General features: G+C 71.2%; 216 protein-coding genes and 3 pseudogenes (1 of these 219 only partly in view). 96 read left to right on the top strand and 123 right to left on the bottom strand.

Features of this window, described 5'->3' with window-relative positions; genetic code table 11:
* The 13 genes in view from ACZ68L_RS16255 to ACZ68L_RS16195 are tightly spaced (at most 29 nt apart) and all read right to left on the bottom strand, a layout consistent with a single transcriptional unit that may run on beyond the window.
* Nucleotides 1–1,444 carry the 5' portion of an NADH-quinone oxidoreductase subunit M gene (locus tag ACZ68L_RS16255; protein WP_469577450.1) on the bottom strand. It extends 128 nt beyond the left edge of the window, so 1,444 of the gene's 1,572 nt are visible here — the first part of the coding sequence; it begins with the start codon at nt 1,442–1,444; its stop codon lies off the left edge, out of view.
* A 5-nt stretch (nt 1,445–1,449) separates the two neighbouring features.
* On the bottom strand, nt 1,450–3,345 hold the full coding sequence (nuoL, locus tag ACZ68L_RS16250; RefSeq protein ID WP_469577449.1) for an NADH-quinone oxidoreductase subunit L: 1,896 nt from the start codon (nt 3,343–3,345) through the stop codon (nt 1,450–1,452).
* Nucleotides 3,346–3,359: 14 nt separating this feature from the next.
* Complete coding sequence (gene nuoK, locus ACZ68L_RS16245) at nt 3,360–3,659, bottom strand: NADH-quinone oxidoreductase subunit NuoK (RefSeq protein ID WP_093543641.1); 300 nt, start codon at nt 3,657–3,659, stop codon at nt 3,360–3,362.
* The gene (locus ACZ68L_RS16240) at nt 3,656–4,483 is read right to left on the bottom strand and encodes an NADH-quinone oxidoreductase subunit J (RefSeq protein WP_469577448.1); all 828 of its coding nucleotides are present in this window, start codon (nt 4,481–4,483) and stop codon (nt 3,656–3,658) included. Before ACZ68L_RS16240 ends, nuoK begins: the two co-directional genes overlap by 4 nt.
* A complete protein-coding gene (nuoI, locus tag ACZ68L_RS16235; protein ID WP_469577447.1) occupies nt 4,480–5,106 on the bottom strand; it encodes an NADH-quinone oxidoreductase subunit NuoI in 627 nt (208 codons plus the stop codon). The genes ACZ68L_RS16240 and nuoI overlap by 4 nt, the downstream gene beginning before the upstream one ends.
* The gene (gene nuoH / locus ACZ68L_RS16230; RefSeq protein ID WP_469577446.1) at nt 5,099–6,499 is read right to left on the bottom strand and encodes an NADH-quinone oxidoreductase subunit NuoH; all 1,401 of its coding nucleotides are present in this window, start codon (nt 6,497–6,499) and stop codon (nt 5,099–5,101) included. The genes nuoI and nuoH overlap by 8 nt, the downstream gene beginning before the upstream one ends.
* Nucleotides 6,496–9,003: an NADH-quinone oxidoreductase subunit G gene (locus tag ACZ68L_RS16225; protein WP_469577445.1), complete on the bottom strand. Its 2,508-nt coding sequence runs from the start codon at nt 9,001–9,003 to the stop codon at nt 6,496–6,498. The genes nuoH and ACZ68L_RS16225 overlap by 4 nt, the downstream gene beginning before the upstream one ends.
* The gene (gene nuoF, locus ACZ68L_RS16220) at nt 9,000–10,373 is read right to left on the bottom strand and encodes an NADH-quinone oxidoreductase subunit NuoF (protein ID WP_469577444.1); all 1,374 of its coding nucleotides are present in this window, start codon (nt 10,371–10,373) and stop codon (nt 9,000–9,002) included. Before nuoF ends, ACZ68L_RS16225 begins: the two co-directional genes overlap by 4 nt.
* Nucleotides 10,370–11,131, bottom strand: a complete 762-nt coding sequence (nuoE, locus tag ACZ68L_RS16215; protein ID WP_469577516.1) for an NADH-quinone oxidoreductase subunit NuoE — start codon at nt 11,129–11,131, stop codon at nt 10,370–10,372. Before nuoE ends, nuoF begins: the two co-directional genes overlap by 4 nt.
* Nucleotides 11,132–11,160: 29 nt before the next feature.
* Nucleotides 11,161–12,519, bottom strand: coding sequence for an NADH-quinone oxidoreductase subunit D (locus ACZ68L_RS16210; protein ID WP_469577443.1), 1,359 nt, complete (start codon nt 12,517–12,519; stop codon nt 11,161–11,163).
* Nucleotides 12,519–13,244: an NADH-quinone oxidoreductase subunit C gene (locus ACZ68L_RS16205; RefSeq protein WP_469577442.1), complete on the bottom strand. Its 726-nt coding sequence runs from the start codon at nt 13,242–13,244 to the stop codon at nt 12,519–12,521. Before ACZ68L_RS16205 ends, ACZ68L_RS16210 begins: the two co-directional genes overlap by 1 nt.
* The gene (locus tag ACZ68L_RS16200; RefSeq protein WP_030975705.1) at nt 13,241–13,795 is read right to left on the bottom strand and encodes a NuoB/complex I 20 kDa subunit family protein; all 555 of its coding nucleotides are present in this window, start codon (nt 13,793–13,795) and stop codon (nt 13,241–13,243) included. The genes ACZ68L_RS16205 and ACZ68L_RS16200 overlap by 4 nt, the downstream gene beginning before the upstream one ends.
* An 18-nt stretch (nt 13,796–13,813) precedes the next feature.
* Nucleotides 13,814–14,173 (bottom strand): NADH-quinone oxidoreductase subunit A, encoded by a 360-nt coding sequence (locus ACZ68L_RS16195; protein ID WP_003992243.1) that lies wholly within the window; start codon nt 14,171–14,173, stop codon nt 13,814–13,816.
* A 759-nt stretch (nt 14,174–14,932) separates the two neighbouring features.
* Here ACZ68L_RS16195 and ACZ68L_RS16190 point away from each other — a divergent pair.
* From ACZ68L_RS16190 to ACZ68L_RS16175, 4 genes are all read left to right on the top strand, one after another.
* Complete coding sequence (locus ACZ68L_RS16190; protein ID WP_469577441.1) at nt 14,933–15,766, top strand: C40 family peptidase; 834 nt, start codon at nt 14,933–14,935, stop codon at nt 15,764–15,766.
* Between the two features lie 272 nt (nt 15,767–16,038).
* A complete protein-coding gene (locus ACZ68L_RS16185; RefSeq protein ID WP_469577440.1) occupies nt 16,039–17,259 on the top strand; it encodes an MFS transporter in 1,221 nt (406 codons plus the stop codon).
* A 263-nt stretch (nt 17,260–17,522) separates the two neighbouring features.
* Nucleotides 17,523–18,767 carry an MraY family glycosyltransferase gene (locus tag ACZ68L_RS16180; protein ID WP_469577439.1) on the top strand — a complete coding sequence of 415 codons (1,245 nt, stop codon included), beginning with the start codon at nt 17,523–17,525 and terminating at the stop codon, nt 18,765–18,767.
* Nucleotides 18,697–19,296, top strand: a complete 600-nt coding sequence (locus tag ACZ68L_RS16175) for a serine hydrolase (RefSeq protein WP_469577438.1) — start codon at nt 18,697–18,699, stop codon at nt 19,294–19,296. The genes ACZ68L_RS16180 and ACZ68L_RS16175 overlap by 71 nt, the downstream gene beginning before the upstream one ends.
* A gap of 382 nt (nt 19,297–19,678) precedes the next feature.
* Here the strand turns inward: ACZ68L_RS16175 and ACZ68L_RS16170 are convergent, their stop codons facing one another.
* The 4 genes from ACZ68L_RS16170 to ACZ68L_RS16155 all read right to left on the bottom strand — a co-directional run bounded on the left by ACZ68L_RS16170 (nt 19,679) and on the right by ACZ68L_RS16155 (nt 24,376).
* Entirely contained in the window at nt 19,679–20,140 is a 462-nt protein-coding gene (locus ACZ68L_RS16170) for a hypothetical protein (RefSeq protein WP_469577437.1), read from the bottom strand.
* Nucleotides 20,141–20,229: 89 nt separating this feature from the next.
* Entirely contained in the window at nt 20,230–22,170 is a 1,941-nt protein-coding gene (locus tag ACZ68L_RS16165) for an alpha/beta hydrolase (protein WP_469577436.1), read from the bottom strand.
* A gap of 3 nt (nt 22,171–22,173) precedes the next feature.
* On the bottom strand, nt 22,174–22,620 hold the full coding sequence (locus tag ACZ68L_RS16160) for an amino acid ABC transporter permease (RefSeq protein ID WP_469577435.1): 447 nt from the start codon (nt 22,618–22,620) through the stop codon (nt 22,174–22,176).
* Between the two features lie 469 nt (nt 22,621–23,089).
* Nucleotides 23,090–24,376 (bottom strand): geranylgeranyl reductase family protein, encoded by a 1,287-nt coding sequence (locus ACZ68L_RS16155; protein ID WP_322109794.1) that lies wholly within the window; start codon nt 24,374–24,376, stop codon nt 23,090–23,092.
* A gap of 97 nt (nt 24,377–24,473) precedes the next feature.
* On the opposite strand from ACZ68L_RS16155, the gene ACZ68L_RS16150 reads away from it, so the two are divergent.
* On the top strand, nt 24,474–24,998 hold the full coding sequence (locus ACZ68L_RS16150) for a GNAT family N-acetyltransferase (RefSeq protein WP_469577434.1): 525 nt from the start codon (nt 24,474–24,476) through the stop codon (nt 24,996–24,998).
* 165 nt (nt 24,999–25,163) lie between these two features.
* Here ACZ68L_RS16150 and ACZ68L_RS16145 read toward each other — a convergent pair whose 3' ends face one another.
* On the bottom strand, nt 25,164–25,877 hold the full coding sequence (locus tag ACZ68L_RS16145) for a demethylmenaquinone methyltransferase (protein ID WP_469577432.1): 714 nt from the start codon (nt 25,875–25,877) through the stop codon (nt 25,164–25,166).
* A 170-nt stretch (nt 25,878–26,047) separates the two neighbouring features.
* Between ACZ68L_RS16145 and ACZ68L_RS16140 the strand changes: the two genes are divergently transcribed.
* Nucleotides 26,048–26,779 carry a DUF3152 domain-containing protein gene (locus tag ACZ68L_RS16140; RefSeq protein ID WP_469577431.1) on the top strand — a complete coding sequence of 244 codons (732 nt, stop codon included), beginning with the start codon at nt 26,048–26,050 and terminating at the stop codon, nt 26,777–26,779.
* Between the two features lie 220 nt (nt 26,780–26,999).
* On the opposite strand, the gene ACZ68L_RS16135 is transcribed toward ACZ68L_RS16140, so the two are convergent.
* The 4 genes from ACZ68L_RS16135 to ACZ68L_RS16120 all read right to left on the bottom strand — a co-directional run bounded on the left by ACZ68L_RS16135 (nt 27,000) and on the right by ACZ68L_RS16120 (nt 32,030).
* The gene (locus ACZ68L_RS16135; protein WP_469577430.1) at nt 27,000–27,626 is read right to left on the bottom strand and encodes a hypothetical protein; all 627 of its coding nucleotides are present in this window, start codon (nt 27,624–27,626) and stop codon (nt 27,000–27,002) included.
* Between the two features lie 7 nt (nt 27,627–27,633).
* Nucleotides 27,634–28,833, bottom strand: coding sequence for a cyclic dehypoxanthinyl futalosine synthase (mqnC, locus tag ACZ68L_RS16130; protein ID WP_469577429.1), 1,200 nt, complete (start codon nt 28,831–28,833; stop codon nt 27,634–27,636).
* 72 nt (nt 28,834–28,905) lie between these two features.
* The gene (locus ACZ68L_RS16125) at nt 28,906–30,711 is read right to left on the bottom strand and encodes a serine/threonine-protein kinase (RefSeq protein WP_469577428.1); all 1,806 of its coding nucleotides are present in this window, start codon (nt 30,709–30,711) and stop codon (nt 28,906–28,908) included.
* A 440-nt stretch (nt 30,712–31,151) separates the two neighbouring features.
* Nucleotides 31,152–32,030, bottom strand: coding sequence for a menaquinone biosynthetic enzyme MqnA/MqnD family protein (locus ACZ68L_RS16120; RefSeq protein WP_469577427.1), 879 nt, complete (start codon nt 32,028–32,030; stop codon nt 31,152–31,154).
* A 376-nt stretch (nt 32,031–32,406) separates the two neighbouring features.
* On the opposite strand from ACZ68L_RS16120, the gene ACZ68L_RS16115 reads away from it, so the two are divergent.
* Both ACZ68L_RS16115 and ACZ68L_RS16110 read left to right on the top strand, forming a co-directional pair.
* Nucleotides 32,407–32,610, top strand: coding sequence for a cold-shock protein (locus tag ACZ68L_RS16115; RefSeq protein ID WP_003967102.1), 204 nt, complete (start codon nt 32,407–32,409; stop codon nt 32,608–32,610).
* Nucleotides 32,611–32,803: 193 nt separating this feature from the next.
* On the top strand, nt 32,804–33,631 hold the full coding sequence (locus ACZ68L_RS16110) for a MerR family transcriptional regulator (protein ID WP_469577426.1): 828 nt from the start codon (nt 32,804–32,806) through the stop codon (nt 33,629–33,631).
* 69 nt (nt 33,632–33,700) lie between these two features.
* On the opposite strand, the gene ACZ68L_RS16105 is transcribed toward ACZ68L_RS16110, so the two are convergent.
* Nucleotides 33,701–34,930: an amidohydrolase family protein gene (locus ACZ68L_RS16105; protein WP_469577425.1), complete on the bottom strand. Its 1,230-nt coding sequence runs from the start codon at nt 34,928–34,930 to the stop codon at nt 33,701–33,703.
* Between the two features lie 263 nt (nt 34,931–35,193).
* Here ACZ68L_RS16105 and afsR point away from each other — a divergent pair, with 263 nt between their 5' ends.
* Both afsR and ACZ68L_RS16095 read left to right on the top strand, forming a co-directional pair.
* Nucleotides 35,194–38,163, top strand: a complete 2,970-nt coding sequence (gene afsR / locus ACZ68L_RS16100) for an SARP-family global regulator AfsR (RefSeq protein WP_469577424.1) — start codon at nt 35,194–35,196, stop codon at nt 38,161–38,163.
* A gap of 209 nt (nt 38,164–38,372) precedes the next feature.
* Nucleotides 38,373–38,561 (top strand): hypothetical protein, encoded by a 189-nt coding sequence (locus tag ACZ68L_RS16095; RefSeq protein WP_469577423.1) that lies wholly within the window; start codon nt 38,373–38,375, stop codon nt 38,559–38,561.
* A gap of 145 nt (nt 38,562–38,706) precedes the next feature.
* Here the strand turns inward: ACZ68L_RS16095 and ACZ68L_RS16090 are convergent, their stop codons facing one another.
* Nucleotides 38,707–40,260 carry a FadD3 family acyl-CoA ligase gene (locus tag ACZ68L_RS16090; RefSeq protein ID WP_469577422.1) on the bottom strand — a complete coding sequence of 518 codons (1,554 nt, stop codon included), beginning with the start codon at nt 40,258–40,260 and terminating at the stop codon, nt 38,707–38,709.
* A 92-nt stretch (nt 40,261–40,352) separates the two neighbouring features.
* On the opposite strand from ACZ68L_RS16090, the gene ACZ68L_RS16085 reads away from it, so the two are divergent.
* Genes ACZ68L_RS16085 through ACZ68L_RS16075 form a run of 3 tightly spaced genes read left to right on the top strand, consistent with a single transcriptional unit; the run spans nt 40,353 to nt 42,731 of the window.
* The gene (locus ACZ68L_RS16085) at nt 40,353–41,501 is read left to right on the top strand and encodes a lipid-transfer protein (RefSeq protein ID WP_469577515.1); all 1,149 of its coding nucleotides are present in this window, start codon (nt 40,353–40,355) and stop codon (nt 41,499–41,501) included.
* A gap of 9 nt (nt 41,502–41,510) precedes the next feature.
* The gene (locus tag ACZ68L_RS16080) at nt 41,511–41,951 is read left to right on the top strand and encodes a Zn-ribbon domain-containing OB-fold protein (RefSeq protein ID WP_469577421.1); all 441 of its coding nucleotides are present in this window, start codon (nt 41,511–41,513) and stop codon (nt 41,949–41,951) included.
* A 6-nt stretch (nt 41,952–41,957) separates the two neighbouring features.
* Nucleotides 41,958–42,731, top strand: a complete 774-nt coding sequence (locus ACZ68L_RS16075; RefSeq protein ID WP_469577420.1) for an enoyl-CoA hydratase/isomerase family protein — start codon at nt 41,958–41,960, stop codon at nt 42,729–42,731.
* 108 nt (nt 42,732–42,839) lie between these two features.
* Here the strand turns inward: ACZ68L_RS16075 and ACZ68L_RS16070 are convergent, their stop codons facing one another.
* The gene (locus ACZ68L_RS16070) at nt 42,840–43,385 is read right to left on the bottom strand and encodes a hypothetical protein (protein ID WP_469577419.1); all 546 of its coding nucleotides are present in this window, start codon (nt 43,383–43,385) and stop codon (nt 42,840–42,842) included.
* A 174-nt stretch (nt 43,386–43,559) separates the two neighbouring features.
* Between ACZ68L_RS16070 and ACZ68L_RS16065 the strand changes: the two genes are divergently transcribed.
* Nucleotides 43,560–44,264 carry a hypothetical protein gene (locus tag ACZ68L_RS16065; protein ID WP_469577418.1) on the top strand — a complete coding sequence of 235 codons (705 nt, stop codon included), beginning with the start codon at nt 43,560–43,562 and terminating at the stop codon, nt 44,262–44,264.
* Nucleotides 44,265–44,373: 109 nt separating this feature from the next.
* Here ACZ68L_RS16065 and afsK read toward each other — a convergent pair whose 3' ends face one another.
* Together afsK and ACZ68L_RS16055 are read right to left on the bottom strand one after the other, a co-directional pair.
* Nucleotides 44,374–46,743: a protein serine/threonine kinase AfsK gene (afsK, locus tag ACZ68L_RS16060; protein ID WP_469577417.1), complete on the bottom strand. Its 2,370-nt coding sequence runs from the start codon at nt 46,741–46,743 to the stop codon at nt 44,374–44,376.
* 160 nt (nt 46,744–46,903) lie between these two features.
* Nucleotides 46,904–47,833, bottom strand: a complete 930-nt coding sequence (locus ACZ68L_RS16055) for a VOC family protein (protein WP_469577416.1) — start codon at nt 47,831–47,833, stop codon at nt 46,904–46,906.
* A 379-nt stretch (nt 47,834–48,212) separates the two neighbouring features.
* On the opposite strand from ACZ68L_RS16055, the gene ACZ68L_RS16050 reads away from it, so the two are divergent.
* Nucleotides 48,213–48,860: a TetR family transcriptional regulator gene (locus tag ACZ68L_RS16050; RefSeq protein ID WP_361446009.1), complete on the top strand. Its 648-nt coding sequence runs from the start codon at nt 48,213–48,215 to the stop codon at nt 48,858–48,860.
* Nucleotides 48,861–49,170: 310 nt separating this feature from the next.
* On the opposite strand, the gene ACZ68L_RS16045 is transcribed toward ACZ68L_RS16050, so the two are convergent.
* Entirely contained in the window at nt 49,171–49,692 is a 522-nt protein-coding gene (locus tag ACZ68L_RS16045; protein WP_469577415.1) for a nitroreductase/quinone reductase family protein, read from the bottom strand.
* Complete coding sequence (locus ACZ68L_RS16040; RefSeq protein ID WP_469577414.1) at nt 49,692–50,978, bottom strand: acyl-CoA dehydrogenase family protein; 1,287 nt, start codon at nt 50,976–50,978, stop codon at nt 49,692–49,694. Before ACZ68L_RS16040 ends, ACZ68L_RS16045 begins: the two co-directional genes overlap by 1 nt.
* A 171-nt stretch (nt 50,979–51,149) precedes the next feature.
* Between ACZ68L_RS16040 and ACZ68L_RS16035 the strand changes: the two genes are divergently transcribed.
* Nucleotides 51,150–52,319, top strand: coding sequence for a thiolase C-terminal domain-containing protein (locus ACZ68L_RS16035; protein ID WP_469577413.1), 1,170 nt, complete (start codon nt 51,150–51,152; stop codon nt 52,317–52,319).
* Between the two features lie 12 nt (nt 52,320–52,331).
* On the opposite strand, the gene ACZ68L_RS16030 is transcribed toward ACZ68L_RS16035, so the two are convergent.
* Complete coding sequence (locus ACZ68L_RS16030; RefSeq protein ID WP_469577412.1) at nt 52,332–52,487, bottom strand: hypothetical protein; 156 nt, start codon at nt 52,485–52,487, stop codon at nt 52,332–52,334.
* A 40-nt stretch (nt 52,488–52,527) separates the two neighbouring features.
* Between ACZ68L_RS16030 and ACZ68L_RS16025 the strand changes: the two genes are divergently transcribed.
* The 4 genes from ACZ68L_RS16025 to ACZ68L_RS16010 all read left to right on the top strand — a co-directional run bounded on the left by ACZ68L_RS16025 (nt 52,528) and on the right by ACZ68L_RS16010 (nt 55,608).
* Nucleotides 52,528–53,253 carry a pyridoxine/pyridoxamine 5'-phosphate oxidase gene (locus ACZ68L_RS16025; protein ID WP_469577411.1) on the top strand — a complete coding sequence of 242 codons (726 nt, stop codon included), beginning with the start codon at nt 52,528–52,530 and terminating at the stop codon, nt 53,251–53,253.
* A 224-nt stretch (nt 53,254–53,477) separates the two neighbouring features.
* Entirely contained in the window at nt 53,478–54,389 is a 912-nt protein-coding gene (gene htpX, locus ACZ68L_RS16020) for a zinc metalloprotease HtpX (protein ID WP_469577410.1), read from the top strand.
* Nucleotides 54,390–54,398: 9 nt separating this feature from the next.
* Complete coding sequence (pspAB, locus tag ACZ68L_RS16015; RefSeq protein ID WP_469577409.1) at nt 54,399–54,983, top strand: PspA-associated protein PspAB; 585 nt, start codon at nt 54,399–54,401, stop codon at nt 54,981–54,983.
* A gap of 34 nt (nt 54,984–55,017) precedes the next feature.
* Entirely contained in the window at nt 55,018–55,608 is a 591-nt protein-coding gene (locus ACZ68L_RS16010) for a DUF1707 SHOCT-like domain-containing protein (protein ID WP_469577408.1), read from the top strand.
* Between the two features lies 1 nt (nt 55,609).
* Here the strand turns inward: ACZ68L_RS16010 and ACZ68L_RS16005 are convergent, their stop codons facing one another.
* Both ACZ68L_RS16005 and ACZ68L_RS16000 read right to left on the bottom strand, forming a co-directional pair.
* Complete coding sequence (locus tag ACZ68L_RS16005) at nt 55,610–56,053, bottom strand: Zn-ribbon domain-containing OB-fold protein (protein ID WP_469577407.1); 444 nt, start codon at nt 56,051–56,053, stop codon at nt 55,610–55,612.
* Nucleotides 56,050–56,502, bottom strand: a complete 453-nt coding sequence (locus ACZ68L_RS16000) for a DoxX family membrane protein (RefSeq protein WP_469577406.1) — start codon at nt 56,500–56,502, stop codon at nt 56,050–56,052. Before ACZ68L_RS16000 ends, ACZ68L_RS16005 begins: the two co-directional genes overlap by 4 nt.
* A 169-nt stretch (nt 56,503–56,671) precedes the next feature.
* On the opposite strand from ACZ68L_RS16000, the gene ACZ68L_RS15995 reads away from it, so the two are divergent.
* Entirely contained in the window at nt 56,672–57,859 is a 1,188-nt protein-coding gene (locus tag ACZ68L_RS15995; protein WP_469577405.1) for a flavin-containing monooxygenase, read from the top strand.
* A 46-nt stretch (nt 57,860–57,905) separates the two neighbouring features.
* Here the strand turns inward: ACZ68L_RS15995 and ACZ68L_RS15990 are convergent, their stop codons facing one another.
* The 3 genes from ACZ68L_RS15990 to ACZ68L_RS15980 all read right to left on the bottom strand — a co-directional run bounded on the left by ACZ68L_RS15990 (nt 57,906) and on the right by ACZ68L_RS15980 (nt 60,774).
* Nucleotides 57,906–58,493, bottom strand: coding sequence for a Uma2 family endonuclease (locus ACZ68L_RS15990; RefSeq protein WP_469577404.1), 588 nt, complete (start codon nt 58,491–58,493; stop codon nt 57,906–57,908).
* 49 nt (nt 58,494–58,542) lie between these two features.
* Nucleotides 58,543–59,481: a helix-turn-helix domain-containing protein gene (locus ACZ68L_RS15985; RefSeq protein ID WP_469577403.1), complete on the bottom strand. Its 939-nt coding sequence runs from the start codon at nt 59,479–59,481 to the stop codon at nt 58,543–58,545.
* A gap of 726 nt (nt 59,482–60,207) precedes the next feature.
* Complete coding sequence (locus tag ACZ68L_RS15980) at nt 60,208–60,774, bottom strand: hypothetical protein (RefSeq protein WP_469577402.1); 567 nt, start codon at nt 60,772–60,774, stop codon at nt 60,208–60,210.
* A 396-nt stretch (nt 60,775–61,170) separates the two neighbouring features.
* On the opposite strand from ACZ68L_RS15980, the gene ACZ68L_RS15975 reads away from it, so the two are divergent.
* Complete coding sequence (locus tag ACZ68L_RS15975; RefSeq protein WP_469577514.1) at nt 61,171–62,163, top strand: AraC family transcriptional regulator; 993 nt, start codon at nt 61,171–61,173, stop codon at nt 62,161–62,163.
* 67 nt (nt 62,164–62,230) lie between these two features.
* Here ACZ68L_RS15975 and ACZ68L_RS15970 read toward each other — a convergent pair whose 3' ends face one another.
* Entirely contained in the window at nt 62,231–63,058 is an 828-nt protein-coding gene (locus ACZ68L_RS15970; RefSeq protein WP_469577513.1) for an NAD(P)H-binding protein, read from the bottom strand.
* A gap of 356 nt (nt 63,059–63,414) precedes the next feature.
* On the opposite strand from ACZ68L_RS15970, the gene ACZ68L_RS15965 reads away from it, so the two are divergent.
* Both ACZ68L_RS15965 and ACZ68L_RS15960 read left to right on the top strand, forming a co-directional pair.
* Nucleotides 63,415–65,643 carry an acetate--CoA ligase family protein gene (locus ACZ68L_RS15965; RefSeq protein WP_469577401.1) on the top strand — a complete coding sequence of 743 codons (2,229 nt, stop codon included), beginning with the start codon at nt 63,415–63,417 and terminating at the stop codon, nt 65,641–65,643.
* A gap of 106 nt (nt 65,644–65,749) precedes the next feature.
* Nucleotides 65,750–66,589, top strand: coding sequence for an enoyl-CoA hydratase/isomerase family protein (locus tag ACZ68L_RS15960; protein ID WP_469577400.1), 840 nt, complete (start codon nt 65,750–65,752; stop codon nt 66,587–66,589).
* Between the two features lie 121 nt (nt 66,590–66,710).
* Here the strand turns inward: ACZ68L_RS15960 and ACZ68L_RS15955 are convergent, their stop codons facing one another.
* Complete coding sequence (locus tag ACZ68L_RS15955) at nt 66,711–67,259, bottom strand: DUF1062 domain-containing protein (RefSeq protein ID WP_469577399.1); 549 nt, start codon at nt 67,257–67,259, stop codon at nt 66,711–66,713.
* A 304-nt stretch (nt 67,260–67,563) separates the two neighbouring features.
* Here ACZ68L_RS15955 and ACZ68L_RS15950 point away from each other — a divergent pair, with 304 nt between their 5' ends.
* On the top strand, nt 67,564–68,517 hold the full coding sequence (locus ACZ68L_RS15950; protein WP_469577398.1) for a tyrosine-protein phosphatase: 954 nt from the start codon (nt 67,564–67,566) through the stop codon (nt 68,515–68,517).
* A 103-nt stretch (nt 68,518–68,620) separates the two neighbouring features.
* On the opposite strand, the gene ACZ68L_RS15945 is transcribed toward ACZ68L_RS15950, so the two are convergent.
* From ACZ68L_RS15945 to ACZ68L_RS15925, 5 genes are all read right to left on the bottom strand, one after another.
* Complete coding sequence (locus ACZ68L_RS15945; RefSeq protein ID WP_469577397.1) at nt 68,621–69,649, bottom strand: helix-turn-helix domain-containing protein; 1,029 nt, start codon at nt 69,647–69,649, stop codon at nt 68,621–68,623.
* Between the two features lie 275 nt (nt 69,650–69,924).
* Nucleotides 69,925–70,197 (bottom strand): hypothetical protein, encoded by a 273-nt coding sequence (locus ACZ68L_RS15940; RefSeq protein ID WP_469577396.1) that lies wholly within the window; start codon nt 70,195–70,197, stop codon nt 69,925–69,927.
* Nucleotides 70,182–70,613 carry an arsenate reductase ArsC gene (locus ACZ68L_RS15935; RefSeq protein WP_469577394.1) on the bottom strand — a complete coding sequence of 144 codons (432 nt, stop codon included), beginning with the start codon at nt 70,611–70,613 and terminating at the stop codon, nt 70,182–70,184. The genes ACZ68L_RS15940 and ACZ68L_RS15935 overlap by 16 nt, the downstream gene beginning before the upstream one ends.
* Complete coding sequence (gene arsB / locus ACZ68L_RS15930) at nt 70,606–71,712, bottom strand: ACR3 family arsenite efflux transporter (protein ID WP_469577393.1); 1,107 nt, start codon at nt 71,710–71,712, stop codon at nt 70,606–70,608. Before arsB ends, ACZ68L_RS15935 begins: the two co-directional genes overlap by 8 nt.
* A complete protein-coding gene (locus ACZ68L_RS15925) occupies nt 71,709–72,110 on the bottom strand; it encodes an ArsR/SmtB family transcription factor (RefSeq protein ID WP_469577392.1) in 402 nt (133 codons plus the stop codon). Before ACZ68L_RS15925 ends, arsB begins: the two co-directional genes overlap by 4 nt.
* A gap of 80 nt (nt 72,111–72,190) precedes the next feature.
* Between ACZ68L_RS15925 and ACZ68L_RS15920 the strand changes: the two genes are divergently transcribed.
* Genes ACZ68L_RS15920 through ACZ68L_RS15910 form a run of 3 tightly spaced genes read left to right on the top strand, consistent with a single transcriptional unit; the run spans nt 72,191 to nt 73,504 of the window.
* Nucleotides 72,191–72,685: an ArsI/CadI family heavy metal resistance metalloenzyme gene (locus ACZ68L_RS15920; protein ID WP_469577391.1), complete on the top strand. Its 495-nt coding sequence runs from the start codon at nt 72,191–72,193 to the stop codon at nt 72,683–72,685.
* The gene (locus ACZ68L_RS15915) at nt 72,661–72,846 is read left to right on the top strand and encodes a hypothetical protein (RefSeq protein ID WP_469577519.1); all 186 of its coding nucleotides are present in this window, start codon (nt 72,661–72,663) and stop codon (nt 72,844–72,846) included. The genes ACZ68L_RS15920 and ACZ68L_RS15915 overlap by 25 nt, the downstream gene beginning before the upstream one ends.
* Nucleotides 72,847–72,889: 43 nt before the next feature.
* The gene (locus tag ACZ68L_RS15910) at nt 72,890–73,504 is read left to right on the top strand and encodes a flavin reductase family protein (protein WP_469577512.1); all 615 of its coding nucleotides are present in this window, start codon (nt 72,890–72,892) and stop codon (nt 73,502–73,504) included.
* A gap of 42 nt (nt 73,505–73,546) precedes the next feature.
* On the opposite strand, the gene ACZ68L_RS15905 is transcribed toward ACZ68L_RS15910, so the two are convergent.
* Nucleotides 73,547–74,890 carry an MFS transporter gene (locus ACZ68L_RS15905; protein WP_469577390.1) on the bottom strand — a complete coding sequence of 448 codons (1,344 nt, stop codon included), beginning with the start codon at nt 74,888–74,890 and terminating at the stop codon, nt 73,547–73,549.
* A 171-nt stretch (nt 74,891–75,061) separates the two neighbouring features.
* Here ACZ68L_RS15905 and ACZ68L_RS15900 point away from each other — a divergent pair, with 171 nt between their 5' ends.
* The gene (locus tag ACZ68L_RS15900; protein ID WP_469577389.1) at nt 75,062–75,397 is read left to right on the top strand and encodes a hypothetical protein; all 336 of its coding nucleotides are present in this window, start codon (nt 75,062–75,064) and stop codon (nt 75,395–75,397) included.
* Here ACZ68L_RS15900 and ACZ68L_RS15895 read toward each other — a convergent pair.
* Nucleotides 75,345–75,764, bottom strand: a complete 420-nt coding sequence (locus ACZ68L_RS15895; RefSeq protein WP_469577388.1) for a ribosomal maturation YjgA family protein — start codon at nt 75,762–75,764, stop codon at nt 75,345–75,347. The two genes, ACZ68L_RS15900 and ACZ68L_RS15895, sit on opposite strands and share 53 nt — an antisense overlap.
* 82 nt (nt 75,765–75,846) lie before the next feature.
* On the bottom strand, nt 75,847–77,079 hold the full coding sequence (locus ACZ68L_RS15890; protein WP_469577511.1) for an MFS transporter: 1,233 nt from the start codon (nt 77,077–77,079) through the stop codon (nt 75,847–75,849).
* Nucleotides 77,080–77,253: 174 nt separating this feature from the next.
* Here ACZ68L_RS15890 and ACZ68L_RS15885 point away from each other — a divergent pair, with 174 nt between their 5' ends.
* From ACZ68L_RS15885 to ACZ68L_RS15875, 3 genes are all read left to right on the top strand, one after another.
* Nucleotides 77,254–78,237 carry a GlxA family transcriptional regulator gene (locus tag ACZ68L_RS15885; RefSeq protein ID WP_469577387.1) on the top strand — a complete coding sequence of 328 codons (984 nt, stop codon included), beginning with the start codon at nt 77,254–77,256 and terminating at the stop codon, nt 78,235–78,237.
* Between the two features lie 276 nt (nt 78,238–78,513).
* Nucleotides 78,514–78,765: a DUF6400 family protein gene (locus ACZ68L_RS15880; RefSeq protein ID WP_469577386.1), complete on the top strand. Its 252-nt coding sequence runs from the start codon at nt 78,514–78,516 to the stop codon at nt 78,763–78,765.
* Nucleotides 78,749–78,994, top strand: coding sequence for a hypothetical protein (locus ACZ68L_RS15875; RefSeq protein ID WP_469577385.1), 246 nt, complete (start codon nt 78,749–78,751; stop codon nt 78,992–78,994). The genes ACZ68L_RS15880 and ACZ68L_RS15875 overlap by 17 nt, the downstream gene beginning before the upstream one ends.
* Nucleotides 78,995–79,378: 384 nt before the next feature.
* Here ACZ68L_RS15875 and ACZ68L_RS15870 read toward each other — a convergent pair whose 3' ends face one another.
* Nucleotides 79,379–80,392, bottom strand: coding sequence for a LacI family DNA-binding transcriptional regulator (locus tag ACZ68L_RS15870; protein WP_469577384.1), 1,014 nt, complete (start codon nt 80,390–80,392; stop codon nt 79,379–79,381).
* 249 nt (nt 80,393–80,641) lie between these two features.
* Here ACZ68L_RS15870 and ACZ68L_RS15865 point away from each other — a divergent pair, with 249 nt between their 5' ends.
* Nucleotides 80,642–82,414 carry an amidohydrolase gene (locus ACZ68L_RS15865; RefSeq protein ID WP_469577509.1) on the top strand — a complete coding sequence of 591 codons (1,773 nt, stop codon included), beginning with the start codon at nt 80,642–80,644 and terminating at the stop codon, nt 82,412–82,414.
* A gap of 309 nt (nt 82,415–82,723) precedes the next feature.
* On the opposite strand, the gene ACZ68L_RS15860 is transcribed toward ACZ68L_RS15865, so the two are convergent.
* From ACZ68L_RS15860 to ACZ68L_RS15850, 3 genes and pseudogenes are all read right to left on the bottom strand, one after another.
* Nucleotides 82,724–83,773 (bottom strand): Zn-dependent alcohol dehydrogenase, encoded by a 1,050-nt coding sequence (locus tag ACZ68L_RS15860; RefSeq protein WP_469577383.1) that lies wholly within the window; start codon nt 83,771–83,773, stop codon nt 82,724–82,726.
* Nucleotides 83,770–83,892: pseudogene (locus tag ACZ68L_RS15855) on the bottom strand (acyl-CoA dehydrogenase family protein); the annotation flags it as partial. The pseudogene ACZ68L_RS15855 and the gene ACZ68L_RS15860, both read right to left, overlap by 4 nt.
* 173 nt (nt 83,893–84,065) lie before the next feature.
* Nucleotides 84,066–84,980, bottom strand: a complete 915-nt coding sequence (locus tag ACZ68L_RS15850; RefSeq protein WP_469577382.1) for an SDR family oxidoreductase — start codon at nt 84,978–84,980, stop codon at nt 84,066–84,068.
* Nucleotides 84,981–85,064: 84 nt separating this feature from the next.
* Here ACZ68L_RS15850 and ACZ68L_RS15845 point away from each other — a divergent pair, with 84 nt between their 5' ends.
* Nucleotides 85,065–85,991: a cyclase family protein gene (locus ACZ68L_RS15845; protein WP_469577381.1), complete on the top strand. Its 927-nt coding sequence runs from the start codon at nt 85,065–85,067 to the stop codon at nt 85,989–85,991.
* 72 nt (nt 85,992–86,063) lie between these two features.
* Here the strand turns inward: ACZ68L_RS15845 and ACZ68L_RS15840 are convergent, their stop codons facing one another.
* The 4 genes from ACZ68L_RS15840 to ACZ68L_RS15825 form a co-directional block, all read right to left on the bottom strand.
* A complete protein-coding gene (locus tag ACZ68L_RS15840; RefSeq protein ID WP_469577380.1) occupies nt 86,064–86,636 on the bottom strand; it encodes an ATP-binding protein in 573 nt (190 codons plus the stop codon).
* A gap of 496 nt (nt 86,637–87,132) precedes the next feature.
* Nucleotides 87,133–88,086 (bottom strand): acyl-CoA dehydrogenase family protein, encoded by a 954-nt coding sequence (locus tag ACZ68L_RS15835; RefSeq protein WP_469577379.1) that lies wholly within the window; start codon nt 88,084–88,086, stop codon nt 87,133–87,135.
* 8 nt (nt 88,087–88,094) lie between these two features.
* On the bottom strand, nt 88,095–89,249 hold the full coding sequence (locus tag ACZ68L_RS15830; RefSeq protein WP_469577378.1) for an acyl-CoA dehydrogenase: 1,155 nt from the start codon (nt 89,247–89,249) through the stop codon (nt 88,095–88,097).
* A gap of 7 nt (nt 89,250–89,256) precedes the next feature.
* Entirely contained in the window at nt 89,257–90,456 is a 1,200-nt protein-coding gene (locus tag ACZ68L_RS15825) for an amidohydrolase family protein (RefSeq protein WP_376212843.1), read from the bottom strand.
* Between the two features lie 189 nt (nt 90,457–90,645).
* Here ACZ68L_RS15825 and ACZ68L_RS15820 point away from each other — a divergent pair, with 189 nt between their 5' ends.
* A complete protein-coding gene (locus ACZ68L_RS15820; protein ID WP_469577377.1) occupies nt 90,646–92,190 on the top strand; it encodes a class I adenylate-forming enzyme family protein in 1,545 nt (514 codons plus the stop codon).
* A gap of 289 nt (nt 92,191–92,479) precedes the next feature.
* On the opposite strand, the gene ACZ68L_RS15815 is transcribed toward ACZ68L_RS15820, so the two are convergent.
* Entirely contained in the window at nt 92,480–93,001 is a 522-nt protein-coding gene (locus ACZ68L_RS15815; RefSeq protein ID WP_469577376.1) for an EF-hand domain-containing protein, read from the bottom strand.
* A gap of 95 nt (nt 93,002–93,096) precedes the next feature.
* The gene (locus ACZ68L_RS15810) at nt 93,097–93,465 is read right to left on the bottom strand and encodes an STAS domain-containing protein (protein ID WP_469577508.1); all 369 of its coding nucleotides are present in this window, start codon (nt 93,463–93,465) and stop codon (nt 93,097–93,099) included.
* A gap of 366 nt (nt 93,466–93,831) precedes the next feature.
* Between ACZ68L_RS15810 and ACZ68L_RS15805 the strand changes: the two genes are divergently transcribed.
* Nucleotides 93,832–94,413 carry an RNA polymerase sigma factor gene (locus tag ACZ68L_RS15805; RefSeq protein WP_469577375.1) on the top strand — a complete coding sequence of 194 codons (582 nt, stop codon included), beginning with the start codon at nt 93,832–93,834 and terminating at the stop codon, nt 94,411–94,413.
* On the top strand, nt 94,410–95,777 hold the full coding sequence (locus ACZ68L_RS15800; protein ID WP_469577374.1) for a zf-HC2 domain-containing protein: 1,368 nt from the start codon (nt 94,410–94,412) through the stop codon (nt 95,775–95,777). Before ACZ68L_RS15805 ends, ACZ68L_RS15800 begins: the two co-directional genes overlap by 4 nt.
* 34 nt (nt 95,778–95,811) lie before the next feature.
* Here the strand turns inward: ACZ68L_RS15800 and purU are convergent, their stop codons facing one another.
* On the bottom strand, nt 95,812–96,690 hold the full coding sequence (gene purU / locus ACZ68L_RS15795; RefSeq protein ID WP_469577373.1) for a formyltetrahydrofolate deformylase: 879 nt from the start codon (nt 96,688–96,690) through the stop codon (nt 95,812–95,814).
* A gap of 28 nt (nt 96,691–96,718) precedes the next feature.
* Nucleotides 96,719–97,165 (bottom strand): SCO4402 family protein, encoded by a 447-nt coding sequence (locus ACZ68L_RS15790; RefSeq protein WP_469577507.1) that lies wholly within the window; start codon nt 97,163–97,165, stop codon nt 96,719–96,721.
* 174 nt (nt 97,166–97,339) lie between these two features.
* On the opposite strand from ACZ68L_RS15790, the gene ACZ68L_RS15785 reads away from it, so the two are divergent.
* The gene (locus ACZ68L_RS15785; RefSeq protein WP_469577372.1) at nt 97,340–98,620 is read left to right on the top strand and encodes an ABC transporter substrate-binding protein; all 1,281 of its coding nucleotides are present in this window, start codon (nt 97,340–97,342) and stop codon (nt 98,618–98,620) included.
* A gap of 69 nt (nt 98,621–98,689) precedes the next feature.
* On the opposite strand, the gene ACZ68L_RS15780 is transcribed toward ACZ68L_RS15785, so the two are convergent.
* On the bottom strand, nt 98,690–100,183 hold the full coding sequence (locus ACZ68L_RS15780; RefSeq protein ID WP_469577371.1) for a hypothetical protein: 1,494 nt from the start codon (nt 100,181–100,183) through the stop codon (nt 98,690–98,692).
* A gap of 174 nt (nt 100,184–100,357) precedes the next feature.
* Complete coding sequence (locus tag ACZ68L_RS15775) at nt 100,358–101,740, bottom strand: transcriptional regulator (RefSeq protein ID WP_469577370.1); 1,383 nt, start codon at nt 101,738–101,740, stop codon at nt 100,358–100,360.
* A 292-nt stretch (nt 101,741–102,032) separates the two neighbouring features.
* Between ACZ68L_RS15775 and ACZ68L_RS15770 the strand changes: the two genes are divergently transcribed.
* From ACZ68L_RS15770 to ACZ68L_RS15760, 3 genes are all read left to right on the top strand, one after another.
* Entirely contained in the window at nt 102,033–102,743 is a 711-nt protein-coding gene (locus ACZ68L_RS15770) for a bifunctional DNA primase/polymerase (RefSeq protein WP_469577369.1), read from the top strand.
* 69 nt (nt 102,744–102,812) lie between these two features.
* On the top strand, nt 102,813–103,622 hold the full coding sequence (locus ACZ68L_RS15765; protein WP_469577506.1) for an ABC transporter ATP-binding protein: 810 nt from the start codon (nt 102,813–102,815) through the stop codon (nt 103,620–103,622).
* A complete protein-coding gene (locus ACZ68L_RS15760) occupies nt 103,619–105,253 on the top strand; it encodes a transporter (RefSeq protein ID WP_469577368.1) in 1,635 nt (544 codons plus the stop codon). Before ACZ68L_RS15765 ends, ACZ68L_RS15760 begins: the two co-directional genes overlap by 4 nt.
* Before the next feature lie 197 nt (nt 105,254–105,450).
* Here the strand turns inward: ACZ68L_RS15760 and ACZ68L_RS15755 are convergent, their stop codons facing one another.
* The gene (locus ACZ68L_RS15755; protein ID WP_469577505.1) at nt 105,451–106,344 is read right to left on the bottom strand and encodes an alpha/beta fold hydrolase; all 894 of its coding nucleotides are present in this window, start codon (nt 106,342–106,344) and stop codon (nt 105,451–105,453) included.
* A 659-nt stretch (nt 106,345–107,003) separates the two neighbouring features.
* Nucleotides 107,004–107,696 (bottom strand): metal-dependent transcriptional regulator, encoded by a 693-nt coding sequence (locus ACZ68L_RS15750; RefSeq protein WP_469577367.1) that lies wholly within the window; start codon nt 107,694–107,696, stop codon nt 107,004–107,006.
* Between the two features lie 195 nt (nt 107,697–107,891).
* On the opposite strand from ACZ68L_RS15750, the gene ACZ68L_RS15745 reads away from it, so the two are divergent.
* Complete coding sequence (locus tag ACZ68L_RS15745; RefSeq protein WP_469577366.1) at nt 107,892–108,653, top strand: SIS domain-containing protein; 762 nt, start codon at nt 107,892–107,894, stop codon at nt 108,651–108,653.
* 149 nt (nt 108,654–108,802) lie between these two features.
* Here the strand turns inward: ACZ68L_RS15745 and ACZ68L_RS15740 are convergent, their stop codons facing one another.
* Together ACZ68L_RS15740 and pdxH are read right to left on the bottom strand one after the other, a co-directional pair.
* Entirely contained in the window at nt 108,803–110,161 is a 1,359-nt protein-coding gene (locus tag ACZ68L_RS15740) for a PAS domain-containing protein (RefSeq protein WP_469577365.1), read from the bottom strand.
* Between the two features lie 357 nt (nt 110,162–110,518).
* Nucleotides 110,519–111,145, bottom strand: coding sequence for a pyridoxamine 5'-phosphate oxidase (gene pdxH, locus ACZ68L_RS15735; protein ID WP_469577504.1), 627 nt, complete (start codon nt 111,143–111,145; stop codon nt 110,519–110,521).
* A gap of 220 nt (nt 111,146–111,365) precedes the next feature.
* Here pdxH and ACZ68L_RS15730 point away from each other — a divergent pair, with 220 nt between their 5' ends.
* Complete coding sequence (locus ACZ68L_RS15730) at nt 111,366–112,475, top strand: citrate synthase 2 (protein ID WP_469577364.1); 1,110 nt, start codon at nt 111,366–111,368, stop codon at nt 112,473–112,475.
* Between the two features lie 65 nt (nt 112,476–112,540).
* On the opposite strand, the gene ACZ68L_RS15725 is transcribed toward ACZ68L_RS15730, so the two are convergent.
* The 10 genes from ACZ68L_RS15725 to ACZ68L_RS15680 form a co-directional block, all read right to left on the bottom strand.
* Nucleotides 112,541–113,143 carry a TetR/AcrR family transcriptional regulator gene (locus ACZ68L_RS15725; RefSeq protein WP_469577363.1) on the bottom strand — a complete coding sequence of 201 codons (603 nt, stop codon included), beginning with the start codon at nt 113,141–113,143 and terminating at the stop codon, nt 112,541–112,543.
* Nucleotides 113,131–113,877 (bottom strand): enoyl-CoA hydratase family protein, encoded by a 747-nt coding sequence (locus tag ACZ68L_RS15720; RefSeq protein WP_469577362.1) that lies wholly within the window; start codon nt 113,875–113,877, stop codon nt 113,131–113,133. Before ACZ68L_RS15720 ends, ACZ68L_RS15725 begins: the two co-directional genes overlap by 13 nt.
* A gap of 73 nt (nt 113,878–113,950) precedes the next feature.
* The gene (locus ACZ68L_RS15715; protein ID WP_469577361.1) at nt 113,951–115,558 is read right to left on the bottom strand and encodes a 4-coumarate--CoA ligase family protein; all 1,608 of its coding nucleotides are present in this window, start codon (nt 115,556–115,558) and stop codon (nt 113,951–113,953) included.
* A gap of 106 nt (nt 115,559–115,664) precedes the next feature.
* Complete coding sequence (locus ACZ68L_RS15710) at nt 115,665–116,825, bottom strand: acyl-CoA dehydrogenase family protein (protein WP_469577360.1); 1,161 nt, start codon at nt 116,823–116,825, stop codon at nt 115,665–115,667.
* The gene (locus ACZ68L_RS15705) at nt 116,822–118,909 is read right to left on the bottom strand and encodes an acetyl/propionyl/methylcrotonyl-CoA carboxylase subunit alpha (protein ID WP_469577359.1); all 2,088 of its coding nucleotides are present in this window, start codon (nt 118,907–118,909) and stop codon (nt 116,822–116,824) included. Before ACZ68L_RS15705 ends, ACZ68L_RS15710 begins: the two co-directional genes overlap by 4 nt.
* Before the next feature lie 26 nt (nt 118,910–118,935).
* Nucleotides 118,936–120,534 carry an acyl-CoA carboxylase subunit beta gene (locus ACZ68L_RS15700; protein WP_469577358.1) on the bottom strand — a complete coding sequence of 533 codons (1,599 nt, stop codon included), beginning with the start codon at nt 120,532–120,534 and terminating at the stop codon, nt 118,936–118,938.
* On the bottom strand, nt 120,531–122,252 hold the full coding sequence (locus ACZ68L_RS15695) for an acyclic terpene utilization AtuA family protein (RefSeq protein ID WP_469577357.1): 1,722 nt from the start codon (nt 122,250–122,252) through the stop codon (nt 120,531–120,533). The genes ACZ68L_RS15700 and ACZ68L_RS15695 overlap by 4 nt, the downstream gene beginning before the upstream one ends.
* Nucleotides 122,249–123,043: a TIGR03084 family metal-binding protein gene (locus tag ACZ68L_RS15690; protein ID WP_469577356.1), complete on the bottom strand. Its 795-nt coding sequence runs from the start codon at nt 123,041–123,043 to the stop codon at nt 122,249–122,251. Before ACZ68L_RS15690 ends, ACZ68L_RS15695 begins: the two co-directional genes overlap by 4 nt.
* A 323-nt stretch (nt 123,044–123,366) precedes the next feature.
* The gene (locus ACZ68L_RS15685; RefSeq protein WP_469577355.1) at nt 123,367–123,864 is read right to left on the bottom strand and encodes a nucleoside deaminase; all 498 of its coding nucleotides are present in this window, start codon (nt 123,862–123,864) and stop codon (nt 123,367–123,369) included.
* On the bottom strand, nt 123,861–125,264 hold the full coding sequence (locus ACZ68L_RS15680) for a purine-cytosine permease family protein (RefSeq protein WP_469577354.1): 1,404 nt from the start codon (nt 125,262–125,264) through the stop codon (nt 123,861–123,863). Before ACZ68L_RS15680 ends, ACZ68L_RS15685 begins: the two co-directional genes overlap by 4 nt.
* A gap of 189 nt (nt 125,265–125,453) precedes the next feature.
* On the opposite strand from ACZ68L_RS15680, the gene ACZ68L_RS15675 reads away from it, so the two are divergent.
* On the top strand, nt 125,454–127,013 hold the full coding sequence (locus ACZ68L_RS15675) for a helix-turn-helix domain-containing protein (protein WP_469577353.1): 1,560 nt from the start codon (nt 125,454–125,456) through the stop codon (nt 127,011–127,013).
* 219 nt (nt 127,014–127,232) lie between these two features.
* On the opposite strand, the gene ACZ68L_RS15670 is transcribed toward ACZ68L_RS15675, so the two are convergent.
* On the bottom strand, nt 127,233–127,865 hold the full coding sequence (locus ACZ68L_RS15670) for a TetR/AcrR family transcriptional regulator (protein WP_469577352.1): 633 nt from the start codon (nt 127,863–127,865) through the stop codon (nt 127,233–127,235).
* An 89-nt stretch (nt 127,866–127,954) separates the two neighbouring features.
* On the opposite strand from ACZ68L_RS15670, the gene ACZ68L_RS15665 reads away from it, so the two are divergent.
* The gene (locus tag ACZ68L_RS15665; RefSeq protein WP_469577351.1) at nt 127,955–128,731 is read left to right on the top strand and encodes an SDR family oxidoreductase; all 777 of its coding nucleotides are present in this window, start codon (nt 127,955–127,957) and stop codon (nt 128,729–128,731) included.
* A gap of 24 nt (nt 128,732–128,755) precedes the next feature.
* Nucleotides 128,756–129,184: an SRPBCC family protein gene (locus tag ACZ68L_RS15660; protein ID WP_469577350.1), complete on the top strand. Its 429-nt coding sequence runs from the start codon at nt 128,756–128,758 to the stop codon at nt 129,182–129,184.
* A gap of 57 nt (nt 129,185–129,241) precedes the next feature.
* Here ACZ68L_RS15660 and ACZ68L_RS15655 read toward each other — a convergent pair whose 3' ends face one another.
* Both ACZ68L_RS15655 and ACZ68L_RS15650 read right to left on the bottom strand, forming a co-directional pair.
* Entirely contained in the window at nt 129,242–129,718 is a 477-nt protein-coding gene (locus ACZ68L_RS15655; protein WP_469577349.1) for a hypothetical protein, read from the bottom strand.
* A gap of 269 nt (nt 129,719–129,987) precedes the next feature.
* On the bottom strand, nt 129,988–130,965 hold the full coding sequence (locus tag ACZ68L_RS15650; protein WP_469577348.1) for an EamA family transporter: 978 nt from the start codon (nt 130,963–130,965) through the stop codon (nt 129,988–129,990).
* Between the two features lie 171 nt (nt 130,966–131,136).
* Here ACZ68L_RS15650 and ACZ68L_RS15645 point away from each other — a divergent pair, with 171 nt between their 5' ends.
* Nucleotides 131,137–132,066: a LysR family transcriptional regulator gene (locus ACZ68L_RS15645; RefSeq protein WP_469577347.1), complete on the top strand. Its 930-nt coding sequence runs from the start codon at nt 131,137–131,139 to the stop codon at nt 132,064–132,066.
* A 528-nt stretch (nt 132,067–132,594) separates the two neighbouring features.
* On the opposite strand, the gene ACZ68L_RS15640 is transcribed toward ACZ68L_RS15645, so the two are convergent.
* The 6 genes from ACZ68L_RS15640 to ACZ68L_RS15615 form a co-directional block, all read right to left on the bottom strand.
* Nucleotides 132,595–132,795, bottom strand: a complete 201-nt coding sequence (locus ACZ68L_RS15640; RefSeq protein WP_469577346.1) for a hypothetical protein — start codon at nt 132,793–132,795, stop codon at nt 132,595–132,597.
* A 232-nt stretch (nt 132,796–133,027) separates the two neighbouring features.
* A complete protein-coding gene (locus ACZ68L_RS15635) occupies nt 133,028–133,867 on the bottom strand; it encodes a helix-turn-helix domain-containing protein (protein WP_469577345.1) in 840 nt (279 codons plus the stop codon).
* Nucleotides 133,864–134,400 (bottom strand): DUF6879 family protein, encoded by a 537-nt coding sequence (locus tag ACZ68L_RS15630; protein ID WP_469577344.1) that lies wholly within the window; start codon nt 134,398–134,400, stop codon nt 133,864–133,866. The genes ACZ68L_RS15635 and ACZ68L_RS15630 overlap by 4 nt, the downstream gene beginning before the upstream one ends.
* On the bottom strand, nt 134,393–134,611 hold the full coding sequence (locus tag ACZ68L_RS15625; RefSeq protein WP_469577343.1) for a hypothetical protein: 219 nt from the start codon (nt 134,609–134,611) through the stop codon (nt 134,393–134,395). Before ACZ68L_RS15625 ends, ACZ68L_RS15630 begins: the two co-directional genes overlap by 8 nt.
* Nucleotides 134,612–134,923: 312 nt before the next feature.
* Nucleotides 134,924–135,868, bottom strand: a complete 945-nt coding sequence (locus ACZ68L_RS15620) for a MarR family transcriptional regulator (RefSeq protein WP_469577342.1) — start codon at nt 135,866–135,868, stop codon at nt 134,924–134,926.
* 357 nt (nt 135,869–136,225) lie between these two features.
* On the bottom strand, nt 136,226–139,066 hold the full coding sequence (locus ACZ68L_RS15615) for an FAD-binding and (Fe-S)-binding domain-containing protein (RefSeq protein ID WP_469577341.1): 2,841 nt from the start codon (nt 139,064–139,066) through the stop codon (nt 136,226–136,228).
* A 281-nt stretch (nt 139,067–139,347) separates the two neighbouring features.
* Between ACZ68L_RS15615 and ACZ68L_RS15610 the strand changes: the two genes are divergently transcribed.
* From ACZ68L_RS15610 to ACZ68L_RS15575, 8 genes are all read left to right on the top strand, one after another.
* Nucleotides 139,348–140,856, top strand: coding sequence for a sensor histidine kinase (locus ACZ68L_RS15610; RefSeq protein WP_469577340.1), 1,509 nt, complete (start codon nt 139,348–139,350; stop codon nt 140,854–140,856).
* Nucleotides 140,853–141,299 carry a roadblock/LC7 domain-containing protein gene (locus tag ACZ68L_RS15605; protein WP_469577339.1) on the top strand — a complete coding sequence of 149 codons (447 nt, stop codon included), beginning with the start codon at nt 140,853–140,855 and terminating at the stop codon, nt 141,297–141,299. Before ACZ68L_RS15610 ends, ACZ68L_RS15605 begins: the two co-directional genes overlap by 4 nt.
* Nucleotides 141,296–141,658 (top strand): DUF742 domain-containing protein, encoded by a 363-nt coding sequence (locus ACZ68L_RS15600; protein ID WP_266415876.1) that lies wholly within the window; start codon nt 141,296–141,298, stop codon nt 141,656–141,658. Before ACZ68L_RS15605 ends, ACZ68L_RS15600 begins: the two co-directional genes overlap by 4 nt.
* The gene (locus ACZ68L_RS15595; RefSeq protein ID WP_469577338.1) at nt 141,639–142,289 is read left to right on the top strand and encodes a GTP-binding protein; all 651 of its coding nucleotides are present in this window, start codon (nt 141,639–141,641) and stop codon (nt 142,287–142,289) included. The genes ACZ68L_RS15600 and ACZ68L_RS15595 overlap by 20 nt, the downstream gene beginning before the upstream one ends.
* Nucleotides 142,286–143,578, top strand: coding sequence for a cytochrome P450 (locus ACZ68L_RS15590; protein WP_469577337.1), 1,293 nt, complete (start codon nt 142,286–142,288; stop codon nt 143,576–143,578). The genes ACZ68L_RS15595 and ACZ68L_RS15590 overlap by 4 nt, the downstream gene beginning before the upstream one ends.
* Entirely contained in the window at nt 143,575–144,783 is a 1,209-nt protein-coding gene (locus ACZ68L_RS15585; protein ID WP_469577336.1) for a cytochrome P450 family protein, read from the top strand. Before ACZ68L_RS15590 ends, ACZ68L_RS15585 begins: the two co-directional genes overlap by 4 nt.
* 119 nt (nt 144,784–144,902) lie before the next feature.
* The gene (gene serC / locus ACZ68L_RS15580) at nt 144,903–146,021 is read left to right on the top strand and encodes a phosphoserine transaminase (protein ID WP_469577335.1); all 1,119 of its coding nucleotides are present in this window, start codon (nt 144,903–144,905) and stop codon (nt 146,019–146,021) included.
* A 162-nt stretch (nt 146,022–146,183) separates the two neighbouring features.
* The gene (locus tag ACZ68L_RS15575; protein WP_469577334.1) at nt 146,184–146,795 is read left to right on the top strand and encodes a Uma2 family endonuclease; all 612 of its coding nucleotides are present in this window, start codon (nt 146,184–146,186) and stop codon (nt 146,793–146,795) included.
* Here ACZ68L_RS15575 and ACZ68L_RS15570 read toward each other — a convergent pair whose 3' ends face one another.
* Together ACZ68L_RS15570 and ACZ68L_RS15565 are read right to left on the bottom strand one after the other, a co-directional pair.
* The gene (locus tag ACZ68L_RS15570) at nt 146,796–147,197 is read right to left on the bottom strand and encodes a DUF4259 domain-containing protein (protein WP_469577333.1); all 402 of its coding nucleotides are present in this window, start codon (nt 147,195–147,197) and stop codon (nt 146,796–146,798) included. It lies immediately after the preceding gene.
* An 87-nt stretch (nt 147,198–147,284) separates the two neighbouring features.
* Nucleotides 147,285–147,596, bottom strand: a pseudogene (locus ACZ68L_RS15565) (zinc ribbon domain-containing protein); the annotation flags it as partial.
* A gap of 171 nt (nt 147,597–147,767) precedes the next feature.
* Here ACZ68L_RS15565 and ACZ68L_RS15560 point away from each other — a divergent pair.
* A complete protein-coding gene (locus tag ACZ68L_RS15560) occupies nt 147,768–148,487 on the top strand; it encodes a DUF4232 domain-containing protein (RefSeq protein ID WP_469577332.1) in 720 nt (239 codons plus the stop codon).
* 547 nt (nt 148,488–149,034) lie between these two features.
* Here ACZ68L_RS15560 and ACZ68L_RS15555 read toward each other — a convergent pair.
* Entirely contained in the window at nt 149,035–149,550 is a 516-nt protein-coding gene (locus tag ACZ68L_RS15555) for a GNAT family N-acetyltransferase (RefSeq protein ID WP_469577330.1), read from the bottom strand.
* Here ACZ68L_RS15555 and ACZ68L_RS15550 point away from each other — a divergent pair.
* Complete coding sequence (locus ACZ68L_RS15550) at nt 149,549–149,764, top strand: TetR/AcrR family transcriptional regulator C-terminal domain-containing protein (RefSeq protein WP_469577329.1); 216 nt, start codon at nt 149,549–149,551, stop codon at nt 149,762–149,764. The two genes, ACZ68L_RS15555 and ACZ68L_RS15550, sit on opposite strands and share 2 nt — an antisense overlap.
* A gap of 39 nt (nt 149,765–149,803) precedes the next feature.
* On the opposite strand, the gene ACZ68L_RS15545 is transcribed toward ACZ68L_RS15550, so the two are convergent.
* Nucleotides 149,804–150,790: an SdiA-regulated/phytase-like domain-containing protein gene (locus tag ACZ68L_RS15545; protein WP_469577328.1), complete on the bottom strand. Its 987-nt coding sequence runs from the start codon at nt 150,788–150,790 to the stop codon at nt 149,804–149,806.
* Between the two features lie 59 nt (nt 150,791–150,849).
* Between ACZ68L_RS15545 and ACZ68L_RS15540 the strand changes: the two genes are divergently transcribed.
* Nucleotides 150,850–151,536: a GDSL-type esterase/lipase family protein gene (locus ACZ68L_RS15540; RefSeq protein ID WP_469577327.1), complete on the top strand. Its 687-nt coding sequence runs from the start codon at nt 150,850–150,852 to the stop codon at nt 151,534–151,536.
* A 37-nt stretch (nt 151,537–151,573) separates the two neighbouring features.
* Here ACZ68L_RS15540 and ACZ68L_RS15535 read toward each other — a convergent pair whose 3' ends face one another.
* Both ACZ68L_RS15535 and ACZ68L_RS15530 read right to left on the bottom strand, forming a co-directional pair.
* The gene (locus ACZ68L_RS15535) at nt 151,574–152,191 is read right to left on the bottom strand and encodes a helix-turn-helix domain-containing protein (RefSeq protein WP_469577326.1); all 618 of its coding nucleotides are present in this window, start codon (nt 152,189–152,191) and stop codon (nt 151,574–151,576) included.
* Nucleotides 152,192–152,239: 48 nt separating this feature from the next.
* Nucleotides 152,240–152,878, bottom strand: a complete 639-nt coding sequence (locus ACZ68L_RS15530; protein WP_469577325.1) for a TetR/AcrR family transcriptional regulator — start codon at nt 152,876–152,878, stop codon at nt 152,240–152,242.
* Between the two features lie 525 nt (nt 152,879–153,403).
* On the opposite strand from ACZ68L_RS15530, the gene ACZ68L_RS15525 reads away from it, so the two are divergent.
* On the top strand, nt 153,404–154,195 hold the full coding sequence (locus tag ACZ68L_RS15525; RefSeq protein ID WP_469577324.1) for a class I SAM-dependent methyltransferase: 792 nt from the start codon (nt 153,404–153,406) through the stop codon (nt 154,193–154,195).
* A gap of 99 nt (nt 154,196–154,294) precedes the next feature.
* Here the strand turns inward: ACZ68L_RS15525 and ACZ68L_RS15520 are convergent, their stop codons facing one another.
* From ACZ68L_RS15520 to ACZ68L_RS15495, 6 genes are all read right to left on the bottom strand, one after another.
* Nucleotides 154,295–154,945, bottom strand: coding sequence for a hypothetical protein (locus ACZ68L_RS15520; protein ID WP_469577323.1), 651 nt, complete (start codon nt 154,943–154,945; stop codon nt 154,295–154,297).
* A 155-nt stretch (nt 154,946–155,100) separates the two neighbouring features.
* Entirely contained in the window at nt 155,101–155,682 is a 582-nt protein-coding gene (locus tag ACZ68L_RS15515) for an isochorismatase family protein (RefSeq protein ID WP_469577322.1), read from the bottom strand.
* Nucleotides 155,683–155,895: 213 nt separating this feature from the next.
* Nucleotides 155,896–156,759 carry an ABC transporter permease gene (locus ACZ68L_RS15510; protein WP_469577321.1) on the bottom strand — a complete coding sequence of 288 codons (864 nt, stop codon included), beginning with the start codon at nt 156,757–156,759 and terminating at the stop codon, nt 155,896–155,898.
* Nucleotides 156,719–157,591: an ABC transporter ATP-binding protein gene (locus ACZ68L_RS15505; protein ID WP_469577320.1), complete on the bottom strand. Its 873-nt coding sequence runs from the start codon at nt 157,589–157,591 to the stop codon at nt 156,719–156,721. The genes ACZ68L_RS15510 and ACZ68L_RS15505 overlap by 41 nt, the downstream gene beginning before the upstream one ends.
* Nucleotides 157,588–158,043 carry a MarR family winged helix-turn-helix transcriptional regulator gene (locus ACZ68L_RS15500; protein WP_469577319.1) on the bottom strand — a complete coding sequence of 152 codons (456 nt, stop codon included), beginning with the start codon at nt 158,041–158,043 and terminating at the stop codon, nt 157,588–157,590. Before ACZ68L_RS15500 ends, ACZ68L_RS15505 begins: the two co-directional genes overlap by 4 nt.
* Nucleotides 158,044–158,158: 115 nt before the next feature.
* Nucleotides 158,159–158,665, bottom strand: coding sequence for a hypothetical protein (locus ACZ68L_RS15495; protein WP_469577318.1), 507 nt, complete (start codon nt 158,663–158,665; stop codon nt 158,159–158,161).
* A 77-nt stretch (nt 158,666–158,742) separates the two neighbouring features.
* Between ACZ68L_RS15495 and pip the strand changes: the two genes are divergently transcribed.
* The 3 genes from pip to ACZ68L_RS15480 all read left to right on the top strand — a co-directional run bounded on the left by pip (nt 158,743) and on the right by ACZ68L_RS15480 (nt 163,336).
* On the top strand, nt 158,743–159,738 hold the full coding sequence (gene pip / locus ACZ68L_RS15490) for a prolyl aminopeptidase (protein WP_469577317.1): 996 nt from the start codon (nt 158,743–158,745) through the stop codon (nt 159,736–159,738).
* Between the two features lie 194 nt (nt 159,739–159,932).
* Entirely contained in the window at nt 159,933–162,218 is a 2,286-nt protein-coding gene (locus tag ACZ68L_RS15485; protein WP_469577316.1) for a peptidoglycan recognition protein family protein, read from the top strand.
* A 122-nt stretch (nt 162,219–162,340) separates the two neighbouring features.
* A complete protein-coding gene (locus ACZ68L_RS15480; protein WP_469577315.1) occupies nt 162,341–163,336 on the top strand; it encodes an aldo/keto reductase in 996 nt (331 codons plus the stop codon).
* 341 nt (nt 163,337–163,677) lie between these two features.
* Here the strand turns inward: ACZ68L_RS15480 and thpR are convergent, their stop codons facing one another.
* Entirely contained in the window at nt 163,678–164,250 is a 573-nt protein-coding gene (thpR, locus tag ACZ68L_RS15475) for an RNA 2',3'-cyclic phosphodiesterase (RefSeq protein ID WP_469577314.1), read from the bottom strand.
* A 100-nt stretch (nt 164,251–164,350) separates the two neighbouring features.
* On the opposite strand from thpR, the gene ACZ68L_RS15470 reads away from it, so the two are divergent.
* Nucleotides 164,351–164,935 carry a Uma2 family endonuclease gene (locus tag ACZ68L_RS15470; protein WP_469577313.1) on the top strand — a complete coding sequence of 195 codons (585 nt, stop codon included), beginning with the start codon at nt 164,351–164,353 and terminating at the stop codon, nt 164,933–164,935.
* A 77-nt stretch (nt 164,936–165,012) separates the two neighbouring features.
* On the opposite strand, the gene ACZ68L_RS15465 is transcribed toward ACZ68L_RS15470, so the two are convergent.
* Both ACZ68L_RS15465 and ACZ68L_RS15460 read right to left on the bottom strand, forming a co-directional pair.
* Complete coding sequence (locus ACZ68L_RS15465) at nt 165,013–166,347, bottom strand: MFS transporter (RefSeq protein ID WP_469577312.1); 1,335 nt, start codon at nt 166,345–166,347, stop codon at nt 165,013–165,015.
* A gap of 92 nt (nt 166,348–166,439) precedes the next feature.
* Entirely contained in the window at nt 166,440–166,880 is a 441-nt protein-coding gene (locus ACZ68L_RS15460; RefSeq protein ID WP_093899797.1) for a MarR family winged helix-turn-helix transcriptional regulator, read from the bottom strand.
* 145 nt (nt 166,881–167,025) lie between these two features.
* Between ACZ68L_RS15460 and ACZ68L_RS15455 the strand changes: the two genes are divergently transcribed.
* On the top strand, nt 167,026–167,241 hold the full coding sequence (locus tag ACZ68L_RS15455; RefSeq protein ID WP_361445739.1) for a ribbon-helix-helix protein, CopG family: 216 nt from the start codon (nt 167,026–167,028) through the stop codon (nt 167,239–167,241).
* Here the strand turns inward: ACZ68L_RS15455 and ACZ68L_RS15450 are convergent.
* The gene (locus ACZ68L_RS15450; RefSeq protein WP_469577311.1) at nt 167,234–168,688 is read right to left on the bottom strand and encodes an NCS2 family permease; all 1,455 of its coding nucleotides are present in this window, start codon (nt 168,686–168,688) and stop codon (nt 167,234–167,236) included. The two genes, ACZ68L_RS15455 and ACZ68L_RS15450, sit on opposite strands and share 8 nt — an antisense overlap.
* Before the next feature lie 256 nt (nt 168,689–168,944).
* Here ACZ68L_RS15450 and ACZ68L_RS15445 point away from each other — a divergent pair, with 256 nt between their 5' ends.
* Both ACZ68L_RS15445 and ACZ68L_RS15440 read left to right on the top strand, forming a co-directional pair.
* Nucleotides 168,945–169,259 (top strand): DUF2530 domain-containing protein, encoded by a 315-nt coding sequence (locus ACZ68L_RS15445; RefSeq protein ID WP_469577310.1) that lies wholly within the window; start codon nt 168,945–168,947, stop codon nt 169,257–169,259.
* Between the two features lie 230 nt (nt 169,260–169,489).
* On the top strand, nt 169,490–171,970 hold the full coding sequence (locus ACZ68L_RS15440; RefSeq protein WP_469577309.1) for an HAD-IC family P-type ATPase: 2,481 nt from the start codon (nt 169,490–169,492) through the stop codon (nt 171,968–171,970).
* An 18-nt stretch (nt 171,971–171,988) separates the two neighbouring features.
* On the opposite strand, the gene ACZ68L_RS15435 is transcribed toward ACZ68L_RS15440, so the two are convergent.
* The 4 genes from ACZ68L_RS15435 to ACZ68L_RS15420 form a co-directional block, all read right to left on the bottom strand.
* Complete coding sequence (locus ACZ68L_RS15435; RefSeq protein ID WP_469577308.1) at nt 171,989–172,786, bottom strand: calcium-binding protein; 798 nt, start codon at nt 172,784–172,786, stop codon at nt 171,989–171,991.
* Between the two features lie 158 nt (nt 172,787–172,944).
* Complete coding sequence (locus ACZ68L_RS15430) at nt 172,945–173,829, bottom strand: DUF5707 domain-containing protein (RefSeq protein WP_469577307.1); 885 nt, start codon at nt 173,827–173,829, stop codon at nt 172,945–172,947.
* A gap of 260 nt (nt 173,830–174,089) precedes the next feature.
* Nucleotides 174,090–177,293 carry a sacsin N-terminal ATP-binding-like domain-containing protein gene (locus ACZ68L_RS15425; RefSeq protein ID WP_469577503.1) on the bottom strand — a complete coding sequence of 1,068 codons (3,204 nt, stop codon included), beginning with the start codon at nt 177,291–177,293 and terminating at the stop codon, nt 174,090–174,092.
* A gap of 425 nt (nt 177,294–177,718) precedes the next feature.
* Nucleotides 177,719–178,654 (bottom strand): DUF3027 domain-containing protein, encoded by a 936-nt coding sequence (locus ACZ68L_RS15420; protein WP_469577306.1) that lies wholly within the window; start codon nt 178,652–178,654, stop codon nt 177,719–177,721.
* A 433-nt stretch (nt 178,655–179,087) separates the two neighbouring features.
* Here ACZ68L_RS15420 and ACZ68L_RS15415 point away from each other — a divergent pair, with 433 nt between their 5' ends.
* Genes ACZ68L_RS15415 through ACZ68L_RS15400 form a run of 4 tightly spaced genes read left to right on the top strand, consistent with a single transcriptional unit; the run spans nt 179,088 to nt 182,659 of the window.
* Complete coding sequence (locus tag ACZ68L_RS15415; RefSeq protein ID WP_469577305.1) at nt 179,088–180,509, top strand: MFS transporter; 1,422 nt, start codon at nt 179,088–179,090, stop codon at nt 180,507–180,509.
* A gap of 27 nt (nt 180,510–180,536) precedes the next feature.
* Nucleotides 180,537–181,016, top strand: coding sequence for a DUF2771 domain-containing protein (locus ACZ68L_RS15410; RefSeq protein ID WP_469577304.1), 480 nt, complete (start codon nt 180,537–180,539; stop codon nt 181,014–181,016).
* Nucleotides 181,017–181,044: 28 nt separating this feature from the next.
* A complete protein-coding gene (locus ACZ68L_RS15405; RefSeq protein WP_469577303.1) occupies nt 181,045–181,812 on the top strand; it encodes a futalosine hydrolase in 768 nt (255 codons plus the stop codon).
* The gene (locus tag ACZ68L_RS15400; RefSeq protein WP_469577302.1) at nt 181,793–182,659 is read left to right on the top strand and encodes a 1,4-dihydroxy-6-naphthoate synthase; all 867 of its coding nucleotides are present in this window, start codon (nt 181,793–181,795) and stop codon (nt 182,657–182,659) included. The genes ACZ68L_RS15405 and ACZ68L_RS15400 overlap by 20 nt, the downstream gene beginning before the upstream one ends.
* Nucleotides 182,660–182,691: 32 nt before the next feature.
* Here the strand turns inward: ACZ68L_RS15400 and ACZ68L_RS15395 are convergent, their stop codons facing one another.
* On the bottom strand, nt 182,692–183,075 hold the full coding sequence (locus tag ACZ68L_RS15395; protein WP_351081896.1) for a cold-shock protein: 384 nt from the start codon (nt 183,073–183,075) through the stop codon (nt 182,692–182,694).
* 220 nt (nt 183,076–183,295) lie between these two features.
* Here ACZ68L_RS15395 and ACZ68L_RS15390 point away from each other — a divergent pair, with 220 nt between their 5' ends.
* On the top strand, nt 183,296–183,520 hold the full coding sequence (locus ACZ68L_RS15390; protein WP_469577301.1) for a hypothetical protein: 225 nt from the start codon (nt 183,296–183,298) through the stop codon (nt 183,518–183,520).
* Between the two features lie 307 nt (nt 183,521–183,827).
* Here ACZ68L_RS15390 and ACZ68L_RS15385 read toward each other — a convergent pair whose 3' ends face one another.
* On the bottom strand, nt 183,828–184,175 hold the full coding sequence (locus tag ACZ68L_RS15385; RefSeq protein WP_469577300.1) for a LuxR C-terminal-related transcriptional regulator: 348 nt from the start codon (nt 184,173–184,175) through the stop codon (nt 183,828–183,830).
* Nucleotides 184,176–184,516: 341 nt separating this feature from the next.
* On the bottom strand, nt 184,517–185,641 hold the full coding sequence (locus ACZ68L_RS15380) for a hypothetical protein (protein WP_469577299.1): 1,125 nt from the start codon (nt 185,639–185,641) through the stop codon (nt 184,517–184,519).
* A gap of 257 nt (nt 185,642–185,898) precedes the next feature.
* Here ACZ68L_RS15380 and ACZ68L_RS15375 point away from each other — a divergent pair, with 257 nt between their 5' ends.
* The gene (locus tag ACZ68L_RS15375) at nt 185,899–186,150 is read left to right on the top strand and encodes a hypothetical protein (RefSeq protein ID WP_469577298.1); all 252 of its coding nucleotides are present in this window, start codon (nt 185,899–185,901) and stop codon (nt 186,148–186,150) included.
* 271 nt (nt 186,151–186,421) lie between these two features.
* Nucleotides 186,422–187,309 carry an alpha/beta fold hydrolase gene (locus ACZ68L_RS15370; protein ID WP_469577297.1) on the top strand — a complete coding sequence of 296 codons (888 nt, stop codon included), beginning with the start codon at nt 186,422–186,424 and terminating at the stop codon, nt 187,307–187,309.
* A gap of 29 nt (nt 187,310–187,338) precedes the next feature.
* On the opposite strand, the gene ACZ68L_RS15365 is transcribed toward ACZ68L_RS15370, so the two are convergent.
* The 5 genes from ACZ68L_RS15365 to ACZ68L_RS15345 all read right to left on the bottom strand — a co-directional run bounded on the left by ACZ68L_RS15365 (nt 187,339) and on the right by ACZ68L_RS15345 (nt 189,156).
* Complete coding sequence (locus ACZ68L_RS15365) at nt 187,339–187,563, bottom strand: hypothetical protein (protein ID WP_469577296.1); 225 nt, start codon at nt 187,561–187,563, stop codon at nt 187,339–187,341.
* 3 nt (nt 187,564–187,566) lie between these two features.
* The gene (locus ACZ68L_RS15360; RefSeq protein WP_469577295.1) at nt 187,567–187,743 is read right to left on the bottom strand and encodes a hypothetical protein; all 177 of its coding nucleotides are present in this window, start codon (nt 187,741–187,743) and stop codon (nt 187,567–187,569) included.
* A 114-nt stretch (nt 187,744–187,857) separates the two neighbouring features.
* Nucleotides 187,858–188,109 (bottom strand): DUF397 domain-containing protein, encoded by a 252-nt coding sequence (locus tag ACZ68L_RS15355; RefSeq protein WP_469577294.1) that lies wholly within the window; start codon nt 188,107–188,109, stop codon nt 187,858–187,860.
* The gene (locus ACZ68L_RS15350; protein WP_469577293.1) at nt 188,102–188,293 is read right to left on the bottom strand and encodes a DUF397 domain-containing protein; all 192 of its coding nucleotides are present in this window, start codon (nt 188,291–188,293) and stop codon (nt 188,102–188,104) included. Before ACZ68L_RS15350 ends, ACZ68L_RS15355 begins: the two co-directional genes overlap by 8 nt.
* A gap of 11 nt (nt 188,294–188,304) precedes the next feature.
* Complete coding sequence (locus ACZ68L_RS15345; protein ID WP_469577292.1) at nt 188,305–189,156, bottom strand: helix-turn-helix domain-containing protein; 852 nt, start codon at nt 189,154–189,156, stop codon at nt 188,305–188,307.
* Between the two features lie 211 nt (nt 189,157–189,367).
* On the opposite strand from ACZ68L_RS15345, the gene ACZ68L_RS15340 reads away from it, so the two are divergent.
* Complete coding sequence (locus ACZ68L_RS15340) at nt 189,368–189,829, top strand: ATP-binding protein (RefSeq protein ID WP_469577291.1); 462 nt, start codon at nt 189,368–189,370, stop codon at nt 189,827–189,829.
* A gap of 71 nt (nt 189,830–189,900) precedes the next feature.
* Here ACZ68L_RS15340 and ACZ68L_RS15335 read toward each other — a convergent pair whose 3' ends face one another.
* On the bottom strand, nt 189,901–190,515 hold the full coding sequence (locus tag ACZ68L_RS15335) for an HAD family hydrolase (protein WP_469577290.1): 615 nt from the start codon (nt 190,513–190,515) through the stop codon (nt 189,901–189,903).
* 118 nt (nt 190,516–190,633) lie between these two features.
* Between ACZ68L_RS15335 and ACZ68L_RS15330 the strand changes: the two genes are divergently transcribed.
* The 4 genes from ACZ68L_RS15330 to ACZ68L_RS15315 all read left to right on the top strand — a co-directional run bounded on the left by ACZ68L_RS15330 (nt 190,634) and on the right by ACZ68L_RS15315 (nt 194,756).
* The gene (locus tag ACZ68L_RS15330) at nt 190,634–191,644 is read left to right on the top strand and encodes a FecCD family ABC transporter permease (protein WP_469577289.1); all 1,011 of its coding nucleotides are present in this window, start codon (nt 190,634–190,636) and stop codon (nt 191,642–191,644) included.
* Nucleotides 191,641–192,723, top strand: a complete 1,083-nt coding sequence (locus ACZ68L_RS15325) for a FecCD family ABC transporter permease (protein ID WP_469577288.1) — start codon at nt 191,641–191,643, stop codon at nt 192,721–192,723. The genes ACZ68L_RS15330 and ACZ68L_RS15325 overlap by 4 nt, the downstream gene beginning before the upstream one ends.
* The gene (locus tag ACZ68L_RS15320) at nt 192,720–193,592 is read left to right on the top strand and encodes an ABC transporter ATP-binding protein (RefSeq protein WP_469577287.1); all 873 of its coding nucleotides are present in this window, start codon (nt 192,720–192,722) and stop codon (nt 193,590–193,592) included. The genes ACZ68L_RS15325 and ACZ68L_RS15320 overlap by 4 nt, the downstream gene beginning before the upstream one ends.
* A gap of 192 nt (nt 193,593–193,784) precedes the next feature.
* Entirely contained in the window at nt 193,785–194,756 is a 972-nt protein-coding gene (locus ACZ68L_RS15315) for an ABC transporter substrate-binding protein (RefSeq protein WP_469577286.1), read from the top strand.
* 183 nt (nt 194,757–194,939) lie between these two features.
* Here the strand turns inward: ACZ68L_RS15315 and ACZ68L_RS15310 are convergent, their stop codons facing one another.
* A complete protein-coding gene (locus tag ACZ68L_RS15310) occupies nt 194,940–196,055 on the bottom strand; it encodes a hypothetical protein (protein ID WP_469577285.1) in 1,116 nt (371 codons plus the stop codon).
* Between the two features lie 75 nt (nt 196,056–196,130).
* On the opposite strand from ACZ68L_RS15310, the gene ACZ68L_RS15305 reads away from it, so the two are divergent.
* The gene (locus ACZ68L_RS15305) at nt 196,131–198,590 is read left to right on the top strand and encodes a helicase-associated domain-containing protein (protein WP_469577284.1); all 2,460 of its coding nucleotides are present in this window, start codon (nt 196,131–196,133) and stop codon (nt 198,588–198,590) included.
* Between the two features lie 181 nt (nt 198,591–198,771).
* Nucleotides 198,772–200,415 (top strand): DNA repair helicase XPB, encoded by a 1,644-nt coding sequence (locus ACZ68L_RS15300; protein WP_469577283.1) that lies wholly within the window; start codon nt 198,772–198,774, stop codon nt 200,413–200,415.
* 281 nt (nt 200,416–200,696) lie between these two features.
* Here the strand turns inward: ACZ68L_RS15300 and ACZ68L_RS15295 are convergent, their stop codons facing one another.
* Nucleotides 200,697–200,885, bottom strand: coding sequence for a hypothetical protein (locus ACZ68L_RS15295; RefSeq protein ID WP_469577282.1), 189 nt, complete (start codon nt 200,883–200,885; stop codon nt 200,697–200,699).
* A 472-nt stretch (nt 200,886–201,357) separates the two neighbouring features.
* Here ACZ68L_RS15295 and ACZ68L_RS15290 point away from each other — a divergent pair, with 472 nt between their 5' ends.
* Complete coding sequence (locus ACZ68L_RS15290; RefSeq protein WP_469577281.1) at nt 201,358–203,430, top strand: HelD family protein; 2,073 nt, start codon at nt 201,358–201,360, stop codon at nt 203,428–203,430.
* A gap of 281 nt (nt 203,431–203,711) precedes the next feature.
* Here ACZ68L_RS15290 and ACZ68L_RS15285 read toward each other — a convergent pair whose 3' ends face one another.
* Complete coding sequence (locus tag ACZ68L_RS15285) at nt 203,712–204,401, bottom strand: copper homeostasis protein CutC (RefSeq protein WP_469577280.1); 690 nt, start codon at nt 204,399–204,401, stop codon at nt 203,712–203,714.
* A 248-nt stretch (nt 204,402–204,649) separates the two neighbouring features.
* Between ACZ68L_RS15285 and ACZ68L_RS15280 the strand changes: the two genes are divergently transcribed.
* Nucleotides 204,650–206,929: a heavy metal translocating P-type ATPase gene (locus tag ACZ68L_RS15280; RefSeq protein WP_469577279.1), complete on the top strand. Its 2,280-nt coding sequence runs from the start codon at nt 204,650–204,652 to the stop codon at nt 206,927–206,929.
* Here the strand turns inward: ACZ68L_RS15280 and ACZ68L_RS15275 are convergent.
* The 3 genes from ACZ68L_RS15275 to ACZ68L_RS15265 all read right to left on the bottom strand — a co-directional run bounded on the left by ACZ68L_RS15275 (nt 206,913) and on the right by ACZ68L_RS15265 (nt 209,283).
* A complete protein-coding gene (locus tag ACZ68L_RS15275; protein ID WP_469577278.1) occupies nt 206,913–207,815 on the bottom strand; it encodes a 5-oxoprolinase subunit C family protein in 903 nt (300 codons plus the stop codon). The genes ACZ68L_RS15280 and ACZ68L_RS15275 overlap by 17 nt on opposite strands.
* On the bottom strand, nt 207,812–208,450 hold the full coding sequence (locus tag ACZ68L_RS15270; protein ID WP_469577277.1) for a 5-oxoprolinase subunit B family protein: 639 nt from the start codon (nt 208,448–208,450) through the stop codon (nt 207,812–207,814). The genes ACZ68L_RS15275 and ACZ68L_RS15270 overlap by 4 nt, the downstream gene beginning before the upstream one ends.
* 83 nt (nt 208,451–208,533) lie before the next feature.
* Nucleotides 208,534–209,283 (bottom strand): LamB/YcsF family protein, encoded by a 750-nt coding sequence (locus ACZ68L_RS15265; RefSeq protein WP_469577502.1) that lies wholly within the window; start codon nt 209,281–209,283, stop codon nt 208,534–208,536.
* Between the two features lie 71 nt (nt 209,284–209,354).
* On the opposite strand from ACZ68L_RS15265, the gene ACZ68L_RS15260 reads away from it, so the two are divergent.
* From ACZ68L_RS15260 to ACZ68L_RS15250, 3 genes are all read left to right on the top strand, one after another.
* Entirely contained in the window at nt 209,355–209,489 is a 135-nt protein-coding gene (locus ACZ68L_RS15260) for a hypothetical protein (RefSeq protein ID WP_469577276.1), read from the top strand.
* Between the two features lie 79 nt (nt 209,490–209,568).
* On the top strand, nt 209,569–210,264 hold the full coding sequence (locus ACZ68L_RS15255) for an HD domain-containing protein (protein ID WP_469577275.1): 696 nt from the start codon (nt 209,569–209,571) through the stop codon (nt 210,262–210,264).
* A 93-nt stretch (nt 210,265–210,357) separates the two neighbouring features.
* Nucleotides 210,358–211,593 (top strand): Cmx/CmrA family chloramphenicol efflux MFS transporter, encoded by a 1,236-nt coding sequence (locus ACZ68L_RS15250; RefSeq protein ID WP_469577274.1) that lies wholly within the window; start codon nt 210,358–210,360, stop codon nt 211,591–211,593.
* A gap of 67 nt (nt 211,594–211,660) precedes the next feature.
* Here the strand turns inward: ACZ68L_RS15250 and ACZ68L_RS15245 are convergent, their stop codons facing one another.
* Nucleotides 211,661–211,936, bottom strand: a complete 276-nt coding sequence (locus tag ACZ68L_RS15245) for a DUF4031 domain-containing protein (RefSeq protein ID WP_469577273.1) — start codon at nt 211,934–211,936, stop codon at nt 211,661–211,663.
* Nucleotides 211,933–212,301: a hypothetical protein gene (locus ACZ68L_RS15240; RefSeq protein WP_469577272.1), complete on the bottom strand. Its 369-nt coding sequence runs from the start codon at nt 212,299–212,301 to the stop codon at nt 211,933–211,935. The genes ACZ68L_RS15245 and ACZ68L_RS15240 overlap by 4 nt, the downstream gene beginning before the upstream one ends.
* A 122-nt stretch (nt 212,302–212,423) precedes the next feature.
* Here ACZ68L_RS15240 and ACZ68L_RS15235 point away from each other — a divergent pair, with 122 nt between their 5' ends.
* From ACZ68L_RS15235 to ACZ68L_RS15225, 3 genes are all read left to right on the top strand, one after another.
* Nucleotides 212,424–213,341: a MurR/RpiR family transcriptional regulator gene (locus ACZ68L_RS15235; RefSeq protein ID WP_351075215.1), complete on the top strand. Its 918-nt coding sequence runs from the start codon at nt 212,424–212,426 to the stop codon at nt 213,339–213,341.
* Nucleotides 213,342–213,513: 172 nt separating this feature from the next.
* A complete protein-coding gene (murQ, locus tag ACZ68L_RS15230) occupies nt 213,514–214,482 on the top strand; it encodes an N-acetylmuramic acid 6-phosphate etherase (RefSeq protein WP_469577271.1) in 969 nt (322 codons plus the stop codon).
* Between the two features lie 49 nt (nt 214,483–214,531).
* Entirely contained in the window at nt 214,532–216,100 is a 1,569-nt protein-coding gene (locus ACZ68L_RS15225; RefSeq protein ID WP_469577270.1) for a PTS transporter subunit EIIC, read from the top strand.
* 65 nt (nt 216,101–216,165) lie between these two features.
* Here ACZ68L_RS15225 and ACZ68L_RS15220 read toward each other — a convergent pair whose 3' ends face one another.
* Complete coding sequence (locus ACZ68L_RS15220; RefSeq protein WP_469577269.1) at nt 216,166–216,771, bottom strand: Uma2 family endonuclease; 606 nt, start codon at nt 216,769–216,771, stop codon at nt 216,166–216,168.
* A gap of 313 nt (nt 216,772–217,084) precedes the next feature.
* Here ACZ68L_RS15220 and ACZ68L_RS15215 point away from each other — a divergent pair, with 313 nt between their 5' ends.
* The 3 genes from ACZ68L_RS15215 (at nt 217,085) to ACZ68L_RS15205 (ending at nt 220,064) form a co-directional block, all read left to right on the top strand.
* A complete protein-coding gene (locus ACZ68L_RS15215) occupies nt 217,085–217,549 on the top strand; it encodes a BP74-related protein (protein ID WP_469577268.1) in 465 nt (154 codons plus the stop codon).
* A 104-nt stretch (nt 217,550–217,653) separates the two neighbouring features.
* Nucleotides 217,654–218,349, top strand: coding sequence for a response regulator transcription factor (locus tag ACZ68L_RS15210; RefSeq protein WP_469577267.1), 696 nt, complete (start codon nt 217,654–217,656; stop codon nt 218,347–218,349).
* Between the two features lie 233 nt (nt 218,350–218,582).
* Complete coding sequence (locus ACZ68L_RS15205) at nt 218,583–220,064, top strand: ATP-binding protein (protein ID WP_469577266.1); 1,482 nt, start codon at nt 218,583–218,585, stop codon at nt 220,062–220,064.
* Here the strand turns inward: ACZ68L_RS15205 and ACZ68L_RS15200 are convergent.
* From ACZ68L_RS15200 to ACZ68L_RS15190, 3 genes are all read right to left on the bottom strand, one after another.
* Nucleotides 220,045–220,833, bottom strand: a complete 789-nt coding sequence (locus tag ACZ68L_RS15200) for a COG4705 family protein (protein WP_469577501.1) — start codon at nt 220,831–220,833, stop codon at nt 220,045–220,047. The two genes, ACZ68L_RS15205 and ACZ68L_RS15200, sit on opposite strands and share 20 nt — an antisense overlap.
* 300 nt (nt 220,834–221,133) lie before the next feature.
* Entirely contained in the window at nt 221,134–221,367 is a 234-nt protein-coding gene (locus tag ACZ68L_RS15195; protein ID WP_469577265.1) for a hypothetical protein, read from the bottom strand.
* Nucleotides 221,357–221,605 (bottom strand): hypothetical protein, encoded by a 249-nt coding sequence (locus ACZ68L_RS15190; RefSeq protein ID WP_469577264.1) that lies wholly within the window; start codon nt 221,603–221,605, stop codon nt 221,357–221,359. Before ACZ68L_RS15190 ends, ACZ68L_RS15195 begins: the two co-directional genes overlap by 11 nt.
* 114 nt (nt 221,606–221,719) lie before the next feature.
* On the opposite strand from ACZ68L_RS15190, the gene ACZ68L_RS15185 reads away from it, so the two are divergent.
* From ACZ68L_RS15185 to ACZ68L_RS15165, 5 genes and pseudogenes are all read left to right on the top strand, one after another.
* Complete coding sequence (locus ACZ68L_RS15185) at nt 221,720–222,562, top strand: helix-turn-helix domain-containing protein (protein WP_469577263.1); 843 nt, start codon at nt 221,720–221,722, stop codon at nt 222,560–222,562.
* Nucleotides 222,543–222,809 (top strand): DUF397 domain-containing protein, encoded by a 267-nt coding sequence (locus tag ACZ68L_RS15180; RefSeq protein WP_469577262.1) that lies wholly within the window; start codon nt 222,543–222,545, stop codon nt 222,807–222,809. Before ACZ68L_RS15185 ends, ACZ68L_RS15180 begins: the two co-directional genes overlap by 20 nt.
* 3 nt (nt 222,810–222,812) lie before the next feature.
* Nucleotides 222,813–223,020, top strand: a pseudogene (locus ACZ68L_RS15175) (transposase); the annotation flags it as partial.
* Nucleotides 222,997–223,602, top strand: a complete 606-nt coding sequence (locus ACZ68L_RS15170; RefSeq protein ID WP_469577500.1) for a zinc ribbon domain-containing protein — start codon at nt 222,997–222,999, stop codon at nt 223,600–223,602. The pseudogene ACZ68L_RS15175 and the gene ACZ68L_RS15170, both read left to right, overlap by 24 nt.
* A complete protein-coding gene (locus ACZ68L_RS15165) occupies nt 223,491–224,615 on the top strand; it encodes an AbrB family transcriptional regulator (RefSeq protein ID WP_469577499.1) in 1,125 nt (374 codons plus the stop codon). The genes ACZ68L_RS15170 and ACZ68L_RS15165 overlap by 112 nt, the downstream gene beginning before the upstream one ends.
* Nucleotides 224,616–224,880: the final 265 nt, after the last annotated feature.

Here is a 224,880-nt window from a genome sequence, read left to right as displayed (position 1 = left end):
TCAGCGGGAGAACCACCACCAGCTCCCGGACCTTGAGGTCCGCCATGCCCTGGACCTCGGCCTTCACCGGGCCCGTCATCGTCCGCTGGTACAGGACGAGGACGTACAGCGCGGCGAGCACGATGCCGGTCGTGGCGACGATGCCCGCGGCCGGGTACGCGCTGAACGTGCCGACCAGGACCAGGAATTCACTGACGAACGGGGCGAGTCCGGGCAGCGACAGGGTGGCCAGACCACCGATCAGGAAGGTGCCGGCCAGGACGGGCGCCACCTTCTGCACCCCGCCGTAGTCGGCGATGAGCCGCGAACCGCGCCGGGTGATCAGGAAGCCCGCCACCAGCATCAGCGCGGCGGTCGAGATCCCGTGGTTGACCATGTAAAGCGTGGCGCCCGACTGGCCCTGGCTCGTCATCGCGAAGATGCCGAGGATGATGAAGCCGAAGTGCGAGATCGACGCGTAGGCGATCAGCCGCTTGATGTCGCGCTGGCCGACGGCGAGCAGCGCCCCGTACACGATGCTGATCAGCGCCAGGACGACGATCACCGGTGTCGCCCACTTGCTGGCCTCCGGGAAGAGCTGGAGGCAGAAGCGGAGCATCGCGAAGGTGCCGACCTTGTCGACGACCGCGGTGATCAGGACGGCGACCGGGGAGGTCGCCTCGCCCATGGCGTTGGGCAGCCAGGTGTGCAGCGGCCACAGCGGGGCCTTCACCGCGAAGGCGAAGAAGAACCCGAGGAAGAGCCACCGCTCCGTACCGGTCGCCATGGAGAACGAGCCGTTGGCCCGTGCCTCGGCGATCTCGGAGAGCGAGAACGTCCCCGCGACCACGTACAGCCCGATCACGGCGGCCAGCATGATGAGGCCGCCGACCAGGTTGTAGAGGAGGAACTTCACCGCGGCGTACGAACGTTGGGCCGCCGCGTTCTCGTCGCTGCCGGTGTGGGCCCGGTCCCCGAAGCCGCCGATGAGGAAGTACATCGGGATGAGCATGGCTTCGAAGAGGATGTAGAAGAGGAAGACGTCGGTGGCCTCGAAGGAGAGGATCACCATCGCCTCGACCATCAGGATCAGGGCGAAGAAGCCCTGGGTCGGCCGCCAGCGCGAGGACTTCGTCTCCAGGGGGTCGGCGTCGTGCCAGCCGGCCAGGATGACGAAGGGGATCAGCAGGGCGGTGAGCGCCATGAGCGCCACCCCGATGCCGTCCACGCCCAGTTCGTACCGGACGCCGAAGTCCTTGATCCAGGCGTGCGATTCGGTGAGCTGGTAGCGGGCGCCGCCGGGCTCGAACCTGGCGAGCGCGATGCCCGCCAGCACGAGCGTGGCCAGCGAGAAGAGCAGCGCCAGCCATTTGGCCGCGGTGCGCCGGGCTGCGGGGACGGCGGCGGTGGCGATCGCACCGATCGCCGGGAGGGCCGCCGTCGCCGTCAGGAGAGGAAAGGACATGGTGATCAGACCGCCCTCATCAGCAGGGTCGCGGCGATGAGGACCGCCGTACCGCCGAACATCGAGACCGCGTAGGAGCGGGCGTAGCCGTTCTGCAGCTTGCGCAGCCGGCCGGAGAGCCCGCCCATCGAGGCGGCCGTGCCGTTGACGACGCCGTCGACCAGGGTGTGGTCGACATACACCAGGGAGCGGGTGAGGTGCTCGCCGCCGCGGACCAGGACCACATGGTTGAAGTCGTCCTGGAGGAGATCGCGACGGGCCGCCCGGGTGAGCAGCGAGCCGCGCGGGGCGACGACCGGAACCGGCTTGCGTCCGTACATCGCCCAGGCGATGGCGACACCGACGACGAGCACCACCATGGTGGCCGCCGTGACGGTCGTGGCGCTGACCGGGGCGTGTCCGTGGCTGTGTCCGGTGACCGGCTCCAGCCACTTCAGGAAGCGGTCGCCGATGGAGAAGAGGCCTCCGGCGAAGACCGACCCGAAGGCCAGGATGATCATGGGGATGGTCATCGACTTCGGGGACTCGTGCGGATGCGGCTCGTTCCCCTGCTCGTCCGGCTGCCAGCGCTTCTCTCCGAAGAACGTCAGCAGCATCACGCGCGTCATGTAGAACGCGGTGATCGCGGCGCCCAGCAGGGCCACCGAGCCGAGGATCCAGCCCTCGGCGCCGCCCTTGGCGAAGGCCGCCTCGATGATCTTGTCCTTGGAGAAGAAGCCGGACAGACCGGGAAAGCCGATGATCGCCAGATAGCCGAGGCCGAAGGTGACGAAGGTGACCGGCATGTACTTCCGCAGGCCGCCGAACTTCCGCATGTCGACCTCGTCGTTCATGCCGTGCATGACCGAACCGGCGCCGAGGAAGAGCCCGGCCTTGAAGAAGCCGTGCGTCACCAGGTGCATGATCGCGAAGACATAGCCGATCGGGCCGAGCCCGGCGGCCAGGATCATGTAGCCGATCTGCGACATCGTCGACCCGGCGAGGGCCTTCTTGATGTCGTCCTTCGCGCAACCGACGATCGCACCGAAGAGCAGCGTGACCGCGCCGACGACCACGACGACCAGCTGCGCGTCCGGCGCGGCGTTGAAGATCGCGCCGGAGCGGACGATGAGGTAGACGCCCGCCGTCACCATGGTCGCGGCGTGGATGAGGGCCGAGACCGGGGTCGGGCCCTCCATCGCGTCACCGAGCCAGGACTGCAGCGGCACCTGGGCCGACTTGCCGCAGGCCGCGAGCAGCAGCATCAGGCCGATCGCCGTCAGCTTGCCCTCGCTAGCCTGGCCGGTCGCCGCCAGCACGGGGCCGAAGGCGAACGTGCCGAACGTGGTGAACATCAGCATGATCGCGATCGACAGGCCCATGTCGCCGACCCGGTTGACCAGGAATGCCTTCTTGGCGGCCGTGGCCGCGCTGGGCTTGTGCTGCCAGAAGCCGATCAGCAGGTACGACGCCAGACCGACGCCCTCCCACCCGACGTACAGCAGCAGGTAGTTGTCCGCGACGACCAGGATCAGCATCGCCGCGAGGAAGAGGTTCAGATAACCGAAGAAGCGGCGCCGACGCTCGTCGTGCTCCATGTAGCCGATCGAGTAGATGTGGATCAGGGTGCCCACACCGGTGATCAGCAGCACGAACGTCATCGACAACTGGTCGAGCTGGAAGGCCACATCGGCCTGGAAGCTCTCGACCGGAATCCAGCTGAACAGCTTCTGGTGCAGCGCCCGGTCGTCCGCGCCCTTCCCCAGCATGTCGAGGAAGAGCACGACACCGATGACGAAGGACACGGCGGCGAGCAGGGTGCCGACCCAGTGTCCGGCGCGATCCAGCCGTCGGCCGCCGCAGAGCAGGACCGCCGCTCCGAGCAGAGGCGCCGCGACGAGCAGCGCAATCAGGTTCTCCACGATTCAACGTCCCCTTACAGCTTCATCAGGCTGGCGTCGTCGACCGAGGCCGAGTGGCGGGAACGGAACACCGACACGATGATCGCGAGTCCGACCACGACCTCGGCGGCGGCGACGACCATCGTGAAGAAGGCGATGATCTGCCCGTCGAGATTGCCGTGCATCCGGGAGAAGGTCACGAACGCGAGGTTGCAGGCGTTGAGCATCAGCTCCACGCACATGAACACCACGATCGCGTTCCGCCGGATCAGCACCCCGGCCGCACCGATGGTGAACAACAGGGCGGCGAGATAGAGGTAGTTGACCGGGTTCACTTGCCGACCTCCTCGTCTTCGTTGTCACGGCCGAGGCGCTCCTCGGAGCGCTGCTCCAGCGCCTTGAGCTGGTCCAGCGACTCGTTCGACACATCGCGGACCTGGCCCCGGTTGCGCAGCGTCTGCATGACGGTGAGCTCGGACGGTGTGCCGTCGGGAAGCAGACCCGGGATGTCCACGGCGTTGTGCCGGGCGTAGACGCCGGGGGCGGGCAGGGGCGGCAGCTGCTTGCCGCGCACGCGCGCCTCGGACATCTCCCGCTGGGTCTTTGCCCGTTCGGTGCGCTCCCGGTGGGTGAGCACCATCGCGCCGACCGTCGCCGTGATCAGCAGGGCGCCGGTGATCTCGAAGGCGAAGACGTACTTGGTGAAGATGAGGCTGGCCAGCCCCTCGATGTTCCCTCCGTGCTCGGCGTTGGCGGTGCCGAGCCCGTTGAAGCTGTTCAGCGAGGCGTTGCCGATGCCCACGATGAGCAGGACACCGAAGCCGATCCCGCAGCCCGCGGCGAGCCAGCGCTGTCCCTTGAGGGTCTCCTTCAGCGAGTCGGCTGCCGTGACACCGACGAGCATGACCACGAAGAGGAACAGCATCATGATCGCGCCGGTGTAGACGACGATCTGGACGACGCCCAGGAAGTAGGCGCCGTTGGCCAGATAGAACACCGCCAGGACGATCATGGTCCCGGCGAGGCTCAGCGCGCTGTGCACGGCTTTTTTCATCAGTACGGTGGACAGCGCGCCGAGCACGGCGACGATGCCCAGTACCCAGAACTGGACGGCCTCGCCGGTCGAGGTCTGGGAGGCCGCCGCGGCCAGGCCGGTCATGCGTCCACCTCCCGCGCGGAGCCGTTCTCGTGTCCGTCGTCCTGCTTGGACTCGCCCTTGGAGACCGCGATCTGACGCTCCGTACCGGGCGCGGCCTCGGTGACCAGGCCCCGGTAGTAGTCCTGCTCGTCCATCCCGGGGTAGATCGCGTGCGGGGTGTCGACCATGCCCTCCTCCAGGCCCGCGAGCAGCTCGCCCTTGGTGTAGATCAGGCTCTCGCGGGTGGTGTTGGCGAGCTCGAACTCATTGGTCATCGTCAGCGCCCGGGTCGGGCACGCCTCGATGCACAGCCCGCAGAGAATGCAGCGCGCGTAGTTGATCTGGTAGACGCGGCCGTAGCGCTCACCCGGGGAGTAGCGCTCCTCGTCGGTGTTGTCCGCGCCCTCCACGTAGATCGCGTCCGCCGGACAGGCCCAGGCGCACAGCTCACAGCCGACGCACTTCTCCAGACCGTCCGGGTGACGGTTGAGCTGATGCCGGCCGTGGAAGCGCGGCGCCGTCACCTTCTGCGTTTCCGGATACTGCTCGGTCAACCGCTTCTTGAACATGGCCTTGAAGGTCACGCCGAAGCCGGCGACGGGGTTCTGGAACTTCTCCTCCGAGGGTTCTGATGACTCAGACACCGCCAGCCTCCTTTCCGTCACTCGAATTTCCGTCACTCTCAGTGTCCGACCCGCCACTGACAACGAGCTCCCGCTCGCCGCGCGGCCTGCGGCGCGGTACCGGCGGCAGAGCCTGTCCGGGCAGCGGCGGCACCGGGAATCCGCCCGCCATCGGGTCGAACCCCGGCTCCGGTCCGGCCTCCGCCTCCGCGGCCCGGCCCTTCTTGTCGCGGAAGATGTCGGCGACGAAGGAGATCAGCAGGATCGCGATCACGGCCCCGGCCACGTACAGCACGATGTTCGAGAAGTCGTACCCCTCGTTGCGCAGCGCCCGCACCGTCGCGACCAGCATCAGCCAGAGCAGCGAGACCGGGATCAGGACCTTCCAGCCGAGCTTCATCAGCTGGTCGTAACGGACCCGGGGCAGCGTGCCGCGCAGCCAGATGAAGAAGAACAGCAGCAGCTGGACCTTGAGGACGAACCAGAGCATCGGCCACCAGCCGTGGTTCGCTCCCTCCCAGAAGGTGCTGATCGGCCACGGGGCCCGCCAGCCGCCCAGGAACAGGGTCGTGGAGACCGCGGAGACGGTGACCATGTTGACGTACTCGGCGAGCATGAACATCGCGAACTTGATCGACGAGTACTCGGTGTTGAAGCCGCCGACCAGGTCGCCCTCGGACTCCGGCATGTCGAACGGGGCCCGGTTGGTCTCGCCGACCATCGTGACGATGTAGATGATGAAGGAGACCGGCAGCAGCAGGATGAACCAGCGGTCCTGCTGCGCCTCCACGATCTTCGAGGTCGACATCGACCCGGAGTAGAGGAAGACCGAGGCGAACGCGGCGCCCATCGCGATCTCGTAACTGATCATCTGGGCGCAGGAGCGCAGGCCGCCGAGGAGCGGGTACGTCGATCCGGACGACCAGCCCGCCAGCACGATGCCGTAGATCCCGACCGAGGCGACCGCGAGGACGTAGAGCATCGCGATCGGCAGGTCGGTGAGCTGCATCGCCGTACGGTGCCCGAAGATCGAGACCTCGTCGGACGGGCCGAACGGGATCACCGCGATCGCCATGAACGCCGGGATGGCGGCGACGATCGGCGCGAGCACGTACACGACCTTGTCGGCGCGCTTGACGACGACGTCTTCCTTCAGCATCAGCTTGATGCCGTCGGCGAGCGACTGGAGCATGCCCCAGGGGCCGTGCCGGTTGGGGCCGATACGCAGCTGCATCCAGGCGACGACCTTGCGCTCCCACACGATGGAGAAGAGCACGGTCACCATCAGGAACGCGAAGCAGAACACCGCCTTGACGACGACGAGCCACCACGGGTCGGTGCCGAACATCGACAGATCCTCGGCGGCGAGTACGGCACGGTGCGGTGCCGCGGCCAGTTGAGCGAAGGCAGTCACGCTCCCACCTCCGGTGTGACGTCGGGAGTGCCCGGTGCGGCGGGGCCGATCCGGACCAGGCCGCCGGGCCGGGCGCCGGTGTCGGCCGGGATGCCCCGCCCCACGGAGTTCAGCGGCACCCAGACCACCCGGTCCGGCATGTCGGTGACCTTCAACGGGAGTTCGACGCTGCCCGCCGGGCCGGTGACGGCCAGCAGATCGCCGTCCTTCACGCCGGTCTCGGCCGCGGTGACGGCGGAGAGCCTGGCGACCGAGGCGTGCCGGGTGCCGGCCAGCGCGTCGTCGCCCTCCTGGAGCCGGCCCAGGTCGAGCAGCATCCGGTGGCCCGCGAGGATCGCCTCCCCGTCGCCGGGCCTGGGCAGCGGTCGCGCCGACTCGTTCGGGTCGGTGGCGTGCGCCCCGGCCCAGCCGCCGAGCCGGTCCAGCTCACGGCGTACGGACTTCAGGTCCGGCAGCGCGAAATGGGTGTCCATGGCGTCGGCCAGCATGTGCAGCACCCGGGCATCGGTCGGGGCGAGCGTCCGCGTCATCTGCTCGGGCTTCAGCGCCGCCTCGAACATCCGGGCCCTGCCCTCCCAGTTGAGGAAGGTGCCGGGCTTCTCGGCCACCGCGGCGACCGGGAGGACCACATCGGCCCGCTCCGTCACCTCGCTGGGCCGCAGTTCCAGCGAGACCAGGAAACCGACCTGGTCCAGGGCCTCCAGGACCCGCGCCGGGTTCGGCAGGTCCACGGGCTCGACCCCGGCGACGAGCAGCGCGCCCAGTTCGCCGGTGGCCGCGGCCTCCACGATCTGGCCGGTGTCGCGGCCGAAGCGGGACGGGAGTTCGGCGACGTTCCAGACGGCCGCCACCTCGTCCCTGGCCCGCGGGTCGGTCGCCGGCCGGCCGCCGGGCAGCAGCGACGGAAGCGCGCCCGCCTCCACCGCGCCGCGCTCGCCGGCCCGCCGCGGGATCCACACCAGCGCGGCCCCGGTCGCGGTGGCGGTCCGTACCGCGGCGGTCAGTCCGCCCGGCACCGCGGCCAGCCGCTCGCCGACCACGATCACCGAGCCCTCGCCGCGCAGCGCCTCGGACGCGACGGCTCCGTCGCCGTCGAGTCCGACGCCGCCCGCGATCGCGTCCAGCCACTCGGTCTCGGTGCCGGGGGCGGCGGGGAGCAGCGTGCCGCCCGCCTTCGTCAGCCCTCGGGTGGCGTGCGAGGCGATGGCGAACGTGCGCTGTCCGTGCTTGCGGTTCGCCTTGCGCAGCCGCAGGAAGACGCCGGGCGCCTCCTCCTCCGACTCGAACCCGGCCAGCAGCACCGCCGGGGCCTTCTCCAGCGAGGTGTACGTGACACCCGAGCCGTCCAGGTCCCGGCCCCGTCCGGCCACGCGGGCGGCCAGGAAGTCGGCCTCCTCGCCGCTGTGCGCCCGTGCCCGGAAGTCGACGTCGTTCGTGTCGAGCGCGACCCGGGCGAACTTGCTGTACGCGTACGCGTCCTCGACGGTCAGCCGGCCGCCGGTGAGGACACCCGTCCTGCCGCGTGCGGCGGTCAGCCCCGCGGCCGCGGCGGCCAGCGCCTCGGGCCAGCTCGCCGGTTCGAGGACACCGTCCGCGTTGCGGACCAGCGGGGTGGTGAGCCGGTCCCGTTGCTGTGCGTAACGGAACCCGAAGCGGCCCTTGTCGCAGACCCATTCCTCGTTGACCTCGGGGTCGTTGGCGGCGAGCCGCCGCATGACCTTGCCGCGCCGGTGGTCGGTACGGGTGGCGCAGCCGCCCGCGCAGTGCTCGCACACCGACGGCGACGACACCAGGTCGAAGGGCCGGGACCGGAACCGGTACGCCGCCGAAGTCAGCGCCCCGACCGGACAGATCTGGATGGTGTTCCCGGAGAAGTACGACTCGAACGGGTCGCCCTCGCCGGTGCCGACCTGCTGGAGCGCGCCGCGCTCGATCAGCTCGATCATCGGGTCGCCCGCCACCTGGTTGGAGAACCGGGTGCAGCGCGCGCAGAGCACACACCGCTCGCGGTCCAGCAGCACCTGGGTGGAGATCGGGACGGGCTTCTCGTACGTCCGCTTCTTCCCGTCGAAGCGGGAGTCGGCGTCGCCGTGCGACATCGCCTGGTTCTGCAGCGGGCACTCGCCGCCCTTGTCGCAGACCGGGCAGTCCAGAGGGTGGTTGATGAGCAGGAGCTCCATCACACCCTTCTGCGCCTTCTCGGCGACCGGCGAGGTGAGCTGCGACCGCACCACCATGCCGTCGGTGCAGGTGATGGTGCAGGACGCCATCGGCTTGCGCTGGCCCTCGACCTCGACGATGCACTGGCGGCAGGCGCCGACCGGGTCGAGGAGCGGGTGGTCGCAGAAGCGCGGGATCTCGATGCCGAGGAGTTCGGCGGCCCGGATGACCAGGGTGCCCTTGGGCACGCTGATCTCGATGCCGTCGATCGTCAGCGTGACGAGGTCCTCGGGCGGAACGGCCGCCTCGCCGCCCCCGGAGGGCGCACTCGTGGTGACTGTCATGCGTTCACCCCCTGGTGAGCGTTCTTGTCGTCGGCCCAGGCGGTCGACCTGGCGGGATCGAAGGGGCAGCCCCGGCCCGTGATGTGCTGCTCGTACTCCTCGCGGAAGTACTTCAGCGAGGAGAAGATCGGTGAGGCGGCGCCGTCGCCGAGGGCGCAGAAGGACTTGCCGTTGATGTTGTCGGCGATGTCGTTCAGCTTGTCGAGGTCGGCCATCTGTCCCTTGCCGGCCTCGATGTCGCGGAGCAACTGGACCAGCCAGTACGTGCCTTCGCGGCACGGCGTGCACTTGCCGCAGGACTCGTGGGCGTAGAACTCGGTCCAGCGGGTGACGGCCCGCACGACGCAGGTCGTCTCGTCGAAGCACTGGAGCGCCTTGGTGCCGAGCATGGAACCGGCGGCGCCGACGCCCTCGTAGTCGAGCGGCACGTCGAGGTGCTCGTCGGTGAACATCGGGGTCGAGGAGCCGCCCGGGGTCCAGAACTTCAGCCGGTGGCCGGGGCGCATGCCGCCGCTCATGTCGAGCAGCTGGCGCAGCGTGATGCCGAGCGGGGCCTCGTACTGGCCGGGGCTCGCGACATGTCCGCTGAGCGAATACAGCGTGAAGCCCGGGGACTTCTCGCTGCCCATCGACTTGAACCAGTCCTTGCCCCGGTTCAGGATCGCGGGAACCGAGGCGATGGATTCGACGTTGTTCACCACCGTGGGGCAGGCGTACAGACCGGCGACCGCGGGGAAGGGGGGCCGCAGCCGGGGCTGGCCGCGTCGCCCTTCGAGCGAGTCGAGGAGTGCGGTCTCCTCACCACAGATGTACGCGCCCGCGCCCGCGTGCACGGTGAGTTCCAGGTCGAGCCCCGAGCCCAGGATGTTCGTCCCGAGGAAGCCCGCCTCGTACGCCTCGCGCGCGGCCTCGTGCAGCCTCCGCAGCACGGGGACGACTTCACCGCGCAGATAGATGAAGGCGTGCGAGGAACGGATCGCGTAGCAGGCGATCACGATGCCCTCGATGAGGGAGTGCGGGTTGGCGAAGAGGAGCGGGATGTCCTTGCAGGTCCCGGGCTCCGACTCGTCGGCGTTGACGACCAGGTAGTGCGGTTTGCCGTCGCCCTGCGGGATGAACTGCCACTTCATCCCGGTGGGGAAGCCCGCGCCGCCGCGGCCGCGCAGACCGGAGTCCTTGACGTACGCGATGAGGTCGTCCGGCGACATGGCGAGGGCCTTGCGCAGCCCCTCGTATCCCTCGTGGCGCCGGTAGGTCTCCAGGGTCCAGGATTCCGGTTCGTCCCAGAAGGCGGAGAGGACGGGGGCGAGCAGCTTCTCGGGGCTGCTCCCGTTCCCGTTGCCGTTGATCTCGGCTGCCAAGGTCATCACTCCCCCTCCTCTGCGGCGGGACCGGCCGTGCGGTCCTGTTCCTGCGGGGCGTCGGCGCGGGCCGGCTCGCCGCGCGGGGCGACGACCTTCGGGCGCGGCTCCTCGCCCCTGGCGAGCCGGAGTCCGATCAGCGAGGCGGGGCCCGCGCCGCCGGACGCCTCGACGGCGCCGGGGCGCTCGTCGGGGAAGCCGGCCAGGATCCGGGACGTCTCCTTGTACGAGCACAGCGGCGCGCCGCGGGTGGGTTCGACGGTGCGCCCGGCGATCAGGTCGTCGACCAGGCGCGCCGCGCTCTCGGGCGTCTGGTTGTCGAAGAACTCCCAGTTGACCATCACCACGGGAGCGAAATCGCAGGCCGCGTTGCACTCGATGTGTTCGAGGGTGACCTTGCCGTCCTCGGTCGTCTCGTCGTTGCCGACGCCGAGGTGCTCCTTGAGCCGGTCGAAGATGGCGTCGCCGCCCATCACCGCGCACAGGGTGTTGGTGCAGACACCGACCTGGTACTCGCCGCTCGGCTTGCGCCGGTACATCGTGTAGAAGGTGGCGACCGCGGTGACCTCGGCGGTGGTGAGGCCGAGCTGCTCGGCGCAGAACGCCATGCCCGTACGGGAGACGTAGCCCTCCTCGGCCTGCACCAGGTGCAGTAGCGGCAGCAGGGCGGAGCGGCTGTCGGGGTAGCGGGCGATCACCTCCTTCGCGTCCGCTTCGAGCCTGACGCGCACCTCGGCCGGGTAGGCGGGAGCGGGGAGCTGCGGCATCCCCAGACTGACTTCCTGACGTGCTTCGGTCACCGGTCGACGCCTCCCATCACGGGGTCGATGGACGCGACGGCGACGATGACGTCGGCGACCTGGCCGCCCTCGCACATCGCCGCCATGGCCTGCAGATTGGTGAAGGACGGGTCGCGGAAGTGGACCCGGTAGGGGCGGGTGCCGCCGTCCGAGACGACATGGACGCCCAGCTCGCCCTTGGGCGACTCGACCGCGGTGTACACCTGTCCGGCCGGGACGCGGAAGCCCTCGGTCACCAGCTTGAAGTGGTGGATCAGGGCCTCCATGGAGGTGCCCATGATCTTCTTGATGTGGTCGAGCGAGTTGCCGAGCCCGTCCGGTCCGAGCGCGAGCTGCGCCGGCCAGGCGATCTTCTTGTCGGCGACCATCACCGGTCCGGGGGCGAGCCGGTCGATGCACTGCTCGATGATCCGCAGCGACTGGCGCATCTCCTCCAGCCGGATGAGGAAGCGGCCGTAGGCGTCGCAGCTGTCGGCGGTGGGGACGTCGAACTCGTAGTTCTCGTATCCGCAGTAGGGGTCCGTCTTGCGCAGATCGTGCGGGAGTCCGGCGGAGCGCAGGATCGGGCCGGTGGCGCCGAGTGCCATGCAGCCGGTCAGGTCGAGATAGCCGACGTCCTGCATGCGGGCCTTGAAGATCGGATTGCCGGTGGCGAGCTTGTCGTACTCCGGCAGGTTCTTCTTCATGGTCTTCACGAACTCGCGGAGCTGGTCGACCGCGCCGGGCGGCAGGTCCTGGGCGAGTCCGCCGGGCCGGATGAACGCGTGGTTCATCCGCAGCCCGGTGATCAGCTCGAAGAGATCGAGAACGAGTTCACGATCACGGAAGCCGTAGATCATGATCGTGGTGGCGCCGAGCTCCATGCCGCCGGTGGCGATGCACACCAGGTGCGAGGAGATCCGGTTGAGCTCCATCAGGAGCACCCGCAGGACGGTGGCCCGGTCGGGGATCTGGTCCTCGATGCCGAGCAGCGTCTCGACGCCCAGGCAGTACGCCGCCTCGTTGAAGAAGGGCGTCAGGTAATCCATGCGCGTGACGAAGGTGGTGCCCTGCGTCCAGTTCCGGAATTCGAGGTTCTTCTCGATGCCGGTGTGGAGGTAGCCGATGCCGCAGCGGGCCTCGGTGACGGTCTCGCCGTCGATCTCCAGGATCAGCCGCAGCACCCCGTGCGTGGACGGGTGCTGGGGACCCATGTTGACGATGATGCGCTCGTCGTCGGACTTGACCGCGGACTCGACGACCTCGTCCCAGTCTCCGCCGGTGACGGTGTATACGGTCCCCTCGGTCGTGTCGCGGGCATCCGAAAGGGGCGTCCCGGAAGGTCCCGGTGAGGGATGGGCATGGGAAGTAGACATCAGGAGTACGACCTCCGCTGGTCCGGAGCCGGGATCTGGGCGCCCTTGTACTCGACGGCGATGCCGCCGAGCGGATAGTCCTTGCGCTGCGGGAAGCCCTGCCAGTCGTCCGGCATCATGATCCGGGTGAGGGCGGGATGCCCGTCGAAGACGAGCCCGAAGAAGTCGTAGGCCTCGCGCTCGTGCCAGTCGTTGGTCGGGTAGACCTCGACGAGCGACGGGATGTGCGGATCGCTGTCCGGGGCCGACACCTCCAGGCGGATCAGCCGGCCGTGCGTGATCGAGCGCAGGTGGTAGACGGCGTGCAGCTCGCGGCCCTTGTCGCCGAGGAAGTGGACGCCGCTCACCCCGGTACAGAGCTCGAAGCGCAGCGCCGGGTCGTCGCGCAGGGTGCGGGCGACCCGGACCAGGTGCTCGCGGGCGATGTGGAAGGTGACTTCGCCGCGGTCGACGACGGTCTTCTCGATGGCGTTGGCGGGAAGCAGGCCCTGTTCCTCCAGGGCCCCTTCGAGCTCGTCCGCGACCTCGTCGAACCAGCCGCCGTACGGACGGGACGTGGCTCCCGGCAGGGTCACCGTGCGGACGAGGCCGCCGTAGCCGGAGGTGTCGCCGCCGTTGTTGGCGCCGAACATGCCCTTGCGTACGCCGATGACCTCGCCGGTCTCGTCACGCGGTACGGGCACACCGTTGTTGTTCCGCTCGTCGTGATGACGGTTCTCGCTCACCGCAGCAGCCCCTTCATCTCGATCAGGGGCAGTGCCTTGAGGGCCGCGTCCTCCGCCTCTCGGGCGGCCTCCTCCGCGTTGACCCCGAGCTTGGAGCTCTGGATCTTCTGGTGGAGCTTGAGGATCGCGTCCATCAGCATCTCGGGCCGCGGCGGGCAGCCCGGCAAATAGATGTCAACAGGGACAATATGATCAACACCTTGAACAATGGCGTAATTGTTGAACATCCCGCCCGATGATGCGCAAACCCCCATGGAAATCACCCACTTGGGGTTGGGCATCTGGTCGTAGACCTGCCGCAGGACGGGCGCCATCTTCTGGCTGACCCGTCCTGCCACGATCATCAGATCCGCCTGCCGCGGCGATCCGCGGAAGACCTCCATCCCGAAACGGGCCAGGTCGTAGCGCCCGGCCCCGGTCGTCATCATCTCGATGGCGCAGCAGGCGAGGCCGAAGGTGGCAGGGAAGACGGACGACTTCCGTACCCAGCCGGCGGCCTGCTCGACAGTGGTCAGCACGAAGCCGCTGGGCAGCTTCTCTTCGAGTCCCATGGTGTGCCCCTCAGCCCCTCAGTCCCATTCCAGGCCGCCGCGACGCCATACATACGCGTAGGCGACGAAGACGGTGAGCACGAAGAGCAGCATCTCCACGAGCCCGAAGATCCCCAGGGCGTCGAAGGTGACCGCCCAGGGATAGAGGAAGACGATCTCGATGTCGAAGACGATGAAGAGCATCGCCGTCAGGTAGTACTTGATGGGGAAGCGGCCGCCTCCGGCTGGAGTGGGGGTGGGTTCGATACCGCATTCGTACGCTTCGAGCTTTGCTCGGTTGTACCGCTTCGGGCCGATAAGCGTGGCCATGACCACGGAGAAGATCGCAAACCCTGCCCCGAGGGCGCCGAGCACGAGGATGGGCGCGTAGGCATTCACGCTCCTCGCTCCTTCCAGTCGTCCTTGACCGTTGGACCGCGTCGGGCGATTCGGCTCGCCACCCCACCAAGATCGTGCACATGTGAGGCAGTTCACAAGCCCGACTGCCCCGCATCCTATGCCCGCCATCCTGTGATCTGCGACACGGGGTACGACAACGAGTTTGTGATCTCCACCACCCGGCGAAGGCCCACGAAGCCACCTGAGCGGTGATCTTCGTACGCAAAGCGGCCGAGCGGTCACGAGACGTGACATCTAATGCTGTTAGCGCTGGTCAAGACGGTGTTGCACTAACAATCAGATACCCGTGGAGGCAAATTCGCAATGGACGGCCTGGGGGTGATAAGGGGGTCTGCCCCACTCTGGCCTCACTCGGGCGAGGGGCTCCCGGGGAGCGAAGTGGACGTGTGCACGCATTCACGACCTTCCGGATGAATGGCCGCGGCCGAAATCCGACGGCCCCTCAGACCCGGAGCGCACACACACCCCTCGCACCACGACCACCCTGTGACCTGCGTCACTCGAATCGGGTGCCGATAAAAGCAGGCTTGGCCATCGGTGTGAACGGATGGTAAGCGGCGGGCAATTCGGGCGTATTGCTGAAAGTCCGTGATCACAGCGCTGATCAAGCATGCCCGGTTTGCCCGTTACGGCGTCAATAAGGGCTGCCAGGAAGCGGATTCACAGATTCCGGACGTAACTGTGTCGCAACACACGTTTCTTGATGGGAGCCCCGGGGCCCTGATAGCGCTAGTACCCATGTCCCACACCGCTCACATACCCAGCCACCGGAAGCCCCGCCGAAACGCGCCGAAGACGGCGCTGCGGGCCGGAGTTGCCGGTGGCGTCCTCAGCACCATCGCGGTCGCAGGCGCTGCCGGTCCGGCCCAGGCCGAGCCGGTGACCCAGACCATCGAGATGCCCACCATCACCGCCGGGCTCTCCACCGCCGTCGCCGCGTCCGCCCAGGCCACGCAGCAGGTCGCCCAGGACCTGCAGACGCAGGCCCAGGAGGACGCCGCAGCCGCCACCGCGGCCAAGGCCGCCAAGAAGGCCAAGGCCGAGGCGGTCCGCAAGGCAGAGGCCAAGAAGAAGGCGGAGGCCGCCGCCAAGGCCGAGGCCGCGGCCGCCGCCCAGCGCGCTTCCCGCTCCGCCGTCCGTACGACGCTCAGCGCGACCTCCGGCTCCACCACCGCGGCCTCGACGTCGGCCTCGTCCTCCTCCTCGTCGAGCGCGACCGGCTCCGCAGCGTCCGTCATCGCCTTCGTGAAGGCCCAGGTCGGCGACGCGTACGTGCCCGGCGGCACCGGCCCCAACTCGTGGGACTGCTCCGGCCTCGTCCAGGCCGCGTTCCGCTCGATCAACGTCGACCTGCCGCGCGTCTCGCAGGCCCAGTCCACCGTGGGCACCCAGGTCTCCCTGAGCAACCTCCAGCCGGGCGACATCCTGTACTGGGGCAGCGCGGGCAGCGCGTACCACGTCGGGATCTACGTGGGCGGCGGCCAGTTCGTCGGTGCGCAGAACTCCAGCACCGGTGTGGTGCAGCGTCCGCTCTCCTACGACCCGCCGTCGGGTGCGGTCCGCGTTCTCTGATCTCCCGGGGTTCACCCCGCCGAGTTCTCGGATTCACAAGCGCCTTCTCGGCGCGCGGCGAAGGGCCGTCGCTCCCCCGCTCGGGAGCGACGGCCCTTCGCCGTTTCCGGTCGCCGTCTCCGTTGCCTCTCCCTGTCGCCTCTTCCAGCGGGAACACGACATCACCCGGGGCGGGCGCCATTGACGTCGCGAACCTGCCGGACACCGTCCACCAGCGCTTGTGAACTGGGGCGAACAGCCCTCGCGTCACCGAGCACAGGACGGCACCCGCCATGACCACCGCGGCCACCACCCCCACCGAACGAACCGCCACCCGGCCCCGCACCCCTTTACGCGGCCGGCTCGCCGTCGTCTCGGTCACGCTGGGCATCTTCTCGATCGTCACCACGGAGATCCTGCCCATCGGCCTGCTCACATCGATCGGGTCCGACTTCGCCGTCTCGGACGGCACGGCGGGCCTGATGATGACCATGCCCGGACTCCTCGCGGCGGTCTCAGCCCCCTTGGTCACCGTGGCGACGGCGCGTGTCGACCGGCGGGTGATGCTCTGCGCCTTCATGCTCCTGCTGGCCCTGGCCGACTTCCTCACCGCCGCCGCGAGCGACTACCGCCTCGTCCTGGTCTCACGGGTGATGGTCGGGATCACCATCGGCGGCTTCTGGTCCATCGGGGCCGGACTGGCCGGGCGGCTGGTCCGCCCGGCGTCGGTCGGCCGGGCGACCGCGGTGATCTTCTCGGCGGTCCCGCTGGGCTCCGTGCTCGGCGTCCCCGTCGGTACGTTCATCGGCGGCCTGGCCGGCTGGCGGACGGCGTTCGTGGTCATGGGGGTGCTGAGCGTGGGCGTACTGGCCCTCATGCTCCTGGTGGTTCCGGCCCTGCCGCCGACACAGGTCACCCGCGCGAGCCTGCTGCGTACCGTGCTCGGCCGACCCGGTACCCGGTTCGCGCTGCTCCTCACTTTTCTTGTCGTTCTGTCGCATTTCGCGACCTATACCTACGTCACTCCGTTCCTCGAACAGGTCACCCATGCGGGCCCTGCCACGATCACGGTGTTCCTGCTGGTCTACGGCACCGCCGGAATCGCCGGCAACTTCCTCGGCGGCGCCCTCGTGGCGCGACGGCCGCGCGCCGCGATCGCCCTCGCCGCGGGGCTGATCGCCGCCGCGACCGCGCTGCTCCCGGTCCTGGGCAGGTGGGAGGCCGGAGCCGTCGCGCTGCTGGCCGTCTGGGGTGTCGCCTACGGTGCGGTGCCGGTCTGCTCGCAGGCCTGGTTCGCCACGTCCGCGCCCGACGCGCCCGAAGCGGCGTCGGTCCTGTTCACCGCGTCCTTCCAGGCGACCTTCGCCATCGGCGCCCTGACGGGCGGGGCGGTCCTCGACCACCTGTCCGTGTCGGCGGTCATGCTGCTCGGCGGGGCGGTCGCGGCTGTCGTGATGGTCGTGGTGGCCCTGGCCGGGACGCGCTCCGGGCGCCTCGGCGCCCGGCGAGGGTGAACCGCACCGTCTTCGTCTGCGGCAACCGCCCCCGTACGAGACGGTCGCCGCCCCGCGCCCCGCCACACCCTCGTCGTACAGAAATCCGCATGGGTTAGGCTCGCCGGGGCGCAGTGAGGGGCCTCGATCGGGGTCCGGGCTTCACATGTGGCCGCATCGGACTCGCCACCGGCCCCGTCCCACCCTGAGCAGCGGTCCCGGAGTAACCGGAAGAAACTGTTCAGGTATCGGCCTGCTGCTGGGCCGGAATGTGAGGGCCGCCCGTGCGGGACTACTTGCTGATGCTGTTCATCACGGCTGCGGTGACCCATCTCCTGACCGGACCCGTGCGGAAGTTCGCCATCTCGGTCGGTGCGATGCCCGAGATCCGGGCGCGCGACGTCCATCGCGAACCCACCCCACGCCTCGGCGGCGTCGCGATGTTCGGCGGGCTGGTGGCCGGACTGCTGGTCGCCTCCCACCTGCCGCATCTGAAGGAGATCTTCACCGAGAGCTCGACGCCGCGGGCGCTGCTGTCCGGCGCCGCAATCATCTGGCTGCTGGGCGTCCTGGACGACAAATGGGGCGTCGACTCGCTGGTCAAGCTCGGCGGTCAGGTGCTCGCCGCCGGGGTGATGGCGTTCCAGGGTCTGACGATCCTCTGGCTCCCGGTGCCCGGCGCCGACGGGATCTACCTCTCCGACTGGCAGGGCACGCTGCTGACCGTGGCGCTGATCGTCGTCTCCATCAACGCGGTCAACTTCGTCGACGGGCTCGACGGGCTGGCCGCCGGCACGGTGGGCATCGCGGCGACGGCGTTCTTCCTGTACGCCTACCGGCTCTGGTACGGCTACGGGATCGAGGCCGCCGCGTCCACCACGCTGATCTCCGCGATCCTGGCGGGCATGTGCCTCGGCTTCCTGGTCCACAACTCGCACCCGGCCCGGATCTTCATGGGTGACTCGGGCTCGATGCTGCTCGGGCTGCTCATCGCCGGGTGCGCGGTCTCCGTGACGGGCGAGATCGACCCGAGCCTCCTCAATCAGGCCGTCGACGGTGTCCCCGGGTCGGCCGCGATGGTGCCGGTCTACATTCCGCTGCTGCTGCCGCTGTCCGTCATCGCGCTGCCGGTCGCGGACCTCGTGCTCGCGGTCATCAGGCGTACGTGGAACGGAAAGTCGCCCTTCGCCGCCGACAAGGGCCACCTCCACCACCGCCTGCTCCAGCTCGGCCACTCGCACCGCCGGGCCGTACTGCTCATGTACTTCTGGTCGGCGCTGTTCTCGTTCGGGATCGTGGCCTATTCGGCGCGGGGCGCCAAGTCCTGGATGCTCTTCGGGATCGCGTTCGTGTGCGGGTTGGGCCTGCTCCTGCTGCTCCAGCCCCGCTACGAATCCGGCCTCGCCCGCCTCCTGGGCCGGGTACTGCCGCGCAGGTCCGGGGGGCGCGTGATCGCCAGTGGTGGGCGGCGCTCCGAGGAGGAAGCGGACCTCCGCCGTACGAGCGCAGGCACGGGGCAGCGGTCCTAGGCCGCGTCTTTTGGATCACCTCGCAGGGGAAGCCGCTGTAACAGCACGATGCGGCGCGACCTGCTGTCTTTGCCCTTCCCGCATCCCGACTCCTACGAGGAAGCCGACGACGAGCTCGATCGGCGCCGGCCTCAGGCTGACCGAACAGAGCCCCTACCCGTGGGCGGAGGGCGGAATGATCTCCACTGCCGCCGATCTGGACCGCTTCCTGACCGCCTTGTTCCAGGGCAGGCTGCTGCCGCCGGCCGAGCAAAAGCTGCTGCTCACGGTGCCGCGGGCGTCCAGTGCCACCACCAACACCAACTGCCCCGAGGAAACGGCCTGCTTCAGTGTCGGCGGGCTGATGCGGTACGAGCTGCCGGGCGGCCGGACCGTCTGGGGCAAGACGGGTTCACGGCCCGGCTGGGACAACGGGTTCTTCGCCACCCCGAACCTGGAGCACCGGATCGTCTACTCGCTGAACCCCGCGGGGGCCGGCTCTGAGATCACGTACATCAAGAAGATCGTCGCGGCCGCGCTCACCGACTGAGCGCGGCCGTGGCCGGTCCGGGGGCGGCTCAGGCCTTCGGGGCCACCTTTGTTCCTCCGATTCATAGGCATACTCGGAGGAACCAAGGTCGTTCCATGCTCAAGCCCATGGGTTCCGCACGGGTCTCGACGCGTGCTCCGCGAGCGCGAGGTCGACGAGATACGCGACTGCGTCCTGCGGCCGCCACGCGCGAATGCCGCCGCACACCCGTGGCGCGACGGGCCGGCGCCTGTACTCGGCTGCACGCGCTGCGCGGATCTCGCCGAGCAGTGCGGCCTCGCCTGCGCACGGCACGAAGAAGCTCCGAAACCGACTGCAACGTGCTACTGCGCAAGCACCGGCAGGAAGACCACACGTGAATTCCAACATTCTGTTGGCGAAGTCACGTGGAAGAAACCGGGCTCTTCACGGACCAGAAATCCGACTCGACGTCAGGAATGGGGGTCTCCTTTCCGGCATAGTTCGGGCCAACTGTCTCCGCCTTCGGCGGAGACACCTTGGAAGCGTTCACACAAGGCGTCGCAACTTCAAAAAAGGCTTGCCCCGCACCACCGATAAGCACGCGCACATTGAATTCGTCGGGCGTCCTGTAGTACATGGCCGGCATTTCCGAGTTGTTCACTGAGAGTTGCTTGTATCCCTGACTCTCCCAGTAGCGCTCGATCATCCTCAGGAAGTTCCCCCGACGCTCCACCGAAATGATCGTCATGACCGCTCGGCTCCTTTGTACGTCACATCCCCCTTCAATCGACTGCTCGTGCGTCCAGTGCACCGGCGGCTTGATGGCGGCAAATGTCCCGTCAAGGATTTCGTCCGCCCGCACCGCTGCCTCCTGCATGTTCATCTTTACCTCCCGCCCAGTCGATTCGCCTGATGCACCGCATCCGGTCAGGAGCAGCACTCCAGCCACCAGCCCCACGGCTCGCAAAATCCTCATCGAGGCGTCTCCAAGCTGATCTTTTCAGGTTTCCCAGCCACAACCTTGGCAATATTGTCGGCCGAGGCTTGATCTTTCGCCGGGTTGAAGTAATTCGAATGCGCTGACATCTTTCCACGGTCTTCGATGATGGTTGCCCCGTCATCCACCGTGAACCGTGTGGCTCCGAAATCTTTACTTGCCGGGTCGGTACCGAACCAACGCTCACTGGGGTCGGTCTGCGCGTCTTGGGCCATGTAGCCGCCGATACCTCCAACGATGGCCCCGGCACCGCCACCGACAACCGCTCCCGGCGGGCCGGCCATGCCGGCTCCCAGAACGAATCCGGCCGACCCTCCGCCGACCGCGCCGGAGACCATGCCAGATACTTCCTCATGGTTCGGGAGTTTGGTGACGATGTCGTTGTCAGCTGCGCCCACGAACACGTGGCCCTTACCCACATTGAGGTCCTGAGCGTTGTCCGCGCCGGTGCCAGGACTTCCGACCAGGATGATGTCATCGGCGCCGGGGATGCCGCCTTTCTCCTGAGCTGCGAGCCCGACCGTGAGGGAGCCGTAGGAATGTCCGATGGCGGTGACGTGCGGGGCGCCGCCCTCGTGCGTCGCGGAGATCCCCTCCATGAACGCGTTGTAGTCAGGGGCTCCCGTCTTGGCATCGTTCGTGAACATCACGCTTTTACCGCTAGCCAGATCACTCGGTGTCGTCTGCGGCGCGTCGTATCCGAGCCACACGATCGACGAGGTTCTGCTGAACTGATCAGCATGATGCGCGCCGCGGGCTGTCTGCAGCGCTCGGTTGACCGTTCCGTCGGCGAACTCCGCATCCAACTTGGTTCCGAGTCCCGGGACATACGCCGAGACGTTGTCGGCGGTGTCGGGGTTGCCGTAGGCGATGATCGCGCGGCCGTTGCCCGCATCACCGATGCCCAGCAGGTACATCGGAAACTCGCTGCCTTTCTCCAGCTTCTCCTGGATCTTCTTCAGACCACCCAGCATGTCTCGGGAAGCGTCATCATGCTTCCCGTCGAGTTGCCCGATGAGCATCTGAAGATTTTCGCGGTTTGCCTCATCGCGTACCAGCGCCGGAATCCCGTCCAAGTTCCCGATCAGCTCAGGAAACGCGGAGATGTACTCTTCACGCTGCCCCTTGCTGAGGTGGTCCCACCACTCCTTACGTTCCGCGGGCGACTTGTCGAGCGGAAGGTGGTTCTCCAAGTAGTGGTGCGCGGCTTGGCTCACCGCATCGGCATCCAAGGCCACGTCCGCCCACGTCTTGGTGTCGACCGTGAGGCCCGGGGCTGCCTTGAGCTTGTTGAGTGCCGAGCTGTACCGCTCATCGATCTCGCGTGCTTCCCGCAAGGCGTGGGCAAGGCGGTCGGCGACGTCCTGGGCTTTGGCGCGATGCGGATTGGAACTCTTCAACACGGGACCACCCGGGCCCAGAGCAGGGTCTAACATGCCGTTGGCATCGCGGTACAACCCCGGGTTCCCGGCACCGATGAGGCCGTTGTTGCCCACCACGGAGCCGCCGGGCATCGTGTCGCCGGTCAGCTCGTTCTTGCCACCGGCCGGGTAGTCGATGCTGCCGTTGTCGTTGACGGTGTATCCGAGAGAAGCGGCGTCTCCGAGGGCGCCGCGCAGCCGGCGCTGTGGGGTGCTGAGTTCACTGGCGAGCCCGTCGAGGGCACCTCGGATGAGGCCGGTCTCAGTGCGGACGTAGTGGTAGTTCTCGCTCAGTCGCTTCAATCGCTTGACGGCAGCTCGGGCGGACTCGCTGTCCTGGGTCTTGGTGAGCTTGCCGCTCATGTCTCCGTCGACGCGTTCGCGAGCAGCATCGGCGAATGCGGAAGCGGCGCGCCAGCCGTCGGCGGCATCGGTCAGTTCTGACAGTTCGAGGTCGCGGAGCCGCTGCCATGTCAGCCCGGGTGCTGTGGCCATGGTCTACTCGCCCCTCCTCGTGCCGGGCACCGTGACCGCCTTCGCCTTGTCCCCCACCTCGGCATCCACTTCGGCGAGGATCACAGCCACCTGACGCAGCTTCGGCTCCAGAGAACTGCACTCCTCACGGACACGACCGAGGCGTTCGTCCCACGAGGTGAGTACAGACTTGAGCGCTCCGAGGCTGGACAGCCCGGCCAGACCGCCGACAGTGCCGTCGTGAGCTCTACGCAGGTCAGCCTTTGCGGTGATCGTGCTGGTCTGGAGATCATCCGCGGTGCCGGCCGCCTTCGTCCACGGGCCGCCCTTGTGCTTGAGCGTGCCAGTACCGCCCCCGCCACCGGACGCCGTGGCGTAGCCGCCGCCGACCGAGGCGCTGTTGATCTGCGTATCGGTGGTGTGCCGCTCGACGACCTGCGCCTTGAGCTGTTCCCACTCGTCCCACGCCATGCGCGTGTCCCCCCGTGACCTGGGCGTCGCCCGGGTAATCGCCCCAGATACGTCTGTCGTGCTCGCTGGGGTTACCGACACAGACGTTACACACCGGGTGCGCTGCGTCATGTCCGCACGATCACTCAAACCGGCCCTGAGTATCCGTACCTACGCGCACCTTCATCGAGCCCGGCTCGTCGGCCGCTCGGGCACGCGACTCGAAGCCGCCACCGTGCGCAGTGCGCGTAGGTGCCGTGCGGGCTGGCGGATCCTTGCGGGGCCTGCCGGATGAACAGGGGTTTGGTATAAGGAAGTTGACCGGATGTCGCTGGCGCGGTCTGCGGATGGGCGCTGCGACGGCGCCGAATCACCACGGTCAGCGCCCGCGGAGCAACAGCTGCTCCTCCGCGGGCATACGTACATCAAGAGGACCGGCCACGGCCGCGCTCACCGACTGAGCGCGGCCGTGGCCGGTCCGGGGGGCGGCTCAGGCCTTCGGGGCCACCTTCGACAGTCCGTTGATGATCCGGTCCATCGCGTCGCCGCCCGTCGGGTCGGTCAGGTTGGCGAGCATCTTCAGCGTGAACTTCATCAGCAGCGGGTGCGTCAGACCGCGCTGGGTGGCGACCTTCATGACCTTCGGGTTGCCGATCAGCTTCACGAAGGCGCGGCCCATCGTGTAGTAGCCGCCGTAGGTCTCCTTGAGCACCTTCGGGTAGTTGGTGAGAGCCAGTTCGCGCTGGGCCGGGGTCGCGCGGGCGTGGGCCTGGACGATGACGTCGGCGGCGATCTGGCCCGACTCCATGGCGTACGCGATGCCTTCGCCGTTGAACGGGTTGACCATGCCGCCCGCGTCACCGACGAGCAGCAGGCCCTTGGTGTAGTGCGGCTGGCGGTTGAAGGCCATCGGGAGGGCGGCGCCGCGGATCGGCGTCGTCATGTTCTCCGGGGTGTAGCCCCAGTCCTCCGGCATGGACGCGCACCACGCCTTGAGGACCTCGCGCCAGTCCAACTCCTTGAACGCGGACGAGGAGTTGAGAATGCCGAGGCCGACGTTGGACGTGCCGTCGCCCATGCCGAAGATCCAGCCGTAGCCGGGCAGGAGCCGGTCCTGGGGGCCGCGCCGGTCCCACAGCTCCAGCCAGGACTCCAGGTAGTCGTCGTCGTGGCGGGGCGAGGTGAAGTACGTACGCACGGCCACGCCCATCGGGCGGTCCTCGCGCCGGTGCAGGCCCATGGCGAGCGACAGCCGGGTGGAGTTGCCGTCGGCGGCGACGACGAGCGGGGCGTGGAAGGTGACCGGGGTCTTCTCCTCGCCGAGCTTCGCGTTGACGCCGGTGATGCGGCCGGTGCGGTCGTCGACGATCGGGGCGCCGACGTTGCAGCGCTCGTACAGCCGCGCGCCCGCCTTCTGCGCCTGGCGGGCCAGCTGCTCGTCGAAGTCGTCGCGCTTGCGGACCAGTCCGTAGTCCGGGTACGAGGCGAGATCAGGCCAGTCCAGCTGGAGCCGGACGCCGCCGCCGATGATGCGCAGACCCTTGTTGCGCAGCCAGCCGGCCTCTTCGGAGATGTCGATTCCCATGGAGACGAGCTGCTTGGTCGCGCGCGGGGTGAGGCCGTCGCCGCAGACCTTCTCCCGGGGGAACGCCGTCTTCTCCAGGAGCAGGACGTCCAGTCCGGCCTTGGCGAGGTAGTACGCGGTCGTGGAACCGGCCGGGCCTGCCCCGACGACGATCACATCCGCGCTGTGTTCGGAGAGGGGCTGCTCGGTCACGGTCGGATCTCCCGAAGACTCGAAATCGCGTGCCGCGCGGCACCTGTCCCGTGCAGTCTATGGGGGTCCGCTGATCAACTTTCCGAAGGGCTCCCCGATGTCGAACGTGCCACTCGCCGCTCCTTCCCTGCAGTTGCGCGTCCCGACCGACGAGGACGCGCTCTCCTGGCACCGCGCGTTCGACGACCCCGAGGTGATGGAGTTCTTCGGCGGTGCGTCGGAGGAACATTCGATGTACGAGGAGTGGACCGCCCGACAGCGCAGACTCGACGCGGAGCTGGGGTACTGCCTGTGGACGGTGCTCGGCGAGGACGGTGAGGTCGCGGGCTTCACCGGCGCCCAGCCCTGGCCGCAGACCACGTACGGCCCGGTGGGCGAGACCGAGATCGGCTGGCGGCTGGCCCGGTCGGCCTGGGGCCGGGGTTACGCCACCACCGCCGCGCGCCTCACGCTGGAGCGGCTGCGCGCGGCCGGGGTGGAACGGGTCGTGGCGACGATCGACGCACGCAACGAGCGCTCGGTCTCCGTGGCCCGGCGGCTGGGGATGGAACGGGCGGAGAGCTTCACGGCACCGCGGTCGGGGAATGAAGTGCGTTGCTTCCGGCTGGAACTGGCCCCGTGACGACGGGCCGACCGGTCCTTCGGGACACGAGCCCGGTCGTTCCGGGCACGAGCCCGGCCGTTCGGGGCACGAGCCCGGCCGTTCCGGGCCGCAGAACCCCTCAGCCGGGCCGCGAGCCCCGGCTGTCAGGGCTGGGGCCCGTCCGTCAGGGCCGGGGGCGGGCCGTCAGGGCTGGGGTCGGGAAGCCGGCGGGCGCACGCCCCGGTGCAGTGCCACCACACCACCGGTGAGGTTGCGCCAGGCGACCTTCGACCAGCCGGCCCGCTGGAGCTTCGCCGCGAGCCCGGCCTGGTCGGGCCAGGCCCGGATGGACTCGGCGAGATAGACGTACGCGTCGGGGTTGGACGACACCGCGCGCGCGACCGGCGGCAGCGCCCGCATCAGGTACTCCGTGTACACCGTGCGGAACGGCGTCCACGTCGGCTGCGAGAACTCGCAGATCACCACCCGGCCGCCCGGCTTCGTCACCCGGTACAGCTCGCGCAGCGCCGCGTCCGTGTCCTGGACGTTGCGCAGCCCGAAGGAGATCGTCACCGCGTCGAAGGTCTCGTCGCGGAACGGCAGCCTGGTGGCGTCGCCCGCGGTGAAGGGCAGCCAGGAATTGCGCTTCTTGCCCTCCTGGAGCATGCCGAGGGAGAAGTCGCAGGGCACGACGTACGCGCCCGTCGCGGCGAAGGGCAGCGAGGACGTCGCCGTGCCCGCGGCCAGGTCGAGGACCTTCTCCGCGGGCCGGGCGTGCACCGCCTTCGCGACCTCCTTGCGCCACAGCCGGGCCTGGCCGAGCGACAGCACGTCGTTGGTGAGGTCGTAGTTCGCCGCCACGTCGTCGAACATCGTGGCGACTTCGTGCGGCTGCTTGTCCAGGGAAGCTCGGGTCACCCGCCCATTCAAGCAGCCCCGGTCCTCGTGCTTCGCGCCGGTCGCGAGTCGTGTCCGTGTGGACTGAACCAATTCGGCCCACCGGCAGTCAGTACAGGGGGAGCACGGAGTCACCGGGAGCACGGAGTCACCGGGAGCACGGGAGTCACCGGGAGCAGGGGGGAGCACATATGTCCGCACAGGGCGCGCGCCGGCGGTTCTGGCCGGAACGCGGTCGGAACCGGCTGCTCGTCGCCGTGGTCGTCCCGGCCGTACTGATCTGTGCCGCCGTGGTGGGGCCCCGGTGGAGCGGCGGCGGTGAGGGGAAAGCGGCCACACCGTCCGCGTCCGGGAGCGCGTCGGAGATCGGCACGTTCACCGTCGCCCGCGCGGGCGTCCCGGGCTCGGGCAGGTCCAAGGCCGGGGGCAATGCCTACCGGGTCGAGGTGGAGGACGGCTCGGGCGTCGATCCGGACAGGGCCGCCGCCGAGATCGCCCGCATCCTGGCCGCGCCACGTGGCTGGTCGCACCATGGCGAGCACACCTTCCGCCAGGTCGCCGACGGCCCGGCGGGACTGGTCATACGTATCGCCACCCCCGGGACCACCGACGCCATCTGCGGGCGGAGCGGCCTCGACACCCATGGCGAGGTCAACTGCCGTGTCGGCACCGATGTCATGGTCAACCTCAAGCGCTGGCAACAGGGCTCGCCCGAGTTCCACGGTCCGCTCGCCGACTACCGGGCCCTCATCATCAACCACGAGGTCGGGCACTGGCTGGGCCACGGCCACGAGACCTGTCCGGGCAAGGGCCGTCCCGCCCCGGCGATGATGCAGCAGATCTACGGGCTGAAGGGGTGCGTCTCCAACGCCTGGCCGTACGACGCCGAGGGCCGGTATCTGGGCGGCCCGTCGGTACCGTGACGGGTCTCCGTCCCGGTCCGTCCCGGCCCCGGGCAGGTCACCGATGCGGCTCGGCTGCGGGCCCGGCACGGTACTCGGACCCGGCGAGGAATCGGGCTCGGGCCCGGACTCGGCAAGGACTCCGACTTGGCGAGGGCTCGGGCTCGGGCTCGGCAAGGACTCGGCCACGCTCTCCGCTGGCGTCTCCACCGCGGTCTCCACCGCGGCCTTCGCCGCGGTCTCAGCTGCGGCGGAAGACCAGCCGTCCACCGAGCACCGTCGCCGTGCAGCTCCCGGCGCCCTCGGTGCGCAGCGCCGCCAGGTCCCGTACGCCGAACACGGCCAGATCCGCCGGCCCGCCCACGGCCAGGACCGCCGCGAACGCGTCGGCCGGCTCCTGCACGGACGCCAACGGGTCGAGCGAGACAGGTTCCGGCGCCGGGCCCGGTCCGTGGACGCGCAGCCCCGAGCGGGCGACCGCCGTGCGCACGGCGGGGCGGGTGAAGGGGCCCCGGACGGCGGTCGTGCCGTGCCGCAGCATCCGTTGCAGTCCGCGCCGGGCACTCGCGCCCCAGCGGGCGTCGTCCATGCCGAGTGCGGTGAGCGCGTCACCGGTGAGCGGGTCGCCGCCGAGCTCGTCCGCCTCGCGCGGATCCGGGTGGTAGGCGGCCTCCAGCAGCGCCGGTGCCCCCGCGTTCAGCAGTCCCGGGGTGATCAGACCGGACCACCGCCGGATCCGGGCCTGCGGACGGGCGGCGGTCAGCTCCGCGAACGCGCCGATGGCGACGACCACACCGCCGTCCACGGCCACGGAGTCGGCCCCGTCCGGGGCGCCGTGCACCGCGTCGGCGGCGTGAACCGTCAGCAAGGCGGACTCAGTTGGCGTTCAGGAGCTTCAGCTCCGGGTGGGCCGTGCCGCCCTCGATCGCGGTGGACGAGATGTGCGAGACCACCCGCTCGTCGACCGGGTCGTCCGCCGGGTCGTCGTGGACGACGAGGTGCTCGTAGGTCGTGGCGCGCTGGGCGGGGACGCGGTCCGCCTTGCGGATCAGGTCGATGATCTCCAGGCGGTTGGAGCGGTGCTTGGCACCGGCGGAGGAGACGACGTTCTCCTCCAGCATGATCGAGCCGAGGTCGTCGGCGCCGTAGTGCAGCGACAGCTGGCCGACCTCCTTGCCGGTGGTCAGCCAGGAGCCCTGGATGTGCGCGACGTTGTCGAGGAAGATCCGGGCGATGGCGATCATCCGCAGGTACTCGAACAGCGTGGCCTGCGTCTGGCCCTTCAGCTTGTTGTTCTCGGGCTGGTACGTGTACGGGATGAACGCCCGGAAGCCACCCGTGCGGTCCTGCACGTCGCGGATCATCCGCAGGTGCTCGATGCGCTCCGCGTTGGTCTCGCCGGTGCCCATCAGCATGGTGGAGGTGGACTCGACGCCCAGGCGGTGCGCGGCCTCCATGATCTCCAGCCAGCGCTCGCCGGACTCCTTGAGCGGGGCGATCGCCGTGCGCGGCCGGGCCGGCAGCAGTTCGGCGCCCGCTCCCGCGAAGGAGTCGAGACCGGCGGCGTGGATGCGCTGGATGGCCTCCTCGACGGAGACCTTGGAGATCCGGGCCATGTGCTCGACCTCGGAGGCGCCGAGCGAGTGGATGACCAGCTGCGGGAACGCCTTCTTGATGGCGGAGAAGTGCTCCTCGTAGTACTCGACGCCGTAGTCCGGGTGGTGTCCGCCCTGGAACATGATCTGCGTACCGCCGAGCTCGACGGTCTCCGCGCAGCGGCGCAGGATGTCGTCGAGGTCGCGGGACCAGCCCTTGGCGGTGTCCTTGGGCGCGGCGTAGAACGCGCAGAACTTGCACGCCGTGACACACACGTTCGTGTAGTTGATGTTGCGCTCGATGATGTACGTCGCGATGTGCTCCGTACCGGCGTAGCGGCGTCGGCGTACGGCGTCGGCGGCAGCGCCCAGCGCGTGCAGCGGTGCCGACCGGTAGAGGTCGAGAGCCTCCTCCGGAGTGATCCGACCGCCCTCGGCGGCTCGGTCGAGGATGGGCTGGAGGTCGGCCTTCTCGGTCACCGGGCTGTCACCTTTCGGCGGTTTTTCAACGGATCTACGGACCGGCTCACCCTACGCCAGCCCCTGTCGGCGTCAGCTGCCGGACCGGCTGAGGGTGCCGTACGGAAGTCCCGCGCCCCGCTCCTCGGAGCGGAAGCGGAGGGTGCCGTCGGCGGCGCGCGTGAAGTGGACGTCGGATTCGGTGGAGGTGCAGAGGCCCGGGTCGCTGGGGTGGGCGGGGTCGGCGCGCTCCCGGAGCGTCAGTTCCTCGTCCGTTCCGGAGGAGAGCCGGGCGACGCTGTTGCAGCGGACGGTCAGCCCGAGAGCGGAGACCTCCGTGGTCATACGGACGACGTCCGCGCCCTTCTTCCCGGCGCTGAACACGGCGGTGAGCGTGCCGTGCGACTGCCCGGTGGTCTTCTCGGTGAGCGGGCCCTTCCAGGTGCCGGTGAACGCATGAGGGACCTCGGTGACCTGGTCCGGGCCACCGGTGCCCCCCGCACCCCCCGTTCCGGACGCCGATTCCGAGGGCCGCGGGTGTTCCGCGGAGGGCGTGGCGGCCGGCGGGGTGGCGCCGACACCACCCTGCTCGGCCGTGTTCCGGCCGCCGCCGCCCGGCATCAGATCGAACAGGTACGCGCTGCCCACGGTCACGGCGGCGAGCGCACCGGCCACGGCGAGGGCGACGGTGCAGCTCAGCCTCCGGCCCCGGTTCGCCTCGGGGCGGGCTGCCTCGGAGTCCGCGCCGACGGTGACCGAGAAACGGGGGTCCGACGTGCGCTGCCCCGGCAGCCCGGACGGCTGCGCCGGCCCGGCCGCGCCCGCGGCGGTCGCGGGCCATGAGGGCGGCCCGTTCGGCCGGGGCGGCCGGGTGGGTTCGTGCGAGGGGAACGGCCCGACCGGCGGGCCGAACCCACCGCCCGCACCTCCGCCGCCGTTCGCGCCGTTCACACCCCACGAAACACCGCTGAACGGCACCGGCCCCGACTGCACCGGCGCGTCCTGCGGCTCCAGGTCCAGCAGCGCGACCGCCGCTTGGCTGACCTCGCGCACCAGCGGGCCGGGCAGCCACCCCGCCGCCACCAGAGCGGCGGCCCCGCCCGGCGCCAGCTGCCGGGCCAGTTCCATGGGGGTCGGCCGGTCCTCCGGATACTTCGCCAGGCACCCGGCGACGATGTCCCTCAGCTCCCCGTCGAGCTCCCCCAGCTCGGGCTCCTCGTGCACCACCTTGTAGAGCAGTACGGCGGAGGAGTCACCGAGGAAGGGGGCGGTACCGGTGGCCGCGTACACGAGCACCGCGCCGAGCGAGAAGACATCGGCCGCACCCGAGATGTCCACGCCCCGGATCTGCTCCGGCGCCATGTAGCCGGGCGAGCCGACCGACACCCCGGTCGAGGTGAGCGAGGCGGTGGCACCGATGGCGTGGGCGATCCCGAAATCGATGAGCCGGGGACCGTCGAGGGCGAGCAGCACGTTGGAGGGCTTCACATCGCGGTGGATGAGGTCCTGGGCGTGCACCGCGGCCAGCGCCTCCCCGAGTCCGGCGCCCAGTGTCCGCACCGCGTGCTCGGGCAGCGGGCCGTGCTCGGCGACCGCGGCGGACAGCGGGGGCCCGGCCACATAGCCGGTGGCGACCCAGGGAATGGGGGCGTCCGGGTCGGCGTCCAGGACGGGCGCCGTCCACTGCGCACCGATCCGCCGTGCCGCGTCCACCTCCCGCCGGAACCGGGCCCGGAATTGCTCGTCGAGAGCGAAGTGGGGGTGCACGACCTTGACCGCGACGGTGCGTCCGCCCGCGCTGCGCCCCAGATAGACCCGCCCCATGCCGCCCGCACCGAGCCTGCCGAGCAGTCGGTAGGAACCGATGGTCAGCGGTTCGCCGGCTTCCAGCGGCTGCATATGGACTCCCCCTGTGGACCGGCCGGACCTCCGACCGAAGCCTAGGGTGCGAAGGTCATCGGGTCCCAGAGGAAACCATCCGCCGATTTCACCCTCAAGGGAACGAACAACGGCTTTCGACACAACAAAAGGCGTGAATACGTCGTTCACCCGAGCGATTCCGGTTCAGGACCGGGACTCTCCTCGGACGCCGTCCGAGAATCGGCTATTCGACGCGTATTCACCCGAATCGATGGCGGGGCGGGGAGAAGCGGCCGGAGAAGGGCGGGAGAAGGCCGGGAAGAGATATCCGACCCAGGAAGTACAGGATTCATCCATATCCCGGCCCATTCCCGTTGACCGCCTCCCGCACGCGGCGCACTCCGGGCGCGCTCGGGGCCTGCCCCGGGCCCGCCCCGTGCGTCCGAGGCGTCAACCGCCCACCACCCACCGCCCTCCGGTCAGCCGCCGAGCAGTTCGACCTTCACGTCCGCCGGGAAGCCGGTCGTCGGGCCGACCCGGCGCGCGAACTCCCGCACCCCCGCCAGCTGGTCCGGGCCGAAGCGGAAGTCCAGCGTCGTGAAGTACCGCTCCAGCACCTCCGCGTCGAAGGCCTCCCAGCGTGCCGCCTGCTCCGCGACCTTGGTGACCTCCTCCAGGGAGACGTCCCGTGAGGCCAGGAAGGCCTCGTGCGCCTTGTTCACATGGTGGGGCTCGGCCGCCAGATAGTCCTTGCGGGCCGCCCAGACCGCGAAGACGAACGGCAGCCCGGTCCATTCCTTCCACATCTGGCCCAGGTCGTGGACCTGGAGGCCGAGCCGGGGCGCGTCGTGCAGGTTGGCGCGCAGCGCGGCGTCACCGATCAGCACGGCCGCGTCCGCCTCCTGCATCATCACGCCGAGGTCCGGCGGGCAGGTGTAGTAGTCCGGGCTGACCCCGTACCGCTCGGCGAGGAGCAGTTGGGCCAGACGCACGGAGGTGCGCGAGGTCGAACCGAGCGCCACCCGGGCCCGGTCCAGCTGGTCCAGCGGCACCTGCGACACGATCACGCACGACATGACGGGCCCGTCGCATCCCACCGCGATGTCCGGGAAGGCGACCAGGTCGTCGGCGTTGCGCAGGAACTCGACCAGGGTGACGGGGCCGATGTCCAGATCACCCCTGATCAGCTGCTCGCTGAGCTTCTCCGGGGTGTCCTTCGAGAGCTCCAGGTCGAGCAGGGTCCCGGTTCTCGCCAGTCCCCAGTACAGGGGAAGGCAGTTCAGGAACTGGATGTGGCCGACGCGCGGCCGGCTGCGACGGTTGTCGCCTGCGACGGTTGAGACGGTTGAATTGTCCACATCGCGAGGCTAGACCCGTGGTGTCGTCCGGACGGCACCGGGTGCGCGAGGCGCCGCCCGACCCCTCTCACGGGGTCACCGATACCGCCCCGGAGCGGTATCGGAAGTCTTCATTCCGTATCCCTTGAGGACGTCTCGGCGACACCATCCGGGACACCCGCTTCGTCAGCTCATCGGCACGGCAATCAAACATCCGGGTGAAGTGATCTTTCCCTCTACCCTTCCGTACACGCTGCGTGCTAGGCTCGACGCAAGTTGCAGTTTGGTTTCCCTTGCAGTACAGAGCCTGCGGAGCATGTAACCCGCAGGCTTTTGTAGTTTTCAGACTTCTTTGCAGGTTCTGGAGCAGGGCAACCCTTTGGCCCAAGGAGGGCTTATGGCTACCGGAACCGTCAAGTGGTTCAACGCTGAAAAGGGCTTCGGCTTCATCGCCCAGGACGGCGGCGGCCCGGATGTCTTCGTTCACTACTCCGCGATCAACGCGTCCGGGTTCCGCTCCCTCGAGGAGAACCAGGTCGTGAACTTCGACGTCACTCAGGGACCCAAGGGTCCGCAGGCTGAGAACGTCACCCCGGCCTAGTTGCCCGGGTCGGCCGATCGCGGCCGGCTAGCAGTACCCAAGGAGCCCCGCTCCTCCGCCTCGGCGGGGAACGGGGCTCCTGCCTTTTCCGCTCCTGGCCTTTCCGCTCCTGCGTCTTTTCCGCTTCCGGCAGCACCGGGGCGCCGCGAGGCTTGACCTTGCCACCGTGTGAAGCCGTGCACTGGGAGACATCATGTTCACCATCGGAGATTTCGCCCGGTACGGACGGGTGTCGGCCCGGATGCTGCGCCACTACGACGCCATCGGGCTCCTGCACCCGGACCGCACGGACCCCACCACCGGCTACCGCTTCTACGGGGCCGCCCAGCTCGCCCGCCTCAACCGCATCATCGCCCTGAAAGATCTCGGCTTCACGCTCCAGCAGGTGCAGGCCGTCCTCGACGAGCAGGTGGGGGCCGAGGAGTTGCGCGGCATGCTGCGACTGCGGCAGGCGGAGCTGGAGGAGGCCATGGCGGCAGCGGCCGCACGGCTGACACGGGTCGAGGCGAGGCTCCGGTCGATCGAGAGCGAGGGACGCATGCCCGCGAACGAGGTAGTAATCAAGAGCATTGCCGCAGTACGGGTCGCCGAGTTGACCGGGACCGCGGCGGGCTTCGAGCCGGAGCACATCACTCCGGTGATCGGCCCGCTGTACGACCGGCTCTTCCCGCTGCTGGGCACGGTGGGGGTCAGCCCGAGCGGCCCCGGGATCGCCCGCTACGAGGACGCCCCGGAGGGCGGCGGCGCGATCGTCGTCCACGCGGGGGTGACGGTCTCCGCCCCGATGGGCCCGCTCGGCGACACCGGGATCACGGTGGTCGAGCTGCCCCCGTTCGAGGCGGCGGCCGTGGTTCACCGGGGTTCGATGGACGGCGTACTGCCGACGGCCCAGATCCTGGCCCGCTGGATCGACGCCAACGGCTACCGGTCTGCGGGATACGCCCGCGAGATCAACCTGGAGTGCCCCGACGACCGGGACAAGTGGGTGACGGAGCTCCAGGAGCCGGTCACCAGGGCCTGACCCTCCGGGGGTACAGCTCCACGCGGAACGTGACGCCCGGGGTGCCGGGTGTCACGTTCCGCACCCTCCCTACCGCCCGCCGGGCCCCGCCCACAGCCCGTCATCCGTCAGCCTCAGCAGGTCGATCGCGTTGCCGCGGACGATCCGGTCCACGACATCGGCGTCCAGATGACCCATCTGCGCCTCGCCGACCTCGCGCGACTTGGGCCAGGTGGAGTCGGAGTGCGGGTAGTCCGTCTCGTACAGGACGTTTCCGACGCCGATCGAGTCCAGGTTCCGCAGCCCGAAGGCGTCGTCGAAGAAGCAGCCGTAGACGTGCTCGGCGAACAGCTCCGACGGCGGACGGTGAACCTTGTCGGCGACGCCGCCCCAGGCCCGGTTCTCCTCCCAGACCACGTCGGCGCGCTCCAGGATGTACGGAATCCAGCCGATCTGGCCCTCCGCGTACATGATCCGGAGGTTCGGGAACCGCTCGAACTTGCCGCTCATCAGCCAGTCGACCATCGAGAAGCAGCAGTTGGCGAAGGTGATGGTGGAGCCGACGGCGGGCGGGGCGTCGGCCGAGGTGGACGGCATCTTCGAGGACGAGCCGATGTGCATCGCGATCACCGTCCCCGTCTCGTCACAGGCCCGCAGGAACGGATCCCACTCGTCCGTGTGAATGGACGGCAGGCCGAGATGCGGCGGTATCTCGGAGAACGCCACCGCGCGCACACCGCGCGCCGCGTTGCGCCGGACCTCCTCGGCGGCCAGCCGCGCGTCCCAGAGCGGGATGAGGGTGAGCGGGATGAGGCGGCCCCGCGCCTCGGGCCCGCACCACTCCTCCACCATCCAGTCGTTGTACGCCCGCACCCCGAGCAGCCCCAGTTCGCGGTCCTTCGCTTCGGTGAAGGTCTGCCCGCAGAAGCGGGGGAAGGTGGGGAAGCAGAGCGCCGACTGGACATGATTGACGTCCATGTCGGCGAGCCGGTCGGGGACCGAGAACGAACCCGGGCGCATCTGCTCGTACGTGATGACCTCAAGCTTGATCTCGTCCCGGTCGTAGCCGACCGAGGTGTCGAGCCGGGTGAGCGGGCGGTGCAGATCCTCGTACACCCACCAGTCGCCGATCGGGCCGTCGTCACCCTTCGCACCCATCACAGGCGCGAACTTGCCGCCCATGAAGGTCATTTCCTTGAGCGGTGCGCGGACGATCCGCGGAGCGCGGTCGAGGTACTTGGACGGGAGCCGGTCCCGCCAGACATGAGCGGGCTCCACCGTGTGGTCGTCCACCGAGATGATCTTCGGGAAGGTCTCCATACTCACCACGGTAGCGCCGAACTGACGAACCGTCAGCTATCTGTACCGGCCTCCGTCCCACAATCGTTGTCGAGGGCTTGTGCAGAGAGTCACCCACTGCTGACGCGTCCGCCCATGACAAGGCAGACTGTTGAGCGCGATACCAGCGGTACCGAACAATCCGGATCCCCCCCTCCCGTACCGGCACACTGACGGGGAATCCGGAACGGACGGCACCGGCGCGATCGGCAGGACCGGCGGGGCGAGCAGGGCAGGGGGCAGCAATGGACCGTGACAGCGGGCCGAGCACGCGTGTTCCGGAGCAGCGCGCTCCGCAACAGCGATCGGACGACGGAGCCGATCTGCGTTTTTCCGTGCTGGGCCCGGTACGGGCATGGCGGGGCGGCGAGGCGCTGCCGTCCGGTTCACCGCAGCAGCGCGCCCTGCTGACCGCACTGCTCCTGCGCGACGGCCGCACGGCCACGGCCTCCGAACTCATCGACGCCCTCTGGGGTGAGGAACCGCCCTCGCAGGCGCTTGCCGCCGTCCGCACGTACGCCTCTCGGCTCCGTAAGGTCCTCGACCCGCAGACGCTGGTCAGCGCCGCCGGCGGGTACGCGATCCGGACCAGGAACGACGCCCTCGACCTGACCATCGCCCAGGAGTGGGTGGCCGAGGCGGAGAAGGCCCGCGCGGGCGGCGACCGCGCCCAGGCCCGCAGCCTCTTCAGCAAGGCGCTCGGTCTGTGGGACGGCGAGACCCTGGCCTCCGTGCCCGGACCGTACGCCGAGAACCAGCGCACCCGCCTGGAGGAATGGCGGCTCCAGCTCACCGAGACCCGTCTGGACCTGGACCTGGAGGTCGGCTGCCACGCGGAGGCGGTCTCCGAACTGACCGCGCTCACCGCCGCGCACCCGCTGCGCGAGCGGCTGCGCGAACTCCTCATGATCGCCCTGTACCGCAGCGGCAGACAGGCCGAGGCGCTCGCGGTGTACGCCGACACCCGTCGGCTGCTCGCCGACGAACTCGGCGTCGACCCGCGCCCCGAGCTGTCCCAGCTCCAGCAGCGCATCCTGCAGGCCGACGAGGAACTGGCCCGCCCGGCAGACGAACCGGCCCCGGCCCCGGCGCCGCTGCGCCCGGCCCAGCTCCCGGCCACCGTCCCGGACTTCACCGGTCGCGCCTCCTTCGTACGGGAACTGGGTGCCCGGCTGGCGACCGCCGAGGGTTCGGTCATGGCCGTGTCGGCGCTCGCGGGCATCGGCGGCGTCGGCAAGACGACCCTCGCGGTGCACGTCGCCCACCAGGCGCGCCGGTACTTCCCGGACGGTCAGCTGTACGTGGACCTCCAGGGCGCCGGCGCCCGCGCCGCCGAACCGGAGACGGTCCTCGGCGCGTTCCTGCGCGCGCTGGGCACGGCGGACTCGGCGATCCCCGACTCCCTGGACGAACGCGCCGCGCTCTACCGCTCCACGCTCGACGGCCGCCGCATTCTGGTCCTCCTCGACAACGCCCATGACGCGGCCCAGATCCGCCCCCTCCTCCCCGGCACGGCGGGCTGCGCGGCCCTGGTCACCAGCCGCGTCCGGATGGTCGACCTGGCGGGCGCCCACCTGGTCGACCTGGACGTGATGTCCCCGGAGGAGGCGCTCCAGCTCTTCACCCGCATCGTGGGCGAGGAGCGCGTCAACTCCGAGCGCGAGGCCGCCCTGGACGTGGTCGCCGCCTGCGGCTTCCTCCCCCTGGCCATCCGCATCGCCGCCTCCCGCCTGGCCTCCCGCCGCACGTGGACGGTCTCCGTCCTCGCGGCGAAACTCGCGGACGAGCGACGCCGCCTGGACGAGCTCCAGGCCGGCGACCTCGCGGTGAAGGCCACCTTCGAACTCGGCTACGGCCAGCTGGAACCGGCTCAGGCCCGCGCGTTCCGCCTGCTGGGCCTGGCGGACGGCCCCGACATCTCCCTGGCCGCGGCGGCGGCGCTGCTGAACCTGGAAGCCCACGCGGCGGAAGACCTGCTGGAGGTCCTGGTCGACACCAGCCTCCTGGAGTCCGCGGCTCCGGGCCGCTACCGCTACCACGACCTGGTGCGTCTCTACGCGCGTTCCTGCGCCGAACGGGACGAGCAGGATCCGGAGGAGCGGGAGTTGGCGCTGTCGCGGCTGCTGGACTTCTACCTGGCGACGGCGGCGGGGGTGTATGCGCTGGAGCGGCCGGGGGATCGGCTGGTGGACCACCTGGAGCCGACGGGCCACGCCGGACTGGTCTTCGACGGCAGACACAAGGCACGGGACTGGCTCTACAGGGAGGCCGGTCCTCTGCTCTCCTGCGTGCGCCAGTCATCCGGCCCCGCGACACTGCCGCGCGCCGTCGATCTGCTCTGGTGCGCGCTCGACCTGGGCGAGTCCGGAGCGAACTCGAAGCAGTACGAGACCACCGCTTTCGCCGTCCTGGATGCCGCCCACGCACGGAACGATCAACGCACGGAAGTACGGGCCCTGGTGGCGCTGGCCGACGTGCACCACACATCGGGACGCTTCGACCAGGCCGAGGACGAGGCGGAGAAGGTCATGCGGCTCGTCGAAACCGCGTGCGATCCGCTCCCGGGCTGCTGGGCTCCGAACGCTCTCGGAATCATGGCGCTCTATCAGAACCGTCACGATGACGGCGAGAAGTACCTCACCATGGCCATCGACCGTTTCCGTGAGATCCAGGACCGGCCCGGCGAGGCGAGTGCGTTGTGCAACTTGTCCCGTATACATCTGGCCACCGGCCGCACCGACAGCGCGGTTTCGCTGGCCCAACAGGGCATAGACATCTACGACAGCATGGGGCACGCCCTCCGGAGCGCGAACGGACGCTACGCGCTGGGAATGGCGCTCACCCAGAGCGGCCAGTTCGCCACCGCGGCAGAACGCCTTCTGGAGGCGCTGGATGTCTTCCGGGACAGCCGCCAGCGGCTGTGGGAGGGAATGACCCTCTTCCGCCTCTCCGAGGTCGACCTCGCGTCCGGAAGCTCGGCCGACGCGGCGACCAAGGCCGAACAGGCCCTGACCTCCTTGCGCGGCATCGGCGGCGAATGGCGTCGGGGCAACGTGCTCACCGTGCTCGGCCGCGCTCTCGACGACATCGGCCAGTTCGGGCGCGCACAGGTGTGCTGGCGCGAAGCACTGATCATCTACAACCGGCTCGGCTCTCACGAAGCCTCCGAGGTACGCGACTTGCTGGCCGAGGCGGCGCCCTCGGCGGCCACGTGAGGCGGGCCTGAGCGGCGTTCATCATTCGTTTATCGCGGCCGGGCACCCTCATGGTTGTCGATCCGCCGCGTCGGGGGGCAGACGGATTGATACCAAGGCCGTAGCACTAGTGTGAACGGCCCTGAGACGCCCGCCCGGCAGTCCACGGGGGAACAGCCGGGCGGGCCTCGCCGAACCACAAACTGAGACGCCTAGGGAAGCAGACGAACATGGCTGACGCGAAGAAGGACACGGAGATCAAGCCGCAGGACATGCACGCCACCAGCGAGGACGCTGGGCAGATCACCACCAAGGACATGCACGCCACCGGTGGAACCGTGAAGCCGCAGGACATGCACGCAACGGGCGGCGTCGCCACGACCGACGACATGCACGCCACGAGCGAGCCGGCCAACTAAAGCTGCAATCGACGGGGTACGGGGGAGCGGCCGCGGCGGCGCGGAGGGGGAGCCGTCGCGGCCGCTGCATGTCTGCGTGCGCACGGTCGACGACGTCGAAGAGGCCCGAGCCGGAAAGCTCGGGCCTCTTCCGCGTTCGGCGTGGCTACAGCCCCCGCAGCTCCCCCTTCATCACCTTGCCGCTCGCGTTGCGGGGCAGTTCGCTCACGAACTCCACCGTCCTCGGGACCTTGTAGTTCGCCATCTCCCGCCTGGACCAGGCGATCAGGTCGTCCGCCGTCAGCGTCGCGCCCGGCCTGCGGACCGCGTACGCCTTGCCGACCTCGCCCAGACGGGGGTCCGGGACGCCGATCACCGCCACGTCCGCTACGTCCGGGTGCAGGCCGAGGAGTTGTTCGATCTCTGCCGGGTACGCGTTGAAGCCGCCGACGATGAACATGTCCTTGATCCGGTCGGTGATCCGGAGGTTGCCGTCCTCGTCGAGGACGCCGATGTCCCCGGTGTGGAGCCAGCCGTCGGAGGTGATCGCGGCGGCCGTGGTCTCCGGGTCCTCGAAGTAGCCCCGCATCACGTTGAACCCGCGGACCAGCACCTCGCCGGGGGTGCCGGGGGCGGCCAGGACGCGGATCTCCGTGCCCGGGATCGCCCGGCCCGACGTCGCGGCGATCGTCTCCGCCGGATCACCGCGCCGGCACATGGTGACGATGCCGCTCGCCTCGGAGAGGCCGTACGCGGTGAGGACCGTCGCGATGCCGAGCTCCGTGCGCAGGCGCTCCACCAGCCGCAGGGGTACCACCGCCGCGCCCGTCACCACCAGGCGCAGGGCGGAGAGGTCGTGGGCGCCCCGGGCCGGGTGGTCCAGGAGGGACTGGTGGAGGGTGGGCGGACCCGGCAGGACCGAGATGCGTTCGGCGGCGATGTTGGCCAGGACCGTGTCCACGTTGAACACCGGTTGCGGGACCATCGTGGCGCCCCGCATCAGGCACGCGATGATGCCGGCCTTGTAGCCGAAGGTGTGGAAGAACGGGTTCACGATCAGATAGCGGTCGCCCTCGCGCAGATCCGCCAGTTCGCTCCAGATCGCGTAGCAGCGCAACGTCTGGGCGTGGGTGATGACGGCGCCCTTGGGCCGCCCCGTGGTGCCCGAGGTGTAGATGATGTCGGAGGGGGCGGAAGGGGCGATGGCGGCGGCTCGGGCGCGTACCGCGTCCGACGACACCCCCTCCCCCGACGCCAGGAAGTCCTTCCAGGTCACGTAGTCCTCGGGCGCGGTGTCCGCCAGCACCACCACCCGTTCCAGGTGGGGCAGTTCGACCTCCGCCCGGCGCAGGGACGCCACGTACGACGTACCGAGGAAGGTGCCCGTGACGAAGAGCAGCTTCGCCCGGCTGCGTTCCAGGATGTACGCCGCCTCCGCGCCCTTGAACCGGGTGTTGAGGGGGACGAGCACCGCCCCGGCCATGACGGCGCCGAGTGCGGAGACGATCCAGTCCAGGGTGTTCGGGGCCCAGACCGCGACCCGGTCGCCCGGCTCGACCCCCGAGGCCATGCACGCGGCGGCGGCGCGTTCGACGCGGTGGCCGAGTTCGGCGTACGAGATCCGGGTCCGGCCCTCGACGACCGCCTCCCGGTCCCCGTATCGTCGCGCCGCCGCCCGTATCAGCTTCGGGATGCTGCCCCATTCCTCGTCGCCGCGCATCGCTCGCCCTCTCTGACGCAGTAGCTGACTATCCGTCAGATTAGCTGTAGCCTCAGCCGCTGTCAGCAGTGACGACGGCCTCGGAGGTGGCGGTGGCGGCGCTCAAGGACGTGACAGCGATAGCCGGTATAGGACAGACGGCCTTCGCGAAACAACTGCCGGAATCCGAGAGGACATTGGCCTGCCGAGCCATCGTCGCGGCACTCGACGACGCGGGCATCGCCGCCTCGGAGGTGGATGCCTTCGCCTCGTACACGATGGAGGAGACCGACGAGGTCGAGGTCGCCAAGGCCATCGGTGCGGGCGACGTCACCTTCTTCAGCAAGGTGGGCTACGGGGGCGGCGGCTCGTGCGCGACGATCGCGCATCTCGCCGCCGCCGTGGCGACCGGCCAGGCGAGCGTCGGGGTCGCCTGGCGGTCGCGGAAGCGCGGTTCGGGGCCCCGGCCCTGGAAGAACACCGCCGTGCAACTGCCCACCCCCGCCCAGTGGACCCGCCCGTACGGGCTGCTGCGGCCGGCCGACGAGATCGGGATGCTGGCACGGCGGTACATGCACGAGTACGGCGCGACCCGCGACCATCTCTTCAACGTCGCCCTCGCCTGCCGCAACCGCGCCAACCAGAACCCGGACGCGATGATGTACGAGCGACCGCTGACCCGCGACATGTATATGACCTCGCGCTGGATCAGCGAGCCGCTCTGTCTCTTCGACAACTGCCTGGAGACGGACGGCGCGCTGGCCTGCGTCATCGTCTCGGCGGAGCGGGCCCGTGACTGCCGGCAGAGGCCCGTCTACATCCACTCCGTCGCCCAGGGGCTGCCCGCCCAGCACCACGGCATGGTCAACTACTGGAACGAGGACCCCCTCACCGGACCCGCCTGGACGGCCGCGCGGCAGCTGTGGAAGCAGGCCGACTTCGGCCCGGACGACGTGGACGTCGCGCAGATCTATGACGCGTTCACCCCGCTCATTCCGCTCTCCCTGGAGGGCTACGGCTTCTGCGGGCGCGGCGAGGGCGGCGCGTTCACCGAGGGCGGGGCGCTGGAGAGCGGCGGGCGGCTGCCCATCAACACCGGGGGCGGCGGGCTCAGCGAGGCGTACGTCCACGGCTTCAACCTCATCAACGAGGGTGTGAAACAGCTGCGCGGCGTCTCCACCGCCCAGGTCCCGGGCGCCGGGACATGCCTGGTCACCGCCGGTGAGGGTGTGCCCACCTCCGCCGTACTGCTGAGGAGTTGAGGAGCTGACATGGATGCTCTGCTGATGCCCGTGGTGGACGAGGACGGCGCCCCCTTCTGGGAGTACGCGGCCCGCGGCGAACTGCGCGTCCAGGCGTGCGCCGCCCCGGAGTGCGGAAGGCTCCGCTTCCCGCCCCGGCCGTGCTGCCCGCACTGCCAGTCCTTCGCGAGCGAGTGGCGGCCGATGAGCGGACGTGGTCGCGTCTGGTCGTACGTGCTGCCGCATCCCCCGCTGCTGCCCGCCTACGCCGCGCAGGCCCCGTACAACGCCGTGGTGGTCGAGCTGGCCGACGCCCCGGAGATCCGGTTGGTCGGGAACGTGGTGAGCGGTCCGGACGCCCCGCTGGACTCGGTCGATCCGGCGCGGCTTCGGATCGGGGCGCCGGTACGGGCCGTGTTCTGCCCGGCCGGTCCCGGGGTGACCCTGGTGCGCTGGCTGCTGGAGCGGTGAGCGGCGATGGCCCTGCGGACGGAGACGGGCGAGGAGACCGGGGTCGCGCTCGTCACCCTGGACCGGCCCGAGAAGCACAACGCGATCGATCTGGCGACGGCCGCCGAACTGTCCGCCGCGTGGCGGGCGTTCCGCTTCGACGAGAGGGTGCGGGCCGTCGTCGTCACCGGGGCGGGCGGCCGGGCCTTCTGCACGGGGATCGACCGGGGGGTGGAGGTGCCGCAGCCCCCGTCTCCGTACACGATCGACGATCCGCTGATCGCGATCGGTCCCAAGGCGAACGACCTGTGGAAACCGGTGATCGCGGCCGTGGAGGGGATGGCCTGCGGCGGGGCGTTCTATCTGCTGGGCGAGGCGGAGTTCGTCGTCGCGTCCGAGGAGGCGACGTTCTTCGACCCGCACACGACGTACGGCATGGTCAGCGCGTACGAGGCGATCTCCATGGCGCAGCGGATGCCGTTCGGGGAGGTGGCCCGGATGTCCCTGATGGGCACGGCCGAACGGGTCTCGGCCCGACGGGCCTACGAGACTGGGCTGGTCAGTGAGGTGACGGCGGCGGGCGACGCGGTGGCGGCGGCGCTGCGGGCGGCGGCCGTGATCGCCTCGTACCCGACGGAGGCGGTGCAGGGGACGGTACGGGCCGTGTGGTCCGCGAAGGAGGCGGCCAGGGCACAGGCCATGGCCCACGCCCCGCACCTCATCGCGCTCGGGAACCTGCCGCCGGAGCGGCAGTCCGAGTTGTTCCAGGGGCGGGGCGCCAACGGATTCCGGACGCGGTGAGACGGTGGATCGGTGAGACGGTGGATCGGTGATGCGCCGGGTCGGTGATGCGCCGGGCTGCGGGACGTGAGGCCCGCGGAGCTGGTGAGGGTGGTGGGCCGGGTGAGGTCAGTAGCTCAGCTGGGCCTCGACCCGGCACTTCTTCACCCGGGAGACCTTGCGCGGACTGTCCATCCGGACGGATACGGTCCTGGTCTCGCCACCGTCGACGGCGACCTTCGTCTCCCCGGTGTCCACGGTGTTGCCCCGCGCGTCAAGGAACGTCACATCGACTTCGTAGGTGTGTGAGCCGGCCGCGCTCGCCGTGAGCCTGACGGTGGAGGAGGTGACGGCCTTGCGCGTGCCCTTGCGGGGCTGGGCGCAGCGGAAGACGTACGCCCCGGGCTCGTCCGAGGCGGTGGCGCTCGGGGTCGCCGTCTCGTAACCGGTGTTTCCGGAGGAGCCGCTCGACGAACCGTAGTCGTCGTTGTCGTCGTAGTTGTCGCGGTGATAGCCGCCGTTGCTCTTCTCGGAGTTGGAGCAGCCGCCTCCGCTGCTCGACCCCTTGCTCTTGCTGCCGTGACCGCGGCCGCCGTGGCTGGAGGTCGAGAAGCCGGTGAGGGCGAGCACCACCACGACCAGTACGGCGGAAAGCCTTATGTGCTGCCGCATCATCGATGCAGCCCCCCTTGTGTTGTTGTGCGTTGTGTTGTTGTGCGTACCTGCTGTTGTCGAACGACCGCGCGACACCGTAGCGCAAGGTGCGGGGGACAGAGGCCAGGCGTAGCGTCGAGGCGGAGAGCGGTGCCGCTACGTGACACCGGTCCGCGCACACGCAGGAGGCCGACGATGGTCCGCAACGTCCTCGGCTCGGTCCTCGCTCTCGCAGGAGCGGCGGCCGCCGTGCTGAGCCCCTTCCGAGACTGGTACGACGGCCGTCTGGGGCGTCATTACCGGATCGACGAACTGTTCACCGGGATCACGGGCAGCCGGCCCGGACCACTGGGCTCGATCCTGGTGGCCTTCCTCTTCGCCGCCCTGCTGACCGTGGTGGGGGTGGTGCTGCGGTCGCGGCTGCTGGTGGCGGCCGCGGGCGTGGTGGTGCTCGGGTTCACCGTGCTGTGGATGGTGCGCCAGGGGGAGTCGACAGGCAGTCTGACGGTCGCGGGCGACGGTTCCGGACTGCGGTGGGGGGTGGCGAGCGCACTGGGCGGCGGGGTGCTGCTGCTGTTGGGCGCGGCGGTGATGTCGGGGCGGCGCGGCGGGCGGCGCCTTGCGCGCCAGGACGGTGACCGGCCGTACACGGCGCCCGGCTCGCAGAACCCGGACACATGGCCGCCGACGCAGGAGCCGGGGCCCTCCGTGCAGACGAGTCCACTGCCGGAGCCGGAGCCGGACCTGTACACGGGGCCCTCTCCCGGGGCCCGCCGTCCGGGCCCGGAGGCCCGGGGCACGTCCGCGCACCCCGGGACCGGGCCGCAGGACCAGGACACGGCCCCGCACCCCGTCGTACCGGACGAGGGCTCCGATCCGCACCGGCCCCCGCGCCCCTGAGGCCCCGAGCTCCTTGAGTTCCTGGGCTCCTTGAGCCCCTGGGCCCCGAGGCTCTCCGCGCCGTCGGTCGCGTCCCCCCGTCGCCGGACGGGTTCGAAGCGGCGAGGTGCTACGTCCGGGCCCGGTTCCCCGTGCCCGTTCCCTTCAGCGCGTCCAGCGCGTACACGCAGCGGTCCTTGCTGCACGCGTACACGACACCGCCCCGCGCCACCGGCGAACCCGTGATCTCGCCGCCCGTCGCCAGCTTCCAGCGGAGCTGGCCGCCCGCCGCGTCCAGGGTGTACAGGACGTGGTCGGCGGAGCCGAAGTGGACCCGGCCGTCGGCGACCACCGGGGCGCCCACCACCTCGCCGCCCGCCGCGAACCGCCACTTCGGGGTGCCGGTGACCGCGTCGAGCGTGTAGAGCGCGCTGCCGCTGCCGACGTGGACGTTCCCGCCCGTCACCAGGACCGGCTCGATCGACTGCCGGGCCTCCGTGGCGATGCGCCACCGGTCCTTGCCCGTCGAGGCGTCGATCGCGTACACCGTGCCCAGGTAGTCGGCGAGGTACACGCCGCCGCCGGTGACCGCGGGCCCCGGCGCGAACGCGGGCGGCGAGAGGAAGACGGCGGGCGACTCGAAGTGCCAGCGGACATGGCCGGACACGGTGTCGACGGCCAGGACCCGGGCCCCGGCGCTGACGTACACGAAGCCGTCCGGCGCCGCGGTCACCCGGACCGGCACCCCGCCGCAGGAGGCCGCGTCGCCGATCGGGTACGACCAGCGCTCGACGCCGGAACGGGCGTCGACGGCGCGCAGCCGGGCGTCCTGCCAGAGGTAGACCGTGCCGTCGTGGACGACGGGCCCGTCCTCCGCCGTCTCGAAGTCGGTCTGTACGCCGCCGCTCTCCCACAGCTTCTCGCCCGTGGACGCCTCCCACGCCTGGACGCCGCCGCCCCGGGTGCCGGTGACGACGGTGCCTCGGTCCGCCTTGAGGGAGTACACCCAGGCATCGGTCTGCAGCCGCCACCGCTCGGCGCCGGTGGCCGCGTCCAGGGCGTACAGCGACGGCCCGTCGGAGGCGTGGATAAGGCCGCCCTCCACCGCCATCACCCAGGCCACGTCCCGGGTCTTGAACTGGCGGCGCCCGTTGCCCACGTCCAGGGCGTGCACCTCGAACGAGGTGACGTAGAGCAGGTCTCCGGCGACGACGGGCGTCCCCCAGACGTCGTTGGACATCCGGAAGCGCCAGGGCCGCCAACGGTCCGGGGCCGCCGGCGCGGCCTCGGGGGCGTGCGCGGGCGCGGGCAGCGGGGCGGCGGGGGCCGCGCCGTTCGCCCCGGCGGGCGGGCGCACCCAGCCGGTCGCGGGGCCGGCGTCCGCGGTGGCCGTGGCGGCGGCCCGGACGTCCTGGGCGCGCGGGCCGGGGCCGATGGGCACCTTCGCGCCGGCCAGTCGTACCGGTCCGCCCCCGTCGGGCAGCTGCGCCGCCGCGGCGGCCGGGGAGCGCAGGTCGCCGCCGCGGCGCCAGGCGGGGTCCCGGTCGGCGCCCGGCGGCTGCGGGGGCGGCGGCGGGACCGGGGCGGGAGCAGCGGGCTTGCGGCCTCCGCCACGGCGTTGCTCGATCATGGCGGTGGCGGAGGTCGGCAGCCAGGCCGAGGCCGTACCGCTGTCGTCGCCGCCGGAGGCGAAGAGGTGCGGCGCGAGCTGGGCCTGCAGATCGGCGGGGGTGGGCCGCAGCCCGGCGTCCATCTGCATGCAGGACTCGATCAGCGGCCGGAGCTCGTCGGGCAGGCCCTCCACATCGGGGCCCTCGCGCAGCAGCATGAAGACGGTCTCGACGGGATTGGCGCCATGGAACGGCGCGTGGCCGGTGGCGGCGAAGACCAGCGTCGAGCCGAGCGAGAAGACATCGCTGGCGCCGGTGACGCTACGGGAGTCCCGCGCCTGCTCGGGCGACATGTAGGCGGGCGTGCCGACGGCGACGTTCGTCATGGTCAGCCGGGTGTTGGAGACCCCGGACGCGATCCCGAAGTCGATCACCCGCGGGCCGTCCTCGACGACGAGCACGTTCGACGGCTTCATGTCGCGGTGGACGAGTCCCGCACCGTGGATCGACTGCAGCGCCTCGGCGATACCGGCGGCCAGCCAGCGCACCGCCTGGACCGGCATGGGCCCGCACTCGGCCACTATCTCTTCGAGCGAGGGGGCGGGCACATAGGCGGTGGCCAGCCACGGCACCGCGGCCCGCGGGTCGGCGTCCACCACCGCGGCCGTGTAGAAGCCGCTGACGGCCCGAGCGGCCTCCACCTCACGCGTGAAGCGGACCCGGAACAGCTGGTCCTCGGCAAGTTCCGTGCGTACCGTCTTGATCGCCACCCGCCGGCCCGAAGCCGAGCGGGCGAGATAGACCAGCCCCATGCCACCGGCCCCGAGCCGTCCCAGCACCTCGAACGGGCCGATCCGTCTCGGGTCGTGCTGCGTCAGCTGCTCCACCACTTGCCCTGCCACCTCCCCGTACGGGCCTCAGGAACAGAAGCCCGCGAAAACCCGCCCTGTGCGGCGTCTCACCACTGGGCACCACCCGGCGGTGCGCACCCCGATTGTTCCTGGCCGAGGCCCTGGTTGCGAACCCGGGGGCGGACCGGGGTGTCACAGCTCACTCTGCCCTCTTCTCGGACACAGGGGGCTGAAGTACGGCGAACACGGCACCCTGATCGTCCTGGAGGACCGCCATCCGCCCGTACGGGATGTCGAAGGGTGGTGCGGAGATCCGGCCGCCGAGGCGTACGGCGTGCCCGGCGGTGGCGTTGCAGTCCTCGACGGCGAAGTAGCTGAGGAAGTAACTGGGCATCTCGGCCGGGAAGGCGTCGGTGATGACGCTGCGCCCGCCGACCGCGGTGTCCGGTCCCGGTTCCGTGCCCGCCGGGGACCACATGCGGAAGTCGACGCCGCCGCCGGGCTCCGCCGTGCCGGACCGGGGCGCGCCGGGCTGTTCCTCTCCGGATTCTCCCTCACCGGGTTCTCCCCCGCCGGGCTCTTCCTCGCCGGCCTCTCCCCTACCGGCCTCTCCCTCGCCGGGTTCTTCCTCCTCGCCCGGGGTGCCGAGATCGGTGCCCTGGAAGCCGAAGACCTCCTCGTAGAAGGCGTCGACGCGGTCCTTCTGCCGGGTGTAGACCTCGGTCCAGCAGAAGGAGACCGGTTCGTTCTGCTTCTCGAAACCCTCGCGGTCGCCGGCCTGCCAGAGCCCGAAGACCGCTCCGCCTGGGTCGGCCGCCTGGGCGACCGCTCCGGCCCGGCCGGCCCGCACGGGGTCGGTGATCACCTGGCCGCCCGCCTCCCTGACGCGGGCGACGGACGCGACGATGTCGTCGGTGGCGAAGTAGATCCCCCAGGCGGTGGGCATCCGGCCGTCCTGCTTGGCGGCGAGTGCGGCGACGAGCTTCCCGCCGCTGAAGGCGTCCGCGTACGGGCCGTCCCCGGCCCGGAAGGTCCAGCCGAACAGCTCACCGTAGAAGCGCTTGCCCGCTTCGAGGTCGGGCAGCTGCACGTCCACCCAGCACGGCGCGGATTGCGCGAATGCGGCCATGGGCCCGGTTCCTCCGTCGCGGTCGTTCGCGGTCATTCACGGTCGTTCGCCGCCGGCTCGCGGTTTGTTCGCAGTTGTCCGCGGCCGTTCCCAGCCGCTCGCGCTTGACCACGGTGACGCTCGTCACAGCCAACGTAACCGCGGGTGGCACGCACCGCCCCCCGACCCGTTCACATCGAACACATTTCCGACAGAAGAGTTCCTTGCTCACCGCGTCACGGAAAGTTATCCACCGAAGTTATCCACAGGCTGTTGATAAGACTTATCCGCTGTGGGGCGCATGCGTCGATATCCGGCCACTCCCTCCGGCGCGTCTGCGGCGCTCCCCATTTGCAGTCGGCCGAATCGCGCTCCGATCACCCCTCGGTAAGCTGACGGCATGACAGGACAAGTACGCACCGTCGACGGCCGCGTGGCCGGTCGACGCGGACAGGCGACGCGGCAGAAGCTGCTCGACTGCCTCAGCGAGATGCTCAGTTCCTCGCCGTACCGGGACGTCAAAGTGATCGACGTGGCCCGGAAGGCGGGGACTTCACCCGCGACTTTCTACCAATACTTCCCCGACGTCGAGGGCGCCGTCCTCGAAATCGCCGAAGAAATGGCCAAGGAGGGCGCCGGGCTGACCGAACTGGTCGCAGGCCGCTCCTGGGTCGGCAAGGCCGGCTGGCAGACCGCCGAAGAACTCGTCGAGGGATTCCTCGACTTCTGGCGACATCACGACGCGATCCTGCGCGTGGTCGACCTCGGAGCGGCCGAGGGCGACAAGCGGTTCTACAAGATCCGCATGAAGATCCTGAACTCGGTGACCAACTCCCTTACGGACGCGGTGAAGGAGCTCCAGGCCAAGGGCAAGGTCGACAAGGACGTCAGCGCCGCCGCGATGGCAGGCTCGCTGGTCGCGATGCTGGCCGCGGTCGCCTCGCATCAGAAGGGCTTCACCACCTGGGGCGTGAAGCAGGCCGAACTCAAGCCGAATCTCGCGCTGTTGGTGCATCTGGGCATCACCGGCAAGAAGCCGACGAAGTAACGCCGACACCGGGCCGCCACCCACACCGGGCCACCTCCCGCACTGGGCATCGCGCGGCCGTTCCGGGCGCCCCAGGTCCTGTCTCGCCGACGGCGGACCACTCATGTGGTCCGCCGTCGGTGCACCCGGACCCTTCCGCGGATCGCCCCAACAGCCGTTTCCACGGACTGTTTTCGCACCCCTCACCGGGCGGATCCCCACACCCGGCACCGTGTGTGCACCCTCCCCTCCCCTCGCTTCCGCGTCCGGCCGCACGCAGCCCGGTCAGACCCCGTCGGCCCGACCGGCCCCATCGGCCCCGTCGGCCCGGTCAGACCCCGTCAGCCCCGTCGGCCCGGCCGGTCCCGGAGTCCATCCGCCGTTCCAGCCTGAACAGCCGGATCTCCCGCTCGACCCGCGCCTGGTACGTCGCATAGGGCGGCCAGAACTTCAGCGCCGTCTGCCACACCGCCTCCCGTTCCGCCCCCTCCAGCAGCGTGGCGCGCACCGGAATGTCCTGGCCCTGCCAGTTGACGACGGCCCGGTCGGGCCCGGCCAGCAGATTCGCGGTCCAGGCCGGATGCCCCGGACGGCCGAAGTTGCTGCCGACCAGGATCCAGCTCTGCTCCGTCCCTTTCTCCGGCATGCAGGCCAGCGGAGTGGTCCTGGGCCGTCCGCTCCTCGCGCCCGGCACCGTCAGGATCAGCCCCGGCAGCATCCGGGAGCTGAGCAGCACCTTTCCGCGGGTGAGCCGGTGCACCGCGCGGTCCATGGCGGGGACGACGTGCGGGGCGAACCTCGCGAACGTGCGGGTGGAGGACACTTTCTGGATCAGCCGGACACCGGGCGCCATCAGACCGCCACCCGCTCGGCCGATCCGGAGGCGGACGACGCCGGGCCGCCGGACGGCCGCCCGGCGGGCACCTGACCGGCGGATACCCGACCGGCGGACGCCCGCCCGCTGTTCGACGGCGCGAACAGCCCGGCCCGGTGCGCCGCGTGGTCGCGGAGCCGGTGAACGGGGCCGAAGAGCAGTTCGTCGGCGGCGGCCCGTTTGAAGTACGGATGCGCCTCGTGCTCCCCGGCGGAACCGATCCCGCCAGGGAGCTGGACGGCCTCGGCGGTGGTGATCCGCAGCGCCTCCAGCGCCTGGGCGAGGGCGAGGCCCCCGGCCGCCGGATCCCAGGCCGCGTAGTACGCGGCGGAGCGGGCCGCCTCCACCCGTACGTACAGATCCGCGAGGCGGGGCTCCACCGCCTGGCAGGAGCCGGTCGCTCCGCCGGACCGCTCGCACGCCCTGACGTGTTCGACGGTCCGCTCCAGCGCGCCCGCCGCCGCCCCCACCGCCTCCGCCGCGAGCAGGGCGGCGACCCCGCGCCCGGCCGAGGCGAGTGCGTCGGTCACGTCCCCGGTGTCGTCCGCGCCGAGGAGTTCGGCCTCGGCGTCGCGGAGTTCGACGCGGGCCAGCGGGCGGGTCTCGTCCAGCGGGGTCAGGCGGGTGCGGACCACTCCGGTCGCCGTGTCCGGGCGGACCAGGAAGAGGAGCGTACGGCTGCGCGGGAAGCCACCGGTGTGGGCGGCGACCAGGAGGAGTCCCGCGCTGTGCCCGTCGAGGACCTGGGCGGCCTCGCCGTACAGCCGCCAGCCCTTCGCGCCGGCGACCGGCCTGGCCTGTACGCCGCCGGCCCGGCCGCCCCCCGCCCAGGCGCCGCCGGTGGGGTCACCGGTGAGGCCGAGCGCGGTGGGGAGCGAGCCGCCGGGCACGGCCAGGGTCGCGGTCAGTCCGCCTGCGGCGATGCCCGGCAGCAGGGCGGTGCGCTGGGCCTCGGTGCCGAGCGCGGCGATCAGGGGCGCGGCGAGTGCGGCGGTGGGGATCAGGGGCGAAGGCAGCAGGACGCGACCGGCCTCCTCGCAGGCGACGGCGAGCTCGGCGAGGCCGCGGCCGACGCCTCCGTACTCCTCGGAGAGGGCCAGTCCGGGCAGTCCGAGGTCCTGGGCGAGCTGACGCCACAGGGCCTCGTCGTACCCGTCGGCTGTCTGCACGGCGGTGCGGACGTCGGCGGGTCCGCAGCGTTCGGCGAGCAGCTCGCGCAGGGCGCGGCGGACCTCGTCCTGTTCCGCGGTGAAGGCGGCATCCATCGTCGGACTCCTTCCCGTCAGGGGCCTCCGGCCTCTGATCTGACGGCCCGTCATGCTAGGGGTGAATCCCCGAGATGCCCAGAGTCGCGCAGCGGAAGAGGCGGGCGGGACCAGGAAGATCCCGCTCGCCGGACGGTCCGCGCCCACCGAATCTGATGTACCGTCAGATTCATGCCTTCTTCCCACCGCAAGGTCGCTGTCGTCGGCATATCCCTCGCCGACTGCGGACGCGTCGACGAGGCCACGCCGTACGCCCTGCATGCCCAGGCCGCCCGCCGGGCGCTCGCCGATTCGGGCCTGGACCGGTCCGTCGTCGACGGTTTCGGCTCCGCCGGACTCGGCACGCTCGCCCCGGTCGAGGTCGCCGAGTATCTGGGGCTGAAACCCACCTGGGTGGACTCCACCGCGGTCGGCGGCTCGACCTGGGAGGTGATGGCGGCCCATGCGGCGGACGCCATCGCGGCGGGTCACGCCAATGCCGTACTGCTGGTGTACGGGTCGACGGCCCGCGCGGACATCAAGGCGGGCCGCCGCACGTCCAATCTCTCCTTCGGGGCACGCGGCCCCCTCCAGTTCGAGGTGCCGTACGGGCACTCACTCATCGCCAAGTACGCGATGGCCGCCCGCCGCCACATGCACGAGTACGGGACGACCCTGGAACAGCTCGCCGAGGTGGCGGTCCAGGCACGGGCGAACGCGGCGGCCAACCCGGACGCCATGTTCCGTGACCCGATCACCGTGGACGATGTGCTGTCGGGGCCGATGATCGCGGACCCGTTCACCAAGCTGCACTGCTGCATCCGCAGCGACGGCGGCTGCGCGGTGCTGCTGGCGGCCGAGGAGTACGTACCGGACACGGCGAAGGAACCGGTGTGGATCCTCGGTACGGGTGAGCACGTCTCGCACTCCACCATGTCCGAGTGGGACGACTTCACGGTCTCCCCCGCGGCGGTCTCGGGCCGCCTGGCGTTCGAACGGGCCGGAGTGCGGCCCGCGGACATCGACCTCGCCGAGATCTACGACGCGTTCACCTACATGACGCTGGTGACGCTGGAGGACCTGGGGTTCTGCGCGAAGGGCGAGGGCGGCGCGTTCGTGGAGAAGGGCCGGACCGGCCTGACGGGCGAACTGCCGGTCAACACCGACGGTGGCGGCCTGTCCGCCTGCCACCCCGGGATGCGCGGGCTGTTCCTGCTGGTGGAGGCGGTACGGCAGCTGCGCGGCGAGGCGGGCGAGCGCCAGGTGCGCAGAGCGGGCGGGCGGCTGCCCGAGCTGGCGGTGGCGTCGGGGACGGGCGGCTGGTTCTGCTCGTCGGGGACGGTGGTGCTGGGGCGGGGGTGATGGGGGGCCGGTCTACACCGCGACGACCGTGAGAACTCCCTCAAGCCCCTTGAAGTCGTCCGCGTTGCGGGTGAAGAGCGGCAGCCCCCTGGCCGAGGCGATGGACGCGATCATCAGGTCCATGCGCCGGGGCCGGGGATCACGCCGGGCGGCGATCACCAGAGCCACCAGACTCCCGCACGCAGGCGCCATGCGCTGCAATAGGGCCATGAGCGACGTACAGAGGCCCCACGGACAGGGGACCGACACGCAGGGGACCGACGCGCAGAAGGCCCACGCACAGCAGAGCTTCCTGGACCTGCTCCACGCCCAGCGGGTCTGGGACGTGGACCTCCCCTTCTTCGACCCGGACACCGCGCCCTGCGCCCCTCTGCCCCTCTTCCACGCCTGGTTCGCCGAGGCCGTGGCCGCCGGGCAGACCGAGCCGCACACGATGTCACTGGCCACCGTCGACGCCGACGGCCGCCCCGATGTGCGGACGCTGATGCTGCACGACGCGGACGAGCGCGGCTGGCACTTCGCCACCCACCGCACCAGCGCGAAGGGCCGCCAGCTCGCCGCCCACCCGCACGCCGCGCTCGCCTTCTACTGGCCGTCGCAGGGGCGGCAGGTACGGGTGCGGGGGCCGGTCACCGAGACGAGCCGGGCGGAGAGCCTGGCCGATCTGCATGCCCGCTCGACCAGGGCCCTCGCCGCGGCGCTGACCGGGGCGCAGAGCGAGGTGCTGGGCTCGCGGGAGGAACTGGCCCGGACCGCCGACGCCGCCTGGGAGCGGGCGCGGGCCGAGCCGGACGCGCAGGTCACCAGCTGGACGCGGTACGTGGTCGAGCCGCAGGAGGTCGAGTTCTTCCAGGGCGACGCGGGGCGACGCCACGTACGGCTGCGCTACCGCCGGGACGGCGCGGACTGGACGCGGGAGCTGCTCTGGCCTTAGCGGCCGTGGTGGCCGCAGTGGTGCAAGGGGCGCCAGGGGCGCGGGAATGGCGTCCGTGGGTCGCCCCGCCGGACGGACGCCGCCCCGGCAGACCGCCGTTTTGGACCGACCGGCACATGGGGGGGTGGGCGACGCCCCCCATGTGCCGGTCGGTCTTATTCGGTCGAGACAGCAAAGGAGCACTATGGGAGACAGGTGAAGACAGGTGAGGACTGGAGGCACCGATGAGCCGAACCCGTTCCCGTTACGCCGCCGACCGCGGGCTGACCACACGCATGGTGACCACCATGTTCCTGATCGGACTGCTGTACGTGGTCCTGATCGGCGTGCTGCTCGCGGTACTGCGCGGCGCCTGGCCGATCATTCTGATCCTGGTCGGCGGCATGTTCATCGCGCAGTTCTGGTTCAGTGACCGCATCGCCGCGTTCAGCATGGGCGCCCGGGAGGTCACCCCCGAGGAGGCCCCGGAACTGCACGGCACCGTCGACCGGATCTGCGCGCTGGCCGACATGCCCAAGCCCCGGGTGGCGATCGCTCAGAGCGATGTGCCGAACGCCTTCGCCACCGGCCGGAACGAGAAGACCGCCCTCGTCTGCGCCACCACCGGTCTGCTCCGCAGACTGGAGCCGGAGGAGCTGGAGGGCGTACTCGCGCACGAGATGTCGCACGTCGCGCACCGGGATGTCGCCGTCATGACGATCGCCTCGTTCCTCGGTGTGCTCGCCGGCGTCATCACCCGCGTCGCCCTGTGGGGCGGCCTCTCCCGCAACAGCCGGAGCAATGACCCCGTGGGCATCGCGATCATGCTGATCCCGCTGGCCAGCGCGGTCGTGTACTGCCTCAGCTTCCTGCTCACCCGGCTGCTCTCGCGCTACCGCGAGCTCTCCGCCGACCGCACCGCCGCCCTGCTCACCGGTCGCCCTTCGGCGCTCGCCTCCGCCCTCACGAAGGTGAGCGGCCAGATGGCCCGCATCCCGACCGAGGACCTGCGGAAGGCGGAGCCGTACAACGCCTTCTACTTCATGCCCGCGTTCTCCTCCAAGGAGAGCCTGAGCCGACTGCTCTCCTCCCACCCGACCCTCGAACAGCGCCTCGACCAGCTGGCCCGTATCTCCGCCGATCTCGCCCGCCCGTAAGGAACGTCCATGGGTCTTCTCGACACCATCCTGGGCCGCAGCAAGCCGGTCCGCCCCGACCTCGACCAGCTCTTCGCCGTGCCCTCCGCCGCCCTCACCCTCCAGGCGGGCGCCGGCTTCACCCCCACCGGTCTCGGCTCGGTCTGCTTCGCGGGCGTCGAGGGCGGCACCTTCGCCCGCATCCAGCAGGACGTGCGCGAACTGCTCGACGCCGACACCGACCGGGGCGGCATCCCGGTGGAGTTCAGCCAGGACACGTACGGCTACACCTGGCTGCTCGCGCGTCAACCGGCCGATGACACGGCCTCCCTGGTCAACGATCTGCACGCGGTCAACACCCTGCTCCAGGACGGCGGCTTCGGGCCCCAGTTGCTCTGCTCGCTGATCGGCTTCCGGGACGCGCGGGAGCGTCCGCTCGCCCTGGTCTATCTCTACAAGCGCGGCACGTTCTATCCGTTCGCACCACTGCCGGGCGGCGTCGAGAAGCGGGACAACCAGCTGGAGTTGCAGGTCAGGGCGGTAGTCGGGGACGACCTCCGGATGGAGAAGGATCTGGCCCGGTGGTTCCCCGTGTGGGGGGCGCCCGGATTGTGAGCCGGGCTCCGAACCCGTCCGTATCATCAGGTTCATGACTGCTGAGCATCCCAAGCCCGCCGGTGCGCAGCGCGCCTCCGACGCCGACCGCGAAGCGGTGGTGGACCAGTTGAGGGAGGCCGCGGCCGAGGGCCGTATCGACCTCGACGAGCTGGACACGCGACTGGGCGAGGCGCTGGTCGCCAAGACCTACGCCGAGCTGGTGCCCCTCACCGCCGACCTGGGGCCCGCGCCGCAGGACGCGGGGAAGCCGCTGGTCCTCAGGGGTGGTATCCACGGCACGGCGCGCACCGGACGCTGGAAGGTGCCCGCGCACATCGATGTGGACGCCGGCATGGGCGGCGCCAGGATCGACTTCACGCAGGTCGAGTGCCGGCTGCGCGAGATCGAGCTGGAGGTCGACGGGCAGACGGGCGGGGTCAGGATCACCATCCCCGCGGGCTGGTCCGCGGAGACCGACGAGGTCGATCCCGCCGTGGGCGGCGTCAAGGACCGGACCACGGCGGAACGGCTCCCGGGTGCCCCGCTGATCCGTGTCACCGGCACGGCCGGCATGGGCGGTGTGGTCGTCCGCCACCCCGGCGTGTGGGAGCGGTGGAAGCTGCGGCGCGGCAGGTCGCGCTGAGTCATGCCGGGTGGGCGGCGGAGCCGGTGCCGCCCCACGGCCGGAAGACCGGGACGGCCTCCCCGCCCTCCTCGTGCCGGAAGGCGACCCGCAGCCGCATGCCGATCGCCAGGTCCGACTCCTCGCACTCCACGATCTGTGTCATCATCCGCGGCCCCTCGACCAGGTCGACGACGGCGGCGGTGTACGGGACCCGGGCACCGAACGGCGGCAGGTCGTTACGGTGGACGACGGACCATGTGTACAGCGTGGCGTCTCCGCTCGCCCGCTCCCAGGCGACGTCCTCGCTCCAGCAGTGCGGGCAGAACTCGCGGGGGTAGTGGTGGGCGCGCCCGCAGGCGCGGCAGCGGCGCAACAGCAACTGCCCCCGGGCGGCGGCGTCCCAGTAGGGGCGGGTGAAGGCGTCGGGCTCGGGGAGGTCGAAACGTACGGCGGCCGCGGTCACAGGAAGAGTCCGATCACTTCATCGAGGGACCAGGTCTGCCAGGACATCGCGAACAGCGCGACGAGCGAGATGAGCGCCATCATCGCGTTCTGCCCCTGCTCGGCCCAGTCATGGATCATCAGTACGAGATAGAGGAGATTGAGCAGCAGTCCGGCGACGAGGGCGACGGGGGTGAGGAATCCGGCGATCAGGCCGAGGCCCAGGGCGAGTTCGGCGTACACGACGAGGTAGGCCATGACCTTGGGACGCGGGGCGACGACACTCCGGAAGCCGGTGCGCACGGCCGCCCAGCGGTGTTTGCCCGCCACGTCGGCGGCCCAGGCGATGCCCGTACCGCGCTCGAACCAGCCCTTCTTGTCCTTGTGCCGCCAACTCTCCAGCCACCACAGGCCGAGGCCTATCCGGAGAACGGCGAGCCACTCGGCTCCGCCGAGCCAGATCGTCTGCATGGGGCCTCCCATTCACTGAATCTGACGGTACGTCAGTTCACCTGATGGGGGCGGCTCGCGCAAGAGGCATGCGGAATGTGCGCGGGAGGCACACACCCGTGATCGATTCGCAACCGATTCCGGTCTTGACCGAGACCCATCAATCGAGTGCGCGATTACGCTCCGAACCATGTCCGACAGCGCACTTACCGCCGGTAGCACCACCCCGGCCCCCACCGGCCTCACCGAGGACCGGCCCGTGTACGTCATCGGCGGCGGTCCGGGCGGTCTCGCCGCCGCCGCGGCCCTGCGCGAGCTGGGGGTACGGGCGGTCGTGCTGGAGAAGTCCGCGAACGTGGGGACGTCCTGGCGCCGCCACTACGACCGGCTGCACCTCCACACGACCCGGCGCTGGTCCGGGCTGCCGGGGCTCGCGATGCCACGCCGGTTCGGACGCTGGGTGGCCAGGGACGATGTGGTGCGCTATCTGGAGAAGTACGTCGAGCACCACGAGCTGGAAGTGGTGACCGGCGTCGAGGTGTCCCGGGTCGACCGGGCCCCGGACGGAGCGGGCTGGCGGCTGACCGCGACCGGCGGCCGGATGCTGACCGGCCGGGCCGTCGTCGTCGCCACCGGCTACAACCACACCCCGCGCGTCCCCGACTGGACCGGCCGCGACACCTTCACGGGCGACCTGGTGCACGCCTGCGACTACCGCGATCCCGCCCCGTACGCCGGCCGGGACGTCCTCGTCGTCGGGATCGGCAACACGGGCGCGGAGATCGCCGTCGACCTGGTGGAGGGCGGGGCGTCCCGGGTACGGATCGCCGTGCGCACCGCGCCGCACATCGTGCGCCGCTCGACCGCCGGCTGGCCCGCCCAGGCGACCGGCATCCTGGTACGCAGACTGCCGGTCCGGCTGGTCGACCGGGCCGGGCGCCTGATGGCCAGGATCGCCGTGCCCGACCTCGCCGCGCAGGGGCTCCCGCGCCCGGACACCGGCCTGTACTCACGGGTCAGGGACGGCGCCATTCCGGTGCAGGACGTGGGGCTGATCGACGCGGTCAGGGGCGGCCGGGTGATGCCGGTGGCGGCCGTCGAGTCGTTCGACGAGGACGCGGTGGTGCTGGCCGGCGGGGAACGGATCACCCCGGACGCGGTGATCGCTGCGACCGGCTACCACCGGGCCCTGGAGGGGCTGGTCGGCCACCTCGGCGTACTGGACGCCCGGGGCCGGCCGGTGGTGCACGGCGGCCGCACGCCCAAGCAGGCACCCGGCCTGTACTTCACCGGGTTCACCAACCCGATCAGCGGCATGTTGCGTGAAATGGCCCTGGACGCACGGAAGATCGCGAAGAGGCTGTCACGCTCGGGCTGACTGCTCGGGGGCCGGGCGGGGGCTGGGCGGGGCTTCCGCGCGGGCGTCAGGCGTAACGCGGGAGCGCGTCGGTCGAGATCGTCCACTCGCCGATGGTGACGTCCTCGCCGTACACGAAGTCCTTGCGGATCGCGTATCGCGGACCGTCCGGCGTCGAGTGGATTTCGCAGAGGACGGCTCCGGTGCCCGTGCGGGGATCGAAGATCGCGTAGACGGGGATGCCGAGCAGTGGGTAGTCCCGCATCTTGCTCACCCAGTCGTTGTCCGGGTTGGACCGCGAGACGACTTCGACGGCGGCGATGAGCGTACGAGGATCGATGGAACTCGCCACCTCCATGTCCGTCTCGGCGATCACCATGATGTCCGGGTGCCGCAGGATGCCCCGAGGCGTGTCCTCCACGTCAGGAGTCCCGGTGTGGGCCACCAGCTCTTCCGGCATCACCTTTTCCAGGCGTTTCCGGATGCGCAGCGCCGTCAACTCATGGGGTCCGACGGGCGCCATCATGTCGTGGACGATTCCTTCCTCGGTGATCTCGAATCTGCCGGGAACGCTGTCCTGCGTCTGTTCGACGATGTCGCGCATGGCCAGGTAGTGGACCGGGTCCCGCTGTGCGTCGTCCGGGGCGATGGCCATGGCGCGCGCTCCTCGTCTGTGCCCGGGGGCAAGGGTCGTCACGTTCATGCTAGGCGGCCTCCATCAGGTCGGATCGGCACTCACGGCAGTGTCCCGGCTCCAGTGCCCGGAAGGCGCGGTCGCAGCTGTCGCAGTTCTGGAGCGGGTCGGGGCGCGGCACGGCTTCCCGAACCGGGGCGGTGGGCAGCGGGGGCGGCAGGAGGGTGGTGAGGCGGTGGGCGAGGAGGCCCGCCGGACGCGTCAGCGGTTCGGGCAGGTCGGCCACGAGGGTGCGGCGTACGGCGTCGGGGTGGGCGCCGCGTTCGAGCCAGGCGGCGACGGCCGGGGTCAGGCGGTGGACATCGCACTCGGCCAGCAGCAGCCGGGATTCCTGGCGGCGCAGACCCGCGAGGAGATCGGTGGCCGCGCGGTGACGGTCGACGTCGGGAACCTGCGGCTGGGGAAGCGGCGCACGCGGTGGCACGTGGGTGGGAGCGGGATTCGCCGTATCCGGCCGGAGTGGGGGCGCGGGGGCCGTCTCCGGGGCCGGGGTGGGCGCCGGGGCCGGGGTAGGCGCCGGGGCCGGGGTAGGCGCCGGGGCCTCGGGCGCGAGGGCCCGGCGGACGGGCCTGGGTCGCGGTTCGGGTGCTGCGGCGGGGATCGCGTCGGCGAGGGGCTGGTTGTAGAAGACCGTGCGGGTGACGACCCGGCCACTGGGGAGGCGTTCACGGGTGCGCCTCAGGTAGCCGTGGGCTTCCAGTTCACGCAGGGCGGCGGCGATCCGGGCCTCGCTCTCCGGGAAGCGGTCGGCGAGGAACCTGATGCCGATCCTGACACCGTCGGGCAGCGACTGGATGTGGGCGGCAAGGCCGATCGCGGTGAGGGACAGTTCACCGTGCTGGGTGAGGTGGTTGCCGACGACCGTGAATCGGCTGGTGTGCCGGGTGTTGATGTGCACGACACCGGCTGACGGGGCGCGCGAGGGCGCGCTAATCTGCGGGGTATCCATCGGGAAGCGATCTCTTCCTCGTTGGTCAGGCCCTCGATCGGGATTGCAGTCCCGGCCGGGGGCCGTCTCATGTCTGGGGTTGTGGGGGCGAGCTTATGCCAGCCAACCGGGCAGGAATCCAGCCGAGTTGGCGAATCTCACCCGTGTGAGTGACGGGAGGCAGGGTGGGGTTGGGAAGGGTGATTTCCCCGGTTCTTGAATCTTTTGATGTCGTGCGCGCCCGCGCCGCGGTCCGCCGCGTCTTTGGTCACCGGGTCGTGACTACTGCGACCCGGTGGAGTCGGCCTCGGGACGAGGCCGAACGCGAGGTTGGCCGCCGGGCGAGGTGTCACTTGTGCGGCTGGTCCCTTCCCCGGGAGCCCCCTCCCGAACCCGTCGTACGACCGGGCCGCGGCCCATTCCCGTACCTGTGTGAGGTGCCCTGCTCGGAGTCCGATGTGCGGATCGGGCCGCAGCAGTAGCGTCGGGCGGTCCGTTCGGCGGCCCAGAAAGAACGGCTGAAGCGTCCGCAGGCTTGTTGTGTTCGTGGTCGGCATCCTCCAGACCGCAGCATCGCGACCTGCCGTGGTCAGGCTCGCGGTCGGACCCGTGGCCGACTTCGCGAGAGGCATCGTTGCCGGGCCGCCTTCGCGGGGCGCCAGGAGAGCTTCAGGGCCACTCGAACGCTTCCGTCACTGCGGCGGTGGAGCCGCCGGAGGCAGCTCCACCGCCGCAGCGGGCAGGCATTTACAGGTGGGCGCTGATCACGCCGCCGGCGCTGAGCACGATGTATACGCCGTTGGCGTCGAGCCCGGCGTCGTGCTGGTTCGCCTCCAGCGTGCCGTACACCGCGCCCTCGTGGCCGAGGATCTGCGCGCGGTACCGCAGCTCGCCGATCTTCGTGACCTTGGCCGTCCAACCGCCCGCGAGCTTGAAGGTGCCCGGTCCGGGGTGTCCGCCGCCCAGCCAGGAGTGGACCTGACCGTCCAGCGTGAGCACGACGAACATGTCGTTGGCGTCGAGCCCGGCGTCGTGCCCCTTCGTCTCCAGCGTGGCCAAAACCGAACCGCGGCTGACGATCTTGGCGCGGTAGTGCTGGGCGCCGAGCTTGTGGATCTCGGCCGTGCTCCCGTCCGCCAGGGTCTGGGTGCGGACCGGGGATGCCGCCTTGGCCGTGGCGGTCGGCGCGGTGGTGTGGTGCGCGGCGGGCGCGGCGGCGACAGCTGTTGCGGCGGGTGCCAGCAGAGCGGCTGTCAGGATGGCGCCGGCCAGCGCTCGGACAGCGGTCGCGCGGCGGGTCGTCGAGAAGGACATACGGGTTCTCCTGAGCGAAGTAGCGGTGAGGACGCGCGCGTTGCCTGTTCCCTCTCGTTCGGGGCCGGGAGGCAATGGGGGGCGGCGTGCAGGATCGAAGTTAGTGCGCGCAGTCGACGGAACAGATCGTTTCTTGTCACCGAATCGCTACGCCCCGGATAGCGTCCTGCCGATCACGCGTCGAGCCGGATGAGCGTGCCGGCCAGGGCGACGGCGGCCAGGTGGCGGCCGGGCCGTTTCTCATAACGGGTGGCGATGCCGCGCTTCGGTGCCTCACCGGCCTGCCTGACGGCAGGGGTCCGCCTGTTCGCCGCCCCGTTCGCCGCCCTGTACGCCGCGCTGTTCGCCGCCCTGTTCACCGCCCGGTTCGCCGCCCCGTCTGCGTACCGTTGGCGCATGGACGTGTTCGACGAGTTGTTGCGTGGTGTGCGGGGGAAGGGGGCGGTCTTCGGTCGTTCGGTGCTGTATCCGCCGTGGTCGCTGAGGTTCACGGACGGCGCCTATCTGACCCTGTGCATGCCGTTGCGCGGCGAGGGGTGGATCGTCCCGGATGGCGGGAGCGGGGACGGCGGTCGCGGGGACGACGGCGCGGGCGGCGGCAGCGGTGCTCCCGCCGCGCGCCGGGTGCGGGCCGGCGAGGCGGCGATCGTACAGGGCCCGGCCCCGTTCGTCTTCACCGACGCCCCGGCCACGGGTACGGCCACGGGTACGGGACCGGGACCGGGTGCGTCCGTGCACGAGGTCCGCTGGGACACCGGGCCCGGGGCCGATCCGATGCCGCCGGACGAACTCAGTTGCTCCACCGTGCTGCTGGCCGCCGCCTACGACGTACACGCCGAAGTCCCGCGGCGGTTGCTCCGGGTCCTTCCGCCGGTGCTCGTGGTACCGGACGAAGAAGACTGTGCGCCGCTGCGCGACTATCTGGAGGCGCAGATCGGCATGGCGCGGCCGGGCGGGCAGATCGTGCTGGACCGGCTGCTGGACTGGCTGCTGGTGTGCACGCTCCGCGACTGGTTCGACCGCCCGGAGGCGGCCCCGCCCGCCTGGTACCACGCCCTCGGCGACGAGGTCGCCGGCCCGGCCCTGAGCGCACTGCACGAGGACCCGGCGCGTCCGTGGACGACGGCGGAGCTGGCCGCACGGGCCGGGGTCTCACGGACCACGTTCGCCAAGCGGTTCACGGAACTGGTCGGAGAGGGCCCGGTGGCGTATCTGACCGAATGGCGCATGACGCTCGCCGCCGATCTGCTCAGCCGCCAGGACCTGACGGTGGCGGCGGTGGCCCGCCGGGTGGGGTACGCCGACGCGTTCGGTTTCAGCGCGGCGTTCAAGCGGGTCCGGGGCGTCAGCCCGAGCGCGTACCGCCGTGGGCCCGGGGCGCGGGGCTAGCCGGGCCGGGACTCCCCGGCAGGCTGACGCCCCGCCCCGCTCCCCGGAAGATCCAGGGCCCCGGGGCTCAGGCGGTCCAGGCGCCCGCGTCTGCCGCCCTGCGCACGAACTCACCGAAGTCTCGCGGTTCGCGCCCCAGCGCACGCCGCACGCCGTCGGTGACCGGAGCCTCCCGGCTCGTACGGATCGGCTTCATCGCGTCCGTCCACAGCGCCGCCTCCTCCGGGGCCATCCCCCCGGCGACCAGTCCTGCCCGGAACTCCCGCTCGGGGACCGGGACATAAGCGGCCCGCCGCCCGGTGACCTTCGCGATCTCGGCCAGCGCGTCGTCGACGGTGAGCGCCCTCGCCCCGGACAGCTCGTACACCTGGCCCTCGTGACCGGGCCGGGTGAGCGCGGCGACGGCGACGTCCGCGATGTCGTCCGCGTCGACGAACGCGGCGGCCCCGTCCCCCGCGGGCAGCGCCAGCTCACCGCCCATCACCCCGTCGAGGAACACCCCCTCACTGAAGTTCTGCGCGAACCAGCCGGGCCGCAGGATCGTCCACGGCACCCCCGAGGCCCGCACCGCCAGCTCCCCCTCCAGGTGCGGTCCGGTCCCGTCGTAGGAGTCCCCGAAGTACCCCGGCTCGTCGACTCCCCGGGCGGACAGCAGCACCAGCCGCCCGATCCCGGCCGCCGCGGCCCGCTCCACCAGGGCGGGGGTCCGGGAGGGGGTCAGGTCCAGCGGAACGATGTACGCCGCCGCGACCCCCTCCAGCGCCGCCTCCCAGGTCCCCCGGTCGTCCCAGTCGAACGGTGTCGCCCCGGAGCGCGAGGCGACCCGCGCCTCCACCCCTTGCCCCCGCAACCGGTCCACGACCCTGCGCCCGGTCTTCCCGGTACCGCCGATCACGAGCACGGGCCGGTCCCCACGGGCGCCCTGCGCCCGACTCGCGTCCCGCGTTTCCCGTACGTCCTGCGCCTGCCGCACCTCCTGTGCCCGCCGCACGTCCTGCGCCGCCTGCGCCCTTCGTGCTCCCTGTGCTGCCTGTGCTGCCTGTGCTTTCTCTGTCATACAGAGAGCCTGTCCCGGCACCCCGGCCACCGGCCATGTCCCGGAATCCGGAATGGATGTCCGGGCGTCCGGAAGAGCCTTTGCCTGCACACCCATTCCTGACGGGCCGTCAGTTCAGTAACCTGACAGAGCGTCAGCTTCTGGCTGGCCGAGCACGATCACCCGACGGACCTCTAGCAGGAGTGGGCGGAACGATGCTTGGATCGACTCACGGCACCCTCACCACCGACTTCCGCGCCAGGGTGGTGGCCTGCGGCGAAGAGCCGAACGCCATCGTCCACAGCATGGCGTCCGCCGCCGCGGAGGGCGACCTCGACGTCAGTGGCCGCCCACTGCACGCCCCCGTACCGGACCTGGACCGGTTCTTCCGGCCCGAGTCCGTGGCCGTCATCGGGGCGTCCGACACCGAGGGCCGGCCCAATACCGGGATCACCCGGCAGCTCATGGGCTGGGCCGAGCGGGTCGGGGCGCGGCTGTATCCCGTGCATCCCAGTCGGGAGTCCGTGTTCGGGCAGGCCTGTTCTCCTTCCGTCGCGGACCTGCCGGAACAGGTCGATCTGGCCGTGCTGCTGGTCGGTGATCCGCTCCCGGTGATCGAGGAACTCGCCCAGGCCAAGGTGAAGTTCGCCGTCGCCTTCGCCTCCGGGTTCGCCGAGACGGGTGAGGAGGGAGCCGCCGCCCAGGCACGACTGGCCGCGGCGGTGGAACGGTCCGGGCTGCGGCTGCTCGGGCCGAACACCAACCTCAACGCCTTCGAGAGGTTCCGGGACGACCTGGACGGGCCGGCGATCGCCCTGATCACCCAGTCCGGTCACCAGGGGCGCCCCGTCTACACCCTTCAGGAGCTGGGCGTGCGGCTCTCGCACTGGGCGCCCACGGGCAACGAGGCCGATCTGGAGACCGCGGACTTCATCTCGTACTTCTCGCAGCGCCCCGAGGTCGGGGCCATCGCCTGCTACGTCGAGGGGCTCAAGGACGGGCGCTCCTTCCTGCTGGCCACGGACCGCGCGGCACGGGCCGGCGTTCCGGTGGTGGCGGTCAAAGTGGGGCGTACGGAGACGGGGGCCAGGATGGCCGCGTCACACACCGGCAAACTGACCGGCGCCGACCAGGTGGTGGACGCGGCGATGCGGCAGTTCGGCGTGATCCGGGTGGACGGGCTCGACGAACTCCAGGACACCGCGGCTCTGCTGGCCCGCGCGCGGAAACCGCAGGCCGGCGGGGTCGTCGTGTATTCGATCTCGGGCGGCACGGGCGCGCACTTCTCGGATCTGGCGACCGGTGCGGGACTGAAGCTGCCCACCCTGTCCGAGGCGAAGCAGCGCGAGCTGCACGCATGGATTCCCGACTACCTGAACGTGGCGAACCCGGTCGACAACGGCGGCCATCCGGTCGGCGACTGGCGCGGCCGGAAGATCATCGACGCGATCCTCGCCGACCCCGACGTCGGGGTGCTGATCTGTCCGATCACCGGCCCCTTCCCCCCGATGAGCGACCGGCTCGCGCAGGACCTGGTGGACGCGGCGGAGACCACGGACAAGCTGGTGTGCGTGGTGTGGGGCTCGCCCGTGGGTACGGAGGACGCGTACCGCACGACGTTGCTCGGCTCGTCCCGCGTCGCCACCTTCCGTACCTTCGGCAACTGCATCACCGCGGTGAAGGCCTACCTGGACCACCATCGGTTCGCCGACTCCTACCGCTCCCCCTTCGACGAGGCGCCACGCACACCGTCGCCCTCGTTCCGCAAGGCGCAGGCACTGATGCGCCCGGGACACCAGCTGAGCGAGCACGCGGCGAAGCAACTGCTGCGGGCGTACGGAATCCGCGTCCCGCGCGAGCAGCTGGTGACCAGCGCCGCGGCATCCGTCCGGGCGGCGGGGCTGGTCGGCTACCCGGTCGTCATGAAGGCGTCGGGCCCCCGGCTCGCCCACAAGACCGAGCTGGGCCTGGTCAAGGTCGGGCTCACCTCCGCCAGCCAGGTGCGGGACGCGTACCGCGAACTGACCGACATCGCGCGGTACGAGGGCATCGAACTGGACGGAATCCTGGTCTGCCAGATGGTCGAGCGGGGCGTCGAGATGATGGTCGGTGTCACGCAGGACGCGTTGTTCGGGCCGACGGTGACGGTGGGGCTCGGCGGCGTACTGGTCGAGGTGCTGCACGACGCGGCCGTTCGCGTACCACCGTTCGGCGAGGACCAGGCGCGGTCGATGCTGGCCGAACTGCGCGGCCGGGCCCTGCTGGAGGGCGTACGCGGCGGCCCGCCGGTGGACGTCGACGCGCTCGTCGAGGTCGTGCTGCGGGTGCAGCGGATGGCGCTGGAACTGGGCGACGACCTCGCCGAGCTGGACATCAACCCGCTGATGGTGCTGGGCCGGGGGCAGGGCGCGGTGGCGCTGGACGCGCTCGCCGTCTGCCGCTGACCGGCCGCACCACCGCCCGTCCCGGCGACCGCGGCACCGGCCGCCTCGCGCGGCGCCTCGACCGCCGCGCCGCCACCGTCCGCACCACTCACCCAGGAGCCACCTCATGCCGTCCTCCCCCGAAGACACCGCCGAGTCCACCGGGTCCACCGACCCGCTCGACTCATTGGTACTCCACGCCACTGACAACGGCGTCTCCTGGATCACGCTCAACCGCCCCGAGGCGATGAACGCCGTCACCTGGGACCAGCGGGAACGCGTCATCGCCCTGCTCGCCGATGCCTCCGCCGACCCGGCGGTCCGGGCCGTCGTCCTCACCGCCACCGGCCGCGGCTTCTGTGCGGGCGCCGACCTGCGCGGCGCCCCTTCAACGGGCGACCGGGTACCCGGCGACGTGGCCCGCACCATCCGGCTCGGCGCACAGCGTCTGATCGCCGCGGTCCTGGACTGCGAGAAGCCGGTCGTCGCGGCCGTCAACGGCACGGCGGCCGGTATCGGCGCCCATCTCGCGTTCGCCTGCGATCTGGTGCTGGCCGCCGACTCGGCGAAGTTCATCGAGGTGTTCGTACGCCGCGGCCTCGTACCGGACGGAGGCGGCGCGTATCTGCTGCCGCGCCTGATCGGCCCGCAGCGCGCCAAGGAGCTGATGTTCTTCGGCGACTCGCTCCCGGCGGCGCAGGCGGAGCGGCTGGGGCTGGTCAACCGGGTCGTCCCGGACGAGGAGTTGGCGGCGACCGCCCGCGCGTGGGCGCAGCGGCTGGCCGAGGGGCCGACCCGGGCGATCGCCGCCACCAAGCAACTCGTCAACGCGTCCCTGGACGCCGACCGGGCGACGGCGTTCGCGGCTGAGGCGATGGCTCAGGAGATCAATATGACGACGCAGGACGCCAACGAGGGCGTGGCGAGCTTCGTTGAGCGGCGCACGCCGAAGTACCGGGGGCTGTGAGCGGCCCCGGGGCGCTCACGTCGATCCTCTCCCGGTACCGGGTGGGGCTGCCCGGGACCCGCAGCCACCAGGGGCCCGTCCGGCGGATCCTGCCGGACGGGCCCCTGGGCCCGAGGAGGGCTCAGCGCTTGAGCGTGAAGGTGAAGTCACCGGAGAGCCTGCCGCTCAGCCGGACTGCCGAAACGAGTTTCCCCTCCGTGATCAGTCTCTCCACCTCGGCCCGCGAAAGACCGCACCCTTCAGCGATCAGTCGCACCGGCCGGACAGGGATCCGCGCCGCGAAGCGGACCGAGACATCGATCACCTCGCGGTCCAGGTGATCCGATCCGCCGGTGTCCAGGCGCCAGGCGTTGCCCCAGTCGAGCGCGATGCGATTACGGCGCCGCACGACCGGATCCTGGAGCAGCTCAGCTGTCAGGCCAGGGTCGTTGTCATGCAGCCGGTCCAGCGACTCAGGTCGTATGGAGCGCACATTCACCCGCTCCAGGAGCGTGAGCTTTGCCGTTTCCCCGCAAGCGGTACAGAGCGCGAGGAGCCAGGCGTCGATGAGCTTGTGGTTTGCGTTGACGCGAAATTTTCCGCTTGCCCGGAAGCGCTCGGACGCGCACGCGTGGCAACGGCGGAGGACGAGCGGCAGGCAGGTGGGCACGACCACCCAGTTTTCGAGCACAGAAGTACACCGGTTTCAGTGAGAAGTCCGCAGCAAAAAGGAGCGCGGCGCAGATGCGCGACGCGCGACGATTCAGCGCTCGGGAGGTCTCACAGGGTGTACAACGGCACGTCCTTGCCCAGACGACTTGGTTCGGCAGCACGGTATTGGCGCACAGCGGCGCTGTTCCACTGGTTTTCGCGCGCCTCACCGCCAGGTTCTGTCCGGCGATCAGCGGCCACGCCGAAAAAGCTCGATGATCACGCATAGACAAGGTTCTATGCGTTTATAAGGCATTTATGGGACGTCTGGTTATCGTACGGAGATGCTCCATCACACCAACGGGCGCTCGCGGGCGCCGATGACCAGGCTGCTGGCCGCGACCGCAGGAGTGGCTGCCCTGGCCGTCGGCGCCGTCGCATGCGGGGGCGGCCCGGCGGCGGCGCAGCCGGCCCGGACGGACCAGACGGTCACGCCCACCCCTGCCACGGCCCACCCCCTCACCCTGAAAGACGCGCCCAATTTCCGCGACATCGGCGGGGAGCGGGCCGGCGACGGACATCACGTCCGGACCGGCGTCGTGTTCCGCTCGGACGCACTGGGCACACTCACCGGCGACGAGCAGCGCGAGCTCACCCGGGCCGGGATCACCAAGGTGATCGACTTCCGCTCGTCGACCGAATCCGCGTCGGCCCCCGACCGGCTTCCGACCGGCGTACAGCGGACCGCCCGGCCCGTCTACGGCTCGCCGGACGATCTGAGCACCGTCCTGGGCAAGGCCGTCGCGGGTGGCCCCGAGGTGCAGCAGACGTTGCTGGGCGGTGGCCGCAACACACAGCTCGTGGACAACTACTACGCGTGGCTCGTCACCGATCCGGGGGCCTCTCAAGCGTTCGGTGACACAGCGCGCGCCATCGCCGACGGCAACGGGCCCGTGCTGTACCACTGCACCTCCGGCAAGGACCGGACCGGGTGGATGACGGCGGTGCTTTTGACCGCGGTGGGCGTCCCCCACCACGAGGTCCTACAGAACTACCTGGCGTCGAACCAAGCCCTGCGTGCTTCCAACGCGGCGCAGCTTCAGGCGTTGGAGGCTGCCGGCAAGGTGAAGGACCCCGCGCTGCTCGAACCCGTCATGGGGGTGCGGACCGAGTTCCTCCATTCCGCCTTCAACGCGGTGCACCGCACATACGGCTCTTTCGACTCCTACCTCTCCAAGGGGCTGGGGCTCGACGCCGCGACACTCGGCAAGCTCAAGCAGCGCCTCCTCACCCCCTGAGACCCGTCGCCTCCCCTCGGCGGAGCAGACGGAACGAGCGGCGATGAAGAGCTTGGGCCGGGCGACCTGAGATCTCGCACCCCGGGACTCAGGTCGCCCGTTCTCACGGCAGGCACGGGTGATCTCGACCCCCAGTACCTCGGAGACGCGGGAGAAGAGTCCCGGTGTCGGTCCGGCAGCCGGGGCACTCTCCCGGCCCCGCCGCGCGGAATGCCCGTTCGCAGCCGTCGCAGTTCTGGAACGGAAGCGGCTGGGTCGGGAGATCGGCCGGGGCCCGGAACGGGGGCGGTGGCGGGAGCCGAGTGGTCAGTCGGTGAGCGAGGAGACCGGCGGGGCGGCGCAGCCCTTCGGAGGGGAGTTCGCTGGTCAGGGCGCGCTCCACGGCGGCGGGGACGACCTCGCGCTCCAGCCATGCGGCCACCCCCGGGGTCAGCACGTCCACATCCTGTGCGGAGAGCAGCAGGCGCGGGTCCTGGCGGTGCAGCCCGGCGAGCAGGTCGGCGGCGGTCCGGAGGAGGGACGCTGTGGGAAAGGACGGCTGCGGTACGAGCAGGGGCGTGGACCTGCTGTACGGGGCGCGCTCCCGGCGCGCTGCCGGGAGGGGTTCACGGCCTGGTGCGGGCACGGTTCGGGCCGGGGACCTGAGCGGACGCGTTTCGTCGGCTTCGGGCTCCCGGCAGGGCCGGACCGACACGGGCGGCCGGGCCGTATGTTGCGGGCGCGGCGGGCATTCGCGGCCCGGTGCCGTTCCTGCGGACCGCCGGTCGGCAGGATGGTTGCAGGAGACGGTACGGGTGACGATCCGGCCGTCGGTCAGGCGCTTGCGGGTGCGTCGCAGGTAGCCGTGGGCTTCGAGTTCGCGTAACGCGGCGGCGATCCGGGCCTCGCTCTCCGGGAAGCGGGCGGCGAGGTCCTTGATGCCGATCCTGGCTCCGGTGGGCAGCGACTGGATGTGTGCGGCGAGCCCGATCGCGACGAGGGAGAGCTCACGGTGCTGGGTGAGGTGGTTGCCCACGACCGTGAAACGGCTGGTGTGCCGGGAGTTGTCGTGCATGACACCGGAGTACGGCGTGGCATCTCCGCGTGTGCGGGACGGGGCGCGCGAGGGCGCGCTAATCTGCTGGGTATCCATCGGGAAGCCTCTTACTTCTCGGTGGTCAGGCCCTCGATCGGGATGCCAGTCCCGGCCGGGGGCCGTCGCATGTCTGGGGTTGTTCGTCGCGGCGAGCATATGCCAGGCCACCGGCCCGAATAGCAGCCAAGTTGGCCAATCTCACCCATGTGGGTGACGAGCGGCAGGGTGGGGTCGGGAAGGTTCATTTCCCCAGTTCTTCAAGGCTTTTGATGTCGCGCGGAGCCGCGTCGCGGACCACCGGATCGCGGAAATCCGCGACCCGGTGGCGGCGGTCACGGTACGAGATCGAGTTCGGCCCAGACGGTCTCGCGGGGGAATACAAGGTCGAGGCCGGCAAGCGGATTCCGCACACGATCCACCCCGGCGTCACGGGCGAGCGGCCCGGCGTTGCGGGCGGCCACCACGACCCGGTCCCCGGCGGGCGGGGCGGCCCCGGCGGAGGCGCGCCCCGGGCCAGGGACATCACCGACGGTGGACCAACTCTGGCGCTCGACACAGGAGTCCGCTCCTGTCGCCTGCCACGACGACGTCAGTCGCCCTGCCACGGGAAGTGTCCGTGGGGCCGGAGTTCGGCGAGCAGGCCGCGGGTGCGCCGTTCGATCTCGTCGCGGATCGGGCGGACGGCCTCGACGCCTTGGCCGGCCGGGTCGTCGAGCGTCCAGTCGAGGTACTTCTTGCCGGGGAAGACGGGGCAGGTGTCACCGCAGCCCATGGTGATCACCACATCGGATGCCCGCACGGCTTCCACGGTCAGCACCTTCGGCGTCTCGGCGGACATGTCGATGCCGACCTCCGCCATTGCCTGTACCGCGGCCGGGTTCACGGCGTCGGCCGGTGCGGACCCGGCGGAGCGGACCTCCACGCGGTCGCCTCCGAGGTGGGTGAGAAAGGCGGCGGCCATCTGCGAGCGGCCTGCGTTGTGGACACATACGAACAGCACGGACGGCTTGGACTCAGACATGGGCGGAACCTTCCGGGGCAGCGGCCCGACCGGCTGCCGGGACGGCCTGGGGGAAGAATCGGCGGGTGGCCAGCGCAACGTAGACCAGGCCGATCAGGACGGGCACCTCGATGAGAGGACCGACGACTCCCGCGAGGGCCTGGCCGGAGGCGGCACCGAAGGTGGCGATGGCGACCGCGATGGCGAGTTCGAAGTTGTTGCCCGCGGCGGTGAATGCCAGCGTCGTCGCCTTCGGGTAGTCGAGTCCCAGCGCGCGGCCGACAGCCATGGACCCGGCCCACATCACAACGAAGTACACAAGCAAGGGGAGCGCGATGCGGACGACGTCGAGGGGCTTGGAGGTGATGGCGCCGCCCTGGAGGGCGAAGAGCACGACGACGGTGAACAGCAGCCCGTACAGGGCGAACGGGCCGATCCGGGGAATCAGCTTCGTCTCGTACCAGGCGCGGCCCCTGATCCGTTCTCCCAGCCGGCGGGTGAGGAAGCCGGCCAGCAGCGGAATGCCGAGGAAGATGAGAACGGCGCGGGCGATCTCCCACACGGAGACGTCGAGGGCGGTCTGCTCCAGGCCCAGCCGACCGGGCAGAACGGAGAGGTAGAACCAGCCGAGCAGGCTGAACGCGAGGACTTGGAAGACGGAGTTGAGGGCGACGAGGACAGCAGCGGCCTCACGGTCGCCGCAGGCCAGGTCGTTCCAGATGATGACCATGGCGATGCACCGGGCGAGACCGACGATGATCAGGCCGGTGCGGTACTCGGGAAGGTCGGGCAGGAAGATCCAGGCGAGCGCGAACATCAGCGCCGGGCCGACGACCCAGTTCAGCACCAGGGACGGGATGAGCAGCCGCCGGTCGCGGGTGGCGGTCTCCAGCCGGTCGTAGCGGACCTTCGCGAGGACCGGGTACATCATCACGAGAAGGCCGAGCGCGATCGGCAGCGAGACGCCGGTGACAGTGACCTTCGCGAGCGTCTCACCGAGACCGGGGACCAGGCGGCCCAGGCCCAGGCCGAAGGCCATCGCGGCCAGAATCCACACGGCCAGGAATCGGTCCAGGAACGACAACCGCCCGGCGACGGGCCCTGCGGTCCCGGTGCTCACGAAGCGGCCCCGGCAGGAACCGTCCCGGGGAGCTGCTGCCCGCCAGGGCGGGTGAGGACGGCGGCGAGGCGGTCGGTCGTCTCGGGCAGCAAGCGGTAGTACACCCACGTCCCGCGCCGCTCGGAGTCGATGAGCCCGGCCTGCTTCAGCAGCTTGAGGTGGTGGGAGATCGTCGGCTGGGACAGGTCGAAGGCAGGTGTGAGGTCGCAGACACAGACCTCCCCGCCCGCGCGGGAGGCGATCATCGACAGCAACCGCAGCCGCACGGGGTCGCCCAAGGCCTTGAACACCTTCGCCAGCGCCTCCGCCCGGTCCTCGTCCAGCGGCGCGGTCAGCAGCGTGGGGCAGCATCCGTCGGCGCCGTCCTGGCCGAGCACCACAAGGTCTTGTTTCGACATGCCTCTATGTTGATGTTTTTCGATCCAAGGCGCAAGCTTGGATCGACAGATATCAATGCAACGTGATCGGGGAGACCTCCATGTCCCGTGTCCAGCTCGCTCTCAACGTCGCCGACCTCGAAGCGTCGGTCACCTTCTACTCCAAGCTGTTCGGCGTGGAGCCCGCCAAGCGGCGCCCCGGCTACGCGAACTTCGCCATCACCACGCCGCCGCTCAAGCTCGTCCTGATCGAGGGCGAGCCGGGACAGGCCACCCGCCTGGACCACCTCGGCGTCGAGGTGGCCACCACCGAGGAGGTCACCGCCGCCGCCACCCGCCTCACGGACGCGGGGCTCGCGACGTTCGAGGAGAACGACACGTCCTGCTGCTATGCGCTTCAGGACAAGGTGTGGGTGCACGGGCCCGGCAAGGAGCCGTGGGAGGTCTACGTCGTCAAGGCGGATGCCGACCGGATGGGCAAGAGCGCAGCTCTGGACGGCGATCGCTGCTGCGTCGCCGAGTCCGGCCGTGAGGAGGCCGACGCACCCGCGGCCGAGGAGCACGGTTGCGGATGCGGATCCGGATGCGGCAGCTGACCCGCTTCGCGCGGCAGCGCCGGACCGGTGGGGCCCGATCGGACCGGCCGATCCCCGCCCAGGACGGAACCGCCCTCCTGGACGACGGCGTCCGACACGGCCTCGACACCTCGGCCGACCGGGTCCACCCGACGGCAGAGCTCACGGGGGTTCCCATCTGACGTGCCGTCAGTTTCAATGGGAAGCGTGATGGGACACGCAGGCATGGCCGCCACCGCCGTCCGGTACCTCAGGTCCGTCGGCGCCTCCACCAGCGCGGGGCCGGCGCCGGTCGATCCGCTGCCGCGCCCGGATCTCCGGGCCGTCGCCGACGATGAGCGCATGCCGCTCGACCCGGCCGAATTCCGGCGCGTACTGGGTCACTTCGCGAGCGGAGTCACCATCGTCACGGCTCACGACCCGGACGACACGGCGGGACCGGCGGGCTTCGCCTGCCAGTCGTTCGCGTCGCTCTCCCTCGACCCGCCGCTGGTCACCTTCATGGTCGCCCGTACGTCGACGACCTGGCCGCGCATCGCCCGCGCCGGGGCCTTCTGTGTCAACATCCTGGGCGCGGACCAGGGTGCACTGTGCCGGAGCTTCGCGGTGAGCGGGGCCGACAAGTTCGCGGGGGTGGCGTACGAGGCGGCTCCCGCGACCGGGTCGCCGCTGCTGGACTCCGTACCGGCCTGGATCGACTGCCGTATCCAAGCCGTCCACACCGGGGGCGACCATCTGATCGTGGTCGGCCGGGTGGAGGCGCTGGGGGCGGCGGACGGGGACGGTCCGCTGTTGTTCCACCGGGGGATGTTCGGGCGGTTCGGGCCACTGGGCGGGTGAGCGGGCGCGAACTCGCGGCCCGGCCGGGAGCGCGGGGCGCCGTCAGCCGAGTCCCGCGGCGACGCCCGAGGGCTCCCGGACCCGCCGGATCACCAGCGCCATCAGCGCCGCCGTCGCGCACAGCGCACCCGACGCGTACCAGACCACGTCGTAGGAGCCGAACGCGTCGCGCGCCACACCGCCCAGGAACGCCACCAGCGCCGCGCCCACCTGGTGGGAGGCCAGGACCCAGCCGAAGACGATGGCGCTGTCCTCGCCGTACTGCTCGCGGCACAGGGCCAGCGTCGGCGGGACGGTGGCGACCCAGTCCAGACCGTAGAAGACGATGAAGAACACCATCGGCGGATGCACCGTCGGTGCCATCAGCATCGGCAGGAAGAGCAGCGAGACGCCGCGCAGCGCGTAGTAGACGGCGAGGAGCCGGCGGGCGTCGAAGCGGTCGGTGAGCCAGCCGGAGAAGACCGTGCCGATGATGTCGAAGACCCCGATGACGGCGAGCAGCGAGGCCGCAGCCGTGATGGGCATGCCGTGGTCGTGGGCCGACGGCACGAAGTGGGTCCGTATCAGGCCGTTGGTCGAGGCGCCGCAGATCGCGAACGTGCCCGCGAGCAGCCAGAACGGGCCGGTGCGGGCGGCGTCGGCCAGTACGCGTACGGTCCGCCTCGCCGCACCGCGCGCGGGTGCGGGCTTTTCCACGTAGGTGCCGCCGTACGGGGCGAGGCCCACATCGGCCGGGTGGTCACGCAGCAGGAGCCAGACGAACGGGACGACGACCAGCGCGGCGAGCGCCACCGTCACCGAGGCCGGGCGCCAGCCGTGCTCCGCGACGATCCAGGCGCACAGGGGCAGGAAGACCAGTTGCCCGGAGGCGCCCGCCGCCGTGAGGATGCCGGTGACCAGGCCGCGCCGGGCGACGAACCAGCGGTTGGTGACCGTGGCCGAGAAGGCCAGCGCCATCGAGCCGGTGCCGAGGCCGACGAGCAGCCCCCAATAGATCATCAGCTGCCAGGAGGCCGTCATCCAGACACTGGCCAGCGCCCCGGCCGCCACCGCGCCGAGCGCGACGACGACGACCCGGCGGATGCCGAACCGGTCCATCAGCGCGGCGGCGAACGGCGCGGTGAGCCCGTACAGCGCCATGTCGAGGGAGACCGCGAGTCCGATCTCGCCGCGCGACCAGCCGAATTCCGTGTGGAGCGGGTCGATGAGGAGGCCGGGCAGGGAGTTGAACGCGGCGCCGCCGATGATCGTCACGAAAGTGACGACGGCGACGAGCCAGGCGCGGTGAACGCGCAGGCGGGAGCGCCGGCCGGGGGCTGCGGGGGTGGCCTGCCGGTCGTCGTCCCGGGCGGCGCTTTCGGTTGTCTGGGTCACGTCACTCAGCATCCGGTGCACGTCATGGTGCGGACGAGTGGCCGGAAGGACACCATTCGAAGGGATCGGGCCAACGGGGATCGACGTCTTCCGGCCCGCCAGGTGCCCGTATGCGCGTACGATCACCTGTCGTTCGGCGGCTCGTGCGCCGCGCCTTCGCCGCCTACCGAACTGGGGGAGCTCATGCAGTGGGCAGCACGCCAGCGGTTCCACCACCGCTCCACACTGATGCAGGCCTGGGGAGCCGTGCTGCTGGTCGTCGCCTGCGTCCTGTGGATCTGGCTGGGCTTCCTGCTCGCGGAACCGCAGGACGTGTTCTGCTACCGCATTTCGCAGTGCGGGGCGGTCACCGAGGTGCCGAAGCAGCTCACCATCCTGGGGATCTCCGCCCTCCTGTCCGTCCTCGGCGCGGCGCTGCTCGTCGCGGGCAGTGTGCGCAGGCAGGCCAGCGCCCATGTCTTCGAGATCATCGAGATGCAGAAGTCCGAGGAGCGCGAGCGGGCGAAGCAGCAGCGATAGCCGCGGCCACCACCGCCCAGGCGAACCCCGCCCCCACCGCGTACCAGAACAGATCCGGGGCGTTGAAGGTCGAGCCGAGCACCAGCCGCGCCACCGCGCTGTGGCGGGAGAGCTCCGCGGGCACCCCGGTCAGCTGCAGCAGCTCGACCGAGCAGCTGAGCAGGAGGGCCGCTCCGGCCATGACGACCGGCCGGGCACGGGGCGCGGCCACGGCGACCAGGAAGCAGATCAGCACGGTGTAGAGCGCGTCCCCGGCGTACTTGGCGACGTCGCCGTCCGCGAACGCCCTGACGCCGAGCCCGGCGACGACGGTCAGCACCGCGGCCCCGGCCGCGACCGCGCGTGCCCGTGGAGCCGTACCCGTCACCCGGGGCACCGCCCCGCGACCGCGCGTGCCCGTGGAGCCGTCCGTGCCACCCGGGGCACCGTCCCCTCCGATCCGCCCCCGCTCACCCGATCCGCTCCAGCCGCCGGATCGGCCGGGCCACCAGCAGTACCGCCACGACCACCATGTTGATGACCGCTCCGGCCAGCAGCACCTCCGGAGCGCCCACCCGGTCCGCGACCGGCCCCGCCAGCGCCCGGCCCGCCGCCAGCATCAGCAGGGAGCCCGCCACGTCGTACGCGTGCAGACGATTCAGCGCCTCGGGCGGCACATGGGTCTGGACCGTCGTCGACCACATCACCAGCCAGAACGCGAACGCCGCGCCGGCCACGAACTGCCCCGCCCCGAGCGCGACCACCGGCATCCCCAGGCCGAGCACCACCAGGTTCACGCAGACCGCGGTCAGCGCGACGGCTCCGGCCGCGAGCGGGCGGCGCGGTCGCAGGCGCAGGGCGAACAGCCCGCCGACGACGCTGCCCGCGCCGTTCACCGCCATCATCACGCCGTACATCCCCGAGCCGTGCGCCTCGGTGACCTGCACCGCGGTCAGCGGCAGCATCGGGCCGAGCACCGCGAAGCCGTACACCGTCCAGATCGCGATCACTCCCCACAGCCAGCTTCGGGCCCGGAACTCCCGCCACCCGTCGGCCAGTTCGGCGACGAATGTACCCCGGTGCACCTCGTCCGCCGGGGCCGGGGCGAGCCGCAGCAGGAAGAGGCAGAGACCGGAGACCAGGAACGTCGACGCGTTCGCCGCGTAGACCGCGCCGGCGCTGGCGAACCCGACGAGCATGCCCGCGAAGGCCGGTCCCGCCATGGTCATGAGCGCCTCGGAGACCCGGAGCACCGCGTTGGCGCGCTGCACGTCCGAGGCGACCCGGGGCACGGTCGAGGCGACGCCCGGCTGGAAGAGGGCGGCGCCCACACCCGCCACCGCGCTGAGCGCGTACACCGCCCACAACGGCGGGTTGCCGACAGCGAAGGAGACCGCCAGCACGGAGGCCCCGACCAGTCGCAGCGCATCGGCGATGATCATCATCCGGCGCGGGGTGAACCGGTCCGCCAGTACGCCACCGAACAGCACGAAGAGCGCCAGCGGTCCCATCCAGGCCGCCAGCGCGAACCCCACCGACGAGTGCGGCCGGCCGGCCCCCAGCAGGCCCGCGGTGAGCGCCACCGGGATCATGCCGTCACCGAAGAGCGCGGCGGTACGGGCAACGAAGAAGAGCCGGAAGTTACGGTTCCAGAGCTCGGCGGGCCGGATGTCGCCCAGGCCCGCACCAAGGCCCTTGCTCAGGTCCGCGCCAAGACTGTCGCCCAGCGGCTCCCCACCCGAAGAACGGGGCGAAAGGGGCGACGGGCTCTCGCTGCGCACGGCGGGAATGTGCGGGTGCTCTGCTGACTTTTCCTTCACGGCAGTGACATGTATCAGTTGAAGGTCTATACCACTAGGGGTGAAGGGAGTCCGCCAATGCCGCACCGAATCGCCGTCCTGGCCCTCGACGGGCTACTTCCCTTCGAACTGGGCATCCCACAAAGGATTTTCGGTCGATCGCTCGGTTCCGAGCCGCGCAACAAGGGCCGCGAACTCTATGAAGTCGTGACCTGTTCCATCCGCCCGCCGGGCCCGGTCCGCACCGACGCGGACTTCACGATCACCGTCGAACGCGGCCCGGAGACGCTGGCCACCGCCGACACGGTCGTGATCCCCGCCAGTTACGAACTCGGCCCCGTCTACACGGAGGGCAGGCTCACCGACGAACTCGCCGCCGCGCTCGCACACATCAGGCCGGGTACCCGGATGGTCTCCATCTGCACGGGCAGCTATGTGCTGGCCGCCGCGGGATATCTCGACGGCCGCCCCGCCACCACCCACTGGTCTCACGCCGACCACTTCCAGCGGCTCTTCCCCGAGGTCCGGGTCGACCCGGACGTCCTGTTCATCGACGACGGGGACGTGCTGACCTCCGCCGGGGTCGCCGCCGGCATCGACCTCTGCCTGCACATCGTGCGCCGCGACCACGGGACCGCCGTCGCCAATGACGTCGCCCGCCGCACGGTCGTACCCCCGCACCGGGACGGCGGGCAGGCCCAGTACATCCAGCGCCCCGTGCCCGAGGCGCAGTTCGCGACCACCACCTCGGCACGGGCCTGGGCGCTCGGCCGGCTGGAGCGCCCGATCCTGCTGCGCGACATGGCGCAGCAGGAGTCGATGAGCGTACGGACGTTCACCCGCCGGTTCCGGGAGGAGGTCGGGGTCAGCCCCGTGCAGTGGCTGACCCGGCAGCGGGTCGAGCGGGCCCGGCAGCTGCTGGAGTCGACGGATCTGTCGATCGACCAGGTGGCCAGGGACGCGGGCTTCGGGACGCCCACGTCCCTGCGGCAGCATCTGCAGGCGGCGCTGGGAGTGTCCCCCACGGTGTACCGGCGCACATTCCGGGCAGGGAGGACCTGACGGGGCTGCTCCACCCGTTCCCCCTCCGCATCATTCGGATCACCCCGCCCGACACCCTGGACGGCTGCATGACGTACATCACAGTGCCGCCCATGGGCCGCGTCCACCGTCGGGGCGCCGGCGCCGGCAACGACCCACCCCTGCCGACCGATCCGAGGGCCCCTCCCCCGGAGGCCGGGGGCCGCCTCGCCCCAGAGCGACTTAGGTCACCCTTCCCCGTGACCGCTTCCGCCTGATAGGCATGGGAAGTTCCACCGGCACATCGGAAGTTTCGCCATGAAAAAGGGAAATCCAGACAGCCTCATACCCTTCACAATCGATCTGACGTTCGAGGAAGCTCGGCGCCGGGTCGAGGTCGTGGCCGCGCTCGGGCCCGACTGGGACCCGATCGCCGCCCTCCAGGGCGAGGACGAGGCCTACGCGCTCCTCTACTCGGGCCTGGACGCCGAACAGCAGCGCACCTACGACCTGCTGGTGACGGCCGGCGTCCTGCCGGACAGGGGGCCGGGCCGTGCGACTGCCCATTGATCCGCAGGCGGACGTGGCCCGCCGCGCCTGGATGCCCTGCCCCGTCTGCGACGACGCCCGTCACTGCGAGAACTGCGCCGACCTCCGCAACTGCCGTGAGCATTGGCGCTATCTGATATCCAACAACGGGCCGGTCGTTCACCTCCAGTGCCCGCAGTGCACCCACATGTGGTCCGTGAACACGCGGCCCGACGTCACCCGGCGCGACAGCAGCACCCTCGACGACTGACCGACGGCAACGCCGCCGGGCGCGGTGCCGGGGTAGGCAGCCCCCCGTCAGGATCCGGACAACAGGGCCTGGCGGAGACCACGGGATGCGCCGAGTCCGGGGAGACGCGTCCGGGCAGACCTTCGCAGGGCGCCCAGTGCTGTGACCGGAAGGGTTCACCGCACTGGAACACCGGCACCCCGCGCGCCACCCGGCCGTGGGCGCCCGCGATCCGGGCCCCCTGGATGGCGTCGAGCCCGTCTCGCACGCGCGCACGGCCGGGCCGCTTGAGCACCTTCGTCTCCCGGCCGTCCCCGCCCGTCTCGCACGCGCGCACGGCCGGGCCCGTGGAGCGGGACGCGGCACTCCGGACCGGCTTCGGTCGGGTGCGGGCCGCCCGCCGGATCACGGTGGCCCTTGTCGGCCGGGCCGGGTGCGGCGGCATGAGGAGCCACGGGGGAGCAGGACCGCCGGAACGGTCAGGGCGCCGGGCGGCGGCGGGGCGGTGGGAGACAGGCGGGAGACCAGGGCCGTCACCGCGGTCTCGGCGATCGTCGTGGGGCGCAGGGTCACGGTGCTCACCGGTGGATCGTTCTCGGCGTAGGCCGGGTCCTCACTGGCGCAGACGAGCAGGAGGTCGTCGGGGATCCGCAGGCCGTGGCGGGCCGCCGCAGCCAGAACCTGACGGCCGCCGGGGTCGTAGACCGTGTAGACCGCGTCGCAGGCGCGGGCGGCGAAGACCGCGTCGAAGGCGTGCCCCGGGGTGTCGTACGGGTCGCAGGTGAGGAACAGCGGCTTGTGGCCGTGCTCGTGGCACCACTGCTCGTACGCGCGGGTCACGGCCCGGGTGTAGTGCTCGTCGCCGTACCCGGCGTGCAGGGCGATCCGCCGGGCGCCCGAGGCCGCCAGGTGGCCGAGGACCTCACGGGTGGTGGCGGTGTGGTCGTTGTCGACCCAGACGTCCCCGGGCCTCGGATCGACGGGCCGGCCGTCGAAGACGAGCGGGATGCCTCGGGCGCGCAGGGCACGCAGCACCGGGTCGCCCGCGGGGCTGTCGAGGAGCAGCATGCCGTCCACGGTGAGGGTGTGCCACAGCGTATCGGCACCGCGGGTGGTGGGGAGGATGGTCAGGGCGTAGCCGTGGCCGTGCGCGGTGGCGATGGCGGCGGTCAGGAGCCGGGCGAAGTACGGGACTTCGAGGAAGTTCCAGGCCGATCCGGCGTAGGTCGTGACGGCCACGCCCAGGGTCCCCCCGGTCCGTGGAGTCCGCCGGGCGCCGTAGCCGAGCGCGGTGGCCACCTCGCGGACCCGGCGGCGCGTGGCGTCGGCGAGCCGACCGGTTCCGTTGAGAGCGTGCGAGACGGTGGCGGTGGAGACCTCCGCGGCGCGGGCGACATCGGCGAGCGTGGGCCCTGACATGGCGCCATCGTATGGATCGCGGTGCGGATTCCGTCGTACGGGGTGGGTTCTGGTTACGGCGTTAATCAATGAGGGTCCGGCCACGGTAAACGCAGCCCAACCCTTGGAGTAGTCGTGACTTCTTCTTTCGCCCGGCGCAGCGTGCTCGCCGCGGGTGCGGCCGGACTGGTGGGTGCGGCGGCTGGCCCCGCGTCCGCCGCGCAGCGGGGTGCCGCGCAGCGGGGTGCCGCGCACCGCGGTTCCGCGGCCATGGTCATCCACAACGCACGGGTGTTCACCGGGCTGCCCGGCGCCCGCCCCGTCGAGGCCGTGGCCGTCGGGCGCGACGGCCGGATTCTCGCCACCGGCCGGAATCGCGAACTGCGCCGCCTCGCCGGACGGGACACCGAGATCGTCGATGCGCGCGGGGCCACCGTGATGAGCGGCATCCACGACGGCCATGTGCACCCGCTCGGCGCGGGCGAGCGTTCACTGCGCCCCTCCCTGGAGGGCGCCGAGACGACCGCCGAGCAACTCCTCGCGATCCTCACGGGTTTCCTCAAGGACACGCCCGGCCAGGAGCCCGACGGCTGGCTGGTGGTCTCGGACTGGAACCCGGTCGGGCTGCTGCCGCAGGGCACCCTGCCCCACCACTCCCTGCTCGACACCCTCCCCACCCGCCGCCCGATCGCCCTGCTCGGGGGCGACGGCCACAACGCCTGGGTCAACGCCCGCGCCCTTCAGATCGCGGGCATCACCGCGGCGACCCCCGATCCGGTGGGCGGGAAGATCGTGAAGGGGCCGGACGGGAAGCCCAGCGGGGTGCTCAAGGACGACGCCCAGGACCTGGTGACCCGCCACATCCCGGAGCCGAGCGAGGCCGAACTGGTCGCCGCCTGCTCCCGGGTCCTCGCCCAGGTGGCGGCCTCCGGGGTGACCACGATGATGGACGCGGCCGTCGGACGGGGTGAGTTGACGACGTATCAGGCCCTGGCGAGAGCGGGGAAGCTGCCGCAGCGGATCGTCCCCGCGATCAAGATCGACACGGACCTGGCGAAGGACCCGGTGGCGGCGCTCGCCTACGCGCGCGGGCTGCAGCGCGCGTTCCGGGACGTACCTGGGCTGCGGTTCGGGACGAGCAAGGTGTTCCTCGACGGGGTGATCGAGTACCCGGCGCAGACCGCGGCGCTCCTGGAGCCCTATCTGGACGGCTCCGGACACCCGACGGACAACCGGGGTGAGCTGTATGTCTCCGGACAGGACTACGGGCGACTGAGCGCGGCCTTCAACCGGGCCGGCTGGCAGATGCACGCCCACGGGCTCGGCGACCGCGCGGTGCGCACGGCACTCGACGGATACGCGTACGCCCGGCGCACGACCGGGCTGCGCGACACCCGGAACGCCATCGCACACCTCCAGCTGGTGGACCCGGCGGATCTGGGGCGGTTCGCCGCGCTGGACGTGGTGGCCTGCATGCAGCTCCAGTGGGCGGAACAGGACACGTGGACGATGGACGCCCTCCTGCCGTACATCGGGCCCGAGCGGCACCGGTGGATGTACCCCGCCCGCTCCCTGGAGCGGCACGGGGCCCGGCTCTCGGGCGGCTCGGACTGGCCGGTGGACCCGCTCCAGGTGTGGAACCAGGTCCGTACGGCGATCGACCGCACGGGCGCGGAGGGCGACGGGCCGCTCTACCGGGAGCTGGAGGGGCTGAGCCGTACGTCGGCGCTGCGCATGCACACGCACGGGACGGCATGGCAGCTGCGCATGGACCATCTGACGGGAACGGTCCGGCGCGGTCTGGCCGCGGATCTGATCGTTCTCGACCGTGATGTGGCGCGATGCCCGGTGGCGGACATCAGCGACACCCGTGTCGAACTGACCCTGGTGGGTGGCCGGGTCGTCCACGACGCGCGCACCTCGGCGGGCCGGGCCGCGGCCGCGCGACTCGACCGGGCCGCCACCGCGCCCCGCCCGTCGGCATACGCGGCGGTGCACGGCGGACGACACAACGCCTGCGGCTGCGGCGGCGACCGGCCGTAGCGGTCCTCGGCTCCGCGCCCCTGCCCGGCGAACGGCGCCCGTTCGGGTCACGCCCCACACGGAACGCCGTCCGGCAGGGGCCGCCGCACCAGCCACTCACTCTCCGCTGCCCCCACGGCACGGCCCGGCGGTGTCTCACCGCCGGGCCGGTGGCGCGCCGAAACTCCGCCCCCACGGCCCCACCCGGCCGGCCACCCGCACCCCTTGACACCGGCCATCCGGCGCCCAATGCACGACGTTGCCCCTGATGCTGTGACCGGAAAGGTTCACCGGCTCGCGACGCCCGGCGAACCTTTCCGGCCACAGCCCTCAGAACACCAGCACGCCGCGCGCCACCCGGCCGTGGTGGGCGTCGTCCGCCGCCTTGGCGAAGTCCTCCACCGGGTAGGTCTCGGTGACGAGTTCGTCCAGCAGCAGCCTGCCCTCCCGGTACAGGTCCGCGTAGAGCGCGACGTCCCGCTGCGGGCGCGAGGAGCCGTACCGGCAGCCCAGGATGGACTTGTCCAGGAACAACGACGAGACCAGGAACGACGCCTCGGCCGTCGCCGCGGGGACGCCCAGCAGGACCGCCTGACCGTGCCGGTCCAGCAGGTCGATCGCGGTACGGATCAGCTCCGTACGGCCCACGCACTCGAAAACGTGGTCGGCGCCGCTCGGCAGGATCTCCCGCACAGCCTCCGCCGACGTCAGGAAGTGCGTCGCGCCGAACTGCCGCGCCATCGCCTCCTTCGCCGGGTTGGCGTCGACGGCGACGATCGTCAGAGCGCCCGCGATCCGGGCCCCCTGGATGACGTTGAGCCCGATGCCGCCGGTGCCGATGACCACGACGGTGTCGCCCCGGTCGACCTTCGCCCGGTTCAGTACGGCTCCGACTCCCGTCACCACCCCGCAGCCGATCAGCGCGGCCGAGGTGAGCGGCAGATCGGTGGGGATCTTCACCGCCTGCACGGCCTTGACCAGGGTCCGTTCGGCGAAGGCCGAGTTGGACGCGAACTGGTACAACGGCTTTCCGCGCCGCGAGAACGGCTGCCCCGGCATCCCGATCGCCTTGCGGCACATCGTCGGCCGGCCCCGGTCGCACTGCCCGCACGCCCCGCAGCTGGCCAGCGTGGACAGCGACACGTGGTCGCCGGGCACCACATGGCCGACGCCCGCGCCGACCGCCGCCACCACGCCCGCGCCCTCGTGCCCGAGCACCACCGGCGACGGGAACGGGATCGTCCCGTCGATCACCGACAGATCGCTGTGGCACAGCCCGGCCGCGGCCACCGCCACCAGCACCTCGCCGGGGCCCGGATCGCGTATCTCCAGATCGTCGACGACCTCGGTCCGCTTGCCGTCGAAGACGACGCCTCTCATCTCGGCTCCCTCGGTAGGCCGAGCACCCGCTCGGCGATGATGTTCCGCTGGATCTCGTCCGAGCCGCCGCAGATGGTGTCGGACCGGGTGAACAGGAACAGGCGCTGTGCCTCGTCGAGCCGACGAGAGGGTTCTCGCCGGTGCTTGCCGCTCCGGGCGGGGGCAGCCGCGCGGGCGTGCTCCCCGGCCCGGACGACCCGCCGGGCGAGGCGCGCGTACCGGCCGCCGTGGCCGGTGCCGGCCGGGACCGAGCCCGTCACCGCGCCCGAGCCCCCGCCCCACGAGCGCCCCGTCACGCGTTCGGTCGCGCCTTCGCCGCCGCCGCCGCGGCCATCTCCTCCAGCTGGGCCAGCATCGGCATCGGGTCCGTGCCCACCGTCCCCGGCAGGAAGTCGGCGATCCGTTCCGGGGTCCAGGCCCCGTCCGCGTACCCCGCCCGCAGTTCCCTCGGCTGGGCCCAGACCGCGATCTTCGGGCCGGCGATCGTGTACACCTGGCCGGTGATCCTCTCCTTGCGGGCCCGTTCGCTGAGCAGGTAGACGACGAGCGCCGCCACGTCCTCCGGCTCGCCGATCTCCTTGAGCTCCATGGGCACGTTGGCGGACATCCGGGTGCGGGCGACCGGGGCGACGGCGTTCGCCGTGACGCCGTACTTGTGCAGGCCGAGCGCCGCGCTCCGCACCAGCGAGATGATCCCGCCCTTCGCGGCGCTGTAGTTGGCCTGGGCGACGCTGCCCTGGTGGTTGCCGCTGGTGAAGCCGATCAGCGTGCCGCCGCCCTCCTGCTTGCGCATCACCGCCGACGCGGCCCTGAAGACGGTGAAGGTGCCCTTGAGATGGGTGGCGACCACCGGATCCCACTCCTCCTCGGACATGTTGAACAGCATCCGTTCCCGCAGGATGCCGGCCACGCACACGACCCCGTCGATCCGCCCGTACCGCGCGAGCGCCGTGTCCACGATCCGCTGCCCGCCCGCCATCGTGGAGATGTCGTCGGCGACGGCCACCGCCTCGCCGCCCGCCGCCCCGATCTCCTTGACGACGGACTCGGCTATCTCGCTGCTCGGCTCACCGCCCTCGATGGAGACGCCGTAGTCGTTGACGACGACTCTCGCCCCCTCGGCCGCCGCCGCGAGCGCGACCGCCCTCCCGATGCCGCGTCCGGCACCCGTCACGGCCACCACTCTGCCTGCCAAGAAGTTCCCCATGCCCGGCCCCTTCCCGCGGTTTCTGACGGACCGTTAGATTTTATGGGCCATCGGGTTCACGAACACAAGCCCCAGGAGGTACCCATGTCACTGCCGGCCGAGTTCCACGACATCGCCAAGCGGGTCAACAACTGGGGGCGCTGGGGGGCCGACGACGAGATCGGCACGCTCAACCTGATCACCGACGCCGTCGTGCGGGAGGCCGCCGCCACCGTCCGCGCCGGGCTGCGCGTCCCGCTGGCGCTCCCCCTCCAGCAGGACGGCGTCCAGAGCGGATTGATCCCCGGGCGGATCAATCCGCTGCACACCATGGTCCAGATCAACCAGGAGCTCTTCGGGCCCGGCACCGTCGCGACCAGCGACGACACGGCGGTCCTGAGCCTGCAGACGGCCACCCACTGGGACGCCCTCACCCACGCCTCGCACTCGGGGAGGATCTACAACGGCCGCCCGGCCGACACGATCACCGCGCACGGCGGCGCGCGGTTCAGCGGGATCGACAAGGCGCCGCACATCGTCTCGCGCGGGGTGCTGCTCGACGTGGCCCGCGCACACGGCGTGGACCGGCTGCCCGGGGACCACGCCGTCACCCCCGAGGACCTGGACGCGGCCGAGGAACTGGCGGGGGTCCGGGTCCGGGCCGGCGACATCGTGCTCGTACGGACGGGGCAGGTGCGGGTGTACCTGGCGGGCGACAAGCACGCGTACGGCTATCCGTCGCCCGGCCTCTCGATCCGGACGCCCGAGTGGTTCCGTGCGCGCGATGTGGCGGCGGTGGCCAATGACACCCTGACCTTCGAGATCTTCCCGCCCGAGATCGAGGACCTGTGGCTGGGTGTGCACGCGCTGGACCTGGTCGAGATGGGCATGCCGCAGGGCCAGAACTGGAACCTGGAAGGGCTGTCCACAGCCTGTGCGGAAGAGAGGCGGTACGACTTCCTGCTCTCCGCGATGCCGGAGCCGTTCGTCGGCGCCACGGGCACCCCGGTCGCCCCGGTCGCCCTCCTGTGAAGGGGTACGGACCGGCGCCGGATCACGGCCCGGACCAACTGCTTTAACCTTTGTGCACGATTGCTTTAACCTTTATGCACGATGAGTGACGGCGCGCGAGGGCTCGTACGCCTCACGGTCCGCGTCATCCGCGCCCGGCGCGCCATGCACCCCTTGCGCTCCATGGACCCCTTGCACGCCAAGGGCCCCTTGGCTGCCGGGGACCCCCGTGGCGCCCGGGTGCACCGGCACCGCCCGGACCGGCGGGACGTCCCGGTCGATCTCGCACCAGATGCGCTTCCCCGCGCCCTCCGGCTGCCAGCCCCAGCGGTCGGCGAGGCCGTCGACGAGCTCCAGGCCCCGGCCGCCGGTGTCCTCACCCCGTGCGTGGCGCTGCTGCGGCGGGCGGCAGCTGGTGTCGGCCACCTCGACCCGTACGGTCCCGGCCGCGCCCGTCGAGCCGAACAGCATGCGCAGCACGGCCGGACAGCCGGTGTGCACCACCGCGTTGGTGACCAGCTCCGAGATCAGCAGGATGAGCGTCTCGGCCAGCGGCTCGTCGTCCCTTATCCCGGATCCGACCAGTCTCGACCGCGCCCACCTGCGGGCCCGCCCGACCTCCGCGGGATCCGGCCCGACCTCCAGCTGAACCTGAAGCACCTGCACCGCTCACACCATCCAGACCGGCGGACACATCGCCTCGCGCCTCCTCAGGGTCACGGAACGTGATTCCCTTACGAGACAGCATGGTTGACGTACAGTCACCGCAACAAGCGCTTCGGGCATATTCCAGCGTGAAGGAGTACGCGTGGTGCATACTGTGCGACGCACGTTGCGGGGAGTCGAACAGAGGCGCAGCGAGGCCGTGGGAGCCGTCTCCCGAGCAGGCCCGGCGCTTCTGCGCGGAATGCGAGCTGGGCACCTCTTCCGGACCGGAGTCGCCGCACCGGCAACACCCGGATCGCCCGGTTCCAGAACCTCTCGCATCCCACGGAGCGTACCCGAGCCCGGCGCCGACTCCACCCCGTGACGAATCACGCAAAGGACACAAGCCGACATCGGCCCCGACCGACTGCACTGCGTAACTCCGCAGCGTGAGGCTCAGACGTCGGCCTGTCACGTACGACCACGCGTCCGAAGCCTGCACGGAACCCGTCCGGCTTCAGCACAGGTCCGCCGCAAGCGCTTCCTCTGCCGCCGCCGCCGCGATCCACTGCCCGGACCGCAGCCACGCCCGCTTGAGGTGCAGATGAACGTCCGCCTCCCAGGTGAAGCCCATGCCGCCGTACACCTGGAGGCACTCCCGCGCGTTGCGGACCGCCGCCTCGTCGGCGAGCAGTTTGGCGCCCGCGATCTCGGCCCGGTCCTCGGTGAGGGCCGCGGCGTAGACGGCGGCGCGGGCCAGTTCGGCGCGGACCAGCATCCCGGCGCACAGATGTTTGACCGCCTGGAAGGACCCGATCGGCGAACCGAACTGTTCACGTTCACCGGCGTGTTGGACGGCCATCTCGGTGGTGCGCGAGGCGCTGCCGAGTTGTTCGGCGGCGGCGAGCAGGGCGCCCTCCTCGCGCAGCCGCTCCCCGCCGGGCAGGGGCTCCCCCGGCCCGGCCGGTCCGGTGACCCGCCACAGGGGCGTGAACGGGTCGAGCGACCGCACGGGCCGGGCGGACTCCCGTATCCGTGCGACGTCCCGCGCCGTCGCGCCGGTCAGCGCCCGCGCCTCCCCCGGCCCCAGCACCAGCAGTCCGTCCGCGTCCCCCAGGTGTCCCACCGGCTGCCCCGCGTCCAGCACGGCGACCACCGCACCGCCCTCCGCCGCCCCCTTCACCGCGCCCGCGGCGAGGTGGGTGGCGATCAGTGGTCCCGGCAGCAGCGAGCGCCCCACCTCCTCGAAGAGGAGGACCGATTCGGGCAGCCCGAGCCCGACACCGCCCTGCGCCTCCGGCAGCCGCAGCGCGAAGAAGCCGGACTCGCCGAGCTCCCGCCACAGCGCCCGGTCGACGCCCGTACCGCCGTCGAGAGCCGCCCGCATCCGGTCCCTGCCGAAGCGCCCGGCCAGAATTTCCCGTATCCCCGCCCCGAGGGCCCGCTGGTCGTCCGAGAGCTGGAAGTCCATGAGTGGCGTCAGCGCCCCTTCGGCAGGCCGAGGATCCGCTCGGCGACGATGTTCCGCTGAATCTGCGAGGTGCCCGCGGCGATGGTGTACGAGAGCGAGGAGAGCCGGTCCAGGACCCACTCCCGGTCCAGGTCCCCGCTGTCCGCGCCGAGCACCTCGGCGGCCGCCTCGTACAGCTCCTGGCGGGCGTGCGAGTAGCGCAGCTTGAAGACCGATCCGCCGGTACCGGGGACGCCCCCGGTGCGCTGGGCCTCACCGACGTTCCACTGGGTGAGCCGCCACAGCGCCCGGAATTCGGCGTTCAGCCTGCCCAGCCTGCGGCGCAGCACCGGGTCGTCCCAGCGCCCGTTCGTCCGTGCCTCGGCGGCCAGGGCGTCCAGCGTGCGGCGGCAGGCGACGACCTCGCCGACGAACGCCGTACCGCGCTCGAAGGAGAGCGTGACCATGGTGACGCGCCAGCCGTCGTTCTCCGCGCCGACGCGGTGCGAGACCGGCACCCGCACCTCGTCGAGGAACATCTCGGCGAACTCGGTGGACCCGGCGAGGGTGCGCAGCGGGCGGACGGTGACGCCGGGCGCGTCCATCTCCATCGCGAGCCAGCTGATGCCGCGGTGCTTGGGCGCCGCGAGGTCCGTCCGCACCAGCAGTTCGCACCAGTCGGCGACCTCCGCGTGCGAGGTCCAGATCTTGCTTCCGCTCACCACGTAGTGGTCGCCGTCGCGCACCGCCCGGGTCCGCAGCGAGGCGAGGTCCGAGCCCGCGTCGGGCTCGCTGAACCCCTGGCACCAGATCTCGTCGCCGCGCAGCACCGGCGGCAGCCAGCGCGCCCGCTGTCCGGCGGTGCCCTCGGCCGCGATCGTCGGCCCGGCGTGCAGCAGCCCGACGAAGTTGGCGCCGACGTACGGGGCGCCGGCCTTCTCCGTCTCCTCCAGGAAGATCAGGTGCTGGGTCGGGGTGGCGCCCCGCCCGCCCGCGTCGACTGCCCAGTGCAGGCCCGCGTAGCCCGCGTCGTACAGCATCCGCTGCCAGGCGGTGTCGTACGCGCGCCGCCCCGCCCAGTCGTCCGGGCCGGGCTTCGCGGGCAGGGTGGGCAGCACGGACGCCAGCCACTCGCGCAGCCGCGCCCGGAACTCCTCCTCGGCCTCCGTGTACGCGAGGTCCATCGCGCGCCTACTTGTCCCGGTCCAGGTCCAGACCGAGCATCCGAATCGCGTTTCCGCGCATCAGTTTGTAGACGGTCTCGTCGTCCAGTCCCTTGACGTGGTCGAGGGCGACCTCCTTCGTGTGCGGGAAGGTCGAGTCGACGTGCGGGTAGTCGGTCTCGAAGGTGGCGTTGTCCCGTCCGACGACGTCGAGCGAGGCGACCCCGTGCTTGTCGCGGAAGAAGCAGCAGAACATCTGCCGGTAGTAGTACGTGGACGGCGGCTCGGGGATCAGGTCGCGCACCCCGCCCCAGGCCCGGTGCTCCTCCCAGACGTCGTCGGCACGCTCCAGGGCGTACGGGATCCAGCCCATCTGGCCCTCGCTGTAGGCGAGCTTGAGCCGGGGGAACCTCACCAGGACGCCGCTGAACAGGAAGTCCATCATCGAAGCCATGGCGTTGTTGAAGGAGAGGCTGGCCTGGACGGCGGGCGGGGCGTCGGGGGAGGCCGCGGGCATCTGGGAACTGGACCCGATGTGCATGTTGACGACCGTGCCGGTCTCCTGGCAGGCCGCGAAGAACGGATCCCAGTAGCCGGTGTGGATCGACGGCAGGCCGAGGTACGTGGGGATCTCGGAGAAGGTCACCGCACGCACCCCGCGCGCCGCGTTCCGCCTGATCTCCGCCACCGCGAGGTCGATGTCCCAGAGCGGGATGATGCAGAGCGGGATGAGCCGGCCGCCGCTGTCGCCGCACCACTCCTCCACCATCCAGTCGTTGTAGGCGCGCACGCAGGCGAGGGCGACCTCCTTGTCGTGGGCCTCGGCGAACGTCTGGCCGCAGAAGCGCGGGAAGGTGGGGAAGCAGAGGCTCGCCTCGACGTGGTTGAGGTCCATGTCCTTGAGGCGCTCGGCCGGGTCCCAGCAGCCGGGCCGCATCTCGGCCCGGGTGATCCCCTCCAGTGTCATGTCGTCGCGGTCGAAGCCGACGGCGGCGATGTTCCGCTTGTACGGGAACTTCAGGTCCTCGTAGATCCACCAGTCGGTGGGCGGCCCGTCCGGGTCCATCGTGATGACGTACTTGCCCCCGGTGTACGCCAGCTCGCCGATGCCCGCGGTGAGCGGCTGCGGGCCGCGCTCGCGGTATTTGGCGGGCAGCCAGGTCGAGAAGAGGTGCGGCGGCTCGATCACATGGTCGTCGACGCTGACGATCCGAGGCAGTTCCGTCATGGTGTCCCCTTCGGCGCACGCTTGAGGTCTTCCGGCCGTGGTTCCGACGGGCCGTACTCACAGTTCATTTCTGATGGTCCGTCAGATTTGCTTCGAACTCAGGCTAGCTCCGCACCCCTGGACCGACAAGGCGCAGCGCTCTACGCTCTGCGCACGATCTGACTATCCGTCAGCTGTGAGGGGTTCGCCGTGAACGAGACCGCACACGCGCTGAGCGCATCGGGCACCTTCTGGGAGCTCGTCGAACGCCGGGCCGCCCTGACGCCGGACCGCCCGTTCCTGATCCAGGACGACCGCACCCTCACCTTCGGTGAGCTGCGCGCCCGCGGCGAACGGGTCGCGGCCGGGCTGTGGGGCATGGGCGTGCGCCCCGGCGGGGTCGTCGCCTGGCAGCTGCCGACCCGCCTGGAGACGGTGCTGCTGTCCTTCGCACTGACCCGGATCGGGGCCGTGCAGTCGCCCGTCATCCCGTTCTACCGGGACCGCGAGGCGGGGTTCGCGCTGCGCGAGTCGAAGGCCGGCTTCTTCGCCGTACCCGGCACCTGGCGCGGCTTCGACCACACGGCGATGGCGCACCGGCTGACGGCGGGGGCCGAGCACCCACCGCAGGTCTTCGAGGCGTACGCGTCGCTGCCGGACGGCGACCCGTCCGTGCTGCCTCCCTCGCCCTCCGACGGGACGGCGGTGCGCTGGATCTACTGGACCTCGGGCACCACCTCCGACCCGAAGGGCGTCCTGCACACCGACCGCAGCCTGATCGCGGGCGGCTCCTGCCTGGCCCACGCGCTGCGTCTGTCGGCGGACGACATCGGCTCGGTGGCCTTCCCGTTCGCCCATGTCGGCGGGCCGGACTACGCGGTGATGCTGCTGCTGTACGGCTTCCCGGCGGTCCTCTTCGAGCACTTCGCGATGCCGGACGCGCTGGAGGGCTACCGGCGCCACGGGGTGACGGTCGCGGGCGGGTCCACGGCGTTCTACTCGATGTTCCTGACCGAACAGCGCAAGGCCCCGGACCGGAAGCTGATCCCCACCCTGCGACTGCTGGCGGGCGGCGGGGCGCCGAAACCACCGGAGCTCTACCACGCGGTGGTGCGGGAGATGGGCGTCCAGCTCACCCACGGGTACGGCATGACCGAAGTGCCCATGATCACGATGGGCGCCCCCGACGACAGCGAGGAGCACCTCGCCGGGACGGAGGGGCGCCCGCCCGGGGGCATGGAGATACGCGTCACGGACGAGGGCGGCAAGCCGCTGCCGCACGGCACGGAAGGCGAGGTACGGCTCCGCGGGGAGGCCGTCTGCGAGGGATATCTGAGCCCGGAGGCGACGGCGGCGGCCTTCGACGCGGAGGGATTCCTGATCACCGGTGATGTCGGCCGGGTCGAGCCGAGCGGGCATCTGGTGCTCACCGGGCGCCTCAAGGACATCATCATCCGCAAGGGCGAGAACATCTCCGCCAAGGAGATAGAGGACCTGCTGCACCGGCACCCGGACGTCGGGGACGTGGCGGTGATCGGGCTGCCGGACCCGGAGCGCGGCGAACGCGTCTGCGCGGTCGTGGAACAGCCCGCGGGCGCCGCGCCGCTGACCCTGCCGGGGATCACCGGCCATCTACGGGCGGCGGGCCTCTCCGTGCACAAGCTGCCGGAACAGCTGGAGGTGGTGGCGGAGCTGCCGCGCAACGAGACGCTGCGGAAGGTGCTGAAGTACCGGCTGCGGGAGCGGTTCTCCTGACGGGAGGGGAGGGCGGGGTGTCGCCGCCCCCGGTCACCGGACGGGCCCGGTGCGGCGCGCGTCCCGGCGCGGCGTGCGTCCCGGCGCGGAGTGCGTCCCGGCGCGGAGTGCGTCCCGGCGCGGAGTGCGTCCCGGCGCGGAGTGCTCCGGCGGGGCGGACGCGGGGGACGGAACCCGTTCCGCCCGCCCCTCCCCGCGCGCCCCTCCCGCACAGCTCTCGGGCCGGTTGTCCCGTGCCCTCGGGCCGATGGGCCTCCCGGTGACGAGCGGAACGTGCCGGGGCGCGCTCCTACGCGTCCGGTTCGATCACGGTGAAGTAGGTGGCGAACGCCGCCACCACCCCGTCCTCGGTGATCCTGCCGTCCTGGTCCGCGTCCAGGCTCCGCGCCGCGAGACCCGCCGTCTCCGCGCTCGCGCCCAGCACCCGCAGGGCCCGCTCCACACCGGGTACGGAGGCCGCGCCCGCGTCGTCCGGGTCCGCCACGGCGAGCGCCGCGCGCAGGAAGGGGCGGGCGATCTCCGCGAAGCGCTCCGGGTTGTCGCGCAGCCGCTTCACCGCCCCGCCCACGAATTCCTCCCGGGTGACGCGCTGGTCCCCGTCGACGTCGGCGATGCCCGCCATGCCCTGCCAGAGGGCCTCGGCCCCGGTGTAGAGCGCCTGACCCTTGTCGCAGCGGGCCGTCGTACCGAATTCGGTCAGCAGACGGGCCGCGGCGGCACTGAAATCCGCGCGATCGATGTATCCGTTGCCGTCCTGGTCGAAGGCGGCGAAGCGGAAGGCGATCTTGCGCTCATACTCTGCGCTGTCCATGCGGGGAGCGTACGACGCCGACCGGCGCCACGTGTCACTTACGCGCTCCACCTGTGTGACAACCCGGTCTTCGACGGCGCCCCTCGCTCCACGCCTCAGGCCGGGAGCGGCTGGGCCTCGTCGTCGACGGCCGCGTACCGGTCGGGGTAGACCTCGAAGAGACGGCGTACGCCGAGGGCGGCGAGCACCCGGTTGACGTGGGATCCCTCCTCCGCGCCGCGGGCCGGGAGGATCAGCCGCAGCCGGCCCCCGCAGGAACGCATCAGGCGGCGGGAGGCGATCAGTACCCCGACGCCGCTGGAATCGCAGAACACGACCTCTGACAGGTCGAGCACCACATCGTGGCGCCCCGCGGCGACCGCCTCGTGGACGGACTGGCGCACGGCGGGCGACGTCAGCAGATCCAGCTCGCCGCGTATGCGCAGCACGGTCCAGTCGTCCTGCACGGTCTCGGCCACTCTCAGCGGCTTCCGGGAACGTTCCTGGGTGAGCCGGGGGGCGTGGGTGGTTGCAGCCGGTGGGTGGCTTCCACGAGGGCAAGGATTCCTCACGCGACTGGGCCTCTCGTTCCGGGGGATTCCGACGATCCGGAAGTTTCCGTTCCTTCTCGCGGCTGCCCCCGCCGCAGTCCCATGAAACACCGGGCCGGTCGACAGGACACAGCCGGGTTCGGGCAGAAAAGATCGTTTCAGGCCCGATTCTGCCGTCCCGGGAAGCCGCATTCCTTATCATCCCGGGCCTCCTCGGGGGCGTACTTGCCGCAAAGGGCGTGCGTGGTCGGTACCGCCGACTACATTCGGTGTGACGAGGGGAACAGGGCTGGGGGTCGCATGACGAACAACGCACCACCCCGCTGGGACCGCAAGATGCAGCAGCGGCTGGCACGCGGTGAGGCGGCGGCTCTCGGCGAGCTCTACGACCGGTTCGCCTCCCTCGTGCACAGCCAGGCCCACCGGATGCTCGACGACGAGACCGCCGCCGATCTCGTGACCCGCGAGGTCTTCGGCTACGTGTGGGAGAACCCGGACGCCTACGACCCGAAGCAGGGCTCGATGCGGTCCTGGGTGGCCCGGCTCACGCACCGCCAGTCCGTGCGCCGGCTGTGCGAGGAGGACGGCGCGCGAGGCGGCGAGGAAGGGGCCGCGGCCCCCGCCGGCCTGGAGGAGCGGGTGCGCCGGGCCACGTCCGCCGCCCGCGCCGACTACATCGTCGCGTCCATGCCCGCCCCGCTGCGGGCCGCGCTGGAGCTCGCGTACGTCCAGCGCCGGGACTACCGGCAGACCGCGGCCGACCTCGGGGTCACCGAGGACGAGGCCCGCCGCCGGCTCCGGCTCGGACTGCAACTGCTCTCCACCGCGCACACCCGCCCGCTGGAGGGCTCGTCGCCACCCGGATACGGACGACACCTGTGACCGGTGACGACGACGCGGAGGGCCGTGAGGGCGAAGGGCGCGACGACGACGTGCGGGGCGCGCCGCGCATACCGGGACCGCGGGCCGCCGCGGACGACCTCGATCTCGACGCCCTGCCCCTGCCGCCGCCCGTGCCGGCGACCCCGCCCGGGGTACCCCGGCCCGCCCCGCAACCGACGACACCGGAACCGGAATCCGCCGTGGCACCACCGGACCCATCGGACCTGTCCGCCGCACCGGCCCCGGTGCTCTCCCATCGCGTCCTCAAGGCCCTCCTCGGTGCCTGGGCCCTCGCCGCCTGCTCGGCGGCGGAGACCGAGGCCGTCGAGGCGCATCTGACCGAGTGCGCGGCCTGTGCGGAGGAGGCCCTGCGGCTGCGGGACGCGGTCGGCCTGCTGCAGACCGACCGCAGCCTGGATCTCGATCCGGCGTTGCGTTCCCGGGTGATCGAGACCTGTCTGAGCCGCCGCCCGGCCAAGATCCCGGTGCCGGACTGGGCCGCCCCGTACGACGCGGAGACCGCGCGGCTCGACGCGCTGCTGCGTGACATCGGCGGTTCGGAGTGGCATGCCCCGGTGCGGCTGAAGTGGTTCGAGGAAGAGCAGGAGGTCAGACGCAAGACGACGGTCGCAGGCGTCATCGGCCATCTCATGGCCGTCGACGGGCTGGTCGGCTCCGCCCTCGGCCTCGACGTACCGCTCGGCGAAGGCGTCATGGGCCGGGGTGACGACTGGCCGCTCTCCCCCACCGCGCGCACGGAGACGTACTGGTCCGCCGCCCGGCGGCCGCCCACCCGCACGATCCGCGAACCGTGGCGGGACCAGAGCCACACCCTCATCCGTACGGTGTCCTTCGCCGGCCGCGGCGTCGCCGAGCTCTCCGTCTCGTACGGGGACTTCGCCCTTCCGATGCACGACTCCCTGCTGGACCGGGCCTTCGAGTGCTGGGTGCACGGCGGCGACATCGCGCAGGCGGTGGACTATCCGTACGAAGCGCCGTCCGCCGCCCATCTCAACCGGATGGTCGACCTGGCGGCCCGACTCCTCCCGGCCGCCCTCGCCGAGCGCCGCAGATCCGGGCTCGCCGGGCCCGCCCGCCATCTGGTGTCGGCCGGTTCACCGGGCCGTTCGCTGCATCTGGAGGTCGAGGGTTCGGGCGGCGGGGACTGGTACATCCCGCTGGACTCCCCGGCCGCGGTCGGCTCGCCCGCGCACACGGTGGCGCAGGTCGCGCTGGACGGCGTCGAGTTCTGTCAGCTCGTGGCCGGGCACGTGTCCCCGGTGGAGGCGGCGGCCGGCCAGGAGGGGGACCGTGAGGCGATCCGCGACGTGCTCTGCGCCGCGGCGTCCCTGAGCCGCCTCTAGGCCCTGTCGTGCTCCGAGCCGCGTCGGGAGGGCTTCAGGAGAAGATCACCGTACGGCGGCCGTTGAGCAGGATGCGGCGCTCCGCATGCCACTTCACCGCCCGCGCCAGCGCCCGGCACTCCACATCGCGGCCGATGGCGACCAGCTGGTCCGGCGTGACGTCGTGGCCCACCCGCTCGACCTCCTGCTCGATGATCGGCCCCTCGTCGAGGTCGGCGGTCACGTAGTGCGCCGTCGCACCGATCAGCTTCACACCACGGGCGTGCGCCTGGTGGTACGGCTTGGCGCCCTTGAAGCTCGGCAGGAACGAGTGGTGGATGTTGATGATCCGGCCGCTCAGCTGCTTGCACAGATCGTCCGAGAGGACCTGCATGTAGCGGGCGAGGACGACCAGCTCGACGTTCTCCTCGCGGACCAGCTCCAGCAGCTCCGCCTCCGCTTCGGCCTTGTTCTCCCTGGTCACCGGGATGTGCCGGAAGGGGAGGTCGTACGAGGCGACGAGCTCGGCGAATTCCGTGTGGTTGGAGACGACTGCGGCGATCTCGATCGGCAGCGCCCCGATCCGGGAGCGGAACAGCAGGTCGTTGAGGCAGTGGCCGAATTTGCTGACCAGCAGCACGACTCGCATCCGCTCCGAGGAGCGGTGGATCTGCCAGTCCATCCGGAAGGAGTCGCCGATCGCGGTGAAGCTGGCCCGCAGCTTCTCCACGGTGACCGGGCTGTCGGCGGAGAAGTGGACGCGCATGAAGAACAGACCCGTGTCGTGGTCGCCGAACTGCTGGCTGTCCTCGATGTTGCAGCCGGTCATGAAGAGATAACTCGACACGGCATGCACGATGCCCTGTTTGTCCGGGCAGGAGAGCGTGAGGACGTACTGGTCGGGGGCGGTCTCAGCAGGCTGCGGCACGGTCATCCCCGTAGCGTGCCACACCGGACCGGCCTCAGGCCGACCTGGTCATGATGCGCAGCACGTCCAGGGAGCGCGGCGGCGTGTCGGGATCCTCGCCGTCGTTGGCGGCGAGCAGCACATGGGCCTCGCGTGCGGCCCGTACGGCCTCCGGCCAGCCGTGGTGTTCCAGATACGCCGAAACGGGTGCGTCCGCGCCGACCTGGTGCATGATCCGCAGCACCCGGAGCACGGCCACGTCGACGAGGGCGGACTCGTTGGCGTCGCGGAAGATCGTCCCGACGTACTTCTCGGCGGACCAGTTGTCCAGCCAGGTGTCCTCGACCAGGCGGTACACGGCGTCGGTGACGTCGCCGTACCCCTCCAGGCCGGCCAGCCAGCACTCGTGGTGGAAGACGGGGTCGGAGAGCATGTGCAGCGCCGAGCGCACGTTGCTGCGCCAGCGCCACCAAGGCATGTCATTCAGCGGCATGCCGCCCATGGTGGAGGAGCGACGGCCGCGACGGGAAGTGTTCTCCGAACCTTGCTGCACGGTTGTCGATCGTACGTTCCCCTCCCGGCTCCCCGCACCGGCCCCTGTAATTCACCCGGATGTCACTGTGCGTTGCGCGGGGCACACTGCGGCGTTACCCCACAGGCGGAAACGTTCATGCCCATGACCGGACGGCGACGCCTCACTTCCCCCCGCCCCTACAAGTTCCTCACAAGTACGGCGGCGGTCGGGGCGTTGCTGGTCACCGGCTGCGGTGTGCTCCCTGGTGCGTCGGGGGACGCCAGGGAGCCCCTCACCGTGGTGACCTGGGCGCCCGGCGGCAGGAGCGGGCCGGACACGGTGAACATGGCGGGCATGACCGCCATGGCGCGCGCCTACGCCCGCTGGGTCAACGGCGACGGCGGGCTCGACGGCCACAAGCTGCGCGTCGTGACCTGTGACGAGTCGGACACCTCGGTCGGCGCGGGGAACTGCGCCCGGCTGGCCGTCAAAGAGAAGGCGGCGGCGGTCGTCGGCTCGTACAGCCGGCACGGATCGTCCTTCATGGCGCCGCTGGAGAACGCCGGGATCCCGTACATCGGCGGTTACGGAGCCACGGACGAGGAGTTCAGCAGCTACAGCTCCTACCCCGTCAACGGCGGTCAGGCGGCGCTGCTCGCGGGCAACGCCCGTCAGCTGGCGCGCAACTGCGCGCGGGTGTCCGTGGTGCGGCCCGACACCCTGGGCGGCGACGGCCAGGCCTGGCTCCTCAACACCGGTCTCACCGAGGCCGGGCGGCCCCGGCCCGCCGACATCCGGGCGGCGGAGTCGGCGACCTCGTACGACGAGGCCGCCGGGCGGGCGCTCCAGGAGGCGGGGCCGGGCGACGGCTGTGTGACGGCCGTGCTCGGGGACCGTACCGAGACGTTCTTCGACTCGTTCCGCAGGCTCGAACCGTCGTACGGGAACGTACGGATCTCGTCCGTCCTCGGCAGTGTCGGGCAGCCGCTGATCGACAGCACCGGCGGCCGGAACAGTCCGTTCGAAGGGGCGTACCTCACCGGCTGGTACCCGGACTCGGGCGACGCCCGCTGGGACCGGATGCGCGAGGTGATCCGTAAGCACGCCTTCGGTGACAACCGGATCGACCCGGACGACACGGGCGTCCAGACCACATGGGTCGCGTACACCGCGCTGAACGAGCTCGTGAAGGCGATCGACGCCCCGCGGATCACCGCCGGGAAGCTCGTCTCCGCCCTCAACCACGGCACCCCGGTCGACACCGGCGGCCTCACCCCGGTGCTGCGCTGGCGCTTCGACGACATGATCGGCTCGTCGGCGTATCCACGGATCGTGAACAGCAAGGTGACGTTCCAGGTGGTGCGGAACGGACGGCTCGTCGCGGACAAGAAGGGGTTCGTGGACGTCGAGAAGACGCTGTCGGACGCCAGCGCGAAGGGGTGAGGCACCGGGGGCGGGGGCTCCGCCACCGGTCCCCCGCTCCTCGACCGCCACAGGTGCTGGACTCCCCCGTCAGAGCTGGGTCGCCTCCCGCCGGGTCAGCCCGTACTTCGACGCGATCGAGTTCCACAGCCCCGACGCCTCCCGCTTCGCCTTGCTCGCCTCGCCGCTCCGGGCGGTGGCCTGCTGCATCTCGGAGGCCGTGCGGGCGTTGCCGTGCTTGCACACCTTCTTGCCGTGCTTGGCCTCTTCGGCCCACGCGGCGTAGTGGTCGTCGGCGGAGGCGGATGCCTGCCAGGCCTTGGTGAGGGAGGCGGTCAGCCGCTGGTGGTTCGGCAGCTTGTCGACGTTCAGCTCCTGGAGCCGGGACACCAGATCACGGCGCTGCTGGGCGGCGCTCTTCAGATCGGTCACGGCCTGGTCCAGATCCTTGCAGCTCTTGGTCTTCCCGACGGCCCCGATGACGGCGGCACGGCTGTTGTTGCTGTCCGCCAGCAGCTTGTCGAGCGCCTCGGCCTGCGGCTGCGCCGGATCGGTCGCGGCCTGCGCGGAGGGCTGGTCGGCCGATGGGCTCGCGGCGGCCACCGGCTGCTTGTTGTCCTTGTTCTCGTCGCCGCCGCTCATCAGCGCACCCGCGCCGAGACCGACGACGGCGCAGCCGGCGACGACCGCCGCGATGAGCGTGACGTGCGCCCGCTTCTTGCGCTCCCCGCCCCGCCCCTGCGGCCCCTCGTCGACGGGCTGGTACTGGGGCTGCGGAGCCTGGGGTGCCTGGGGAGCGTGGTGGGCGCCCTGGTGCTGCTGCGTGGGATCGAACCGGGGCATCTGCTGGGTGGAACCCGCGGGCTCGTCGTTGCGGAACAGGTTGTCGAACTCGGCGGGCGGCTGCCGGTCGCCGGGAGCACCGGGCCTGATGCCGTACGGGGCCCCACCGGGAACCGGCGGGATGAACTGGGTCGCCTCGGCGTCACCGCCGGGGGCGGCGGGCGGCTGCTGGTACGCCTGCGTTTGCTGCTGCGGCTGCGGCGCTCCGTGGCTGAGGAACTGGGTGGCCTCCGCGGGGCTCTCCGGCGGCAGCCCGCCCGGCGGCGGTCCGGCGGGCACCGGCGCGATGTACTGGGTGGCCTCCGCGTCGCCGCCCATGCTCATGCCGGGCACGGCCTCCGGCGGCAGCGGCTGCGCGTACGACTGCTGGGGCTGCTGGGGCTGCTGGGGCTGTATGGGAGGCAACGGCTGGGCCTGCGGCTGCCCGTACGGCTGCGCCGGCTGCCCCTGGCCGTACTGCCCCTGCCCGTACTGGCCCTGCCCGTACTGGCCCTGGCCGTACTGCCCCTGCCCGTACTGGCCCTGCTGCTGGGCCTGTGCCTGAGGGTGCGACGAGGCGTCCTGGTGCGCCGCCTGCGGCCCCCACGGCTGCCCCCACGGCTGGCCACCCGCCGGGGCGGCCTGATCCGCGGGCCCCCCTGGTATCCAGGGCTCGCCGCCACCCGCGGGCAGCACGACACCTTCGTGCGCGGGCCGTACAGCAGGGAGCTGCTGCTCGTCACCCTGTCCGCTCTGCGTCACCGGGACTCCTACGTGTCAGCCTACGGAATCGTCGGCTCACGCTATCGGGTGGTCATGGCCGTTCGCCAAGCGCGTGTTGTCAGTCACCACCCCTTCACAAGAGCTGTAACACCCAGCGCCCCCAGGACGCAGTTGAAGGGGCACTCGGACGCGGCTGACCGGTACGGCCCGCGCTCACGCCGCCTGGAGCTCCAGCCGCGCGCCGAACTCCCGCACCGCCGACTCGTCCCCGTAGGGCATCAGCCGCTGCTGCAGATCGTCGAGATACTCCGCGCCCCGGCTGGAGCGCACCGACCCCAGCAGTTCCATCGCCCGGGTGCCCGTGTGGCAGGCCTGTTCGACCTCGCGCAGCTGGACCTGGGCCGTGGCGAGGAGCACCAGGCCGATGCCGCGGCGGCGGGCCCGGGACTCCGGATGTCCGTCCAGGGACTCCTTCGCCCGGCGTGCGGCAGCCTCGGCCTGGCCGAGGTCGCGGTGGCAGTGCGCCAGTTCGTCGGCGAGATAGGCGTGGTCGAAGTGGGCGATCCAGTCGGGATCGTCCCCGGTGTCCGGCTCGGCGTGCTCCATGGCCGCCAGCGCCCGGCCCGTCACGGCCTGGCAGGTGCGGGCGTCGCCGAGAAGGGCGTGTCCGCGCGCCTCCGCCGCGTAGAACATCGCCTCCGCCCGCGGGGTGACCCGGCCGCGCGCGCCCTCCTGCGCGGCCCGTGCCAGCTGGGCGATCTCGCGCGGATTGCCGAGCTGCGCGGCGAGATGGCTCATCGACGCGGCCAGTACGTAGCCTCCGTACGCCCGGTCGCCCGCCGCCTGGGCCAGGCGCAGCGCCTGGATGTAGTAGCGCTGGGCGAGCCCCGGCTGGCCCGTGTCGACCGCCATGTACCCCGCGAGTTCGGTGAGCCGTGCCACCGCCGCGAACAGCTGCCGGCCGAGCGATTCGCGGTACGCCCCCGAGAGCAGCCCGGAGACCACGCTGTTCAGGTAGTGCACCAGGACCGGCCGCACATGTCCGCTGCCGAACCGGTGGTCGAGGTCGACCAGCGCGGTCGTCATCGCCTGTACCGCCGCCACGTCCGACTTCCCGACGCGGGCCCCGGCGCCCCGCGCCACCTGTGGGTCGGCGCCGGTGATCAGCCAGTCGCGGCTGGGCTCGACCAGCGCCGACGAGGCGACCGTCGATCCGGACAGGAAGTCCCGGCGGCCGACATCGCTGCGCCACAGCTCGCAGACCTGCTCGATCGCGCCGATCACGGTCGGGGCGAACTGCAGGCCGACGCCGGACGCCAGGTTCTTGCCGTTGGCCATGCCGATCTCGTCGATCGTGACCGTGCGGCCGAGCTTGCGGCCGAGCGCCTCGGCGATGATTCCCGGTGCCCTGCCGCGTGGTTGCTGTCCACGCAGCCAACGGGCCACGGAGGTCTTGTCGTAACGCAGGTCGAGCCCGCGCTCCGCGCCGACCATGTTGACGCGGCGGGCCAGGCCGGCGTTGGAGCATCCGGCTTCCTGAATGAGCGCCTGGAGCCGTTCGTTCGGCTGGCGGGCGACGAGAGGTCTGGCTGCCATGTTTCCCCCTGAGGCCGCAGTGATCGATGAGCGGATCACTGCCCGGCAATGACACGGAAAATGCGCACATTCATCGTGTTCGTCACGTCCGTCGTGTTCCTGGCCATTCATGTCGACATATGACAGAGGCCGACCGTTCCGGGGCTACCCGTAAGGGGCTACCCGCCCGGCCGGGCACCGCCTCACGCGCGCCCCCGCCCATGCATCCATGCGCCCCGCATGCCGGATCGGTACGCCGTGACCGCGCCCGCCACGCCCGTAACCCCGGGTGGTGGCGGCAGTTGTGCTGTTCGTGGATGAGCCCATCGGAGCCGAAGAGCCCAACGGAGTCACGGAAGCCGCGAAGGTCCCCGAACAGCGGGGTGGGGAACTGCTCGACGCCGCGGTGCGGTACGCGGAGGAACGGCACTGGGACGTGTGCCCCGGCACCTGGCTGAACGCGGTGGCGGGGACCGAGGAGTGCTCGTGCGGTGACGCCGCCTGCGCCTCCCCCGGCGCCCATCCCACCGGACCGGACTGGGCGGGCCGGGCGACCGGCAGCGGCGCCGCGGCCCGCCGGATGTGGTCCGAGCACCCGAGGGCGTCGATCCTGCTGCCCACCGGCCGTACCTTCGACGCGATCGAGGTACCGGAGGCCGCCGGCTTCCTCGCACTGGCCCGGCTGGAGCGGATGGGCCTGCCGCTCGGGCCCGTCACCCGCACTCCCGACCGGCGGATGTTCTTCCTCGTCCTGCCCGGCGCGGCGGCCAAGGTGGACGAGCTCGTACGGAGGTTGGACTGGCGGGCCGCCGCCATCGACCTCGTCGGCCGCGGTGACGGCCACTGTCTGACGGGACCGCCGAGCCGGGTCGGCGGGCGCGGTGCGGTGCAGTGGGCCCGCCGACCCACCCCCGCCAACCGCTGGCTGCCGGACGCGGAGGAACTCATCGGCCCGCTCGCCTACGCCTGCGCGAGGGAGGCCGCCGCTGCGCGAGCACGCCCTTCGCAGGGAGCCCTTTCGTAGGGTGTCCCCATACACGGGGACGTCGAAAGGCAGTGCATCATGCGGGACCGGACAGACACCGACCGGGCCATGGGGGCGGGGGAAGCGACAGCGGCGGGCGGAGTGCCGGCGGTGCCGCCGGCCGTCCGCGTACAGGGACTGTGGAAGCGGTTCGGGGAACAGACCGCGGTCGCGGGGATCGATCTGGAGCTGCCCGCGGGCAAGTTCATCGGTCTGGTGGGGCCCAACGGTGCGGGCAAGACCACCACGCTGTCGATGGTCACCGGACTGCTCCGCCCCGACCAGGGGCTGATCGAGGTCGGCGGCCACGACGTGTGGCGCGACCCGGTCGAGGTCAAGTCCAGGATCGGCGTGCTCCCGGAGGGGCTGCGGCTCTTCGAACGCCTCTCGGGGCGCGAACTCCTCGCGTACAACGGCAGGTTGCGCGGACTGCCGGGCGCCGAGGTCGACAAGCGGGCCACCCAGCTCCTCGACGTGCTCGGTCTGGCGGGCACCCAGCACAAACTGGTCGTCGACTACTCGACCGGCATGCGCAAGAAGATCGGGCTCGCGGCAGCGCTGCTGCACAACCCCGAAGTGCTCTTCCTGGACGAGCCGTTCGAGGGCGTCGACCCGGTGTCGGCGCAGACCATCCGCGAGGTGCTGGAGCGGTACACCCGCTCGGGGGCGACCGTCGTCTTCTCCAGCCATGTGATGGAGCTCGTGGAGTCCCTCTGCGACTGGGTGGCCGTCATGGCCGCCGGCACGATCCGGGCGCAGGGCACCCTGGCCCAGGTACGCGGCGAGGCGTCCTCGCTGCAGAACGCCTTCCTCGAACTCGTCGGCGCGCACTCCCGGACCACCGACGACTCCCTGGACTGGCTGGGCGGCGACCGATGAGCGTGCTCGACACTCCTGCGGGGACCGCTCCCCGCCCGAGCGGCGGCGAGGGGCTCGTCCCCGTCTTCGTACGGCTCAAGCTGACCCTGCTGCGCAACGGGCTGCGGCAGTCGGCCGGCCGGCGGGCCGCGTACATCACCTCCATCGTCTTCACCCTGCTGATCGCCGCGGGCCAGCTGATCGGGCTGATCGCGCTGCGCGGGCACGCCCAGGTCGGCACCCTCGTCATCCTGATGACCGCGGTGCTGGCGGTCGGCTGGACCGTGATGCCGCTGTTCTTCCCCAGCGGTGACGAGACCCTCGACCCGAGCCGGCTGGTCATGCTGCCGCTGCGGCCGCGCCCGCTGATCGCGGCGCTGCTGACGGCGTCACTGGTCGGGATCGGCCCGCTGTTCACGCTCTGCCTGGCGGTCGGCTCGGTGTTCGCGGTGGCACGCGGGGCGGGCGGCGCCGTCTTCGCCGTGGTGGCCGCACCGCTCACGCTGGTGCTGTGCGTGGCACTCACACGGGCCGTGGCCACGGCCAACACCCGGCTGCTGACATCACGCAAGGGCCGCGATCTCGCGGTGCTCAGCGGACTGGTGATCGCGGTCGGCTTCCAGGTCGTCAACTTCGGTGCGCAGCGCCTCGGTCGGGCGGGCGGCCTCTCCACGCTCGAACCGGCCGCGGACGTGGTGCGCTGGCTGCCGCCCGCCTCGGCGATCGGGGCGGTCGACTCCGCGTCGCAGGGCTCGTACGGGCAGGCCGCCGGCCAGCTGCTGCTGTCCGTGGCGGCGCTGTTCGCGCTGTTGTGGCTGTGGCAGCGGAGTCTGGTGAAGCTGATGACGGCCCCGGACGGCTCGACCCTCGCCGCCGCCGGGACGAGCCGCGAGAAGGGCGGCTCCAGGCTCACCGCGCTGCTGCCCGCGGGGCGTACCGGAACGGTGATGGAGCGCAGCCTGCGGTACATCGCACGCGACCCGAAGACCAAGGCCGCCTGGGTCACGGCACTGGCGATCGGACTGATCGTGCCGCTGCTCAACGCGATGCAGGGCACCGGCTCGATCTACTTCGCCTGCTTCGCCGCCGGAATGCTCGGCATCCAGATGTACAACCAGTTCGGGCAGGACACCTCCGCGTTCTGGATGGTCGCGCTGACGATCTCCTCCACCCGGGACGCGTACCTCGAACTGCGGGCACGGGCGCTGGCGTTGCTGCTGATCACGCTGCCGTACACGATCATGGTGACGGTGGTGACGGCGGCGATCCTCGGCGACTGGGGTGCGCTGCCGGGAGCCATGGGGCTGTCGTTCGCCCTGCTGGGCGCGATGCTGGCGACGGGCTCCGTGGCCTCGGCGAACTTCCCGTACTCCATCCCGCAGGAGGGCGCGTTCAAGAATGTGGCACCCGGGCAGGCCGGACTCGCCTGGATCTCGATCTTCGGCGGCATGGTCGCCGCGTCGCTGCTCAGCGCGCCCGTGATCACGGCGACGATCTGGCTGCACGCCGACGGTCTGGAGCAGTGGCTCTGGCTGCTGCTGCCCGCCGGGGCGGTGTACGGGGCGCTGATCTCCTATGCGGGGCTGCGGATCGCCGCTCCCCGCACGGCGAAACGGCTCCCGGAGATCCTGGCGGCGGTCAGCAAGGGCTGAGAACCGGCTGCGCAGGGCCTGTCCCCCGGAGCGAGTGCCAGGAGCCGGGGGCAGGCCCTTTTCGCGCGTTTGGCCAGGTGCAGGAGTTGCACGAATTACCTGGGCTTGAGCCGCTTGAGCCGCTTGGGCTGCTTGGGCTGCTTGGGCTGCTTGAGCCGCTTGGGCTGCTTGAGCCGCTTGAGAAAACGGGCTCGCGTTTACGAGGAAACGGGCTCGCGGTCCTCCTGGGGATCCTCGGCGAACTGCTCCAGGAAGGGCTCGACCGCGGCGCGCCAGCCCTCCGGTTGGTCGTAGTGGACGAGATGGCCGGCGTCGGCCACCTCCGCGTACTGCCCGCGCGGCAGTACGCGGACCATCTCCTGGGCCTCCGCCCGGCCGAGCTCGCCGTCGAGGCCGCGGAGCACCAGGGTCGGACACCGGACCTGTACCAGCTCCTCCCAGTGCGCGTCGAACACCCAGGTCGCGCGGGACCGGAGCATCTGGCGACGGGAGAAGACGGGGCGCCAGCCGTCGGCCCGCTCGGCCATCACCTCGGCGAAGAACTCACCACGGGCCGGATTGGGCCGCTCCACCCAGGGGTCGTCCTCGCCGAACCACTTCCGCACGTCGGAGAGCGTCGCGAACGGCACCGGCCAGGACGTGAACCAGTCCTCCCACTCCCGCTGGGAGGCCGCGCCGAGCGCGGAGGCCCGCATGTCGCAGATGACCAGTGCCCGGACGAGATCGGGACGCTTCGCGGCGAGCTGCCAGGCGGTGAGCGCGCCCATCGCATGCCCGACGAGGGTGACGGGGGCGAGGCCGAGCTGTTCGATCGCCGTCTCGGCGTCGGCGACGTACGCGTCACGGGTGTACGGGACTTCGGCCGGCTTCTCGCTGCGGCCGTGCCCGCGCTGGTCGAGGCCGACGGCGCGGTGCCGCTCGGCGAGCCAGCGGATGGTCGGGGCCCAGTGCGAGGCCCGGCCCATCAGGCCGTGGAGCAATAAGACCCCGGGGGCGCGATCACCCTCCGCACGCCCCTTGGGCGGGTCGGCGAACTCCCAGGCCGCGAGGCGTACGCCGTCGGTCCCGGTCACATCGATGCGCCGCACCATGTGTTCTGGCACCCCCTTCTGGTCCTCGATCACCGCTTGATCCCGCTCGATCACCGTGTGGTCGCGTCACATCAGGCTATCGAACCTTTATTCGAAAACCGGGTTCTGGCATTCAACACCCCTCGTTCGAGTGACCGGCCCCAAGGATTGAGGGCGGTCGCGGAGGGGAGATCTTCTCCGGGAGGCGGGTCACTCGGGGATGAGGGCCCGTGGGGATCGACCTCGAGAGCTCGGGGCTCCGGGTCGAAGCAGGGGAGGACAGGCCCCGGCGCCGCACGGCGCCGGGGCCCTCTGCCGTTCGGGAGCCGACCGGCACCGCAACGTCATCCCGGGCGGCGGCACCGGCTCCATGGGCGGACGGGCGCGAGCCACGGGCGGCCGGGGCCGCGGCGGTCACCGTTCGATGTACGCGCCGGGCATGCCGGACATGCCAGTACGACGGGCGCATGCGCCTGCTCCCTCCCCGACCGCGCGACCAGCTGGCCGACACTCTCAGGTATGCCTCAGCCACAGCCTGGCACGCGATCCGTCCGGGCGCTGCACTTCCGGACGGAAAAAGGAAAAGCGGACCCAGGGCTTCTCGCGCTTCGGCGCCCCCCGTGGCACCCGGTCAGCGGCGACCGCCGCCGTACCCGTCAGCGACGGCCGCGCGGCACACCTCAGCGCTTGGCCACGAACACATGCGAGGCGACCTCGGCGTCCAGCTCCGCCGCCTCACCACTGCTGCCGACCAGTACGCCACCGGGCGACTGGGTCACGCTGACCACGGAGCCGGGCTGCACGCCCGCCCGCCGCAAGGTGTACATCAGCTGGGCGTCCGTCTGGATCGGCTCACCGATCCTGCGCACGACCACCGTCTTGCCCTCCGCGCCCGCGTCGAGCTCCGACAGGCTCACCATGCCCTCGTCGAGGAACGGGTCGGCCTCGGCCTTCTCGCCCAGCTCCTCCAGCCCCGGGATCGGATTCCCGTACGGGGACTCCGTCGGGTGACGCAGCAGCTCCAGCACCCGCCGCTCCACCGCCTCGCTCATCACGTGCTCCCAGCGGCACGCCTCGGCGTGGACCTGCTCCCACTCCAGGCCGATCACATCGACGAGCAGGCACTCCGCGAGCCGGTGCTTGCGCATGACGCGGGTCGCCAGACGGCGCCCCTCGTCGGTCAGCTCCAGGTGGCGGTCGCCCGCGACCTGCACCAGGCCGTCGCGCTCCATGCGTGCCACGGTCTGGCTGACCGTCGGACCGCTCTGGTCCAGCCGCTCCGCAATCCGGGCGCGCATGGGGACCACACCTTCCTCTTCGAGTTCGAGGATGGTGCGGAGATACATCTCCGTGGTGTCGATCAGTCCGGACATTCGTGCCCCTCGATGCTGTGACATGAAAAACGTCGTTCGCCCTGACCCAATTCTGACGCATACCGCTGACAACCGTGCCGTGCCGACCGGACACCGGGCGGCGGAGCGGCGTGGGCGGTATTGACAGGTCGCTGGTCCAGACCGCAACGTGATCCGCGGCACGGACACCCCACCCCGCCGGAAAGGGCCTCCTCGATGAGCGACAGCAAGCTGGCCGGTCAGTTCTTCGACGCCGCGATCGGCCTGCTGGAGCGCGTGCGCGACGAGGAATCCGGCAACATCGCGACCGCCGGTGCCGCGATCGCCGACACGGTCGCCGCGGGCGGCCGGCTCTTCGCCTTCGGTGCCGGACACTCCTCCCTCGCCGCACAGGACGTCGTCTACCGGGCGGGCGGACTCGCCCTGATGAACCTGCTGGCCGTACCGGGCACGGTCGGAGTCGACGTCATGCCGGCCACCCTGGGTTCCGCGCTGGAACGGGTCGACGGGCTGGCGGCAGCGGTGCTCGACTCCAGCCCCGCCAAGGCGGGCGACGTCCTCGTGATCATCTCGCTCTCCGGGCGCAACGCGCTCCCCGTGGAGATGGCGATGAACGCGCGGGCGCTCGGTTTGAAGGTCATCGGCGTCACTTCGGTGGCATACGCGGAGGGCACCCGGTCCCGGCACGGCTCGGGCGGCTTCCTGCGGGACCACTGCGACATCGTGCTCGACAGCAAGATCGCCATCGGCGACGCGGAACTGACCGTCGAGGGCATCGAGGCGCCGTTCGCGCCCGCGTCGACGGTGGTCACCAGTGCGGTGATGCAGGCGATGATGGCCGCCGCCGCGGAGCAGCTCGTGGCACGGGGGGTCGAGCCGCCGATGCTGCGTTCCGGGAACGTCGACGGCGGACATGAGTGGAACGGGCGCGTCATGACGGAGTACGCGGACCGGATCTTCTACCGCCACGGAGGCTGAGGCCCGGCGGCCCCGGCCACGGGAGCGGGCGTCCGGCTGCCGCACCGCCCTCGTCGCCCGCCGCCTCTCCCCTGGCACCCGGCAACCGGTTCTCTCCTCGACCGCCGAACGGACCGGGAGGGGTGCCGGAAGGCCGGAAGGGCATGCCGTCACTTCGGCGGCGCCAGCACCTGCGCCAGGTCCACCGCCGCCGCGACCCGGACCGCCACGCTCTCCGCGTACGCCGCGTCGGGGCGTTCGAAGGCGGTGCGATGGGCGGAGCGCAGAAACGTCACCACACCCAGCGTGCGCCCCCTGCTCCGCAGCACCGCGCACAGCGCGTGCACCGAATCGCCCGGCCACTGCCGTTCGGCCGCCCACATCCCGGCCTCCTGCCCCGCCCCCGCACTGGCCCGCACCGAACCCGTACGGTCCACCGCCTGAAGGGCCGGATGGCCCGCCGCGTACCGCAGCGGAATGCCGCCACCGGCCACCGGCACGCACGGCCCCGGCTCACCGGACGGGGTCGCCGCCACCCGCACCAACCGCTCCCCCGCCACGAGGTCGACCAGCGCGTGGTCGGCGAAGCCCGCGAGCGCGTAGTCCAGATGGGACATCGCCGCCTCCATCGGGTCCTCGCACTCGGACGCGGACCGGGAGGCCCGGTGCGACTGGTTCGAACGGAACCGCACCCGGTCCGCCTCCTGCGCCGCCAGCTTCTCCGGCGTCACGTCCTGGAACAGCCAGCCCACCCCCAACGGAACCGGCTCCTCCGTGAGCGGCGACGCCAGCCGCAGAAAGCCGCTGCGCCAGCACCGCCGCCGGTCCCCCTCCGCCGTCCGAAGCGTCACCCACAACTCGGCGGGCGCCGGGGGCGCGCCTTCCGCGAGCACATGCTGCAGCGCGCCCTCCAGATCCTCGACGCCCTGCGCGATCAGCTCCCCCAGCGGGCGCCCCAGCAGCGTCGTACGGCCACCGCCCAGCGCCCGCGCCGCGTGCGCGTTGACGACCGTCGGCCGCAGATCGGCGTCCACGAGCACCACGCCCCACGACGCGTCCTCGAACAGCGCCTCGCTCAGCGCGATGGACCGCTCCAGATCGATCTGCGCGTGCACCTCGCCGAACGCGCAGTACACCCCGGCCGGCTTCCCGTCCGCACCCCGGACCCCCGCCGACTGTGTCCGTACGAGCACCCGGCCGCCGTCCTTGCGCAGCAGCGCGAACTCGTGGACCCGGCGACCGCCCCCGTCCATGGCCGCCATCAGCCGCTCCTGGACCTCCCCGGCGTCCGCCCGCCGCACCGCCCACCCGGCGAACCCGGCCCGGCCGACGGCCTCCCGCGCGGACCAGCCGAGAATCCGCTCCGCCTCGCGGTTCCAGTGGGTGATCGTGCCGTCCGCGTCGAACGCGCAGAGCGCGGTGTCCATCCCGTCGAGCAGCGCCGCGAGCAGCTCGGCCCCGGGCCCGGCCCCCGGACCCTCGTCGGGCCCGAGCGCGTCGGTCGTTCCACTGCTTGTGGACGCACTCATCCCGTACCCCCCGCAGGACGCATCCGGCATTTCCGCACGTCAGACCATTGAACTCGAACGTGACCCCGGACACACCGACTTCCCGGAAATCGGCCGGTCCGTTAATTCGGTTGTGCGGCGCGGATGAGGTTCCTAGGGTTGCCGTACACGCATGAAAGGAGGTGATCCGAAAAGTGCAGTCTTATCGGATTCGTGAGGTGGCTGCGGGCTGACAGCCCGTCGTCGCACATCGTGCACCTCGGCAGACTGTCTGCCGAAACCCAAGCAGTCACCGACCCGCAGGCTCGCCGGTAGATCCGGCCGGCTCCTCCGCAAGGAGGGACCAGAGCCTGCGGGTTTCCGCGTGTCCGGGGGCTTCTACGGGCACAGGCGCTCGACGCGCCAGCTCCCGCCCTCGCGTACGTACCTCAGCCGGTCGTGCAGCCGGTTCTCGTGTCCCTGCCAGAACTCGATCGTGTCGGGGACGACGCGGAAACCGCCCCAGTGCGGGGGCGCGGGGACGTGTTCGCCCTCCGGGTAGCGGGCGGCGAGTTCCGCGTAGCGTGCGATCAGCTCCTCGCGGGTGCCGATCACCGTCGACTGGGCGCTCGCCCAGGCGCCCAGCTGGGAGCCGTGCGGGCGGGTGCGGAAGTAGGCGACCGTCTCCTCCCGGCCGACGCGGGCCGCCGTGCCGGTGACGATGACCTGGCGGGCCATCGGGTGCCAGGGGAAGAGCAGCGAGACGTACGGGTTGGCGGTCAGTTCGCGGCCCTTGCGGGATTCGTAGTTGGTGAAGAAGACGAAGCCGCGTTCGTCGTACTTCTTCAGCAGCACCGTGCGTGAGGACGGCCGTCCCCCGGGGGTGGCGGTGGAGACCACCATGGCGTTGGGCTCGTGGAGCAACCCGCCCACGGCCACCTGCTGGAACCAGTGGGCGAACTGCCGCATCGGGTCGGCGGCCAGCGTGTCCTCGGTGAAGGCCTCGGAGCGGTACTGCTCGCGCATCGCGGCCGGATCGGTGATGGAATCAGAAGGTGAATCTGCGGTGGGCACGGGGCCATCCTGCCGCAGCGGCCGAGTGCGCCCGGCAAGGAGGCCCTCGATCCGTCACCGACTGAATCGGGAAGCTGTGCCGGATGTCACGCTTCCCCGCGTCGTGGGAACCCGCCAATATCTTGGGCAGGCCACTGTGGCCTTCGCAGAGCCGTCGACCGAGGGAGCCGCCATGTCCGACTTCGTACCGGGACTAGAGGGAGTCATCGCCTTCGAGACGGAGATCGCCGAACCGGACAAGGAAGGCGGCGCGCTCCGATACCGCGGTGTCGACATCGAGGATCTCGTCGGCCATGTGTCGTTCGGAAACGTCTGGGGGCTGCTGGTCGACGGGGCGTTCAACCCCGGTCTGCCGCCCGCCGAGCCGTTCCCGATCCCGGTGCACTCCGGTGACATCCGGGTCGATGTGCAGTCCGCGCTGGCCATGCTCGCGCCCGTGTGGGGCCTGAAGCCGCTGCTCGACATCGACGAGGAGACCGCGCGCAACGACCTGGCGCGGGCCGCCGTGATGGCGCTGTCGTACGTCGCCCAGTCGGCGCGCGGTCAGGGGCTGCCGATGGTTCCGCAGAGCGAGATCGACAAGGCCCGGTCCGTGGTCGAGCGGTTCATGATCCGCTGGCGCGGTGAGCCGGACCCCAAGCACGTCAAGGCCGTCGACGCGTACTGGACATCGGCCGCCGAGCACGGCATGAACGCCTCCACGTTCACCGCGCGCGTCATCGCGTCGACCGGTGCCGATGTGGCGGCGGCGCTCTCGGGTGCGGTGGGTGCGATGTCGGGGCCGCTGCACGGTGGCGCGCCGTCCCGGGTGCTCGGCATGATCGAGGAGATCGAGCGGACCGGGGATGCCACCGCGTATGTGAAGAAGGCCCTGGACAAGGGTGAGCGGCTGATGGGCTTCGGGCACCGGGTCTACCGGGCGGAGGACCCTCGGGCGCGCGTTCTGCGGCGTACCGCCAAGGAGTTGGGGGCGCCGCGCTTCGAGGTGGCGCAGGCCCTGGAGAAGGCCGCGCTGGAGGAGCTGCACGCCCGGCGTCCCGACCGGGTGCTGGCGACGAACGTGGAGTTCTGGGCGGCGATCATGCTGGACTTCGCGGAGGTTCCGGCGCACATGTTCACGTCGATGTTCACGTGTGCGCGTACGGCGGGATGGTCGGCGCACATTCTGGAGCAGAAGCGGACGGGGCGGCTGGTGCGTCCTTCGGCGAGGTATATCGGTCCGGGATCGCGTGATCCCCGGGAGATCGAGGGGTACGAGCAGCTCGCGGATCTGGGGAACTGAGGGTCGGCCCCGGGGCGGGCGGGCCGGGTGCGGTGTCGGCGGGCCCGGCCGTGCCCGCCCCGGGGTCACGGGACGGGCCCCAGCGCCTCGTCCAGCAGCGCCGCCCACTGCGTCACGACCCTTCGGCGCCGGGCGGTGTCATCGGTGAGAACGTTGGCCAGGCCCAGGCCGCGGGCCATGTCGAGGAGGCCCTGGACGGATTCGCGCACGCCGGGGCGCGTCTCGTCGGCGGCCAGGAGTTCGACGGCGATGCGGTGGGTCTCGCGGCCCACGCGGGCTTCGAGTTCGGTGACGCGGGGGCGGAGTTGTTCCTCGTTGGAGGCGGCCACCCAGAGCTGGAGCGCGGCGCGGAACAGCGGGCCCGTGTAGAGGTCGACGAGGGCGGCGACGACGTCCGTACGGCCCTGGACGGGCAGGGCGCGCAGGGCCGCGGAGCGTTCTTCGGCGACGTATTCGACGGCTGCGGTGAACAGGTCCTCGCGGGTCGGGAAGTGGTGCTGGGCGGCACCGCGCGAGACGCCCGCGCGTTCGGCGACGACGGAGACGGTGGAGCCCGCCCAGCCGTGTTCGGCGAGGCAGGCTACCGCGGCTTCGAGGAGCCGTCGGCGCGTGGCGCGGCTGCGGTCCTGCTTGGGGGTCCGGTCGGTGGAGGGCGTCACAACACCCATGCGGGGTCCCGTCGTTCGAGGAAGGCCGTCATCCCCTCCCGTGCCTCGGCGGAGGCGAAGAGTGCCGCCGAGCGGGCGATGAGGTCTTCGGCGTACTGGTCGAAACTCATCCGCACAGTAGCTGTGACCAGCTCCTTCGATTCCGCCAGCCCCTGTGGTGAGGCCCTGCGCAGTCCGTCCAGTACGGGGGCGAGCGCCTGGTCGATGTTCTCGGCGGACCCGACGGCGAGCGTGATCAGGGAGATCCGGGCCGCTTCGGCCGCGTCGAAGCGTTCACCGGTGAGGTAGTAGCGGGCGGCGGCGCGCGGGTCGGTGCGGGGCAGCAGCGGCAGGGAGATGACGGCGGGGGCGAGGCCGAGCCGGGACTCGGTGAGGGCGAAGGAGGCGTCGGGGCCTGCCACGGAGATGTCGCAGGCGCTGAGCAGCCCGAGGCCGCCGGCCCGTACGTGGCCGGTGACCCGGGCGACGACGGGCTTGGGCAGTGCGACGATCTGCCGCATCAGGGCGACGAAGGCCGCCGGGTCGGGCGGTCCGGTCAGGTCCGCGCCCGCGCAGAACGTGTTGCCGGTGTGGGTGAGGACGACGGCCCGCACGGTGTCGTCGGCCGCGCAGGCGTCCAGGGCGGCGGAGAGCTCGCCGACCAGGCGCGCGGAGAGGGCGTTGCGGTTGGCCGGCGAGTCGAGGGTGAGGGTGGTGATGCCCCGGTCGTGGGTGGGGCCGGCGAGCGGTGTCATGTGCGGGTCTCCTTCTCGCGGGGCTTCCGGGACGACGGTCGGCGCATCGTCCCCCGGGTTTCTCGGCCGGCCTTCAGCCGGTCGTCCCCCGGGGCTTCTCCCTGTCGCGCAGTTCGCGTCGCAGGATCTTCCCCGAGGTCGCGCGCGGCACCGCGTCGACGAACTCGACCTGCCGGATCTTCTTGTACGGGGCGACGCGCTCGGCGACGTACGCCATGACGCCGTCCGCCGTGAGGCCGTCGCCCGCCGCGGAGGGCCGGCGGACCAGACAGGCCTTGGGAACCTCGTTGCCCTCGGCGTCGTACACCCCGATGACGGCGGCGTCCGCGATCGCTTCGTGGCCGAGCAGCAGCGCTTCGAGTTCGGCGGGAGCGACCTGGTAGCCCTTGTACTTGATCAGTTCCTTCACCCGGTCGACGACGAACAGCCAGCCGTCCGCGTCGACGCGTCCGATGTCGCCGGTGTGTACCCAGCCGTCGGCGTCGATCATCTCGGCGGTGGCCTCTGGGCGGCCGAGGTAGCCCTTCATCACCTGCGGTCCGCGGATCAGGATCTCGCCGTCGGTGCCGGTCGGGGCGTCCTCGCCGGCGCGGTCGAGCGAGGCGATCCGCATCTCGGTGCTGGGCAGCAGTCGGCCCACCGCGCCGGGCGGCGGGTTCGAGGCGGCGAGCGGGACGACGTGGGTGCCGGGCGAGAGTTCCGTCATGCCGTACGCCTGGCGCACGGGCGGCAGTCCCAGGCGCTTCGAGCAGGCGGCGGCGAGTGATGCGTCGAGCGGGGCGGCGGCGCTGACGACGTACTCCAGCGAGGTGAGGTCGTACTGGGTGACGGACGGGTGCTTGGCCAGTGCGAGGACGATCGGCGGGGCGACGTACAGGCCGCTGATCCGGTGCTTCTCGATCGCGGCGAGGAACTGCGCGAGGTCGAAGCGCGGCAGTACGACGACGGTGGCGCCCATCCGCAGCGGGGCGTTCATCAGGGCGGTCAGCCCATAGATGTGAAAAAAGGGGAGCACGGCCAGGATGCGGTCGCCGGGGCCCATGGGGATGAAGGGGCGTAGCTGCTCCAGGTTGGTGGCCATGGAGCGGTGGGTGAGCATGACGCCCTTGGGGGTTCCGGTGGTGCCGGAGGAGTACGGCAGGGCGGCGACGTCCTCGGCCGGGTCGACGGTGACACGGGGTTCGGGGGCGGTGGTGGCGAGCATGTCGAGTACGGAGGTGTGGCCCTCCGCCCGGTCGCAGACGAAGATCTCCTCGATGCCGCCGACGAGTTCGGCGGCCGCGCGGGCCGTTTCTAGGAGTGGGGAGACGGTGACGATCCAGCGGGCGCAGGAGTCGCGGAGCTGTTTGGCGAACTCCTCCGCCGTGGCCAGTGGATGGACGGTGGTGACGGTGGCGCCGGCCCGTGTCGCCCCGAAGAAGACCGCCGGGTAGGCGATGGTGTTGGGGCTGTGCAGGGCCAGTACGTCGCCCTTGCGCACGCCGGCTTCGGCGAGGGCCGCGGCTGTCTTCCGGTGGAAGGAGTCGAGCTGCCGGTAGGTGAGGGTGGAGCTGTCGTCCGTCCCGTCGATCAGGGCGACCGTGTCGCCGTGGGCGGCGGTGGCCTTCCCGAGGACCGCGTCATGGATGGGTTCGTCGAGTGTCCGGACGGACGGGTAGTCGCTGTGGAACACATGCACCATGGCGTGGGGTCCCTTCGAAGCGGCGGTCGAAGCGGCGGGAGAGGCGACGGGCCGCGGCGGGGAGCCGCCCCCGGGGCCGCGTCGTGGAGGAACAGACTGTCCGGTGTCAGTACGACTTGGGGAGGCCCAGGGACTGGTGGGACACGTAGTTCAGGATCATTTCCCGGCTGACGGGGGCGATCCGGGCGACGCGGGCCGCCGTGATCAGGGACGCAAGGCCGTATTCGCGGGTGAGTCCGTTGCCGCCGAGGGTGTGCACGGCCTGGTCGACGGCTTTGACGCAGGCTTCGCCCGCCGCGTACTTCGCCATGTTGGCGGCCTCGCCGGCTCCGATGTCGTCGCCCTCGTCGTACAGCCGGGCGGCCTTCTGCATCATCAGCCGGGCCAGTTCCAGTTCGATGTGGGCCTGGGCGAGGGGGTGGGCGATGGCCTGGTGGGAGCCGATGGGCTCCTTCCACACCTGGCGGGTCTTCGCGTACTCGACGGCGCGGGCGAGCGCGTAGCGGCCCATGCCGATCCCGAACGCGGCGGTCATGATGCGTTCGGGGTTGAGCCCGGCGAAGAGCTGGAGCAGTCCGGCGTCCTCTTCGCCGACCAGGGCGTCCGCGGGCAGCCGTACGTCGTCGAGGACGAGCTCGAACTGCTTCTCCGGGGCCTGGAGTTCCATGTCGATCCGCGAGCGCCCGAAGCCGGGGGCGTCACGCGGGACGATGAAGAGGCAGGGCTTGAGCCTGCCGGACCTGGCGTCCTCGGTGCGGCCGACGACGAGGGTGGCGTCGGCGATGTCGACCCCGGAGACGAAGACCTTGCGACCGGTGAGCAGCCAGTCCTCGCCGTCCTTGCGGGCGGTGGTGGTGATGCGGTGGGAGTTGGAGCCCGCGTCGGGTTCGGTGATGCCGAAGGCCATGGTCAGGCTGCCGTCGGCGAGGCCGGGGAGCCAGTGCCGCTGCTGGGCGTCGGTGCCGAAGCGGGCGATGACGGTGCCGCAGATCGCCGGGGAGACGACCATCATCAGCAGCGGGCTGCCGGCCGCGCCCAGTTCCTCCAGGACGATGGAGAGTTCGGCCATTCCGCCGCCTCCGCCGCCGTACTCCTCGGGGAGGTTCACGCCGAGGTAGCCGAGCTTGGCGGCTTCGGCCCACAGCTCGCGCGGGTGGGCCCCGTCGCGCACGACGGAGGTCATGTACTCCCGCCCGTAGCGCTTTCCGAGGGCGGCGACGGCGGCGCGCAGGGCCTGGTGCTCTTCGGTTTCGAGGACGGTGCTCATGCGTTCTCCTCAGGGTCTGCGGGTTCGGTGGCACAGTCCGCGGCGTCGGGGACGGCGTCGGGGAGAGCGGTGACGGCGTCGGGGACGGCGTCCGGGAGAGCGGTGACGGCGTCAGTGGCGTCGGGGACGGCGTCCGCGGGTTCGGTGACGACGGCGAGCAGGGTGCCGACCTCCACCTGAAGGCCGGGGGTCGCGTGCAGGGCGGTGAGGACGCCGGAGGCGGGGGCGAGGATGCGGTGTTCCATCTTCATCGCCTCCAGCCAGATCAGGGGTGCTCCCGCTTCCACCGTCGCCCCGGCCGCGAGTCCGTCCGCGACGCGGACGACGGTGCCGGGCATGGGGGCGAGCAGGGAGCCGGGTTCGGCCCGGTCGGTGGGGTCGGTGAAGCGGGGCAGGGCGGTGAGGGTGTACGAGCCGGTGGCGGTGTCCACATAGGTCGTGTCGCCGTGGACGGTGAGGGCGAAGTGGCGGGTGAGGGGGCCGGTTTCGAGGGTGACGTGATCGGGGCGGGCGGTGACGACCCGTTCTCCGGTTTCGGGGACGGGGCCGGTGCGTGTGGTGCGGTACGCGGCCTGGAGTTCGGTGCCGTCGGGTTCGGCTCGGTAGCGCTTGACCCGGGGCTGCGAGGAGATGTTGCGCCAGGCCCCGAGGCGGGTGGGGCCGGGACCGGGGCCGTGCTGCCGGCCGGCGGCGTCGGCGAGGGCGGCGGCCAGGGCGGCGAGGCGCAGCTCCGTTCCGTCCGGGGCCGGAGTGAGGGTGTCCAGGTGACGGTCGTAGAAGCCGGTGTCGAGGCGGGCGGCGCGGAAGTCGGGGTGACGCAGGGACCGTACGAGCAGGTCGCGGTTGGTGACCGGGCCGTGGACGCGGGCGCGTTCCAGGGCACGGGCGAGGAGGCGCACGGCCTCGGCGCGGGTGGGGGCGTGGGCGATGACCTTCGCGAGCATCGGGTCGTAGTGGACGCCGATGGTGTCGCCGCCGGTGTATCCGGTGTCGAGGCGCAGTCCGGGTTCGTCCGGCACCTCCAGGGTGAGCAGTGCTCCGGTCTGCGGCTGCCAGTCGCGGGTGGGATCCTCGGCGTAGAGCCGGGCCTCGACGGCATGCCCCCGCGGTTCGGGGGGCGCGGCGGCGGGCAGCGGTTCGCCCTCGGCGACGCGCAGTTGCAGGGCCACCAGATCGATCCCGAAGACCGCTTCGGTGACGGGGTGTTCGACCTGGAGGCGGGTGTTCATCTCCAGGAAGTACGGGCGTCCGTCGGCGGCGAGCAGGAACTCGACGGTGCCCGCGCCCCGGTAGCCGACCGCGCGGGCGGCGGCCACGGCGGCTTCGTGCAGCCGGGTCCGCAGCGCGTCGTCGAGTCCGGGTGCGGGGGCCTCCTCGACGACCTTCTGGTGGCGTCGCTGGAGTGAGCAGTCGCGGGTGCCGAGCGCCCAGATCCCGCCGTGCTCGTCGGCCATGACCTGGACCTCGACGTGCCGGCCGCGCTCCACGTACGGCTCCGCGAAGACCTCGCCGTCCCCGAACGCGGCGGCGGCCTCGGCGGAAGCCGCCGTCAACTCGCCCGCAAGATCGCTCAGTTCGCGTACGATCCGCATCCCCCGCCCGCCCCCGCCGGCCGCCGCCTTCAGCAGCAGCGGCAGGTCGTCGGCGGTGGCCCTCGCCGTGTCGAGGGGTGCGAACAGCGGCACCCCGGCCGCCGCCATCAGTTCCTTGGCGCGGGTCTTGGACGCCATCAGCTCGATGGCCTTGACCGGCGGCCCCACCCAGACGAGTCCGGCGTCCTGCACGGCCTGGGCGAATCCGGCGTTCTCCGAGAGGAATCCGTACCCGGGGTGGACGGCATCGGCGCCGGCCGCGAGCGCGGCGGACACGACGAGATCGCCGCGCAGATAGGTGTCGGACGGGGCGGCGCCCGGCAGCCGTACGGCGGAGTCCGCCTCCCGCACGTGGAGCGCGTCGGTGTCCGCGTCGGAGTACACGGCGACGGTGGCGATGCCCAGCGCACGGCAGGTGCGGAAGATCCGGCAGGCGATCTCGCCCCGGTTGGCGACGAGCAGCGTGGAGATCAACGCGGGCCTCCCGGCCATCCGATTCGTCCCTGTCATCTGTGGCCTCACATCCGGAAGATTCCGAAGCCGCCGCGGGCGCCTTCGACCGGGGCGGTGTGGATCGCGGACAGGCACATCCCGAGGACGGTCCTGGTGTCGCGCGGGTCGATGACCCCGTCGTCGTACAGCCGGCCGGACAGGAACATCGGCAGCGACTCGGACTCGATCTGCTGCTCGACCATGGCGCGCAGCCCGGCGTCCGCGTCATCGTCGTAGGGCCGTCCCTTGGCGGCGGCGGAGGCGCGGGCGACGATGGACAGCACCCCGGCGAGCTGTTGCGGCCCCATGACGGCGGACTTGCTGCTGGGCCAGGCGAAGAGGAAGCGCGGGTCGTACGCCCGTCCGCACATGCCGTAGTGCCCGGCCCCGTACGAGGCGCCCATCAGCACGGACAGGTGCGGGACCCTGGAGTTCGACACCGCGTTGATCATCATCGCGCCGTGTTTGATGATGCCGCCCTGTTCGTACTCCTTGCCGACCATGTAGCCGGTGGTGTTGTGCAGGAAGAGCAGCGGGATGTCGCGCTGGTCGGCGAGCTGGATGAACTGGGTGGCCTTCTGCGACTCCTCGCTGAACAGCACCCCTTGCGCGTTGGCGACGATGCCGACGGGATAGCCGTGAAGCCTCGCCCACCCGGTCACCAGGCTGGTCCCGTACAGCGGCTTGAACGCGTCGAAGTCGGAGCCGTCGACGAGCCGCGCGATGACCTCGCGCGGGTCGAAGGGCACCTTCAGATCGCCGGGCACGATGCCGATCAGCTCGTCCTCGTCGTACTTCGGCGGTTCGGCGGGGCCCGGATCGGGGTGCGCCTTGCGCCAGTTGAGGCGGGCGACGATCCGGCGGGCCTGGCGCAGCGCGTCCTGCTCGTCGACGGCGAAGTGGTCGGCGAGCCCGGAGGTGCGGGCGTGCATCTCGGCGCCGCCGAGCGATTCGTCGTCGCTCTCCTCGCCGGTCGCCATCTTCACCAGGGGCGGTCCGCCGAGGAAGACCTTGGACCGTTCCTTGATCATGACGGTGTGGTCGGACATGCCGGGGACGTACGCCCCGCCGGCGGTCGAGTTCCCGAAGACGACGGCCACGGTCGGGATGCCGGCCGCCGACAGCCGGGTGATGTCGCGGAACAGTGCCCCGCCCGGGATGAAGATCTCCTTCTGCGACGGCAGATCGGCGCCGCCCGACTCGACGAGGCTGATGCAGGGCAGCCGGTTGGCGAAGGCGATCTCGTTCGCCCGCAGGGCCTTCTTCAGGGTCCAGGGGTTGGAGGCGCCGCCGCGTACGGTCGGGTCGTTGGCGGTGATCAGGCACTCCACGCCCGACACCACCCCGATCCCGGTGACGAGTGAGGCGCCGACCGCATAGTCGCTGCCCCAGGCGGCGAGCGGCGACAGTTCGAGGAACGGGGTGTCCTCGTCGACCAGGAGCTCGATCCGCTCGCGGGCGAGGAGCTTGCCGCGCGAGCGGTGCCGCGCGACGTACTTCTCCCCGCCGCCCGCCTGCGCCCTGGTGTGCTCGACGGCCAGTTCGTCGAGTTTCGCCAGCATGGCCGCGCGGTTCGCGGCGTACTCGGGTCCCGCGGTGTCGAGCCCGGTGGGCAGGACGGTCATGCGTTCACCTCCGGTGCGTGGACGGCTTCCAGCAGCGTCACGGGGATGGGCAGGTGCCGGGAGCGCAGCCACTCCCCCACCGCCTTGGCCTGCGGATCGAACCGGTGCTGGGCGGCGACCCCCTCGCCGAGCAGCCCGTGGACGACGAAGTTCAGGGCGCGGAGGTTCGGCAGGACATGGCGTACGACGGTGAGGGGGGCGGTCTCCGGCAGCAGCTCCTGGAACCGCTGCACGGTCAGTTCATGGGCCAGCCACCGCCAGGCTTCGTCGTCCACGGCCCACACCCCCACGTTGGCGTCCCCGCCCTTGTCCCCGCTGCGGGCACCTGCGACCCGGCCGAGCGGGGCGGTCCGGGTGGGACCGGCGGACGGCGGCAGCGGTTCGGGCAGGCGCGGCTCCCCGACGTCCTGGAGGAGTCGCGTGTGCGCGGGGGGTTCCTGCCGCACCCGCCGCCCGTCCGGGAGTACGGCGACATGCGGGACCTCGGCGGCCGGTACCTGGCGCGCCTCGAACACCCCGTACGGGGCGCCCTTGCCGGGCGGGGCGGTGACGTGGAAGCCCGGGTAGCCGGCGAGCGCGAGCTCGATCGCGGCGCCGGAGACCGCCCGTCCCACGGTCTCGGGGTCCTGGTCCCGGACGACGAGCCGGAGCAGCGCGCTCGCGGTCTCCTCGGTGGCGGCGTCGGCCCGGTCGGTCCGCGCCAACTCCCACCTCACTTCGCCGGGTTGGCTGCCGGATCGGGCGAAGGCGTCCGCGAACTGGTCCTGCACCAGCCGCGCCTTGGCGTCGATGTCGAGCCCGGTGAGCACGAAGACGACCTCGTTGCGCCAGCCGCCGATCCGGTTGAGGCCGGCCTTGAGCGTGGGCGGCGGGGCCTCGCCGCGCACGCCGGAGATCCGGACCCGGTCGGGGCCGTCCTGGGTCAGCGTCACGGTGTCGAGCCGGGCGGTGACGTCCGGACCGGCGTACCGGGCCCCGCCGGTCTCGTACAGCAACTGGGCGGTGACGGTGCCGACATCGACGACTCCGCCCGTGCGGTCGTGCTTGGTGATGACGGACGAACCGTCGGCATGGATCTCGGCGACGGGGAAGCCGGGCCGACGCACGTCGTGCGCGCGGAAGAACGAGTAGTTCCCCCCGGTGGCCTGGGTCCCGCACTCCAGTACATGTCCGGCGACGACGGCCCCGGCGAGCGCGTCGTGGTCGTCGGGGCCCCAGCCGAAGTGGGCGGCGGCGGGTCCGGTGACGAGGGCGGCGTCGGTGACTCGCCCGGTGACGACGACATCGGCGCCCGCGGTCAGACAGGCGGCGATCCCGGCGCCGCCGAGATAGGCGTTGGCGGTGAGGAACCCCTCGGGTACGGGGAGACGGTCGCCCTCCACATGGGCGACGCGTACGGGCACGCCGACCTTCCGCGCCAACTCCCGCACCGCGTCGGCGAGTCCGGCCGGATTGAGCCCTCCGGCATTGGTCACGATCCGCACCCCGCGCTCGTGGGCGAGCCCGAGGCCCTCTTCGAGCTGGCGCAGGAAGGTGGTGGCGTACCCGCGCGCGGGGTCCTTGAGCCTGCTCCGGCCGAGGATGAGCATGGTCAGCTCGGCGAGGTAGTCGCCGGTGAGGACGTCCAACGGCCCACCGGTGAGCATCTCGCGCACGGCGTCGAAGCGGTCTCCGTAGAACCCGGAGGCGTTGCCGATCCGCAGCACCCGCCCGGTCACTTCCCGCCTCCCCGGGGCGAGCGGCCGGGGCCGGGCGGCCCGGCGAACGCCTGGGCGATGTCGAGCCACCGGTCGGCATCGGGTCCGGTGGCCCGGACGGCCAGGTCGTCGCGGTGGGCGCGCCGGGTGACGAGGAGACAGAAGTCGAGCAGTGGTCCGCCGACGCGCTGTGACGCGTCTTCGGCGCCGAAAACGATCAACTCCCCGTCAGGCGCTTCCAGTTCGACCCGGAACTCCTCTTCGGGCGCCTCGATGCCCCGTACCAGGTAGGCGTAGTTCCTGGCCCGCACCCCGATCCGGGCGACGTGCCGCAGCCGGGCGGTGGGGGTCCGGGTGACCCCGAGGGCGTCGGCGACGTCCTGGCCGTGCGCCCAGGTCTCCATGATCCGGGCGGTCGCCATGGAGGCGACGCTCATCGGCGGCCCGTACCAGGGGATACGGGTCCCGGCCGGTGCGTCCCGCAGCACCGCCTCAAGCCGCTCCCGCCCGCCCCGCCACCGCGCGAGGAGCGCCGCCGGATCCAGCACGGCCAGCTCCTCGGCCCCCCGGTCGACAAAGGTCTCGGGGGCCTCCATCGCCTTGGCGGCCTCCCGGGCGAAGGCGTCCGCGTCGGTCGCGGCCAGCAGGGCGACCTCGTCGGTCCAGGTGAGATGGGCGATCTGGTGCGCGATGCTCCAGCCGGGGGCGGGGGTCGGCGCGGCCCACTGCCCGGCACTCAACTCCCGTACGAGTACGTCGAGTTCCTGGCTCTCTTCGCGCAGATCGTCGATCACGGCTGCGACATCGGGCACGGTGCGCTCCCCTCGGGGCAAGGCGGTGTGCCCAGGAGCATGGCAGCGGTCCCATAAACAAGCAAGCATGCTTGCATTGTTTTCCGCCCCGGCATCGGAGCGCCGGCAGGCTGCGCGCCCACCGCGTCCGGCGGCAACCCCGCGCCGTCCGGGGCGAGTTCGAACCGGTGATCCCGCTGCCCGGCCCGTGCGCCCCGGTCACAGCACCGGCCCCCGTCGCACAGCCGCCCCGGCGGTGTCCGGACGGGACGGGCGTCCGGACACCGAACCCTCCCGGGAGTCCCTGACCTCTCCCGGGAGGGTGCTCGTACGGCGATTCCGGATCAGTTCCAGAAGCCCTCGTGGACCCGGCGGGCGTCGTCGATGTCGACCGGTCCGACGACCGGCAGCTCGCGCTGGCCGGCCTCGAAGACCTCGCGGCAGGGCAGGGTCATGGTCGGGTTCTCCTCGTTCGCGCCGGTCATGGCGAGGAGTTCGTCCTCGCCGAGGGCGTAGACGACGCGGCCGATGTTGGACCAGTAGATGGCCCCGGAGCACATCGCGCAGGGCTCGGTGCTGGTGTAGAGGGTGCAGGTGCGCAGGAAGTCCGCGTCGTACTTGGCGGTGGACAGGCGCACCAGGTTGGTCTCGGCGTGACCGGTCGCGTCGCGCCCGGTGGTGACGGTGTTCTCCGCCTCCAGCAGGACCGCGCCGTCGGGGCCGGCGAGCAGCGCGCCGAAGGGATGGTTGCCGCCGTCGCGGGAGCGGCGGGCGACGGCGACGGCGGTGTGCAGATGTGCCACGTCGGCGGTGGTGGCGGCGGGGGCCTGGACGGGGGTCATGCGGTGATCTCCTCGGAGTCGGGGGTGGAGCTGACGGACCTGTCCGTACGGGAGGTGCGCGAGAGCGTGATCCGTACGAGCAGGAGATGGACGAGCCCGGCGGTGGCGAAGGCGACGGCCGCGGCGTAGGGGCCCAGGGCCGGGTGGCTCCGGGCGAGGGGCCCGGTGAAGACACCGGGCTGGCTCATGAAGGGGACCGCGGCGGCGATGCCGAGCAGCCAGGACGCGAAGCCCGCCCCGAAGCGGGGTGGTTCACCGTCCGTGGGGGCGGCGGCGAAGCGCTGTACGAGCATGACCGCGATCCAGGGGGCGATCCAGTTGCCGAGCAGGATCAGGAAGTTCTGGAAGGACTCCCAGTAATTGCCCTGCCCCGCCGCCCAGCCGATGGCCGCGCCGATCGATCCGACGACCAGGACGGCCTGCCAGCGGGCCATCTTGACCCCCACCATCAGCCAGGCCATCGCACCGGAGTAGCAGTCCAGACAGCTGGAGGTGATGGTGGAGACGCCGAGCGCCAACATGGTCAGGGCGCCGAGCGCGGACGGCAGGACGTTGTTGACGAGGTCGGTGGGGGTGCCGACGAAGGCCAGCGTGCCGATCGCGGCGCCGAGACCGGCGATCCACACCGAGCCGAGCAGTGCGCCGCCGAAGGCGTTGCGGAAGAGCTTGCCCGCGGGGGTGTCGCGCGGCATGTAACGGGTGTAGTCCGCCGCGTACGAGGAGAAACTGAGCGAGCGGGCCGCCTGGACGGCGACCGTCAGCGCGAACGCTCCCGCGAAGCCGAGCGGCCCCGCCTTGCCCGCGTCGAAGGACGAGCCCAGGTCGCTCTTGGCGAAGCCGTAGACGGAGACGCCGACGAAGAGCAGCGGCAGGACGATCGCCATCGCCTTCTGAACCAGGTGGATGAAGCGGTAACCGAGCAGCGCGATGACGACCTGACTGATCGTCACTATGGCGAAGGCGAGGCCGAATCCGGTCCCTAGCAGGGACTGCAGGGCGAACGAGCCCAGCACCGAGTTCACGGCGAACCATGCGCATGCCTTGAAGAAGACCAGTACCGCGGGGACCGCGCTGCCGTAGCGGCCGAGCGGGATGCGGGACTGGACGAGCAGCCCCACGCCGGCCCGGGGGCCGAAGGTGGACATGACGCCGATCGCGGCGGCGCCGATCGCGCTGCCGAGCGTGATCGCCGCGAGTGCCTGCAGCCATCCCAGCCCGAAGGCGGCGGTGGCGAGCAGACCGCTGCTGAGGCTGGAGAACTGGACGTTGGAACTGAACCAGAGCGTGAACGAGGCGCCGGAACCGCCCGTGCGTTCGGCGTCCGGGATCGGTTCGACCCCGGACGTCTCGACAGCGGTGGCGGCGCGGATGGTACGGGTGATGCGTCCGTGCTGGGCCATGAGAGCCCCATTCCATCGATCATCGGATTCAGGCTGTCCGGATGGGTGTCCGGACAGGTGTCGGGATTGCTGCAGCACCGGAAGTAGACCAGCGGACACGGGCGACGAGGCAGGCTACGAGCGTGGGAAACCCTGGCCGAAACGAGCTCCGCTCTCGTACGATCGTTTGAATCGGCCGAGAGGAAGCGGATGCGGGTCTCGGATCTGCTGGACATGCCGGGCCCACGGCTCGAACTGCTCGTGGGGGACGCCGACGCGCTCGGGCGCAAGCTGCGCTGGGTGTACGCCACCGACCTGCTGGAGCCCGAGCCGTTCCTGACCGGCGGCGAACTCGTGCTGACCAGCGAGGCCTGGTACCGGGCCCCCGAGGACTGCGAGGTCTTCGCCGCCTCCCTGGCGGCGGGCGGGGCGGCCGCCGTCGTGGCGGGCGACCTGCTGCTCGGTGAGGTGCCGCCCGCCCTGGTCAGCGCCTGCGCCCGGTACGGCCTTCCGCTGTTCGCGGCCCCGCCCGAGGTGTCCTACGGCACGCTCTCCCGCACCGTCATCGAGCGCATCAACCGCGAACGGGGCCAGGAGCTCGGCGAAATCCTCGGCCGCCATCGCCGGCTCGTCCAGGCCCTCATCGACGGGGCCGACCTCGGCGGGCTGACCGCGATGCTCGCCGCGGAGCTCGGCTGCGACTGCTGGGCCCTCTCGCCCGCCGGACGGCTGCTCGCCGGCCCCTCCGGCGCCCTGCCCGTACAGGTCCGCGCCGCGCTCAGCGCCGCGGCCCTGGCGGCGGACCGCTTTCCCGCCACTCTCGCTCCGGAGCCGGACAGCCTGTATACCGTCCTGCCGATCGGCAGACGCGGCAGCGGCAGCGGTCACCTCGTCATCCAGGGCCCGCTCACCGGCCCCGAAGCCCTGGAAACGGCGGCCCAGACCGCGGAACTGCTGGCCCTCAGCGGTGCCCGGCGTGACGAGCGGCGCCGCACCGAGCAGCACTTCTTCGCCGAGCTGGTCCACCTGGTCGAGACCGGAGCCCCCGCGGCGACACTCGGAACCCGGCTGCGCACCGCGGGCATCCCGGCCGACCGCCCCCTCATCGTCCTCACGGCCACCAGCAGAGGAGCCCTCAGGCCCTGGGACCTCGCAGCCGACCTGGTGGAGAGCACCCTCGATCACGATCCCCTCTCCCGCACCATCGTCGCGGGAGACAGCGCGGGCCTCACCGTCATCGCCTCACTCGGCGACGAGATCCGGGACGACCTCCAGGTGGCCCGGCTGCTGCGCGACCGCTTCACCGCCATGTCCGGCGCGGCACAGGGCGGCACGATCGCCTTCGGCCTGAGCGGAACCGTGACCGCACCGGAAGAAGTCGCCCGCGCGCTGGAGGAAGCCCGGCATGCGGGCCGCCTGGCAGAACTCCGCCCCGAGCGGGTCTCCCTCGTCACGGCACGCGAACTCGACTCGCACCTGCTGCTGCTCGCCGGAGCACCCGCCGAGGTGCGACGCGCGTTCCGCAAACGCCTCCTCGGCGCGCTCCAGGCGTACGACCACGCCCACGGCACCGAACTCCTGCGCACGCTTTCGGTGTTCCTGGAACACAACGGTGCCTGGCGCACCACCGCCGCCGAACTGCACGTACACGTCAGCACCCTGCACTACCGGATCGGCCGCATCGAACAGCTCACCGGCCGCGATCTGTCCCGCGCCCGGGACCGGGTCGATCTCTACCTGGCCTGCGCGATCACCGACGCCACGCCCTGAGGACGGGGTCAGCCGCTCCACCACGAGCCACCGGCAGGCCGCCGCACGCCAGAACCGTGCCGCGACCATGCCGCGACCGGGTCACCACCCGTCACCACCGGGTCGTCCCGTGGCTGAACCGGTGGCACTGGCGGAATCCAGGGCGTCCCACGCCTCAAGCGGTGGCACCGGAGGCGACGACCGGGTCGTCCCACGCCTCAACCGGTGGCACCGGAGGCATCAGATGTCGTCGATCCTCAGGAACGCCAGTGCCTGGGCCGTCGCCTCGGCGAGGTCTCCGGCGTCCTGCTCGGCCCAGTGCTCCAGCGCGACCGTCACCGCGTCGATCACCACGGTCGCCAGCAGCCGGACCTCCAGGCTGTCCGCGGCGTTCCCCGTGCGGGCCGCCAGGACCGGCAGCAGCCGGTCCCGCATCTCCCGGCCTGCCGCCAGCCAGCGCATCCGGATGGCCGGAACCATGCTCATCACCCGGATCAGCCGACGGGTCCGGCCGGTGCCCGCGTGGCGACGGTCGATGGTCGTCGCGACGAAGGCGGCTGCGACCGCCGCCCCCAAGGGCTCGTCCTCGGGCCGCGCCGCCAACTCGTCGACGAGATCGACGACACCTGCCACGAGAAGGGGCGTCAGCGCGTCCTCCTTGGCCGGGCAGTACCGGTAGAAGGTGCGCAGCGAGACCCCGGCGGCCTGCGCGATGGCCTCGACCGTCGTCGCTTCATAGCCCCGCCCGGAGAACAACTCCGCCGCGGCCTCGGCGATCTCCAGCCGAGTGGCCTCGCGTCGCCGTTCGGTCAGTGAGGGGGGCCGTCCGCCCGTCATCGCCACGATCACCCTCCGCGCCTCGGATTTCCGCACGTTGCCGCACTTCAGTATGTCACAAACAAGCTTTATGGCACATTGTGCCAACCAGGCGTACGCTGGCGAAGTCAGCAAAGGAGCAGACCATGAGCCGTACGTACCTCGTCACCGGAGGAGCCTCCGGTATCGGCAAAGCCACCAGCGCCCATCTCCGCGCCCAGGGCCACACCGTCATCGGCGCCGACCTGAAGGGCGTCGAGATCTCGGCCGACCTGTCCACGGCCGAGGGCCGTGCGGGGCTCGTCGACCAAGCCACCGAGCTGACCGGCGGGCGGCTGGACGCCGTCATCGCGTGCGCCGGACTCGCGCACTTCGACCCGCTGACCGTCAAGGTCAACTACTTCGGCGCGGTCGCCACCCTCGAAGGGCTGCGTCCGCTGCTGGCCGCCGGTACCGACCCGCGCGCCGTGGTCATCTCCTCGGTCGCCTCGGTGCATCCGAACGACGCCGCAATCGTGGACGCGGCGCTCGCGGGGGACGAGGCCGCGGCCACCGCCGCCGCGCAGGCCGCCGTCGACCGTGGCGAGGGGCACCTCGTCTACGCCTCCTCCAAGGCGGCCATCGCCCGCTGGGTCCGGCGCACCGCGCCCGGCGACGACTGGGCCGGTGCGGGTATCCCGCTCAACGCCATCGGTCCGGGCACCATCGTCACCCCGATGACGCAGGGGCTCCTCGGCGAGGCCGAGGGTCGCAAGCTCGTCGACGACAGCGTGCCGATGCCCCTGCACGGGCACGCCCACGCGGAACAGGTCGCCCCTCTGCTGGCCTGGCTGGCATCCCCCGAGAACTCCCACGTCACCGGCCAGGTCGTCTTCATCGACGGCGGAGCGGACGCCGTCCTGCGCGGCGACCGCACCTGGTGACGTCACCAACCGAGAAGAGCCCCCATGCACACGCTTCAGCGCTCAGCAGTCATCACCGCCACCCCCGACGAGGTGTGGCGGGTCATCGGTGACTTCGGCGGCCTCGCCGACTGGCACCCCCAGGTCCCACCCTCGACGATCGAGGACGGCATGAGCCCCGAACGCCCCGGCGCCGTCCGGGTGTTCGCGATCGACGGCAAGGTCCTGGCCCGCGAGCGGCTCCTCGCGCTCGACGCCGGGACGTACGCGTACACCTACACCGTCATCGACCCCATGCTGGCCATCAGCGACTACGTGGCGACGCTCGCCGTCCAGCCGCACGCCGACGGCGCCGAGGTGCGGTGGAGCGCGACGTACGAAAGCGCTGACGACGTGGTTCCTCAGGTCGAGTCGGTCTTCGGCGACGGCACGTACGGCACCGGACTGACCGCGCTGGCGGCACGCTTCGCCTGATTCGACTCGGCCGGGCCGCCGGACGGGGTGCCGGACCGGAACGGTCCTGGCGGGACGTCACTGCACATCGGTGCGGCCCAGCCAGGCCGGCCGGACCGGCACCCCGTCCGCGTATCGCTCCACCGGCGGCGATGAGGGCGACGGCGGAGGCGGCGGCACCGCGGCCTCCGGCTCGGGTGCCGTCGCCTCAGGTGTCGCGGGCTCCGGTGCCGCCGGCTCCGGTTCGGCCTGCTCCGGTTCGGCCGCGGGCGGGGCCGGTGCGGCGCTGTCGTCCAGCAGCTCGGCCACCGTGAACCGGGTACTGAAGGACTGCCAGGCGCCGTCGATCACCAGCAGGAAGCCGCCGCCCTCCCGGAAGAGCCGACGGCGCTTCGGGCTCCAGGGGTGCTCCGGCGTATGGTTCCGGGCCCGCCGCTCCAGCTCCACCAGGGCGTCTTCGCGTGTGCCCTCCAGGTGCGCCAGCACATATGCCTCCGTGTGCTTGCGCTCCCCCGCCCCCACGGTCGTCTCCATGACCAGTCCCCAGGTCGCCATGTGCCCCGCCCCTTCCCCCTCGGATCAGGAGCAACCCTAGGGTCTCTCGTTCGGACGCTCCACGGCGACGTGTGAGGATCGGGTCATGGGTGGGACAGAGATCCGTCGCCGCCGCGACGGCGACATGCAGGCGTACGTCGACGCGCTGGCGACCGTGCACGAGGCGGACCGCTACCCGGCCGAGTGGCCGGCCGACCCGGGACACGGGTCGGCGCGTCGCGTGTCCGGGGCGGGTCGTCGCCCAGTGCGGTCGGGGCGCGGTCGGGCCGTCAGGTCTGGTCGCGGCCCTTCCCGCCCCGCACCTGGCTGCGCACCGCCCCCATGCTCGCGCCGATGACCAGCGCGATGGCCAGGGCGTCCGTCGTGGAGAGGGCCTGGTCGAGGATGAGGAAGCCGGCCGTGGCCGCGATCGCGGGTTCGAGGCTCATCAGGATCGCGAAGGTGGGCGCGGGCAGACGACGCAGTGCCATGAGTTCGAGGGTGTACGGAAGGACCGAGCTCAGCAGCGCCACCACCGCGCCCAGCCCCAGCGTGGACGGGACCAGCAGTTTCGAGCCCGACTCCAGGATGCCGAGGGGCAGGGTCAGGAGCGCGGCGACCACCAGGGCCAGGGCCAGGCCGTCCGCCTGGGGGAAGCGGCGGCCGGTGCGGGCGCTGAAGACGATGTACGTCGCCCACATGGCGCCCGCGCCCAGTGCGTACGCGGCGCCCACCGGATCGAGGCGGTCGAAGCCCCCGCCGCTCAGCAGCACCACGCCGCCCAGTGCGAGGCCCGCCCACACCAGGTTGATCAGCCGGCGGGAGGCGACCACCGAGAGGGCGAGCGGACCCAGCACCTCCAGGGTGACGGCCGCGCCCAGCGGGATCCGGTCGGCGGCCTGGTAGAAGAGTGTGTTCATGGCGGCCATGGCCAGCCCGAACGCGAGGATCGTGCCCCAGTCGGCGCGCGTGTAGCCGCGCACCTTCGGGCGGCAGACGGCCATCAGGACGAGCGCGGCGACGGCCAGCCGCAGGGTGACGACCCCGAGTGCGCCGGCCCGGGGCATCAGCAGGACCGCGACCGCGGAGCCGAACTGGACGGAGAGGCCGCCCGCGACCACCAGCGCGACCGGGGCGAGCGCCGCCCTCCGGCCCCCGGGGCGTGCGGGACCTGCCGCGCCGCCCAGGGCGGACACCGCCTCCGGTACCGCGACGGCTGCGGCCTGCTCCGTGGCCGCGGCCGCTGCTGCACTGCGCTGGTCGTTCACCTGCGGTGTTCCTCCCGAGTCCGAAGCCCGACGCTGCCTGCACGACGGTGCATTTCAATGCACTGCTCGATTGAAGATACTGCACTCTCGTCGCGCGGTACCTCCTCTTAAGGTAGGTACCTCCGCGTGGTGCGTGAAATGCCTACTGGGCTCCCGTTATGCTCCCCGCGCATGAGCCTTGGACGCAGCGATGACGGCCACGCCGGAAACCGGCCGGGCCACGGCTCCGGCCGTGGCATCGAGGTCCGCCATCTGCGTGCCTTCCTCGCCGTCGCCGACGAGGGCAACGTCACCCGCGCCGCCTCCCGCCTCCGCCTCACCCAGCCGGCGGTCTCCCGCACGCTCGCCGCCCTGGAGCAGCGCCTCGGCATCCGGCTCGTCGACCGGTCCACCCACCATCTCGTCCTCACCCCCGAGGGCGTCGCCTTCCGGGACAGGGCCGCCGCCGCGGTCGCCGCGTTCGACGCGGCACTCGACCCCGGCGGCCTGCGCCACTGGCCCCTGCGGCTCGGGCACGCCTGGTCCGCGTTCGGTCCGTACACCACCCCGCTGCTCCGCCGCTGGCAGGAGCGGTACCCGCAGACCCCGCTCGAACTGCTGCGGATCGACGACCGCACCGCCGGGCTCACCCGAGGCGAGGTCGACGCCGCGCTGCTGCGGGGGCCCGTCGAGGCGCCGGGGCTCGTCACCGAGGTGCTCTTCGAGGAGGACCGGGTGGCGGCCGTCGCCGCCGACGGACCGCTCGCCGGGCACGCCGTGCTCACTCTCGCCGATCTGGCGGGCAGCACCGTCGTCCTCAACACCGTCTCCGGCACGACCACCGTCGACCTGTGGCCGCCGGACACCCGGCCCGCCACGACCCTCACGGTCGCCAACACCGATGACTGGCTGACCGCCATCGCCGCGGGGCGCGGCGTCGGGGTGTCCGCCGCGTCCACCGCCGGCATGCACCCGCACCCCGGGGTCGCCTACCGCCCGCTCGTCGACGCCCCCACGGTCCCGGTCCTGCTCGCCCGGCGCGACGCCCCCGGCCACCCCGCCCTGCCGGAGCTCGCCGCGCTCGCCCGCGAGATCATCCGGCGGGACACCCCCGAAGGCTGAGGAACTCCCGCACGGGGCCGGATGGCCGGGATGAGCGCCCCTGCCCGTCTCAGCCCACCCCTCGACCACCGGAAAGGCCGGGGCGGGCCCACTCGGGAGTCCGTGACGGGCGGTTCACCCCACGGGCTGTCGGCCCGCGGTCACGTCCAGGTGAGGCGCTGCCCGTCGGGGCCGACGTGCAGGACCCGCCCCAGCAGGCGCGATGCGGCCACGAGCGGGAGTTCAGCGCTTCCGGTCGCGCGGGTACGGTGTCGGCCTCGCCGAAGCGGGCAGCGAGCACGGCCGCTCGTGGACACGGATCGTGATGCCGGGCCCGGTCGCGCCGGGCATGTCGTACGCCTTCGACTCCCCGGGCGCCATGGGCTGTTGGCAGCGGTCACACATCACCGCCGGTCCTCCCGCCACACGCGGTTGAGGCGTACCGCGACCGAACACGGCGCCCACCGGCAGGCGGCGCACGCGCAGGTGTGGCCGAGGAGTGCGCGGTACGCCTCGTCGCCGCGCGAGCGGACGGTCTTCGTCAGGGGGTCACGTCGGCATGTCCTTCCGACAGGAACGGGGGAACCAGTGAACGGTGGATCCGAACACGTCGATCGCCCGGGGGCCGAGGTCGACGACGCTTCCGGCGGACAACGCGATGCCGCAGAACACGCAGCACACGCCGCGCTGCTGGGCATCCGACAGCGACACGACCGGGGGAAGCTCCCGAGGAGCATCCGCGGCGGTCAACAGAGCACCTCTGCCGAAGCTCCGAAGCCGCTGGCGGCTGGGACGAGCGCGAGTCCGCCGGCCGCACGCTCTCGGTGAATCAGTACCGGGTCCGGGACGCGCGAGGCCTGCCGGCCCGCGCCCGGGTCTTGTGTCCGCAAGGCCATGACCAGCACCGTAGGAGCAGTTGTTGCAGTGCTGTGCTCGGATTTCCCCGGATTTCCGAGGTGCCCCCAAGTGTTCCCGCTGTTGCTCACATCGGGGCGAGGGACGCCCGCGCACGGGCTATGAGCCGGTGTGCCTCCCGCCCGGTCACGGCCACCTGGTGAAGCTCACGCCATACCGTCCGGTACAAGCCAGTCTCGGCAGCGTCCGTGAGGGGCAGTTCCGCACCGATCGTCTCAACCATGACGAGTTGCTCGTCGAAGATCCAGAATCCGTGGGTGGGTACGACGGTCAGCGCCGCACCGAGCGGGACGACGGCCAGGCGGACGGTCGACATTCCGAAGACCCCGGCGAGCCGGTCCAACTGTCCGGCCATGACATCCCGCGGGCACAGGATCATGTGCAAGGCCGGTTCCCAGACCATGAAGTGAAACGTCCTGCCCGGCGCGTAGAGAGCCTGCTGCCGTTGCATGCGCGCGTTCACACCGGCGTCGATGTCCTGCACCGTGCGGTGGAGCGCCGTCGTGCGAATGAACATGTGGCGTGCGTACTCGGCAGTTTGCAGCAGGCCGGGAATCACGGCGGACTCGAAATTCCATACCGTGCCGGACGCGTCTTCCGTCACCTGCCACGCTTCCTGACGCGCCCGGACTCCGGCTGCCAGCTGGCGGCGCCACGCCGCGTAGTGCGTTTCGAGAGACCGCAGCCGCCCTGTCAGTTCGCCAATCGTCTCCGGCACGTGAAGCACGTCCGCCCAGGCGCGCACGTCGTTGCCGGTCGGGCTCTGCTTGCCCGTCTCGATCTTGCTGACCTTCGACGCCGGCCACCCGAGCCGGGCCGCCAACGACTTGCCGGTCAGCCCGCCCTCGACGCGCAGCTCACGAAGCCGCGCACCGAGTGCGATCCGGGAAGTCTGGTAGTCGCTCACGGAGGCGGCACATGCTCCTTGCGGTACGTCTCGAAGGTGATCGCATGGTGCCATGCCGCCTCGCGCCACTGCGCGTGGCGCAGGACGTCCTCGGGGTCGTCCGAGAGCACGACACCCAGGAACCGGTCGTGCTCGCCGAACCGGAGCCGGGCCACGGCCTGGGCGTCGAACAGCCAGAAGTCGTAATCCGGCAGTCCAGCGGCCTCGGCCCGCTCCCGGTCGAGGTAACGAATGTCCTCACCGGCCGCGAGGTTGTGGGGTGTCCCCCACAGCTCGAAACGCAGGTAGTCCGACGGCGAGGCATCGATCACTCTGACCCGCTCGATCTCTTTGCCCTTCCCGGTCTCCGTCCGCACGAGGTCGAGCCACGGGGCAAACCAGTCAAGCCCCGGATCCTCTCCTGCGAGGAAACGCCGGTACGGTTCGTCCTCGTCCGGGATACCGTAAGAGGTACGGACTTCCAGGCGGAACGCGGAGTACGCAAAGTTCTTGAAGAGCCGGAGGAACGCCTCACCGCTGACCAGGTCAGGCACCGGTCACCTTCGCAGCGTGGTACTCGAACAGGACAGCCGGTACGACGACGAACTCCTCGCCCGGTTTCACCTTGAGGAGCTGACCGATCTTGTCGGGGTCCGTGAGTTTGTTTCCCTGGACGACAATGTCACCCGTTTCGGTGTCGCGGTAGAAGGAAGGGCAACCGCCGCCCTGCGAAGTGTTGCTGCTGCCAAGGAACTCAAGTGCCATGGTTCCAGCCCTCCGTCGTGGTGGACGACCAGTGTGCTCACCATGACGCCTCCGTGGGCCTCGATTGCTCGAAATTTCGCCTATGGGTGCGGCTCCGGTCGAATTTCCCCGCCGCAGGTCCGACTCCGGACACACGAAGCCGTCCCCAGTTCCGGCCGAAGCCGGGCGTCCTCTCGGCGGCCAGGTGTACGGCACGCCTCGGCGCGAAAGTGACAGTTCTCGGCATGTTCGACACGTTCGACCGCTTCGCAGGGTGGCGCTGCCCCCAGCACGCCCGGCCCTCGCTGCGCGGCCCGGCCGGTTGGGCCGCCGTCAGGCCGGGTCGGGTTCGCGGCAGGGCCTGCACAGGCCGTCGCGGAACGCTTCGGGCCCTCCTGGGACGCCGCACTCGGTGCACTCGACCATCAAGCGGCGTACGGGAGTTCCCGGCGCGGCCGGGGCTGCGGCGGGCAGGCGGGGCGGGAGTTTGTCGCGGAGGCGGCGGCGGACGAACCCGAAGGGCGAGTCGACGGACGCGGGAAGCCCGGCGGTGAGGGCGCGGGTCAGGTAGTCGGCGTCCACACCGCGTGCGAGCCACTCGGCGGCGGCCTGCTCCAGTGCCGCACAGTCCGCTGCCGAGAGGGCCAGACGGGAGTCGGTACGACCGAGTTGGGCCAGGGCGAGGAAGGCAGGAGAGGGCCGGTCCACGGCCGCTTCGGTCCCCTGCTGCGGCTGCGGCTCCGGCTCTGCGGTGCGCTGCTGCGGCACTGTCGTGACGAGCGGCTGCGCCGGTACGCGCAGGGGCGCGGGCGCCTCGGCCGGGGCGCCCGCACCGGGCGCGGCAGGCCCTGCGGCCTCCACCGCCGTGGAGCGGCGCTCCTCGGCGGTGAGGAAGGCGTCCCACCACTCGTTGTCACGGGCGACCCGCGACCAGAAGGTACGGGTGACCCAGCGGACCTGACCGTCCTCGCCACTCAGGCACCGGACATGCCGCAGATGACCGGCCACGCCCAGGGCCCGCAAGGCGCTGCCGACGGCCATCTGCCCGTACAGCGGCTGACTCCGGGCCAGCGATTTGATGTCCATCGCCGCACCCTCGGACAGCGCGTCGACGTAACCGGCGATGTGCCGCTCACGCTCGGGCAGCATGACGAAATCGCTCTCGCGGGGCGCGCGCTGCTCCGGCACGGATCGCTTTCCGTAACCGGGCCTGGCCTTCGGGTGGGAGCGCGAGGATGCGGGCGCGCGCAGGGCAGGGCTAAGGTTTGAAACAGCCACGGGATCGTTCTCGCTTCGATCTTGGGGTCAGACCCCGGCCGGTGTTGGTAGCACCGCGTCGGGGTCGTTACGTTCGGCACCGTAGACAGCCGCGACTCCGCGCCGCAAGTCGGTCACGATTAGTCATACATACTGGCCGTATCGGGTCGGGGAGGGCGGGAGGGTTTCCCCAACCCCCTTCATTCACCCACCGGTTGTACAGCACCGCTCGAATCCCGGCACCCGGAACCCGGCCCTCGAAACCCGAAGCTCAAGACCCGGCCCCGACCCCCTCCCCGTACCCACGAAAGAGTGAACACGCCCTTCCCGTAGCTCGAAACCCGGCTCCCGAAGCTCGGGCTCCGGCCGCCCCGCGCCTCAGCCGCCGGAAGTGTCCGATTCGGGAGGCAGGCCCTCGGCCAGCACCTCCGCCAGGTGTCGCGCCCGCACGCCGCCCAGCTGCTCCAGCTGCGTCCGGCAGGAGAAGCCGTCCGCCAGCACCTCCGTGCCGAGCTCCGCGGCCCGCACCGACGGCAGCAGCTGTTCCTCCGCGCAGGCCACCGACACGTCCCAGTGGCCCCGCTCGAAGCCGAAGTTTCCGGCCAGTCCGCAACAGCCGCCACTCAACTCTCCCGTCAGTCCGGCCCGTTCACGAAGTCGGCGTTCCGCCGCGTCGCCCAGTACGGCGTGCTGGTGACAGTGGGTCTGGCCGGTGACCGGGCGGTTCAGGCGGGGTGGTTGCCAGTCGGGGGCGTACTCCTCCAGGTACTGGGCCAACGTCCTTACCGACGCGGCGAGTTCGGTGGCCCGTGGGTCGTCGGGGAGGAGTTCGGGCAGGTCCGTGCGGAGGGTCGCGGCGCAGCTCGGTTCGAGGACGACCAGCGGGTCGCCCAGCAGGAAGCCCATCCGGTCCAGGGTGCGGCGCATGACCTTGCGGGCCTTGTCCAGCTGGCCCGTGGATACGTAGGTGAGGCCGCAGCACAGCCCCCGGCCGGGCAGCAGCGTTCTGCGGCCCGCGGCCTCCAGGACCCGGACCGCCGCCCGCCCCACCTCGGGCGAGAGGTGGTTGGTGAAGGTGTCGGGCCAGACGGTGACCACCTGGTCGTCGGAGAGGATCGCCGTCCCCTTGCCCCGGTGCCGCCCGAACCACCGGGTGAACGTCTGCCGCGCCAGTACCGGGATCGTGCGCTGCGGGGCGATCCCGGCCAGCCGCTTGACCAGGGCCGCCAGGGGACGGATCCGGGCCGGCGCGTTGAGCGCGCCCGCGAACGGGGAGGCCAGCCGCAGCCACAGCGGCAGCCATCCCATCGCGTAGTGGGCGGCCGGGCGCAGCCGCCCCCGGTAGTGGTGGTACAGGAACTCCGCCTTGTACGTCGCCATGTCGACGCCCACCGGACAGTCGCCGCGGCAGCCCTTGCAGGAGAGGCACAGGTCGAGCGCGTCCCGCACCTCCTCGCTCCGCCAGCCGTCCGTGATCACCTCGCCCGCGAGCATCTCGTGCAGCAGCCGGGCCCGGCCCCGGGTGGAGTGGGCCTCCTCGCCGGTCGCCCGGAACGACGGGCACATCACGCCCGCGCCCGCGGGCCGGGCCGTGCGGCACGCGGCGACGCCCACGCACCGGCGTACCGCGGCGGAGAAGTCGCCGCCGTCGTCCGGGTAGCCGAACGCGACGTCCACCGGGCGCTTCGGCAGTACCTCGAACCTGAGGTTCTCGTCGAGCCGGGCCGGGCGGACGAGGATGCCGGGGTTCATGCCGCCGTCCGGGTCCCAGATGTCCTTGAACCGGGCGAAGAGGGCGACCAGTTCGTCCCCGTACATGCGCGGGAGCAGTTCGGCGCGGGCCTGGCCGTCACCGTGCTCCCCGCTCAGCGATCCGCCGTGCGCGACGACCAGGTCCGCCAGTTCTCCGGAGAAGCGGCGGAAGCGGGCCACCCCCTCGGGGTTCAGCAGGTCGAAGTCGATCCGGACGTGGACGCAGCCGTCACCGAAGTGTCCGTACGGGGTGCCGCGCAGCCCATGGGCGGCGAGCAGGGCGCGGAAGTCGCGGAGGTACGGGCCGAGGCGGGCGGGCGGTACGGCGCAGTCCTCCCAGCCGGGCCAGGCCTCCGTGCCGTCCGGCATCCGGGTGGCGGTACCGGCCGCGTCCTCGCGGACGCGCCACAGGGCCCGTTGCCCGGCCGGGTCGGTGACGACGACGCCGTCCAGCGCGTCGGCCGCCCGCAGGACGCGCTCGGCGTGCGCCCGCGCCTCGGCCGGGGTGGCGCCGCCCGTCTCGACGAAGAGCCAGGCACCGCCGCGCGGCAGCCCGGCCGAGTCCCGTACGAGATCGGCGGCCATGCCCTCCACGGTCAGGGGGTGGTGCGGAAGCAGGCCGGGGGCGGCCTCGGCGGCGGCGGACTCGTCGGCGTAGGCGAGTACGGCGAGCGCGCGGGCCGCCGGTGCCTCGACCAGGCGTACGGACGCCTCCGTCACCACGCCGAGGGTGCCCTCGCTGCCGCAGAAGGCGCGGGCGAGGTCGGTCCCGCGCTCGGGCAGGAGTGCGTCCAGGGCGTACCCGGAGATACGGCGCGGGAGCGCGGGGAATCCGGTGCGCAGGAGAGCGAGGTCGGCACCGACGAGTTCGGGGAGTCCGACGAGCCCGGCGGGGAAGCCGGACCCGCCGCCCCGGCCCAGCCGCAGGGTGTCGCCGCCGTAGCGGGTCACGGTCAGGGCGTGCACGTTGTCGGCCGTGGTGCCCCAGGCGACCGAGTGCGCGCCGCAGGAGTTGTTGCCGATCATGCCGCCCAGCGTGCAGCGGCTGTGTGTGGCGGGGTCGGGTCCGAAGGTGAGGCCGTGCGGGGCGGCGGCGGCGCGCAGATCGTCCAGGATCACGCCCGGCTGGACGACCGCGGTGCGGGACCCGGCGTCCAGTTCGACGACCTTGCGCAGGTGGCGGGTGAGGTCGAGGACGACGCCGGTGCCGGTGGACTGCCCGGCGATGGAGGTGCCGCCGCCGCGCGGGACCACGGGCACCGCGTGCGCGCGGCAGACGGCGAGCGCGGCGGCCACGTCGTCGGCGTCGCGCGGGGCGACGACGCCGAGCGGGACGCGGCGGTAGTTGGAGGCGTCCATCGTCGTCAACGCCCGTGCGGTGGGACCGAAATCGACCTCTCCGCGGACCGCGGAGCGCAGGGCCTGTACGAGTTCGGCGCGTTCCGTGGGTTTCTGATGTGCGGCCATGGGCTCAGGATGCCGTTGATCGGGCCACTCGGCCCCCCGGGGCCGCGCGATTCCCCTGAATACGTCAATACGTCGGAATACGTCGGACGCGTAGTCACATACGTATCAGAGAACGCCACAAGGTCTTCCCAAAGGGAGCGTCAATTCTCATATAGTGACCATGACTTGTCTTGGAATTATCAGCTCCAGTTGTCGCGTTCGCCTGCACCGTACCGAAGTGTCCCGTTCCGCCCCGTCCGTCCCGCCCTCCCGTTCGTCCCGTCCGCCCCCAAGGACTCCACTTGAGCCCCTCATCCCGGCCGACCGCACTGGCCCTGCTGACCTCACTGGCCGTCACCGGATCCCTGTGCGTGTGGGCGGTCGTCGCCGCCCCCGACTCGGTACGGCCCACGCTGGCCTGGGGGGCGGGCGCCGCCGCCGTGCTGCTGTCCGCCGCCGTGGCCACCGCCGTCCATGCCCGCGCCGCCACGAAGCGGCTGCGTGCCCGTCTCGCGGCGGAGACCCAGCGGTTCACCGGCGAGATCAGCCGGCTCGTGTCCGCCTCCGCGGCCGAGGGCCAGCGCTTCACCGCCGAGACCGCCCGGATCAAGGCCGCCACAGAGGCCGAGACGGCGCGGATCACCGCGCAGGCCGTCGCCGAGACCGAACGGCTCACCGCCGAGGCCGAGCGGCTCGGTGCCCGCGCGGCCCGCAGCGAAACCGAGCGTTCCGCCGCGATCGCCGCCTGCGCCAACGCCGCGGGCCGCATGCAGGCCCTGTCCACCAGCATGCTCGCGGACCTGCGCGAGATGGAGCACCGGCACTCCGCCGAGGACGTGCTCGGCGATCTGCTCCACCTGGACCACCGCACCGCCCAGGCCGGGCGCCTCGCCGACTCCATCGCCGTGCTGACCGGCGCCCGCTCCGGGCGGCGCTGGGCGAAGCCGATCGTGATGGAGTCGATCCTGCGCGGCGCGATGGGCCGGATCAGCGGCTATCAGCGCGTACGCCTCCACTCGACCAGCGATGTCGCGGTCGCCGGTCACGCGGCCGAGGGTGTCATGCACGCGCTCGCCGAACTTCTCGACAACGCGGCCAACTTCTCACCGCCCACGGCCGAGGTCCATGTGTACGTCGAGGAGGTGCCGGCCGGCATCGTCCTGACCGTCGAGGACAGCGGTCTGGTCATGAGCGATGTCCAGCTGCGCCGCGCCGAGCGCGCGGTGTCGACCACGCACCAGGACCTGACGGGGCTCTCCGGTACCCGGCTCGGCCTCGCCGTCGTCGGCCGGCTGGCCCGCAAGCACGGTCTGACCGTGTCGTTCCGGCCGTCCGCGCGCGGCGGCACGGGCGCCCTGATGATGCTCCCGCAGGAACTCCTCACCCGTGCCTCGCTGACGGTCCCGGCTGCCCCGGCCCCGGCGTCCGAGCCGACGCCGTCCCAGCCGATGTCCCAGCCGGTGTCCGAGCCGGAGCCCGCCCACGAGACGGCCGCCGCGGCCGGCACCACCACCACCGCGGCCGACCCCCGGCACCCGCAGGACCCGGCACCGGCGGACTCCTCCGCGCTCCCGGACTCCCCCGCGTCCGAGACCACCCGCAACCTCCCCCGGTTCGGCGAGAGCGGACTCCCCAAGCGCCCCCGCGGCCGCACCCTCGCCGCCGCCGAGGCCCGCACCAACGCCAACGGCACCGGCGCGACCCCGCCGCCCCGTACCGCCGACCCCAAGGAACAGGCAGCCCGCTTCAGCAGCTTCCGCCAGGCTGTCCGGCCCAATCCCCCGCACCCGGAAGAAGGCAACACCCGATGACCGCGACCACCGACGAGAAGCTCAACTGGCTGCTGGAGGGGCTCCTGGAGCGCACCCCCGGCACCCGTCACGCCCTCGTCCTGTCCAGGGACGGCCTCAAGCTGTGCCGTACCCCCGAGCTCTCCGTCGACCAGGCCGACCAGCTGGCCGCGATCTCGGCCGGCATCCAGAGCCTGTCGCACGGCGCGTCCGTCGAGTTCGGTGACGGCACCGGCGGCGTACGGTCCGCCATGGCCGAGTTCTACGGCGGCGTGCTGTTCATCGTCGAGGCGGGCGCGGGCGCCCATCTCGCGGTCGTCGCCTCCGACGAGGCCGACGTCGGTCTCATCGGGCACAACATGAGCGAGCTCGTCGAGCAGCTCGGCGAGCACCTGAGCGCGCCGCCGCGCTCTTCCTCGGCCCCCGAGGCCGCAGCCGCCGTCGACGCGACAGCGAACGTATGACCCGCCGCCGCCCCGGCCGGGACGACGACCCGGACCGGCTGTACACCCTCACCGGTGGCCGCAGCCGGTCCGATTCGGACGCGTTCGACCTGGTGACGCTGGTGGTCTCCGAGTGCGAGCCGACCCCCGGCATGCAGTCGGAGCACGTCACGATCCTGCGGATGTGCCAACTGCCCACCGCGGTCGTGGAGATCGCCGCGGGCCTCGGCCTGCCCGTCAGCATCGTCCGGATCATGCTGTCCGATCTGCTGGACACCGGCCGGATCAGCGCCCGCCACCCCCGTACCGCCCGTGTCGCGGACCGGCTCCCCGACCCCGACATCCTGGAACAGGTGCTCGTTGGACTCCGCAACCTCTGACCGTGCCGCCCTGCAGGCGACGGCCGACAACGGACTGAAGATCGTCGTCGTCGGCGGCTTCGGGGTCGGCAAGACCACCATGGTCCGCTCCGTCAGCGAGATCCGTCCGCTGAACACGGAAGAGACCATGACCAGCGCGGGCGAGGCCGTCGACCACCTCGACGGTGTGCAGTCGAAGACGTCCACGACCGTCGCCTTCGACTTCGGCCGGATCTCGCTCGACGAACGCTCGGTGCTGTACCTCTTCGGCGCCCCCGGCCAGGAGCGGTTCTGGTTCCTGTGGGACCGGCTGTTCTCGGGCACGCTCGGCGCGGTCGTCCTGGTCGACACCCGCCGGCTCGCCGACTCCTGGTACGCGATCGACCGCCTGGAGCACCACGGCACGCCGTTCATCGTGGCGTGCAACGACTTCGGCGGCCCGCTCCACACCGAACAGCAGATACGGGAGGCGCTCGACCTCTCGGACCACATCCCCCTGGTGGAGTGCGACGCCCGGGACCGTTCGTCCAGCAAGTACGTACTGATCACGCTGGTCGAGTACCTGCACGCCCTCTCGCAGGGCAAGGTCGCCACCTCGTCCGCCGCCCGTCCGGAGATCACGCCGGAGAAGACCCCGGAGCCCACCTCGTGACCCAGCCCCCGGCGCCGGCCTCCGGCTGCCCCGTGTCCCAGGGCCGCGAGCCGCTCTCCGGCCCACGGTTCCAGACCGAACCGACCCGGCTGTACCGGGAGATGCGCCGCGACCACGGGGCCGTGGCGCCCGTCGTCCTCGACGGCGACGTCCCCGCCTGGCTCGTGCTCGGCTACCGCGAACTGCACCAGGTCACCGCCGACCCGGTGCTGTTCAGCCGGGACTCCGACCTGTGGAACCAGTGGGAGCGCATCCCCGACGACTGGCCGCTGCTGCCGATGATCGGCCGCAAGCAGCCGTCGATCCTCTACACGGTCGGCCCCCGGCACACCGAGCGCGCCGCGATGATCAGCAACGCGCTGGAGTCCGTCGACCCCTTCGCGCTGAAGCGGTACGCCGAGGAGTTCGCCGACGGACTCGTCGACCGGTTCTGCTCCACGGGTCGCACCGAGATCATCGCCGAGTACGCGATGCTGCTCCCCGCCCTCGTCCTGGCGAAGATCTACGGCTTCAGCGACGCCGTCGGCGCGGCGCTCGTGGGCTCGATCAACGACATGATCGACGGCCGGGAGCGGGCGCTGGCCGGTCAGCGGCACCTCGCCTCGTCCATGATCCAGCTGCTGGTCGACAAGCACTCCGTGCCCGGCGACGACGTCGCGACGCGGATGCTCGCCGACCGGGGCGGATTCACCGACGAGGAGGTCGCCCAGGACCTGATGGTCATGATGGCCGCGGGCCACCAGCCGACCGCCGACTGGATCGGCAACTCACTGCGGCTGATGCTCACCGACGACCGGTTCGCCGCCTCCCTCTCGGGTGGTCGGCACAGCGTCGCCGAGGCCATGAACGAGGTGCTCTGGGAGGACACCCCGACGCAGAACGTCGCGGGCCGCTGGACCTCGCGCGACACCCACCTCGGCGGGCGCCACATCCAGGCGGGCGACCTGCTGCTGCTGGGCATCGCCGCCGCCAACTACGACCCGCAGGTCCGCACCGACGGCTCCGCGCTGACCGGCGGCAACAACGCGTTCCTCTCCTTCGGCCACGGCGAGCACCGCTGCCCGTTCACCGCCCAGGAGACCGCCGAGGTCATCGCCCGCACCGGCATCGAGGTGCTGCTGGACCGGCTCCCGGACATCGACCTCGCCGTCCCCGCCGAGCAGCTCACCCGCCGCCCGTCCCCGTGGCTGCGCGGACTGACGGACCTGCCGGTGACCTTCACCCCCACGCCAGCCCTCGGAACCACGCTCGGAACCACCCCCGGAACCGCCATCGGAGGCAAGAGATGACCCGGATCGCGCTCGACCCCTTCGTCACCGACCTCGACGGCGAGAGCGCCAGGCTGCGCGCGGCCGGCCCGCTCGCCGAGGTGGAACTGCCCGGCGGGGTGCACTGCTACGCGGTCACCCACCACGCGGAGGCGCGCCAGCTGCTCACCGACAGCCGGATCGTGAAGGACATCAACGTCTGGAGTGCCTGGCAGCGCGGTGAGATACCGATGGACTGGCCGCTGATCGGCCTCGCCAACCCGGGGCGCTCCATGCTCACGGTGGACGGCGCGGACCACCGCCGGCTGCGCACCCTGGTCGCGCAGGCACTGACGGTGAAGCGGGTGGAGCGGCTGCGGGCCGGCATCGAGGCGCTGACCACGGCGAGCCTGGACCGGCTGGCCGCACTGCCCGAGGGCGGGGCGGTCGACCTGAAGGCGGAGTTCGCGTATCCGCTGCCGATGAACGTGATCAGCGAACTGATGGGCGTGGACAGCGCGGACCACCCGCGGCTGAAGGAGCTCTTCGAGAAGTTCTTCTCGACGCAGACGCCGCCCCAGGAGGTCCCGCAGATGATGGCGGACCTCGGCGCACTCTTCACGAAGATCGTCGACTCCAAGCGGGCCGAACCCGGCGACGACCTCACCAGCGCCCTGATCGCGGCCTCCGAGGACGGCGACCACCTCACCGACGAGGAGATCGTCAACACCCTGCAGCTGATCATCGCGGCCGGTCACGAGACCACGATCAGCCTGATCGTGAACGCGGTCGTCGCGCTCCAGAGCCACCCCGAGCAGCGCGAGCAGGTGCTGAAGGGGGAGGTGCCGTGGGAGAACGTGATCGAGGAGACCCTGCGCTGGAACACTCCGACGTCCCACGTCCTGATCCGGTTCGCCACGGAGGACGTCGAGGTCGGCGACAAGGTCCTGCCGAAGGGCGAGGCGCTGATCGTCTCCTTCGGCGCACTCGGCCGCGACGAGGCACAGCACGGCCCGACCGCGGGTGACTTCGACATCACCCGCTCCCCCAACCGCCACATCGCTTTCGGCCACGGCCCGCACGTCTGCCCGGGGGCGGCACTGTCCCGGCTGGAGGCGGGGGTGGCGCTGCCCGCGCTGTACGAGCGGTTCCCGGAGCTGAAGCTCGCCGTCCCCGCGTCCGAGCTGCGGAACAAGCCGATCGTCACCCAGAACGACCTCCACGAACTGCCGGTGGAACTCGGCTGACCCCGCGCCCCGTCACACGGTCCGCGGACCGGCACGCACACCGTCCACGCACCGGAGCGGGCGTCTCATCCGACGGACACGGTCCTCGACCGTGTCCGTGAGGCATTACGCTCCGGTTCGTGGCCGATATCCAGATTCCCGCTGACATCAAGCCCGCCGACGGACGCTTCGGCGCCGGTCCTTCCAAGGTGCGGACGGAGGCGCTCGACGCGCTGGCCGCCACCGGTACGTCTCTGCTCGGTACCTCCCACCGCCAGGCCCCGGTCAAGAACCTGGTCGGCGCGGTGCGTCAGGGTGTGCGCGACCTCTTCTCCCTCCCCGAGGGCTACGAGGTGATCCTGGGCAACGGCGGCTCGACCGCCTTCTGGGACATCGCGACGCACGGACTCATCGAGACGAAGTCCCAGCACCTCAACTTCGGCGAGTTCTCGTCGAAGTTCGCGAAGGCCGCCAAGCTCGCCCCGTGGCTGGCCGACCCGACCGTGATCGCCTCCGACCCCGGCACCCACCCGGACCCGCGGGCCGAGGAGGGCGTCGACGTCTACGCCTTCACGCACAACGAGACCTCGACCGGTGTCGCCGCACCGGTCGAGCGCGTCGCGGGCGCCGACGAGGGCTCCCTGGTCCTGGTGGACGCCACCTCCGGCGCGGGCGGCCTGCCGGTCGACATCACCGAGTCCGACGTCTACTACTTCGCCCCGCAGAAGTCCTTCGCCTCCGACGGTGGTCTCTGGATCGGTGTCTTCTCCCCGGCGGCCCTGGAGCGCGCCGCGCGCGTCCACGCGTCGGGCCGGCACATCCCGGAGTTCTTCAGCCTGCCCACGGCGATCGACAACTCCCTGAAGAACCAGACGTACAACACCCCGGCCCTCGCCACGCTCTTCCTCCTGAACGAGCAGCTGAACTGGCTGAACTCCCAGGGCGGCCTGGACTTCTCGGTCCGCCGCACCGCCACCTCGGCGCGGAACCTGTACGGCTGGGCCGAGGACTCCAAGTACGCGACCCCCTTCGTCACCGACCCGGCGAAGCGCTCGCAGGTCATCGGCACGATCGACTTCGCGGACGAGATCGACGCCTCGGCCGTCGCCAAGGTGCTGCGCGCCAACGGCATCGTCGACACCGAGCCGTACCGCAAGCTGGGCCGCAACCAGTTGCGCGTGGCGATGTTCCCGGCGATCGACCCGGCGGACATCCAGGCGCTGACGGCTTGCATCGACTACGTGATCGAGAAGCTGTAGCGGGTACGGGTTACGCGGTTACGCATCCGGAGGGCCTCGCGCACATCAATGCACGGGGCCCTTCGCCGTTCACTCGACCGGGTGGCGGAGTGCCTTCCGGGCACGGGCGGCACGATCGTCCTACGACGATGGCCCCGCCAACACCCACTCAGGAGGCCCCCCATGTCCGCAGCATCGGTCGAACGCCCCCGTGCCGGTAAACCGGAATCGCTGCTCGAAACGGCCAACGAGCTCATGGAGCAGCACCCGGGATACCGCGTCGAGATCATCGGAGGCGTCATCACCGTCGCCCCACTCCCGGACGGCCCGCACGCCCAAGTGCTGACCGAGGTCATGCGCCCCTTCATCGCAGCCGGTCTCGACGACGGCGAGACCGAGGTCCTCCAAGGCATCGGCCTCTGGCTCCCCGGCGGCCCCGAGGACTACGCCATCCCCGACCTGGCGATCGTCGACGCCGATTTCGACCAGCACCCGGCCGAGAACAACTGCTACGACCCCGCCGTCTTCCGCCTCGTGCTGGAGGTCACCTCCAGCAACTACAACAACGACCTGCGCAACAAGGTCGCCGCCTACGCGGAGGCCAAGATCCCGGTGTACGTGATCGTCGACCGCAAGCACGGCCGGGTGCACGTCCTGACCGAGCCCATGGGCGGCGGTTACGACAGCCATCAGGTGTACGCCCCCGGACAGACGGTCGCGCTGCCCGATTCGATCGGCGCGCCGGTGACGCTCGATGTCGCCGAGCTCATCCGGGCCGGCCGGCGCCGTACCTGATCAACCGGCCGCCGCCAGCACCTCCCTGAGCCGGGTGACGCCCGCAGCCCACTCCTCGTCCCCCGCGTCGTCCCACAGCTCGCGCAACTCCGAGGATCCGCCCAGCACCACGTCGAGGGCCTTCACCGCGAGGGGGCGCAGGTCTGTCGAAAGCATGGGCAGCGCCTTGTCTGGACCGTACGCGGTGGTCACCGCCTCTCCCCCCGGGCACTGGGAACCGACCAGTGCGGCCGCCGCGACCGCTTCCTCGCCCTCGTCGCCGTCGAGGTAGTCCGCCGCGATCGCGAGATCCAGGACCTTGCGGATGACCGCTTCCCGCTCGGTCTCGGGAGCGTCATCCAGGTTTCCCGAGAAGTCCGCGGCGGTGTCGTTGTCGAAATGACCGGTGTCCCAGGTGCCCATGAGGTCCCCTCAGCAAATGGCGGCGTCCGCCGGTGGGTTCCACCGGCGGACACCATCCTCACAGCCACCACTGACAACGAAGGCCGGTCAGTCCTGGCGTGCAGATGGGCGCGGTGTCGACTTCCGCTCCCCGTCCTGAAGGACGGGGATTCCTGCCACGGTCGGCCGACCGTCTCGGTGGGTTCCTGCTTCTTCGCGCCGCGCCGGAACACGAAGTCCCGGTCCTACCCGCGCTCGACAGGCCGACACCGCCAGTCCGGCGGCCAGTGCGACGTTGACCACCGCGTTGATGTCCCGGTCAAGGACCGTCCCGCACGCCTGGCACTGCCAGACGCGGACAGGCAGGGGTTCGGGACCGTCCTTGACGCCACAGGCAGCACAGACCCGGCTCGTCGTGCGGTTCCGGACATGCTCCTTGAGCTGGGGCTGTTGCGATCCAACGCCGTTTCTTGGAACCGAGGTTGCTGAGACAGGACCCGGACATTCACAGGATCATTTCAGGATCGAATCGGCCCTAGTGTCATCGGTGTCAGCAGGAAACACCGCAACCGACAGCCGCTGGAGATCACGATGCGTTCGCGTCTCGCCGCCCGTTCCGCCCGTCTCGTCCTGGCCGCCGTGGCCGTGACGGCCCTCGCCGCCACCACCACCGCCTGCAACCCCGACGACGTCGCGGACGCCGCCAGCTCCGCGGCCCCCTCCACCGGCGCCTCCGCCGGCAGCGGTGGCGGTGGCGGGAGCGAGAGCCCCTCCACCGGCGGCTCCAACGCCGGCGGCTCCTCCACCAGCGGCTCCTCCACCAGCGGCTCCAACTCCAGCGGCTCCTCCACCGGCGGCTCCACCGACAAGACCGGCTCCGGCGACGCCAAGAAGGGCGGCTACGGGCAGTCCTGCGGCACCAACGACCTGGACTTCACGGTCACCTCGGAGACCCAGGCCGGCGGCTACTACCTCGTCACCGTCAAGGCCAAGTCCGGCATCACCTGCTACCTGGACCCCAACACCCCCACCGTGTCGTTCGGGTCCGGCGCCGACGGTGTCGCCTCCCCCGTCGGACAGGGCGGCGAAGACCCCATCAAGCTCGCCGGCTCCGCCGTCGCCTACACCGGCATCAACCCCAAGACCACCAAGGACAACTCCGGCAAGGAGTTCGAGAACGTCATCATCGCCACCACCGAGGACGACCCCAACCCCGCCGAACTCAAGCTCCCCGACACCGCCACCGTCGACAAGCCCATCGTCACCAACTGGGCGCGCAACCGCGCCGAGGCCGTCCCCGTCATCGTCTGACACCTCCACGCCGGGCAACCACCCCACCCCACTCCACGATGCCACCGGCCGCCATGGCGGCCGGTTCAAGGCACGCCATGACTCGCCGGGCCGTCAACCCTCGCCCCGGTGCCGCTCGCGCAGCTTCCCCAGCCCGCCCTTCACCGTCGCCTCCACGGCGGACACCACGATCGCCGGCTCCGGGCCGCGGCCACCCGGCAGGTCTTCGAGCGTGAGGGGTTGACGACGCGCACGCCGCCGGTGGGTGTGTCGCCGGCGAGGGTCGGGCCCCGGGCGATCGTCTCCTTCGCGTACCGGTCCACACAGGACCCCTGCTCTTCCAGTGGCTCGTCGCGCAGCGCGTACGACTGTCGGCGCCAACCCGAGCTTCCCCACCTTCACCCTGGCCGGCAGACCGGCCGATCAACAAGGCCCAGGGGAACTGTGAAGCCGGCCCGGATCGGCGGCGACGAACACCTGCCGGCCGTCGGCCACCGCGTGGAACGTCTGCCGGCCGCTTCGGCGGGCCGGCCACCGAACGCCACCGCCACGGGGCGAGGGCTCGCGCTCAGCCCGCCCCGCCCCGCTCCCAGCGCCGTTCGCCGTCACACCACGCCTCCGTCGGCACCAACCCGGCGGCGGCGGCCACGGCGGCGGACGCGGTGTGGTCCGGATGGACATGGGCGACGACGGTCCGCACCGCCCCCGCTCCCGTCAGACGGGCCACCAGCCCCGCCGCCGCCTCCTTGGCGTATCCCCGCCCCTGCCACGGCGTCCCGATCACCCAGGCGATCTCCGCCTCCGCGTCCCGTGCGCGCACCGTCGCCTGCACGTACCCGGCCAGGCAGCCCTCGTCCCGTATCCGCAGTACCCAGTTCCACCAGGCCACCCCGGGATCCGGCGAGCCGGCGGTCAGGCGCGCGTAGCGAACCCGCAGTTCGTCGGCGGTCTCCGGGGCGCCGCCGGTGTACGTGTGAAGGGTTGGGTCGGCCAGCACCGCCGCCATCTCGTCCGCGTACGCGACCCGCAGGGGCAGGACGTCGAGCCGCTCGGTGGAGAAGGGTTCGGGGCCGTAGTTCGTCATGGCGCCCGATCCTACGCGCGCCGGTCGGCCCAATGACGCCTTCTGGGAGGACCAGCGCCCCTACCTGGAGCGGGCTATGAAGAGCGGCGACTATCCACTGATGGCGGCGCTCTCCGGGGACGCGTTCAGCTACGACGTCGACCACTTCGCGTTCGGCCTGCAGCGGCTGCTCGACGGCTTCGACGTGCTCGTCGAGCGGCGCGCCAGGGGGTGACGCGGCGCCGGGCCGTACGCGAAGGAGACCGGCCGGCGGTCAGCCGCGGCGACGGCGCCGGTTCATGAGGACCAGCGCTCCCACGGCGGCCAGTGCCAGTGCTCCGAGCAGGGTGCCGCCCTTCGCCCCGTCGCCGCTGCCGCCACCGGCGGACGACGACGCACCGCCGCCCCGCTTCGACGGCGACGCGCCCCCGCCGCCTCCGTCGCCCCGCACATCCACCCGCACCACATCGCTCCGCTCCCCCTCCGAGCCGAACATCAGCGCCGAGCCGTCCGCCGTGTACGTCACCGACTCGGCCTGCCGCTGGAGCGGTGCCTGGACCGCGTGGTCGGCGCCGAGCCTGCCGTTCTCGAAGGCGTAGCCACGGGCGCTGAAGTACGAGCGCAGCACCAACTCCTTGCCGTCCGGCGAGAAGGCGCCGTCCGTCACCCACGGCACCTCCCCCACGCGCCGGAAGACGTTGGTGGCACCGGTGGTGAGCTTCGCGGGGCCTTCGTACAGCCCGCCGCCGTCCTCGTTCTTCGACGCGATGTAGACGCGCCCGGTCGTGGGGTGGACCATCAGCGCCTCGGCGTTGCGCGGACCGTCCGCGTACTTCACATCGAACTGCGTGGCGCGGACCGTGGCGTCCCTGAGCCGCTTCGGTTCCGGGAAGCGGTAGATCCAGACGTGGTCCCAGCTGCCGTTCAGGTTGTCGCCGATGTCACCGACGTACAGATTGCCGTCGGGCCCCAGCGAGATGGCCTCCACGTCGCGCGGCCGGCCCACCCCCTTCATGGTGAGCGTCGCGACGGTCTTCCCGGTGCGGGAGTCGACGGCGTAGACGTACGGCCCGTCGCCGCTGTCGTTGTGCGTCCAGTAGATGCCGGGGTGGATACGGCTGGCCGCGAGGCCGCTGGACTCGGTGATCCTGGGGTCCTCGATCGTGAAGCTCCGGTCGGCTCCGTCTCCGGCCGTCGCGGGAGTCGCCCCCACGAGGAGGAACAGCGCGGCGGCTCCGGACACAGTCAGGTACGAACGCATGGACCCAAGTGTCCATCGTCACGTCGCAGGCCGGAGGAGTGATCCGCGATGATGACGCCATGCGTTTCACGTTTGTCGGCGATTCCATGACGATCGGCCGCGCCGGCGACTTCACCTGGCGCTACCGGATGTGGCAGCACCTGGATTCCGCCCTCGGCACCCCGTTCGCGATCGTCGGCCCGCGCAGCGAGCTGTACGACACCGGGACGAACACCCCTGTCTCGTACGCGTACGGCGCACCGGACTTCCCGGTCGGGGCCCGTACCCATCTGGCCGGCTGGGGCGAGGGCTGGCTGCACATGGCCCCGGTGATCGCCGACACCGTCACCGAGCACCGCACGGACGTCCTGCTCGTCTCGCTCGGCCTGATAGACCTCGGGTTCTATACGGACAGCGGCCGGACCGCCGTGAACGCGAGGGCGTTCATCACGGCGGCCCGCACCGCGAACCCGCACGTCAAGATGGTGCTACTGCCGGTGATACCGAACGTACGGGCCGAGTCGGACGCCCCGTTCGCCGCCGAGTGCGACCGCTTCAACGAACTCCTCGCGAAGGCCGTCGCCGACCTCGACGACCCGATGTCCCCGATCCTGCTGGCCTCCCGCCCGCCGGGGTACGACATCCACCGGGACACGTACGACGGGACGCACCCCGGTCCCAGCGGCGAACACCGGCTGGCGGCGGCGTTCGCCGACGCGATGCACCAGGCATGGGGCCTGGGCGGCCCGTACACGGCCCGCCCGTAGCGCCTGTCCGCCGCCCCCGCGCGCAGCCGCCGGTGCCTCACCGCCCCGAGGGCCGGGCCCGGACGTGCATCCGCTCGCCCTGCTGACCGAAGAGGCTGAGGAATTCGACCGGCTCGGGCCCGGCGCTGGCCCAGGCGTGCGGTGTGCGTGTGTCGAACTCCGCGACCTCGCCCGCCTTGAGGACCAGATCGTGCTCGCCCAGCACCAGCCGCAGCCGCCCGGCCAGTACGTACACCCACTCGTATCCCTCGTGCACCCGCTGCTCCAGCTCGCCGGTGGCGCCGCGCCCGCCGGGCAGGATCTGCTTGTACGCGTACAGCCCGCCGAGGTGCCGGGTCAGCGGGACGAACGTCATGCCGTCCCGGGTGAAGGGGCGGAAGTGGATGCGCGGATCGCCGGTGGGCGGGGCACCGACGAGTTCGTCGAGCTGGACGCCGTACGCCTTGGCCAGGGGCAGCAGCAGTTCGAGCGTGGGTTTGCGGCCGCCCGACTCCAGGCGCGAGAGGGTGCTCAGCGAGATCCCGGTCGTCTCGCTGAGCTGCGCCAGGGTCGTACCGCGTTCCTGGCGCAGGGCGCGCAACCGCGGCCCGACGCCCGTCAGTACGTTCGAGATCTCGTCGTCCGTACGGTCCGCGTGCTCCGCGTCTTCATCCATGCCGCCATTATTTGCCGTCCGCGTTTGCCGTCCCGGCAACGGGGTGTGTCAGGACGGCAGGATCATGGCCAGCGAGAGCCGGGTCAGCTCATCGGTCAGCCACGCGGCGTTGACCTGGCGGGGGCGGCGGCCGTGGTGGGCCATGAGCTCGTCCACCGAGTGGTTCAGCACGGTGACGGTCACGTGGTGGTCGCTCGGCACCGCCTCGCCCCGGCGAACGGCACGCTCGGCCTCGGAGGTCAGGAACTCGATCCACATCGCCCGCCAGGTCGCGAGGTGGTTGTCCACCTCCCGGCTGACCCCCAGCGCCTCGACGAAGGCCACCCTGGCCGCGCACGGATCCTCGGTGACCGCCTTCACGTAGGCGTCGAAGAGCAGCCGGACCCGTTCCGCCGTCGGACAGTCCTCCATGCCCTCGGCCATCAGGGCGTTCTCGGCGGCGCGCAGCCCGTAGGTCGCGAGCTCGTCGTAGATCGCCATCAGGAGTACCTCCCGCGAGACGAACTCCTGCTGGAAGATGTGGACGGGCACCTTCGCCTGCTCGCACAGGTCCTCGATGCTCGTGTGCGCGTACCCGTACGCGGCGAACAACTGGCGTCCGGCGCGCAGGAGTCGGTCCCGCGCCCCCGGCCCCTCCATGGCCTGTCCGGCCGCCCCGTTCCGCTGGTTCGCCACGACACCCACCATCGGTCCTCCTTCGTCGTCCGTACCGCTGCCCCCACTCTCCACGCTCCGCGCCGCCGGTGGCGTCTCCGCCACGCCCTCGACCACGCGTAGGACGGCACCTTCGGTCAAGTCCGATTGCCCATCGAACCGTTGCTGCTACGGTCTGAATTTTGGACTCCGGGAGGTGCCCGAGCCGCCGCCCGTGCCTCCGCCCGCCCCTCCGCCCGTGCCTCCGCCCGCCCCTCCGCCCGTGACTCCACCCGTGTCGCCGCCCGTGTCTCCGCCCGCGCCTTCGTGGCACGTATCCGGCGCGCGGACGCGACACGGAGAACCGCCGAAGAAACACCCCCCGCCGGACCCGAAACGACCCCCTCCACGCCCCCTCGCGGACGACTCCGCGCGCGAAGAGGCCGGACATGAGGGGACGTTGCCTCACCGCCCGTCCGGCGTCGCCGGGCATCCACGGGCGGCCTCGGCCGGCACGTCACGAACTGGGCTCCACCACCCGGCGGATCTACGATTTCCCCTCCTGGAAAGGGGATCCGCGTGGACCGGAACATACGTACGGTGGATGACCTACTCAACCTTCTGGACGGCCTTTTCACCCGGGAGGCCGACCGGTGGACGGCCGACGGGGCCTCGTGGTGGGACAGCTTCTACGCGGACCGGACGAAGCCCGTTCCGTTCTTCGTGGCGAAGCCCGACGAGAACCTCGTCTCGTACGTCGAACGCGGCCTGATCGCCCCGGGCCGCGCCCTGGACCTGGGCTGCGGTCCGGGCCGCAACGCCGTTCATCTCGCCTCCCTGGGCTTCGAGGTCGACGCGGTGGACCTGTCCCCGGCGGCCCTCGCGTGGGCCGGGGACCGCGCCCGCGAGGCGGGGGCCGAGATCCGCTTCCACTGCGGCGACGCCTTCGCGCTCGCGGCGACCGAGCTGACCGGCCCGTACGACCTGATCTACGACTCCGGCTGCTTCCACCACCTGCCGCCGCACCGCCGCATCAGCTACCTCGCCCTCCTCGACAGGTCCCTGGCCCCCGGCGGCCACCTCGCCCTCACCTGCTTCGCGGCCGGCGAGACGGGCATGGGATCCGAACTCCCCGACGCCTCCTTCTACGACCGGACCGACGGCCTCCATGGCGGCCTCGCCTACACGCCGGAGTCGCTGCGCGCGATCTTCTCCGACCTGACGGAGCTCGAACTGCGCCGCATGCGCGACGAACCGCCCGAGTCCCCGCACTTCGGCGAGCCGTTCCTCTGGACGGCCCTGTTCCGCGGCGCCGCTGAGCGTCGCGGCCCGGCGACCGGGACGGGCAGCGGCCGGTCTCCTGTGTCGTGAGGTGCCGGCGGACGCCGCACGGCCGGTGAAGCGCGGGCTTCACCGGCCGTGGTGTGTCCGGGGACGGGGCGCGGTCGGGGCGTGCCCGGCAGCGGACCGTCAGGCCCGGGTGGTGCAGATCGTGTCGTACGGGCGGCCCGGACTCGGGAACAGCTCCATGGGCTTGTCGGTCCCGGACGGGCATTCGGCGGCCTTCTTGGTCAGACCGAGCACCTTGGCCACACCGCTGCCCCCGCGGCCGCAGGCGACCTCCTTGGCCTGGTCGTCGACGCAGTCGCCCTTCACCAACTGGCCGCCGCCCGCTCCCGGGTCACCGGGGTGGTCGCCGGAGAGGTTGCGGCCGCAGATGGTCTTGCTGGGGATCCCGGCACTGGCGTCGCCGGAGCCGAAGGAGACCTTCACCGAGATGATCGTGTCCGTACCCGGCGGGCACTGGATGGAATCGGCGAACAGGGCACCGTCCTTGATTTCGAGAGCCTTGATCGTCGCCTTGGAGTCGTCGCAGCCCAGGGCCTGGTAGCCGTCCTTCGACTCACTGCGGTCGGGCCCGGCACAGTCGCCGACCTTCCAGTCCTTGGCCGCGTGGCTCCCGCCGCCGGACGACTGGCTGCAGGCGGTGGCGGCCCCCAGGACGAGCGCGAGGGCGAGCACCGCCTTCGCGCAGTCCGGGAGAGCCGTACGAGAACCGCGCCGCGAGGAAACGGTGTTCCGGCTGCCGCCCGGGGACCGCGTGCTGCCGTTGACGCTCATGGTGCTCCTTGGGTGTGTGCATGTGGGTGTGGCGCGCGCACGACAGGACGACAGGATCGAGCGCCGCGGTTCCCAGGACGAGGAGTCCGTCCGACCACGGACCGGAAAAGGCCAGTGAGCAGTGAACTACCCATGCGTGCAAGCGACTTGACGCCTCAGTGGCGGCGGGGCGGCACGGTGAAAGCGACGTCCGCGGCGTGCGCGACAACCTCGACCTCGCTGCCGAGGGCCCATTCGGCGACCCGTGAGACCGCGGCGGCCGGAACCGCGTCACTGATCCCGGGTGCCGCCGGGATGTCGTGCGTCGCGTGGGCGTCGTGCGGCATGACGACCCGGTACTCCAGCGCCAGGGCGGTGCGGGCGGTCGCCTGGACGCACATCTCGGACATCACACCGCAGATGGCGAGTGCCTGTATCCCCCGGTCGGTCAACAGGCCCCCCAGCGCGGTTCCGTCGAAGCCGTCGTCCTCGGTCTTGCGGATCACGGCCTCGGTGGGACCGGCCTCGACGGGATGATGGAGCTCCCAGCCCGGCGTATGCGCCTCATCGCCCGCCCCCGGCGCCCCGTCGTTCTGGATGTGGACGACGAGCGCCCCGCTCCTGCGCGCCCGTGCGATCAGGTCCGCCGTCCGGTCCACGAGCCGGGCCGCCTCGGGAACAGCCCGGTCGCCGGAGACCGCGGCCGACTGGACGTCCACGACGAGCAGGGCCTCCACGGGCCCACCATGAGGGGTCATTGCGCCATCATGTCCGCCCGTACCGCGCACCTCCACCTGATTTTCCGGCCGGGAGGGGCCTGGATCAGGGGCGGACGCTCCTTCGGCGGACAAGCGCACCTGCCGATCCGGCCATGTCGGCGCGGGGCCGGTGGTGTGCCGCTTTCCGCCGCTCGGCACTGGACACCACGGCGGGCAGCGGGGACGCGCGACGAGGTCGCGGCGACCGGCCGGTCAACGGGCGAGGCGGCCCAGCAGTGAACCGGCGGCGACGATGCCCACCAGTGCCGCGAAGGCGAGGACCGCGAAGTCGAGGCCGAGGTGGGCGTGGGTGCCGATGAGCAGTCCGCGCAGGGCGTCGACCTCGTAGCTCAGCGGGTTGCCCCTGCTGACGGCCTGGAGCCAGCCGGGCATCAGCGCGACCGGGTAGAGCGCGTTGGAGGCGAAGAACAGCGGCATCGTGATGGCCTGGCCGATGCCCATCAGCCGGTCGCGGGTCAGGACGATCCCGGCGATCGTCACCGACAGGCAGGAGAAGAACGCCGAGGCGAGCACGACCACCACCACGACGCCGAGCAGTCGCAGCGGGTTCCACGTCATGCCCACGCCCAGCAGGGCGGCGATCACGATGACGACCGCGGCCTGGATCACCGCCTTCACCCCGGCGGCGAAGGCCTTGCCCGTCACCAGGGCGGTGCGGGGCGTGGGGGTGACCATGAGTTTGGTGAGGACGCCGGAGTCGCGCTCCCAGATGATCATGATGCCGTAGAAGATCGCGATGAACATGGCGGACTGGGCGATGATGCCGGGCGCGAGGAAGTCGAGATAGGGGACGCCCTCGGTGGGGATGGCGTGGATGCGGGAGAAGGTCTCGCCGAAGATCAGCAGCCAGAGGGCGGGCTGGACGGCACGGGTGTAGATCTCGGTGCGGTCGTGGAGCAGCTTCTGGAGTTCGACGGCGCACATCGCGGCGACCCTCGCCGGTACGACGCGCCAGCCTCTGCGGGGCGGTGGCGGGGTCAGCAGCAGTGCGAAGCGCTGTTCCGGCGGGCCGGACTCAGCCGAGGCGGGATGCGGTGCGACGGGTACGGCGGACATCTCGGAACGCTCCCTTTCCTTCGTCGGAACCGGAGCCGGAACCGGGGTCGTCCAGTCCGCGCCCGGAGTGGTACCGGAAGACGTCCTCCAGGGACGGCGGCGGCAGGCCCGTCTCGCCGGAGTCCCGGCGGTGGACGACGAGTTCCTTCTTCAGCTCGGCGGGGGTGCCGAGCGCGCGCAGCCGGCCGAGGTGCATCAGCGCGAGCCGGTCGCAGCGCTGGTCGGCCTCGTCCATGGAGTGGGTGGTGACCAGCACGGTCATGCCGGTGCAGATCCGTATCTCGGTGATGCGGTCCCAGACACTGTCCCGCGCGATCGGGTCCAGGCCGATGGTGGGCTCGTCCAGGATCATCAGCCGGGGCGCGCTGACCAGGGCCTGCGCGAGTTCGAGGCGGCGGACCATGCCGCCGGAGTACGTGCCGACGAGCCGGTGCGCGACCTCGCCGAGGCCGACCGCGTCCAGGGCCTGGGAGACCCGTGCGGCGCGCCGGCGGCGGGGCACGTCGTAGACGCGGGCGAAGAGCTGGACGTTCTCCCGGCCGGTGAGGCTCGCATCGGCCGACAGCTGCTGCGGTACGTAGCCGAGCAGGCGCCGCACCGCCATCCTGTGCCGGGCCGCGTCCTGGCCGAACACCTCGATGACGCCGGGCGGTACGGGCAGCAGTGTGGTGATCGCGCGCAGGGTGGTGGTCTTGCCCGCGCCGTTGGGCCCCAGGAGGCCGAACACCTCCCCCGGACGGACCAGCAGATCCAGGCCGTCGACGGCCTTCGCGTCGCCGAAGCTGTAGCTCAGTCCGGTGCAGTTGAGGGCGGGCGTGGTCTGGGTGGTCACGCGATCTCATCTCCTTCGCGCAGCGAGTCGGCGAGTCGGCGCAGGGCCGGGAGCGCGGCGGTCAGTGCCGCCCGGTCGGCCGCGTCCAGTCCGGCCAGGTGTTCGCGGAAGAGCGCCTCGCGGCGGGCGTGCCAGTCGCGCAGCCTCCCGGCCCCCGCGGGGGTCGGGTACAGCAGCGCGGCGCGTCCGTCGCCGGGGTCCTTCTCCCTGCGCAGCAGTCCTTCGGCGACGAGGTGGTTCACCAGGGTGCTGACCGAGTTGGCCGCGAGACAGAGATGGTGCGCGGCCGTCGAGACCCGGATGCCGGGCTCGGCGGCCACCAGCCGCAGCAGCTCAGCGTGCGCCCCACGCACCCGGGGGGCGCTCAGACCACTCCACAGGCGTCGCCGGGCGAGCCTCTGGATGCGGGGCAGGAGTCCGGCGAGCTCATCGGGGAGATCACCCGCCGCCACCTGCCCATTTTAGCTCCGTATGCGAGCTAATGTCCGCAAGCCAATGTCCTCATGCGGGGCGGTCCGCACGTTCCGGGCGGTCCGAACCACCGCTCGACCGCCCGGAACCGCGGGCTCACCCCTGCGCGAACCGCTCCCCGCACCGGCTGCAGAAGACCGGCTCGGGGTCCTGCGAGAGCCCGCCGCACCCGGGGCAGACCCGGTCCAGCATGCAGGGCGCCTCGCCGCCCTCGTACGCCGTCGAGGGCGCGGCCACGGGTGGGGCCGCGGACTTGATCATCAGCCCGGGGCGGCGGCGGTGGACGGTCACGTACGCCAGCCCCTCCGGCCCCGCGACGAGCGCGCGACGCGAGGTACGGGGCAGCCAGACGACCGTGGTCGGGGTCAGGTCCGTCACGTCGCCCCCGGCCACGACCCGGCCGCTGCCCGCGACGACGACGAACAGGACGTCCAGGACGTCCTCCTGATGCTCGCCGACCTCGGCGCCCGGCGGAAGGCGTACCAGATTGGCGTCCAACTCGCGCCCACGTTCGGCCAGTTGCCACAAGGCGCCGCGCTGCTCGGGGGACGCGGTGGCGAGCAGATCATTCAGTACGGCCAGTGCCCGGGGTGCGGAATTCACAGCGCTCAGGCTACGCCCGGCCTACGCTGGCCCCTTTGCCCGCAGATCCGCCGGCAGGGACGAGGAGCCACCGCGCCATGGACCGCAAGCCCGACGAGAAGTACCCGCCGATCGAACCGTACGAGCACGGAATGCTCGATGTCGGGGAAGGCAACCTCGTGTACTGGGAGGTGTGCGGCAATCCGCGCGGCAGACCCGCGCTCGTCGTGCACGGCGGTCCGGGGTCGGGGTGCACCGACCGGCCCCGGCGGTACTTCGACCCGGACCGCTACCGCGTCGTCCTCTTCGACCAGCGGGGCTGCGGCCGTTCCACCCCGCACGCGAGCGACCCCGCCACCGACATGCGGTTCAACACGACCGACCGGCTGATCGCCGACATGGAGCGACTGCGCGACCATCTCGGGATCGACACCTGGCTGCTGTACGGCGGGTCCTGGGGTTCGACGCTGATCCTCGCGTACGCCGAGCAGCACCCCGAACGGGTCTCCGAGATCGTGATTCCGGCGGTCACGACGACCCGGCGCAGCGAGATCGACTGGCTGTACCGGGGCGCCGGACAGATCTTCCCCGAGGCGTGGGACCTGTTCCGGGCCGGCGTGCCGGAGGCCCCGAGCGATGCCACGGCGGACGTCCTCGCCGCGTACGCCCGGCGGATGGAGAGCGCCGACGCCGGTGTACGGGAGAAGGCGACGGCCGACTGGTGCGCCTGGGAGGACGCGGTGCTCTCCCAGGAGACGAACACCGGACCGCCGCCGTACAGCGGGCGCCCCGACCGGGCACGGCAGGCACTGGTGCGGATCTGCTCGCACTACTTCTCCCAGGGTGCCTGGCTGGAGGAGGGGCAGCTGATCCGGGACGCGGGGCGGCTGGCGGGGATTCCGGGCGTGCTGGTGCACGGGCGGTTCGACCTCGGCGGGCCGCTGATCACCGCGTGGGAACTGGCGAAGGCGTGGCCGGACGCGGAACTGACCGTGATCGACGGTTCGGGGCATCTGGGCGGCCCGGCGACGAGCCGGGCGGTGCTGGCGGCTCTGGACCGGTTCGCGGTCCGGACCCGGCCGGAGCGTCCCTGACGTACCACCCGGCGCTCCCCGGACGAGCCCGGTGCCACCCGCGTAGACACGGCGGCGTCCGGACATGGCAAGCTGTGACTCCGCTGTGTGCGCGCGGTAGCACTCGTACCCCCCACTGGTCTTGTGACGACCGGTGCTGCCGCCTGACGCAGCGTGTGACGAAACGACAGTCCACACGATCCCTGGGGTACGACTTGAGATCGAAGAAGAGAATCTGGATCACGGCTGCCGTGGCGACGTCCGCCGTGGCGGGTGTGCTGGTGTTCGAGGGAGTGACGGGCAACCCCTCGGTGGACTCGGACGCCAAGTCCGGCCCGGCCAGGACCGATGTGCGCGCGACCGCGCTGAAGGTCGACGGCGACGGCACCACCGCCGTGCTCGGCAAGCGGGACACCAAGCCCTTCAGCATGCTGGGGGTCACCTGGACCGACCCGGCGGCCAAGGTCGGCGGAGCCGTGGAGGTACGCACCCGGTCCGCCGCCGACGGGAAGTGGACGTCGTGGCTGCCGCTCGAAACCGACGTCGACGGGCGCGCGGAGACCGGCCGGTCCGGCGTACGGGGAAGCACCGAGCCGCGCTGGGTCGGCCCGTCCAACGGCGTCGAGGTACGGATCAACGCGGGCGGCAAGGTCTCCACGAAGCTGCCCGCGGGGCTGCGGCTGGACACCGTGGACCCGGGCCGGAGCGGCACCCTGAACGCGGACCCCGCCGCCTTCGCCGCCGACCTTCCCGCGGACTCCCCCTCGACCGATCCGACCGACGACCCTTCGGCCCCGGTCACACCCGAGCCGCCCGCGCCCGGCGACGCCACGGAACCGCCCGCCGAGGTCCCGCCGACCGAACCGGCGTCGCCGTCCCCGTCCACCCCGGCCCCGGACGTCACGACTCCCCCGGCGAGCCCGACCCCTTCGCCGTCGGTCAGTTCGTCCCCGGCCGAGACCCTGCCGCCCGCGCCGCCGTCGACCGTGCCGAAGCCGCCCATCACCCCGCGTGCGGGCTGGGGCGCCGACGAGTCGATCAGCCCGGAGGCGCCGGAGTACACCGACACCGTCAAGGCCGTCTTCGTCCACCACACCGCCGGGACCAACACCTACTCGTGCGCCGACTCCGCGGCCGTCGTGCGCAGCGTGTACGCGTACCACGTCAAGAGCGAGAAGTGGAAGGACATCGGCTACAACTTCCTGGTCGACAAGTGCGGCACGATCTTCGAGGGACGTAAGGGCGGCGTGGACCGGCCGGTCTTCGGCGCGCACACCTACGGCTTCAACCGGCAGACGGCCGGGATCGCGGTCCTCGGCACGTACACGGACTCGGCCGCCCCGAGCGCGGCGACCACCTCGGTGGCCCGGATCGCCGCGTGGAAGCTCGGCCAGTACAAGGGCGACCCGGCGGGCAGCACGATGCTCACCGCGGGCGCCACCGGCGGCAACCTCGCCGGCACCAAGTTCACCGCCGGTACGCAGTACTCCTTCAAGCAGATCTCCGGCCACCGCGACGGCTTCGCGACCGAGTGCCCCGGCACCAAGCTGTACGGACAGCTCCCCGCGATCCGCAGCCTCGCCGCGGGACCCGTCACCGGACTGGCCATCACGTCGGTGACCGGCGCCGGGCTCTCGGGCACGACGTACTACACCAAGTCCGCGGTCACCGTGGGCTGGTCGGCGACCACCCCGAGCGCGTTCGTCTCCAAGTACGAGCTGCTGGTCGACGGCAAGTCCGTCGCCACCACCGCGGGCACCGCCACCTCGGCCAAGGCCACGCTGGCCGTCGGCACCCACAAGGTGGAGGTCCGCGCCACCCACCAGTCGGGCAAGGTCAGCACGTCCGCCGCGGCCACCGTGGTCGCCGACCAGACGGCGCCCGCCTTCACCACCAAGCCCAATCTGGCCCTGCGCACCGGCACGGTGGACACCACGGCCGTCCCGGTCACCCTGAAGTGGAAGGCCACCGACGCCGCCTCGCTCAAGGAGGTCAGGCTCACCGCCCCGGTCGCCAAGACCTACGGACCGACGACCACCAGCGCCTCGCACACCGCGAAGTCGGGGGTGGCGACCAGCTGGGCCATGACCGCGTACGACCAGGCGGGCAACACCGCCGCCGCGTCCGTCTCCGGCACACCGGTCATCGTCCAGGAGAGCTCGGCGACGAAGACCGGCACCTGGACGACGAAGTCCTCGTCCAGCTACCTCGGCGGCAAGTCGTACTCCAGCTCGACCAAGAACGCGAGCCTGAGCTGGACGTTCACCGGCCGCTCGGTCGCCCTGGTCGTCTCCAGGGCCGCCACCTCCGGCCAGGTGTACGTCTACGTGGACGGCGCGAAGGTGTCCACGGTGGACCTGAAGTCCAGCACCACCAAGTACCGCGACGCCCTGTGGACGCAGAACTGGACCAGCAGTGCCAAGCACACCGTCAAGATCGTCGTCGTGGCCACGTCGGGCCGGCCGACGGTCACCACCGACGGGATCGTGTACCTGAAGTGACCGCCTGAGACGTTCGGTCGCTCCTGCGCATGACGCCCCTGCCCCCGGTGCTCCGCCGGGGGCAGGGCGCGTTCGGGGTCGCCCTTGCTTCGAGCGGACTCGAAGGCGTTGGGTTGGTGTCCATGAAGTACACGCAGCTCGGACGCACCGGACTCAAGGTCAGCCGCCTCGTCCTCGGCACCATGAACTTCGGCCCGCAGACCAATGAGGTGGACAGCCACGCCATCATGGACGCGGCGCTGGACACGGGCCTGAACCTCTTCGACACCGCCAATGTCTACGGCTGGGGCGAGGACAAGGGCCGTACCGAGAAGATCATCGGCACCTGGTTCGCCAAGGGCGGCGAACGCCGCGACAAGGTGGTCCTGGCCACCAAGATGTACGGGAACATGGGCGCCGACGGCGAGGCCTGGCCCAATCACGACAAGCTCTCCGCCGTGAACATCCGGCGCTCGGTCGAGGCCTCGCTGAAGCGGCTCCAGACGGACTACATCGACCTGTACCAGTTCCACCACGTCGACCGGAACACCCCCTTCGAGGAGATCTGGCAGGCGATCGACGTCCTGGTGCAGCAGGGCAAGATCCTCTACGCGGGCTCGTCGAACTTCGCCGGCTACAAGATCGCCCAGGCCAATGAACTGGCGTCCCGGCGCGGCTCGTTGGGCCTGGTCAGCGAGCAGTGCATCTACAACCTGATCGAGCGCCGCGCCGAGATGGAGGTCATCCCGGCCGCCCAGGAGTACGGCCTCGGGGTCATCCCGTGGTCCCCGCTGCACGGCGGTCTGCTGGGCGGTGTGCTGAAGAAGGAGCGCGAGGGCACGGCGGGGCGTTCGGTCTCCGGGCGCAGCGCGGACGCGCTGAAGAACTCGGCGCAGCGCGAGAAGATCCAGGCGTACGAGGACCTGCTCGACAAGCACGGCCTGGAGCCGGGCGAGGTCGGTCTGGCCTGGCTGCTCTCCCGGCCGGGGGTGACGGGGCCGATCGTCGGACCGCGCAACCAGGAGCAGCTGGACTCGGCGCTGCGGGCCCTGGAGCTCGACCTCTCCGCGGAGCTGCTGGCCTCACTCGACGAGATCTTCCCGGGGCCGGGGCCGTCGCCGGAGGCGTTCGCCTGGTGAGGACGGTCTGACGGACCGTCCGTCCGGCATGTAAGAGCCGCCGTTGCCCCGTCCCCGTTCGACGCGGTGGGCGTTCGCCGGGGCGGCGGCGTCGGCCTTCGCCCGCTGAGACGCCGTCCGCGGACGATGCGTGGCGACCGGCGCTCCCGGGCGAAGAAGGGGGTACGTCTCCACCGCCCTCCCGCACGCCGCCCGCCGCGGCGCCTTCGCCGCCGGCCTCAGCCGCGCGTCAGTGTCCGACGGCGGCTGCCACGGCGACGACGACGAACATGAGCACGAGCACGGCGGCCATGATGCGGTTTCTGGTCTTCGGATCCACCCTTCGAGCGTAACCGCCGCTCTCAGCGGCCCAGCGACCAGGATGCGACCGTCTCGTACCGCGGCTTCTCGCCCGGCACCCCGCCGACCGGCAGGTTGCTGCGTACGAGGGCGAGCTCGCCGACCTCCCACGGCGTGCTCTCGAAGTCGGCGAGTGCCTCGACGTAGGGGCGCAGGTCGGCGTCGGTGCGACTGCGGGCGAGGGTGAGGTGGGCGCTGTAGCGGCGGTGCTCGTCCATCGGGATGCCGGTGCGGCGGGCGGCGGCGTCGGCGCGTTCGGCGAGGAGCCGCAACGTGTCGAGCGAGCCCGCCGCCCCCACCCACAGCGCCCGGCCGCCGAACCGGCCGCCCCCGTGGAGGCGCAGCGGGAAGGTCTCGGTGCGGTGGGCCGCCCGCGCGAGGCGCTCGTTCAGCTCGGGTACCAGTTCCTCGTCCACGGACCCGAGGAACGCGAGCGTGAAGTGCCAGCCGGGCGTGCCGGTCCAGCGCAGCTTCCCCGCGCCGGGCAGCGAACGCAGCACGTCCACGGCACGGCGCAGTTCCTGGAGCACCTGGTCGGGCGGCAGAACGGCGACGAAGAGTCTGAGGCTGCTCATGGGCCGAGTGTCGCACCGCAAGGGCGTGTCCCGGGCTCCGTACGTATCGTTGTCCTACGCGGCTGCCCGCGCCCGTGCGGGAGCGGGGAGGAGCGGCACGATGACCGTCGTAGACACCGACAGGATCGAGATGGCCGACAACGGCGACGAGCGCACCTTGGACATGATGTTCGAGTGGCTTGAGCCCACCCCCGAGGGATTCAAGGTCGAGATCGTCGAGGGGATCATCTACATGTCGCCGCAGCGGGACATCCACTGGCGGATCATCCTGGCGCTCATCAGGCAGCTGCTCTCCAGGTATGGGGAGGAGCAATTGACATCCGATGTCCGCTTCGACTTTCCGGGTCGCCTCAACGGCCTCGCCCCGGACGTCGTGGCTCTGGCCGAGGGCGCTGCGCATGACGCCAAGGGGCGGTATCGCTACCAGGACATCGAGTTCGTCGCGGAGGTGATCTCCAAGGACACCGCCGCCAACGACTACGGCCCGAAGAAGGCCACCTATGCCACCGCCGGCGTCCCGGTCTACGTCATCGCCGACCCGTACACCGGCACGTGGCACCTCCACACGCTCCCGAAGGACGACGAGTACCGCAGTGTGCTGAGCCTCGATTTCGGCACCCCGATCGACCTGACCGACACCGTCGTCGGCCTCGCCCTCCGGACCGACACGTTCCCCCGCGACTGACCGCGCCCCGACACACGACACGGCCCCGACCGGTACCCGCCCGGTCGGGGCCATGCCATGTGTCGCACGGGCGGCGCTCAGGCCGCCGTGGCCAGCTCCTCGCGCGGGACGAACCGCACGTGGGGGCGGCCCGGCCGGAGGTCGACCTGGAGCCGGAGACCACCGACGCGGGCCAGCATGAAGCCGACACCGAGCGCGGCCACCAGCGAGAACGCGCCACCGACGACCATGCCCGTACGGACCCCGTAGGCGTCGCTGACCCAGCCGAGGATCGGGGCGCCCACCGGCGTACCACCGGCGAAGACCATCATGTACAGGCTCATGACCCGGCCGCGCATCGCCGGGTCGGCGGCCATCTGGACGCTCGTGTTCGCACTGATGTTGGTCGTCAGGCCGATCATGCCGATCGGGACCAGCAGGATCGCGAAGAGCCAGACGGACGGCGCCATGGCCGCGATGATCTCCAGCAGACCGAACACCGTGCCCGCGGCCACCAGCATCCGCAGCCGCGAGGAACGGCGGCGGGCGGCGAGCAGGGCGCCCACGAGGGAGCCGGCCGCCATCAGGATGTTGAAGAACGAGTACATCCCGGCGCCGCCGTGGAAGATCTCGTCCGCGAAGGCCGTGAGCCAGATCGGGAAGTTGAACCCGAACGTGCCGACGAAGCCGACCAGGACGATCGGCCAGATCAGCTCCGGGCGGCCGGAGACGTAGCGCAGGCCCTCGCGCAGCTGGCCCTTGGCGCGCGGCACGACGACGGCCTTGTGCAGCTCGCTCGTCCGCATCAGCATCAGGCCGACGAGCGGGGCCACGAAGGACAGGCCGTTGAACATGAAGGCCCAGCCGCTGCCGACCGTGGTGATCAGGACACCGGCGACGGCCGGGCCGATCAGCCGGGCGGACTGGAAGTTCGCCGAGTTGAGGCTGACGGCGTTCCGCAGCTGGGCGGGGCCGACCATCTCGGAGACGAACGACTGACGGGCCGGGTTGTCGACGACCGTCACCATGCCGAGCAGGAACGCGATGAGGTAGACGTGCCACACCTGGACGACGCCGGAGAGCGTGAGCACCGCGAGGGCGATCCCGCACAGGCCGAGCGCCGCCTGGCTGACAAGAAGAAGCTTCCGCTTCGGGAGCCGGTCGGCGATGACGCCGCCGTACAGGCCGAAGAGAAGCATCGGAAGGAACTGGAGGGCCGTGGTGATGCCGACGGCGGTGGCGGACCCGGTGAGGCTGAGGACCAGCCAGTCCTGCGTGATGCGGGACATCCAGGTACCGGTGTTGGAGATCACGGCGCCCGTGGCGAACAGGCGGTAGTTACGGATCTTCAGCGACGAGAAGGTCCCGCCGGTCGTGCTCTCGTGGGTGGAAGTCGGTGCGGGGGCGGAGTCTGCTCCGGATCCCGTACTCAAAAGGGTTCGCCTCCTCGGGCATATACGTTTCGCTGACTGACGGGATGCGGCGGTGCGGACGGTGCCGGCCATGGACCGGCGCGGCCGCCCCGTTACAGGTGGGCGAGCTTCTCCAGCACGGGCGCTGCCTTGCGGAGCGTCTCCCACTCCTCCTCGTCCAGGCCCTCGGCGAGGGTGGTCAGCCAGGCGTTCCGCTTGGAGCGGCTCTCTTCGAGCATGGCTTCCGCCTGCTCGGTCTGGCTGACCATCTTCTGGCGACGGTCATCGGGGTGCGGTTCCAGTCTGACCAGCCCCTTCGCTTCCAGCAGCGCGACGATGCGAGTCATCGACGGAGGCTGCACATGCTCCTTGCGGGCCAGCTCGCCGGGCGTGGCCGAACCGCAGCGGGCGAGCGTGCCGAGCACCGACATCTCGGTGGGACTCAGCGACTCGTCGACGCGCTGGTGCTTCAGGCGTCGGCCGAGCAGCATCACGGCGGAGCGGAGGGAGCTCACGGCGGCCGCACTGTCGCCGTCGTGGATCAGGTCAGGCATGTTTATTAGGGTAACTCATTACCTACCCTAAAGACCATTCGCGTTACACGCGCGAGAGGCAGATCACCTAATCGATCACCCGAACGAGTGAGTCGACTCCGGAAAGTGACGCGAAACGACCCCCTGGGCCGTAACCCTGCTTGCCATGGGATCGACTGTGCTCAGCCTGCGGATAGACGGTGAGCTGCTCGACCGGCTCCGGCAGCATGCCGCCAAACGCGGAATGAGCGTCCAGGACTATGTCGTCCGGACGCTCATTCGCGATGACTTCGACGAGCGCTTCAAGGCGGCCGTCGACGAGACGGAGAAGTTCTACGGCCCGGAAGGGACCGCGGGAATCAGGGCGGAAGGGGTCACGTGAGGCCGAGGGCCGGCATCGCGTAGTAGAAGACGAAGACCGCCGACACCGCGTACATGGCCACCGGCACCTCGCGCCAGCGCCCGGCCACCACCCGCAGCACGGAGAAGGAGATGAAGCCGATGCCGATGCCGTTGGTGATCGAGTACGTGAACGGCATCATCAGCATGGCCAGGAAGGCCGGGATGGCGAGCGTGTAGTCGCTCCAGTCGATGTCGCGCACCGAACCCGAGATGATCAGGAAGCCGACCGCCAGCAGAGCCGGGGTGGCCGCCTGCGACGGGACCATGGTCGCCAGCGGCGTCAGGAACAGGGCGGCCGTGAACAGCAGACCCGTCACGATGCTCGCGAGGCCGGTGCGGGCACCCTCGCCGACACCCGCGGTGGACTCCACGAAGCAGGTGCCCGCGGAGGCGGAGCTCGCACCGCCCGCGGCGACCGCGATGCCGTCCACGAACAGCACCTTGTTGATGCCGGGGAAGTTGCCGTCCTTGTCGGTCAGCTTCGCCTCGTCGCCGACACCCAGGATGGTGCCCATCGCGTCGAAGAAGCAGGACAGCAGCACGGTGAAGACGAACAGGATGCCGGTGAGGACGCCCACCTTGTGGAAGCCGCCGAACAGGCTGACCTGGCCGATCAGCCCGAAGTCCGGAGTGGCGACCGGGTTGCCCGGCCACTGCGGGACGGTCAGGCCCCACGCCTCGCCCGGCAGGTCGGTGATCGCGTTGATGATCAGCGCCACCGCCGTCATCGCGACGATGGAGATCAGGATGGCGCCCGACACCTTGCGGACGATCAGCGCGAGGGTGAGCAGCGCGCCGAGGACGAAGACGAGGACCGGCCAGCCGTTGAGGTGGCCGTCGCCGCCGAGCTGAAGCGGAACGGTGGTGTGCGCGGCGTCGGGCATGCGGGAGACGAAGCCCGAGTCGACCAGGCCGATCAGCAGGATGAAGAGACCGATACCGATCGCGATGCCCTTGCGGAGCGACTTCGGTACGGCGTGCATCACGCGTTCCCGCAACCCCGTCGCGACCAGCAGCATGACCACGATGCCCGCGAGGACGACCATGCCCATCGCGTCCGGCCAGGTCATCTTCGGGGCGAGTTGGAGGGCGACGACCGTGTTGACGCCGAGCCCGGCGGCCAGCGCGATCGGCACATTGCCGATGACACCCATGAGGAGGGTGGAGAAGGCCGCGGTCACCACGGTGGCGGTGACCAGCTGGCCATGACTGAGGTAGTGATCGTTTATGTCTTTCGCGCTACCGAGAATGATCGGGTTCAGCACGATGATGTACGCCATGGCGAAGAACGTGGCGAATCCGCCGCGGATCTCGCGTGCGACCGACGACCCCCGCTCGGAGATCTTGAAGAAACGATCCAGGCCGCCGTGCGGCTGGGGGGCCGTGGACGGCGTGGAATCGACCGGAGCGGTGGCCGAGGGGGACATGTATGACCTTCAGTCGTACGTAGAGGGGGTTAAAAGCGGTCAGCTTTGGACTTTCACACGAATAAATCGAGACAGCCGTAAGCAGATTCAGTATGAATACATAGGGCGAAGATCGCTATCTCCGCGCGTAGACCCTTGGGCCGACCGGCCCGGCGGCCTTCAGAGCGACGCCGCCCCCCATGTGCCGGTCGGTCTTACGCATGCCGCCCTCATGGACTACGGGAGGGTGCGGCAGGGGGCCCCATACACTGAGGCCATGGCGAAGTGGACACCGAAGCACGAGGCACCCGAGCCCCTGGAGGGGCCCGTCGTCGCCACCATCACCGGCGGCACGATCCTCTGGTTCGTCCTCTTCCTTGTCCAGTTGCCGTTCTACGGCTGGTTCGACGATCACGGACACCTGTGGTGGGTCTGGACCTGCCTGGCCGGTGCCGGGCTCGGCCTGATCGGCATCTGGTACGTACGGGGGCGCGACGCGGCGCTCAAGCGCGCCGCCGCGGCGGCCGAGGACGAGGCCTCCGCGCCGGGCACCGGGACGGACACCGGAGGCACGCCCGGCGTCACGGCCTGACTCCGACCGGCCCCGCCCGCACACTCCCCGGCCCCGCCCGCACACCGACCGGCGCGGTCCGCACATCGGCGGGCATCATCCGGCGCCGCCCGGAACCGGCGCCGGTAGCGGCCCGCATCAGGGTCCTCCGTACCACCGCAGGACCATTCCCCTCCGTTCCCCTCCTCCCCCGGTCTGATCTTCGGACCCCCAGTGGGTGATTCGGACGATCCACCCGTACCGTCGGAACCATGACGCAGCGGGCACCCCATTCCTCCGGCGAGCAGATCCCCGAGGCTTCCGGCTCCGGCGGCCTTCCCTGGCCGGCCATGATCGACGCCGGATCCGAACTCGACCCGGTCCACCCGATGAAGCTGCCGGCCCCGGTTCCGGACACCCGTGGGCTGACGGCGGCCGAGGTGGCCGAGCGGATCGCCCGCGGTGAGGTCAACGACGTACCCGTCCGCTCGTCCCGCTCCGTCCGCGAGATCGTCCACGCCAACGTCTTCACCCGGTTCAACCTGATCATCGGCGTGCTCTGGCTGATCATGATGTTCGTCGCGCCGATCCAGGACAGCCTCTTCGGCTTCGTGATCATCGCCAACACCGGTATCGGCATCATCCAGGAGTGGCGGGCCAAGAAGACGCTGGACAGCCTCGCGGTCATCGGCGAGGCCAAACCCACGGTGCGGCGCGACGGTGTCTCGGCCGAGATCTCCACCTCCGAGATCGTCCTCGGTGATCTCGTCGAACTGGGGCCCGGGGACAAGGTCGTCGTGGACGGCACGGTCGCCGAGGCCGACAGCCTGGAGATCGACGAATCGCTGCTCACCGGCGAGGCCGACCCGGTACTGAAGCAGCCCGGCGATCACGTGATGTCCGGCAGCTTCGTCGTCGCGGGCGGCGGCTCGTTCGCCGCCACGAAGGTGGGCCGCGAGGCCTACGCCGCGCAGCTCGCCGAGGAGGCGTCCCGCTTCACCCTCGTCCAGTCCGAGCTGCGCACCGGCATCTCCACCATCCTCAAGTACGTCACCTGGATGATGGTGCCGACCGCGATCGGCCTGATCATCAGCCAGCTCGTCGTGAACAACAACGACTTCAAGGGGTCGGTCGCGCGGACCGTCGGCGGCATCGTCCCGATGATCCCGGAGGGCCTGGTGCTGCTCACCTCGGTCGCCTTCGCGATCGGGGTCGTACGGCTCGGCCGCAAGCAGTGCCTGGTGCAGGAGCTGCCCGCCATCGAGGGGCTGGCCCGCGTCGACGTCGTCTGCCTGGACAAGACGGGCACCCTCACCGAGGGCGGCATGGACGTCACCGAGGTGCGGACGCTGGGCGGTGCGGACGACACCTACATCCGCCGCGTGCTGGGCGCCCTCGGCGCCTCCGACCCGCGGCCCAACGCCAGCCTGCAGGCCATCGTCGACGCCTACCCGGACGGCGAGGTGTGGCGGTGCACGCAGTCGCTGCCGTTCTCCTCGGCCCGCAAGTACAGCGGTGCCGCGTTCGACGAGGGCGGCGGCCGGGCGTCGGCCTGGCTGCTCGGCGCGCCCGATGTGCTGCTGCCCGACCAGGACCCGGCGCTCACCGAGATCGAACAGCTCAACGAGCAGGGGCTGCGGGTGCTGCTGCTGGCGCGTGCGCAGGGCGCGCTCGAAGGGCCGGACATGGCCACCGGAGCCGTACCGAGCGCGCTGGTCGTACTGGAGCAGCGGCTGCGGCCCGACGCCGGGGAGACGCTGGCCTACTTCGCCGACCAGCGGGTCGCCACCAAGGTCATCTCCGGCGACAACGCGGTCTCCGTCGGCGCGGTCGCCGGAAAGCTCGGCCTGCCGGGCGCCGAGAACACCCTGGACGCCCGCCGGATGCCCACCGACCCCGACCACATGGCCACGGCCATGGAGGAGAACGCGGTCTTCGGCCGGGTCACCCCACAGCAGAAGCGGGACATGGTCGCCGCGCTCCAGTCCCGCGGCCACACCGTCGCGATGACCGGTGACGGCGTCAACGACGTGCTGGCGCTGAAGGACGCCGACATCGGCGTCTCCATGGGTTCCGGTTCCGAGGCGACCCGGGCCGTCGCCCAGATCGTGCTGCTCAACAACAGCTTCGCGACACTGCCGTCCGTCGTCGCCGAGGGGCGCCGGGTGATCGGCAACATCACCCGGGTCGCCACCCTGTTCCTGACCAAGACCGTCTACTCGGTGCTGCTGGCGATCCTGGTGGTCTGCTTCCAGGTCGACTACCCGTTCCTGCCGCGCCACCTGACCCTGCTGTCGACGCTGACGATCGGCATCCCGGCCTTCTTCCTCGCGCTGGCCCCCAACAAGGAACGGGCCCATCCGCACTTCGTGCGCCGTGTCATGCGGTACGCGATCCCGTCGGGCACCATCGCGGCCGCGGCCACCTTCACGACGTATCTGCTCGCCCGGAGCCACTACTCCGGCACGGGCGCGCTGGACGCGGAGACCAGCGTGGCCACGCTCACGTTGTTCCTGGTCTCGATGTGGGTCCTGGCGATCATCGCCCGCCCGTACACCTGGTGGCGGATCTGCCTGGTGGTGGCGATGGGGGCGGCGTTCCTGATCGTGCTGGTGGTGCCGTGGCTGCAGAACTTCTTCGCGCTGAAGCTGGTGGGAGCGACGATGCCGTGGACCGCGGTGGGGATCGCGGTGGTGGCGTCGGCCGCCCTGGAGTACGCCTGGCGGCTGGTCGGGCGACGCTTCCCGGCATAGCGCCCTGCGGCGGTGCGGCTACTTCACGTCGACGAAGTCGCCCGCGGTCGTGACGGCCGGGGTGGTGGACGTACCCGCGAAGCTGTAGCGCCAGTAACCGTCGACCGTGGCCTTGACCGTGGTCCTCAGGTTGCCGGTGCCGTTCGTCCTGATCGCCTTGACGGTGGTGTAGGTGCTGCTGCCCTTCTTGCGGAACTGGAGCTTCACGGACTGTCCGGTGTAGCCGTGGTAGGCGTGGTCCTCCCAGTTGGCCCGCGAGAGCTTGCCGGTGACCGTGATCGTCCCGCCCTTCTTCACGGGCTCCGGCGTGGCGTTCACCGTCAGCTTCGACAGCCGCTGGACACGCGCGGTGGTGTACGAGTCGTAGGACGTGCTGCTGCCGTCCCGGGCGGCCGCGCCCGCGAGGACGTGCCAGGAGCCCGCCACCTTGTTCCAGCGCAGGTCGACCTTCGGGTCGATCGCGAGGGTGAGGGAGCAGGTGGCGGTGGTGGCGCTCACGTTCTTGCAGGTCGCACCCCCTTCGGGGACCAGCGCACCGTCCATGCCCTCGTCCGCGTCGGTCCCGTGCCACAGGAGCGCCCAGCCGTCGACGATGCCGGAGGCGTGCGAGGCCGTCACCGAAAGAGTGATCGTCCTCGGGGCCGTCGTCCCCAGCACGGTGTCCTTGCCGCCGTTGACGGAGACCTTGGAGATGACGGGGAGCGTGGTGCCGGGCTTCACGGCCTCGCCCGCGTGCGCGGCCGGAGCGGCCGGGGCGATGAGGACGGACAGGGCGAGAGCACCGGGGACAGCGGCGGCTGCGGCACGGATACGCATGTGTTTCTCCAGTCTGCTGGTTCGACGAACCGAGGACACGGGACGCGAACGGGCCGTGCCCGGGAGGACGGGAGCCGTCCCCGGACACGGCCCGGAGTGATGCGTGGTGGTGCTGGTGCGTACGGAGAAGTACGCGGGAACTACTGCTTCGGGAACTGCTACTTCACGTCGACGAAGTCGCCCGCGGTCGTGACGGCCGGGGTGGTGGACGTACCGGCGAAGCTGTAGCGCCAGTAACCGTCGACCGTGGCCTTGACCGTGGTCTTGAGGTTGCCGGTGCTGTTCGTCTTGATGGTCTTGACGGTGGTGTAGGTGTTGCTGGTCTTCTTGCGGAACTGGAGCTTCACCGGCTGTCCGGTGTAGCCCTGGTACTTGAAGGTCTCCCAGTTGGCCCGCGAGAGCTTGCCGGTGACCGTGATCGTCCCGCCCTTCTTCACGGGCTCCGGGGCGGCGTCGACCGTCAGCTTCGACAGCCGCTGCACCCGCGCGGTGCTGAAGAAGTCGGTGTAGGCGAAGTCGTTCTGGTTACCGGCGAGCGCAGCCGCGGTGACGTGCCAGGTGCCGGCCAGGGAGTTCTTGTACAGGTCGTAGCGCGGGTAGATCGTGTAGGTCAGCTTGCAGGTCGAGGTCGTCGCGTTGACCTTGGTGCACTTCGCGGCGTCCTCGTTCGGCAGGATGGCCCCGTCCAGGGTGTTCTCCGAGGACGGGTCCGTGCCGTGCCACAGGTCGGCGTAGGCGTCGGCGACACCGGACGCGTGCGACGCGGTGACCGAGATGGAGATCGTCTTCGCGGCCGTGGTGCCGAGGACGATGTCCTTGCCGCCGTTGACGACGACCTTCGAGATGACGGGTTCCGCCGTGGCCGCGCGGGTGGCCGCGGCGGCCTTCGACGATCCCTTGGCGGCGGTGCCGAAGACCTCGGCACCCGACGTCGGCTTGTGCAGGTTCGCAGCAGAGTGGTCGCCCGCCTGGGCGGCCGGAACGGCCAGAGCGGAAAGAGCCAGGGCGCCGGATACGGCAGCAACAGTGGCACGAATGCGCATGTGTTTCCCCAGTGGAGAAAGGGGCCCCGCGAGTACGTGGTGCGACCCGGGCGGGGCTCGTTCGGTCAGAGAGTCTGCTGACTCGACAGACCAGACCTGCGACAGATGTGAAGGGTTGTACACGAGGGCGAAAATTTCCTGCGAAGACCATCTGTTCGAGGACCGCGAGGACTTGGGGCGGGGACCGCGGGTACTTGGGCGGGGACCGCGGCCGGGCGCCGTCGCCGCGGGGCGAGGGCACGCGGCCGGGGTACCCGTGCTCAGTCGAACCAGCGGTCCCGGGCCAGTTCCTTCGTACGGGACGGGTCCTCCAGCAGCGCCGCGACCTCGAAGCGGCGCGGCCACTGACCCGCCGCCCAGGCCAGCCCCGCCGCGACACCTTCCAGCGTGGCGGCGTGCACGGTGCCGTCGGGGGTGCGGCGCCAGTCCAGTTCGACGCCGCCCGCGCGCAGTTCGCCGTGTTCGAGGTACGCGTCCGGGGTTCCGGCGCCGAGCAGCACCCGTACCGAATCCGGCACGCGATGCTCCTCGCCCTCCGTCGTCACCTCGGCCTCGACGCTCTCGCCGAGCCGCCGCACCTGGAAGAGCTCGGCCAGATCGGCCGCGCGCGTCGGGGCGACCGGCAGCAGCGGAAGGCCACCGGTGAGCGGCAGCAGGTCCGGGGCGTCCGCGATCACGGCGTCCGCCGCGTCGACCACCCGGACCTCGCCGTCGACCACGGCCCGCAGTTCGTCGGGGAGCGTGACCTGTTCCGGGTCGAGATCGGCCAGCGCCGTGTACAGGGAGTGCAGTTGTACGGGGCCGACCTCACGGTCCTCGTCCGCGAGCCGGCCGAGGAGTTCGGCGGCGCCGCCGGGCTCGTCGAGGAGCGCGGCCACGGACGTCCGTACGCCGAGGGCGCGCAGCACCTGGGCGTCGTCGAAACCGGTCGCGTCGGCGGAGTCGTACAGTCCGGCCAGCCGCGGGTCGCCGGACGCCGCCCGCAGACCGGCCGGACGGCGGCCGTCGAGCACGGGGTGGTCGCGCAGCCACCAGGCCGTGTACGGGCGGACGGACTGCGTCGTACCGTCGGGCAGCAGCACCCGTACCGGCTGGGTGAGCGCGTCGCGCAACGGCGGCCGGGCGAGCAGCGCGAGCGCCTGCGGCCAGGCGTCGTCGTCGACGAGGTCCAGGTCGCGGACGGCGACGAGTTCGGTGGCGACCGGCGGCACAGGAGAGTCGGGCAGCTGGTCGAGGATGTCCTCGCACCACACGTCCACGGCGTCGAGCAGACCGGCGTCGTCGGGTTCGGCGAAGTCGCCCACCCGGGGCTCCAGTTCGTCCGGGTCCAGGACGACGTCGGCGGCCCGCACGAGGGCGAAGGTGGCGAGCACTCCGCAGGCGGTGAGCGGCTGCGCTCCCCAGCGGTCGGTCAGTTCCTGGTCGCAGAGGGCGAGTTCACCCTCCCGCATGATGGCTGCGAACGGGCTTCCGGGCAGCACGAGTTCACCGGCGGGCGCGAGTTCGCCGTCCTCGTCGGGAAGGGCGAGCGCGCCGAGCCAGGGTTCGTCGCCGGGTGCCAGTTCGGCATCGCGCACGAGGGTGAGGACGGTCTCGGCGAGCTCGTCGGCGTCCAGCGCGTCCTCGTCCCAGATCTCGCCCGCGTCCAGCGAACCGGCGACGGCGGCCCGCACCTGCGGGGTCGTCAGCACGGCGCGGGGCGTGGCGGGCAGGGCGCCCAGCTTCTCCAGCAGCGGATGAGCGGCTTCCGGGTGGGCGACCTTCAGCCCGAGCCGGGCGAGGCGCTCCAGGACCGGACCGGTGAGGGCGTCCGGGAGCGGGAGGAGGACCTGGCGGGGGCCGATGGTGGTGCGGGGGGCGGCCGGGGGCCCGGCGTCCGCCACCGGCCTGCCGGCGAGCGGGACGGGCAGGCCGGACAGCCGGTCCGGGTCGATGCCGGACAGGCTGTCGTACAGCCGCCGCCACCAGCCGGGGTCGCGTTCCAGCCCGGCGAGCCGGTCGATCGCCTCGGTCAGCGGGACGCGGGCGACGCCGAGGGTGCGCAGTTCGCTGCGGCGCTCCAGTCCGGCGGGCAGCAGACACGGCAGGACCTCGGCGAGCACCCGTACGGTCTCGGCGCCGACGCCTTCCAGCACTTCGGCCTCGATGGGGCGCAGCGCGGCGGTGGCCGCCTCGCGGATGCCCTCCGCCGCCGCGTCCCAGCTGTCCCACCGGTCCGCTTCGGCGGTGGGCTCGCGCCGGGCGGCGGGCTCCAGGAACGCGACGCGCGGCAGCCGCTCCAGGATCGCGCCGCGCAGGGCGCCGTCCAGTTCGCCCTTGCCGAGCGGGCCGGGGACGAGGTCGATGGTGTCGATGGACAAGGGCTGCCAGCCGGCGAGCAGCTCGGCGTACGCGTCGGCCGCGCGCTGCACCAGGAAGTCGGTGAGCGGCCCGGGGGCGGGGTGGCGGCGGGTGGTGTCGAGCGGCAGCGACGCGATGAGCAGCGCGGGAATGCCGAGGGGTTCGTCGGTGGGCGTCGGTGCGTGGACGACGGGGGCGGTGCGGGGGCGTACCGGGGCGCCCTCCGCGTCCACCGGGACCGCCCAGGTGACCGACCAGTGCGGGCGCAGCCGTTCCTCACGGGGCCGGTCGGCGAGCAGGGCGGGCTCGACGGCGCCGTGCCGGACGGCGGTGCGCCAGCGGTGCGTACCGCGCGCGGAGTCCTCGACGTGGGTGTACGGGCCGTGCTGCGAGCGCCGCAGCGTCCGTACGGTGTCCGGGGTTTCGATCACGATCTCGTCGAGGCCGCGCAGGGTGAGCAGGAGCGCGTCGTCGACCGCGGTGAGCAGCCGGACGACGAGGTCCTCGGCGCCGCCGTCGCGCAGCGGGAGGACGACGACGGTGTCGTATCCGTCGGGTGCGGTGCCCTCGGCGGGCAGCGGGAGCCGCAGCAGCGGTACGTGGCCGTCGCGGCGGCGGAGCTCGTCGCCGAGTCCGGGGCTGGCGACGGCCGCCCGTGCGGCGAGGTCGCGGGCCTCGGCGAGGGACCAGCGGACGCCGCCGTGCCGGCCGACGACGGCGGGCTCGTCGCTCACCGCGAGCACGGCGGCGAACCCGACGCCGAATCTGCCGACGGCGCCCTCGTGGCCCTCGCGCTTGGCGGAGGCGCGCAGGGTGGAGAGCGATTCCACGCCGGTGGCGTCGAGCGGGGCGCCGGTGTTGGCGGCGGCGAGTACGGCGGGGGCGTCCGCGGTCGCCGCGTGCAGGGTGAGGCGGAGCCGGCCGGGGACCTGTGCGCGGGCGGCGGCGTCGGCGGCGTTCTGCGCCAGCTCGACGACGAGGCGGTCGCGGTAGCCGCCGAGCGCGAGGTCCTCCTCGGCGTTGGCGTCCTCGCGGAACCTGGCGGGGCCGGCGCCCCAGGCGTCGAGCACACCACGTCGCAGCCGTGCGGTCCCGAACGGATCGGCCCCCTCGGTCGCATTCATGCTCACGCTCTGACTCCGCTCTTCTCCGGTTTATGCGTTGCCCGTGGGGCCAAGTGTGCGCCTGAAGGTACCGGGTCCTCTCGCCGGACGGGGCGCCGCGAACGGCACTCCACGCGGGGGGTGGCGCATCTGCCCCGCTCACGGGGCCCGGTTCCGTCCGCGAACGCCGGAGGGGCCGGGGCGTGGGCGAGCCGAGGACCTCTCGTCCGGATCAGCCCGGATGAGCCGCGGACGTCCTTGCGCGCCGGGTGCTCCCACGGCCGAGGCCGCCCTGCGGACCGGGGCGCCTCACCGGAGGGACGGCCGGATCAAGCCCGTCCGTCGGGGACGGAACCGGTACGTCGGCGGGCCCGGAGCCCCGGTGGCCGGGCACGCCGGGGAAACCAGGAGCCCCGCGCACCGCTCGGAGGCCACCCGACAGCCTCTCAGGAGTGGCCGAGGTCCTCCGTGGGGGTGTCCGGTTCCGCCGGGACCGAGCCGGAGTCCCGGGCCGGGCGCAACGGGTACTCGTCCACCTGCATCGTGTCCAGCGCGTGCGGCGCCGGCTTCGGCGGCTTCGGCATCACCGCCGCCTCCGAATGCCCGCCGCACCCGTACGACAGCGACACCACATGTCCGTCCGCCGGACCGAACTCGTTCGCGCACACCCCGAACGCCTGCTTCAGCGAACCCGCCAACGGCACCAGGAACGCGCAGGTCACACACGAGGCCGGGGCCGCCTGGGCCATCGGCGTCTTCGCGCCGAACGCCTCGTCCCACCGGTCGGCCGCCGCATGCAGCCCGTACCGCGACAGCACCCGCGCCCGCCGCATGCCGAGCTCGTCCGCGACCGCCGCGATCGAGCCCCGGCTCGTCGTCGCGGGGCGCGTCGTCAGTTCCGCGTCCTCCGCGTCGACGAGGTCGGCCATCTCCTGCGAGATCTCGGAGACCGCGGAATTCGGCGGCGGCTCCTCGTCGCCGGTGTAGCCGGGCTCCAGGCGGAGGTCGTCCGCCTCGGTGGGCAGCAGATCGCCGGGCCCCATGTCCCCGGGGCGCAGCCGCTCGCTCCACGGCAGCCACTCGGGGGCGAGGAGCGCGTCGCCGCCGGGCAGCAGAACCGTCTCGTCGAGGGTGACGTTCTTCGCGCGGGAGGCGCGCGCCACGGTCACCGCCCAGCGCCAGCCCCGGTAGCCCGGGTCCTTGCACTCGAAGAAGTGCGTGACGACCCGGTCGCCCTCGGAGACCACGGCCACATGCTCACCGACAACCCCGGGCGCGGCTGCCTCCTCGGCCGCCGCGCGGGCGAGATCTACCGCCTCGGCGCACAGACGGTCGGGGACAGGGGTACGGGCCGTACGGCTTCGCGTCGTCGCAGCACTCACAGGTCTCGCTTCTCTCCTACGCCAGTCTCACGAGTGCGCCAGCACATCCATCGATTTCGGCCATGACGGATGCGGGCGGAGCGGACCTGGGGGCCGCGTCGACGTCCACACCCGTTGTGCCTGCCTCGGGCGCACCTTCTGCCATCCATTCTGCGGGATCGCCGATAGGCGCGCGGCCGAGGACAACCGCCGGTGGCGCGCTAAGCACGCTACCCTCTCCGCCGCCCCCCGCCCACCTGCCCGTCCCAAACGAGGCCGTATCCGGCTCCGTGCCCGCGCGAAGACCGCCCCACAACGCCCGACGGCCACCGGCCGGTGCCACCGGATCCGCCCGGCCCGGACCGGGCGGACGACTGGCCCGACAGGGCGGAGTGCATCCGCGCCCCGCTCCGATCCCGGTTCGTGGGTGCCATCACTGGGGCACTATGACGAAGTGACTTCCGCCAGGTCGCACAAGGATTCCGGCCCGCTCCGCAGGACGGGCCGGACGATCGGTCATGCCCTGCGGACCCCGTTCACCGGCACCGCGAGAGGAATCCGGAAGGCGACGCACGCCCACGGCGCCGGCGAATCCGGGCTCGGCAAGCTGATCGAGCTGCACGCCGTGAACGGCGCGGGCGATGTGATGATCACGATCGCGCTCGCCTCCACGGTGTTCTTCTCCGTACCGACGGACGAGGCCCGCGGCCGTGTCGCGCTCTACCTCGCCGTCACCATGGCGCCCTTCACCCTTCTCGCCCCCGTGATCGGCCCGCTCCTGGACCGTCTGCCGCACGGCCGCCGGGCCGCGATGGCCGGCGCGATGCTGGCCCGCGCGGTGCTCGCGCTCACCATGGCGGGCGCGGTCGCCACCGGCGGTCTGGAGCTGTATCCGGCCGCGCTGGGCGTCCTGGTCTGCTCGAAGGCGTACGGAGTGGTGCGCAGCGCGGTCGTGCCACGCCTGCTGCCACCCCGCTTCTCCCTGGTGAAGGCGAATTCCCGGGTCACCCTGGCCGGGCTCCTGGCGACCGGTGTCGCCGCCCCGATCGGAGCGGGGCTGCAGATCATCGGCTCCGGCTGGCCGCTGTACGGCGCGTGCGCGATCTTCATCGGGGGAACCGTCCTCGCCTTCACGCTGCCGCCCAAGGTCGACTCCGCCAAGGGCGAGCGGAAGGCCCAGCTGGTGCTGCCGCACGGCGTGACGTCCGCCCGGCCCGCGACGAAGCGGAACGGAAAGGGCGGCAGGGCGAGGCGCCGGGAGAGCAACGGGGAGAAGCGGCCCGGCCTGCGGTCCGTGGGGCCGTCCGTGCTGAACGGGCTCCAGGCCAACACCGCGCACCGCGCGCTCTCCGGCTTCCTGATCTTCTTCCTGGCGTTCCTGCTGCGCGAGCAGCCGCTCGCCGGACAGAGCGCCGCCGTCTCGCTCGGCATCGTCGGCGTGGCGGCCGGTGTGGGAAACGCGGTCGGTACGGCGGTCGGCTCCTGGCTCCGGGCGCGCGGCCCCGAGGCGATCGTCGCCGCGGTGCTGACCCTGGCCCTGGGCATCGCCGTGCTCGCCGCCCTGTTCTTCAGTGCCGTCATGGTCGCCGCACTCAGCGCGACGGCGGGCTTCACCCAGGCCCTGTCGAAGCTCTCGCTGGACGCGATGATCCAGCGCGACGTGCCAGAAGAGGTGCGGACATCCGCGTTCGCCCGGTCCGAGACCGTGCTCCAGATGGCGTGGGTGATCGGCGGCGGAATCGGCATCGCCCTCCCCCTCAACGGCGTACTGGGCATGTCGGTCGCCGCCGGCATCCTCGCCCTGGGCGCGGCCACGTCCGTACGGGGTCTGCTGAGCGCCGCTCGGCGCGGCTCGCCGCACCCCCGCGTGGCATGAACCGGAGCGACCGATAGCCTTCGGCCCATGACCGTTGCGTTCTTCTCCGGTAAGGGCCGTCGAATCGGCGTCGCTCTTGGTGCCGTGTCCGCGGGACTCCTTGTCCTCTCCGCCTGCGACAAGCCGACGCCGCTCGCGACCGTAACGGTCGGTGGCAACGTGGTGACCTCCGAGGCGTCCTGCTACAACGACGGCAAGGCCCTCAAGACGTCCGAGATCCAGGGCTGCCTCAACAAGAAGGCCGACAAGACCGTCAAGGTCGCGATGGACGACAAGGTCCGCTTCGGCGTCGACCCGGAGATCGCGAACAACGGCTGGACCCTGTTCATCAACGGCCAGCAGGCCGAGCAGGAGCCGTACAAGAAGACCTACCGCTCCATCCCGGGCAGCGCCTTCTTCTCCAGCCAGACCGGCGAGACCTCGAACAAGACGCAGGTCAGCATCGTGGAGACCAAGGGCAAGCAGCTCACCGGCGTCTGGCACTTCGAGCTGAAGAAGACCTCCTGACCCCCTCCTGACCTCGGAGGATTCCCCCGTGCGTGTGCTTGTCGTGACCGCTGTCCCCGCAGAACGGGACGCGGTCACGCGTGCGTTCGGGGACGGGTCCGGGGTGACGGTGCACGAGGTGCCCGGCGCTCAGGTCCACCGCGTGACCGGCTCCGGCGTGGTCGACGTCCTCGCCGGCGGCGCGGGACCGGCCGCCGCGGCGGCGGCCGCCGCCTTCGCTCTCGGCGCCGCGTCCGCGCCGCACGACCGCGCCTCCTCCGCACCGCACGGTCCCTCTGCCTCCGTGCCGTACGACGTCGTCGTCTCGGCCGGGATCGGCGGCGGGTTCGCACCCGTCGCCCCGGTCGGCTCGCTCGTCGTCGCGAGCGGCATCGTCGCCGCCGATCTGGGCGCCGAGACCCCCGAGGGCTTCGTGCCCGTCACCGGTCTGGGCTTCGGCCGCGACCGGTTCACGCCACCGCCCGCGCTGGTACGGGACGTGGCCGCCGCCACCGGCGCGCTCACCGGCGAGGTCCTCACCGTCTCCACCGTGACCGGCAGCGCCGAGCGTGCCGCCGCCCTGCTCGCCACGCACCCGCGGGCCGCCGCCGAGGCCATGGAGGGCTTCGGCGTCGCCGAGGCCGCCGAGCGGTCGGGCGCTGCGGTGCTGGAACTGAGGGCGGTCTCGAACGCCGTCGGCCCGCGCGACCGGGACGCCTGGCGCATCGGCGACGCGCTGGCCGCGCTCACCGGGGCGTTCGGGAAGCTCGTACCCGTACTGGAAGGTTGGACCCACCATGACCGACACGACGCATGACCCGTCGAACCCGTTGCACATCGCGTTCTCGCCGTGCCCGAACGACACCTTCGTCTTCGACGCCTGGGCGCACGGAAGGGTCCCCGGCGCGCCCGCCCTCGATGTCACCTTCGCCGACATCGACATCACCAACGGAATGGCCGAGCGCGGCGAACTGGACGTGCTCAAGGTCTCGTACGCGGTGCTGCCCTGGGTGCTGGACGAGTACGCGCTGCTGCCGTGCGGCGGGGCGCTCGGGCGGGGCTGCGGACCGCTCGTCCTCACCAGGGAGGCCGGCACGGATCTGACGGGGAGGACCGTCGCCGTGCCCAGTGAGCGCTCCACCGCGTACCTGCTCTTCCGGCTCTGGGCGGCGGAAGTGGTGCCGGGCGGGGTCGGCGAGATCGTCGTCATGCCGTTCGACGAGATCATGCCCGCCGTGCGCGACGGGAAGGTGGACGCCGGTCTCGTCATCCACGAGGCCCGTTTCACCTACCGGAACTACGGGCTGCACAACCTCGCCGACATGGGCCGGCACTGGGAGGAGACGACCGGGCTGCCGATCCCGCTCGGTGCGATCATCGCCAAGCGCTCGCTGGGCGCGGACAGGCTGAAGCTGCTCGCCGAGTCCGTGCGCACCTCGGTACGGATGGCCTGGGACGACCCGGAGGCGTCACGGCCCTACGTGCTGGAGCACGCCCAGGAGATGGACCCGGCCGTGGCGGACCAGCACATCGGGCTGTACGTCAATGAGTTCACGGCCGACCTCGGCGAGGACGGTTACGCGGCGATCCGCGGACTGCTGACCCGCGCCGCGGCCGAGGGGCTGGTACCGCCCCTCGGCCCGGACGCGCTGTCATTCGTCTGAGATCCGGCGGAAGGCCGGGGCCGGACCCGGTCCTACACGTCGAGCTGGTCGGCGACCGCGCGCAGCAGGCTGCCGATCTTCTTGCCGGCCGCCTTGTCGGGGTAGCGGCCGCGCTCCAGCATCGGCGTGATGTTCTCCAGCAGGGTGGTCAGATCCTGCACGATGGACGCGAGCTCGTCCGGCTTGCGGCGCTGTGCGGCCGCGACGGACGGGGTCGGGTCCAGGACCGCCACCGAGAGCGCCTGGTCTCCGCGCTGACCTGCCACGACGCCGAATTCGACGCGCTGACCTGGCTTGAGTGCGTCGACGCCGTCGGGAAGCACCGAGGAGTGCACGAAGACGTCGCCGCCGTCGTCGCGGGAGAGGAAGCCGAAGCCCTTCTCGCTGTTGAACCATTTGACCTTGCCAGTCGGCAAAGCACGCACCCCATCTCAACCCGTATGCAACCTGTATGCCGGAACAAAGCCTCAGCAGGTCAGGCTATCCAGTGGCGGTGCTCCCCTGCTGGCAGAAGCCTCCACAGGTGAAGTACCCCTCGTCAAGCCTGGTCATCCGGACTGTGTCCAGAAACGGTGCTTGCGCCGCGCACGGCTCGCCGCGGGACGTTTCACCGGTGTCGGCAACTACCCTGACGGGGTGAGCACTACTCCTTCTGGCGCTGGCGACCGGCTCGTCCGGATCGGCGCGATCGTCTTCTTCATCGGAGCGCTGGCCACGCTGGTCACGGTGGCCCCGCTGTTCCTCCACACCCATCCGCTTCCGTCCATCGCGTGGTCGCTGTGCATGCTGATGGGCGTCGGCTTCCTGATCGCCGCGGCGGGCGTGGTGCGGTCGGTGCGGGCGGGCGCGCCGAAACGGTAGGGCGGGGGGCGCCCGGCGGGCCGTATCGGCCTCGCGCAGTTCGCCGGGAACATCGAGTCGCCGGCCGATGCCGCGAACAAGATCAACGCGATCAGTACGGGTGTGCGCCGCGCTCAGTGGGTGGTGGACGACGGTACGCACGGGTTCGGCATGTACGGCCAGCGCGCCGGTTCCGGCTGCTGCCGCCGTACGCGGACGACCGCGCGGTTCGCCTGGCCCGCTCCTCATGGCCGACGCGATCGAGCGCATCGGCCATGAGGAGCGGCTGCGGCACCGGGTCTACCCGAAGCGAGCGGACTCGGTCACCTTACGCAACAGTAGGCTCGCGCCAACGGCCCGGAATCTTACCGAGATGCCGGGAGCATGACAGATCGGTACACAGCGAGCCGTGGGCCAGGGCAGAGACGATCGCGGCCTGTGTCCGTGTCTGCTGCCCCAGCTTGGCCACGATGTTTGCGATGTGCGCCTTCACCGTGCGTTCGGCAATCCCCAAGTCCCTGGACAGCTCGCGGTTGCCCAGGCCTGTCCCCAGCAGCAGCAGAACCTCTCTTTCTCGATGTGTCAGGGTCTCCAGCCGCCAGACACCGGGTTCCGGGTTGTGGCCGGTTCGCCGGTAGGAGCAAGCCGTGTCCGCCACGTCGGACCGATCGGTCATTCCGGTCCCCTTCTGGACGCCGCGATTCCCAGCAGACCCCCGTGGCCTGGGTGCTGCGGCGACCACCGGCCAACCTATCCGCTCGGTCATTCGATGTTCATTTCATTCTGGCGGCGCCAACTTTCACCTCCCACAAGGGCATTGCCCGAAAAGGAGGGGCGGCCTGTCGGGGTGATGTCTGAAAAGACGAAGGACTTACAGCGACGCGGCTCGCGCCGCCACCGCACCACCGGAGCCCGGCCGACGGTGAGCAACTGATCCGACGAAGGGACGACCTCAACGCGGAAGCCCCGCACCGTACTGGTGCGGGACTCCCCATATGCGCGGCTCGCGCGACCGTCCTACTTGAACTTGCCGTAGTAGCCCGTGAGATCGGCCTCCGGGCACGTCGCCGACCCCACCAGGCAAAGCTCGTTCGCGTACTTGCGCTTGTAGACGTCCGTGACCTTGCCACCGTTATAGATATATATGTGGTGGTTCGGCATCAGCCGATGCTTGCCGGAGATGATCGACCAGTTTCCGCCGGTCGTCACGTGCATCGAGATCGCGCCGTCGATCGCTCCCTTGACGCCTCCCAGGCCCTTGCAGAAGGGATTCGTGGCGTGTGTGACCAGCCGCACGTCCACGTACGTGCTGCCCGACCCCATCTTCTTGGCCTTCATGTCCTTGCCGCTGGCCGTCTTGGTGGCGACCAGCTTGCCCGTCTTCTTGGCGTAGACGTGGCTGGCCCCGATGTCCTTGTAGCCGTCGACCTTCTTCGACTTCCACGTGATCAGCGCGTTCAAGACGGTCCGGTACTTCGACGACTTCCAGTCGTAGCCGTGGCCGTCCCCGCCGAACTGGAAGTTGCGGCCGTAGTCGCAGCCTGCGAGCGGTGCGTCGACCTTCTTCTGGGGTATGAACGTCATCCACGTCACCGTGGTGGTTTTGGCGACCGCCGCCGCAGTCGCCTGTTGCACGGCCTGCCGACGCAGCGCGCTCAGCTGGTCTTCTCCCCTGCGGACCGTGGGGACGGACACCTGCATGCCCCATACGCGGGCTTTCGGACTGCCGCCCTTGGGCAGGATGGGTGCGACCCGGTAGGTATGGCGACTGCCCGCTTGCAGTCCGGTGTCGTGGAAGGACGTGACCCCGGCGCCGAGCGGGGCAATGTCCTTGCCGTCACGGCTCACGACATAACGGGCCTGCGGGTCGTACCCCTGCCAGGAGATGTCCACGGAGGAGGTCCCGGTCGCGGTGGTGATGCCCTGGTCGGTCATCGAACGGTCGACCACCGCCGTACGACTCGAAGACGTCCGCAGCACGGCGAATCCCTGACTGTTCAGCAGGCGGCCCTCCGCACTTGAGGAGGCGAAGCCACTCACGTCCGTCAGCTCGTGCGCGCGCACCGAGGACAGGGAGAAGGCGGAGGAATCCGGGCGAGGGGCACGCCCTGGCGAGGCGGCGGCCGTGACCTCAGTCGCCAAGAGCGCGAGGGGGACCACAGCGAGTGACGTCAGCTTCGCAGCACGACCTGTCAGCTTCACAAACTTCTCCCGTTTTTGGATCTCATGCGGTCGCCGCAACACTAGGAACCAATCGAGGCAGCCGATATTGACCCATCGGGCACTGCCCCAAAGGGCACTGCCCCAAAGGGCACCCTCCGCCCACCGCGACGAGCTGCCATGATGGGACTCACGGGATACCGCTCCCGCGCAGCAGCCCCGCAGAGAAGGACAGCGAAATGCCCACCGGACAATCCGACAGCCCCGCGTCGCTCTACGGCGGCGCCTCGTCCACCCTGGGCATCCTCGCCTGCCTCCTTTCCCTGTTCGCCGGCTACATAGGAGCCGGCATCCCCGTCATCTTCGGCGCCTTGGCGGTCACCCTCGCGGCCATCGGCTTCTTCGCCGGGTCCCCTCGCCGCTCCTGCATCCTGGGTCTGTGCACCGGGCTGTTCGGCTTCCTCCTGCCCGTCATCGTCACCGCGGCCTGAACACTCGCGCAGCAGAGGGCGCCCACCTGAGTCAGGTGGGCCCGTCGTTCAGGTGTGTACCGCTGCCGGGCAGGTGTTGGCGCCGGTCGAAGCACCCCCGGTATCTCCAAGTCCCGGGCGAGGTGCACCGGTTGCTCGGGTCGAGCGTGGATGCGGAGTCGCCCGTGTGGTGAACCGAGGCGCGGGCGACCGCCGCTGTGGAGGAGGCCGGGCTGCTTGCCGGGTCCGTCGCCGGGTGTGCTCTGACAGCGACTGCTGGGAAACTGCAAGCATGCCGATTGTTGAAGTCTCGCCCGGAGTGTCCATCGCGTACGAAACCTTCGGTGACCCTTCTGACGCACCTGTCCTGCTCGTGACGGGTTTCAGCGCCCAGATGATCGCCTGGCACGAGGACTTCTGCCGCACACTCGCCCATCGTGGCCGCTACGTGATCCGGTACGACAACCGCGACTGCGGGCTGTCCACCAAGTTCGACGTTCATGCCGTCGATACGAGCCGGCTCATCGACGCTGTGAACTCGGGAGACATTCCGTCCGCCCTCGCGATGGTTCCCTACACGGTTCAGGACATGGCCGACGACGGCCTCGGCCTGCTCACGGCGCTCGGAATCGAACGAGCTCACGTGGTCGGATCCTCGATGGGCGGAATGCTCGCCCAGACGATGGCCATCAGCCGGCCGACGCGGGTGCTGACCCTGACGTCGATGATGTCCTCGACCGGCGAATCCGAATACGGCCGGTCCAGTCCCGAAGCCCAGGCGGTGATCTCCAGCCCGAAGCCGGCGGACCGCGAGGGATACATCGCAGCCGCGGAGAGAGACCTGGTGTGGGCCTCCAAGCGCTATGGCGATCCCGCGGCCCTTCGTGAGCTGGCTGCCAACAGTTACGACCGCGCGTACTGCCCAGCCGGAGTCGGACGTCAACTGGGAGCGATGATCCTCAGTGGTTCACGGGCACATGCGCTCCGGGAGCTTCAGGTCCCAACCCTGGTGATCCATGGTCTGGACGACACGCTGGTCGACCCCAGTGGTGGGGAACGCACCGCAGATCTCGTGCCCGGAGCGCAGCTCTTGTTGATCCCCGATATGGGTCACGACCGCCCCCGCGAACTCTGGCCCGAGATCAACGACGCCATCGAGGCGCACACCGGCCGCGAATGAAGGACAGGTGAGCGGCAGCCCCGCCACGGTCACGCCGCTCCGCCGTAGAGCGCCCGGAAATGCAGCAGCGCCTGATGGTCCGAGTCGGATTCCGTGAGCACGTAGTCGTCCTCGATGACACCGTTCTCATCCCACTGCTTCGCCCACAACGCAATGCCGTACTCATACTCGCCGTCCTCCGCGAGCTGCCCGTTCCTGTGCCACTCCCGAGCCCGTCCGTGCAGCATCCCCCGCGCGAACGTCGAGTCCACCATGGGCTACCCCGACGGATACCACTCCTTCGTCGGCCCCCACTGCAGACCCTCCCGGTAGGTCGCCTCGGACTTGAGAGCGCCATCCTTCTCCGTGAACGCGACACCGGTGAAGGGCACGTCGTTCAGGTAGCGGAGGCCGTCGTCTTCGTAATCGACTCGATCTGCCGGGGCTCGATCCATGGAGGTTTCCTCGCTGTCCTGCCGTCTGGTTCGACGGGCGCATCCTGTCGGCTGCCGGTCCGCAAGTTCCCGCTGCTGCCGATGACTTGTGATATCCGGTCCAGCCCGATTCTTTCAGGACGGAGTGACCGGGCCCTCGCCGTCGAGTTCGGCGAAGTGGTCGAACTCGCCGGCCACGACGCCCTTGGTGAAGGCGTCCCATTTCGTCGTGGTCGTCGTCACGACGTTCTCGGGGTCGCTGGTCTCCCGTAGACAGACCTGGTCGTCCGGCCCGAAGGCGATCTCGATCCAGGGGCCGGGGCCCTCCTCGCCCTCGGGGGCGGCACGGATCCACGTGAGGTCGGTGGGGATGCGGGGGTCAGCCATGGCAGTGACTCTCCTTGACGGCCCGTACGAGGGCTGCCCACGCGGCGGGGGTGGTGTGGAGTATCGCTCCGGTGGGATCGCTGCTCTCGGTGAGTTCGACCGTGCTGTCGCGCGCGGCGACGTGCACGCACGAGTCCCCCTGGGCGCAGTAGGACGACTTCTGCCAGTGGTCGTACGTGGGCATGAATGCTCCCCTCACAGGTGCTGACCGATGTGGTGGATGAGATCCCGGGTGTCTTCCGGCGACAGCGCCGCGTCCTCGATCCTGCTGAACAGGGTCCGGTAGTTCCGGAGTTGGGTATCGGCGTCGAGGAATGCGAGGCCATGGGACTGGTCGAGGTGGACGGTGTCCAACTCGGGAACTGGGCCGTACGCGTAGTAGATGGACTGGCCTGAGCCGGGGATGGCGCCTGCCTTGAACGGGATGACCTGGATGGTGATGTGGTCCTGCTCGCTCATGTCGAGGAGGTGCCGCAACTGCGGCCGTGCCGTTTGGGGGCCGCCGACTTCGGTACGCAGCGCCGCTTCATGGATGAGCGCCTGGTACGGGGTCGGCTCCGCTCCGCACAGCACTGCCTGTCGCTTCGTTCGGAACGAGACCCGGTGCTCGACGTCCGAGGGCGGAAGCTCCGGGACGTGCTGCCGGAAGATCTCCCGCGCATGGTCGGCGCTCTGGAGCAGCCCGGGAATGTGCGCCGTGATGGCCCCGCGCAGCCGTTCGGCATGGTCTTCCAGTTCCGCAAGATCCAGGAGAGGCGTCGGCAGGAGCTCCTGGTAGTCGGACCACCAGCCACGCTTCCGGTCCTTGACCATGTCGACCAGGGCTTCGATGAAGGCATGGTCGGAGCACTCGTAGTTCTGCGCCATGGCGCGCAGCCGCTCGCCGCTCACTCCGAACCTGGCGGCCTCGATGTTGCTCAGCTGCCCCTGGCCGATGCCATGCAGTCGGGCGGCCTCGGTCGCCGTGAGGCCGGCGCGCTCGCGCAATTTGCGCAGCTCGGTGGCGATTCGGATGCGCCGGCCGGTGGGGGCCGATCTGCCTGCCACGTAACTCCTCCTTGGCGGGGTTGAGTTCGACTCATCACTCACACGAGGGGATCTGCATGCAGTTTCATGAATGCAGTGCAAATAGAACTTGCAGAGAGCCTAGTCTCTGACCCAGGCCACCCGCCCGGAAGTACCCCGCTCGACGGAGCGGTCTCGTCACCGGGCACATCGAAGCGCACCCTTCAACTCTCCTCCGTGATCGGAGACTTCCATGGTCAGTGCCACGGTATCCCCGCCCTGGGCGTACACCCTCCAACTCCCGCAGGATCCCCGCGCTCCCGGCGTGGCCCGCTCCACCCTCCGCACCGTCCTGCGCGTGCACGGCATGCGCGAACTCACCGAGACCGCCGAACTGTTGGCGAGCGAACTGGTCACCAACGCCTACCTGTACTCCTCGGGGGCCTACTCCCTGCGCCTGCGCGACGCCGGGCGCAGCCGTGTCCGGCTGAGCGTGTGGGACACCAACCCGCACATCCCCGCCCCCTTCCGATGGAGCGCCGAGGCCCCGGAAGAGCTCGCCGAACGCGGGCGGGGGCTGTACCTCGTCACCCTCTACGCGGAGAGCTGGGGCGCCCACCCCATGGGGACCGGACTGCCCGGGCAGGGCGGGAAACTGCTCTGGGTGGAATGCGCGGCCAAGGCGGATGAGGCTCCACCGTACGGCGCCCGGTGAACCCGCGCCCCGTACCCCGTACCCCGTACCCGGCACACCGCATCCCGCGCCCCGCGCCCCGCCCGGAGGGCCTACGCCGCGTAGCCGTCCAGCCAGGACGGGAACTCCGTCAGCGACGACAGGACGACGTCCGCGCCCGCCGCCCGGAGCTCCTTCTCGTCGCACGGGCCCGTGGTGACCGCGACCGACAGGGCCCCGGCCGTGCGGGCGCCGCGTACGTCGCCGGTGTGGTCGCCCACGTACACGTGCGCGCCGTGCTCGCGCAGCGCCTCCCCCTTGGCCTCCGCCCACAGACCGCCGATCACCGCATCCGGCTCGATCCCGAGGTGCGCCAGGTGCAGCTCAGCGTTCGGCAGGTGCTTGGCGGTGACGACTATCGCCCGGCCGCCCCGCTCGCGGATCGCCGCGACCGACTCCCGGGCCCCCGGCAGCGCGAGGCTGGGGACGATGGCGTGTGTGGGATAGATCTCCCGGTAGCGGTCGGCGGTGGCGGCCACCGCGTCGGCCGGAAACCAGTTCCGCAGCTCGTCGTCGACCGGCGGCCCGAGCCTGGTCACCACCAGGTCGGCATCGATCGGCGTCCCCGTCTCGGCGGAAAGCGCCAGGTAGGCGGCCTTGATACCGGGCCGGGAGTCGATGAGCGTCATATCGAGGTCGAATCCGACCGTCAGTGGGTGTGAAGGCATGGAGTCCATTGTCATGGGGCCGCACACGACGGCGTTCCCGGTACGGGCCTCGGCCCGCGAAACGGCGGTGCTTAGACTTAGCCAAGCCTAACTTTACTTCGCCTTTCGATTGGGTCCGATGTCAGTCGCCGCACCACGCCGCCCCAGACGCGCACTCGCGACGGCGGCGGCCGTCGCGGCGCTGCTGGTGGCGGTGCTTCTCAGTCTTGCCGTGGGGGCCCGTTCCATACCCCCGTCCGAGGTGATCGACGCCCTGCTGCACGGCGGGCACTCCGACTCCGCCGAAGTCGTCCGCAACATGCGGGTGCCGCGCACCCTGATCGGGCTGATGGTCGGCGCGTCACTGGCCCTCGCGGGCACGGTGCTCCAGGGCATCACCCGCAACCCCATCGCCGACCCCGGCATCCTCGGCATCAGCCAGGGCGCCTCGGTGGGTGTGGTGCTGGCCATCGCCTACGCCGGGATCCACACCCTGACGGGATACGTGTGGTTCGCGTTCGCGGGGGCCGCGATCGCCTCCGTCGCCGTGTACGCCATCGCCTCCAGCGGACGCGGGGGCGCCACCCCGGTGAAGCTCGCCCTCGGGGGTGCCGCGATCAACGCGCTGCTGGTGTCGGTGACGACGGCGGTACTGACGACCAAGGCGTCCGCGCTGGACGAGTTCCGCTTCTGGCAGGTCGGCTCGATCGCCGGGCGCGAGGCCGATGTGGCCCAGCAGATCTGGCCGTTCATGCTGGTCGGGACCGTGCTCGTGCTGTCCGTCGCCCGCGGGCTGGACGCGCTGGCGCTCGGCGAGGACGTGGCGAAGGGCCTCGGGCAGAAGGTCGCCACGGTTCGGATCGTCGGCGGCATCGGGGCCACCGTGCTGACCGGTGTCGGCGTCGCGGCGGCCGGCCCGATCGCGTTCATCGGGCTCGCCGTCCCGCACATCGCCCGCGCGATCGTCGGCGGCGACCACCGCTGGGTGCTGCCGATGGCGGCGCTGATCGGGCCCGTGATGCTGCTCGTCTCCGATGTCGTCGGCCGTGTCCTCTTCCCGCCGAGCGAGGTCCCGGCGGGCGTGATGACGGCGCTGATCGGCGTTCCGTTCCTGGTCACGCTGGTACGCCGGAAGGCGGTGCCCGCGTGAGCGCGAACACGGCCGCCCCGGTGCGGCCCGCCGGGTACCACGTCGTACGCATCGGGGCGCGGGGCCGGTTCCTGCTGCACCGGCGCGCGGCCGTCGTCGCCGCGGCCCTCCTCGTCGCGCTGGCCGCCCTCTGTGTCGCGTACCTCTGCGTCGGCGAGAGCTTCGTCGCGCCCGGCGAGGTCCTGAAGGTGATCCTCGGGCAGCCGTCCCCCGACGAACTGGTCGTCGGCACGCTGCGGATGCCGCGGATGGTCGTGGGGCTGCTGGTCGGTGCCGCGTTCGGGATCGCCGGCGCGCTGATCCAGACCGTCGCCCGCAATCCGCTGGCCAGCCCCGACATCATCGGCATCAGCCAGGGGGCGGGCGCGCTCACGGTCGGCGCGATGACCTTCGGCGTCACCTCGTACACCGTGCTGCCCTATCTGTCCGTCATCGGCGGGGTGGCCGCGGCGGCGCTGGTGTACGTCTTCGCCTGGCGCGGCGGGCTGCACGCCACCCGTTTCGTCCTCATCGGCATCGGCTTCGCCATCGCGCTGCGGTCGGTCATCACTTTGTTCATGACCAAGGGCGACTACCTGGTCGCCCAGCAGGCACAGGTCTGGATGACGGGCTCGCTCAACGGCCGCGGCTGGTCCGAGGCCGCGCCGATCGGCTGGACGCTGCTGATCCTGCTGCCGGCCGTCCTGTGGGCGGCACGGGCCCAGCGCACCGTCGCGATGGACGACGACACCGCGACGGCGCTCGGGGTGCGGCTGGGACGCGTACGGCTGGGGCTCGTCGCCCTCGGCGTGATCCTGGCGTCCGTGGCGACCGGGACGGCCGGACCGGTCGACTTCGTGGCGCTGCTGGCCCCGCAGATCGCCCGCCGGATGACCCGTACCGCGCAGATCCCGCTGTTCTGCTCCGCGCTGCTCGGCGCGGTGATCGTGGTCTTCGCGGATCTGCTGGCGCGAAAGCTCTTCTCGCCCACCGAGCTGCCGGTGGGCGTACTGACGGCGGCGGTCGGCGCCCCGTATCTGATCTGGCTGATCGTCCGAGGTCACGGCGGCGGTCGCGGCCGTAGTGGAGGCACCGCATGAGCTCGACCCGTACGTCCGACGCGCCCGACGCGCCCGAGGCCGCGACGTCCGCGGCCGGCCGGCTCACCGCGCGGGAGCTGACCCTCGCGTACGAGGACCGCACCGTCGTGCGGGAACTGGACCTCGACGTGCCCGACGGCCGGGTCACCGTCATCGTCGGGCCGAACGCCTGCGGCAAGTCGACCACCCTGCGCGCGCTCGGCCGCCTCCTCAAACCGCGTGGCGGGGCGGTGCTCCTGGACGGCACCGAGCTGTCGAGGATCCCCACGCGGAAGATCGCCCAGTCGATCGGCCTGCTGCCGCAGACCCCGGTCGCCCCCGAGGCGATCACTGTCTCCGACCTCGTCGCCCGTGGCCGGCAGCCTCATCAGCACTGGTGGCAGCAGTGGTCGGAGGAGGACGAGCGGGCGGTGACGGACGCCATGGACCGTACGGACGTCTCGGCGCTGGGCGAACGGTCGGTGGACGAGCTGTCCGGCGGACAGCGCCAGCGGGTCTGGATCGCGATGGCGCTCGCCCAGGAGACCGATCTGCTGCTGCTCGACGAGCCGACCACGTACCTCGACATCGCCCACCAGGTGGAGGTCCTGAACCTGGTGCGCCGACTCACCGCTCCGGCGGCGGACGGCACCCGCGGCCGGACCGTCGTCACCGTGCTCCACGACCTCAACCAGGCCGCCCGGTACGCGGACCACCTGGTCGCCATGAAGGCGGGCCGGATCGTCGCCGAGGGCCACCCGAAGGACATCGTCACCGCCGGGCTCGTACGCGAGGTCTTCGGGCTGGACGCGGTGATCGTCCCGGACCCGGTGACCGGCTCGCCGCTCGTCGTGCCGGGGCCGCCGTGGCAGGCCGCGCCGACGCCATGACCGGCCCGGGTGGGTGCCCGCCAGGACGGTTCGCCCGGCGCCACGGGCCACGCGCCCTCGCCGGGCTCCCGGCTTCCCGCGTGCGCGCCGCTCCCCTCGAACGGCGAAGGCCCCGTACCGCCCGGGGCCCGACCGCCCGACCCCCGGCAGGACACCCGTGACCGAGCACCCCAGCCCGACGAAAGGCAGTCCATGACCACCCTCACCCGCCGCCGAGGCCTCACCGTCGGCGCCCTCACCCTGTCCGGCGCGCTCGCGCTCTGTGCCTGTGGTTCCTCGGGCTCCGGCAAGGACTCCGGCGCCGGCGCCACCAGAACGCACACCGTCAAGACGGTCATGGGTGACGTCGAGGTGCCCGTGGCCCCCCGACGCGTCGTGGTCCTCGACACCGGTGAGCTGGACTCGGCACTCAGCCTCGGCGTGCGGCCCGTCGGCGCGACGCACTCGGCGACGGAGGACGGCTTCCCCTCCTACCTGCCCGCGAGCCGCACGAAGGGCATCGAGGAGGTCGGCGACATCGCCAACCCCAACATGGAGACCGTCGCCTCGCTGAAGCCGGACCTCATCCTCACCAGCAAGGTCCGTGACGGTGACCGTTTCGAACAGCTCAGCGCCATCGCCCCCACCGTGATGACGGAGTCCACCGGGTCCGCCTGGAAGGAGAACTTCCGGCTGCACGCGGACGCGCTCGGCAAGCAGGCCGAGGCGAAGAAGGTGATCGCCGGGTACGACGCCCATGTCGCGAAGGTGACCGAGGCGATCGGCGGCAAGGAGAAGGCGGCCGCCACGGACGTCAACTTCATCCGCTTCGTCGAGGGCGCCGACATCCGCATCTACGGCAAGCAGAACTACATCGGCTCGATCCTCGCCGACCTCGGCATGGGCCGCCCCGCGATCACCGACAAGGCCAAGGACGGCTTCTCGTACGACGTGTCCCCCGAGAAGATCGACCTCGCGGACGCGGATGTCGTCTTCACGTCCACGTACGGCGACCCGGACAAGGCGGGGGCGACGAAGACGATGAGCGGCGGCCTGTGGAAGGGGCTGACGGCGTCCAGGAACGGAAAGGTCTTCAAGGTCGACGACCGCCTGTGGATCGCGGGCATCGGCTACACGGCCGCGGACCGGATCCTCGACGAGCTGCAGACCGATCTGACGAAGTGAGGCAGGCGGCGTGCGGGGCCCGTCCGGCGAGCGTCCGGGCTCGGGCGGGACGTGCGGGCCCTCGGGCGGGCGGCGAGGCCGGATGGCCCGCCCGCATCCCGGAACACGCGAGCCCGGCGTGATCCCGGTCGGTCTTGACCGGCCTGCTTCCGCGCCCGCCGTACGCAGGAGCGACGAGAGGCCCTAACCCGCCCGCTTCCGCGCCCGCCACACCAGGAACACCGCCGACGCCACCGCGGCCGTCCGCACCACCACCGGCCAGGCCCCGCTCAGCGCCTCCCCCATCCCGTCCTTGGGGATGGGTTCGCCCCAGCGTCCCGTGGTCCGGCCCCACAGCCAGACCAGGGCGCCCGCCACGACCACGCCCGGCAGCCCCATCGCGGCCCACTTCGCCTCCGCGCGGGACAGCTTGCGTGAGCTGTACGCCAGCAGCCAGCCGCCGGCCAGGGCCAGCCAGGAGCCCATCACGGCACCCGCGACCAGCAGCGCGGCGGCGAGCAGCAGCAAGGGGTGGGAGAAGCCGCGGCCCGTCGCCCCGCCCTCGCGCGCGGCGCGGCGGCCGAGCCTCGGGAAGCGTCGGCGGCGCGGGGCCTCGCCGGGACCGTCGTCCTCGGCGAAGCCGTCACCGTCGTCCGGCTCGTCGTACTCCGGTTCACCGTCACCCGCGCGCGGACGCGGCACGGCGCCCCCGTCCGGAGCCGGCGGTTTCATCATGTCCGGGATCTCGACGCCGCCGAAGAACCCCGGCACATCGACCCCGTCACCGAACGGCGTCGGCTCGACGCGCCACCAGTCGGGCTCGTTCCCGGACCGGCCCAGCTCGTCCGATCCGGCCATGTGCGGCGGCGAGGGCACGCGCCCGGCCGGTTCCGGGGCCGCGGACTCCGCGGACTCGCCGGCGTGTCCCGGCTCTCCGTCGGGGCACTCCCCGTCCGGGGCCTCCGCCCGCACCGGCGACGCGCCCCGGCCGGAACCGTCTTTCCGGAGCATTCCCCTGCGCGGCCGGGGGATGCCGCTGCCCTCCCCCGCGACGGGTCCCGGCCCCTGCGGCAGCTCCACCGTGCCGTCCGCCGACGCGGCTGCCGCGGCGACCAGTTCGTCCGGCGTGCCGAGCCTCCCGATGATGCGGCGGACCGCCGCCGGGGTGTCCCCGGACTGCCTTCCGCGCTGTCGGTCGATCTCGCCCCGGAGCGTCGCGACGAGCCTCATCCGGGTGCCCGAGGACAGCTGTTGCTGCTGCGCCAGGTCCCCGACCCGACTCAGATAGTCGTAGACGAGCTGGTCGCTCTCGATGCCCACGCGATGGTTCCCCTCTACGGCCCTGCACCGACGGTAGCGCCCTCGGGCCTGTCCGGAGCGACTACCGTGGGACGGATGGGGACGACCACACCACCGCGGACGCTCGCCGAGGCTCTCCGCGCCCGGGACGACGAATCGCTGGCGGGGCTGCTGCGCGCCCGCCCCGATCTCCTCACCCCCGTGCCGGGCGACATCACCCAGCTCGCGACGAGAGCCGGCACGCGCGCCTCCGTCGTACGCGCCCTGGAGCACCTCGACCGGTTCGCCCTGCAGACCGCCGAGGCGCTCGCCGTGGCTCCCGACCCCGCACCGTACGAGACGCTGCTCGGCCTGCTCACCGGCGACGGCCGGGACGACGGCGAGCACCGGGGGGACGCGGACACGGCGATCGCGGACGCGCTGCCCGCCGCCCTGGGCACGCTGCGCGAACAGGCCCTCGTCTGGGGCGAGGACGACCGGCTGCGACTGGTGCGCACCGCGCGCGAACTCCTCGCGCCGTCCCCGCAGCGCGCCTCCCCCACCGGCCTGGGCCCGACCGTCGCGGAGGCGACCGCCGGGATGTCGCCGGGCCGCCTCCAGGAGATCCTGGCGGCGGCCGGTCTGCCCGCCACCCACGACCCGGTCTCCGCCGTGACGGCCCTGTCGGCGCTCTTCACCGACCGGGCCAGGATGGGCGAGCTGCTGGACACCGCCCCCGCCGAGGCCCTGTCCGTACTGGACCGGCTGGTGTGGGGGCCGCCGTACGGGGAAGTGACCCCGAACCCCACCCCGCCGGTGAAATGGCTGCGCGACCACGGGCTGCTGTTGCCGGTGTCGACCCGCACCGTGGTGCTGCCGCGCGAGGCCGCCCTGCATCTGCGGGCCGGGCGCGCCCACCGCGTGCCGGAACCGCGTCCGCCGGCCGTGGAGGCGGTCGCCAACCGTGTTCCCCAGGCTGTGGACAGCGCCGCGGCCGGCCAGGCGTTCCTGGCGGTGACCACCATCGAGGAGCTGCTGAAGGGCTGGAACGGCGGCGGGCCCGCGATACTGCGCGCCGGCGGCCTCAGTGTCCGCGACCTGAAGCGGACCGCCACCGCCCTCGACGTCTCCGAGCCGGTCGCCGCGTTCTGGACCGAACTCGCCTACGCGGCCGGGCTGCTGGCCTCCGACGGCGAGGCCGACGAGCGGTACGCTCCGACGCCCGCCTACGACGACTGGGCCGAACTCCCCGCCCAGGACCGCTGGGCGCGCCTCGCCACCGCCTGGCTCGCCGCGACCCGTACCCCCGGACTGGTCGGCGGCCAGGACGCCAAGGGCCGGGCCCTGTCCGCCCTCGGCCCCGACCTCGACCGCTCCGCCGCCCCCGAGGTCCGCCACCGGGTCCTGGCCCTCCTCGCCTCCCTGGAGCCGGGCACCGCCCCCGACCCGGAGACCGTGCTCGCCCGGCTCCGCTGGGAACGCCCGCTGCGCGGCGCGTCCGCCTCCGCCGGGGACACCACCGACCTGCGGTCCCGGATCGCCCTGTGGACGCTCAACGAGTCCGAACTCCTCGGCATCACCGGCCGCGGCGCACTCGCCGCGCACACCCGCGCCCTGCTCGACTCCGGCCCCGACGAGGCCGCCGCGCTGCTCGCGCCCCTCATCCCCGAACCCCTGGACCACGTCCTGCTCCAGGCCGACCTGACGGCCGTCGCCCCCGGTCCGCTGGAGCGCCCGCTGGCGGACATGCTCTCCGCCCTCGCGGACATCGAGTCGAAGGGCGGCGCGACGGTCTACCGCTTCACCCCCGGCTCCGTACGCCGGGCCCTGGACGCCGGACAGTCCGCCGCCGATCTGCACGCCTTCCTCGCCACCCACAGCCGTACGCCGGTGCCGCAGCCGCTCAGCTACCTCATCGACGACGTCGCCCGCCGCCACGGCCATCTGCGGATCGGCGCCGCCTCCTCGTACGTGCGCTGCGACGACGAGGCCGTGCTGAACGAGATCCTCGCCGACAAGCGCTCGGCCACCCTGCGCCTGCGCCGCCTGGCGCCGACGGCCCTGGCCTCCCAGGTCGACCCGGCGTCCCTGCTCGAAGGGCTGCGCGAGCTGGGCTACGCGCCGGCCGCCGAGTCCGCCGAGGGCGATGTCCTGATCACCCGCGCGGGCGCCCGCCGCACCGCGCCCCGCACGCCCCCCGTCCCCGTGCCCGAGGGCCCGCCGGTCCCGGACGCGACCCTGCTCGGCGCGGCGGTCCGGGCGATCCGCGCCGGGGACACGGCCGCCACGGTGGTCCGCAAGGACCCGGCCGACGCGCCCGCCGCCACACCCGGCGCCCTGTCCCGTACGACCTCCGCCGAGACCCTCGCCACCGTCCAGGCCGCCGCGATGACCGGCTCGGCGCTCTGGATCGGCTACGTCAACGCGGACGGCGCGGCCAGTCAGCGCGTCATCGCGCCGGTCCGGGTCGAGGGCGGCTTCGTCACGGCGTACGACCACACGGCGGACGAGGTCCGCACGTACCCGCTGCACCGGATCACCGGAGTCGCCGAACTGGCCGACGACGCCACGTCCTGAATCGCCCACGATCACCCGACGCCCGGCACCCCGCACGGGCGTCGTGCCCGGCCGGTGGGATCCGGCCGGTCCGGACCGGCGGCCCCGTGTCCGGCGACGCGACACGCCCGCACCGCCGGATGCGGCACACTGGACGTTTGGCCGTTCCCGGCCGTCCCCGCAGCAGAAAGGGCCGACGCGCGTGAGTGGACCCCTCATCGTCCAGAGCGACAAAACACTCCTCCTGGAAGTCGACCACGACCAGGCCGACGCCTGCCGGCGGGCCATCGCGCCCTTCGCCGAGCTGGAGCGTGCGCCCGAGCACATCCACACCTACCGGCTGACCCCGCTCGGGCTGTGGAACGCGCGGGCCGCCGGGCACGACGCCGAGCAGGTCGTCGACGCGCTCGTGCAGTACTCGCGCTACCCCGTTCCGCACGCGCTGCTCGTCGACATCGCCGAGACGATGGCCAGGTACGGCCGCCTCACGCTCTCCAAGCATCCGGTGCACGGTCTGGTGCTGACCTCCACCGACCGCCCCGTGCTGGAGGAGATCCTCCGGTCGAAGAAGGTCCAGCCGCTGGTCGGGGCGCGGATCGACCCGGACACCGTCGCCGTGCACCCCTCGGAGCGCGGGCAGATCAAGCAGACGTTGCTGAAGCTGGGCTGGCCCGCCGAGGACCTCGCGGGCTACGTGGACGGCGAGGCGCACCCCATCGAGCTCGCGGAGGACGGCTGGGCGCTGCGGCCGTACCAGAAGCAGGCCGTCGAGGGGTTCTGGCACGGTGGCTCGGGTGTCGTCGTACTGCCCTGCGGTGCGGGCAAGACGCTGGTCGGGGCCGGTGCGATGGCGCAGGCCAAGGCGACCACGCTGATCCTGGTGACCAACACCGTCTCGGCGCGGCAGTGGAAGCATGAGCTGGTGAAGCGGACCTCGCTGACCGAGGACGAGATCGGCGAGTACAGCGGCACGCGCAAGGAGATCCGGCCGGTCACCATCGCCACGTACCAGGTGCTGACGACCCGCCGGAAGGGCGTCTACCCGCATCTGGAGCTGTTCGACTCCCGCGACTGGGGTCTGGTGATCTACGACGAGGTGCATCTGCTGCCCGCGCCCGTCTTCAAGTTCACCGCCGACCTGCAGGCCCGGCGGCGCCTCGGCCTCACCGCGACGCTGGTGCGTGAGGACGGCCGCGAGTCGGACGTCTTCTCGCTGATCGGGCCCAAGCGGTTCGACGCCCCGTGGAAGGAGATCGAGGCGCAGGGCTACATCGCGCCCGCCGACTGCGTCGAGGTGCGCGTCAATCTGACGGACTCGGAGCGGCTCGCGTACGCCACCGCGGAGACCGAGGAGAAGTACCGGTTCTGTGCGACGACCGCGACGAAGCGGAAGGTGACCGAGGCGCTCGTACGCAAACACCGGGGCGAGCAGACCCTCGTCATCGGGCAGTACATCGACCAGCTCGACGAACTGGGTGAGCATCTGGACGCCCCGGTGATCAAGGGCGAGACGAGCAACGCCCAGCGCGAGAAGCTCTTCGACGCGTTCCGGGAGGGTGAGCTCAGCGTCCTCGTCGTGTCGAAGGTCGCCAACTTCTCCATCGACCTGCCGGAGGCGACCGTCGCCATTCAGGTGTCGGGGACGTTCGGTTCGCGGCAGGAGGAGGCGCAGCGGCTCGGCCGGGTGCTGCGGCCGAAGGCCGACGGGCACGAAGCGCGCTTCTACTCGGTGGTCGCCCGCGACACGATCGACCAGGACTTCGCGGCGCACCGCCAGCGGTTCCTGGCGGAGCAGGGGTACGCGTACCGGATCATGGACGCGGACGAACTGCTGGCCGACGGCTGAGGACGGCGGCCGAGGCCGGTAGATGGGGGCCGGGGCAGGTCGGTGAGGACGTGGCCGGGGTCGGTCGTTGGACGGTGACCGGGGACGATCGGTGCGGACGGCGGCCGGGGCCGGCCGGTGAGGACGTGGCCGGGCCGGTCGTTGGACGGTGACCGGGGACGGTCGTCGGTGTGCACGGCGGCCTGGACCGGCCGGCGGGGTCATTGGCCGGGGCCGGCTGCCAGGCCCGGCGGCCAGAGCGCGTACATCGGCCGGTGGGCGCCGGGGGCCGCGTGCGGTACTCAGTGGTGGTGGCGGACGCCCGCCTCTTCGGCGTACTCGCCGAGGACCACGACGCCGAACGCGGCGCGGGCGTAGACCTTGACGGCGCGCAGGGCGTCACCGACGCGGTGGGTGTACGGGTGACCGGTGGCCGCCGTCGCGCCGTGCGCGGGACCGGTCCTGCGGGGGTTCAGGGAGACGGTGCTCATGTATTCCATGGTCCTGCGCCCGTCCCGTGAAGGCATCGGCCCGCGGGCGGAATCCCGAAGCGGTGCGTCTAGGCCTCCGGTCGCATGCCGTCCCCTACGGGGCGGACCCGGATCCTGGTCCTCGTCCGGCGGATCGGATCCGGCTCCGGCTCCGGCTCCCGGCTCCGGGCTCCGGGCTCCGGGCTCCGGGCTCCGATCCGCTCCGATCCGATCCGCCGGACGGGACCTAATCCGTTCGCCCCCGACGGGGGCTGTCGATACAATCGCCGGTCTGCCCGCCTCCCGCACCGTGGTACCGGCCTTCGCCGGCAGCCGGGGGAGCGCCGCCGACCGGACGGAAACCGGCCGACAGCCGTACGCGCGCCCGCGCGCGTATCCCGTGATCGATCCCCGAGCGGACCGCATCGCCCCGAGCCGTGGCCGGAGCGAGGTGCGGTCCGCCGTCCTGCGTTGAAAAGCCGGAGGCAACACCGTGCCCGCGCACGAACACGAAAGCGACACCACCACCGATCCCCTGGCTCGTGAACGCGCCCATCTCACCGCGTCCCGCTCCGCGTTGCGCGCCATGCGCGAGGACGCCCAGGCCCTCGACATCCGTGACGTCACCGCGAACTGGGTGAACGCGGCCGTTCTGCAGGCCCAGATCGACGAGCGCATCAAGTCGCTCGCCGATCTCGCCCATACGCCCCTCTTCTTCGGGCGCCTGGACTATCTGCACGCGGTCGGTGCGGAACAGGCCGAGGGCGCCGAGGGCGAGCAGTTCTACATCGGGCGCCGCCACGTCCATGACGCCGGCGGCGACCCGATGGTCATCGACTGGCGCGCGCCCGTCTCGCAACCGTTCTACCGGGCGTCGAGGAAGGATCCCCAGGACGTCGGCCGACGCCGCCGCTTCGGCTACACCGGCGGTGAGCTGACCGCGTACGAGGACGAGCACCTCGACGACCCCGCCGAGGCCGAGCAGACCAGCAAGCTCCTCCAGGCGGAGATCGAGCGGCCGCGTGTCGGGCCGATGCGTGACATCGTCGCGACGATCCAGCCCGAGCAGGACGAGATCGTCCGCAGCGGTCTCGGCGGGACGGTCTGCGTGCAGGGCGGGCCCGGCACCGGTAAGACTGCCGTCGGCCTGCACCGTGTCGCGTATCTGCTGTACGCGCACCGCGAGCGCCTCGCCCGTACCGGCACGCTGGTCATCGGGCCGAACCGTTCGTTCCTCCACTACATCGAGCAGGTGCTCCCGGCCCTCGGTGAGCTGGAGGTGAAGCAGGCGACCGTCGACGACCTGGTGGCGGCGGACACCGAGGTGCGCGGCACGGACTCGGCGGCGGCCGCCGTCGTCAAGGGCGACGCCAGGATGGCGGAGGTGCTGCGGCGGGCGATCCGTTCGCATGTGACGCCGCCGACGGAGCCGGTGATGGTGGTGCGCGGTTCGCGCCGCTGGCGGGTGCCGGTGTACGAGCTGGAGGAGATCGTCACCGAGCTGCTGGCCCGTGACATGCGGTACGGGGCCGCCCATGAGGCGCTCCCGCAGCGCATCGCGCACTCCGTCCTGGTCCGGATGGAGGAGGCGGGCGAGGCGCCCGACGACCGGGTGCAGAACGCGGTGGCCCGCACCCCCGCCGTGAAGGCGGCCGTGAAGGCGATCTGGCCCGCGGTCGATCCGGCGAAGCTGGTGCTGCGGCTGCTCTCCGACCCCGGCTTCCTGGCCGCGCACGCGGACGGGCTGCTCACCGAGGACGAGCAGAAGACGATCCTGTGGACCAAGCCGGTCCGCAGCGTGAAGTCCGCGAAGTGGTCGCCGGCGGACGCGGTGCTGATCGACGAGGCGGGCGATCTGGTGGCGCGTACGCACTCGCTCGGCCATGTCGTGCTCGACGAGGCGCAGGACCTGTCCCCCATGCAGTACCGGGCGGTGGGCCGCCGGTGCACGACGGGTTCGGCGACGGTCCTCGGCGATCTCGCGCAGGGCACGACGCCGTGGTCGACGGAGAGCTGGGCGCAGGCACTGCACCACCTGGGCAAGCCGGACGCGGTGGTGGAGGAGCTGACGGCGGGCTTCCGTGTGCCGCGCGAGGTGATCGCGTACGCGTCCCGGCTGCTGCCGCAGATCTCGCCGGGGCTCGCGGCGGTGGAGTCGGTGCGTGAGTCGCCGGGTTCGCTGGAGGTTCGGCAGGTGGCCGGTCCGGCGGATCTGGACGCGGCGGTGCTGGCGGCGTGCGAACAGTCGCTGACGCGGGAGGGGTCGATCGGCCTGATCGCGGCCGATGCGCGCGTTCCGGCGCTGGCGGACGCGCTGACCGCGGCGGGCCACGCGTATCTCTCCCCCGGTGAGGAGACGACCGCCGAGTCCCGGCTGACGCTGGTCCCGGCCTCGCTGGCGAAGGGCCTGGAGTACGACTACGTGGTACTGGACGAGCCGGCCGCGGTGGTGGACGGCGAACCCGACGAGCGCACGGGGCTGCGCCGGCTGTACGTGGCGCTGACGCGTGCGGTGTCGGGGCTGACGGTGGTGCACGCGGCGGCGTTGCCGGGAGAGCTGGTGTAGGGGCGGGTGGGGGCGGCGGGGGCACGGGTGGGGGCGTCTGTGGCGGGCCTGTTCCCCTGCCCGCCGCCATCCGTGGCCGGGGCTCCGCCCGGACCCCGTGCCTCCAACGTCGGCGAGGCCGGACCTCCGCCGGGCGGAACCAGCCCGTCCGGCAACCACCGGCCCGTCCGGCGTTCGAGGACGGAACCGTTGAACGGAACCGTTCAACCAATCGTTCAACGAACGATTCAGCCGGGTGTACCCGAGCCCTTGGCCGGGACCACCCCGGGCGCCGCCCCCGGCTACGCGTCGAGCACCGTGCGCCATTCCCGTACCGCCGTCGCGTCCACCGGGCCCGACCAGCCGTGCGGGCGGGCCGCGCCGCCGATGTGCACCGCGTCGAGGCCCGCGGCCAGCAGCGTCGGCAAGTGGTCCAGGCGGAGGCCGCCGCCCACCAGGATCTGCGGCTCGTACCCGGCCTCGCCCTTGCGGGCCGCCTCCACGAGCAGGGTCGGGATGCCGTCGTCCACGCCCTTCGGCGAGCCCGCGGTGAGGTATGTGTCGAGGCCCGGCATGTCCGCCAGCTGCTTGCGCAGGGCGTCGCGGTCGGCGGCCCGGTCGATCGCGCGGTGGAAGGTCCAGGGGCAGCCGTCCAGCTCGGCGACGAGCCGTTCGACGGCGACCAGGTCCGGGCGCCCCTCGGCGTCGAGGAAGCCCAGGACGAACTGCTCGGCGCCCTCCGCACGCAGTTCGCGGGCCTTGGCCACGAGCACATCGATGTCTCCGGCCGCGAAGCCGTCCGCCACCCTGAGCATCACCCGCAGCGGAATGTCCACCGCCGCCCGGATCTCCGCGAAGGTCGCACAGGACGGGGTCAGGCCGTCCGCCGCCATGTCGGTGACCAGCTCAAGGCGGTCCGCACCACCCGCCTGGGCGGCGACCGCGTCCTCCGCGTCGAGAGCGATCACCTCCAGGACTGCACGGTTGCTCATGGGATCCCAATCCTCCAGGAAGCGGCAATAGGTCTAGTCCAATGGCCAGCCTACGGGTCGGTCGGCTGAGGGCGCAGCCTCAGTCCGACGTGAAGATACGTGAGGTCAGACGCATCCCGGGGGCTCGGACGCGGACACTCCGGACCCCGGCGACAGATCCACCCTTGCGCTTCATAGGGTAGGGGGGTATACCTGAACATGCAATGCATACCCCCCAGGGGTATGAAGTCTCCGCCAGGGAGGACATCGTGTCCGCGCACACCGCCACAACCGGCTCCGGCACAGCCACCGGCACCACCGCAGAGGTCGAGCTCGCGATCGGCGGCATGACGTGCGCCTCCTGCGCGGCCCGTATCGAGAAGAAGCTCAACCGGATGGACGGCGTCGAGGCCATCGTCAATTACGCCACCGAGAAGGCCAAGGTCAGCTACCGGGGCCAGGACGTCTCCGTACAGGACCTGATCGCCACCGTCGAGAAGACCGGCTACACCGCGCACGAGCCCGCGCCCCCGGCGCGTACCGGGGCCGACTCCCCCGAGGCGGCGGCCGACGAGCTGCGGCCCCTGCGGCAGCGGCTGATCACGGCCGTCGCGCTCGCCGTGCCGGTGATCGCGATGGCGATGGTCCCGGCGCTCCAGTTCGACTACTGGCAGTGGCTCTCACTGACCCTGACGGCCCCCGTCGTCACGTACGCCGCATGGCCGTTCCACAAGGCCGCGTTCACCAACGCCAGGCACGGCGCGGCGACGATGGACACGCTGATCTCCGTCGGCACCTCGGCCGCGTTCCTGTGGTCGGTGTGGGCGCTGTTCTTCGGCACCGCCGGGATGACCGGCATGACGCACCCCTTCGAACTGACCATCGGCCGGAGCGACGGCGCGGGCAACATCTATCTGGAGGCCGCCGCCGGCGTCACCGCCTTCATCCTGGCCGGGCGCTACTTCGAGGCCCGCTCCAAGCGGAAGGCGGGCGCCGCCCTCAAGGCGCTGCTGGAGCTCGGCGCCAAGGAGGTGACCGTGCTGCGCGGCGGCCGCGAGGTGACCGTGCCGACCGCCGACCTCCAGGTCGGGGACCGGTTCCTGGTCCGGCCCGGCGAGAAGATCGCCACCGACGGCACCGTCGTGGAGGGCGCGTCGGCCGTGGACGCGTCGATGCTCACCGGTGAGTCCGTACCGGTGGAGGTCGCCGTCGGCGACTCCGTCACCGGCGCCACGCTCAACGCGGGCGGCCGGCTCGTCGTCGAGGCCACCCGGATCGGCGCCGACACCCAGCTGGCCCGGATGGCGAAGCTCGTCGAGGACGCGCAGAACGGCAAGGCGGCGGCCCAGCGTCTCGCGGACCGGATCTCGGCCGTCTTCGTCCCCGTCGTCATCGCCCTCGCGCTCGGCACGCTCGGCTTCTGGCTCGGCAACGGCGCGGGCCTGACCGCCGCGTTCACGGCCGCCGTCGCCGTACTGATCATCGCCTGCCCCTGCGCCCTGGGCCTCGCCACTCCCACCGCCCTCATGGTCGGCACCGGGCGCGGCGCCCAGCTCGGCATCCTGATCAAGGGACCGGAGATCCTGGAGACCACCCGCCGCGTCGACACGATCGTCCTCGACAAGACCGGCACGGTCACCACCGGCCGGATGACCCTGCTGGACGTCCACACGGCGGACGGTACGGACGAGCACGACGTGCTGCGGCTCGCGGGCGCCCTGGAGCACTCCTCGGAGCACCCCATCGCCCAGGCCGTCGCCGCCGGAGCCGTCGAGCGCACCGGCGCCGCCCTGCCCACCCCCGAGGACTTCGCCAACATCGCGGGGCTCGGCGTGCAGGGTGTCGTCGAGGGGCACGCCGTCCTCGTCGGCCGTGAGCAGCTGCTCGCCGAGTGGGAGATCCACCTGCCGGTGGAGCTGGCCCGGCGCAAGGCCGCGGCGGAGGCCGCCGGCCGGACGGCCATCGCGGTCGCCTGGGACGGCGAGGCACGGGCGGTCCTCGAAGTCGCCGACGCGGTGAAGGACACCAGCGCGGAGGCCATTCGGCGGCTGCGGGCCCTGGGGCTGACCCCGATCCTGCTCACCGGAGACAACCGGGCGGTGGCCGAGGCGGTCGCGGCCGAGGTCGGGATCGAGAAGGTGTACGCGGAGGTCATGCCGGAGGACAAGGTCGGCGTCGTCAAGGAACTCCAGGCCCAGGGCCGTTCGGTCGCCATGGTCGGTGACGGCGTCAACGACGCGGCGGCCCTCGCGCAGGCCGATCTGGGCCTGGCGATGGGTACGGGTACGGACGCCGCGATCGAGGCCGGTGACCTGACACTGGTACGCGGGGACCTGCGGGCCGCGGCGGACGCCATCCGCCTCTCCCGCCGGACGCTGGGCACCATCCGTACGAACCTCTTCTGGGCCTTCGCCTACAACGTGGCCGCCCTGCCGCTCGCCGCGGCCGGACTGCTCAACCCGATGATCGCGGGCGCCGCGATGGCCTTCTCGTCGGTCTTCGTGGTCGGCAACTCGCTGCGGCTGCGGGGGTTCAAGGCGGCGGCGTAGCAACCGCCCACCCCGACGGGGGCAGGCCTCGGCCCGCCCGCACGAACCGCACCCGGGTTCCCGGCACCGCCTGTGCCGCGCCCGCGAGTGCGGTTTCGTGCACGACACCGACGACCGGGTAGCCCCCGGTCGTCGGATGGTCGTTGAGAAACACCACCGGGCGCCCGTCCGGCGGCACCTGGACGGCGCCGAGCACCATGCCCTCACTGGGCAGTTCGCCCTCGCGGGCACGTGCCAGGGGCGGCCCCTCCGTGCGCAGGCCGATCCGGTTGCTGTGCGGCGAGACCCGGTAGGTGGCTGTGTCGAGCGTCCGCAGCGCCTCGTCCGTGAACCAGGTGTGGCGGGGGCCCGGATGCAGAGGGAGCACGAGTTCGGCCGGTGCACCAAGCCAGGGGACGGCGTCGGCACCCACAGGTCTCGACGGCCCGTGCCCCAGCGGCAGTACGTCGCCGTCGCGCAGGGGGGCCGGGCCCAGCCCGGAGAGCACGTCGGTGGATCTGCTGCCCAGCACCGGTTCCGGCAGCAGGCCGCCCCCGACGGCCACATAGCTGCGCAGGCCGCGCACTGCGGGGCCTGCGTCGAGCACCGCCCCCGCCGGTACACGCACAGGGGTCCCCCAGGCCACGGGCCGCCCGTCGACCGTGACCGGGCAGGGAGCACCGCCGACGACGGCGACCACGGACCGGCCGGGCCGGACCGCGCAGCCGGTGACGGTCGTCTCCAGCACTGCCGCGTCCGCCGGGTTTCCGACCAGCCGGTTGGCGAGACGGCGGGCCGGGGCGTCGAGGGCTCCGGCCCTCGGCACCCCGAGGTGCGCCCAGCCGACGCGGCCCGCGTCCTGAACGGTGGTCAGGGCCCCGGCCCGGATCACAACGAGACCCGTCACGGCCCCACCTCTGCCGCGACGAAGCGCACCCGTGCCCCGGGGCTCAGCAGCGCGGCCGGTTCGCGCGCCGGGTTCCACAGTTCGCCCGGCTCGGGCATCCGACCGATGAGCTGCCAGCCGCCCGGCGAGGCGCGCGGGTACACGCCCGTGTACGCACCGGCGAGGGCCACCGCACCGGCCGGAACCCTGGTGCGCGGAGTCACGCGGCGCGGCAGATGCAGGTGCTCGGGGAGGCCGGTGAGGTAGCCGAAGCCGGGGGCGAACCCACAGAAGGCCACGCGAAATTCGGTCCCGGCGTGGATACCGGACACGTCGGCGACGGCGACGCCCCAGGCCGCCGCGACATCGCCGAGGTCCGGGCCGTCGTAGACGACGGGGATCTCGACCGCTCGCCCGGAGTCGCGCCGCAGCGGCGGGATCCGCCAGGAGACGAGTTCGCGGGCAAGCCGTGCGGTTCCGTCCGGGGTGCGATCCACGATGCCATCGAGCAGGACGGTCCGTGCACCAGGAACGATCTCGCGTACGACCGGCAGCTCACCAAGTGCCCGGCGCCGCAGCAACTCGGCGTGAAAGGCCTCGGCGTGCTCACCGGACGACAGTTCCACGAGCAACGCTCCGGGCCCGGCGGGAAGCACCTGAGCGTCCGTTGGCGCCGGGCCGCGCTCACTCGCCCCCGCCGTGCCCGCCTCCGTGCCGGCCCCCGCACGTATGCCCCCGCTCATGCGAACGCCCGCACGGCCACGCCCGCCTCTTCGAGCGCCGACCTGATCCGGCGGGCCAGTGCCACCGCGCCCGGGGTATCGCCGTGGACGCACAGGGACCGCGCCGTGACCGGTATTCGGCCGCCGTCCACCCCGGTGACACCCCGGTCCACTGCCATCCCGACGCTGCGGCGTACGACTTCGTCCTCGTCGTGCACCACCGCGCCGGGCTCTCCGCGTGGGACCAGAGTGCCCCGGCGGGTGTACGCGCGGTCGGCGAAGGCTTCCTCGACGCCCGTGAGGCCCGCGGCCCCGGCGTGGGCGAGGAGGCGGGAGCCGGGAAGTCCGAGGACCATCAGGTCTCCGCCGGCCAGCCGGACGCCCTCGACCACGGCCGCAGCCTGGTCGTCGTCCCAGACGGCGCGGTTGTACAGGGCTCCGTGCGGTTTGACGTACGTGACACGTGAGCCGGCCGCTTCGGCGAAGACCCTCAGGGCGCCGATCTGGTAGGCGACCTCGGCGGTCAGTTCGGCGGGCGGCACATCCATGGGACGGCGCCCGAATCCGGCCAGATCCCGGTACGCGACCTGGGCGCCGATCCGTACGCCCCTGGCGGCCGCGGTGTCACAGACGCGCCGCATCACGGAGGCGTCACCCGCGTGGAAACCGCAGGCCACATTGGCGCTGGTGACACAGTCGAGCAGCGCGTCGTCGTCGGTGAGGGTCCAGTGCCCGAAGCCTTCACCGAGATCTGCGTTGAGATCCATCGGGTTCGCCGCGCTCGCCGGGTTCGTCAGTTCGATCACGGGAACACGCTAGCGATTGTTCAACGATCCGAGTGCCGTGGAAGCGGCGCGGATCGGCCGGCCGCTTCCTGGCGCTCTCCCTGCTGCGCCGTCAGCTCACCGCCTCCGCAGGCCTCACCGGCGTCGGCGGCCCCGCGCAGAGCATGCGTCCGCTGATCCCCCGATGACCGAGGCCGCCACCAAGGCCGGGACGGGCGGCATCAGCCGCCCCCCGTGGACCGTCCGGTTCCGGGCTAGGGTCGTCCCATGACCGACAGCTCGCGCGGCAGCGGAAGCGGAAGCGACGGCCACGAGGCGGGCAGCACCGACGCCGCTCTCCGGGACCGCTGGCGGGAGGCGCTCGTCGGGGCGCGGGGCGGGGCGTCCGGGCCCGATCCGGTGCCGTATGCCGACAATCTGCTGGCGCGCTGGGCCGAGCCGCAGCGGCGGTACCACACCACCGCGCACCTGGTCGCGGTGCTCGACCGCATCGACACGCTCGCCGGTCACGCGGCCGATGCGAACGCCGTGCGCCTCGCCGCCTGGTTCCACGACGCGGTCTACCGGCCCGACCGGTCCGAGAACGAGGAACGCAGCGCCGCCCTCGCCGAACGCGCTCTGCCGGAGGCGGGCGTACCGGCCGACGTCACGGCCGAGGTCGCCCGGCTCGTGCGCCTCACCGTCACGCACGATCCGGCGGACGGCGACACCGACGGCGAGGTGCTGTGCGACGCCGATCTGGCGATCCTGGCGGCGCCCCCGAAGGAGTACGCGGCCTACGCGGCGCAGGTGCGGGAGGAGTACGCCTTCGTGCCCGACGACGCGTTCCGCGAGGGGCGGGCGACGGTGCTGCGCCAGCTGCTCGGACTGCCGCGGCTGTTCCGCACGCCGTACGGGACGGAGCGGTGGGAACCGCGGGCGCGGCAGAACCTGCTGACCGAATGGGAGCTGCTCAGCCACTGAGCGACGCGGGGCGCGGCGGCAGCATCGGGAATGCGACGCCGTCGGCCGCTGTTGGCAGATGTCATGCCCGACTCTGCCGCTCACCGCTCACGCATGCCACTTGCCGTGTACATTCTCGGCCTCTCCGTCTTCGCCCTGGGCACCAGCGAGTTCATGCTCTCCGGGCTGTTGCCACCCATCGCCGACGACATGAACGTGTCCATCCCCCGGGCCGGACTTCTCATATCCGCCTTCGCGATCGGCATGGTGGTCGGCGCCCCGCTGCTCGCCGTGGCCACGCTCCGGCTGCCCCGCCGCACCACACTGATCGCCCTGATCTCCGTCTTCGGACTCGGCCAGGTGGCGGGCGCGCTGGCTCCGACGTACGAGGTGCTCTTCGCCTCCCGTGTCGTGAGCGCCTTCGCCTGCGCCGGCTTCTGGGCGGTGGGGGCCGCGGTCGCCATCGCGATGGTGCCGGTGAACGCACGCGCCCGCGCGATGGCCGTGATGATCGGCGGCCTGTCGATCGCCAATGTGCTGGGTGTGCCCCTGGGCGCCTTTCTCGGTGAGAACCTCGGCTGGCGGTCGGCCTTCTGGGCCGTGGGTGCGGCGTCCGCCGTGGCGCTGGTCGGGGTGGCGACGCTGATTCCGCGGATTCCGCTGCCGGAGCAGAAGCCTCGGCTGAAGCGCGAGATGAGCATCTACCGGGACCGGCAGGTGTGGCTGTCGATCGTGATCACCGCGCTCGCGGCGGGCGGTGTCTTCTGCGCGTTCAGTTATCTGGCCCCGCTGCTGACGGATGTCGCCGGGCTGGACTCGGGCTGGGTCCCGACCGTGCTCGCGCTGTTCGGGATCGGCGCGCTGGTCGGTACGACGATCGGCGGCCGGGTCGCGGACGCGCATCTCTTCGGGGTGCTGATGAGCGGGATAGCGGCCTCGACGGTCTTCCTGGTCGCGCTGGCGCTGTTCGCGTCGAACCAGGTCGCCGCGGTCGGGCTCTCGTTCCTGCTGGGGGTGTCGGCGTTCTACACGGCCCCGGCGCTGAACGCCCGGATGTTCAATGTCGCGGGCGCCGCTCCGACGCTGGCCGGTGCGACGACGACGGCCGCGTTCAACCTCGGCAACACGGGCGGCCCCTGGCTGGGCGGCACGGTGATCGACGCGGACTTCGGTTTCGCGGCGACGGCATGGGCGGGGGCGGCGATGACGGTGCTGGCGCTGGCGGCCGTGCTGGTCTCGCTGCGGCTGCACGGCGGGGGCAGGTCGCGACGGGTGACCGGGGCGCCGGCCGCGGCGTCGGCCGCGGTGCCCGCGAAGGCGTCGGAGCCGGCGCCGGAGGCCTCCGCTTAGGCATCCGGACGCCGTCCGTTCCCCCGTTTCCCCGACCGCCCCCTCAGCGCTGCCTTCAGTGCTTCCCTCAGAGGCCGGGCGCCGGACGTCCCTTGGGTCGCCGGAGCCCGGCCTCCGTGATCCGGCGGACGAGCTCCTTCGAACCGATCTGCCGGGCCCCTGCCCGTACCGCGTCCACGTACCGCGATTCCGGTACGTCGTAGTGGTCCCGCTCGAACGCGTGGGGTGGGCAGCCGATGGACGCCGCGAAGGCGTGCAGCTCCTCGAAGGAGGCATCACTGACCAGGTGCGACCAGAGTCGCCCGTGGCCCGGCCAGTCCGGCGGGTCGATGTAGACCGTCACCGCCGCGGTATTCCGCCCAGCGAACCGACCGGTGCGACGGCGACGGCGGCCTTGGTGCACACCCAGTGCGGATCCGGGCCCAGTTCCGGTTCGACGTCCAGGGCGTGCGGGTCGCCCGCGTCGCAGACCGGGCAGAGCGGCCACCGCCCGTACCGTTCGAGCAGGGCGTCCTGCACGTCCTGAGCGACGAGGCCGACCACGAACGCGGCACCGTCCGGCCACTGTTCGACCCACCAGCGGCGGTGGGTCACGGCATCCTCGACCAGCGAGACGATCCCGGCCTCGGCGACGTCACCTGCGGCGAGATCGGCCATGACCAGCGCGCGGGCCGTGTGCAACGCCTGTTCCAGGGGGTTCATCTCCATGGGCCCATTGTCACCCCGCCCGCGAACCCGCTTCTCGCGCCCGCCCCCGCCCTTTCCGCGCTGTCAGAGGCAGGGACCAAAGGGGGGTTGACGGGCAACCGGGTTGAAAATATCTTTCAAAGGTGACCCATGACCTGAAGGAAAGTTTCAGCGCTGATTCCCCGCCCGCCCCGGCGGCTCTCGCGGCCAAGGTGCGCACGCTCGCGCCGTCCATGACCCGCTCCATGCAGCGTGTCGCCGAGGCCGTCGCCGGTGACCCCGCCGGCTGCGCCGCCCTCACGGTCACCGGTCTCGCCGAGCTCACCGGCACCAGCGAGGCGACCGTGGTCCGCACGGCCCGTCTCCTCGGCTATCCCGGCTACCGCGATCTGCGCCTGGCCCTCGCCGGGCTCGCCGCGCACCAGCAGTCGGGCCGGGCCCCCTCCGTCACCGCCGACATAGCGGTCGACGACCCGATCGCCGACGTGGTCGCCAAGCTGGCCTACGACGAACAGCAGACCCTCGCCGACACGGCCGCGGGGCTCGACACCGTCCAGCTCGGTGCCGCCGTGGCCGCCGCCGCCACCGCCCGGCGCATCGACATCTACGGCGTGGGCGCCTCCTCCCTCGTCGGCCAGGACCTGGCGCAGAAGCTGGCCCGTATCGGCCTGATCGCGCACTCCCACACGGACCCGCACCTCGCGGTGACGAACGCCGTGCAGCTCCGCTCCGGCGATGTGGCCATCGCGATCACGCACTCCGGCTCCACCGTCGATGTCATCGAGCCACTGCGGGTCGCGTTCGACCGCGGTGCGACGACGATCGCGATCACCGGCCGCCCCGACGGCCCGGTGACGCAGTACGCCGACCACGTGCTGACCACGTCCACCGCCCGGGAGAGCGAGCTGCGGCCCGCCGCCATGTCGAGCCGTACGAGCCAGCTGCTCGTCGTCGACTGCCTGTTCATAGGCGTCGCGCAGCGCACGTACGAAACGGCCGCACCGGCGCTCGCCGCCTCCTACGAGGCGCTGGCCCACCGCCACACCCCGCGCCCCCGCTGACCTCTCCGGCCCCTCCGGCCCGGCTGACCTCTCCGGCCCCTCCGGCCCCTCCGAGCCCTCTGGCCCCTCTGGCCCCTCTGACCTCGAAGCGAACCGACCGCACGCACCCGCACCCGCACCCGCACCCGCACCCGCTGAACCGTACGAGATCGAGAAAGCAGAGCTGCTCTCCATGACCCCCACCACCGACGCCGACACCAGCTCCCCCGACGGATACGGGGAGCTGCGCGCCCAGCTCGAAACGCTCACCACCGAGGCGTTCCGGCCCGAGCTCGCCGAGATCGACCGTCTGGACACGCTTGAGATCGCCCGGATCATGAACGGCGAGGACCGGTCCGTCCCGGCCGCCGTCGGCGCCCGGCTCCCCGAGATAGCCGCCGCGATCGACGGCACCGCGGAGCGCATGGCCCGCGGCGGGCGGTTGATCTACGCGGGCGCCGGCACCGCGGGCCGGCTCGGCGTGCTCGACGCCAGCGAGTGCCCGCCCACCTTCAACACCGACCCCACCGAGGTCATCGGCCTGATCGCGGGCGGCCCGTCCGCCATGGTCAAGGCCGTCGAGGGCGCCGAGGACAGCAAGGAGCTGGCCGCCGCCGACCTCGACGCCCTGGACCTCACCGCCGACGACACCGTGGTCGGCATCTCCGCCTCCGGCCGGACGCCGTACGCGATCGGGGCCGTCGAGCACGCCCGCGCCAAGGGCGCGCTGACCATCGGGCTGTCCTGCAACGCGGACTCCGCCCTGGGCGCCGCGGCCGAGCACGGCATCGAGATCGTCGTCGGCCCGGAGCTGCTCACCGGCTCCACCCGGCTCAAGGCGGGTACGGCCCAGAAGCTCGTCCTCAACATGCTTTCGACGATCACGATGATCCGGCTCGGCAAGACGTACGGGAACCTGATGGTCGACGTCCGCGCCTCCAACGAGAAGCTGCGCGCCCGCTCCCGCCGGATCGTCTCGCTCGCCACCGGGGCATCGGACGAGGAGATCGAGGCCGCGCTCGCCGCGACCGACGGCGAGGTGAAGAACGCCATCCTCACCATCCTCGGCCAGGTCGACGGCCCCACCGCCGCCACCCTGCTGACCGCGTCCGACGGCCATCTCCGCGCCGCCCTCGCCGCCGCCCCCCGCACCGCCACCTGACCCCACCGGCTCCACCCCCGCACCCCCGCACAGCAAGGCACCACGCACCATGGCAACAGAAGACAAGAACCGCGCCACCGCCGCCGCGATCCTTCCGCTCGTCGGTGGCGCCGCGAACGTCAGCTCCATCGCCCACTGCATGACCCGGCTCCGGCTGGGCCTGCGCGACCGCTCGCTCGTCGACGACGAGGCCCTGAAGGCGATACCCGCCGTCATGGGCGTGGTCGAGGACGACACGTACCAGATCGTCCTCGGGCCGGGCACCGTCGCCCGGGTCACGCCGGAGTTCGAGCAGCTGGTGGAGGAGGGCAGGGAGGCCGCACCGGAACCGGCCGCGACCGAAACCGCCGCCCCCTCCGAAGGCCCCGCCTCCACCTCCGCTTCCGCTACGGCGGACGAACTGGCCGCCCAGGGCGCCGCGATGAAGGCGGCGCGGAAGGCGAAGAACGCCACCCCGTTCAAGCTCTTCCTGCGCAGGATCGCGAACATCTTCGTGCCGCTGATCCCGGCGCTCATCGGCTGCGGCATCATCGCCGGCCTCAACGGCCTGCTGGTGAACCTGGGCTGGCTGACCTCGGTCACGCCCGCCCTCGCCGCGATGGCGTCCGGCTTCATGGCGCTGATCGCCGTCTTCGTCGGCTTCAACACGGCGAAGGAGTTCGGCGGTACGCCGATCCTGGGCGGCGCGGTCGCCGCGATCATCGTCTTCCCGGGCGTCGCGAACATCGAGGCGTTCGGCCAGAAGCTCTCCCCCGGCCAGGGCGGTGTGCTGGGCGCACTCGGTGCGGCGGTGCTCGCGGTGTACGTGGAGAAGTGGTGCCGCCGCTGGGTGCCCGAGGCGCTGGACGTCCTGGTCACCCCGACGCTCACGGTGCTGGTCTCCGGCCTGGTGACGATCTTCGGGCTGATGTACGTGGCCGGTGAGGTCTCCACCGCCATCGGCACGTTCGCCGACTGGCTGCTCTCCAACGGCGGCGCGGGCGCGGGCTTCGTGCTCGGCGGTCTCTTCCTGCCCCTGGTGATGCTGGGCCTGCACCAGGCGCTCATCCCGATCCACACCACCCTGATCGAGCAGCAGGGCTACACCGTGCTGCTGCCGATCCTCGCGATGGCGGGCGCCGGTCAGGTCGGCGCGGCCGTGGCGGTCTACTTCCGCCTGCCCCGCAACGAGTCGATCCGCCGGACGATCAGGTCCGCACTCCCGGCCGGTCTGCTGGGCGTCGGCGAACCGCTGATCTACGGTGTCAGCCTCCCGCTGGGCCGCCCGTTCATCACGGCCTGCGTGGGCGGTGCGTTCGGCGGCGGCTTCATCGGTCTGTTCAACCAGCTCGGTGACAAGGTCGGCTCCACGGCCATCGGCCCGTCCGGCTGGGCGCTGTTCCCCCTCCTCGACGGCAACCACGGCCTCGGCACCACGATCGCGATCTACGCGGGAGGCCTGCTGGTCGGCTACCTCGCCGGGTTCCTCGCGACGTACTTCTTCGGCTTCGGCAAGGACCTGCTGACGGAGTTCAACGTCTCCCGGGAACCGGCGGCCTCCACGGTCGCGGCAACGGACGGCCCGACGTCACCGACTCCCGGCCCGGACATCCCGGCGAAGGAACCGGCGGGGGTCTGAGCCCGATACATGGATGAGGGGTGGTACCCGCAGCGCGGGTGCCACCCCTCATCCATGTATCGGGCTCAGACCGGGAAATCCCCCGTGAGGAGCGTCGTACCGAACGGCTCCGGCAACGTGAGGGGCTTCCCGAACGGCACCGGATCGGACTGCTTGTACGTCCCGTCCTCATTCGGTTCCGTGAACAGCGTGGCCATCGCCCCACGGGTGTCGAAGCGGTCGATCAGCAGGTACATCGGCACACCCGCCCGCGCATAGGCGCGGTACTTCTTCGTCCGGTCCTCCCGGGCGTTTCCCTTCGATGTGATCTCGACGACGAGCAGAGCGTCCGACACGTCCATCGGGTCGCTGCTCTCGGGATCGGCGGCATCGATGAGCTCTGATGGCATCACCACGAGGTCTGGCACATAGAGCTTGTCCAGCGGGGCTACGTGCACACCGAGGGTCTGGTAGATCTCCAGCTCTTCAGGCAGATCTCTGTAGAGCCTGCGCTGCACTTTGGCGGCGATTCCGTTGTGATGCGCATGAGGCGGAGGTACCAAGACGATCTGCCCTTCGTCGATCTCGGCACGCCACCCCTCGGGCACGTCCAGTTCACGCCATGTCTGCAGCAGGTAGTCCCACGGGCGGCCCTCAGAGGCCTGGTCGTTCTCGACCATCGCGGCAGTCATCGCGGGTCCCTTCTCCTGTGGCCTGTCAAAGGAGCGTGGATCGACGGTTCCGCGGCAGTTCGCCGCTCCCATCAGCGTCCCACGATCGTGTGGCGTACGCAGCGACCCTCCGCCGTCCGTCCGGTCCCGGTCTTCAGGCGCGCCAAGGCAAGTGGCTGCGCCCGGACACCCGTCCGCGTCAACCGCGCTCCGCACGCCAGCCGTTCATCCGGTGCCCACCCGCTACTCGTCGTGACTTTACGTCGCCGTTGCGTTACTTTGCGTAATGAGCGGCCATGATCAACACGGCCGCCATGCACCCACGGAGACTCTCGTGCGACACCTGTTCACCAAGGCCGCAAGCCTCGCCGCCGTCGCGATGCTCGCCTTCACCGTGGCTCAGCCGGCCCAGGCCAACCAGCACAGCGAGGGAACACAGCGCGCCGCCGCAGTCGAGCCCGCGTACTTCGAGATGACCGACATCACCCGGAGCAAGTTCATCGTGAAGCTGGTGAAGGAGCGCGAGATCCAGCACGCGCGAGACCTCGTGAGCGGCGCGACGAACGACGAGCCGCACGTCATCGGCCGGCTCAAGAAGTACCCGACGTCGTACAACCCGGGCTGGAGCTTCCACTACGACCCCGAGACGGTCCGCTTCTTCGACATCGCCATCGAAGTCTGCGACGCCACGCTGCCGTACGTGGAGGACCACCTCGACGAGGTCGGCGGCCCCTTCCTGCCCGGCGCCTACTACTGCCCCTGGACCTCGAAGCTCGTACGGGAGGTCCCGGCGCCGTAGCTCGGGCCCACCCGGCACGGTGGAAGGGCGGCGCCCCGGCCGGGCGCCGCCCTTCCCTGCCCTCAGCCCCGCCGAACCGATCCGGCCCGCGCCATACTGGCCGGGTGACCGCTGCACGCATTCTTGTCGTCGAGGACGACCACGGCCTGCGCGATGTCCTGGCCCGTGGCCTGCGCGACGAGGACTTCGACGTCGTGACCGCCGTCGACGGCGCCACCGCTCTCAAGACCGTCGACGAGTCGGTGCACGCGGTCGTGCTCGATGTGGGGCTGCCGGATTCCGACGGACGCGATGTGTGCCAGGCGATGCGCGGTGCGGGGGTCACCGTTCCGGTGATCTTCCTGACCGCGCGCGGCGATCTCACCGACCGGCTCTCCGGTTTCGCCTCCGGGGGCGACGACTACCTGGTCAAGCCGTTCCACCTCAGCGAACTCGCGGCCCGCGTCCGCGCGGTCCTGCATCGCGTCGGCCACCACGGCAACGCCCTCGCCGACAGCGCGGGCGCGATGCGGCTGAACCCGATCAAGCACGAGCTCACGGTCCACGGCCGACCCGTGGCCCTGACTCCGACCGAGTTCCGCCTGCTGGCGTGCCTGATGTCCGGCCCCGGGAGCGTGGTGCGCCGCCGGGCCCTGCTGCGGGCGGGCTGGCCTGAGGGGGCGCAGGTCAGCGACAACACTCTGGACCAGTACCTGACCCGCCTGCGCCGCAAGCTCCGCGAGGCGGACAGCCCGCAGACCATCAGCACGGTCAGAGGTGTGGGTTACCGCTTCGAGGCTTCGCCTCCGCCCCAGGAATGACGCCGGCTCCCCGTCGCGCCGCGGAGGGGTCGCGCTCGACACGCATTTGTCATGCGCACCGCGAACAGCTCAGCTCAAGGCAGTTACATTTACTTCAGCGAACCATGGCGCGCGGGAGTCGCCGCGATCATCAAGTGGGCAGCCGGACCCAGCGGCGAGGCCCCCGCCCGCTCCCCACGCGATCGGCACGACACCGGACGACAACATCCGACGAGAGGGCAGGAGGCCGAGGCGTGACGGTGTCGACGGGCACGGCCAAGGGCTCCGGCGCGCCGGTGAGGCGTCTTCTCACCCCCCGGACCCTCCGCGGTCGCCTCGCCCTGATGGCCCTCGCCACCAGCGCCCTGTGGATCGGCGTCCTGACCACCGTCTTCAACATCGCCCTCGACAACCGGCTGCACGCACAGGCCGACGACGTCCTGCGCACCCGCGCCGAGGCCGTGGCGGCGACGGTGGACGTACGACCCGGCGGGCGGCTCGTCGTCCGGGAGCCCACCGAGGACCGGGCCCTGGACGTCGGGGTCTGGATCTTCCAGGGCGACACGGTGGTCGAGAAGCCCCCCACCGCACCCGCCGGCCTGGAGACCCAGGCGGCCCGGCTCGCCGGAGGGCGCGAGACGTTCGCCGACACCGGGGGCGGCGGGTCATGGCGGCTGTACGCGTTCCCCGTCGACACCCCCGCCCGGCAGGGACAACCGCCCACGCAGGCCGGCACCGTCGTCAGCTCCGTCAGCCTCGACCCGTACCGCAGCACGGCGGACACCGCGCTGGTCGGCTCGATCGCGCTGGCCGTGCTGCTGCTGGCCACCATCTATCTGCTGACCCGCCTCGTCGTACGACGGGCCCTGCGCCCCGTCGCCGCGATGAGCGAACAGGCCACCCGGTGGAGCGCGGCGGGCGCCCCCGAACGGTTCGGTGCCGAGGGCCGGCCCGCCGAGCTCGCCGCGTTCGCCACCAGCCTGGACGCCCTGCTGGACCGGCTGGCCGCCGTCCTGCGGCACGAGCAGCAGCAGGCCGCCGAGCTGTCGCACGAACTGCGCACCCCGCTCGCCCGCATCGCCGCCGAGACCGAGTGGCTGACCGGACGCCCGCGCTCCGCTCAGGAACGGGAAACCTCCCTGGAGGCCATCGCGGGCGCCGCCACCACCATGCAGCAGATCTGCGACTCGCTGCTTTCGGAGGTACGTACCCGCAACGCGCGGACCCCCGGCCGTTCCCGCTTCGCCGACATCGCGCACCGCCTGGCAGCGCGCAACGCGGCCCTGTTCCCCGACGCCCCGCCGGTGACCGTCGCGGCGGCAAACGACGCAACCCCCGGCGGCGAACCCAGCGGCACCCCGGGCACGGCACCCAACACCGCACCCGGCACCGCACCGGACGTGAGCATCGGCGTCTCGCAGGATGTCGCCGAGCGCATCCTGACGCCGCTCCTGGACAACGCCCGCCGCTACGCCGCCCACACGATCACCCTCACCTGCGCGGCGGGAGCGGGCGAGGTCACGGTCCACGTCGACGACGACGGCCCCGGCGTCCCGCCGGACTTCGTCGCCTCGCTCTTCGAACCCGGCCGTCGCGCCCATCCCGAGGACGGACACGACGGCGCGGGTCTCGGTCTGGCCCTGGCCCGCCGACTGGCCAGGGCCGCGGGCGGCGACATCGCACTGGACGCCGCGGCCCCCGGCGCACGCTTCGTCGTCACCCTTCCCGCGGGCTGACTCCCCGTGCGCCGGCCGTCTCGACGGCACCGTCCCGCGCCACATCGCGCCGGGTCCTGGTCAGGAATACGACCAGGCCGAGGATGACCACGAGGAACAGGATGCTGGTGCCGACCGTGCCCAGCCCCAGCCCGCCGTCCGCGGTGGGCTGCGACAGATAGTCGCCCAGCGAGGCGCCGAGCGGCCTGGTCAGGACATACGCGATCCAGAACGACCACACCGCGTTGAAGTCCAGCGTGCGGTGCGCGAGCGCCACGGCCGCGATCAGCGCGGCGAACACGACCGCGGAGAGCCAGTACCCCAGGTTCAGCTTCTCCGCCGTGAGGTCGCCCGCGGACGTGCCCAGCGCGAAGGTGAACAGGATCGCCAGCCAGTAGAACGCCTCGCGGCGCGTCGTGCGGATGCTGTGGATGGACAGCGTCCGCTCACTCGCGTACCAGGCGAAGAACGTGACGGCGAGCGCCACCGCGAACACCACGGTGGTGGTCTGGAGCGGAACGCCGAGGTTGTCGGTGAGGTTGTCGCTGATCAGCGTGCCGACCACGCTGATCAGGACCACGGACAGCCAGTACAGGCTCGGTACGTAGGAGCGCGCCCGAAACTGGAAGACCAGGGTGACCACCAGCAGCGCACTCATCAGGTACGAGGTGTTGGTCAGCCCCATGCCCAGGTTGTCGTTGAGCAGATCGGCCGCGGTCTCCCCCACGGTGGTGCACAGCACCTTGATCACCCAGAAGTAGAGGGTCACTTCCGGGACCTTGTTCAGCATCTGTCGTGCACGGGAGCGCGAGCCCGGAGCATGCCTGCCGGGTGCGCCGTTCGCGCCAGTGGTGCGGTCGGTGTCGGTCGCCCCGGCGGCGCCGTTGGTTTCGGTCGTCATGGAACGGCACGCTGGCAGGGCTTCCCTGAACTTTTCCTGACTGCGTGCCCGGCGCGACCCCGCGCGCGGGGCGCGGCCTTCGACTCCCACCGGCCGGCCCCGCAGGCCCGAACCAAGGGTGGCACCTCCCCCGAGGTGTCGCCCTTCCCCGTGCTCACCGTCGCGTCGGCCCCGATATCTCCGACGCCGTCACGGCAGCCGCCCCTCCCGGTTGATCTCCCTGACCCGGGCTCGCAGCACATCACCGAGCGGGGCGGGGCGCACCGCCCCCGGCGGACAGTCCCACTCGGGACCGCCGCCCGGCGGGCGCAGCTGCACGTACGGCCCGACGCGCCCCATCACACGCCCCACCCGTCCGTCCCGGGTGTCCACCGCGAACGACCCCGGCTCGGGCCCGGACGGCTCAGCTCCCTCACCCGTCATGACCGGCCTGCCTCTGCGTCTCCAGCGCCGCACTCAGCCGCAGCGCCGTGTCGAGGTTGCACCGACCGAGGTCGACCAGCGGCGACGCGGGTTCGTTCCCCGCGCACGACACCGGGTCGATCCGGAGCGAGGGCAGCGTGATCCCGAGCCCGGAGAGCCCGTCCTTCAACCGCGCCACCGCGTCCTCCGCGGCCCGCACTCTTCCCTCTGTCGCCCTGCGCCGTTCCATCGTCGTCATGATCCATCCCTTTCCACGCTGAGTAATGACAATGCATACCCAGCGTGTCCAACGCGCGGATAGCCTGGAAGAGGCGCAGAGCCAACAACCGCACGTGTGTCACAGGGAGTTGTCATGCCTGGCCCCAAAAAGCTCGACCCCTCCTCCTCCCCACGCGCCCTGCTCGGCGCCGAACTCCGCCATCGGAGGGAGGGCAAAGGCCTCTCCCAGGGGGACTTGGGCCTGCCCCTGTTCGTCAGCGGCTCCTTCATCGGACAACTGGAGTCCGGTACGCGCCGGATGCAGATGGACCAGGCCCAGAAACTGGACGAGATCCTGAAAGCGGACGGTTTCTTCGTGCGCAACTGCGCCGCCCTGAAGAAGTCGAAGTACCCGGATCACTTCGCGGAGGCGGCCGAGGCGGAGGCCGCGGCAAAGACGATCAAGGAGTACGCGCCACTGCTGATTCCGGGGCTGTTGCAGACGGAGGGGTACGCGAGGGCGGTGTTCCGGGCGTATCAGCCGACAGCGCCGGAGGAGGAAATCGACAACCTGGTGGCGGCACGACTCGAACGCGGCCAGCTTCTGAACAATCCAACAACGCCGCTGTTGTGGACGGCTCTCGACGAGGCGGTCCTTCGTCGGGGAGTGGGCGGCCCTGTTGTGATGGCGGAGGCCCTGCGCCACGTGGCGTCGCTGGTGCGTCAACACCGGATCATCGTGCAGGTGCTGCCGTTCAGCGAGGGTGCGCACGCAGCCATGGGCGGCGGCTTGAAGCTGATGTCGTTCGCCGACGCGCCCCCGCTCGCCTATCTGGACGGGCTCGGGTCAGGCCAACTGCTGGACGAACCAGGGCCTGTCGCCCGCTACGAACTGACTTACGATCTGCTTGCGGCCAGCGCATTGTCACCAGAATTGTCCCTGGCTCTGATCGAGTCGGTGGCGGAGGATTACGCCCATGAAGCTCAGCAGCCCTGACTACGACCTGTCCACGGCCACCTGGCACAAGTCCTCCTACAGCGGCGGCGACGGCGGCAACTGCCTCGAAGTCGCGACCTGGCGCAAGTCCACCTACAGCGACGGCAGCGGCGGCAACTGCCTCGAAGTGGCCGACGGCCACCCCGGCATCGTCCCCGTCCGCGACTCCAAGGCAACCGAAGGCCCGACGCTCGTGTTCCGGGCCTCCGCCTGGACGCCCTTCATCGCGGACCTCAAGCACACCTAAGAGGAGCTGGACTGGTCGAGGGCGGTGATCGACGGCTCCCACCGGCAGGCGCGTCGGGGCGGCCCAAAACCGGACCGAGCCCGGTCGACCGTGCCAGACCGGGCTCGAAGCACCACGTGATCACCGATGCGCACGGCCCCCGCCGGCCATCACGCTCACCGGCGGCAACCGGCACGATGTGACTCAGCTGCTGCCCCTGCTCGATGCGATACACCGGTACTTCCCCAGCTCCCAGGTCTGCTCCGCGTGCGGGCACAAGGACGGCCCCAAGCCGTTGCACACACGGCAGTGGACCTGCCCGGACTGCGGCACCCTGTACAACCGGGACCGGAACGCGGGCAAGAACGTCCGCCATGAAAGCCGCCGCATCCACGCGGCCCTCTCGCCCGGAGCGGGTGGCCCTCACCCTATGACGACCACTCACAAACGGAGAATCCTTGCCCTTCAGGGCAATCGGACGAGGCCAATGCGGCCGGCCCACCGCATGGAGCAGGTGTGGGTGTTTGACTTGCCCACGACATGCCGACAATGCGGACAATATTCTCTTTTGGTACTTTTAACTGTGCGGGTCGCGCCAAGCGGCGAAGAAGATGAGCATTTCGGTCGTAGAGATCGGTGCCAACAAGGAGAGCAGTGCCCTTCCCTACCACCCTGCTTGGTTCTGCCCGATCGTCGGCGCCCCTGCACACCGCAGCGGCCTCACCTGCCGTTCGGTGGCTGCTGCTCGCCACCGTGTGCTATTTCCTCGGCAACGCCGCCCGGTGGGCCGGCGTCCCGGCCGCGCACCTGCTGACCGCGCTGGTCGTGGGTGCGATCGCGACACTGACGGGCATCATGCGGTCGCGATTTCCCACGCGTGCAAACCGTTCGGCGCAAGCGGTGACCGGCGTGCTCATGGGCAGCTACCTCGACCCCGGGGCGGTACGGTCCGTGGTCGGCTCGATCGGACCGCTGGTCGGCGTGACGCTGGCCACAGTCGTTCTGTGCCTCGGCGTCGCGCTGATACTCCCGCGCCTGACCCGGATGAGCCATAGCGACGCCGTCCTTGGAATGGTCCCCGGCGGGTCCGCGGCGATCATCGCCTGCGCCGACGACCTGGACGCGGACAGCCGGGTGGTGGCGTTCATGCAGTACCTGCGGGTCGGCATGGTGGCCGCCTCCGCGCCGGTCGTCGTACTGGCCCTTCACACTGCTACGCACGCCGGGAACCCCGCTCACACCCGGCCGTTCGGATCCGCCCTGCTGCCGGACTCCCTCGCCCTGGTGAATTCCTCACACACCTTGGCAGGTCTGCTCGTCCTGGCCGCGCTCTGCACGCTCGGCGGCAGCCTCGGACACCGACTGAGGCTGCCCGCGCCCACGCTGCTGGGCCCCATGCTGCTGACCGCAGTCGGCGTGTTCACCGGCGCTGCGCACGGGTTCCAGCCGGTCGGACCGCTCCAGGACGCGGTCTTCGTGGTGATCGGCCTGGAGGTGGGCTCGCGCTTCACCCGCCCCACGCTGCGCCACGTCGGACGCATGCTGCCGTATGTGCTGGCCGCAACCTTCACCGTCTGCCTGATGTGCGCCGCGCTTGCCGGCGCGCTGGCCGCCGCGGTCGGCATCTCCTTCAACGACGCCTACCTGGCTACCACTCCCGGCGGCATCAACGCGGTGCTCGCCACTGCCGCGTCACTGCATTCCAACGTCGCCCTCATCTCCACCTCTCAGAGCCTTCGGCTCTTCCTCGTGGTGATGCTCACACCGTTGCTCATCCGCTGGGTGACGAGCTACGGGGCCCGGACCGTGCGCAGGCGCGCAGCGTGAGCGGGCGCACCGGCCGGACCTGGTGATCCCGCTCGATGAGATCTACGCGACCATGAGGCGGCCGCTGTGGGGAGAAGACCCGGCACAAGGGCCGCCCCCAAGAGGCGCTCCGCCCCGGACACGCTCGCGGAGATCCTGTTCATGGGCCGTCGGGTCCGCCTGCACGTCCTGTGTGCGACATCCCGTGAGTTCCCCTGGGACCCGCTGAGTACCTGACCCCGTGGCCAGGTGGTTCTTCCTCCTTGGGGTGCACTGTGGCCTTGTG

The sequence above is a fragment of the Streptomyces sp. NPDC104309 genome, from assembly GCF_055584025.1.
The sequence above is the reverse complement of the archived record's forward strand: the minus strand, read 5'-3'. Positions and strand labels throughout refer to the sequence as shown.

Coding starts and splice junctions, on each gene's coding strand:
- ACZ68L_RS16240 (WP_469577448.1), bottom strand. CDS start 4,483: ATGACCGGCCTGGCCGCGGCGGCCTCCCAGACCTCGACCGGCGAGGCC.
- ACZ68L_RS16225 (WP_469577445.1), bottom strand. CDS start 9,003: ATGACAGTCACCACGAGTGCGCCCTCCGGGGGCGGCGAGGCGGCCGTT.
- nuoE (WP_469577516.1), bottom strand. CDS start 11,131: ATGCCGCAGCTCCCCGCTCCCGCCTACCCGGCCGAGGTGCGCGTCAGG.
- ACZ68L_RS16210 (WP_469577443.1), bottom strand. CDS start 12,519: ATGTCTACTTCCCATGCCCATCCCTCACCGGGACCTTCCGGGACGCCC.
- ACZ68L_RS16200 (WP_030975705.1), bottom strand. CDS start 13,795: ATGGGACTCGAAGAGAAGCTGCCCAGCGGCTTCGTGCTGACCACTGTC.
- ACZ68L_RS16190 (WP_469577441.1), top strand. CDS start 14,933: ATGTCCCACACCGCTCACATACCCAGCCACCGGAAGCCCCGCCGAAAC.
- ACZ68L_RS16185 (WP_469577440.1), top strand. CDS start 16,039: ATGACCACCGCGGCCACCACCCCCACCGAACGAACCGCCACCCGGCCC.
- ACZ68L_RS16170 (WP_469577437.1), bottom strand. CDS start 20,140: ATGAACATGCAGGAGGCAGCGGTGCGGGCGGACGAAATCCTTGACGGG.
- ACZ68L_RS16165 (WP_469577436.1), bottom strand. CDS start 22,170: ATGGCCACAGCACCCGGGCTGACATGGCAGCGGCTCCGCGACCTCGAA.
- ACZ68L_RS16160 (WP_469577435.1), bottom strand. CDS start 22,620: ATGGCGTGGGACGAGTGGGAACAGCTCAAGGCGCAGGTCGTCGAGCGG.
- ACZ68L_RS16150 (WP_469577434.1), top strand. CDS start 24,474: ATGTCGAACGTGCCACTCGCCGCTCCTTCCCTGCAGTTGCGCGTCCCG.
- ACZ68L_RS16140 (WP_469577431.1), top strand. CDS start 26,048: ATGTCCGCACAGGGCGCGCGCCGGCGGTTCTGGCCGGAACGCGGTCGG.
- ACZ68L_RS16125 (WP_469577428.1), bottom strand. CDS start 30,711: ATGCAGCCGCTGGAAGCCGGCGAACCGCTGACCATCGGTTCCTACCGA.
- ACZ68L_RS16115 (WP_003967102.1), top strand. CDS start 32,407: ATGGCTACCGGAACCGTCAAGTGGTTCAACGCTGAAAAGGGCTTCGGC.
- ACZ68L_RS16110 (WP_469577426.1), top strand. CDS start 32,804: ATGTTCACCATCGGAGATTTCGCCCGGTACGGACGGGTGTCGGCCCGG.
- ACZ68L_RS16105 (WP_469577425.1), bottom strand. CDS start 34,930: ATGGAGACCTTCCCGAAGATCATCTCGGTGGACGACCACACGGTGGAG.
- afsR (WP_469577424.1), top strand. CDS start 35,194: ATGGACCGTGACAGCGGGCCGAGCACGCGTGTTCCGGAGCAGCGCGCT.
- ACZ68L_RS16095 (WP_469577423.1), top strand. CDS start 38,373: ATGGCTGACGCGAAGAAGGACACGGAGATCAAGCCGCAGGACATGCAC.
- ACZ68L_RS16090 (WP_469577422.1), bottom strand. CDS start 40,260: ATGCGCGGCGACGAGGAATGGGGCAGCATCCCGAAGCTGATACGGGCG.
- ACZ68L_RS16080 (WP_469577421.1), top strand. CDS start 41,511: ATGGATGCTCTGCTGATGCCCGTGGTGGACGAGGACGGCGCCCCCTTC.
- ACZ68L_RS16075 (WP_469577420.1), top strand. CDS start 41,958: ATGGCCCTGCGGACGGAGACGGGCGAGGAGACCGGGGTCGCGCTCGTC.
- ACZ68L_RS16070 (WP_469577419.1), bottom strand. CDS start 43,385: ATGATGCGGCAGCACATAAGGCTTTCCGCCGTACTGGTCGTGGTGGTG.
- ACZ68L_RS16065 (WP_469577418.1), top strand. CDS start 43,560: ATGGTCCGCAACGTCCTCGGCTCGGTCCTCGCTCTCGCAGGAGCGGCG.
- ACZ68L_RS16055 (WP_469577416.1), bottom strand. CDS start 47,833: ATGGCCGCATTCGCGCAATCCGCGCCGTGCTGGGTGGACGTGCAGCTG.
- ACZ68L_RS16050 (WP_361446009.1), top strand. CDS start 48,213: ATGACAGGACAAGTACGCACCGTCGACGGCCGCGTGGCCGGTCGACGC.
- ACZ68L_RS16045 (WP_469577415.1), bottom strand. CDS start 49,692: ATGGCGCCCGGTGTCCGGCTGATCCAGAAAGTGTCCTCCACCCGCACG.
- ACZ68L_RS16040 (WP_469577414.1), bottom strand. CDS start 50,978: ATGGATGCCGCCTTCACCGCGGAACAGGACGAGGTCCGCCGCGCCCTG.
- ACZ68L_RS16035 (WP_469577413.1), top strand. CDS start 51,150: ATGCCTTCTTCCCACCGCAAGGTCGCTGTCGTCGGCATATCCCTCGCC.
- ACZ68L_RS16025 (WP_469577411.1), top strand. CDS start 52,528: ATGAGCGACGTACAGAGGCCCCACGGACAGGGGACCGACACGCAGGGG.
- htpX (WP_469577410.1), top strand. CDS start 53,478: ATGAGCCGAACCCGTTCCCGTTACGCCGCCGACCGCGGGCTGACCACA.
- pspAB (WP_469577409.1), top strand. CDS start 54,399: ATGGGTCTTCTCGACACCATCCTGGGCCGCAGCAAGCCGGTCCGCCCC.
- ACZ68L_RS16010 (WP_469577408.1), top strand. CDS start 55,018: ATGACTGCTGAGCATCCCAAGCCCGCCGGTGCGCAGCGCGCCTCCGAC.
- ACZ68L_RS16000 (WP_469577406.1), bottom strand. CDS start 56,502: ATGCAGACGATCTGGCTCGGCGGAGCCGAGTGGCTCGCCGTTCTCCGG.
- ACZ68L_RS15995 (WP_469577405.1), top strand. CDS start 56,672: ATGTCCGACAGCGCACTTACCGCCGGTAGCACCACCCCGGCCCCCACC.
- ACZ68L_RS15990 (WP_469577404.1), bottom strand. CDS start 58,493: ATGGCCATCGCCCCGGACGACGCACAGCGGGACCCGGTCCACTACCTG.
- ACZ68L_RS15985 (WP_469577403.1), bottom strand. CDS start 59,481: ATGGATACCCCGCAGATTAGCGCGCCCTCGCGCGCCCCGTCAGCCGGT.
- ACZ68L_RS15980 (WP_469577402.1), bottom strand. CDS start 60,774: ATGTCCTTCTCGACGACCCGCCGCGCGACCGCTGTCCGAGCGCTGGCC.
- ACZ68L_RS15975 (WP_469577514.1), top strand. CDS start 61,171: ATGGACGTGTTCGACGAGTTGTTGCGTGGTGTGCGGGGGAAGGGGGCG.
- ACZ68L_RS15965 (WP_469577401.1), top strand. CDS start 63,415: ATGCTTGGATCGACTCACGGCACCCTCACCACCGACTTCCGCGCCAGG.
- ACZ68L_RS15960 (WP_469577400.1), top strand. CDS start 65,750: ATGCCGTCCTCCCCCGAAGACACCGCCGAGTCCACCGGGTCCACCGAC.
- ACZ68L_RS15950 (WP_469577398.1), top strand. CDS start 67,564: ATGCTCCATCACACCAACGGGCGCTCGCGGGCGCCGATGACCAGGCTG.
- ACZ68L_RS15945 (WP_469577397.1), bottom strand. CDS start 69,649: ATGGATACCCAGCAGATTAGCGCGCCCTCGCGCGCCCCGTCCCGCACA.
- ACZ68L_RS15935 (WP_469577394.1), bottom strand. CDS start 70,613: ATGTCTGAGTCCAAGCCGTCCGTGCTGTTCGTATGTGTCCACAACGCA.
- ACZ68L_RS15925 (WP_469577392.1), bottom strand. CDS start 72,110: ATGTCGAAACAAGACCTTGTGGTGCTCGGCCAGGACGGCGCCGACGGA.
- ACZ68L_RS15920 (WP_469577391.1), top strand. CDS start 72,191: ATGTCCCGTGTCCAGCTCGCTCTCAACGTCGCCGACCTCGAAGCGTCG.
- ACZ68L_RS15915 (WP_469577519.1), top strand. CDS start 72,661: ATGCGGATCCGGATGCGGCAGCTGACCCGCTTCGCGCGGCAGCGCCGG.
- ACZ68L_RS15910 (WP_469577512.1), top strand. CDS start 72,890: ATGGCCGCCACCGCCGTCCGGTACCTCAGGTCCGTCGGCGCCTCCACC.
- ACZ68L_RS15905 (WP_469577390.1), bottom strand. CDS start 74,890: ATGCTGAGTGACGTGACCCAGACAACCGAAAGCGCCGCCCGGGACGAC.
- ACZ68L_RS15900 (WP_469577389.1), top strand. CDS start 75,062: ATGCAGTGGGCAGCACGCCAGCGGTTCCACCACCGCTCCACACTGATG.
- ACZ68L_RS15885 (WP_469577387.1), top strand. CDS start 77,254: ATGCCGCACCGAATCGCCGTCCTGGCCCTCGACGGGCTACTTCCCTTC.
- ACZ68L_RS15880 (WP_469577386.1), top strand. CDS start 78,514: ATGAAAAAGGGAAATCCAGACAGCCTCATACCCTTCACAATCGATCTG.
- ACZ68L_RS15870 (WP_469577384.1), bottom strand. CDS start 80,392: ATGTCAGGGCCCACGCTCGCCGATGTCGCCCGCGCCGCGGAGGTCTCC.
- ACZ68L_RS15865 (WP_469577509.1), top strand. CDS start 80,642: ATGGTCATCCACAACGCACGGGTGTTCACCGGGCTGCCCGGCGCCCGC.
- ACZ68L_RS15860 (WP_469577383.1), bottom strand. CDS start 83,773: ATGAGAGGCGTCGTCTTCGACGGCAAGCGGACCGAGGTCGTCGACGAT.
- ACZ68L_RS15850 (WP_469577382.1), bottom strand. CDS start 84,980: ATGGGGAACTTCTTGGCAGGCAGAGTGGTGGCCGTGACGGGTGCCGGA.
- ACZ68L_RS15845 (WP_469577381.1), top strand. CDS start 85,065: ATGTCACTGCCGGCCGAGTTCCACGACATCGCCAAGCGGGTCAACAAC.
- ACZ68L_RS15835 (WP_469577379.1), bottom strand. CDS start 88,086: ATGGACTTCCAGCTCTCGGACGACCAGCGGGCCCTCGGGGCGGGGATA.
- ACZ68L_RS15830 (WP_469577378.1), bottom strand. CDS start 89,249: ATGGACCTCGCGTACACGGAGGCCGAGGAGGAGTTCCGGGCGCGGCTG.
- ACZ68L_RS15825 (WP_376212843.1), bottom strand. CDS start 90,456: ATGACGGAACTGCCTCGGATCGTCAGCGTCGACGACCATGTGATCGAG.
- ACZ68L_RS15815 (WP_469577376.1), bottom strand. CDS start 93,001: ATGGACAGCGCAGAGTATGAGCGCAAGATCGCCTTCCGCTTCGCCGCC.
- ACZ68L_RS15805 (WP_469577375.1), top strand. CDS start 93,832: ATGACGAACAACGCACCACCCCGCTGGGACCGCAAGATGCAGCAGCGG.
- purU (WP_469577373.1), bottom strand. CDS start 96,690: ATGACCGTGCCGCAGCCTGCTGAGACCGCCCCCGACCAGTACGTCCTC.
- ACZ68L_RS15790 (WP_469577507.1), bottom strand. CDS start 97,165: ATGGGCGGCATGCCGCTGAATGACATGCCTTGGTGGCGCTGGCGCAGC.
- ACZ68L_RS15785 (WP_469577372.1), top strand. CDS start 97,340: ATGACCGGACGGCGACGCCTCACTTCCCCCCGCCCCTACAAGTTCCTC.
- ACZ68L_RS15775 (WP_469577370.1), bottom strand. CDS start 101,740: ATGGCAGCCAGACCTCTCGTCGCCCGCCAGCCGAACGAACGGCTCCAG.
- ACZ68L_RS15765 (WP_469577506.1), top strand. CDS start 102,813: ATGGGGGCGGGGGAAGCGACAGCGGCGGGCGGAGTGCCGGCGGTGCCG.
- ACZ68L_RS15760 (WP_469577368.1), top strand. CDS start 103,619: ATGAGCGTGCTCGACACTCCTGCGGGGACCGCTCCCCGCCCGAGCGGC.
- ACZ68L_RS15755 (WP_469577505.1), bottom strand. CDS start 106,344: ATGGTGCGGCGCATCGATGTGACCGGGACCGACGGCGTACGCCTCGCG.
- ACZ68L_RS15750 (WP_469577367.1), bottom strand. CDS start 107,696: ATGTCCGGACTGATCGACACCACGGAGATGTATCTCCGCACCATCCTC.
- ACZ68L_RS15745 (WP_469577366.1), top strand. CDS start 107,892: ATGAGCGACAGCAAGCTGGCCGGTCAGTTCTTCGACGCCGCGATCGGC.
- ACZ68L_RS15740 (WP_469577365.1), bottom strand. CDS start 110,161: ATGAGTGCGTCCACAAGCAGTGGAACGACCGACGCGCTCGGGCCCGAC.
- pdxH (WP_469577504.1), bottom strand. CDS start 111,145: ATGCGCGAGCAGTACCGCTCCGAGGCCTTCACCGAGGACACGCTGGCC.
- ACZ68L_RS15730 (WP_469577364.1), top strand. CDS start 111,366: ATGTCCGACTTCGTACCGGGACTAGAGGGAGTCATCGCCTTCGAGACG.
- ACZ68L_RS15725 (WP_469577363.1), bottom strand. CDS start 113,143: ATGGGTGTTGTGACGCCCTCCACCGACCGGACCCCCAAGCAGGACCGC.
- ACZ68L_RS15720 (WP_469577362.1), bottom strand. CDS start 113,877: ATGACACCGCTCGCCGGCCCCACCCACGACCGGGGCATCACCACCCTC.
- ACZ68L_RS15715 (WP_469577361.1), bottom strand. CDS start 115,558: ATGGTGCATGTGTTCCACAGCGACTACCCGTCCGTCCGGACACTCGAC.
- ACZ68L_RS15710 (WP_469577360.1), bottom strand. CDS start 116,825: ATGAGCACCGTCCTCGAAACCGAAGAGCACCAGGCCCTGCGCGCCGCC.
- ACZ68L_RS15705 (WP_469577359.1), bottom strand. CDS start 118,909: ATGGCCGGGAGGCCCGCGTTGATCTCCACGCTGCTCGTCGCCAACCGG.
- ACZ68L_RS15700 (WP_469577358.1), bottom strand. CDS start 120,534: ATGACCGTCCTGCCCACCGGGCTCGACACCGCGGGACCCGAGTACGCC.
- ACZ68L_RS15685 (WP_469577355.1), bottom strand. CDS start 123,864: ATGACCCCCGTCCAGGCCCCCGCCGCCACCACCGCCGACGTGGCACAT.
- ACZ68L_RS15680 (WP_469577354.1), bottom strand. CDS start 125,264: ATGGCCCAGCACGGACGCATCACCCGTACCATCCGCGCCGCCACCGCT.
- ACZ68L_RS15675 (WP_469577353.1), top strand. CDS start 125,454: ATGCGGGTCTCGGATCTGCTGGACATGCCGGGCCCACGGCTCGAACTG.
- ACZ68L_RS15665 (WP_469577351.1), top strand. CDS start 127,955: ATGAGCCGTACGTACCTCGTCACCGGAGGAGCCTCCGGTATCGGCAAA.
- ACZ68L_RS15660 (WP_469577350.1), top strand. CDS start 128,756: ATGCACACGCTTCAGCGCTCAGCAGTCATCACCGCCACCCCCGACGAG.
- ACZ68L_RS15655 (WP_469577349.1), bottom strand. CDS start 129,718: ATGGCGACCTGGGGACTGGTCATGGAGACGACCGTGGGGGCGGGGGAG.
- ACZ68L_RS15645 (WP_469577347.1), top strand. CDS start 131,137: ATGAGCCTTGGACGCAGCGATGACGGCCACGCCGGAAACCGGCCGGGC.
- ACZ68L_RS15625 (WP_469577343.1), bottom strand. CDS start 134,611: ATGGCACTTGAGTTCCTTGGCAGCAGCAACACTTCGCAGGGCGGCGGT.
- ACZ68L_RS15615 (WP_469577341.1), bottom strand. CDS start 139,066: ATGGCCGCACATCAGAAACCCACGGAACGCGCCGAACTCGTACAGGCC.
- ACZ68L_RS15605 (WP_469577339.1), top strand. CDS start 140,853: ATGACCGCGACCACCGACGAGAAGCTCAACTGGCTGCTGGAGGGGCTC.
- ACZ68L_RS15600 (WP_266415876.1), top strand. CDS start 141,296: ATGACCCGCCGCCGCCCCGGCCGGGACGACGACCCGGACCGGCTGTAC.
- ACZ68L_RS15585 (WP_469577336.1), top strand. CDS start 143,575: ATGACCCGGATCGCGCTCGACCCCTTCGTCACCGACCTCGACGGCGAG.
- ACZ68L_RS15575 (WP_469577334.1), top strand. CDS start 146,184: ATGTCCGCAGCATCGGTCGAACGCCCCCGTGCCGGTAAACCGGAATCG.
- ACZ68L_RS15570 (WP_469577333.1), bottom strand. CDS start 147,197: ATGGGCACCTGGGACACCGGTCATTTCGACAACGACACCGCCGCGGAC.
- ACZ68L_RS15560 (WP_469577332.1), top strand. CDS start 147,768: ATGCGTTCGCGTCTCGCCGCCCGTTCCGCCCGTCTCGTCCTGGCCGCC.
- ACZ68L_RS15550 (WP_469577329.1), top strand. CDS start 149,549: ATGGCGCCCGATCCTACGCGCGCCGGTCGGCCCAATGACGCCTTCTGG.
- ACZ68L_RS15555 (WP_469577330.1), bottom strand. CDS start 149,550: ATGACGAACTACGGCCCCGAACCCTTCTCCACCGAGCGGCTCGACGTC.
- ACZ68L_RS15545 (WP_469577328.1), bottom strand. CDS start 150,790: ATGCGTTCGTACCTGACTGTGTCCGGAGCCGCCGCGCTGTTCCTCCTC.
- ACZ68L_RS15540 (WP_469577327.1), top strand. CDS start 150,850: ATGCGTTTCACGTTTGTCGGCGATTCCATGACGATCGGCCGCGCCGGC.
- ACZ68L_RS15535 (WP_469577326.1), bottom strand. CDS start 152,191: ATGGATGAAGACGCGGAGCACGCGGACCGTACGGACGACGAGATCTCG.
- ACZ68L_RS15530 (WP_469577325.1), bottom strand. CDS start 152,878: ATGGTGGGTGTCGTGGCGAACCAGCGGAACGGGGCGGCCGGACAGGCC.
- ACZ68L_RS15520 (WP_469577323.1), bottom strand. CDS start 154,945: ATGAGCGTCAACGGCAGCACGCGGTCCCCGGGCGGCAGCCGGAACACC.
- ACZ68L_RS15515 (WP_469577322.1), bottom strand. CDS start 155,682: ATGACCCCTCATGGTGGGCCCGTGGAGGCCCTGCTCGTCGTGGACGTC.
- ACZ68L_RS15510 (WP_469577321.1), bottom strand. CDS start 156,759: ATGTCCGCCGTACCCGTCGCACCGCATCCCGCCTCGGCTGAGTCCGGC.
- pip (WP_469577317.1), top strand. CDS start 158,743: ATGGACCGCAAGCCCGACGAGAAGTACCCGCCGATCGAACCGTACGAG.
- ACZ68L_RS15480 (WP_469577315.1), top strand. CDS start 162,341: ATGAAGTACACGCAGCTCGGACGCACCGGACTCAAGGTCAGCCGCCTC.
- thpR (WP_469577314.1), bottom strand. CDS start 164,250: ATGAGCAGCCTCAGACTCTTCGTCGCCGTTCTGCCGCCCGACCAGGTG.
- ACZ68L_RS15470 (WP_469577313.1), top strand. CDS start 164,351: ATGACCGTCGTAGACACCGACAGGATCGAGATGGCCGACAACGGCGAC.
- ACZ68L_RS15460 (WP_093899797.1), bottom strand. CDS start 166,880: ATGCCTGACCTGATCCACGACGGCGACAGTGCGGCCGCCGTGAGCTCC.
- ACZ68L_RS15455 (WP_361445739.1), top strand. CDS start 167,026: ATGGGATCGACTGTGCTCAGCCTGCGGATAGACGGTGAGCTGCTCGAC.
- ACZ68L_RS15450 (WP_469577311.1), bottom strand. CDS start 168,688: ATGTCCCCCTCGGCCACCGCTCCGGTCGATTCCACGCCGTCCACGGCC.
- ACZ68L_RS15445 (WP_469577310.1), top strand. CDS start 168,945: ATGGCGAAGTGGACACCGAAGCACGAGGCACCCGAGCCCCTGGAGGGG.
- ACZ68L_RS15440 (WP_469577309.1), top strand. CDS start 169,490: ATGACGCAGCGGGCACCCCATTCCTCCGGCGAGCAGATCCCCGAGGCT.
- ACZ68L_RS15435 (WP_469577308.1), bottom strand. CDS start 172,786: ATGCGTATCCGTGCCGCAGCCGCCGCTGTCCCCGGTGCTCTCGCCCTG.
- ACZ68L_RS15430 (WP_469577307.1), bottom strand. CDS start 173,829: ATGCGCATTCGTGCCACTGTTGCTGCCGTATCCGGCGCCCTGGCTCTT.
- ACZ68L_RS15425 (WP_469577503.1), bottom strand. CDS start 177,293: ATGAATGCGACCGAGGGGGCCGATCCGTTCGGGACCGCACGGCTGCGA.
- ACZ68L_RS15410 (WP_469577304.1), top strand. CDS start 180,537: ATGACCGTTGCGTTCTTCTCCGGTAAGGGCCGTCGAATCGGCGTCGCT.
- ACZ68L_RS15400 (WP_469577302.1), top strand. CDS start 181,793: ATGACCGACACGACGCATGACCCGTCGAACCCGTTGCACATCGCGTTC.
- ACZ68L_RS15385 (WP_469577300.1), bottom strand. CDS start 184,175: ATGACCGATCGGTCCGACGTGGCGGACACGGCTTGCTCCTACCGGCGA.
- ACZ68L_RS15375 (WP_469577298.1), top strand. CDS start 185,899: ATGCCCACCGGACAATCCGACAGCCCCGCGTCGCTCTACGGCGGCGCC.
- ACZ68L_RS15370 (WP_469577297.1), top strand. CDS start 186,422: ATGCCGATTGTTGAAGTCTCGCCCGGAGTGTCCATCGCGTACGAAACC.
- ACZ68L_RS15365 (WP_469577296.1), bottom strand. CDS start 187,563: ATGGTGGACTCGACGTTCGCGCGGGGGATGCTGCACGGACGGGCTCGG.
- ACZ68L_RS15360 (WP_469577295.1), bottom strand. CDS start 187,743: ATGGATCGAGCCCCGGCAGATCGAGTCGATTACGAAGACGACGGCCTC.
- ACZ68L_RS15355 (WP_469577294.1), bottom strand. CDS start 188,109: ATGGCTGACCCCCGCATCCCCACCGACCTCACGTGGATCCGTGCCGCC.
- ACZ68L_RS15350 (WP_469577293.1), bottom strand. CDS start 188,293: ATGCCCACGTACGACCACTGGCAGAAGTCGTCCTACTGCGCCCAGGGG.
- ACZ68L_RS15340 (WP_469577291.1), top strand. CDS start 189,368: ATGGTCAGTGCCACGGTATCCCCGCCCTGGGCGTACACCCTCCAACTC.
- ACZ68L_RS15335 (WP_469577290.1), bottom strand. CDS start 190,515: ATGCCTTCACACCCACTGACGGTCGGATTCGACCTCGATATGACGCTC.
- ACZ68L_RS15330 (WP_469577289.1), top strand. CDS start 190,634: ATGTCAGTCGCCGCACCACGCCGCCCCAGACGCGCACTCGCGACGGCG.
- ACZ68L_RS15320 (WP_469577287.1), top strand. CDS start 192,720: ATGAGCTCGACCCGTACGTCCGACGCGCCCGACGCGCCCGAGGCCGCG.
- ACZ68L_RS15315 (WP_469577286.1), top strand. CDS start 193,785: ATGACCACCCTCACCCGCCGCCGAGGCCTCACCGTCGGCGCCCTCACC.
- ACZ68L_RS15305 (WP_469577284.1), top strand. CDS start 196,131: ATGGGGACGACCACACCACCGCGGACGCTCGCCGAGGCTCTCCGCGCC.
- ACZ68L_RS15295 (WP_469577282.1), bottom strand. CDS start 200,885: ATGAGCACCGTCTCCCTGAACCCCCGCAGGACCGGTCCCGCGCACGGC.
- ACZ68L_RS15285 (WP_469577280.1), bottom strand. CDS start 204,401: ATGAGCAACCGTGCAGTCCTGGAGGTGATCGCTCTCGACGCGGAGGAC.
- ACZ68L_RS15265 (WP_469577502.1), bottom strand. CDS start 209,283: ATGGATCTCAACGCAGATCTCGGTGAAGGCTTCGGGCACTGGACCCTC.
- ACZ68L_RS15255 (WP_469577275.1), top strand. CDS start 209,569: ATGACCGACAGCTCGCGCGGCAGCGGAAGCGGAAGCGACGGCCACGAG.
- ACZ68L_RS15250 (WP_469577274.1), top strand. CDS start 210,358: ATGCCACTTGCCGTGTACATTCTCGGCCTCTCCGTCTTCGCCCTGGGC.
- ACZ68L_RS15240 (WP_469577272.1), bottom strand. CDS start 212,301: ATGGAGATGAACCCCCTGGAACAGGCGTTGCACACGGCCCGCGCGCTG.
- murQ (WP_469577271.1), top strand. CDS start 213,514: ATGACCCCCACCACCGACGCCGACACCAGCTCCCCCGACGGATACGGG.
- ACZ68L_RS15225 (WP_469577270.1), top strand. CDS start 214,532: ATGGCAACAGAAGACAAGAACCGCGCCACCGCCGCCGCGATCCTTCCG.
- ACZ68L_RS15220 (WP_469577269.1), bottom strand. CDS start 216,771: ATGACTGCCGCGATGGTCGAGAACGACCAGGCCTCTGAGGGCCGCCCG.
- ACZ68L_RS15200 (WP_469577501.1), bottom strand. CDS start 220,833: ATGCTGAACAAGGTCCCGGAAGTGACCCTCTACTTCTGGGTGATCAAG.
- ACZ68L_RS15195 (WP_469577265.1), bottom strand. CDS start 221,367: ATGACGGGTGAGGGAGCTGAGCCGTCCGGGCCCGAGCCGGGGTCGTTC.
- ACZ68L_RS15190 (WP_469577264.1), bottom strand. CDS start 221,605: ATGACGACGATGGAACGGCGCAGGGCGACAGAGGGAAGAGTGCGGGCC.
- ACZ68L_RS15185 (WP_469577263.1), top strand. CDS start 221,720: ATGCCTGGCCCCAAAAAGCTCGACCCCTCCTCCTCCCCACGCGCCCTG.
- ACZ68L_RS15180 (WP_469577262.1), top strand. CDS start 222,543: ATGAAGCTCAGCAGCCCTGACTACGACCTGTCCACGGCCACCTGGCAC.